Origin of the sequence: Pseudobacteroides cellulosolvens ATCC 35603 = DSM 2933 (genome assembly GCF_001262605.1) — a bacterium.
In the GTDB taxonomy this organism is placed as follows: Bacteria; Bacillota; Clostridia; order Acetivibrionales; family DSM-2933; genus Pseudobacteroides; species Pseudobacteroides cellulosolvens.
The window spans coordinates 519,043-749,728 of the sequence record NZ_LGTC01000001.1; the positions used below are offsets into that span (position 1 = coordinate 519,043).

Genomic DNA, 230,686 nt, shown 5'->3' on the forward strand with positions numbered 1-230,686 from the left:
GCTTAATTCCGGTGCCACATCTCCCAGCATATGGATGATGGTTTATATAGGTATTTATCTTGTAGGGTTGCTGGTTTGGGCTGTTGCAAAGTTTAACAAGAGGGACATAAGTTAAGGAGTGCCTTAGCCATTCCTAAAAAGGATTTATTAATGCTAAATGACAAAAAAGTACTAGGGGTGTCGCAAAACTAAACTGGTTTTGTAACGCCCCAATAAAATGTATGTAAAATTATGGATTAAATTCTAGCACTGTATTATTATCCTTTTCAGATGGATCGTTATACCCTGAATTCAATAGGAATCCCAAAGATTGGCTCATAGGGTCATCAGAAGCCATCATACCCTGAGAAATTGCTATTGCAAGTGGGTTCAATTCTTCGTCACCCTTATAGTGTGCTATCATTGCATCGCTTAATAAATCGTAAACAGTCATGGAAGTCACTGATGGTGCAGGCTGGGCATCAGCAGCTTGCTTACCTAGGAGATAAGCCTGCTCTTCAGGTATAGCCGGGTTCATCCTCATGATAAGTGTTTTAAACATTAATGGCAATACATCTTTTAAACCGGTTTTAAGATAATTGTATGCATAATCCTGAAATAGTGCACCTTTCGTATCATAGTCTATACTTGTTATATTTTTGGTTTCAACTGTCATTTTATCCTGTGTAATATCAACAATACGATAGGGGGATGGATAAGAAACGAGGGAACCAGTTTCAATATCGTATATTTTATTGCCTGTAGTAGTAGTCTTGCTTGATATATCCTGTGCATGATAATGCCCTGTAAACACCGCTTCCATTCCTAAATCTGCAAATTCTTCAGAAATCTTTTCCCAATTGTTTATTACAAATTCATCAAAGTATTGCTTCTGACCATTGAAGTGCTCAAGCAAGCCATGGTGCATAAGTCCTATAACAGTCTTACCCTTGGATTTTGCTTCTTTAATCTGCTTTTTTATCCAGTTGTATGTATCTTCACTAAACTCGCCACCTATGACAGGTGAAGTTTTTCTGGCATTATCATTGTATTTTGCCGAGTCCATTGCAATAATCCGTAAGCCAGGTACAGGCTCAACAACATAGGATAACGAGTGCCTATCTCTGGAAATAGCTTCGGAAAAACCGAAATGGTAGTATATTTTCTTGAATTGATCCGGGGTTACGTTTTCTACTGGTGTAGCAGTATCTCCTAAGTATGAATTGGATTCAGGGTTGTTTATATCATGATTTCCAGGAACTACATAAACTTTTTTGCCTGATTTTTCAAGATCCTTTAACAGCTTTGAAAACTGTAAATGTGATAGCTTTTCTCCATCTTTAGTCATATCTCCGCTTACAAGAACAATTTTAACATCGCTTTTCTTTAATTCATCAATAACAGCATTTGAAATAGCACTACTTTCAGCAATAAGCTTTCTGTCCTGTGCCAGATACGCTTCAAATGCTGAACCTGTAATACCAAGCTCAGGTGCAAAGTAATGGGCATCCGAAATTACTGCAATTTTGGCATTTTTCAGTTTAGGTGATTTTGTACATTTATGTACACTATGAGTCGTGGCATTGAGATTGCATTGGGCAGCTGCATTTACTCCTATAGGAATTAAACTTCCAATTATAGCTGATACAATAAATGTAGATACAATTCTTTTGGAAAAGCTGCTTTTCTTTCTACGAATGTTCATAAATTATGTCCTCCACAATGTAATTTTTGTATTATTTTATCACTTTAGGGCAAATGTAACAATTAAACTTATATTAAACTTTTGTAAAATTTCTATGAAGCCAACATTTTATCAATTATCAATTTATAATTTTCATATAGTCGCTGTATTGAATCATTTAATCTAAAATGGTAAAATTAACATAATTTCAACTGAGGAGATAATTATGATTAAAGTAGTTATAGCAGAGGATATGGACATGCTGAGGGAAAGCCTGAAGTATGTGATTGAAAGTGATGCGGACATGGAGGTTGTGGGTCTTGCTGCTAATGGTCGTATGGCTTACGAATTATGCAAAGCCCATAAGCCCGACATTGTATTGATGGATATTATAATGCCTGAATGTGATGGACTGGAAGGTACTAAGCTCATAAAATCAGCTTATCCTGATATAAAAGTCCTGATTCTGACAACATTTGAAGATGATAAAAGTATTATAGATGCTTTGGAGTGCGGCGTAGACGGTTATATAACAAAGGACATGATGCCCATGCAGCTTAAACAGTCTATCAAGAGTGTTATTGCAGGGCTTGGAATAATGAAAAAGAATATTATGTATTCCGTTGCTGACAGAAAGTATTTGGAGCCGGAAAAAAGTCCTTCAGCCCAAGTGCTTGATCTCACAAGCAAGGAAAAGAAGCTGATAAGCCTTATTGTTGAGGGAAAGAGCTATAAGGAAATGGGGCGGGAAGTAGGACTTTCGGAAGGTTATGTCCGAAATATGATTTCGGAGACGTTAATAAAACTAAATTTAAAGGATAGGGTCCAACTGGCTGTGTTTGCGGTGAAAAATAAAATTGTATGAAGTAACTATAACAGTGGGATACAGGCATTAATATTAAAACCATGCTCGCCATCTGAACCAAATGTGATTTTTCCACCCAATTCCAATATATGTTCTTCCATACTCTGAAGCCCTATATTCTTCTTTATTTCTTTACAACCTATTCCATCATCGAATATAAAAATTGAGATATTTACCTCTGTAAAGCGAAGTAGAATTTCAACCATGGATGCTTTTCCATGACGCAATGAATTGGTGAGGGCTTCGCGGCAAATTTTTCTTATTATCTTTTCATAAGCTGAGGCTTTGACGGTTTCTTCACCATCAATGGAAATACTTACTTTGACCCCTGTAATTTTAAAGTCATTGATTAATGATAGTATACTCTGCTTGATACTTAGACCGCCTTGATGGTTTGGCATAATTCCCTGAACCGAATTCTTAAGCTCTCGATGGCCATCTATAGCGACCTTCATCATTTCATCTAGTTTTAGGTTAACTGTTTCGTAATCCTTTTTTTTCGATGCTAATGAGCAAATGCCCAAAAGAGAAATGAGAATTGTCATTGTATGTCCTACAGAGTCATGTATTTCACCTGCAAGCCTGTTTCTTTCCTTAGTTACGGCTAATTCTTTAACTGCTGCTGCATATTCTTTGAGTTGGTTATTTGCTGCTTCAAGCTCTGAATTCTTGCAACTAACTTCTGAAAGAAGATTTCTATAATCTGTAACATCGTAAAAGGTAACTATTTTTCCTATTAAATCCTTTTTGTCATAGAGAGGTTGAATATTGACAGAAAAATGTTTTTTGGTAGAGTCAATGACAAGTTCACCCATTACCTCATCTTTGTGAATGCTTCCTAAAGCATTCATAATAGTGGTTTTGTCAGGACTAAAATGTGTCTCATTATTGAGGTGTTCTATAAAAGTGCTGGCTTTTTGATCCGGTTCAAGGCTATGGAAGTCTCTAAAGTTCTCCTTGAAAGCCCTGTTAAAATATGAAATCGTACCCTCAGAATCAATAAAAATAATGGATTCATTTACTTTATCCATCATTTTGGTAAATGGAATGGGGAACATGTTTAAAAATCGATATTTTATAAAAATTATATGCAGAAATATAGTAATTAGATCCACTGCAGCGGTCATATCGAAGTTATGTGTATATTGATATAAGTCTGATAAAAGATAAGCATAATTAATAATTCCAGGAACAAAGGATAATAAATTCAGTATAACAGCCTGTTTTCTATAATATCGGTATTTTATTGAAATATGCTTGACAACTATACATAAGCTGAGCAAATGGCACAAAAAGTCAAAAGTCAGTTTTATAATTAATGGTTTGCTGAAAAAAGTAAACCACACACCATCAATAGGACGGGTATAAAAAATTACTTCACTCCATGAGTTTGTAATTAGTCCGATATAAAAAGCAAATCCAATGGTGAAGAATATCCATAAATGCTTCATGATATATTTTTCAAAACTGTTTAATGTTGTACGTGCAAACTCAAGAACAAACATCAGCCATATGGGAGCAGTGAAGAATATGGCAATGAACTTATAGTATTGCACATAATTGAGCCAATGCATTTTATTATTATAATAAAGCCACGTCATATTAATTGTAAGTATGGATTCAATTACTTGTCCCGAGCTGTGAATAAAGAATATGGAGAGTGCTGCTATGTATTTATACGCAAGACGTACTTTTTTTCCATACAGGAAAACCAAGATTATCATGCAAGCTGAAAGTGCCGCACATAAGGTGGAAATAATCACCTGTATAATTGATGTCATACAAAGGGCTCCTAACGAAGTAAACTTTGTTAAAAATAATTGATAACACTTTAATATAAATATATGGTGATATTATATTATAATGTATGACTAAAGTAAACGAAATGGATTATTACCGCGAAATAAATTACAAACCGCACCTTCTCAATCTTACAATATGCATTAATTTATCTTACAATCTGCATCTATCCATATTATACAATGTTTTGTAAAATGTAAGCGAAATCTGTGATAGATTTGCTGTAAAAATAATTGGGGGGTAGGGTATATGAGAGAGGCAAAAAGTATAAGTGTATTGGAAAATAATAATTGGAAAGATGGGGAAAGGCGGCTGGACTTTTTAGATTCACTAAGGGCATTTATTGTCTTTCTTGTCATAATAATGCATACAGCAATGGCTTACATTATTCCCCCTTTTCCAGGCTGGGTTTATAATCCTAAGTCAAATAATAACATTTTCGGATCAATTGCATTGCTGCTGGAAGGCCCGTTTTTAATGTCGGTCATGTTCTTTATTGCTGGATATTTTACTATGCCATCGCTTGTTAAATATGGATCTACTGTAACAGACAACAATGGAGCAGAAGGAGCAGCTGCAGCCTGGATAACAGTTAATGACAGCAGGCCTGACCTTGTGGTATCGGAAATTAAATGGAATCCAACCGATCCTAAGGAAAACGATGTTGTAAACATTACAGCCACAATAGGCAACACAGGAAAAGGGCCAAGCACAGTAGGCTTCCTGGCAGGATTCTATATCGATAACCAGTATGTTGGGTACACAAGGGTAGACAAAAATATTGAAAAGGGTTCAAGTATTGATGTAACTTTCTCCTGGGTAGCAACACCTGGTATGCATATTGTTAAGGTAGTGGCTAATGATATTTTAGACAACCTTAAAGAAACATCAAAGGCTAACAATACTGCAACTTCTGTACTTACATCAAAACAGGTAAGCTTCCCAGATGTAAGAGTGGATAAAATAACATGGTCACCTGATAAGACAGATCTTACAAGTGAGAGTCCTTTTGTATACAGGACAACTATTTCCAATATAGGAAATGCCAATGCAGAGAAATTCTTTGTTTCACTTTATATTGACGGAAAGTGGATCGCAAAGCAGAATGTCAATCTTTTAGGCTCTGGGGCAAGCCAGGAGCTGGTATTTTCAGTTAAGCCTGTTTCCGGTAAGCACGAGGTCACAATAAAGGCAGATGATCCTTCACCTTTATTGGTCGAGCCCATAAGGGATAATAATATAAAAACTGTAACAACCTCAGAGTTTACAGTAACTTATCCTACCCTCTCGTTAAGCCCGATAACATGGCTACCAAAAGAGACTACACTTACAGACGGAACATCTCTGACATATGAAACAAAGCTTGTAAACACAAGCACCATAGATATTACCCATAAGTTTAAGGTAGATTTCAAGGTTGACGAACAGATTATAAAAAGTTTCAACATAGACAAACTAAATGCTGGTGAGGAGAAGGAACTTTGGACAAGGTGGTATGTACAGCCGGGACCTCATACTGTAAGCATAACAGCCGATCCTGACTCCACTGTTACAAACAGCGTTTATGGTGCACATGTTGAGGCTGCAGTTCCAAACCTTAATATAATATATCCTGATCTTAATATAACCGATGTCCAGTGGTCACCGCTCAATGTGAGGTATGGAGAACCTGTTTCATTTGTTGTTCGTGTCAGCAATCAAAGTGTAACATCAGTCTTTAACAAGTTTAATGTTGGGCTTTATGTTGATGGAAAAGCTGTGGCAGGAAGTGTCGTTGAAGGCTTAAGAGGACACAGCACGGCTATAGTGGGTATTAAATGGGAACCTAAGGACACGGGTATACACAATGTTAAAATAGTCGTAGACAACTTTAATGAGGTTAGGCAAGCACCTATTGGTGATGGAGTAAGACGAACATGGGAAAGAAGCTTTGATGTGGCGGACAGGCTTGTGATAGAGGCACATCCGAACGAGGAGGATATGAGCGAGGATCTTGGATACGTCTTATGCTCCCTGGTTGAAGATTATATGCCAATGACTGTATCCGCCAGAAAAGCAAGTGACAAAATGAAGCTTTTAGGCCCTGAGAGCGGTATATACGCAAGATATGAACTAAAACAGGACGAAAATGTTGTTTTATCAGACATAATAGGATTTGATCCTGTTACGAAAACTTATAAGGGCCAGCTGCCTCTTAAATCATTAAAGTCCGGAGTTTATAATCTTAGTATTGAAGCCGGGGATGCGGTTGAATCCTATACAACCACCTGCAACTTGGGAGTACTTTTACAAAAAGATCTGGACATAACAATAGAGACCGAAAAACAAAATTATAATGCCAACGATAAAGTGCATATATCAGGTTTCTTTAAATATAAAGATGGCAAGCCTCTTGCAAATTCCAAATTAGTATTGGATTTACAGCTTGAGCCTGAATCGGGTGATCCTAGAAAGCCTTGGAAAGCTGAACATATCTTGACTCTTGAAACAGATGAAAATGGGCACTTTAAACACGATTTCATACCTATTACAGCAGAAGCGGGGAAGTGGAACGCTTATATAATTGCCTTTGACAAGCTTTTGAGCGGGCAGGTTTTACCACCTTTACAGTATATGGTATGACTGCTTCACCTTCCAATCTTTCGGTTACTGCATCAAAGAACTCGCAGTTCTCAAGGGTTATAAGCATTAAGAATACTGCTGACTCAGGAGAGGCAAGCCTTACCGGCTTAAGTGCGGTTCTAAGAAATCTGACTCCCGATAGTAAGGTTAATGCCATAATAGATACATCAACACTTAAATCCACATTAAGTCCGGGAGAGTCCAGCAGTGTTGTTCTAAACGTCAACGCACCTCTTGATGTGGCTGATACAGCTGAGTATGAGATTATATTCAGCAGCTTGGAAGGTCCCAGCACCATATCAAGGATAAAGCTTAATTTAAGGCCGGCAGTGCCTATTCCTGTAACTGATCCAAAGGGAATTGATATAGGCGTTAACCCTGGTTCAAATATTATAAGGACTGTAAAGGTTATTAATAAAGGCCTTGGGACAATGAACAACATAAGGCTTGAGGCACCGACTTCAATACCGTGGATTAAACCATTTGATTTAGGAAAAACAAGCCTTGCCCCAGGTGAGGAAACCAGATTTAGTATTTCGATAAATCCGCCGCAGGGAACAGCACTTGGACAGTATCAGGATGTTATTACGGTGACAGATGGCAAATATAAGGCAGTTGTCACAGTGGCTGCAGAGGTTTCCACCATCAATACAGGCTCGGTATCGTTCCTTGTAACGGATGACTCAGGTGCACGTGTTGCAGGTGCAGAAATCAATCTTGTAGGCAAGGACCCATATATCCAGTCGAGAAACGGACAGGAAATAACGTATTATCAGCATTTCTACGGCAGAACAGATGCAAACGGACTTGTTACATTTGAAGACAAGCCCATAGGTGAGTATACATATTATGTGCAGGCACAGGGACGTATAAAGCTTTCAGGAACTGCACATATAATGCCTAAATCTGAGGCTTCTATGGTAGAAGTAAAGATGGAGGTTATGCCGGTTCAGATTGAATGGACAGTGGTTCCTACAACTATACAGGATAAATATGACATAAAGCTGGAAATGAACTTTACACCAGCAAATATTCCAACACCTAAGTTTGGACTTGTGCCGCCTTGGATTACCGTACCCAAACAGGTAACCGGTCCTGTATACCTGGAAGCTACAGTAATAAATACAGGTATGGTGCCTATAATAGATGCAGTAGCTACAGTAATCCGTGAAAGCTCCAAGGATACCGGTATAAGTATTGTTGGCGGTGGATATATTGGGGAAATTCCTGCACATGGAAGTGCAAAGATAAAGATTAAGGTTGATCCGGGATACTATAACCTTAAGTTTGGCATAAAGGATTTTGGACAGGAGGATAAGGCTCCTAACAGGATCCATATAATGGGTAACTATGTAAGCTTTGATAATGATACAGGGCTTCCAATGGATCCTCCGGGTAAGGTAGAGACAAACCTTGCACTCTGCAATCCTGGGGAACAGAAGGCCAAGGTGGAAATAACCATTCCAAGTCTCGGAGGTACTAAGGAAGAAGAAATTCAGATGCCTGAGGGCCAGATGGAGGAGCTTGACTATTTAAATTCAATGGATGGCTTTGGGGGTAGCGGAACTATTAATGGAATGATTGCTTTAAAGCTTGACCAGACTGCGACTTTGGAAAGGCAGGCATTTAACGCAACATTGAAGGTGACAAACGGTTACCCGGTTTATTCACTGCAGAATCTTAATGTCAGGGTACAGATAACCGACACTGAAGGAAATGATGTAACGAACAAGAACTTTATTATTCCAACAAGCCTGTCAGGAATATCAAGCTTAGATGGTGCTTCAAGCCTCGCTTCAGGCCAGGGAATGCTTTCCGCATGGCAGCTTATACCGGGTGAAGGCTTAGGGGGTACTGATCCTTCGGGTAAGGTGTATCTGGCAAAGGCTGTCATCTCATACTATCTCAATGGAAAGTATGTAGAAACTACTACAAAGGCAGAGGAGATAACAATATATCCGCAGCCTAAAATAAAGCTTCATTATTACATACCTCAGAAAATTACTGCAGGGGTTCCGTTTAGGCTGGGTATTGTCGCAGAGAATACAGGGGATGGAATTGCAAAAAACCTTACTGTTGAATCAGGCCAGATTGAAATAAGCTCAAACAGAATAGGCCTTGAGACAAACTTTAAAATAATAGGAACATCATTTGGCGTAAGCACCGATACAAGCTTTAAGATTAGTCTTGGCGACATCAAGCCACGAAGCAAGGTTAGCGGATACTGGATGGTCAGATGGGAAATGTATGATGAAGGGCCTGACGGAAAGCCATTAGAGGGAGAGTTTAAGAACTTCAGGGCAACCCTCCGTCACCAGGATTATAAAGGAGTGCAGTTGAACCCATTAATTACAGGGATCACAACTGAAATAATCGGTAAGGATAACGTATTGTCCGATCCCAATGATCATGATAACTCCCTTACACTTGTAAACGTTGGAGATACAGGCTTCCCAAGTTATCTGCTGAACCTAAAGACAGGAATGCAGATACCCATATACGTTCCGCAGAGCCTTAATACTTTAAGGCAGCCGGGAGAAGGTGAAAGCCTGCTTAAGTTTGAAGTTCCGGCTCTCATAGGAGATCCTGATGCACAGGGTGCTCCAAGGTACCAGGTGCTTATGCTGAAGGACCCGATGCCAAAAGCCAATGTGAGCAGTGTTACAAGAGAGGTATACGCAGAGAAAAATGAAATAGTTACTTTAAGTAAAGTCAATTGCTGGAAGGATAGTGGAAATATCTATATCGTAGATGAGATACCTGTATATAATGTTAAGCCGCAAGGCAACACAGAAAGCCAAGCAAGGTATTACCATAAACCTGTCTACACCGTAGACTTCAGATCCGGTGCCGTAATAAGTGCGGTAGAATACTCCCAGATCATTTATGACGTTGATCAGAAGGATTTGGATAAAATTAAGAAGAAGGTCTATTATGACGTGGGTCACTACCCTGATGAGGGTGATACCTTTACAATAAGGGCCAAGGTTGAGAACAAGGGCAATGATGTAGAAAGCGGTATTGTTGAGTTCTTTGCTGCAGGTGGTGACATTAAGGGTGAAATAAAAATAGGCCAGGCAAGTTTCAGCGATCTTCAGCCACTTTTCACAACATATGTGTATGTTGATTGGAACTACAATAAGGGCGGAAAATACAACGTAACTGCAAGAGTTTCGGGCAGTACTGCAAAAGAAGCTTCAAAAGATGCAGTAGTTTTAATAAACAGCAGGCCTTATGCTGATTCAGGTGTAGACTTTTCTGAGGATGTTTTGAAACCTGCTCACTTTGACGGGTCACGCTCATATGACAAGGATGGATATATACAAAGCTATATTTGGGAATTTGGCGATGGAGAAACGGCTTCAGGGTAACACCAAGCCATAAATACCTGCATTCAGGAACCTACAAGGTTAATCTGACCGTGATGGATAATAACGGTGCCGAAACTGTATCACAGATGCAGATTACCGTTAATGAAACAAGGGCTGACCTTAGAGTTACCGGAATTGCTCTTGACAGCGATTCACCCAAGGAAGATCAATTGCTGTCTGTTACAGGTTCGGTATATAATGCAGGATATATTGAAACCGATAAGCCGTTTTTGGTAGGATTTTATGTTGATGGTGTTTACAAAGACTATATAAAGATAACTGACAAGATAAAACCGGGAGAAACCAAGAAGGTTAGCTTTAGCTGGAAAAATACAGTAGGAAACCACATGCTAACAATTATAGCCAATGATATGGGTCACCCTGTGGATGAGGCAGACTTTGACAATAACCAGCTAAGTAGGCCCATAGATACCAAGACTGCTCTATTCCCTAATCTTAAGTTAGCAGAAGCTAAATGGTCTGGAAATGAGGAGGGTGTTCTTGACTGGAATGAGGAAGTAAATCTTACAGTTACTGTAGAAAACAACGGGTCTTCCAAGGCCGGCAAGTTCTCAGTTGCATTGTTTGAAGACGGTGAACTTATAAAAACCCAGACGGTTAACGGTTTGTCACAGTCTGAAGGAGCAAATAAAACAACTCTGACATTTAAATTTAATGTCGTTAAAGAAGGTGTCCATAAATACAAGGTTGTTGCAGACGGACCGATACCTCATATAGTTGAAGGTGATAGGACTGATAATATAAAAGAAATAACAACTCCTAAGATAAGATTCAGATACCCTGATCTAAAAGTGGAAAAACTGTCCTGCAATCCGGAAGACGGCAATTTACAGCCTGGACAGCCCATAGTAATAACCGCTTCCATACTAAATAGCGGCTATGCAGCAGTAAATAAAGGATTTAAGGTTAGCTTCTATGCCGATGATGCCTATATAGGCACAAAGGAATACACAGATCTTGCCTTGGGACAGAGTAGCTTCGTGTCCTTATCCTGGGACAGACCTGTTCCGGGAACTCAGTACATTGAAGCAGTAGTGGATGAGAGCAATGAAATAAATGAAGCAGATGAAGACAACAACAAAACAAGGTTTATATACTCCAAATTAAACGTACTTCTTCCGGATCTGGTCGTTGAAGGCATAGAAAACAGTCCTGAGAAAGGCTCAGTACGTTTTGGAGATACCGTTACAAGTACAATTAGACTTAAAAACAAGGGAAATGCTGCAATAAATAAGCCTTTTACTACTACTTTGTATATAAATGAAAAGCTTGTTGGTAGCTTTGTTTTATCAAAAGTGATGCAGCCTGGGGATACGGCATCTGGGGTAATAACCTGGAATGCTATATATACCCCCACTCTGGCGGCTTACAAAATGACAGCCTATGCAGACGCTTACAGCAGCATTTATCTTAAGGATAGAAACAACGCAAAATATACAACGGACTATAAGGTAAATGGAATTTTAAACCTTAAAGCAGATAAACTGAATGATGCTTATACTGTAGAGGAAAAACCTTCGATAAGTGTTGCTGTTACCTCTACCGACGAACCATGGAGGCCTCTTGGAAAAAAAGAAAGTGTTACAGCTTCGGTTTATATGTATGAGGTGACTGACGGAGAAGTAGGATTTAAACCGGAGGACCTTAAGTTTGTAAAGGTAATGAGTTATAACCTGACAGAAGGAAAATTCCAGTACAGGGTTAACTCCGAAGGCCCGGATAGCAAGCTTCCGTCAGGTATCTACAGTGCAGTTATATCTGTATCAAGTGATTCGGAGCAAAAGAGTGTCACAGTACCTTTAAGGTTTATTGAAGACTACAATGTAACAGTGAACGCATCCAAGAAGACTTTTGGCCCTGATGAGCCTATTTATATATCAGGCCGTGTAACCCATAAGGATGGAACTACACCAATTCAGGGTGCAGATGTGACTGTTACCATTGTGGGGGAAGAGGAATGGAAGGCTAATGTAAAAGCTGATGAAGGAGGAAAATTCAACTATCTCTTCCAGCTTGATGAAGGCTATGGCGGAAGCTATTCATTAAAGGCAGCAGCAAAGGTAAACGGTGCCGTAAAGGCAAGTGATCCTGAGGTATTCTATGTTGAAGGGCTTTTAGTAAAGGCAAGGAAAAAGACTGAGCTTACGGCAGGATATGATATTGAGATACCTGTTACAATAGGAAATGTAGGTACTCTTCCTCTAACAGGAGTAAAGATAAGTAAAAAGTGGCTTACTGACGGTGATGGAATGACAGCACAAATCATAGGAGATTTACCTGAGAAAATAGAAGCAGGTAATAGCTCTGATGTTATGCTTCATGTGGATTTCAACGAATCTGTTGCTCCTGGGGCTAAGTACCTGGAGTTTACAGTAAATAGTGACGAGGGCTACAGCAAGTCGGTAACCTTTGAAGTATACGCTGTTAAGGCAGTTGCAATTCAGAAGGTTGAAGTATTGGTGGGACAGGATGATAAAGACGGCGGCATAATCAAAAATGAAATAAATGCTTCGCTTAGGCCTGGAAATACTGTGACGCAGCTTATTCGAATCACAAACACAGGTACAGCATCAATTAAAAATATAGAGGTTATTGGACCTAAAAAACTGCCATGGGTATATATTACAACATCTGGGGCCGACTTGGTGCTTCCTTTGAATAAAGGTCTTTCACTAAGGGATAAAAACGGTCATGCAGTAGTTAACGTTAATATATCCCCTGATGAATATGTTCAAAACGGTGTATATAATGATGTAATTACCATTAAGTCCAATGGGGGAACTACCGAGATACCGATAAATGTTTATGTAGGAGCTTCAAGCATTGGAACGGTTGCAATACAGACACTTGATGAGGATTCATACCTTGTGGAGAATGCGAAGGTAGAGCTTGTAGGGCCTATGACAAATAAAGGGCTGCAAAAGGTAAAATCCGAGCTTTATTTGCCGGTACAGGGTAAGGACTCCACCTTCAAATTTGAGAACATTCCTGCAGGGGTTTATACACTAAAGGTTGAGGCTCCTTATTATAAAACCCTTGAGACCAGCTTTGAGGTACCTGCCGTAATAGACTTTGAGCCGCAGAAGGTAACGCTGGAAGCAATGCCGTTCTCCTTCCAGTGGAATGTAGAGACAATAAAAGAGGCTGAGAACACAAAGGGACAGCTTACAGAGCCTGTTATTGAAGCACTTTTAGGACCTGCACCGATAATACCGAAGCTTGTGAGCAATGTTCCCGGTTATGAGCTGTACACAAGTGAAGGATCGAGAAACATGTCCGCTTTTGTAGCTATAAAGAACCAATCTGTGTTTGAATCGGTCTATAATGTAGAGGCACAGCTTATATACAATGACGAAACACTGCCTGACGGCTATGTAGTGCTGGATAAGGGAGCGTTAAACAGCAAGACCCTTCAGCTTGGAGATTTTGAAGCAGGAGAAATAAAAGACTTCGAAATATACATAGATGATCCTAAGATATATAATATAGCGACTGTTGAAGCTACCGAAGAGGCTGGAATATACCTTGTCAAGGTGCCGGAAGGAGTTACTGAGAGACAATTTGATTACTGGATAAAAGGCCAAAACGATATTTCAGAAAGTCATATTTATAAGCTTTCATATGATGATATAAAACAGACATTTAAAATAAGATACAGTGACGGAGAGGACAATAAGTACCCGAGTACCAGCATATGGATTCCAAAGCTCTATGGCAAAAACTACAAGTTCAATCTTTCGTTGCTTCTTAAAGGAACAAGGACTAACGAATATGGATGTGAAGAATCTGTCACATTGAAAGTTCCTGTAAGGGTTTTCTTCAAGCCATACGACATGTGGTGCGAAGATTTCGATGATTATGATGAAGGTGGGGTACCGGTAAAAGCGGCATTTAACCCCGAAAGAATAAAGCATCGTGAGCCCCTTACTTATTACTTAAGCAAAAGCTTTATTGACTTTATAGGAATGAATACTCCGGATGAACCTGAAAAGATGGGTGAAGCCCTTGGAAGCTTTGAGTTCTCACAGGGTGCTGTTCAGTCTGATGAGGTTTTTGGAACCGATTTTGTACTCTTCAATCCATCTAAGTTGGATGAAATAAGGGATGCAAGCCTGGAGCTTATAATTACAGACAAGGAGCTCTCAAGTGACGGAAGACTGCCTGAGGGAGCAAAACTTCTCAATAAGTACTTTAATATTTACTGCAGCCAAAGCACGGAAGATGAAGAGGGAAATCCTGCCACGAGCACAAAGCAAACAGATGTGGTATCCATTGATTCATTAGATCCAAATTCGCGGGAAGAAGTAAGCTTCAAGTTCCAAAGGAAGACCGATGTAACTGACTATGACCAAGACCCGGGTAACGGTATGGGAAAGACGTACATATACGTAAGGTACAACTTTAAAAAGGGCAGTGATACTATAAGCGGAGTATCAAAGCCAAGAACTGTTGAAATTGAGCCGCCGTCAAAGATTTATCTGAGCTATGAGTTTGAAAAAGTTAAAGACACTACCTATGAGATAACTGCAAAGGCAACTAACACAGGCCTGGGTAAATCCCGGGGCTTAAAGCTGCTGCCTCCAAGAATAAGGAGCTCTGAAAATGTAAATATACTGGCAGGAAAGGTCGGAAACGAAGACTGGGATTATAGTGTAACATGCCTGCAGTTGGGAGATATATTGCCAGGTGAGACTGTTATTGCAAAATACAAGATTTCAACCACAGGTTCTATTGACCTTGCCCAAAGCACAAACTTTGAGGTCATAGAGCAAAAGTCATCAGGAAAAATTGTAATTACTCCTTTAAAGTTCGACAAAGTTACCGGTTCGGGTGAATTCATGGAGCTTGAAAGACAGCTGGAGCGGCTTAAGGGCAACATGGGCGTACTTATGGACAAAAATACAGATGACCTTGCAAGGGCTATGACTGAGACTATGGAGTATGTAAAAGACCTTGATGCCAACAGGAGATTCTCGGCAGTTCTAGATATTGTAAACACAGGAGTGAGTGCTATTTACAACACCGTTGATCTGTTCTTAAGCATCAATGATTTTGCCAAATCTACTTCAAAGATAAGTGATGCGGCTGACAGCGCCAGGGTTGCAAATAAACTTGGAGACAGCCTAATAAATGAAAATGTAAATAAGGCACTTAAGATAATCAACACTATTTCCGATGCTGCCAATAAAATCGGAACTGCAGCAAGTATTTACCAAAATATAAGGGGACTTCTGGATGAAGCGGAAAACGAATTATATAATGAGTATATCCAGGAGTCAATAACAAAGATATCGGATGTTACCAAGAACCTGTCAGATTTCGAAATAGTTTCGGAAAGTCAGACAGAAGACCTTTACAAGTATGTTATGGACAGGGTACAAGAGGATAGAACCATTGTACAACACTCTGGAGCAATATATGTACCGGAAAGGCTTGTGCAGAATTGGGAGAATGAAACCGGTAACACTCTAGGACATTCAGAAAGTGCTGCGCATTATGTTGTCATAGTGATCGATGATCTAAACGTTAGGAAGGCACTAGCAACAAGGACGAGATGTGGTGTGGCGAAAATTGGTTATACCGATTCGTATGACGGAAGTTCACAATTAGCCAGCTTAAGCGACAGTTTTAATGAGATAAGAAAAGGCATCAATAGCAGTGAGCCTGCCTTAAGTAGCATCAAAAAAAATGCAGGTGACTATACAGATGGAAACTTAGCTCTGAAATTGGATCTTGATGATGTCAGTCAGCCGGACTGGAAAAAACCTGAAATAACTGTTTCAAGCTATACGGGTGATGTTAAACAAATAAAGACCAGTATTAAACCCGAGCTAGATAAAGCAAAGTCAACTGTTATGGCCTTGGATGGAAGTGCTGAGACAAGGAAAAAAGTGTTTGAAGCCATTGATAGTTATATGGGACTCTTAGACAGCGCACTGTCGTTTTGCAACAGTCTTATTGATCTCAAAAAGGCCTTACAAAACATTGAAAACGTAAAGTACAACCTTGATGAGTTCATAGATGAAGCAGACAAGGCGTTGCAGCAAGCCATTGATTCGGCAACCGAAACTGAAGCTGAAACAGAAACCGAGCCTCAAGAGGGTGAAGAGGAAGAGGATAATTATGAAAAGGTATACTCCGTATTGTTTACAGGAGATGCACAGAGTGATGCTGAAGATGCATTAATAGAAAACCTTAAAGCAACCGGAAGCATTGATAAACTTGACAGCGATACCTTAAAGGTAGCACACCACGGAGGCAGGGATTCAACGCAAACGGAGTTTTTAGAAGAAGTAACTCCTGATGAATCTGTGATTTCTGTAGGGAAGGAAAATGACTATGATCATCCTCATAATGAAACACTTGATAGGCTTAAGAAGACAACCATTTATAGGACTGATAAGAACGGTAATGTTGAGACTTATATATACAATAATGCTACAAACCAATTGGCAGCCAAGGTTTCATTCCTTGATGTGGATCAGGGAGATTGTATACTGATAGAAGCCGGTGGAAACAGCATGCTTATAGATGCCGGTGCGGGGAAAGGGAAATATCCTTTGACAAAGGCTGACTTCAGCAGAATTGATGCTATAGACAACTTAAAATACCTTGTGGTTACACACCCGGATTCAGATCACTATAACTATTTAAACAAGAGGCTGTTCCTGCAGAATGTCAACCCTATAAATGTTACAGGTAATGTATTCATACCTATGGTTGATAATGCAATTACAACCGATACCTATAATCAGTTTGAAAGGAATATTAAAACCAGGTATGAAGACAAGTATGTAGTAGTTGGAAGTAATATGACAGGAAGAACATTTAGCCTTGACGACCAGGGAGAAATCAGCTTTGAGATACTTGGGCCTGTAAGAGACTTCTATGCTACACAATCAAATAAGGCAGAGAAGAGCAACAACTCATCCATTATTTTAAAAATGATTTATACTCCTAAAAGTCTAGGTACAGGAGATGATTCAAGCAACAAAATCAGGGTAGTTACCCACTATACTGTCATGGAAAACGGGAGAGCTGTCCAGAGAGAAAATATAAGGGATATTGTCAATACGGGAACAATCAGCAGTAAGGACATCAGCAATTCGGTAAGCAGGCAGCAGGAGAACAGCAGTATATTAATAAACAGAGATAATTTGCAAAGTATTATTGATAATGGATTAGGCAGTATGCAAAATTTGAATGTAAATAATAATGAAGCAGTAAGGCAGGTACTATCTAAAGCACTTGTAAGAATGGTTGAAAACAAAAGGAAAGTTTCATCAAGCGATGTATCGGATGGCACCTATGCAATGGAAGATTCAATTGATATACAGGGAAGATTGAACGAGATAATGAGTGGTATGCCGGAGAACACCTACCAGAGAACTAAATATTTAATAAAAGCCTTTTTGGAAATGGAGCTTTATAATGTTTTAACTACCAACAGTATGTATGAGGCATATGAGCAATATCTTAAAGGAGACCACAATTATGATGAGGCTTTTGAAGATATTAACGGCTATGATTTGAGTATAAGTCCTCATTTAAAGCTCAGAAAAGAATATATCAATAAGGATATAGGCAATTTAAAACAGCTTTCCGACGCTATGATCGAGCATTCAATTGATATCGTCAGAGGGTATGTTTCAGGAGGCGATACACCTTCGTACTATCCGACAGACGTGCTTGTAAAGTACTTTAAAGACCTTAACGATCAGATTGAGTCCATTGCAGGAACTGAAGATAATCCGTATACAGGCTTTGGAAGATACAAGAATGTAAATATAATAAACAGTAACGGAGATGAGGTGCACCCGGAGAATAAGGATTTGAGTGCTATGAACGAAAAATACCTGAAACTTTTAGAGGATACGGGAAAAGGATACGGGGTCATTTGTGAAAGGGCTAACTTAAATGTGTCAAAGTCTTATGTGTATACATTTAATGCATTAGTAATGCAGCCGTACAAACTTTTGATGGGCGCACATCCTGTCGGTGCACTTATATCAATGCTACCTTCTTATGGGTATGACAAATTAGTGGAAACAATGAACATCATTGAAAAGAGCATTTGCAACGAAGAGGTTACAGCTACTCAGAAGATTGCGGGAAGTCTTGCCAATATGGTGGTAGGAACCGGGATTTCCTATACAAGAAGTCTTGGAATTGCAGAGGCTGCAAACAATGTTATTACCAATGTAGATATCTGGAGAAAGATTGACCCGCCGTTGCCTGTTGATGTAGTGAGTATTTCAGTGCCTGATGTTACTGTTTCCGATAAGGAAAAGGAAGGAACAGGGGAAGCAGTTTTGGTACTTAAGAACTCTCATACAGGGGATGTGTCGGCACTTATAAATATGGATGTCTTTGGAGGGAAAATGCTTTATGGAAGCTTCGAATCAGAGACGGTATCCATTAAGCCCGGTGAGACATTTGAAATAAAAATACCGTTTACAGTACAGCGTTCAACACTTACGGATATTTCCGGTTATAGAAGCGTATTCTCAATAAAGCTGTCAGAGCCTGGGACCATGACTGTTGGAGATCCTAAAGGACCATACATAGCCCATTTCTTTGCAGGAAATGACAAGCAGGTGGCTTCGTTAAGAAAGAATATAAAGGTTGTACAACCAATGGGCAGAAGCATAAAAGCAGGGGAAGAGGATGTGAGAGAATATGTTCCCGGTGTAGGTGTCAAGGAGTTGAGGCTCTTGGTTGCAGCAAAGAATCCATCCAAGTTGGAGCTGCATGTGTATGATAAATTTGGAAAACATGTAGGAGTAAACGGAGAAAGCTATGAAAACAATATTTCCAACTGCGAAGTAAGTTCATTAAGAAATGATAATGACATGCTTGTTATAAGTAACCCGATTAACGGACCTTACAAGATTGTAGTAAGGCTTCCGGAGGGCCAATATGAGCAGGATTACTCCCTGGAGATTGTAGAACTTGGCAATATAGGCTCGGTGCCCGATGTGGATATTGCAAGGGTGATACTCAGTGATTCTAAAAAACCTCAATTTACTGTGAATGTATTTGAAAGCTCTTACCAGAACAGTATTGACAAGGTTCATTTTGAGGTTCTTGACTTTAAAGACGCTGAAGGTAAGGATATAGCGGTTGCAGCATCTTCCTTTAAAGGTCAGGACGGAACTGATGTTACAGGAGGAATAACAACAGGTATTCCAAAGGGTATGCAGGCTTTGGTAATGGCATCATTGGAATTTAAGGACAATATTCCTGATGGAATTTATGACGGTAAGGTCAGAGTGACTGTAAAGGGTAGGAACTTGAATCCTGATCTTGGAATGTTTATCGAAAACTTATCGGTTACCGACAGTGTATATGGGTGGAAGTATATCAATGGTGAAAACAATGAGCCTTATACATTGGGATATTCAGAATATTGTATTGATATTCCAGTATCCATAGTGATTGATACCAGAGCACCTGCTGATCCTAAAGTCAATAATGTCAGTAAGTTTATGGCAGATGATAAGTGCCAGGTACAAATTACAGGAACTGCAGATGCAGGTAACTTTGTTGAAGCTTATATAGACGGGAAGTTGGTTGCAAGTGTAGCTACAGATAAAGACGATAAATTTGATATTATATTTAGCCTTGAAGAAGGAAATCATAACCTGGAAATAATCAGCACCAATACATTCGGTGCAAGGAGTAATTCAAGTTATAAGTCTGTGATATCAGGCTCGGACATTGGAAACACAGATACAACACCGCCTGTATTAAAAGTACCTGCTGATATTACCGTTGAATCTCAAAATGCACTTACATCTGTAAATATAGGTAATGCTGAAGCTATTGATGCTTCAAAGGTGGTAATAACAAATGATGCACCTGCATTATTCCCTATAGGAACAACTGTAGTTACATGGACAGCTGTTGACGAGAGCGGTAATAAAACAACCGCTACACAAAAGGTAACTGTTAATCAAGTAATGAGAGAGTATACTATTACAGGATACATATCAACAGATATCAGGAACATAATGGAAAGCACAGGCATTAATGAGGGCTTCAAGGTAGAAATAGTTGGAACCGATGTTTATGCTACAACCCTAAAGGATGGATCCTTTACTCTTACTAATGTGGAGGAAAGCCTTTCAGGATATACCTTAAGGGTTAGCAAGCAGGGATATTTATCGAGGGATATTAAAATCACCAAGGTAACATCAAATGTAACCGTAAGTTCTAAGGAAAAGGCAATCACATTATGGGTAGGTGACATCAAGCCGGACAATATGATAAATATGGAGGATGTTGTTAAGATTGCGGTAGAATTCAATACAAATTTCAAGGAGGCAGGATTTAAATATGAGTACGATCTGAATAAGGATAATGTAATTAATATAATGGATTTTGCTGCTATCGCAAGAAACTTTAATACAAATTCCAGTGACTATCCGCAAATCAGTGTAAACTAGCATTAATTTAAGGCATGAACGAAAAAGAAAACAGGCACTTCATAACCGAAGTGCCTGTTTTTATTTATGGAAATTATTGTGTTGTATATACAATCGGGACTACCATTAGTGATTATCTATAGATTTTAAATAGGAACGAACTATTTCAGAAATATAGTCGTACTTATAATTATGAACAACATGACAAGATTTTATATGTTGGCTCAAAATGTATGCTCCAACAAATCTCAAAGGCATTTTTATATAATAAATATTTAAAATAGGTAAAAAATTGATTGTTATTTTAAGACTTAAAGACCATTATATAACTGTAGTTGTATAATGGAACAACTATATAAAATTATTAAGGATATATAAAAAACTGATGAACTTATAAATGAAATTGATGATTTATTACATCAATAAAAATTTTACAGATAATAATTCCAAAAATCATTTAAGGGGGCATAAAGTGTGAAAACAGTTTTTAGAAAATCAACTTCAATTCTATTAATTCTTGCTCTTGTACTAGGGCAAACAATAGTTTCCTGGTCCATTGACGATGCTGCCAATGTGCCGAAACAAATAACAATAAGTGCAACAACTATGCCTTCAAAAGTTTTAAATTTTACATGGACGGTAAAAGATACTAAACTTACAACAAAAAACGTTCTGCAGGTAATGGAAAAGTCACTATCTTCAGAATTTGATCCGATAAAAGCAGTAAAATTTCAGGCAACAGCAAGAAAAGGCTATAATATGCCTGGAAAACTGGTGATTAAAGCTACTGCAAAAAATCTTAAGCCTGATACCGAATATTTATACCGTGTTGGAAATGAAACAGCAAATGTTTGGAGTGAAGGCAGCTTTAAAACAATAGTTGATAGTTCAAAAGACAGTGAGATAAGTTTTGTATTTATTGCAGATCCCCAGATAGATGGAATTGACTCAAAGGCAGCATCAGTATCATTTGAAAAAGTATTTAACAAATATCCGGATTCAAGTTTTACATATGTAGCAGGAGATTTTACCGAGGAGGGGCCAAATGAAGTGCAGTGGGAAGGTTTATTCAATGGCGGAGGACTTTATCCAAACGCAGGACAAAAGCTTTTTGCAAATACAATAACAGTGGGAACCCAGGGTAACCATGATTGGGCAGGTCTTGACAATCACTTTTCATTTCCTGCTATAAACGGTCTTAGCAATGTATATTCATTTGATGCAGGTCCTGTACACTTTATTGTACTTAATACTAATTATTGTGATAATAATGTAAGTGCATTTCAAAAAGAGATGGAGTGGCTTGAACAGGATGTAAAAGGCACTCAAAAGCCGTGGAAAATTGTTTTGGCTCACAAACCGCCATATTCAGGTGGTTTAAACATCAACTATGAGCCTGATATGAAATTCTTAAGACAAAATTTGGTGCCTGTACTGACAAGATTAGGCATTGATGCTTTGCTTGGTGGGCATGATCATACATACTCCAGAGGATTTGTCGATTTGAAAGGATATAATGTAAAATCTTCAATGTTGGATAAGGAAACAGCTGTCCAACCCAAGACATTTGATAACAACGGCAAGGAGTATACGCCTGTTTTGTTTGTGGGGAATTGTACAAGCGGTGCTTCAAAATGGTATCCTGCAGGATATTATAATGCGGATCCTGATGATCCCATCGCAAAAAACTACGCTTTTCTTGAAAAAAGCTCAGCCGGATTTTCAAATAGATACCAGTACCAGGCATATACTAAAGTAAGTGTTTCAGACAATAAGTTGAGTTTTATTACAGAGATGTTCCATTATGATTTGAACACAGATAAAATAACAAAGGAACCTTTTGTATACGAAAAGTATTCAGTTGTAAAACGCAGTTCTTCTGCTTCACAAAATCCATCACCTATAATTACCTCTGCATCAACACCAACAAGGCCTCCTACCAAGACACCAACACCAACAAACACTCCTGCTATACCTACAGGTGATTTCAATAATGATGGCATTATCAATATGGCTGATGTAATCAATTTGGCACGTAGATTTAATAAAGTAAAAGGAGACCAGACATATAATCTGGCGTATGACTTGAAAAATGATGGTGTTATAAACATGGCAGATGTATTAATCATGGCTTCAAAATTTAATAAAACAATTTAATTTCAATCAGCCTAAAGGTATGCTGTACCCTACAAAAAACGCAAACCCCTAAATCATGTAAAAGTAGTGAGTTAGGGGTTTTTAATTTAAGATGTTTTTAACACATGCACTAAAGAATGTAATTCTTCATTGTTTTGAATTATAGTTTTTAATATCCGTACAATAACAAACATTTAAAGGGGCTGTATAATATTAACGTTTTATGTTACTTCACAATATTATGATATTAGTATGAAAGTAAGGGAGAATTCTCATAATGTGGTATACCGTACAGGAGGGAGACTCTTTATCCAAGATTGCAAGAAGATTTAATACAACAGTAGATGAAATAAAAAAGTTGAACAGTTTAACCAGCAATGATCTAAGTATCGGTCAAAAGCTTTTAATTAAGCCTGAGGCAGGAGACCAGCCATCAACTACAAGCCAAGGTCCTACTACATCACCAGGACCTTCACAGAGTACAATGCCACCAGCTCATGGAACAATAGAAAAAGCACAACATTTCGCCACTTTAACAGAAGAAAGAAAAGACTTGCCGGAAAAGGAATTAAAAATAATGATATATCATTTCCGGGCAGCTTATTTTTTTATGAGTAAAATGGCGTTAGATCTCCCAAGACAAGGAGAAAAAATGGCCTTATGTGCTTATGACCAGAATGGCAAGTGTATAAAACACGTACAAACGAGAGAAACACCATGCATAGTTATGCCACAGTATACAAACTGGGCTTTAATTGGGGACTATGCTATTGTTATTAATACTAATAACAATAAAATATCTTATGCAATAGTGGGAGATTGGGGACCTCAAAGAGTACCAGCGGATGAGACCATTTATATATCTCCATATAACTTAAGGGGAAGGCTTGGAGAAGGTTCATACGAATTAGGAAGGCGTCTTCAAATAAAAGATATAAATATTGGTGATGGAAGTAAGGCATTTCAACCTTCAGGTATCTTTTATGTGGTTATTCCTAACAGTGGAGAAGGGATGGGAACAATACCTTCCAATGAGGAAATTGATAAGAAGGGTGAGAAGCTGTTAAATAGGTTGGGCGGTATTAAGACAGTGAAGTATTTAATGAGCAAGTATTATAATATTAATATTCAAATATGAGAGGTGATAAAAATGTGGTATGTAGTACAGTGCTGTGATACTCTTTATTCTATAGCCTCAAGGTTTGGCATCGGCATAAGAGAATTGATGCAGGCCAATTGTATGAGAAACGGTAACATATTTATTGGAGATATTCTTTTTATCCCTCAAAATAGAGATGGGTTTGTTGCTTATACAGTAAGGCCGGGTGATAATTTAAGTTTGATTGCAGCTAGATTCAATACAGCATCTGAAAATATTATGTCGCTTAATAAACTGCAAGGAACGATGTTATTTGTGGGGCAAAAATTACTTTTAAAGCCGGATGAAAGCGATGTTCCGAATAGATATACATCAGCAGACATAAAGTATGCAGTAGAAAAACTTGATTTTGTATATGATGTAGGTCTTAGAAAAAACATAGATGTCTTGGATGTTCCAGGTAAAAGAAATGTTATTTTTTATATAAGCAAGATAAATGTTAGTGCAGATGGAGCTTTCAAGGCCTATCACGAAGATAATGAATTAGGCCTTAATTTTTTAGCAGTAGCAGGACACCCGGGCAATTGGTGGAGTCTTGTTACAGATCCAAATACGGGTGAACCGATTAAGCAGGGACCTGATGATCCTGCACCTGGATATTATATTTCACAAACTTACCTTTCCGATTGTAATCTAGATGAAACTGACCCATATAGGTATGTTAACTCCATAGAAATCCCGTATATCTTGATACCAAGGAAAAAGAGGCCTCAATGGGGGATTGAATTGGGGGATTTAGCGGCAGTATATAACATTAAAAATAGAAAACTAGCTTTTGCAGAAGTTGCTGATGAAGGACCGGACGATGAACTTGGAATGGGCTCTATCAAACTGGCCGAAGAATTAGGAATAGACTCTGATCCAAAAAGCGGCGGAGTACCTGAGGGGGTAATGTACATCGTGTTTAGAAAAACCGGAAAAGGCCCATGTCACCCATGGAACCTTAAGGAAATCAAAAACTTAGGCAAAATGTATTTTGAAGAATGGGGTGGACAGAGACAGATAGATGCAATAAAAACTGTATCTCCTGAGCTCTTTGAATTAAAATATTCTACATGGGATTAAGGTATAATTACCAAGTTTATGGAAACAGAGACTATTTAAGTCTATTAATATATAAATAAATGCCATAGTACAGTGTTAATCTGCATTATGGCATTTATGATTGTTTGTGTTTCCTAACCGATTACGTATCGATCCAGCGTTGCTGTACCATAGTATTGGGTTATCTGCAACAATTGCTCCACCTGGGTCTTTATAAGTCTCAATTATCCCTATTTTATTGCCGTTAAAAGGTTTCTTGTTTCCAACCAATTCTTTTATTAGAGTATATACCTGGTCTAAGTTGGATATCCAGTCAGCTTGTTTTACTTTTGAACTTTGAGGATTATAATCATCCTGTATATTATCAGTTAGGGAATATGTTTTAAGTGTTTAGGCTTGTTTTATAAAAATTTTGTTAGATTCTTCTCTGGTTTTGGTATAAAGCTTATCAAGTATGAAAGTATAAAAATACATGCTAAAAATGGATATTGAAGATGCAACAAAAAACCATCCCTCTTTGTATATTATTAAGTTGAATTTTGCTGCTATATAATGGCCTGCATAGAGCAAAAGTATTATTAAACCTTTCCAAAACCATTTGATTTTGGAAAAGTAGATTGTCATTATTGTGATGCCAACTATTAATAAATAAATTCCAGCAAGTACGGTAAAACTAACTTCCTTATCGGCCAGAAAATTTCCGCTGAGTTTGCGGATCCCGGTTAACCTTAGAACCCATATTATTGTATGCTGGTGTAAAGTTATGAGTCCTAAAAAAATGTATAGGTAGCGTAAAAAACGTCCGATATGATTTAAACTTCCGGCATATATTTTTTTTGCAACCCAAAACAACAAAAGAAGTCCCAAAAATGTCATCCATGTCTGGTACCAGTTATGTTCATATATACCTAATTTTATAAACAGCTCTTCAATTATACCGTAAACTGCTGCAAAGAAAAAATACCAGTAATATTTAAGGTTATAAACTGCAATTAATAAAGCAGTTGCAGATACAGAAAACTGTGAAAAAAGGTTTCCAGCTATGGAATCATCCGGCGGTGATTGGGGAATAAACAAGGGATGATATGCGTATGCCTTTAAAAGAGACAATACAACCATTTCAAAACAAAAGGTCAATGCACTTATTGTAAAATATAATCCAATTACAAGCTTTCGGGCTTTAGCTTTAAAAATGATAAATAATAATTCTATTATCGTCGAGATTCCAAGGAGTACGAACCAAATTGTATTACTCCAAAACTCAGGATTCATCAGCAGTTCCATCCTAATTTAAAAGTTCAATCAATTATTGTACAGATAATTAGTTTTAACAACAGAATAATTTATATACACTCCTTTTAAGGTCCTAGAACTTTATCAGTAAATTTATCAAGTAATTCTTTATCCAGGCCCGTATCATTTTCATTAATCACTTTCGACATCTCAACAATTTGTTTGAACCGGGAACTTAAAACCGGAAGATAGATGTCAATTTGCTTGAGCATATCCTTATAAGGGGCTAAGTATTGATATAACTTTTTAATAGATTGAATTTTATCAGGGTTATCCAAAAGTTCTTTGTATGCATGGTTTACTTGTTCCATAGCATCCTTATTAAAAGAGTCTTTGTCATGAAGGATTTGGTCAACATCATCCTTAAATTTCTGTTCATACTTATTTATTCGTTCTCCGTAGAGTTGATTGACAAAGTTATCAAATTCCTTACTATTTTCTATTTCATCAGCTGAGTCAAGTAGTTTAACTAGTTCATTCCAGGAGTTGATTTTTTCCAGACTGTCCAAGGGCTCATCCAGGAACTCTCCTATTTGTATATACATCAGCTTGCCAAAGGTTCCAGGAAAAATTCTCTCCAGTTCTCTTTGCATAAAACCTTTAAGTTCCATCTGATATGATGGTAGAGTTTCGTTGATAAATTTTAATTCCTCATAGATTGAATTTATAGTGCCGCTTTTTAACTTATCAACAAAGTTTACTAAAATTTCCCTGCTTTTTGTCATGGCATTGATTTTTGCTGACATAGCACTTATTTGGGATTTGAGGGCTGACTCAGCTTTTAGAGGATTATCCAGTATGTCACGGATGGCTTGAATTGAAATATCCAGCCTTCTAAGTGCACTTATTTGTACAAGTCTTTTAACATCATCATCTGAAAACTCTCTATAATTGTTATCAGGCATTTTTTCAGGCGTAATAAGGTTTTCAGCTTCATAATAATATATTGCCTTTTTAGTAAGGCCGGTTATTTTTACAACTTCATTTATTTTCACGTAGCATCTCCTCCTTAGCTTTACTATAAACTATCCTCCGGGGTAAGAGTCAATAGGGAATTGTTAATAAGTAAAATGGTTGGTATAATATGTAAAATGGTTTCTCAAAGGCTGGGCACCCAGTCACTATGAAACCAGGTACAGTGAAAAAGCTGCAAGAGAGTTTATTAACGGAGGTTTAATTATTCTATCGAAATTGATGGCAAAGAAGAAAAAAGCGAAAAACCCATACTAAATTAAGCTAAAAAAACAGTGACTGCCTTTTTATTGCAGTCACTGTAAAATTAATTTCTTAAACTTAAATATCTTATGGAGTAAACTCTTCAACTTTATTTAATACAGTAGTATTATTTATTCCACCTATAGCATAAATCTTCTGATTTACTGTTGATGTTGTAAGGCTTTCTCTAGCAGTGATCATGCTGGTCATTTCGGTCCATGCATTAGTTAACGGATTATATTCTTCAACTTTATTAATAGTACCCACACCAGGAGCAAATCCGCCAATTGCATATATTTTGCCATTTATTACTCCCGCAGAGAGTTCTCTTCTTACAGTTGGCATGGTTGCCTTTGCTGACCATGTGTTGGTTGCTGGGTTATACTCCTCTACAGTATTACAAGATATATTATTGCTTAATACTCCACCAATTACATATATTTTGCCATTTACAGTAACTGCTGCCATATCGCGTCTTGCAGTTGGCATACTTGCTTTTGTTGACCATGTGTTGGTAGTTGGGTTATATTCCTCAACAGTGCCAATAGTAGTGCCCCCAGAGTTTATTCCACCAATGGCATATAGCTTACCGTTAGCTTCAACTAATTCAAAACTGTGCCTTGCTGTAGGCATATTTGCTTTTGTTGTCCATGTATTGCTAGCAGGGTTGTACATTTCCATGCTGTTAAGGAAGCTGTTTCCAAAACCTCCTGCAACATATATATTACCCCACAATTCTGCTGCTCCCGCATCTTTCCTTGCAGTAATCAAATTAGCCTTAGTTGACCATATGTTTGTAGATGGATTATAAGTCTGTACAGTATTAGTCACTGCTAAAGTGCTGTCAATGCCTCCAATACTGTAAACAATGTTGTTTACTACTGCAGATGATTGGCTTGTCCTTGGTGACGGCATAGCGGTTTTAGATGTCCATGAACCCTGGAGTTTTACAGTGACAGAACCTTTATGTGGATTGAGGTCTTCCCCTGTAACAGTTACATACATGGTACCTGCTGTTGTAGGATTGATGCTGGCTGAAAATACCCCAGTGCTGTTGGTAAACCCTCTTGCATATACTTCATCACCTTTATAGAGACATACAAGTGCATTTGCTACACCAGTATTCACCTGGAATGTTTGCTGTCCAATATAAATAGAACTGGAATAAGTTGCGTTGATAGTAACAGGTGATTTTGTCCTCATCATCATCTCTGGATCACCGAAATAATGGTATGCATATATGTTGGACTGGGTATATACATCTCCACCAAAGTAAAGGTTCATATAGTATTTACCGAAATTCAATGCATTTGCAGGACGTTTGTTGTTTGAATAAGAACGATTGACATATGTCGAATCATAGGATGGCCAGAAACATGTGAAGATACCATTAGCCATTGAATCATTACGTGATGTATAGGTAGTTCTTGTAGCACCTATGCAACCAACACTTCCTCCGTTGCTTTTTTTCAAGAAAGCCTCGCAAAAGCTGTCGCCTCCAGTCCTTTGGAAGGATCCTGTTGAACAGTTAAGACTAAAGACTATGGGTTGTTTTGAACCATTTGTTAGAGCATTTATATTAGATACTGTATAATTGGGTATAGACCATGAGGTTTGACTACCATGATCTCTGTGTATTGCTATACTGACTCCACTATTGATTGCGGATGTGATGTTTGCAGTGGCGGTATCTTCAGTTGTAAATTTTTCTGTTATCCAAGAAGGTACAGGGTTGGTCACTGCAAAACGGTGTGGATATGTACTGCTGTTCCAGTTATAACTGGTGAAATTCCCTTCATTGCTCCAAGCATAATGTCCTGTTAATCCTACTGTATTGCTTAAGTAATTGGCAATATTGCTTGATGTTTCCAGATACCAATTGTCGGCAGTATTACTACTGGAATTTGTCTGAAAATAACTGGCTGTCAAAAAGTCGTCATACCAGGTGTCCGGTTGAGGAGACATATCGTATGAAAGGATTTTATCTACAACTGTGGTACACTCATCTTCAGTAGTAACCGGTAAACGTCCTATAGTCAAATCAGGGAAAAAGTCAGTTCCGTCTACACATGAATATCCGTGATCGGAATAACAGCTGTAATTGCTATAGTATTCAGCCGGAATATCCTGATGGTCGCCAACAAATAATACATATTCAGGCATAGGACTCCAAGTGTTAAAAGCGTTTTGGATATAGCTCTTAATGTCCGTTGTAGTGCTTCCAATTTCTGAAAGCTTTGTTACCTTGGTTTGAAAACCCTTGCGTTTTTTCCAGTCTGCCAGTGGCAGGGCTTCTTCATACAAGCTGTCCTTTACTATCATCAAGTATCTAGCACCGGTTACATTAGTTGCATCAAGATTTTGAGTTGTATCAACAGTTCCCACTTGTTGGTAATTGGAGATTATATTCTGTGATATACTGTCAAAATTGTTGCTGTAAGCCTTAGCTTTTTTTTCATTGTATTTTGATTTCTGCTCGTCTGTCAGTTTGGAAGATGTAATGCGGAATTTTATTGATGAAATGGCAGATACTTTCTTGTTGGATGGATTATAACTAAGTGGAAATACCTTTACTAATACAACCCTGGTTCCTCTAATGACACCTTCACTATCAATCAATACAGGATTTTGGGGGTATGATTTGGATTTTTTATAGCCATCTTGATTGATGTAAAATTCAGATTTTTCCGATTCTGTGGTAGTTTTTTGTTTGGGGTATATATTATATGATTTTCCCAGTACCTCTTCAGATTTATCAAGCACTTCCACAGATACAGGACCGGAACCTGGAACTTCCACGAAAAAGCCTTTAAAAGGAAGTTCGGGGTATCCATCTTTTTCTGCATATAAACCACAACCGGGGATAGTTAAGCTATCATACTGAACACCATTAACCTTGATTACTTGATGGTCCAAATCTGCAAAATCCAAAGTATATTCAATATTATTGTCTGATGATAAATCACTTAGTATGGGATTATTACTTACTATCGGTGCTCTTTGTCCTGATGAATTATCCCAAATATTAATCTTCTTCTCATTTGGATTTTTAGCAAATGCTGAAACTGATAGTCCACAAACCAGTACTGAAAAAGCTGTTACCATGGAAATACAACTTAATAATTTTTTCTTCATAGTAAATTCTCCTTTTTACTTGTTTTTCTTCTGCTGCAGTTTAACTTCTTATTAATTGCATAATTCACTTCTACTGCTTCAATACTGCCTAATAGTTTAAATGTTACTGCCTATATAAGTAATATCACCCCCCATCTCGGTTTGATTAATTAATAGTATACCATGGAAAATACAAAAAAAAATGCAAAATTATTGAAAAAATGATGAAAAAATGATGAAAATTGTTAAAAAAATAACGAATAAGGTTAAAAAACGAATTGAACTATATGTTTTTCAATAATCATTTTACATTTTTAATTATTGCAAAACATTTTTCTTGATTCATATGTTGGGAAAAATTCATTTTATAGCTGAAGTTATTCTTTGATCATGACTTAAAGTTAATAGGGAATTGTTAATTAGTAATATAGCTGATATAATTATCCATGGTTAACATCATATGAATTAAGGGAAAACATATAGAAATAGCAAATGGGAGACATTTTTATACTATGAATAAAAGTTTTGAGAAAGTCATTCTCAATAGAACCAAATCGAGAGAATTATATAAAATTGAAGAAATACAGGACCTTTGGGGAGGATATGGGAAAATACTGCGTTACGGACTTAATGGTTCAGATTTAAACAGAGTAGTGGTTAAAAACGTATGCCTGCCTAAAAATCCTAAGCAATCACGAGGCGGAAATATATCTTATGAGAGAAAACTGAAATCTTATAAAGTAGAAATGGCTTTTTATGAAAATTGGAGCGGAAAATGCGGAAATAATTGCAGAGTGCCAAAGTGGTATGCATTTGAATGGCAAAACGATGAGTTTATAATGGTACTTGAAGACCTTGACGAGGCTGGATTTAAAGGGAGAAGACGAAGTGTTGCATGGAACGATATTAAGGTATGCTTAAAATGGCTTGCTCATTTTCATGCAGCTTTTATGGGTGAAAAACCGGAAAATATATGGACTCAGGGAACTTACTGGCATTTGGATACCCGCCCTGATGAATTGAAAGCTTTAAATGATATATCTCTAAAGAATGCAGCTAAGGCAATAGACAGAAAGCTTAATAACTGCCGTTTTAAAACCTTTGTGCATGGTGATGCAAAGCTTCAAAACTTCTGTTTTTCCGAAGATGGAGAAAGTGTGGCAGCGGTGGACTTCCAATATGTCGGCGGCGGCTGTGGAATGAAGGATATTGCGTATTTTGTAGACAGCTGTCTTTATGAGGATGAGTGTGAAAGCTGGGAAAATGATATTTTAGAATTTTATTTTAAGGAATTGAAAGAAGCATTAGAATTGACACAAAATGATATTGATTTTGATGCTTTGGAAAAAGAATGGCGTGAATTATACCATGTAGCATGGACAGACTTTTATAGATTTCTTAAAGGCTGGGCTCCCGGACATTATGAAACCAGGTACAGTGAAAAAATTGCACGTAAAGTCATTAGCGGAGGTTTAATATGAAACGAATTTTAACCATTGAAATGGTTTTGTATTAAAACTGCATCTCCTGTTTATTGGAATTGTGATAAAAATAAAATTCAAGTTTCCATATCATTTCCTTATTTCGCTAATAATAATTCATATGATATTGATCAACCTATACATTTATCTTCGTAATGTATTTTTTAAGTGATCTTTTTTAAGTATAAGCATAAAGAATGCTGTAATATATGTTTTCCGTTACATCCAAATAGTTGTTGACAGGGCTTCCATAAATTATTATAATAATTTATCAACAATTTAGGTGGTTGTGAGATGGGCGAGGGAACAAATAAGATAAATAATCAAATAAAAAGGCAGCTTGATATACTTATAGCTACAGCTTTTACTACATACAAGGAATGGGCTGCTTACAGAAGCCATATGGCAGTATCAATTCTGGTGGGACCGGTTTTTTTTCTTGTACAGGTATTTATCTGGAATGCCATTTATTCAACGCAAAGCACAGTAACAGGACTCACTTTAAACCAAATGCTTGTGTACTTCGGTATTGTATCGGTTATAAATTACCTTACATATGATTCGAGCGATATGGATCTGCAAATGCTCATAAGGACAGGGAAGTTCATAACGTTTATGTTAAGGCCGGTTTCTTACTTTTACTATGCAATGTGCCAGAAAATTGGGCATAGGGTTTTGGCTTTATGGGTGGAGTTTATACCTGTTTATCTGCTGTTTTTGTTCGTATTTAAAATAAATTTGGTGCCTGCCAACCTGTTTTGGGCACTGATCTCAATAACGTTGAGCTTTATCCTTGTTTTCCTTACGAATTATTGTATCGGAATAACAGGATTTTGGCTTACCAAAACAGAAGGCTTAAGAAGAGCCTTTCAGGTTCTAAGGGATGTATGTGCGGGAACTTTGGTACCGCTGACACTTTTTCCGGATCTGATGCAAAAGATATTGTTCTTCATGCCTTTCCAGTTTATAACTTATGTTCCCATAAGAGTTTTTATCGGTTCATACGAGCTTGCGGGGATAAAGATGTCAATTCCTGAAATAGTAGGGCTGCAGGCTGTGTTTGTGGTTATAATGTTTTTTATCTATAGACTTTTATGGCATCTGGGTACTAAAAGATTCACGGGGGTGGGAGCATGATAAATGCAATGTATGTACACCTACAGGGTATTAAGACAGCTCTTGCAGTAAGAATGGCATACCGTGCCGATTTTTTTATCAGTATATTAATCATGCTTTTAGTTGAGGCATTAGTGCCTTTTGTAACTTATCTCATATATAAAAACGGTGCATCACTGCCTGGCTGGAGCATGTACGAGGTGCTGCTTATCCAGGGAATATTCCTTTTGTCGAGGGGAATTTCTTTTCCCTTTTTCTTCGGTATAGTGTGGAATACAATCCAAAGGGTGCAAGAAGGTACTTTTGACCTTCTTCTTATAAAACCAAGGTCTGTTCTTCATATGCTTATTGTGACAGGCTTTGACTCAGAGGACCTTGGCAAGCTATTGGGGGGAGTAATTCTTTTTACTGCTTCACTTTTTAATGTTCCTTTTCCAGGTTTAATTCTCTGGTTGAAGTTCCTGGTACTATTTATTATGTCTTTGGTTGTAATGTTCGGATTTGGACTTATATTATCGGGTTTGGGAATTGTATGGATAGGTAACTTCAGGGTTTACGAGATATTTTTCTCCATAGCCAATTTTGGAATGTATCCGGCCAATATTTTTTCCAAGTTTCTACAGACATTTATTACCTCAATAATACCTGTGGCAATGCTGGGGTTTATACCGGCCTCGGTACTGTTGGGCAAACCAGCTGAGGGAACATTATATGCTGTTATCGCAAGCTTCGTTTTTTTATTTGCCAGCCTTTTATTTTGGAAGGGAATGCTAAAAAGATATACTAGTGCAGGTGGTTGAATATGATAATTAATGTTGAAAATCTAACTAAGACATTTGAATCCTATGAACGGGGAAATTCTTTTAAAGAAGCTTTCAAGAGCCTCTTTGTGAGAAAAACAAAAGTAGTTGAAGCTTTAAAAGGAATATCCTTTAGTATTAAAAAGGGCGAACTGGTAGGATTCTTAGGCCCTAATGGTGCAGGGAAATCCACGACGCTGAAAGTTTTGACGGGAATTCTTTTTCCTACAGACGGGAAAGTTGATATTATGGGGTATACACCATGGAAGGACCGGAAAAAATATGTAGCCCATATCGGTGCGGTATTTGGACAGAAATCACAGCTTTTGTGGGATATACCTCCCCTTGATGCATTTAATCTTAACAAGGCTATATACTCCATTCCAGATAGTGAGTTTAATAAAAAACTCAACTATATGGTAGAAATGTTAAGTTTGCAGGATCTTGTTAAAAAGCCTACCAGGCTTTTGTCATTGGGGGAAAGAATGAAGTGTGAATTCATAATGGCAATGCTCCATAATCCTGAGATCGTATTCCTTGACGAACCCACAATAGGGCTTGATGTTATTGCAAAGGATAAAATACGGGAGTTCATTATTGAAATGAATAAACAGGGAGTAACCTTTATACTTACAACCCATGATCTTGAAGATGTAGAAAGGCTTGCCGAAAGGGTCATTGTGATAAATCACGGTGAAATGGTGTTTGACAATTCAATTGATGCCTTAAAAGGTCATCTCGGAACGAAAAAGATGGTATCGATAACAACCCATGGCCCGTTACCATTACTGGATATGCCTGGTGTGCTGGTTAAGAACAAACTATCGGAATATAATGTGGAGTTGGAGCTTGATGTTAGTGTAATGGATCTAAATAAGTTTATTGACTATATAAACAGGAACAGCACTCTAAGTGACATGTCTTTGCAGGAGCTTCCCATTGAAGAGGTTATAAAGGATCTTTATACTTAAGGTGTTTTAAAATGTGAAGTATAGCATTTCCCAGCATAGCTTTCACGTGGAGAAAGGTCGTGCAGTACCAATTATAGTAGCTCTGGCATCTGCATAACGGTCGAGTTTACAATTATGCTCAAAAGTTTAAACTCTTTGTTTAAACCCAAGGCAAAATATGATATAGTTTTTCTAGAGAGCTAATGGGATTGAGGTACGATAAAGGGGGTAAAGACCTTGTATATGAGAGTTAATTTTATTAGAAAAGCAATTTTATTTATTATTCTTTCAGTTTTTTTGTCGAGTTTTACAATAAGTTCTCTTGCTGAATCTATAACCGTAACAAACCCTATAGTAAAGCAGAGGGCAGACCCTTGGGTTTACAAGCATACCGACGGTTACTACCATATGACTGCATCAGTTCCGGAGTATGACAGAATCGAATTAAGAAGGGCAACAACAATCCAGGGCCTATCGACAGCTGCCCCTACAATAATATGGAAGAGACATTCCAGCGGAATTATGGGGGACATATCTGGGCACCTGAAATTCATTTTATAAATGGTAAATGGTATATTTATTTTTCAGCGGGAACATCCGAAAACAAATTTGCTATTCGTTTGTACATATTGGAATGCTCCGCAGAAAATCCCGTTTCAGGACAGTGGGTTGAGAAAGGGCAATTGAAGACTGGGTGGGAGTCCTTTACACTTGATGCTACTTCATTTGAACACAATGGTACAAGATATCTTGTTTGGGCTCAATCACAATCGGGCATAAACAGCAACAGTAATCTTTATATTGCAAAAATGAACGGGCCTCTTGCAATAACAGGCAATCCTGTTATGATTACAACACCTCAGTACTCATGGGAAAAGATAGGGTATTCGGTTAATGAGGGACCGGCAGTAATAAAGAAAAACGGAAAGATCTTTCTTACATATTCCGCTAGTGCCACTGATTTTAATTATTGCATTGGAATGTTGACTGCATCTGCATCAAGTGATTTGTTAAATCCGGCTTCCTGGAGCAAATCGCCCAACCCTGTATTTAAAACTAATGAAGCAAACAGCCAGTATGGTCCAGGGCATAATTGCTTTACAACATCTCAGGATGGAACTGTTGATATAATGATTTATCATTCACGAAATTATAAAAATATTACTGGTGATCCTTTATATGATCCAAACCGGCATATGCGTGCCCAGAGAGTTTTTTGGAATGCTGACGGAACACCTAATTTCGGAGTGCCTGCTCAAGATGGGGTAACCGTTATTTCCACTGCAGAGCCAACGATTACTCCAACAATTATCCCCACCAATACACCAACGCAAACTCCATCAATAACTAAATCTTTGAATGCGGAGGACATTAATGGAGATAAAGTGGTGAATATGGCTGATGTAATTATTATTGCCGGTTTCTTTAATCAACTTTCTTCACAAAGTAATATCAAGTGTGATTTAAATAGTGATGGTGTAATTAACATGAGCGATATTATAATTCTTGCTAAGAAATTCAATAAGATATTCTAAAATATGAATAAAATTTTAATGATAAAAGCAGTAAAATGCCGTAATACGAATATCCGTGTTACGGCATTTTACTGCATTTATATAAACTTTATACATAAACAAAATAAATCAAATTATTCAATTTATTTCACTCGAATTTTAGAGTACAATTATAGTAAGGCAAATTATGATTATAGATATTTAAATATATAAAATGCTTATTTTTAGGGGGTAAAAAAATGAAAAGGAAAATTGTACTTATCTTACTGGCTGTTTTTATGGTTGGAATAATTCCACAACCAGTTATGGCAGCAGAATCCGATTTTAACTATGTTGATGCGTTTGCAAAATCAATTCTTTTCTACGAGGCAAACTGGTGCGGGCCAGATGCCGGAAACAACAGGATAAAGTGGAGGGGACCTTGTCATTGCGATGACGGAAAAGATATAGGACTTGACTTGACAGGAGGATTCCATGACTGCGGGGACCATGTAAAATTCGGGCTTCCCCAGTGTGCATCTGCTTCCACACTTGCCTGGGCATATTATGAATTTGAAGATGTTTTCAAAGCCAAGGGACAGGATGGATATATGCTCAATATCTTAAAGCATTTTTGCGATTACTTCATTAAATGCTTTCCGGATAAAAAAACATTCTACTACCAGTGCGGAGACGGGGATGTAGATCATCAATACTGGGGACCTCCGGAACTACAGACATATGATAGGCCTACATATTATGCAGCAACGCCTGAAAATCCCGGTTCGGATGTTGCCGGTGATGCTGCAGCGGCATTGGCACTTATGTACATAAATTATAAAGACAGGGATTTGGAATACGCTGAAAAATGTTTGGCTTATGCAAAGGATCTTTATACCTTTGGTATGACATATAGGGGAAACAGTAAAGCACAAAGCTATTATCTTCCCAGAACATATCTTGATGAACTTATGTGGGGATCAATCTGGCTCTATGTTGCTACAAATGATAATACATATATGGAAAATGTTGACAAGCTTATGGTTGAAAAGGGAATTACCGGTGGAAACTCCTTTAATGACAATTGGACCCAATGCTGGGACTATGTTTTAACAGGAGTATTTACAAAGCTTGCTACACTTTCGACCAATCCTTTGTACAAAGAGATTGCCGAAGACCATTTGGATTACTGGCAGAATAGATTAAAATCTTCTCCCGGAGGAATAAAATTCTTAGATAGCTGGGGCGTTTGCAAGTATCCGGCGGCAGAGAGTATGGTTCAGCTTGTTTACTATAAATACACTGGTGACAAGAGTTGCCTGGACTTTGCAAAGAGCCAGATTGACTATATTCTTGGAGATAATCCAAATAATATGTCCTATGTTGTTGGTTTCGGGGACAATTACCCCAAAGAACCACACCACAGAGCTGCAAGTGGAGCACTCGAAGGCCCGCCTGCTGATGAAACGAAGAACTCGCCTTTCAGGCATATCCTCTATGGTGCTCTGGTTGGTGGAGCAGACATAAATGATGAATACCATGATGTAGTGGATGAATATGTATATAGCGAAACCGGGTTGGACTATAATGCAGGTTTTGTTGGTGCAATGGCAGGTATGTCCAAGTATTTTGGGCAGGATCAGGTACCTGGAGATACTCCGGGCATAGAAGGTGAACCGACTCAATATTATGCGGATGCTAAAATATACGAAGAAGACTCATGTGGTGTCACAGTTGATCTTAATATGTATAATATTATAACATCGCCTCCGCAATATGAACCAGGTTTATCCTGTAAGTATTTTGTTGATTTGTCGGAATATGCCGGTGTGGATATTGATATGAAAAAATTTGTTACAAAAGTGTACTATTCTCCTGCAGATGCCCAAATTTCTGAACTTAAACCATGGGACAAGGATAAGAACATCTATTATGTAGATATAACTTTCCCTAAACCGGTATATGCCAGAACTTATGTGCAGTTTGCCATTTACTATTATGAAAATAAACTGTGGGATTCTTCAAATGATTTTTCTCATGAAGGTATAGGAAGTGAATATAAAACATTGGAAAATATCCCGATTTACAAAGATGGTGTTCAGGTTTCAGGGAAGGATCCATCAGGAGGAAAACCTTCTGAAGAGCCATCACCAACACCGAAGCCATCATCTACTACAGGATATAAGGTTTCAGGCTATATTTTGCCGGATTTCTTAAAGAACACTGAAGCTGCATCTTCTGTAAAATCCGGGTTTAAGGTTGAAATCTCAGGAACATCCCTTTCGTCTTCTACAAATGATGATGGATATTTTGAGATAGCAAATGTTCCCCAAAATACAGCAGGTTATACCCTAAAGATAAGCAAACCGTCATACCTTTATCGCGAAATTAAGGGTATCACTGTTAAAGATAATGTTCAAGTGAGTACAGTGAATGCACCTTTAAATATGTGGGCCGGGGACATGGTGATAAAAGGTGTACAGGATAATGCAATTAACATGTCGGATGTAATCGAAGTTGCAAAGTGCTTTAGCAGCAAGTTGGGTGATGCCAAATATATAAAAACTGACGATTTAAATGAAGATGGTGCCATAAACATGAGCGACGTCATTATCATAGCAAGGCATTTTGGAAAAACAGCGGGAGAATATCAGGAATAATCATCCGCCTTTGAAGATATAAAACTCACATATTACATTATAGTTCGGTATCTTCAATTTGATTTGGGGAGGTTTAAAAATGAATAAACATAAAGAAAGTAAAAGATGCTTTTTCAAATATGGGAGAGGGCTCTCAACCTTTTTGCTTATTATATTTATAACATATAATATATTTGTTTCGTGTACAGCTGTTGAACAAACTACACCTGTACCATCCACTAAACCGGGCAATTTCACACCGGCTCCTGGGTGGGAGAATTATAACCACTTCAATTTTGCTGAAGCTCTTCAAAAGTCAATATATTTTTATGACGCTGAAAAGTGTGGTGCTGCAGCTGGAAACGGACCAATTGAGTGGAGAGGTGCTTGTCATGAAGGGGATGAGAAAATTCCTCTTTCCAACACATCACTGTCTAAAGCTTTTATAGAAAAATATAAAAGTATACTTGACCCTGATGGGGACGAAACGGTTGATGTTCACGGCGGCTTTCATGATGCCGGTGACCATGTAAGGTTCGGCCTTCCTCAAAGCTATGCGGCAGGGACTCTTGGATGGGGTTTTCTGGAATTCCGAGAAGAGTTCAAGAAATTAGACCAGGAAGAGCATATGCTAGAGATTTTAAAGTACTTTTCTGATACGTTTTTACGCTGCTCTTTCTTGGATAAAGATGGGAAACTCATTGCGTTTTGCTATATGGTAGGCGAGGGAGACTTGGATCATTCTTACTGGGGACCACCGGAACTATATCCTGCAAATATCCCAAGGCCTGCGGATTTTGCCACTGCCGAAACTCCTGGAAGTGATGTGTGTGCCAGTACTTCTGCGGCACTTTGTACAGCATACCTAATTTTTAAGGACTCCGACCCGGAATACGCTTCGAGGTGTCTTACTGTTGCTAAAGCTATGTATGATTTCGCAGTAAAATATAGAGGGAAACATAATGGTGACGGGTACTATACATCGGCTTATGATGAAGATGAACTTGCATGGGCGGCAGTATGGCTTTATGAATGCACAGGGGATATGAATTATGTAAGAGATATAGACTCAATTGACGATAAAGGCTACTATACCGGATATATAAAAAGGATAATTCCTGAGAATTTTAACACAAATACATGGTTTAATTCATGGACCCACTGCTGGGATGTAGTTTGGGCAGGAGTGTTTTTAAAGCTGAACGCTTTATTACCGGACGATGAGAGATGGGATTTCTTCGCTCGCTGGAATATAGAATATCATTCGGCAGGTCTTGCGAAACATGTTGACCCAAACGATCACAATTATGATACAACATCCCCTGCAGGATACATAATGATTAATGGCTGGGGCTCTGCCCGTTACAATACTGCAGCTCAATTATGCGCACTTGTTTATGAGAAATATCACCCGGAAAGGACGGATTTCGGGGATTGGGCCAAGGGCCAGATGGAATATATTATGGGAAGAAACCCTATGGGGTACTCGTATATTGTTGGCTACGGTTATGAGAAAGGTTTGCCTTTTGCAAGACATGTTCACCATAGAGCAGCTCACGGATCAAAAACATTAAGCATGCTCGATCCGCCGGAACACAAGCATATTTTATGGGGAGCTCTTGCCGGAGGGCCTGATAAACAGGATTACCATCAGGACGTAACAACTGATTTCGTATACAATGAAGTTGCCGTTGATTATAATGCCGCTTTTGTTGGAGCCTGTGCAGGACTTTATAAATATTACGGAGAAGGGCAGGAGCCAATACCCAATTTTCCTCCCAAGGAGCCAAAACAAGATGATTATTACTGCGAGTCACGTATAGAAAGAGAAAATACTGAAAGCACCCAGATTGTATTGAAATTGCACAATGAATCCAGCCAGCCTCCTCATTATGAAACAGGTATGATGGTAAGGTATTTCTTTAATATCAGTGAACTTTTAGAAAGCGGTCAAAGTATAGAGGACATAGTATTTGCTGTTGAATATGACGAACAGATTTCACTGCAGGATGACCCCATTGAATTTAGAGGGCCATTTAAATGGGATGATAGCGGAACATATTATTATGAATTTGACTGGAGCGGCAGAAAAATATACGGAGACAGGGAACTTCAAATTTCTATGAGGGCAAAACAGGATTCCAATTATACTACCCACTGGGATCCATCCAACGACTATAGCAGAAAAGATGTTACAAGCTCCTATGCTGTTAACAAAAATGTACCTGTGTATCTAAATGGCGTTAAGGTATATGGAGAAGAGCCTCCAAAGAATGCTTCCAAACCTACTCCAACAGTTGATCCAAGGGTGACACCGGACAATAACGCTTCCCTTAAAGTATTATACAAGGGAACAATAGATGGTTCTCTTAAAAATACAATAAGGGCCGCAATAAATATAAAGAATACAGGAACTGCCCCGGTAGATTTATCCGATGTGAAGGTTCGCTATTGGTTTACAAGTGATGGCGGGCAGAATTCATTTACCTGTGAATATGCACTAATAGGGACGGAAAAGGTGACGGGGAATTTCTTCACTATTGATAATGCAGTTCCCGACGCCGACACCTATTGTGAAATCGGATTTACAAAGGATGCCGGAAAAATTGCACCGGGTGGAAGCAGCGGGGATATACCTTTTAGAATAGAAAGTACGTCAAGTTATGACCAGACAAATGACTATTCTTTTGATTCGAATATTACAAAAGAATTTGGCGATAACAAAAAAATTACTGCTTATGTAAATAGTACACATAAATATGGTGTTGAACCTGTAACAACAATAAAGCCCACTCCTTCAGGATACAAGATATCGGGATATATTCAGCCCAACTTCACAATTTTGCCATCAAATGCTGAAAAGTTAAAGGAAGGCTTTAAGGTAGAACTGCTTGGTGACAGTAAATATGCAACTACCGATAAAAACGGCTATTTCGAGATAAACGGCGTTCCATCAGGTAAAAGCTATACTTTAAGAATCACTAAAGCTAGCTATTTGCAAAGGGAAATAAAGAATATTGTTGTAAATGATAATATTGTCATTGGAACTGCAAGTTCTCCAATAGCTATGTGGGCAGGCGATACGGCCAGGAAGGGAGTTCAGGATAATGCCATAAATATGGCGGACATAATAGAATTTGCAGCATGCTTTAATTTAACAAGAGATAATGCCAATTATAAGGCAGACATAGACATAAATAAAGATGGTGCAATAAACATGAGCGACATAATTATAGTTGCAAAGTGCTTTAATAAAGTATCAGCTGATTATCCAGCTGTTTAACAATTCAACTGTATTTGCTTATGTAAAATCTTTTTCGCAACATATCTCGCTTAATAGCTTATTAAATTTATTAATAATATTATTTTTTCTATGGAGGTTTAAAATGATTGCAATGAATGAAAGGAAAAGAAGCTTTTTTAAAAGTCGAGGCTGGATGTCAATCCTGTTGACGGTAGTATTTATTACAGGACAGATCTTTACATCCTCCACTGTATTTGCAGAGGCACCACCAGCTACTTTTACACCAGCTCCCGGTTGGGAGAATTATAATCACTTCAACTTTGCCGAAGCTCTGCAAAAGTCACTATATTTTTATGATGCAGAAAAGTGTGGTGTAGCTGCCGGCATTGACAAAGGCGGAAGGCTTGAGTGGAGAGGTTCCTGCCACGAGGTGGATGAAAAAATACCTCTTGAAAATACATCCCTTTCCGATGAATTTTTAGATAAGTACAAAAGCATTATTGATCCTGATGGAGACGGCACAGTTGATGTACATGGCGGTTTCCATGATGCAGGTGACCATGTAAGGTTTGGACTTCCCCAGAGTTATGCGGCAGGTACATTGGGATGGGGTTTTAATGAATTTAGGGAATCCTTTAAGGCAATTGGGGAAGAAGAGCATATGGTAGAGTTATTGAGGTATTTTACCGATACGTTTCTACGCTGTTCTTTTCTTGATAAGGATGGAAATCTTATTGCTTTTTGCTACATGGTAGGAGAAGGGGATGAGGACCATTGCTACTGGGGGCCACCGGAGCTATATCCTGAAAATTTTACCAAATCCAGGCCAGCGGATTTTGCAACTTATGATTCTCCCGGTAGCGATGTTTGTGCCAGCACTGCTGCGGCACTTTGTACCTCATATATGAACTTCAAGGATGAAGACCCGGCATATGCAAAAAAATGCCTTGATGTTGCCAAGGCAATGTATGATTTTGCAGTTAAATACAGGGGTAAACATAAAGGTGACGGATATTACACCTCTGATTATGATGAGGATGAACTGGCATGGGCTGCTGTATGGCTCTATGAGTGCACTGGAAATATGGATTATATTGATGATATAAACTCGGTAGACGAAACAGGAAACTATACCGGTTATATGAAAAGGATAATTCCCGATACCTTCAAACAGAATGTCTGGTACAATTCATGGGTACACTGTTGGGATGCAGTTTGGGGAGGAGCATTTTTGAAGCTCAACCAGCTGTTCCCTGAAAATCAATTGTATGACTTTATTGCAAGCTGGAACGTGGAACATTTGTCCGGCGGAGTAGCAAAACATAAAGACCCAAAGGACACCAATTATTACAAAACATCACCTGCCGGATATACAATGATTAACGGGTGGGGATCTGCACGGTACAATGCAGCTGCTCAGTTATCCGCACTTGTTTATATGAAGAACCATCCAGAAAGGACGGATTTCGGTCAGTGGGCAAAAGGTGCTATGGAATACATTATGGGAAGAAACCCAATGGGCTACTCCTATATAGTTGGTTATGGCTATGAGAAAGGGTTGCCTTTTGCAAAGCACCCTCACCATAGAGCAGCTCATGGATCAAAAACTAACAGTATGAATGACCCGGAAGAACACAGACACATCTTATGGGGTGCACTTGCGGGCGGACCTGATTTAAATGATTATCATATAGATTCAACCACAGAATATGCCTACAATGAAGTTGCTGTTGACTATAATGCTGCTTTTGTAGGTGCTTTGGCAGGATTGTATAAATTCTACGGTGAGGGGCATAAGCCTATTCCAGATTTCCCTCCTAAGGAACCAAGGACTGACGATTACTATTGTGAGGCAAAGGTGGCAAGGGAAACAGAAGACAGTACACAAGTTGTTTTAAAGATTCACAATGAATCCAGCCAGCCTCCCCATTATGAGACAGGAATGATGGCTAAATATTTCTTCAATATAAGCGAACTTATTGAAAACGGACAGTCAATAGATGATGTTATTTTTTCTGTAGAATATGACGAACAGATTTCCATGCAGCAGGACCCGATTGAATTAAGAGGACCTTTCAAATGGGATGATGCAGGAACGTACTATTATGAATTTGATTGGAGCGGAAATAAGATATATGGAGACAGGGAGCTCCAAATTTCCTTCAGAGTAAAACAGGACAAGAATTATATGACTCATTGGGATTCTTCAAATGACTATAGCAAAAAGAACCTTACAACTGAATATGTGATATACAAAAATGTGCCTGTATATTTAAATGGTGTAAAGGTATACGGAGAAGAACCGCCAAAGATGAATCCTACACCTACTCCTACAAATAATCCTAATGTGACTCCGGCAAATAATGCCTTAATCAAGGTATCTTACAAATGTGGAAAAGATGATTTGACCAAAAACACAATAAGGGCTACGATAAACATCAAAAATACCGGTACTGTCCCAGTGGATTTATCGGATGTGAAGGTTCGCTACTGGTTCACAAATGACACAAGCCAGGAAAATTCCTTTACATGTGAATATGCAGTTTGCGGAACAGATAAGGTTACAGGAAATATTATAAAAATAGATGATCCGGTTGCTGATGCGGATACATACTGCGAAATAGGATTCACCAAGGATGCAGGTAAACTTGCACCAAACGGAAGTACTGGAGATATTCCATTTAGAATTGAAAGTGCTACATCGGAATATGACCAGACAAATGACTATTCCATCAATTCAAATATGACAGTGTTTGGGGACAATAGTAAAATAACTGCTTATGTAAAGGATGTACTTAAATTCGGGATTGAACCTGTTATAGTTAAACCGACCACACCTGCAGGTTACAAGATTTCAGGATATGTTGCACCTAGCTTTTCGTTTACTCAGGCAAATAGCGGGAAGTTATTGGAAGGCTTTAAGGTAGAACTATCCGACGGTAAATTTACAACTACAGACAAAAACGGCTACTTTGAATTAAACGGTGGTTCTGCTGGTAAAAGCTATACTTTAAGAATTTCTAATGAAAGCTATTTATTAAGGGAAATAAAAAATATTAATGTAAACAATGATGTTGAAATTGGTTCGGCAAGTTCACCAGTAGCTATGTGGGCCGGTGATGTAGCAAGGAACGGCGTTCAGGATAATTCCATAAACATGGCGGATATAATTGAATTTGCAGCATATTTCAACACTACTGCCGGCAATGCTAAATATAAGGATAGTATAGACATAAATAAAGACGGTTCAATTAACATGAGTGACATTATTATAGTCGCAAAGAATTTTGGAAAAATATCATCAGACTATCAGGCTATTTATTAATGCTAAGCAAATAACTTCCCCATATTTAATTCTAAGCATGTGTTAATATTGTTCATCAACATATGCTTAGAAGGGGAGGTATTTTTTTAATGTTTAGAAATTATGGAAATGGGGGGAGTTATGAAAAAAACAAGTATATTCATGTTGATTGTTTGCATTATGATATGCAGTATTCCCAGGTTCGCGATATCAGCAGCAGAGGCAGATTCCGATACAAATTTCAATTATGTTGATGCATTTGCAAAATCCATTCTGTTTTACGAGGCAAGTTGGTGCGGACCGGATGCAGGAAACAACAGGATCAAGTGGCGCGGACCTTGTCATATTGAGGATGGTAAGGATGTGGGGCTTGACTTAACAGGGGGGTTCCATGACTGCGGTGACCATGTGAAATTCGGCTTGCCCCAATGTTATTCAGCTTCGGCTCTCGCATGGGATTATTATGAGTTTAAGGATGTTTTTGTTGATAAGGGACAGGACAAGTATATGTTAAATATACTAAAGCATTTCACTGATTATTTCCTTAGGTGTTTTCCAAACAAAACTACCTTCTATTACCAGATTGGTGAAGGGAATACAGACCATGCCTATTGGGGCCCTCCAGAGCTTCAGACATATGACAGGCCAACTTATTTTGTTGCTACGCCTGAGCATCCAGGGTCGGATGTAGCCGGTGATGCAGCGGCTGCTCTAGCTCTTATGTACTTAAATTACAAGGATATTGATCTAAAATATGCCGAGAAATGCCTCACGGCAGCAAAGGATTTATATGATTTCGGAATAACCTATAGGGGAAACAGTGAAGCACAAGGTTTTTATGTGCCTTCAGGGTATTACGATGAACTCATGTGGGGTGCCACATGGCTCTATATTATTACCAATGATAAGAAGTATATGGATGATATCTATAAGCTTATGGATGAAAAAGGCATGGGCGGAGATAATGAGTATCAGGACCACTGGACCAACTGCTGGGATTACGTATTTTCCAGTACATTCTTAAAGCTTTCTCAAATTTCAGACGATCCGAAATTTAAAAGAATAGCTCTAGAGCATATGGATTATTGGATGAACACAGTAAAGACTACTCCTGGTGGTCTTAAATGGCTAACCGGCTGGGGGGTATGTAAATATCCTGCAGCTGAAAGTATGATTATGCTTGTACATTATAAGAATACGGGGGAGAAAAAATACCTGGATTTTGCCAAGGAACAAATTGACTATATTCTGGGTGATAACCCAAATAAAATGTCATATATGGTAGGTTTTGGAGATAACTATCCTAAATTCCCTCATCACAGAGCGGCAAGCGGAATGCTTGAAGGATGGCCTGGGGATGAGACAAAGCAAGCACCTGAAAGGCATATTCTATATGGTGCTCTTGTAGGTGGTGCTGATGAAAACGACGAGTATATTGACAATGTGGAAAAGTATGTATATACCGAGACCGGGTTGGACTATAACGCAGGCCTTGTGGGGGCTCTTGCAGGATTAAGCAAATATTTCGGCCAAGGGCAGGTACCGGAAGAAACCCCAGGTCTTGAGGGTGAACCGCCTCAATATTATGCTGAAGCTAGAGTAACAAAGGAAGACAATCAGGTTTCTGAAGTTGAAATTTGGGTTCATAATATTATAACTGCACCTCCACAATATGAAACGGGTTTATCCGTCAGGTATTTTGTTGATTTGTCGGAGTTTGGTTCAGGAGATTTAAATCTATCCCAATTTATGTCAAATGCATATTGGTCTCCTAATGGGGCTAAAATGTCACCTCTTACACCATGGGACAAATCAAAAAACATTTATTATGTTGAAATAAGCTTCCCTGATCAGAGGCTATATGGAAAATCCTATTCTCAATTTTTCATAGCCAACTATAACGGTACATCATGGAATGGACTAAATGACTACTCAAGACAAGGATTGAATGAGAAAACATTTACTGTCACTGAAAATATACCCATATATAAAAATGGAGTGCAAGTATACGGAAAAGATCCTTCAGGTGGTACTCCTTCAATACCGCCTACTTCAACTGTTTCTCCCACAGAAGCAAAAGGGCATAAGATTTCCGGATATATCAGCCCTGATATGACTATAGGGGCAGATAATGCGGACAAATTGAGAAGCGGCTTTAAGATTGAGGTTACAGGTACGGGATTATCCGCTTTTACTGACAAGACAGGTTATTTTGAGATAGCTGATGTTCCTCAAAATGCAGAGAGCTATGCATTAAAGGTGAGTAAGGCAAATTATCTTTACAGGGATATTAACAATATTTCAGTAACTAAAGACATTGAGCTCAGCACCCAAACAGCACCTATTGTTATGTGGGCCGGAGACATAGTAATTAATGATAAACAGGATAATGCAATAAATATGTCGGATATAATTGAGCTGGCAAAGCATTTTAACAGTATTTCAGGGGATGGGAAATATAACCAAAATACTGACTTAAACCTTGACGGTACAATAAACATGAGCGATGTTATAATAATTGCAAGACATTTTAACAATGTACCCGGAGATTATAACAAGTAAAATGAGGTTTGCTTGAAATCTTACCTTCTGGGGTATAGCAGATGATAATACCTTAAGCCTAAGAAAGCATTCTATGCCGTTACTGATTTTAAAAGTAAAAAGGAATGTAAGTTCAAATGGAATTTTCATTTGTCTAAAGTAAAACAGATATATAAATAAGGAATCTGCCGGTAAAAGAATAATTAACTGGCAGGTTCCTTACTTATAAATCATGTATTTATATAAATAACAGTGTTAATTGTGTAGAGAAAAGCTTCCACAGGAATGTCACAACCGTTTCTAAACCACGTTTTTATTGATCCGACAATTCCAGATGTATAAAACTCAACCACATATTTGTTACTAAAATCCATATTCATTTCTGAATACTTTTTTAGCAAGCCTTTAAGACTATTCTGCAGTTTTTCCTCAAAACCCGTATCTCCATTTTCACCAAATAACTTTGAAAAAAATTCATGATATTCATTGCTCAATGATACCATATGCTCAGTGAAAGCATCAGTGCTTATACTTCCTGCATCACCGATGGATATTTGTATTTTTTGTTCAATCTCTGATAGTATTTTTATTTCAATGCAATGGAGTATATCATATATGTCTTCAAAATATTCATAAAATGTTATCCGACTGTATCCTGCCTTATCAGTTATTTTCTTTATGGTGATTTTATCTAAATCCTGGTATTTATACAATTGCCAAAATGCATCCATCAGTGCGTTTTTAGTAAATTCCCTTGTTATGGACATTTTCTTCATAGTGTACCTCGAAAAACATACATTTGCTAGTTTGTTGTAAGTTGAAAATTAATAGTTTTGTAGTTATTGTATTTATATAACATAATGTGAGGGATTTGTAAAATGAAAAATGAAAAAAAGAAGAATTATATTTTTATAATTATCGGTATGGCCCTTGTAATAGGGGCATTTTCCCTAATGTTTATAACAAGCAATTATAAAAGCAATAGATCAGGTGACGAGGCATCAAATAACTCAAACCACTTATCTGTTAACAGTATCAAATACCCCAAAACACTGTTTGATGATTCAAAAGTGCATACTATCGATATTAAGGTTGATAATAAGGAATGGGGAAATATGGTTAATAATGCTGAGAGAGAAGAATATATTGCCTGCTCACTGGTTATAGACGGGGTAAAGGTTGATAATGTAGGGATACGGCCTAAAGGTAACTCCTCTTTAAAGCAGATAAGTGTTATGAAATCAGAGAACTTTAGTTTTAAGGTGGAGTTTGACCACTACTTAAATCAGACATTTGACGGGTTGGACAAATTGATACTTAATAACTGTACCCAGGACACAACCTATATGAAGGATTATCTGGCACAGCATATGATGAATTATATGGGTGTTGCGGCTCCATTATCAAGCTTTGTTAATATTACATTAAACGGGAAGGCTTTTGGATTTTATCTGGCAGTTGAAGCAGTCGAGGAATCCTTCTGTTTAAGAAATTACGGAAATATTGATGGTAAGCTATATAAACCTGATTCACTTGCAATTTCCAATTTTGATTTTGCTGGGATTGGGAGTTATAAAATGAAAAATGGCAAACCTGCTATGGATTATTTTATGGATATTATGTCGGGAGAAGCGTATAAGGATGTTGACAAGAACACTAGGGTAGATGCACTTGGTGATCTTGTGAGTGTTCTTCTTGAAGCCAGCAAAATAAGTACTGATGTTTCAGGATTGGTTTACATTGATGATAATCCTGAAAGCTACAAGACAATATTTGATACAGAAGTATGTGATGCAAAAAAGGATGACAAAAAGAGGCTAATCAACTCAATTAAAAAACTAAATAACGGAGAAGATTTAGCCAATACTCTCGATATTGAATCGGTGATAAAATATTTTGTTGTACATAATTTTGTAGATAATTACGATGGCTATACAAGCATTTTCTCACACAATTATTATCTTTATGAACAAAACGGTAAATTATCAATGGTACCGTGGATTACAATCTGGCATTTGGCTGCTTTACAATGGATGCAGGCAGTTCGTCTTCTCAGAAATTCAGTGATTATTTAGTAACAAAAAAATCAGCTTATGGTATGAGTTATGAAAAAAGCATGGTAAATTATCCAATTGATACACCTGCATTTACAGTTGATATTAAGGAGAGGCCCATGATTCATCAAATATTGAGTAATGAAAAATATTGTGATTTATATCATAGGTATTTTGATGAATTTATATCAAGATACTTTGAGGGTGGGTATTTTGACACTTTTTACTCATCAACTGTTAAAATGATATCACCATATGTAATAAAAGATGCAAAAAGTTTTTATTCATTTAGGCAATTTGAGGAAGGTACAAGGGAACTTAATAAATTCTGCAGCCTAAGGGCTAAAAGTGTACGTGGACAGTTAAATAAGACCATTCCTTCTACGTTGGAGGGACAGAAGAAAAATCCTGAAACCCTTATAGATACAAAAGATTTAGATATAATGAAGACATTGGATTTTTCCACTATGATTTCAGTAATGGGTATTTCCGTTGAAGATATTAATGGTATTTTGAAAACAGCTGTAGAATATATTCCCAATAAATATTTGACAGATGGTAAAATAGATATTTCCAAATTTACAATAGATGAAATCAATGCATTGAAGAAAAATCTCGGCTTTATAATACCTGTTATGTTTCAGGTTATAAAGGATAACAGCGTGATAAGGAATAAGCTGATTAAAGCTTTCCTGCCCAAAATTTTATTGATATTGATGTTGCTGGCAGTAATAATATTTGCAATAAAGCAATTTAGAAGGTATTTACGTGCAAATGGTATGAAGAACAAAATCACGAAGTGATTTTGTAACTTTGATTGTTGGTGTGATAAATTTAAGAGGTACAGTATGATGCTGTACCCCTTTGAAAGTTAATAATATATATATCTGTTGTTTTTAATTTCATCATAGATTTTTCCAATAGCCGGATCTGTTGTTAATGGTGCAAGTACTTCCAAATAATCGGTATTGCATACTATTCCAGGAACGGGATCCCAGGTGCGATCCTGGGCAATTTGTTCATCTGTCAGATTGTAATAACCATAAAAATATGTATTACCATCACCATCATCCCAGGTACAGTCAAGGTGATACCATTTTCCATCTATTTTAACCAAATTCCATATATGGTCAATGGAGTTGATTAATCTGCATTCTATTCCGACTTTATTTAGCATTTTGTAGGTAAGCAAAGCGTAACCATGACATACAGCCTTACCTTCAAACATCGCAGTATATGCACTGTAACTGTTATTTTCCACAACACTCTCGTCATAATTTACTTTTAACATTATATAATCATGTATTGCTTTTTCTTTTTCATGAACAGTCATATAAGGATATATAATTTCTGAAAGTACCGATTCGATTTTTTTATCAAGCTGATCTTCTTGTTCTTTTGTTGTAAGATAGTTTATCTCGAAACTTATCCATGCAGTTGTAGCATTGTAAGATACTTTGTAATGGGATGAAACCATTGAATTTTTTAAGTACTCGTCGTTATCAAGGACTTTATTTAAACTATTTTCCACTTTGTCAAGAATATTTGTTGTGTCATTTTTATAAGTAATGGTAAAGGTATTAACCCTGTTGTTTAACTGCCACTTGACAGCAGTTTCCATTTCTTCAATTGTGGTTACTACATTACTTGGTGTAGAAGTTGGTGTAGGAGTATTGGTAGGAGTATTGGTAGGAGTATTAGTAGGAGTATTAGTAGATGTGTTTGTAGGAGTAGGAGAACTATCAATAACTACTTTAGGGTAGTTTGACGGAGTCTCATTAAAATGTTTTGCAATGATTATTACATCAGCTATGTTGATGGATGCATCCATGTTGATATCGGCATCCGTGATATAGGTCCCATCTCCTTTTACACTATTAAACAATTTTGCAAGCAAAATGAAATCTGAAAGGTTGATGACATCATCCTGAACTCCATTATTCATTAAATCTCCAGCCCACATTTTCACTGGTTGGCTTTTACTTCCAACTTCCAAATCTCTTGTTACCATAACATTTGTAATGAGTCTTTTTAAATAGTTTGCTTTACTTACTTTGATGGTGTAACCCGATGGGTTTGAAGGAATGCCGCTTATTTCAAAATACCCGTTATTATTCGATTCTGTAGTCGTTGAAAATCCACTCAACTCTACTGTGAAGCCAGACTTTAAGGCAGGATTTGCCGAGTCGAAATCCGGTGTAACATATCCGGAAATTTTGTACGTAACACCTGTGTCTGCATTTGCCTGGGCATAATTTGAGATAAATACGCCGCAAAGTGCTACAAGACATATCAGCAGTAGAAATATTTTCCTGCCTTTACAAGCTGAAAACATATAAAATCACCCTTTCCAATATTTGATATGAAAATTTTATCAAAGTATCCTTATTTAATCAATTGATTATGTAAGGATAATCTGAACTTATTTGGCCAAAATGCTTTGAGATAAGACATTATTATATACGTACGATATAATATCCTTATAAAGTATAATGGGAGCACGCTTTATGCATGCTCCCATTATACTGATCTTCCCAAGGGTATATAAAAGTGATTAATCTTTAAATGTATTAAACATTTAATTTAGACTTATAGTTTTGTTTTTTATTTAGTAAAAAGCGTAAGATCGATTATTTCTGCCATCTTTTTATATGCTTCTGCATTAGGATGCAATCCATCACCGCTGTTGTACATACCTAAAAGCTTCTTTTGATTGCTTGGATCTCTTAAAGCAGCATCAAAATCAATAACTGCATCAAATTCACCGCTGGTTCTGATCCAATTGTTAACTGTAGTTCTTGTTTGTTCATGAGCAGCACTGTAATATGAATTACCTTCAAACGGTAAAATTGTTGCACCGTAAATAAGGATATTTTTTGCACGTGCCTTAGTTATAAATTGCTTATAGGCATTTATGATATTTGTGGCATTGGCATTTCCACCAATATCATTAACACCTTCAAATACTATTGCATAACGAACTCCGCTTTGATTCAATATGTCTCGGTCAAATCTTATAAGTGCTGTAGGGCCTAATCCTCCACTTAAGATGGTGTTTCCGCCTATACCTTGATTAAGCACTGCAACCTTGGATGTAGCAGAATTTGCCAGTAAACGGGTAGCAAGATTATCGGTCCATCTATTCTGTTGGTTTGTTGTTGAACCTCTTCCATCAGTAATGGAATCACCTAAAATAGCCACTGCTTTGTAAGAATCTTCTGTAAGTACATCCATTCCTGTTATAACATACCAATGCTCAGTATTTACAGCTCCAGTCATGCTTGCACTGGCAGCTTTATTGCCGGTCAGTATGTAAGAGGTTGTCCTCGAGCCGGGATGGCCCGTAAGAGCAGATGGAACGCTGCCAAAATATATAGTAATGGCCATATTGGTAAGTTGGGTCAAATTATAATCAAGGGTATCGGAAATTACAGTTTTACCTTGTGCAATTGTTATCGATTCCTTGCCTCCAAATGTTACTACTTTATCAGTTTCAGATTTTATTGAATTTCCACCTGCCGATGCAGCCAGGTGAACTGAATTCATAACCATGGGAGAATTGCCGTATTCGTTGGAAAACTTCAATCTTATTTTATTTCCGCCGATTGATACACGGAAAATTTGACGCAATGTATTGTTGGAAAGGTTAGTTGGCGGCATGTTATTGCTTTCTACCAGTTGTGGTGCTGTTCCCCAGGTACCAACCCATTTATCCGCAACCAGAGGTGGTGTGGTCGGAGTGGGTGGTGCAGTTGTCACAGTAGGTGTAGCTGGAGGATTGGTTATTATGGTATTAAACTTGGATGCAATTACGATTACATCAGACATGTTGATTGCACCATCACTGTTTAGATCATATGATGCAACATATTTACCGTCTCCTATTACTGAATTGAATGTTTGTGCTAAACTAATTACATCCGACATGTTGATTACGCCGTCATTATTTAAATCTCCGGTGGATGCGGCATTAGCCGATAATGAACCGAAGGTAAATAAGGACGAAATAAGCAGCATTAAAACTAATGCACTTTTTGCAAATTTGCTCTTTGCAAGACTCTTCATGTACAACACTCCTAATCTAATTTTAGTTTTATGTCTAGAGAAATTATGTTGTATGCGGCACTATAATTTCTCACTATAACATCAAGGTTAAAAAAACACTTTATGATTTTTTAATGTCTAGGAAATATTAAACCCCTGATAGTTTCTATTTTAATACACATTTATCACTGTTAAAATATTTCGTTGGATAATAATTTTTATGTCGGAATTTGAATCTGAAAATATAAATTTTATTGGTACTGATATGGGAAGAAGACAAAAAAAAACACCGGATTTCTCCGGCATTTTTTAGGTCTAGGAAATTAAGGAGTAATTTCTTACAACATCAAGGTTTCAAAATTCCAAGGAACTTTGTTCTCTAGAGATTAATATTACTCAACAATTATGTAACTTAAATTGGTTTTAACTTTGTCCTTAAAAGTAAGAATCATTTCATCCTTTGTCTTAATCTTGCCTGCAAGATATGATCTCATACAATCCAAATAGCAATTTTCGATAGTATCATCATATTTAGTAAGTAGGTTACCATTTATATCTTTTATGAATGTCTCATAGAATTTGAATACGTTGGTACCCATGATTTTGCTGTCTTCTAATGAACCTTCAGATATAGCTTCAAGATTATTTGGGAAATCCTGATTATTATTTGCCCATTTCTTCATCGCATCTTTATTGGTAGTAAAGTACTTTAAGAATTTCCATGCTGTATCCTTGTTGTGTGATTTGCTGTAAATACCGAACCAAGTACCACCCCAGAAACTAGGGAAAGGTGGTCTAGCCAGCCCCCATCTTCCTCCTTCAGACGCTGATTTATCATTACTGCCCACAATCCATGGAATACCCCAGGTCGGGCATGCCCATACCAAAGCTTTTTCATCATCGGCTATTGCTGCGGACCAGCCTGGTGACCACTGATCCAAATAAGCTTCAAACTTGTTGTTTCTTAAGGTTTTTGCAAAATCAATAAAATCAAGCATTTTTTGGTCTAAGTTAAGCTTGTTGTCTGCAACCCATCCATAACTGCGGCCGCCAAGATAAAACTTCATAGGTTCTTCAAAGGTTGGAAATAAGGAAACCTTTCCGCCGCTTTTACCATATAAAGTTTTGGCAGTTTGAAGCATTTTCTCAGGAGTCGACATCATCTCTGCAATTTCTGATGGATCATCTGTGCCCAGGTATTTTTTAGAGACACCTTTCTTATATGCCAGTGCCATTGGAGTTGCTTGATGTGATAATGCTCTTAAAACTCCGTTTTTGTCTGTTCCTACATCTAGTGTATATGGGATCATATTTCCAACATAGTCTTTGCTAAGTTCAGTCAAGTCAGCAAAAGCATCAGGCATGTCAATAAATCTTTTTACAAAGGCAGATTCAACACCAAAAACATCAGGAACACCTGAACCTGCCCTTATGGCAGAGGTGAGTTTGTTCTGATATTGCTGATCCCTATCGGGAATAACCGAAAGATTGACTTTCACATTGGGATAGGCTTCATTAAATGCTTTTACTATGTTAGGAGCTTCATCTTTATTGAAATACCAGAATGAAAATTCACCTTTAATACCTTCATTATTTTGATTTGTAGGTTCTGTATCAATAATGGGTATATTATCTTTATAAGGTATACCTTCATTAGATGAAGAGATTTTTATAGACTGGCTTTCGCTGTCCCACTCAATACCTAGTCCGGCTAAATCGGCAACAGCCCTTACAGGCAAATATGTCCTTCCGTTTATTATGACAGGGGATATTTTTGAACCGTTTACCTCTTTTAAAACCTTTTCTTTGTTATCATAGTAAATCTTGATATTGTCATTGACTGTTGCTTCAATCTTCCTTATGGCATTATATCCACACACTGATGCTATGGAAATGGAACAGGTGAATACAGCAACAGGAATGACTACTTGTAGCTTGGAAACTTTTTTCATCTTTGCATCTCCTTTTATTTATATGATAGTATAATATATAAAAATCAGTATTAATTTTTATATATATCGTGGAAATTTACCACGATTTGATAATTTGTATTATAACATATATATACAATGGAAAAGTTAAGATTAGTTTAAAAAAAGTTACAAATTATTTAAAATATCATATTGATATTATTTATTGTGTGTGATTTTTAAAAATTCACCGATATACACCTGGGGGTATAAAACATATGGCTACATTTTTTCTAATAATTATCTATATGGCTTTCATCAGTTTAGGCTTGCCTGATTCTTTGCTTGGAACAGCATGGCCTCTTATGCAGCCGGAATATGGAGTTTCCTTTGATGCAGCAGGCATAGTTTCCATGTTTGTAGCGGGAGGGACAATTGTATCAAGCCTGGCAAGCGGATTTGTGATAAAACACCTGGGTACAGGAAAAGTAACATTTATAAGCTGCTTTATGACAGCTGTTTCATTACTGGGAGTTTCATTTTCTCACTCATTTATCTGGCTGCTATTTCTAGCCATACCTCTTGGTTTGGGGGCAGGTTCTGTTGATGCAGCACTGAATAATTATATTGCACTGCACTATAAGGCACATCATATGAGCTGGCTCCATTGCTTTTGGGGTGTTGGTGCTACATTAGGTCCTATTATTATGTCACAATTCATTGCAGGACAAAATTCATGGAGAAACGGATATCTTACAGTCTCCATGATACAGTTTTTATTGGTTATTATGCTTTTTTTCACACTACCGTTATGGAAGCGTATGGCAAAAGAATTTCATCATAGTCCGGAAAATATAAATAATTATGAAGATATAGATAATAAAGATAATTTAAATAAAATTGAAGAGAAATCCATAAATCCATTAAAAATAAGAGGTGTTAAATTCGCACTTGCTTCTTTTATGTTTTACTGTGGGGTGGAGTCTACTATGGGATTATGGGGAAGCAGCTTTCTTGTGGGTGTTAGAGGATTATCACCAGCTGCTGCAGCAAAAGCGGTATCACTTTTTTATGCAGGGATTACTGTTGGCAGGTTTATTACTGGATTTATTACCTTGAAGTTGAATAACATTACTTTGATTCGTACAGGTCAAACGACGGCACTGGTTGGCACTGTTCTCTTACTGTTGCCTTTGCCTACGATTGTTACAATTTCCAGTTTTGTTATTGTTGGTATAGGATGTGCACCGATTTTTCCATGCATGATTCATGAAACTCCGATAAGATTTGGGAAAGAGAACTCTCAGTCTATAATTGGCTATCAGATGGCATTAGCATATACAGGAGCCACATTCTTACCGCCAATTCTAGGGTTTATTGCAGCTCGGACAACAATAAGGCTTTACCCTTTTTTTATCCTGGCATACATTATTATTATGTTTTCCTGTTCAGAAAGGATAAACATTTTGGTAAAGGGGAAGAGGTAATTAAGGAATGACTAAAGTTATGATATGGCAAGCTCCTTGGTCAGGTGGTATTGATCCCTTGCATTTTCCAAAAGCATCTTGTTATTTTTTGCTTCCGGAGAGCTTATCAATTTACTGAACCAGGTGATGGCTTCATTATAGTTCCCAATCCTGCGGTTAAGCTCGGCAATCATGTACATGCATGTACATTCATCGAACTTTCCGATTGGGAATTTTTCTTTATCATATGATTCGGTGTAATTTTTCAATGCGGACTTTAAGAAATCCATTTCCTTATTATCCTGTTTTATTCTATAGAGCCATGCCAGCCTTATATTTAGCTTGGCAAAATCACTAGGTGGACCACCGATCTTTATAAGATTATAGAGTGCTAGCTTATATGCCTCAAGTGCAGCATCAACATTTCTTTCTCCTGTGAATTTTCTGCTTTTCCAAAAAGTAGTGATTGCTGTGCTAACTTTTTTTGCATCGTTTATGCCAAGTTTTTCAAATCGTTCACTTAGAGCAGCATAACCGCAGAATTCACATACCCATGCATCATAAAACATTGGATTAATACCTTTGTAAATAACAAAAAAATCTGTATCATGGGAAGAAACAATACAGGCTTTTGTTTTAACCTTCGTAACCTCAATTGTTTTTTTGCAGGCTGGACAGGTTAATGTTTTGTTATAAAGTGAATCATCCATAGCAATCCCTCTTTTTGATTAAGTATACTTGAAATGAACAAGACTTATAGCCATTGGAAATGAAGTGAAATTTATAAAGATACATTGGACTGTAATATAAAAATTATATATTACTCAATGTATCTTTGTCAAATCCAAGAGAGGAGCGTTTGTGACCGCATTTTAGCGATTTTGTTTGGGATACATTCCATTACTCGGTATCTTATACAATTGCGGAACTGAACATTGGAATGACTCAAGTAAAACATCTATTATAAATTTTAAATTTTATTTCCCGTATAATTTCGCTTTTGTGTTAACTTAACTCGTGAACACACGCTCAAAACGGGAAGTATTATTTCAATCATGCCTTAATTACTTGAGGTATGTCATTTTCAGCAGATCCTCAATTATTCTTATATTCCTTAAAGATTCATCCAACCCAACCAGAGGCTCTTTGTCTAATAATATGGAATCTGAAAAGTCTTCAACCTCCAAAAGGTATCTTTCACATGCATCAACTGTAATTTCCTCTGTGTATTCATTCTTACGCAATATTATTTTACCTTCATAATCAGAAAAGGTATCGGGTATGAGAATTGTTCCAAGGGTACCTGATATCTGAGTCAGCTGGTTGTAAAAACCATCAAAGCCGCAACTTATATCGGCTATAATATCGTTCTCATATTTTAATATGGCACTAAATCTTAAATCTATGCCATTTTTAAGAACATAGTCTGCTTTCATGGAAATTGGTGCAGATTTTAGTATCATGCCAATAAAATTCAGGGGATAGCAGCCAATATCAAATAAAGCACCTCCGCCTTGTGAAATGTCCCAGCGGTAATCATTATCCCTGCTTAATAAAAAACTAAATGTTGAGTAAATGTGTTTTATTTCTCCTATTACATTGCTTTTTATAAGCTCAATTACCTTTTTAGTCCTTGTAGTATACCTATACATGAAAGCTTCCATAAGCTTTACATTGCATTTTTTACATTCTTCAATCATTTCTATGCATTCTGATGAGCTTAATGAGATAGGTTTTTCGCAGAGGACATGTTTACCTTTTCGGGCAGCTTTTATGACCCATTCCTTATGAAGTCCATTGGGAAGAGGTATATAAACTGCCTGTACATTTGGATCGTTAAGGAGACTTTCATATTCATTATACGTTTTAACATCTTTGTAGCTTTTTTCACATTCCTCTAATTTTTCAGGATTACTGGATGCTATTGCATAGAGCATGGAATTGTTAGATTTTAATATTGCAGGTATAACATGGTTTTTTGCTATTCTTGCATAACCAAGAATTCCCCAATTTATTTTTCCATATGTCATAATGGTTCTCCTCCCAATATTTGATAAAATAACTTACATAAAATCCAATAGATTTATTATAATTCTCATTTTCTTAATTATCAATGATATTGAATAATACCATTAATGATCTCTGTTTATAATATATAATAACAAATGCTTTAGAAATGTAATATTATGTGGTAAGGTGTTCAGAGATTCCATTGCGTTACAGAAATGGTTCCACATTTCTTTACGTGCTTCTTCCAGCCCGAGAGCGGTTACAAATGTGGAATTTGAGTTCAAAATATCCTTGCCTGTAGGCTTGCCAAGCAAAGAAGCGTCACCTTCAGCATCTAGCAGATCATCCTTTATTTGAAAGGTTATTCCGGCAAAACGTGCAAACCTTTTTAATGCCTCGATTTCACAGTCCCTTGCTCCTGCTAAAATTGCAGGCATAACCAACGAGGCTTCAAATGCAATTCCAGTCTTATAAAAACAGATTGTATCCAGTTCCTCAAGGGTTAGATTTTTACCTTTAGACTGGAGGTCCATCAGTTGTCCTTTGCACATATCCTGGGTTACACAGCAGGAATAACGTACAATCCTTAAGATGGCTTCAGCACTAAAGTCATTGAGGTATGTCTGTTCCTCAATAGCCTTTTGAGTCAGATACAGACCTGTCAATTCAGCTGTTGCCAAATCATAGAGATTATGAAGGGTCTTACGGCCTCGTCTCGTATCTGCATTATCCTGGGATGGCAAATCATCATAGATCAGCGAAGCTGAGTGCATATATTCAATAGAGCGGAACAGGGGAAAGAGAGTTTTAGGCTCCAATCTGTAAATGTCTCTGGCTATGATCCATGCAATAAGCGGCCTTAGTCGTTTACCGGCTGCTTCAATGCTGTAGTTTGCTGCATCTACAACTGTTTGACTAAGGAGTGAATTGCTACCTGATTTTGCGATATTCAGGAAGCTATTTATTTCGTGACGTATATTTTCTATTGTATCCTTAAAGGTATTTCGCTGATTTCTTTCATTTTTAAAGCTTGTAAGCATATGGTCCCTAAGAAGTTTATCAAAGAAATCAACATCATCTGCTTTCATGACAAGTTCTTGTACAAGGTCATTAAATTCAGAAATATTGGAGGTCAGGAGGGACATAAGTTCATTGTATTTATATGCTCCCAAACGTTCCCTGCAACGCTTTAGCCCGTTAATGGCACGGTCTAGAATTACCTCGGAGGTTTTAGCATCATTATTGTAAACGTTGTGTATCAGATTTGAGATTACGGTCCAGTACAATTCAAAAGGGTTGATAAGATCTGGCCGCTCATCCCGATATTTCATCCAGTATGTATATGGAGTAACTGCACTTTCTTCCATGTCATCAAACATATCTGCAAAGTCGTCCGCCAATTGATTGTAAATGCCATAATAGAATGTTCTTTCATCAAATCCTCTGTCTTCATCTGCATCGGAAACAGAACGGGCAATAAGCCTTGAAGAGGATGATTTTAAAATTATGGGGATATAAAGATCCTCATTAGTATAGGTGCTGTTGGATAATTCCTTTATACGGTCTATTTCCTGGGAATTAAAAAATACATATGCTTGTTCAAAAAATGACTTCAAGTGCTCCTGACTTTGATGTGATTTAATGTAAAGGAAAGCTTCACGAAGCTCCGAATGCATATATGAAACCAGTTTTCTGTTCTTTTCAGGCCAAATACCCAATTCAGGCACTGAACCATTTAAAAGTGATGTGCGTATCAAGTTGGAATAACGGCTTTTTTCCTCCGGTGACAGAACATTTGCATCAAGAATGTCATCTATAAATGGATATGTAAGTCCATACGAATAGCCAAGGCGGATAGCCACATCAAGCTTTTGCATGCGTATTTTTGTGGGTGTGCTGTCGTTAATTCCCTCGAACTCATGCATGAGAACGCCTGCAATGATTTTAACCAGCTTTCGCTCAGCCTGTTCAGCATCCATTCCTTCAGGAAGATGAGCGGAAACCTCCTTGAGCTTATCCATTAACCATATCATGGTTGATTCTATGTGCTCTTCTTGTGCCTTCCTGTATAATGATGACAGATCTAATATTTGACTATTGCTTTTATGGTCAGAACCGGTGTAACGTATGAGATAATTCTTCAGCCTTTCCACAACACGCCTAATACGCTGATGAGTATCAGGTGAACTCAAGTCTTTGCCAAGATCACGCATAAAGATATATGAGATGCTGCGATCAAGATAATTTTCAAGCCTTCCTGAGTATTTTAACCATTGTATGTAACGATTATAGTCTTTAGGATCAGGCCTTATATGTTTACTTATATAGCCGGTTAGTGCAAAATGGCACATATGCCCTTTCTTCCAAGACTTGAATTCATTTACCAGAATGGGAATATATTCTTTGTAAGTAACCTGATGAAGGAGGGAATTAAAATAATCTCCAGCTCTTTTTACAGCAAACTCATAGCATTCATCAGCATTGATAAAGGGAGTATTGTCCTTATATGATGTTATATTTGAATGATTATATGACATTCAATTATCCTTTCATAGATTGTAAAAATTATGTACTTCTTAACACTTGATACACATTAGTAAGGTGATTGTAACAAAACTGATTAATATAATCAATTTATAATACTTAAATATTCATATGATTATTCATTAATTATATTAAAAGTGCTAATAATCTTACATTTGGCAGAGCAAATAACGAACGTTTTTAGCGGGATTTGAGATAGACAAATGTAAAAGATAATCACTTTTAATTAGTTGGAAAGATAGAAAACAATAAAAGCCAGATTGAAAATTTTATATTTTTCTTTTCCTGTGAAAAACTATAAGAAAAAATATAATAATATTTCAATAAGAAGGGTAGGACATTACATGGGTAAAAACAAGACAAAGGGTTTTAATTCAGATCCAATGAAGGAAAAAACACAGGAATTGGAAGAAACCAAAAGAATATCAAAGGCATTTGCGAAAAATACCCCAATAAGATCTAAATAATGGTATAAAAAGAGCCAGGTGACAAAAGACACACTGACTCTTTTTTTATAACAGTGCCAAATACTTATATAAGGTTAAACTATATTAGTTATAATGGAGAAACTAGTTAATTATTATTCTAAAGCAAGTTGGTATGGAATGTTATTGTCTTTTAACAAATAAAGAAAAGAAATAGCTTCATAAATGCTGCAAGTATCAAAGTATTTTGTATAATATGAAGTAAATGAATCAAAATCGCCATCAAAAGGCAAAGTGTTCATTGTTTGAAAAACTTCTGTTACACTTGATGTTACGAATGGATAGTTTTCCAAACGATTAAATTCAAATTTAGGAACAAGTAAGTTATTCAACTTAAGTGTTACTACATTTTCCTGATTTAATGAAGTAACAAGATTCTGGACTATTTTTAGTGATTTGATCATGAATTTTACACCACGGTCATCCTTGCTGTTTCCAGTGATATCTAAGTTTATCTTTGATTTTACTTTAAGTGATAAATCTGAAGGGATTACTACATCATTAATTCCTTCACTTATAATTTTTGTAAAACCAAGTTTAGCTTTCTGAGTAAAGAGAAGATACTTAACCAAAATACCCTTTACTTCGGCTTGGCCTTTTTTTGAATTCCATTTGCCTTTTAGAAGTTTTGAGATATTCTCAGTAGTAGCTGTAAGGTTTTTCTTAGTAACAGCAGCAATACTATTTGCAATTTCTTTATTATCCTTGCTAGCGATTGAGTCTAACAAAAAGGTCTGTATAGAGTCAACTTCCGCTTTAGCATTATAACTAATTTTTTCAGCGTTTTTAGGTGCTTTCAGATCGTTCTTATCTGCAAACACTATACCGGATGATGCCATAAATAATACAGTCGAACATATTGCAACAGATAACGCTTTTACTACATGATTACTTCTTTTGTTTCTCATTAATAAAACCTCCCTATAAACGTTTTTTTTAACATGGTTTCCCCCAAGTTTAAAATAATATAAGATATTTGGCACATGTTACAATTTAGATAATTTTATCACATAAATGATAAAAATGGAATTAAAATACCAAAAAAGTGATTAAATTATAGAAAAGTTATGATTTGATGAATAAATATGGCAATAAAAACAGGAAATAACCAAGAGACGTGAATAAAAAAATAAAATTAATTGCCCATTTAAAATAGTAAAATTTTTCAACATTATTGCACTAAAAAAATAAAAAATTTTGGTATAATTATAATAGCCATTGTTGTATGAAAATGTAATGAATAAATAATTAGAAATTTGTAACAAAAGTACATGGAGTACAGTTACAAAAATAAACAATTTGCGACTAAAGTTATTAAATTAATTTTTAATAATATATAGAAAAAATTTTAGGGAGGCTATGTATATGAAAAGAAAACGAAAGCTAGGCTCATTATTTATCAGCTTAATTTTAGTGGTTAATTTGCTTACGGTATGTTTTTATACTGAATTATCCACAGCTGCAGATATGAAGTCACCTGACTTGAATGGGGACAAGGTGGTAAACATGTCTGATGTTATTCTAATAGCAACTGTTTTTGGAGCTGTTTCTGGAGATGGAAAGTATAAATCATCATATGATATAAATGGTGATGGGGCAATAAACATGTCAGATGTAATAATAGTTGCAACCAGTTTTAATAAAACAGTAAATGACCCAACTCCGACAAATGGTCCTACACCAACACAAACCAAAAAGGATGAACCAAATTTAACTGGGGATATTATCTTCTCAGTACCTAGCAAAACTTTCCAGAATCAAATATCTGTAACATTAAGTACCAATATTGCCAATGCACAAATTCGTTATACTACCAATGGAAGTGTTCCAAATAACAGTTCAACATTATATAGTAGTGCATTGACATTTACAAAAACTACACAGCTTAGAGCCCAAGTTTTTGTAAATGGAGCAGCAAGCGGTAAGATGGGTACTGCACTCTATATTGCCAGTTCAATCAATACCAAACACGATGTTCCAGTAATAATTATAGATGATTACGGTGCAGGCAAGCCAGTCAAAGATACTTACAAAGACTGTGCTATTATGGTTATGGAACCAACAAATAATGAACTTTCATTATTACAAACTCCAACTATAGCTACTCGCGGAGGAATCCATCTACGTGGACAATCATCAGCAAATTTTGAGAAGGCACCATATAAAATTGAATTACGCGATAATGAGGACAATGATGCTAAGTATAAACTCCTTGGACTGGGTACTGATGGTGACTGGGCACTGCTTTCGCCTTACCCTGACAAAACCCTGATCCGTAACTCTCTTGCATATACTTTGGGAGAAGATATGGGCTTGCAGGCTCCAGGATGGAGACATTGTGAAGTCTACCTCAATACTGACAACCAACCATTGTCTGCTGATGATTATCAGGGTGTGTATCTTCTTGTAGAGACACCGGAAATACAAAAGAATCGTCTTGATATAGCAAAGCTTAAGCCGGAAGATATAACAGAGCCAAATATTACAGGGGGCTATCTCATGCAGTTTAATATGATGGCAGCTGAAGCACCGTTGATTAAGGGCAACGGTTGGAGTGATCTTGAGTTGACAGAACCTCAAGATGCTAATTCTCAACAGATTGCATGGATAACCAATTACATCCAAAAAACACATAATGCGATTCATAGTACAAATCCGTCCAACGCAACAACCGGTTATCCTGCATACATAGATGTTGATTCATTTGTTAATTTTATCATTACAAACGAGCTTGCTCGTGAAGCTGACTCATATATGCGCAGTACCCGTATATACAAAGACCGCGATAAAAAGCTCATGGCTGGTCCTTTGTGGGATTATGACCTTGGATATGACTGCTTTGTAATGGGCGGTTTTGGCGGTGGATTCGGCGGAGGAACAACGTCTACAATAGAAGGTTGGCAGTTCCAGCCAATGGCTATGTTCCCAGGAATGGGTGGTACTACATGTGACTGGTACTATACTTTGATGAAGGACACAAGTTTCCAAAGCAAAATCAGTGCACGCTGGCAGGAATTACGTCGTGGCCCATTATCTAACGCAAATTTATCTGCAAGGGTTAAACAGTTATCATCACCGTTAAACAATGCTGCAAAGCGTAACTTCCAGAAATGGAATATACTAAACACTTCACAAATAGGCGGCTTCGGAACTCAAACAACTCAGACATGGGAACAACAGTTAACAATTCTTGAAAACTTCCTGCTTAAGAGAGCTGCGTGGTTGGATACATCAGGATGGAAACCAACTACAACAACTAATCCCGGCGGCGGTTGGGGTGGCTTTTAAAAATTAGTTAAGACTAAATAGACAAAAAATCCTGTTCACATAAATTATGTTGAACAGGATTTTTAATAATATAATTTATAAATATTACAGTAAAATCAAAATTTAATTGCAATAGTGATTTGTATGTGATATTATATGTATATCTTTATATAATAAATGGAACAGACGAGAAGAGATTAGATAAGATTAGATGAGACGAGAATAGATAGGCATTTAACATATTATGATTATTCTGCCAGTCATTCTTGACTGGCTTTTTTGATACCATCATTTCTCTTGTCATTTTCCAGAACCGAAAGGGGGCAATTACATGTTCTATCCAGAACTATCTAAGGCTGTGAAATTATCCAAAGAATACAATATAATACCTGTAATTATGGAAGTCTATGCTGATATGGAAACACCAATCAGTTTGTTTAAGCGATTTGAGGACAGTCAATACTGTTTTTTACTTGAAAGTGTTGAGGGTGGAGAAAAATGGGCTAGATACTCTTTTATTGGAAGGAACCCATTTTTGATTGTAAAAAGTAGAAATGGAAGAAACTACATTGAAGACAGGAATGGAAATAAGACAATAGAAGATGGTAATCCTATAGAAGTAATTAAAGCCCTTATGGGAAAATACCGTGGTGCCGATATACCAAAGCTGCCTAGATTTAATGGTGGTGCAGTGGGTTTCTTTGGCTATGATCTTATTAGATATTACGAAAACCTTCCTAATATTCCTGAGGATGATCTTGACCTTCCGGAAAGTCATTTTATGTTTACCGATGAGGTTATAGTGTTTGATCATCTGAAGCAGAAGATTCATATCATTGTAAACATGCATGTTAACGGCAATATAGAAAGAGCTTACAATAGTACTACAGAAAGAATAAAAGCTATTTATAAAGAGATTTTATCTTCAAGGTGGAAGATAAATGAGAATATCAAGCCTGAACTAAGTACTTCAAATAAGGAATTCAATTTTACAAGTAATATAAGCAGGGAAAAATTCTGCGAGAATGTTGTTAGGGCAAAGCAGTATATTAAGGATGGAGACATATTTCAGGTAGTTCTTTCACAAAGACTGTGTGTTGAAACAGATCATGAACCGCTTGATATATACAGAGTTTTAAGAGTTCTAAATCCTTCACCGTACATGTATTACCTAAAGTTAGATGACTATAGGATTATAGGTTCATCACCTGAGATGCTTGTGAGGGTTGAAGACGGGGTTGCAGAAACGTGTCCAATAGCCGGTACGAGAAAGAGAGGGTCAACAAAAGAAGAAGATGAAGCTTTGGAAAAAGAGCTTTTAGCTGATAAAAAGGAATGTGCGGAGCATACCATGCTTGTTGATCTGGGAAGGAATGACATTGGCAAGGTTTCCAAGTATGGAACAGTAAAGGTTAATAACCTTATGCATATTGAAAGATACTCTCATGTTATGCATATAGTGACAAATGTTGTTGGTGAGCTTAATGAGGATAAAACTCCATTTGATGCACTTATGTCTGTTCTTCCGGCTGGTACCGTATCCGGTGCACCTAAGGTTAGAGCAATGGAAATAATAGATGAACTGGAAAATGTAAAAAGGGGACCCTATGCAGGTGCTATCGGATATCTGAGTTTTAACAGCAACCTTGACAGTTGTATTACCATAAGAACCATGGTAATAAAGGATAATAAGGCTTATATCCAGGCAGGTGCAGGAATTGTTGCAGATTCTGTCCCTGAAATGGAGTATGAGGAAACGCTCAATAAAGCTAAAGCACTTCTAAAAGCACTAGAGGAAGTAGGTGGTATAAGATGATAATAATAATTGATAACTATGACTCATTTACTTATAATCTTTATCAATTTATAGGAGAAATCAACCCTGATATTGAGGTATATAGGAACGATAAAATAACCATTGAAGATGTTATGGAAAAGAAGCCAAGCCACATAATAATATCGCCGGGGCCTGGATTTCCAAAGGATGCAGGTATTTGCACAGAGCTTATAAAAAGATTAGGTAAAAGTATACCGTTACTTGGTGTTTGCCTTGGGCATCAGTCTATAGGAGAGGCTTTTGGAGGAAGGGTAATTCATGCAAAGGAACTTATGCATGGAAAAGCATCTGAGATTGATGTAGATAGTGAAAGTCCGTTATTCAAAAATCTACCGGGTAAAATAATGGCAGGAAGATACCATTCTCTTATTGTTGAGAGATCATCACTTCCACAGGAACTTAAGATAACTGCAAATACGGAGGATGGAGAGATTATGGGTTTTATGCATAAGGAATATCCTATCTATGGTATTCAGTTTCACCCAGAGTCCATATTGACACCTGATGGAAAGGAAATCATCAGAAATTTTCTTTCTATATAATAGAAATAATTTATTAACATAGATAATTTATAGAGTGGAAAATTAATTAAGATTGGTAAAGAGGGGTGTGTCAGATGATACAAGAGGCTATTAAAAAATTAATTACTCCAATTAATTTGACAGAAGATGAAGTTGTCAAAACCATGAGTTCAATAATGGAAGGAAATGCTACTCCTGCACAGATTGGAAGCTTTATAACGGCTCTTCGTATAAAGGGGGAAACTGTTGAGGAAATAACTGGATGTGCCAGAGTGATGAGGGATAAAGCTGAAAGGTTTGTACCCGATCTTGATTTTTTCATAGACACTTGTGGTACGGGTGGGGATGGCTCAAATTCCTTCAATATATCTACAGCGGCAGCTATTGTCGCATCAGCAGGGGGAGTACCCGTTGCAAAGCATGGAAACAGGTCTGTTTCAAGTATGACAGGTTGTGCTGATGTGCTTGAAGCACTTGGCGTAAATATAAATATAACATCGGAGCAGGCAAAAAAGTGTATAGAGGATATAGGTATTTGTTTTATGTTTGCACCTATGTTTCATAAGTCTATGAAATACGCAGCAGGTCCCAGAAAAGAGCTTGGAATAAGGACAATATTCAATGTCTTAGGGCCGCTTACTAATCCGGCAGGTGCAAAAGGCCAGGTTATGGGAGTTTTTGACTGTAAATTGACTGAGACCCTGGCAAAAGTTCTATTAAAGCTTGGAACGGAAAGAGCTATGGTGGTTCATGGTATGGACGGTATGGATGAAATAACAACTACCACATCTACTCTTGTATCTGAGGTAATGGATGGCAAGGTCTTAAGTTATGAGATAAAGCCGGAAGACTTTGGAATCAAGGTTTGTTCAAAGAGCGAATTAACCGGAGGAGATGCTAAGGCTAACAGTCAGATAATAGTCTCAATATTTAATGGTGAAAAGGGACCAAAAAGAGATATTGTTCTGTTAAACTCTGCAGCAGCCCTTTATGTTGGTAAGAAAGTGCGTAGCTTGAAAGATGGTATAGAATTGGCTGGTGAATTGATTGATACAGGAAAAGCAAGTAACAAACTGGACCAACTGGTATCGTATACAACTAAATTATAATATATGATGAATAATGTTTAAGGTTAATTGTTATTCATAAAAACATCTTTTACTATTTGAAAGGAATTGTTTATATATGATTTTACAAAAAATCGTTGATGCAAAAAAGTTACAATTAAAAGAAGAGATGAGGCAGATAGGGATAGACGGCTGGAAACAGAGGCTTTCAAGGCCGGGGCTTCATAATACTATTGACTTCTATAAGGCTATTAAAAGAGAAGGCAAGGTCTCAATAATTTCAGAGGTTAAGAAGGCATCACCTTCAAAGGGAATTATAAAGGAGGACTTTGATCCTTTGGAAATTGCAAAGGAATACTATACATCGGAGGTTCAAGCATTATCCGTTCTGACCGAGAAAAATTTCTTTCATGGATCTGATGAATATCTTTGTAAGATAAGGCAATCAATACCTCTTCCAATTCTAAGGAAGGATTTTATAATTGACTTATGGCAGATTTATCAGGCCAGATTTTTAGGAGCAGATGCCATACTTCTTATCGTATCCATACTGTCGGATGATGAGCTTAAAAAATTTCAGGCTGTGGCAAGTATCTTAGGAATGCAATGCATAGTCGAGGTTCATGATAAGGAAGAGACATTAAGAGCAATTGATTCTGGAGCAAAGATAATAGGTATCAACAATAGAAATTTGAAGACTTTTGATGTGGATTTGAAAACCACCGAAATACTTATGAATTGTATACCTCATGATAAAGCAGTTGTAAGTGAAAGTGGTATAAAAAGCCGAGAAGATATGGTTTATCTTAAGGAAATTGGAGTTGATGCGGTGCTTATAGGCGAGACATTTATGAGGGCACCTTCCATTAAGGACAAAATCAATGAAATAAGGGTGTGATTTAATGTCTAAAATAAAGATTTGCGGAATAAGGCGAGAGGATGATATTATATATGTTAATAAATACCTCCCTGAGTTCATTGGATTTATATTTGCACCTAGCAAAAGAAGGATCAGTTTTGGTGAAGCGGCAGATTTGGCAAAAAATCTTGATCCTTCAATTAAAAAAGTAGGTGTATTTGTAAATGAGAGCTGTGAAAATATTGATGAGGCAATAAATAAATGTGACCTGGATGTTGTACAGATTCATGGAGATGAAGATCCTTGCTATTTTGAGAAGCTAAAGAATAAGACTTTGAGCTTATCTAAAGATAAGAGGGTAGAGGTATGGAAAGCCCTCAGGGTTAAGGACGAAATGTCATTATTAGAAATGGGAAATTATAAGGTTGACGGATTTGTTCTGGATACTTTTATTGAAGGCAGCTATGGTGGGGCTGGGAAGACATTTGACTGGACACTTGCCGTTAATGCAAAAAAGTATGGAAAAATAATCCTTGCAGGAGGATTAACATCTGAAAACCTTATTGATGCAATAAATATTGTAAATCCTATGGTGTTTGATGTCAGCAGTGGTGTTGAGACAGACGGATATAAGGATGAAAAGAAAATTTGTGATTTTATTAGAATAGCAAGGAGCTATTAGTAAGATTGGACTTTATATATAGATATAATAGATATAATATAAAATATCATCCACTAAACTCGACAAAAGGGAAATTTGTCTTTTTAATGGATTTTTTTGTGCTTTCATGATAAAATTAAATAGTATAGCTCTAATCATTTATAATTTTAGGTTTTATACATATCTTTAAAGTACTCTAATTTATCTGCTAAATATGTTTACTTTTCAATAATTCTAAATGGTGTTTATTAAAATTCCGATATAATAAGAAAGTGGAAGTGATTTTTCATTCACACATTAATAAATAGCAAGATAAAATATGGGAGGCAATATGGCAAACAATAAGTATGACATAGACTCCAAGGATAATATATTAAAGTCCGGCAAGAATAGACCAAGGATTTTTAAGAATAAAAACATCCGTGACTTAAGACACGCACCATTAAAAATATCTTTAATATATTTGATTTTGGGTTTTATGTGGATATTTTATTCTGATGACATCATAACCAAATATACGACCAGTGATATAGACGCATTAAGAAATCTGCAGACATTTAAAGGTTTGTTTTATGTGCTTATTACTGCTACTATCCTATATTTAATGTTTAATAATGTGATGAAAATTATTCGGATAAAAGAAGATTCCAGAGAAAAAAGTTATAGGAAGTTGGTTGAATCTAAAAGGAAGCTAAAGGCAAGTATGAATGAAATAAAAAAGTTTGAATACTATGATTTTTTAACATGTTTGCCCAATAGGGGATTTATGGCTGAAAAAATTGAAAACATGTTAAAGATAGCAGATGATAATACCAGGTTTTCATTGTTATTTCTGGATTTGGATAATTTTAAGATGGTCAATGATATTTTGGGGCATGATTACGGGGACCAACTTCTGAAAAACATTGCCTGGGATCTGAGAAAATGCATAGATGAAAGAGACATAGTTGCACGACTTGGAGGAGATGAGTTTATTATACTTCTTGCGGATGAAAGTGACAAAGAAAAAATTGAAAACAAAGCAAGAAGAATTTTAAATCTATTTTCCAGGCAGTGGAGTTTAAGCGGAAAGGAATTTTTCATAACTGCCAGTGCAGGCATAGTTATATATCCTTATGATGGAGCAGATTTACAAACATTATACAAAAATGCAGATACAGCAATGTACCAGGCAAAGGAAAGCGGGAAGAACTGCTTCTTATTCTTTAGACAGTATATGAACGAGAAGGTATCTGAAAAGCTGGAATTGGAAAATAAGTTAAGGAAAGCAATAAAGAATGAAGAATTTATAGTATACTATCAGCCTCAAATAGATATAGGAACAATGCAGGTGAAGGGAGTTGAGGCACTTGTAAGATGGAACCATCCTATAGAAGGGATTATTCAACCGGCTAAATTTATTCCAGTAGCTGAAGAGTCCGGCCTTATCGTTGAAATAGATGAGTTTGTGATGCGGACAGCATGCAAGCAATTAAAATCCTGGATTGATTCCGATATCGAGCCTGTTACCATTTCTGTCAATTTAACAAGTAAGGAATTTCAGCAAGCTAATTTCGTGGACTTATTGAAGGAAATTATTAATGATACAGGACTTAGGGCGGATTTCATAGAAATTGAAATAACCGAGAGTCTGGTTATGAAGGATATTGATGTTACTTTACCTGTATTGAAGGATTTAAAATCAATGGGGGTTAGGATATCTTTAGACGATTTTGGTACCGGGTACTCTTCGTTAAATTATTTAAAAAGGCTTCCTATAGATACTATTAAAATTGATAAGTCGTTTATAGATGAAATTACTGAAGATTCAAAGGAAGAAGCAATTGCTGAGTCAATAATAGCACTTGCTCACAAGATGAATCTATCTGTTGTCGCTGAGGGTATTGAAACCAAAAAACAATTGGAGTTTATAAAAGAGCAAAAATGTGATAAAGCACAAGGGTACTATTTCAGTAAGCCTTTGCCTGTCGATGAAATTGAAAGACTGCTGTCTGTCCCTTCAATTTATATAAATTGAATTGTGGAGAGTTTATTATTTATCGTTTTTGTATGAACAAAGAGGAATATATACTTAGAGAGCTCATTTCTGCGTATAAAAGAGTATAAAAAGTATATTTTACATTAATGGGCTTATACTAAATTTTAATGATATTGAGATATGTTTAATAAGGTGTTATATTATATAAGCTGTCACTGAGACACTGGTGAAAATATTGCAGAAAAAAGTAAAAACAAAAAAAAGTGTTGACAGTAAAAAAAGATTATGGTAGTATGTATAAGCTGCTTCGAACGCAGCAATGGACTTTGAAAAGTAAACAGTGTAAAAAGACGAAAGAAACTCGTTAATTTTAAGATGAAGCTTTTATAAGCTAAATCAGATTTGAGTAACTTGCGAACTTTATAAAAGTCAGTAAGTAGATTATTAAATGAGCTAATTAAATTTTCAAATATTAATTTGAGAGTTTGATCCTGGCTCAGGACGAACGCTGGCGGCGTGCCTAACACATGCAAGTCGAGCGGAGATATTTAGCAATAGATATCTTAGCGGCGGACGGGTGAGTAACGCGTGGGTAACCTGCCTTATACAGGGGGATAACACAGGGAAACTTGTGCTAATACCGCATAACACAATTTTGTGGCATCACAGAGTTGTCAAAGGAGCAATCCGGTATAAGATGGACCCGCGTCCAATTAGCTAGTTGGTGGTGTAACGGACCACCAAGGCGACGATTGGTAGCCGAACTGAGAGGTTGATCGGCCACATTGGGACTGAGACACGGCCCAGACTCCTACGGGAGGCAGCAGTGGGGAATATTGCACAATGGGGGAAACCCTGATGCAGCAACGCCGCGTGAAGGATGAAGGTTTTCGGATCGTAAACTTCTTTGATGAGGGACGAATAATGACGGTACCTCAAAAACAAGCCACGGCTAACTACGTGCCAGCAGCCGCGGTAATACGTAGGTGGCGAGCGTTGTCCGGATTTACTGGGTGTAAAGGGCGTGTAGGCGGGAATGTAAGTCAGATGTGAAACTCCGGGGCTCAACTTCGGAACTGCATCTGAAACTATGTTTCTTGAGTGCTGGAGAGGAAAGCGGAATTCCTAGTGTAGCGGTGAAATGCGTAGATATTAGGAGGAACACCAGTGGCGAAGGCGGCTTTCTGGACAGTAACTGACGCTGAGGCGCGAAAGCGTGGGGAGCAAACAGGATTAGATACCCTGGTAGTCCACGCTGTAAACGATGGATACTAGGTGTGGGAGGTATCGACCCCTTCCGTGCCGCAGTTAACACAATAAGTATCCCACCTGGGGAGTACGGCCGCAAGGTTGAAACTCAAAGGAATTGACGGGGGCCCGCACAAGCAGTGGAGTATGTGGTTTAATTCGAAGCAACGCGAAGAACCTTACCAGGGCTTGACATCCCTTGACGATGGTAGAGATATCATTTCCCTTCGGGGCAAGGAGACAGGTGGTGCATGGTTGTCGTCAGCTCGTGTCGTGAGATGTTGGGTTAAGTCCCGCAACGAGCGCAACCCCTGTTGTTAGTTGCCATCATTAAGTTGGGCACTCTAGCGAGACTGCCGGTGACAAATCGGAGGAAGGTGGGGACGACGTCAAATCATCATGCCCCTTATGTCCTGGGCTACACACGTACTACAATGGCTATTACAGAGGGAAGCTAAGCCGCAAGGTGGAGCAAATCCCCAAAAATAGTCCCAGTTCAGATTGTGGGCTGAAACTCGCCCACATGAAGTCGGAATTGCTAGTAATGGCAGGTCAGCATACTGCCGTGAATACGTTCCCGGGCCTTGTACACACCGCCCGTCACACCATGAGAGTCTGCAACACCCGAAGTCAGTAGTCTAACCGCAAGGAGGACGCTGCCGAAGGTGGGGCCGATGATTGGGGTGAAGTCGTAACAAGGTAGCCGTATCGGAAGGTGCGGCTGGATCACCTCCTTTCTAAGGAGAACTGAAGATTGAGATAAGTCTCAAACTTCTAAATTCCAGGTCGGTAACGAGTTCTTTCAATTACACTGTTTAGTTTCCAGAGCCCATTGGGTAATGGAAGTTTAATTTGGGGGTATAGCTCAGTTGGGAGAGCACCTGCCTTGCAAGCAGGGGGTCAAGAGTTCGACTCTCTTTATCTCCACCAGAACTGCAGAGACTAGAAATACACTTTAGGGTATATTACTGGGATCTAAGTTCAAATAGCTAAAATTAATATGTACCTTGAAAACTATATAATGAAGAAGTAAAGATGAGAAAAATAAGGGTAACAAGTATCAAGATAAAAAGTGTAAGTAATCTTACATTTGACGGAGCAAATACCGAATGCTTTAACGGGATTTGCGACAGACAAATGTATAGATTAGTCACTTTTAATCGAATTAAAGGTACAAGTGACTCTTAGGATGATCATAACGATGGTAAAAGACAATTACTTTATGAGAAACCATTATCGAGAGAAAATCGAGAATTATCTTTTTTGCAAACAGCAACTAGGTTTCGATAAAATCACCCAAAACGGTGATTTCATCTCAACAAGTTGCAGTATAATGCGAAAAAAGATAACATAGGTCAAGCTAATAAGAGCATAGGGTGAATGCCTAGGCACCAGAAGCCGATGAAGGACGCGATAAGCTGCGAAAAGCTACGGGCAGGAGCAAATATCCGTTTAATCCGTAGATGTCCGAATGGGGAAACCCACCTGAGATAAGCACTCAGGTACCTTAACATGAATTCATAGTGTTAAGGAGGGAGACGCGGGGAACTGAAACATCTAAGTACCCGCAGGAAAAGAAAACAAAAGTGATTCCGTAAGTAGTGGCGAGCGAACGCGGAGAAGCCCAAACCGGACTACAGCAATGTAGACCGGGGTTGTGGACTGGCATAATGATTCTTGAGACTTAGCAGAAGCAGTTTGGAAAACTGAACCAAAGAGGGTAAGAGTCCCGTACGCGAAAAGTTGAGAGACAGGCCAGTATCCAGAGTACCACGAGACACGTGAAACCTTGTGGGAAGCAGGGAGGACCACCTCCCAAGGCTAAATACTAACTGGTGACCGATAGTGAAGCAGTACCGTGAGGGAAAGGTGAAAAGAACCCCGGGAGGGGAGTGAAATAGAACCTGAAACCCTATGTTTACAAGCAGTTGTAGAGCATTAAGGCTCGACAGCGTACTTTTTGTAGAACGGTCCGGCGAGTTATTGTACGTAGCAAGGTTAAGTACTTAAGGTACGGAGCCGAAGGGAAACCGAGTCTTAATAGGGCGATAAGTTACGTGTAATAGACCCGAAACCGGGTGACCTATCCATGGACAGGTTGAAGCGGGAGTAAAATCTCGTGGAGGACCGAACCACATGACCGTTGAAAAGGTCTGGGATGAGCTGTGGATGGCGGAGAAATTCCAATCGAACTCGGAGATAGCTGGTTCTCCCCGAAATAGCTTTAGGGCTAGCCTCAAGGGAGTCTAACGGAGGTAAAGCACTGAATGGGCTAGGGGCCTTACCGGGTTACCGAACCCTATCAAACTCTGAATGCCGTATAGATGCTCCTTGGGAGTCAGACAGCGTGAGATAAGTTTCGTTGTCAAAAGGGAAACAGCCCAGACCATCAGCTAAGGTCCCAAAATCACAGTTAAGTGGAAAAGGATGTGGGTTTGCTAAGACAACTAGGATGTTGGCTTAGAAGCAGCCACTCATTCAAAGAGTGCGTAATAGCTCACTAGTCGAGTGAGCCTGCGCCGAAAATTACCGGGGCTAAAACTGTGTACCGAAGCTATGGCTTTGTGTGTGTTCAATGGTGTTACTTTAACAAGCAGTAAAGTGAAGGGAAGCTTCACGAAAAATATCCTTGTGAAACAAATAAGATATTTTTCGTTAAATTGTCCTCAAGCTAAAGCTGTGAATTAGGGAGCAGCATTGAGCACACACGAGGGGTAGGGGAGCTTACTGTTGTAGGCTGAAGCATGATCGTAAGGACATGTGGACGAAGCAGTAGTGAGAATGCCGGAATAAGTAGCGAGAGTAAAGTGAGAATCTTTACCGTCGAAAACCTAAGGTTTCCTGGGGAAGGTTCGTCCGCCCAGGGTAAGTCGGGACCTAAGCTGAGGCCGAGAGGCGTAGGCGATGGACAACAGGTTGAAATTCCTGTACTACCGTTAGCCGCTATTAGAGAAGTGGGGACGCAGGAGGATAAGTCAAGCGAGTGACTGGAAGAGCTCGTTCAAAGAAGGTAGACAGTTTGGTAGGCAAATCCGCCAGACGGTTCGAATATCTTATGAGGAGGGAAATTAGAGTACCGAAGTGACAGATTCCACGCTGACGAGAAAAGCCACTATCGAGGATGATGGTACCCGTACCGCAAACCGACACAGGTAGGTGAGGAGAGAATCCTAAGACGATCGGGAGAAGCGTTGTTAAGGAACTCGGCAAATTGACCCCGTAAGTTCGCAATAAGGGGTGCCTCAGCAATGAGGTCGCAGAGAATAGGCCCAAGCAACTGTTTATCAAAAACACAGGTCTCTGCTAAATCGAAAGATGAAGTATAGGGGCTGACGCCTGCCCGGTGCTGGAAGGTTACGGGAATCTGTAAGTCGCAAGGCGAAGCAGTGAACTTAAGCCCCAGTAAACGGCGGCCGTAACTATAACGGTCCTAAGGTAGCGAAATTCCTTGTCAGGTAAGTTCTGACCCGCACGAATGGCGTAATGACTTGGGCACTGTCTCAACAACGTACCCGGCGAAATTGTAGTACTTGTGAAGATGCAAGTTACCCGCGACTAGACGGAAAGACCCCATGGAGCTTTACTGTAGCCTGATACTGGGTTTCGGTATTCTTTGTACAGGATAGGTGGGAGGCTTGGAAGTAGTGGCGCTAGCCATTATGGAGCCAATGTTGGGATACCACTCTAAGAGTACTGGAACTCTAACCAGAGTCCGTAATCCGGACTTGGGACAATGTCAGGTGGGCAGTTTGACTGGGGCGGTCGCCTCCCAAAAGGTAACGGAGGCGTCCAAAGGTTACCTCAGCACGGTTGGAAATCGTGCATCGAGTGCAAAGGCATAAGGTAGCCTGACTGCGAGACAAACAAGTCGAGCAGGTACGAAAGTAGGGCTTAGTGATCCGGTGGTATGAAAGTGGAATTGCCATCGCTCAACGGATAAAAGCTACCCTGGGGATAACAGGCTTATCTCCCCCAAGAGTCCACATCGACGGGGAGGTTTGGCACCTCGATGTCGGCTCATCGCATCCTGGAGCTGTAGTAGGTTCCAAGGGTTTGGCTGTTCGCCAATTAAAGCGGTACGCGAGCTGGGTTCAGAACGTCGTGAGACAGTTCGGTCCCTATCTGTCGCGGGCGCAGGATATTTGAAGGGATCTGTCCTTAGTACGAGAGGACCGGGATGGACGAACCTCTAGTGCACCAGTTGTCACACCAGTGGCACAGCTGGGTAGCCAAGTTCGGCAGGGATAAACGCTGAAGGCATCTAAGCGTGAAACCCACCCTAAGATGAGATATCCCACCGTAAGGGTAAGACCCCATGTAGACTACATGGTTGATAGGTCAGGAGTGTAAGTGCAGTAATGCATTAAGCTGACTGATACTAATAGGTCGAGGGCTTGACCAATTAAAACAGGTATTTATAAAGAGAGTCTTTATCATAGTTAAATCATCAATTCTTGTCAATATTACTTCATTATATAGTTTTGAGGGTATATAAGAAATCATTTAGACATTACTTCCGATTCGAGCGGGTGTTGACGAAACTAAGTCGACACATGAGCGAGATTAGCGGAAGTTAGGATAAGGGATTTCAAGAAATCACTTAGACGCTACTTCCGGTTCGAGCGGGTGTTGACGGAATTAAGTCAACACATAAGCGAGATTAACGGAAGTTAGGATAAGAGATTTCAGAACCTGATAATTAAATAGTCAAAAGTTGATAGGCAAAAGCCTTATCAATTAAATTTTCTGGTGATGATTACGAGAAGGTCACACCCGTTCCCATCCCGAACACGGCAGTTAAGCTTCTTAGTGCCGACGATACTTAGACGGTTGCGTCTTGGTAAAATAGGTAGTCGCCAGATTTATATCAGAGCCTTATGCGAATAGCATAAGGCTCTGTTTGAGTTTAATTACATGTAAGTTTAACATACCCTGTAATGCAATTTATAGATCCCGTTTTTACCAATTAGGTTATTGACATTTACTATAATTCTGTGTATTATTAACTGTAAAACATGAGTTACAGTGCGGACGATTATTAAGGGAGGAATATTTATTTATGAAGAAAGTAATTTTTTTGATTTCAATTATTTCTTTACTTGCCTGTGTTTTCATCGGTGCATACGCAGAGACATCTGAAAATGCTTACAGGATTTCAGGGTATGTTAAACCGGATTTAATAGGCACCCAGGGTATTAGTAACGGTTTTATTGTTAAAGTATTAAGTAACAACAAGGAATTGCCTTATTCAGCTATTAGCTCCTCAGATGGGTACTTTGAAATTGAAAATATCCCTGAAAACCTTAGGGGTTATACACTTAAATTTTCCAGAGAAGGATATTTGGAAAGGGATCTTGTAATACATACTTTCAAGAGTGACATTGACCTTTCGTCCAAAAGTTTCTTTGTGGAAATGCTTGCTGGCGATATTTCCATAGATGGTGTTCAGGATGGTACAATAAATATTCTTGATGCTGTACAGATGGCTAAATGCTTTAATAGTACTTCAAGCGATACATCTTATAATATAAGTGTAGATTTTAATAAGGATAAAATCATCAATATGAGTGATTTAATGCCTATAGCATTGCACTTTAACTCAACAAAATCAAGTTATAATCCAAATAAAATTTTGGTTGGATCTATTAGAGATTTTTATATTCCTCAGGAGTATGAGCCTATACCGGAATTTAGATTTAAATTTGGTTCTGTTACAGAAATAACATCTAGCTCTGCAATACTCAATGCCTCAATATATGTACATGATTATACTTATACTGTGCACAGTGCATATTGGGAAAAAGATAATCCTTCACTAATTTTCCTTGGAGATTCAAGGAGCTTTTATGCCGGTGCATTTTTGTTGGGAACTAATAAGGACTTTTCAATAAAAATTAGTGGGCTTAAGAAAAACACTCAATATGGCTGCGCGTTGGTGCTTGATGGACCGGGTATAAGAGGTTCAGGGATATATACAAGTGAAATTACAACTTTGGACAAATAAATAATAAAGGAATATAAAATTATTGTCGAAATATATATTGGTGATTTTACGAACTGTTCTATAAATTAGGGCATTTCAAAATATTATTCAAGTATTTTTTATAATACAATTGTATATATTACGAAAAAATTTTACATTAGCAAATGCAGCTGAATCGTCTGTATTTGCATTATAAAAATGAACTTTTCGCAACATATGAATCAAGGAGAATGTTTTGCAATAATTAAAAGTGTAAAATGATTATTGCAAAACATATAGTTCAGCTTTTTGAAATGCTCTATTGGCGAGAGAATTATTTGCTAATACCTGAAACACATCAATTGAATCTTTAAATTTACATAATCCTTAAAGACCTTACGTACAAAAAAGGGAGGAAGAAGTTTATGGAAAATATGGAATACTTCAAACGTGGTACAGTTATTAGTATGAGCCACGCTTCTATGAGTGAACCGACCTTAACTGTAGTACAAAAAATTGAGGGGCATAATTTATACTTCAAATTACCAATGGAGTTTTTAAAAAGAAATGTTTTCAAGGGCGATAAGATAAATGCTCAGGTATTTGGAGATGAATATGAGTTGGTTATAAATGGAATAATAAGTGATATTGATTTCAAATATCCTAATTATGTTCAAGTATGTGTAGACAGGATTGATAAGTACAGAAATAAAAGAGAATTTAGAAGATATATGGTTAATATGATGGCAAATGTAACTCTGGCTAAAAGTGATTATAAAATTTATTCTGTTGTTAAAAACATTGGATTTAATGGTGCAGGAATAGTAATAAAAGATGAAATTCCAGAGAATGACAGTAAAAAATTAAAAATAATAACACAAGTTGGAGAAAAGGACTATCTTGAATTTACTGCAGATATAATAAGAGCTGAGTCAAGAGGATTATATAATGAATATGGTGTCAAGATCACATATATTGATGACATGAATAAAGATATTTTAGATAAGCTTATATATAAGATGGAAAAGGATGAAAGCCTTTATGTCAAGGAGTCATTGAAATAAAATTAGATATATTAAATAAGGTTAATGCAACGGACTGATCTAAAAGGTCCGTTTTTTATTCTAAAAATAATTATATAAAATTAACAATTTTGAGTTTTTAATAATTGGGTATTGTGGTATACTATATGCTGGTATAGAATGCTAAGGAGGTAATATATGGATACAAGGGAATTGTTTAATTTTTGGTTGACGGATGATTATTTTGATACAGATACAAAAAATGAACTGTCACAAATAAAGGATAATGAAAAAGAAATCGTTGAAAGGTTTTATAAAGAACTGGAATTTGGTACAGGTGGACTTAGAGGGATAATTGGTGCGGGAACTAATAGAATGAATATATATACAGTCAGGAAAGCAGCACAGGGAGTAGCCAACTATATCAAAAGTCTTGGTAAGGAAGCTATGGACAGGGGAGTTGTTATTTCCTTTGACTCAAGAAATAAATCACCTGAGTTTGCATTGGAATCTGCTAAAGTTTATACAGGAAATGGTATTAAGACGTATTTATTTAATGAATTAAGGCCTGTTCCTGTTTTATCATTTGCAGTAAGGTTCTTTAATACTGCTGTAGGTATAATGGTGACAGCCAGCCATAATCCAAAGGAATACAACGGGTATAAGGTTTATGGCGAAGATGGAGCACAGCTTTCATTAGAAGGCTCTAACATAGTGTTGGATGAGATAGGCAAAATTAAAGACATGTCCAGTATAGCATTAATGGACAAGGAAGAGGCCCTTAATAAAGGTTTGCTTAAAATTGTGGGCATTGAGATAGAAAATGCATTTATATCAGAAATCAAGAAGCAATGTATAAATCCTGATTTAGTCAAAGAAATAGGTAAGACTATGAAGATTGTATATACTCCTCTTCATGGTACCGGAAATAAACCGGTAAGAAGAGTGTTGAAGGAGAATGGCTTCGAGAATGTAATTGTGGTTAAGGAACAGGAAATAGCCGATCCAAATTTCTCCACTGTTAAGTCTCCAAATCCTGAGGACAAAGAAGCACTTACAATGGCCATAGAGCTTGCTGCAAAAGAGGACAGTGACCTTGTAATAGGTACTGATCCCGATTGTGACAGGGTTGGAATAGCTGTAAGAAATAAAAACGGTGAGTATGTTGTTTTTACAGGTAACCAGACTGGCTGCCTTCTAATGGAATACATGCTGTCACAGAAAAAAGCAAATGGAAACCTTCCTACAAACGGATTTGTAGCTAAGACTATTGTATCTTCAGAATTGTCAAGAAAGATTGCAAGTGCTTATGATATAGAAGTGATTGAGGTTTTAACAGGCTTTAAGTTCATAGGAGAAAAAATTAAAGAATTAGATGAATATGGAAATAAGAAATATATCTTCGGCTTTGAAGAAAGCTATGGCTACCTTGCTGGAACACATGCAAGGGATAAGGATGGAGTGGTAGCATCCATGTTAATTGCTGAGATGGCAGCCTACTTCAAGTCAAAGGGAATGACACTATATGATGCATTAGAAGAGCTTTTTAAGAAATATGGTTATACAATTGAGTCAATAACATCCTTTACACTTGCCGGCAAGGAAGGGCTTGAAAAATAAAGTTTACAATGGATGAATTAAGGAAGGCTAGACATTCAAGCTTTGGGACATCTGTCGTGTCTGCAATAAGGGATTACGCAAAAGGTGAGAGATATGATATAAAATCAGGCAGCGTAGAAAAGCTGACTCTTCCTGAATCAGATGTACTGTATTATGAAATGGAGGATGGTTCATGGTTTTGTGTAAGACCATCTGGAACAGAGCCCAAAATAAAGATATACTACGGAGTTACAGGAACAGGCCTTCATAATGCACAAGGTAAGCTTGATACACTAAGGGAAAATGTGCTTACAGTTGTAAAGAAGTTTTTATATGAGTAATAAACATCTATAATTCTTAATTTTTTAGACATTAAAGAATGATTGAGGGTCAGGTTAATTCCTGACTCTTTTTGTGTTTTGTGGTAATAATTATTATATATTAATGAAGTACTCCAATAACAAACTTGAAAAAGTGAAATCATTATATGCTATAATATTTAGGAATAACTAAAACATAACTTTCGCTATAAATTTCGCTTATGTGTTGAATTAACACGTTAGCAACTGTGTAGAAGCGGAAGTAATATTCCAATTATGCCTTAACTGAAAGAAGGGTTAATATGCCTGATTTTGTACATTTGCACGTCCATACCGAGTACAGTCTTTTGGATGGTGCCAACAGAATAAAGGATCTAATAAGACATACTGCAGAGCTTGGCATGAAGAGCATAGCAATAACCGATCATGGAGTTATGTATGGAGTGGTTGATTTTTACAAGGAAGCGGTAAAAAATGGTATTAAGCCTATTATTGGTTGTGAAATATATACTGCAAAAAGAACAAGGTTTGATAAAGAGGCTAACCTTGATTCGGAACAGGGGCATCTTGTGCTGTTAGCACGGGATATGACCGGTTATAAAAACCTTATGAAAATAGTATCAATAGGCTTTACTGAGGGCTTTTACTATAGGCCTAGGGTTGATATTGAAGTACTGGAAAAGTACAGTGAAGGTATAACAGCATTAAGTGCATGCCTTTCAGGAGATATTTCCAAGGCCATTATGCGTAATGATATTGACAAAGCAAAGAAAATAGCCTTAAAATACAATTCGATTTTTGGACAGGGGAACTTTTTTCTTGAATTACAAAGTAACGGAATTGAGGAGCAAAACCTTGTTAACCAACAGCTCATAAAAATGAGTAAAGAGCTGTCATTGCCCCTTATTGCAACCAATGATGCCCATTATTTAAGACGTGAGGACGCGAGGGCACAGGAAATTCTACTTTGCATACAAACAGGTAAGACTATGGATGACGAAGACAGGATGTCTTTTTCAGCCGATGAATTTTATATTAAATCAATTGACGAAATGTACAGGTTATTTAAAAATGTACCTGAAGCACTGGAAAACACTGTGAAGGTTGCGGAAAGCTGCAATGTGGAGTTGGAATTTGGAAAGCTCCATTTGCCCTCATATTCCGTTCCTGACACAACAAACCCATATGACTACCTTGAAAGTTTATGCTTTGAAGGGCTTGAACGTTTATATGGGGATGCAAGCGATCAGGAAAAGAGGTACAGGCTATCATATGAGCTTTCTGTCATAAAGCAAATGGGCTATGTGGATTATTTCCTTGTTGTTTGGGATTTTATTAAATATGCAAAGGATAACGGTATAATGGTAGGCCCTGGAAGGGGATCGGCTGCAGGAAGCCTTGTGGCCTATACTTTGGGAATTACCAATATTGATCCCATAAAGTACAATCTTCTTTTTGAAAGGTTCTTAAATCCCGAGAGGATAAGTATGCCAGATATAGATATTGATTTCTGCTTTGAAAGAAGGCAGGAGGTAATAGACTATGTTGTCAGAAAGTACGGAAAGGATAGGGTTGCACAGATAATAACCTTCGGAACAATGGCGGCTAGGGCTGCTATACGAGATGTTGGAAGGGCTCTGAACGTTCCATATGGTGATGTGGATATTGTTGCAAAGATGATTCCTTTTCAACCAGGAATGAATATAGAAAAGGCTTTAGAATTAAATCCTGAACTGAAAAAGCGGTATAATGAGGATGATCGGACAAGGGAATTAATCGAGATGGCAAGGCTTTTAGAAGGTATGCCAAGGCATGCTTCAACCCATGCAGCAGGGGTGGTTATTTCAAAGGACCCCATTGACGAATGTGTTCCCCTGCAAAGGAACGAGGATAGTATAACAACTCAGTTTACAATGGGAACGTTAGAAGAGCTGGGGCTTCTGAAAATGGATTTTCTGGGCCTTAGGACCCTTACCGTAATTAGGGATGCGGTTGAACTGGTATATAAAAATTACGGCAGAAAGATCAATATTGATAAGCTTGATATGGATGATAAAGCTGTTTTCAAGATGATAAGTGAAGGTAAAACATCTGGCGTATTCCAGCTTGAAAGCGGCGGAATGACTCAGTTTATGAAGGAACTTCAGCCATCAAGCCTTGAGGATATAATTGCAGGTATTTCGTTGTACCGTCCGGGGCCAATGGATCAGATACCCAGGTATTTAAAGAACAAAAACAATCCTGATGAAGTAAAATATGACCATCCAAAGCTTAAGCACATTATGGATGTTACTTACGGCTGTATGGTATACCAGGAGCAGGTTATGCAGATTGTAAGGGATTTGGCAGGCTACTCAATGGGTAGGTCCGACCTTGTAAGAAGGGCCATGTCCAAGAAGAAAATAAGCGTAATGGAGCAGGAAAGGCAGAATTTCATACATGGTATAGTAGATGCAAAAGGAGATATTGAAGTATCTGGTGCTGTGAGAAATGGTGTGGATGAGGCAACAGCAAATAAAATTTTCGATGAAATGATGGATTTTGCAAGTTATGCCTTCAATAAATCTCATGCTGCTGCTTACGCAGTGGTAGCATACCAGACTGCATGGCTTAAATACTACTATCCGGTAGAGTTTATGGCGGCGTCCCTAAACAGCTTTTTAGGGAGCAGTGAAAAGGTATCTCAGTATGTATCGGAATGCAAGGCGATGAATATTGAGGTGCTTCCGCCTGACATTAATGAGAGCAACGTAAAGTTTACAGTTGTTAACGGTAAGGTCAGGTTTGGTCTGGCTGCTGTTAAAAATGTAGGTGGGGGAGCAGTAGGAAGCATTATTATTGAACGGGAGAAGAGTGGAAGTTTTAAGGATTTCAGGGACTTTTGCGAAAGGATTGACGGTAAGGATATAAATAAAAGATGTATAGAAAGTCTTATAAAAAGCGGTGCATTTGATTCCTTTGGGGTATATCGCTCAAAGCTTCTGGCGGTTTTTGAAAAGCAGCTTGATACAATAGCCCAAACAAGAAAAAAGAATATGGAAGGGCAGCTGTCCATATTTGAATTTGGCTCAGTTAATAAAGAAAGAGTTAAAGCTTATATTGAGTATCCCGATATAAAGGAATATCCCCAGAAGATTCTTTTGGCAATGGAGAAGGAAATGCTAGGCCTTTATATTTCAGGACACCCGCTTTTAGAGTTTGAAAATGAGCTGAAGAGCCAGGTTACAATTTACAGCTCTGATCTTTACTCAATTCAATCTGAAAACGAAGCTGGAGAAATGCTGGAAATGCATAAAAACTTAACCGATGGAATGAATGTTACTGTTGGAGGAATTATAACAAGTAGAAAGAACAAATCTACAAAAAGCAATAACATGATGGCATTTTTAGGCCTGGAAGACTTCTTTGGAACTATGGAAGTTATAGTATTTCCAAAAATTCTCCAAAAATATGCATCTCAAATGGTAGAGGAAAATATTGTATTAATAAAGGGAAGAATAAGTTTGAAGGAAGAAGAGCAACCTAAGATAATATGTGAAGATATTAGTCCTATAAATAAGAAAAAGTTAAAAAAGGTATATATCCGAACAAATAAAAATATGGATAAGACAAATTACGAATCAATTTTATCCATGTTTAGATACTTTAATGGCATGACACCGGTATGTTTTTACGATGAGGATGACAAGTCTGTAAAGGTTCTCGGGAGGGAATACTGGGTAAGTCTCAACGACTGCCTCCTGGATGAGTTGAAAATTAGACTTGGAGAGGATAATGTCAGGATTGCAGGTGAATAAGGAACAACTGATTAGAAAAAAATATTGATTTTAAAATAAAATAATATATAGTTATGACGAGGTGATTTGTTTGGATTGGGAGCAGGATAAAATTCAGGACTATATTATAATAAAAGCTGAGGAAAGCGGAGTAAACATTATAGGCCTCACACGTGGAAGAGATACTAAATTTCATCACACTGAGAAGCTAGACAAGGGAGAAGTATTAATAGCCCAGTTTACTGAGAATACATCTGCCATTAAGGTTAGAGGAAAAGCAAAAATTCTTAGCCGTTATGGGGAAATTATTTCTGGTGAATAAAAGTCAAAAAGGGGCGTGTTTATATGTGGACTGTTGTGTATATGGCACAAAGCAAGGATATAGCAAACAAACTTCAGGAATTGCTCACTGTTGATGGTATACTTGTTAAGGTTAGACCGATTAGTAAAAACCATGAAAGCAACGACAATTATTTTGAAGTGCTTGTTCCCGAAGCTGAAGTTGAAGAAGCACACAGTGTAATTATTGAAAAGGGTTTTTAAGATTATTTACCACGAGTAATTTAATAGAACTAAAAATTTTCCCGTGTTAATTTTGATATATTTTCACGGGTTTAATATTTTATATGGAATAATACTAAATAGAGAGTTTATAATTGAAATAAGGCGGGTAATAAAATGATATCGGAGACACACTTAATTGTTAGATATGCGGAAACAGATAAAATGGGCATAGTCCATCATTCCAATTATGCTATTTGGTTTGAGGCAGGCAGGACGGATTTTATAAAAAAAGCAGGATTACCTTATTCACAGATAGAAGAGAAAGGCATAATGCTACCTCTTATTGAATTAAAGTGCAAATTTAAAATTGCCGCAAATTATGAGGATGAGATTATAATAAAAACAAGTATAGAGGAAATGACAAATACCAGGATTAGATTCCATTATGAAGTAGAAAGAATGGGTGATAAACCTGTAATACTATCAACAGGCGAAACTATGCATGTGTGGACTGATAAAAACTTGAAGCCGGTTAATCTTAAAAAATATTCACCTGAGCTATTTGAGTTATTTGGCAATATTTTAGGAGAATCTTAATATTATATAATTAAGGGCATTTTAAAAAATACATTATTCAAGTATTTTTTGTATAATATTATAGGTGCATTACAATCTGGTTTAGGCGGTGTATAGGTGAACGTTCCAAATATTTTGACTATAATAAGGTTTTTAGTAGTACCTGTTTTTTGCTATTTTATGATAATTGAAGATTACCATGTTTCGGTAGCTCTCTATGTATTTGCCGGAATAACAGATATTCTTGACGGTCAGATAGCAAGAAGATACAATTTGGTAACCTCATTTGGAAAACTTGCAGACCCGGTAGCTGATAAATCCATGCAGATTTCAGCACTTGTACTTTTGACTTTGAAAAATAAGATACCTCCAGTATTTTTAATAATAGTTATAGCTAAAGAGCTATTTATGATAGCTGGCAGTTTAATTCTTTATAAAAAGGCCAATTATGTTGTTTCAGCCAATTGGTATGGAAAAATGTCGACAGTTATATTTTTTATAGCAATAATATTGACACTTTTTGACATTCCCTATAATAACATATTTGTTCTTGTAGCTGTCTTAGCAAATTTATTTTCCTTTTTAATGTATACTATGGAATATAGGAAAATAAAACAACCAATTGAATAAAAATATAAAGGTTTTGTATGTCTAGGGAATTATGGTGCATTTAGCACCACAATTTCTTATGACAGATTTTTATCAAGGGGTATCGGATCACTGCCGATATACATGAAGAACGAAAACATAAATCCTAAATCAAAACCTGGTAGGAGGAAAAGATTAGCATGCTAAAGAAGAAAATAACAGGAATTTTTATATTAACTATAATAATTTTAATGGGGCAGGCAATTTTTGCTGAAGGTCAAATAAAGTGGAGGAAATCTCTTGAGACAGGTAAAATTAATTTAAAAGGAATAGCATATGATGGCGTAGGTTTATTTGCGGCTGTTGGTGAGGATGGAAGGATTAAAACATCTCAGGGAGGCATAAAATGGATTGGCAGGGAATCAGGAACAGTTGAGTCCCTAAACAGTATTACATATGGAAATGGAAAATTTATTGCAGTAGGTGAGGGTGTTATAGTTACTTCTTCCGACGGCATAGCCTGGACTACAAAATCATCACTAACTTTAAACAGTATTGTATGGCACATAGATAAATTTTATGCAGTTGGCAAATTTGGAACCGTTCTATCATCTGCTGATGGGGAAGCGTGGTCAAATGTTGAAATAGAAAGTGATGAATCTTTAAACGATATATATACATATGGAAATAAATTGACAGTTGTAGGTGATGACGGAGGATTTTACAGCACAGATGATGGTGTGAAATGGGCCAAAGTAAGAATAAGCAAGGATACTTCTATTAAGAACATCTGCTGGAATGGATCAAAATATGTAGCATCATCAGATGAAGGAAACATAGTTACTTCAATGGACGGAACAAACTGGGCATGGGTATCTCTTGAGGCTTCAATAGGAGGAAAACCAAGTGAGGTAAATGGCACATCAAAAGGCTTATTGCAACTCGGGAACGGAATAAAGGACATATGCTGGGATGGCAAATGTTTTATAGCAGTTGGGTTTAACGGTGCTATATATAGTTCCGATAGCGGTACCAAATGGGAAAAGATAAATTCATCTGCCAGCAGTAATTTGGAATCAGTTATATATACAGGAAAGGATTATTTTATTGTTGGAAATAACGGTACTTTATTAAAGTCAAAAGATTTGGAAAAATGGATATCAATTAACCTTAATGGAATTGAACAAAATTTAAATAGTGTTGTTTGGGGAAAAAATAAGTTTGTTACAGTGGGTGATGCTGGAATTATACTAACTTCCTATGATGGTGATTCATGGGTAAGACAGGATAATAATTTTGGCAAGGATTTGTTTAAAGTAATATATAACGGTAAAATGTTTGTGGCTGTTGGGGCTGAAGGGTACATAATTACTTCTGTAGATGGTATCAAGTGGATTAGGTCAAATACAGGAATTTTTAGTAAGTTAAATAGCATATCGTGGAACGGCAAAATGTTTGTGGCTGTTGGTGAATCGGGAGTGATACTGACATCTTCAAATTGCATAAAATGGAATATTACTAATTCAGGTTCTTATAGAAGTATATACTCCATAGTGTGGGACGGTGTAAACTTTATAGCTGATGAGGGTAAGGACGGTATGAGGTTATTATCCTCAGATGGAAAGGTATGGTCAAAGATCACACGATTAAAGGATGGAATTGTAAATAATAATATTGGGGATGCTCTTGTTTTTCCTGATTCAGATAATATTGGTAAAGATATACCTGATATTAAAGGTATAAAGCATATTATTTGGAATGGTACAGAATACATTGGAGTTGGAGATTTGACAGCTTCACATGTGGAAAACAAAAAAAATCAAGTTGATTCTCATGTTAGGGTTGGAAATTCTACTTTAACATCAAAAGATGGCATAAATTGGACAGATGAAACTCTTGGCAGTGTCAAGAATCTTAGAAGTGTGGCATGGAGTGGTGAATTTCTTGTTGCTTGTGGTGAGGAAGGTACCATTGTAAGTACAATCCCTTCATACATCAGTGTGGATATTGATGGTATGAGTTTGGAAGCTGATACACCGCCGCTTATTAGAAATGGTAAAACATTAGTTCCTTTAAGGGCAATTTGTGAGGCATTGGGTATGAATGTTGATTATAATGAGACTACAAAAACTATAACATGCACTCGCAACGAATCCACCATAATTTTAAAAGTCGGAGGGAAGGAAGCTGTGGTTGATGGAGTGATTGTTAAGCTCGATGAACCTGCAAATGTCATAAGAAATAGAACTATGGTGCCATTAAGGTTTTTGGCAGAGAATATCGGAGCAAAAGTAAGTTGGGACAAAGTAAAGAAAACTGTGTTCATAGTAAGTCAGAATTAATAATTTTTCTAAATTTCTCTTATTCTATTTATTTAACAATATAAATTCTTTTTTCAATCAAGTCATGAAAATACAGAAAAATTGAGGTGTTCTCATGAAGTTTAAAGTTACTTCTTCTCACCTGATTGCTATTATTGTGGTACAAGTTTTTGTAATAGGTATACTTTTCTTGATTTTAATTTCTAGTAAGCATAAAGCAAAAGCAGATAGTAAGAATTTTACATATGATATGGTAAAACCTAAATATGAAGTGTTAATGGATTACGATAATGCCGGGTTACCATATTCCGACATTGTTCCATTAACGGAATACCCTTTCTTTAAGTATCTTACCTCAAGCTATGGCAACGGGCAGGATATAAAGGAGTACAAGCTTCCTATAAAAGGAATGGCTCATGATGAGTTCATTGCTACAGCCTATGACTTATCCTTTGAGAGTTGCGGGAAATATCCGTCTCATCCAGAATACGGCATTACTTTCAGTGGCAAAAGGGCTGCTAGGGGAAGGACTGTAGCAGTTGATCCAAATGTGATTCCATTAGGAAGTAAAATACATATGACATTTCCAGGTGAATATAAGTATTTGAATGGTTGGTATGTGGCAGAGGACACAGGAAGATTGGTTAAGGGTAAGATTATAGATGTTTATCTCGGTGAATCTGCATTTTTTGAAATGGAGAGATTTGGAAGCATGAAAGTTAAGGTAAAAATAATTTATCCAGAGTATTATTAATGAAAAGGTTATTTACTTTAATTTGTGGATTAGGGAAATAAACAATTCTAACCATGGAAATAATTGTAATTATTGAACGTATATATTAAAATATAAAAAAGATTAACTATGTTACGAAAAAGATTTTACATTAGCAAATGCAGTTCAATCGTCTACATTTGCATTAGAGGAAATTATTTAAATTAAGAGAGTGAAGATAATGCCATATATTTTATCAATTTTCCTAATAGCTTTAGTTTCATGCTGTATTGTAAACCTTTTAAAACAACATTACATTATCCAACTGGCAGGTATTTCATTTCTTATCACCTATCTGGTACTAAGGCTTTATAGTCTTAGTAGGAGTGATGTAACCTTAAATGAGTTTTTAAACTGCTCCATACCTGCGATGACAGGTGTGGCAGCATGTTTGACCGGAATGGTATTAGGGTTCTGGGTTTTTCCTCCTATAAGGAGGAAAATCAATAGGGTATTAACAAAGAATTAACTGGTCGATGGGGCATTTCAAAAAGCTGCTGCCACAAATTACATACCTCATATCACTTGCCTATTCAACAAACATTATGTAAACTAAAATTATTAATCTTAATTTTACGCTATCGTCAATAGGAGGGGGATATGAAGAAGAGAGTATTTGCTTTAATAATTTCATTTATTATTTTAGTGGCAGCACTGCCGGCTTATTCATATAACATTAAAGATATTCAACTTGTAGTAAACGGTCAGAATATAAGTCTAAATGCACAACCCGTACTTATTAATGGAAGAATTCTCGTACCCGCAAGAATTGCCGTAGAAAGTATGGGAGGATACTTGGATTGGTATGCAAAAGAAGGAAGGATAGTAGCAAAAAGGGACAATTTGAAATTAACAATGTATTCCGGCGGTTATAAAGCTTATTGTGGAAATAGTACTATTAAAATGGATGTTCCTCCTGTTTTAAAAAATGGAACAGTTATGCTTCCCATTAGGTTTATAGCTGAGAATTTTGGATACCCTGTAAAATATGATGCAGTAAATGGTAGAGTCATAGTAGGCAATGGAGACAGTTCCTCTGGAAATTCAAGAGGAGACGATAGAGGTGGGAATATCAATTTTAGTAATTATAAGGTAGTTATTGATGCTGGACATGGGGGTTATGAAACAGGTGCCATAGTTTCAGGCGTATATGAAAAGGATCTTAACCTTGCAATTGCAAAGAAATTGAATACTTTACTAAAAAACAGCGGAGTAAAAACATATATGACCAGGACTACTGACAGGCGTGTGGGTTTATATGAGAGATCAGGACTCGCAAATTCCGTGAATGCAGATCTTTTTATAAGCATACACAACAATACCCAGTGGCAAAAGAGCATTAAAGGAAGCATGACGCTTTATTACCCTAATGGGGTTAGTAAAAATGGATTAAATGGTTATAAATTTGCCTCAATCGTGCAAAAAAACCTTAACTCAAAGCTTGGTACCGACAATAAAGGAGTTATACAGAGGCCAAATCTTGCTGTTTTAAGAACATCTAAAATGCCTGCAGTTTTGGTTGAAGTGGGATATATGACAAATAGAACCGAACTTGGCAAGCTTCTGACAGACAGTTACAAGGAAAAGGCTGCTGTGGTTTTAAAAGATTCAGTATTAGAGGCGTTGAAAAATATAAATAAGTAATTAAAATAAGTAATTAAAAAATAAGCTAATGGTATAAAAAATGATTTTACCGCTAAATGCAGTAAAGTCATTTTTTGTATTTAGTCATGGTCAAAAAATAACTTCTGCTATAAATTTAAGGTTTGCATTTAAATATGTCGATAAATATAAAAGAAAACTATATTCTAATGTTAACAAATGTTTGTGTCATTGTTTAGAGGCGGCTATAATGATGAAATACCATTATTACATATTAAAAACAAGGAGGCAACAAAATGATACTTGAATGGAAAGAAAATTTTAGTGTAAACAACAAGGATATAGATGAACAGCACAAAAAGCTATTTGAAATAGGACAGAGAATATACGATTCAATATCTACAATGAATAGCTATGACAGATATGATGAAATAATGGAAATATTTAGCGAATTGAATGAATATGTAAAGTTTCATTTTAAGTTTGAAGAAGAGTTGTTGGAAGAATGCGGCTATAGCAAACTGGAAACACATAAAATGGAACATCATTTTTTCATGAAGAAGTTGGAGAGAGAAGCGAATAGAGACATAGAGTCATCTCAGAAAGAAACTCTTGTACGGTTGATAAACTTCATTGCTGATTGGATTGTACAGCATATCCTAAAGGAAGATATGGCGTACAAGGAATCTTTAATGATGAAGAGGTAATGAATTGTGAAGTGGATAATGTAAAATCTTTTTCGTAAAATATATAATATGGTTGCGAGATGTTTTTTGTGTTATAATACATATTACAAATTACTATTATGCTTTTTTCAGGAGATGTATGTTTGAACTGGTATTTGACAATATGGTAAAGCCGATAAATATTGGCGTGGTAATTAGGCTTGCTTGCTCGGCAGGGGTTAGGGTATATTTTACAGGGAACAGTGTGGATTATAGAAACAGGAAAGCTCTTTTAGCTTCGGTTGGATATCATGAAATGGCAGATATATGCTATGAAAAGAACTTTGATGAGTTGATATTGAAACTTAAAAGTGAAGGGAAAACTATTATAGGTACATCCCCAAGAACGGAAACTGTTTATTCGGATATAAAGTATGAAATGCCAACGGTATTTGTATTTGGAAATGAGGTATATGGATTGTCAAAGAATCAGATATCACTAATGGATCGTATTGTGACAATACCTATGCCGGGACAAATAGAATCATTGAATGTTGTCAATTCTGCATCTATCATACTATATGAAGGGCTAAGGCAGAGAGGTTTCAAAAATTCGTAATAATTTCCTATACATAATCAATAAAAAACACCGTCATCGGTGTTTTTTATTGATTACCAGGAATATGAAATTCGTTATACATTGGGGTGGTGTATACGAATCGGGGATGCCTTTTAATGGATTTTACCATGAGTTTGTTTTTGGTATTTATATTATTTTTAGCGGATTGAGCTACCATATCCATGGGATTTTTTATTAAAATATCTTCATGCTTGTACGATGATTTTTCATTAAAAAGTAGCACAGTGTCACCCTCTTATAAGCAATGCCTAAAATATTGCTAAGCTAGTAAAACTAAATTGTAGTCTTATTAACAATATTATAATATAATTAAATATAATGGATGTAAATAGAATAATGAATGTCGATAAAATTCGACAAATTTAACCACTGATGTAAACGGATTGATATTAATCAAGATATAGTGTAAACAAACTGTTTTGTAATATATTAGTTATGTACGAGGTATTTAGTATGAACGAAAAAACATTAAGAGTATTGGAATTTGATAAGATCATAGATAAGCTTCTATCTAGAGCAGCAACATCTTTAGGTAAGGACATGGTAAGAGAGCTTAAGCCTGAAGCTGACAATATGAAAATAAGGGATATGCTTAAGGAAACTGATGATGGTGTTACCTATATATTAAGAAAAGGAAGTCCTCCATTAGGTGCCATACATGATATAAGAGCATCACTAAAGAGAGCTGAACTTGGGGCTACACTAGGACCCGGTGAACTCTTAAAAGTGGCTGATTTGCTAAGGGCGTGCAGAAACCTTAAGGGTTATGCAGGAGACAATATTGTTAAAGATGATGGCAATTGTGTTTCATCACTTATAAGTGCCCTTGAAGTCAATAAGAGAATAGAGGATAAAATAAGTATTGCCATTATTAGTGAAGAGGAGATTTCTGATGCAGCAAGTACTGCTCTTGCAACTATCAGAAGGCAGATAAGGGAAAAGCAAAACTCAATAAGAGATAAATTAAATGATATAGTTAAAAACTCCAGGTACCAGAAATTCATGCAGGAATCCATTGTAACCATGAGAGGAGACAGGTATGTTATACCTGTAAAACAGGAATACAGGAACGAGATTCAGGGATTGGTACATGATTCATCAGGAAGCGGTGCGACTATATTTATTGAACCTCTGTCAGTTGTTGAAGCAAATAACGGTATTAAGCAGCTCATGATAAAAGAGCAGGTTGAGATTGAGAGGATATTGCAGGAACTGACGGGAGAAGTGGCTGTTATAATTGAGCCTCTAAAGGCAAACATATCCATGCTTGCAACGCTGGATTTTATTTTTGCTAAAGCCAAGCTAAGTGCAGATTATAGGTGTGTAAGCCCAAAGATTAATTGCGAAGGTAATATTATTATAAAAAAGGGAAGGCATCCTCTTATAGACCAGAAGGCTGTTGTGCCAATTGATTTTTGGATTGGAAAGGAATTTAAGACATTGGTAGTGACTGGTCCAAATACGGGAGGAAAGACTGTTACGCTTAAAACTGTAGGCCTTTTTACTCTGATGGCTCAGGCTGGTTTGCATATTCCGGCAAATGAAGGCAGTGAAATAAGCGTATTTAAAAAGGTTTTTGCAGACATTGGTGATGAGCAGAGCATCGAACAAAGCTTAAGCACATTTTCGTCACATATGAAGAATATAGTAGGTATCCTTAAGGAAGCTGATGATAAATCTCTTGCACTTTTTGACGAGCTTGGTGCGGGAACAGATCCAACAGAGGGAGCAGCCCTTGCGATATCAATACTTGATCATTTGAGGAGTATTGGTACTGTGACGGTATCAACTACCCATTATAGCGAGCTTAAGGTCTACGCAATAACTACAGAAGATGTGGAAAACGCTTGCTGTGAGTTTAATGTTGAAACATTAAGGCCCACATACAATTTGCTCATTGGAGTCCCTGGAAAAAGTAATGCTTTTGCTATTTCCAAAAGGCTTGGACTTAGTGATGAAATTATTGATATGGCAAAAGAAAGGTTAACCACAGAGGAAGTCAAGTTCGAAGATATGCTCATAAGCATTGAGAAAAACAGAAGCCAGGCGGAGAAGGATAAAATGCAGACTGAAGCCTTAAAGCTTGAGATTGAAAAGCTCCGTAATGATCTGGCAAATCAGATAAAAAAGACAAATGACCAGAAGGAAAAGGTTATGAGAGAGGCCAGAGAAGAGGCCAGAAAAATATATCTGCAAGCAAAGAGAGATGCGGAGGATATATTGAGCGAAATGAGGAAGCTTGAAAGGGAAAGGGATACGGTGCAAAGGAATAAAGCCGTTGAAGAAATGAGGCTTAAGCTTAAGAAGAACGTTGATAATTTGGATGAAGCACTTACGGAATCCATTCTTCCAAAGCATGGATACGTTAAGCCTCCCCAGAATCTAAAACCTGGCGATAGTGTTGTTATTGTCAATTTAAATCAAAAGGGAACAATTATAACTCCGCCCGATAAAGACGGCCAGGCAGTGGTGCAGGCAGGTGTTATGAAAATAAACGTTCATGTAACCAATCTAAGGCTGGTTGATGAACAAAAGGCTGAAATAAAGAAAACCGGTTCAGGAAGGATCGGGGTGTCAAAGACAAAAACAATATCAACAGAGATTGATTTAAGGGGAATGAATCTGGAAGAAGCTTTGGAGGCTGTAGATAAATACTTGGATGATGCAAGTATAGCAGGTCTTAAAGAGGTCACGTTGATTCACGGTAAAGGAACAGGCGTTTTAAGAAGCGGAATTCAGCAGTATTTGAAGGTCAACTCACATGTCGCTTCATACAGGCTCGGCAAGTACGGCGAGGGTGAAGCGGGAGTTACTGTGGTTGAAGTAATATAGGATATCACTTGGAAATGCAATAATTTAAAACGATAATTGCAAAATGATAATAATTATAGTTGATATTCGAAAAAAATATTGCAAAAATGCAGGGAAGGTGCTATAATAATTTCATGAATTAAATATTTGAAAGGAAGGATTATTCCTAGGTAAGTTTTTTCTTTCAAATGGCCAGGATGCCAAAATCATAGCTGTGTTAGCTTATGGTTTTGGCTTTTTTAGTTTTAAGAAACTTGTAGAGGGGATGTTGTTATGAATAAGAGAATTATATCTTCAATTGTTTTGATTATTCTTATTATGATACCAATGACAGTATTTGGGGCGGATGAAGAAATAAACGGGGCAACAAAAATGGCTATAAATACTGTTTGGACGCTTATAGCCGCGTTTTTGGTGTTTTTTATGCAAGCAGGATTCGCGATGGTAGAAACCGGTTTGACAAGGTCAAAAAATGCAGGCAATATAATTATGAAAAACCTAATGGATTTTGCAATTGGGTCACTTGCATTTTTCACGGTAGGGTTCGGAATTATGTTTGGTGTTGATAAGATGGGGATTGTTGGTACGTCGGGATTTTTTGGAATGAGCTCTATGGAGCACCTTGGGCTTGGTATACCACTGGAGGCATTTATAATATTCCAGACTGTATTTGCAGCTACAGCAGCAACAATAGTGTCCGGGGCAATGGCTGAAAGAACAAAGTTTGTATCATATGTAATATATAGTGCTGTGATTACTCTTGTTATATATCCTGTAGTAGGTCATTGGATATGGGGAGGAGGATGGCTTTCACAAAAAGGATTTATAGACTTTGCCGGATCTACGGTTGTTCATTCGGTTGGTGGTTGGGCAGCATTGGTTGGAGCCTCAATAATTGGTCCTAGAATAGGTAAATACAATAAGGAAGGAAAACCGAATGCCATACCTGGACATAGTATAACATTAGCTGCTTTGGGAGTATTTATTCTATGGTTTGGATGGTTCGGATTTAATCCTGGCAGCACATTGGCAGGAACTGACATGAATATTGCAAAGATTGCGATGACAACAAATCTTTCTGCAGCTGCAGGGGCATGTGTCGTTATGATTATAACCTGGATCAGATATGGTAAACCCGATGTAAGTATGACATTAAATGGTGCTTTGGCAGGGCTTGTTGGTATAACTGCAGGTTGTGCTGCAGTAAGCATGGTAGGGTCCATATTTATTGGAATTATATCTGGGTTTGTAGTAGTATTTGGAATTGAGTTTGTGGAAAAAATATTGAAAGTAGATGATCCGGTAGGTGCAGTCGGTGTTCATGGGTTATGTGGCTCTGTTGGTACACTGTGCGTAGGTTTGTTTGCTACAGAAGGAGGACTTTTCTATGGAGGAGGATTTCATCAGCTTGGAGTTCAGGCTATTGGGGTAGGTTCTGTAGCTATATGGGTTATTGCGACAACGTTTATTCTCTTTAAAACTATCAAAGCAACAATTGGACTTAGGGTAGATAAGGAACATGAGGATACAGGCCTTGATATTAGTGAACACGGTTCTGAGGCTTATGGAGATTTTATGGTTAAATCAACAGACACACTGCTTACATGATAGAGTATTAACAAAAGGGTTAGGTCCTAAAGTATTAAGACTTAACCCTTTTGTTTATTCTTGAGTTGATCTTCACTTAATGAAATTTCTTCATCATCTAATGGATAATTTCGGACAATAAATATTTCCACTCTCCTGTTTTTTGATCTTCCTTCCACGGTGGAATTGTCAAACTTGGGCTTGTACTCTCCAAAGGCTTGAATGGAGAGTCTTTTAGAGCTCAATTTACCTTTGTCCATCATAAAATTCATTACGTTAATTGCACGGTAAGCACTTAAATCCCAATTCGAACGAAATTTGGAAGTACTTATAGGAACATTGTCAGTATGACCTACAATTCTAATGTTATTATCTAGACTCTTAATTATGTTTGAGATTTGCAGAAGCATGGGATAGATTTCATTTTTGATTTCTGCATCTCCTGAGTTGAACAAAACAACATCCTGTATTGACACTTCCAAGCCTTCATTATCAAGCACAAGTTTTACCTTGTCGGAATATCCTTTTTTTTCAATTTCTTTTTCAATGCTTTGTTTTATTTCATTCATCTGGTCATCTTCTATGGAAGCTTTGGATTTTTTGGGGTCTGTAGGTATGGATGTAGTGGTTGGTTTAGGGTTGTTGGAAACACCTTTTTTATCCATAGGAATAAATGAGTTGCCGTCTTTTTCCATAAACCCGCTGCCGCCGGTGAATATTACACTAAACTCTTCTGCCATTTTTTCCAGTTTTTCTTGATCCACCTTACTCATTGCAAACATAACAATAAAAAGTGCAAGTAATAGTGTAAGCATATCAGCATATGGAATTAGCCATGTTTCATCAGGATGTTCTTCATGATGTTGCTTCTTCTTATGCATAACTATTCTCCTTTACCTGATTTTTCACCGCTTGCTTGTGTAATTTTCAACCTTTCTTTAGGATCTAACATTCCAACAAGTTTTATTTCAATACTTTTAGGATTTTCACCGGCCTGGATAGATAATACGCCTTCTAATATAATTCTCATTACACTTATTTCTTCATGGGATTTTCTCTTTAATCTGGAGGCAAAAGGATGGCTTATAACATAGCCAAGGAATATTCCATAAAGTGTTGCAACAAAGGCAGCAGCTATCATATGACCAAGTTTTTCTGTATCTTCCAGGTTTCCAAGTGCTCCGATAAGTCCGATAACCGCACCTAAAACTCCCAGTGTGGGAGCTGCACCACCAGCTGCTGTAAAGATAGAAGCTCCTAAACGGTGTCTTTCTTCCATAGTTTCGATTTCAATATTAAGAACTTCTCTTATATAGTCTTGTTCAATACCATCAACAACCATGTTTAAACTTCTTTTCATAAAATCGTTATCTATTTTTTCTATCACCTGTTCAAGTGATAACAATCCTTCCTTACGGGCCGTTTGAGCCAAATCTTGTATTTGCTTAATGACTTCACAGGGATCCAAGCCTTTCTTTTCCCGGAAAAGAACACCAAATACCTTTGGGATTTTTAAGAATTCCTTTTTAGGGAAGGAGTTCATAACAGCAGCTATGGTACCGATGATAATTATAATTGCAGCTGCTGGATTTAAAAGAACACTTACATTTGCACCCTTAACGTACATACCTACAACAACAGCCAAAGCACCAGTTATAACGCCGATTATCAGAAATATATCCATGTTATCCTCCTAGAGTTATAGACACCGAACTATATAACTTTACAGTTCGATATCTATTGTATCGTTTTCTGATGTACTATATAAAATAAAATGTGCATTTACATGTTATTACTTATTACTATATCGGCATTTTAAGAAAATTTATGAAATATAATTTATTTAGAATTGTTTTACAGACAAAACAAAAACACTTTAGTATTTCATTTGTCCTAAAGTGTTTTATATCCTTTATAGGTGAAGATAATTTATAAGTGAATGTACTTTAATCAATGTTTACAAGTTCATAATTCTGAGTTCCCATTCCCAGTTCTTCTCCATGTTTAAGGCAGGATTCCCACTTAACACCCGGATAAATCTTTTCAAACTTGTTAAAAGGTTCATGGTTGTGGCAATCTCCCTTGTCATCCAATACGCTGCCTTTCATAACAGGTGCGGCATTAACCATGTCTATGCATGCCCTGTCCAAGGCTACCGCATCAAATGATGCAGCAATCCCCAAGTTTGGAACAACCGGAACGTCATTATTGCTCCAACAGTCACAGTTTGGCGATATGTCCATCAAGAAATTGATGTGGAAACAAGGTTTGTCTTTTACTGCTGCCCACGCATATTCTGCGATTTTTTCACTTGCTGTTTCAAAGGCTTCATTCCATTCCAGGTTGGCAGCACCATACATGCACATGGCTATACACTGGCCGCATCCGGTACACTTTGCATGATCAATTTGTGCTTTTTTATTAATATTAAATGAAATTGCATCTTGGGAGCAATTCTTTTTGCATATGCCGCAGCTAATACATGCAGCTTCAGATATTTCAGGCTTTGAGGCTGAATGCATTTCAAGTTTGCCGCCTCTTGACCCACATCCCATTGCTAGGTTTTTAAGTGCACCTCCGAAGCCTGCCAGTTCATGACCTTTAAAGTGGTTTATGGATATCAAAATATCTGCATCGGCTATAACAGTACCGATTTTTGCTGACTTCACGTGCTTTGCGTTTATGGGTATCTCTGTATAATCACTTCCTTTAAGACCATCTGCAATTATTACATTAACACCAGTTGTAATCTGATTAAAGCCATTTTCTGCAGCTGCTTCCAAATGACTAACAGCGTTAGCACGCCTTCCTACATATAACGTATTGGTATCGGTCAGGAAAGGCAACCCTCCCTGCTTCTTAACCAAATCTGCAATTCGTTTAACATAATTAGGTCGTATATACGCCATATTGCCGGGTTCACCGAAATGAATTTTTAATGCTGTAAACTTGTTTTTAAAATCAATGTTTTCTATGCCTGCCTTTTTAATGAGTTTTTCCAGCTTATCTAGTATATTCATGTCAGTTCTTGTTCTGAAGTTTATAAAATACACTTTTGACTTATTCATATTAGTACCTCCCCAAAATAGATCTTTTATTATAATACCATATAAAAAAGTAACTTTACAATTATATATTTAAATGAATTTGTAACGTTACAAAAATATATATAATGACCAAAATATTGCTTTCCCTTTGCCATTGATAAAATCTGTTGGCGATAATTTTATAAATATGATAAAATATGGATTATTGCAAATGAGGAGGTTTAGTTATGAATGAAGTTTTAAAAGCCATAAAAGAAAGAAGAAGTATAAGAGCATATGAACCAACACAAATATCCAAGGAAGAACTGGATATGATAATTGAAGCAGGAATATATGCACCAACAGGCCATAATAGTCAGCCATGGCATTTTACAGTTATACAAAACCGTGAAGTGATTGAGGAAATAAACAAAGCAGCAAAACAGGTTATGGCTACTTTTGAAGTTGACTTCATAAGAGAATTAGGCTTAAATCCTGAGTTTGATATTTCATACAAGGCACCTACAATAATAATAGTATCAGGGCGAAAAGATGCAGTATCTTCAAAATCAGATTGTGATGCTGCAACTCAAAACATGCTTCTTGCAGCTCAAAGCTTAAATATAGGTTCAGTATGGGTAGGATTCGCTGCTTTTGCATTTATGATTGAAGGTATGGCTCAAAAGCTAGGAATTCCTGAAGGCTATGAACCATATCATGGAATTATTTTTGGATACAAAAAGTCGGATTTGGAAGTAGCTATACCTAAAAGAAACTATAATGTGGTGAATTATATAAGATAACTTTATGGTTCATGGGTGATATGGGTAGTAAAAAAAGTTGAATATATTACCAAAAAAGCCATTGACAATATATCGGTCATCTATATATAATTATGAATGTGATTATATAGATGATCGATATATTATTATATGGGATGTGAGAAAATGAAAATTGACAAAAGCCTCATGACTGGCAGTACTACAATGCTGATTCTTAAGCTTCTGGAAAACTGTGATATGTATGGATACCAGATGATTGAAGAGCTTGAGAAACGATCTCAAAACATTTTTACGCTTAAGGCAGGGACACTCTATCCCATACTTCATTCATTAGAGCAGCAGGGAATGATAAATTCCTATGAAAAAGAGGAGGACAGCACTAGACCAAGAAAGTATTACAGCCTTAATAAAGGCGGGAGGAAACTTCTTGATGAAAAGAGAGTTGAATGGGAGGTCTATTCGTCTACAGTAAATAATATTTTGGGAGGGCTTAAAGGTGTCTGAGTACAATGGTCATGTCGGGGAATTTTTAGAGAAGGTAATGAGTCATATAAAGTACCGGAGTATTCATAAAACTATAGAAGATGAGCTTTTGGTACATATTGAAGAACAGAAGGCTGAATATATTAAAAGGGGAATAGATGAAAAAAACGCTGCAGTAAAGGCTATAGAGCAAATGGGTGATCCCGATGTGGTAGGTAAGCAGCTCAATAAGGCACATAGCCCTAGGACAGAATGGTCTATTCTAATAATTACATTTGTTATTGTTATATTGGGTGGTGCAGTGCAGTTTTTTCTTTCGGGAGAAGGCATCAGGAATGAGAACCTGTTTTTTAAGTATTTATTTTATGCTCCAATTGGGATATTGGTTTTTTCATGTGTATACTTCTTTGATTATACCTTATTGGGCAGGCATCCTAAATTAGTTGTCTGTATTTTACTCGGAGCAGCATTAGTTGGGTTTAATGTTCTAGAAAGAATTAATGGTACATTTTATCATGTGTATTATATATCCCTATTGGCTATTCCTGTATTTGGGATTGTAGTTTATAGCTTGAGGGGTAAAGGATATTTAGGTATTGTTGCATCAGGTGCTTTTTATGCTGCTATAGCTTTTTTATGTATAATAGGGCCAAGGATTTATGCATTAGGACTATTTTCTTTAGCTTGTATTGTAATAATTACTGTTGCTATATTGAAAGGATATTTTAACTGCAACAAACGGGTTGGAATTGCAATTGTATATATACCTACGATACTATTTGTCAGTTTATTAACGTATTATCTGATAATGTCATCCCCCAGGAGATTAATAAGAATATTAACAATATTTGTGCCGGAAATTGATCCAAATGGAGGAGGATGGCAGCACATGATGGTAAGAAGCCTCATTAAAGGCTCAAAGTCTATAGGAGAAGCTGTGCTTTACGGAAACTTATCAAATACTCAAATAAATCAGGTCCTACCAAGTTGGGATAGCAATTTTGCTCTTACGTATATAATAGCACGTTTGGGTTATATAGCCGGGTTGGTTATAATTTCAGTATTATCAATCCTAATAATACGAATGTTTATAACAATACTAAAACAAAAAAATGCATTGGGATTTTTGCTTTCTTTTAGTGCATTTATAGCTATATCAGGACAGTTTATGTTATATATTTTATCTAATTTTGGGGTGGTTATGACTTCGGTAACACTGCCATTTATCTCATATGGCGGATCGACATTTGTATTAAATATGATGCTTTTAGGCTTGGTCATGTCGGTATATAGAAGGTCGCATATTGTAGATGATAAGCTTCAAAAGGGCAGTGTGAATAACTATAAGCTGGTAACTATTGAAGATGGCAGGATTATAATTGATTTTGGGATAAGAAAATTAAAGAGAACTCACAAGTAGTTTAATTTAGATAGGGAATTTTTATGAAAGTGTTCAAAAAGCTTTTGGCAGTAATAGCATGTACATTGATGACAGCGAGCTTATTTACAGCATGTGATGGATCTAAAAAAGAAATAAATTCTCCAACCACACAAACTACTGTTACACCCAAAATTGAGGTTAAAGCTACACCTACACAGAATAGAGCAGATATAAAAGGTGAATTTTGATTCATTTTCTGATTTGACTGAAAGAGCAAAAGACTACATAGAAAATATGGTTCCTTACACTGTTGATATAGCAACTGATAAAAACGGTAAAGTTAGAGCTTTAGCTCATCAGGCTACTGTAGGGGCATTGGCTTACAAAAAGCTGGTAGCACAAAAATATCTTAGTACAGATGACTCGGAAAAGATAGCAGAAATGCGGCAAGGTTGCTTTATTTCCTACTTTTGAAGAACCAATGAAACTGTATCTTGGAGGACGCAGCGAAGGATGGGTCGTGGGTAACAAATTTAAAATAGATCAAAAAGTGTTAGACTTTATTGATTTTGCAAAGACTTTAAGAAATAACAAATATGAGGCTTCTCTCGATCAATGGTCACCTGGATGGTCCGATGCAATTGCTGAAGATGAAAAAGCTTTTATCTGGCTATGTCCCACTTGGGGGATTCCTTGGATAATAGGCTCTTATGATAAGAGAGCAGTAGATGGCGGAGAATGGGGATTGGCCAAACCTCCATTTCCATTCTTTTGGGGTGGCAGTTGGCTTAGTATTTATAGCAAGTCAAAGAATCAAGATTTAGCCTGGGAATTTATTAAGTTCATTACTACCGATAAGGATGTTATGAGGAAATGGGCTTCTCAAAACCGTGACTTACCCAACAACTTGCAGTTATTATCAGAAGGAACACAACAGAATAATAAGATTATTGGAACAGATATATTTAAGTTTTATGAACCCTTTGTAAAGGATATAAACGGCAAGTTAAGAACCAGTAAAGACTACACAATAGAATTGTATTATAATAGGTGTTTGAGATCGTATCTTGATGGTGAGATAAAAACCGAAGAAGAAATGCTTAGGAAATTTAAAGATGAAGTTAAGAATAGTGTGAAAGATATTTCTGTTGATTAAATATTAGTAAAGGCCTTTGTATATGCCGTATTTGGCTTGCTACAAAGGCCTTATTTATTAATTTAGAGATATATTAATAATTTGAATTCTACCATGGATCAAGGTTTTGCTCAAATGCGTCAGATTTTCAAGGTGTAACTCTTCCATAATCTTATTAAAACCAACTTTGTGAAAATAATTATAAATAGTTTAAAGATTTAATTCTTCGGATAATCGCTACTAGTCTGATTAAAGTGCTTTGCCATAATTACCACATCCATGATATTTATAACAGAATCTCCGTTTAAATCGGCACTTTCGTAGTAGACACCATCCCCTTTTACAGAATTGAATACTTTTGAAAGCGATATAACATCAGACATATTAATTTTATCATCATTAGGACTACTAATGTCTCCTGACCACATCAAAATAGGGGATTTGATTTGGGATATTGCAATATCTTTATCAACAATAACCCCTTTAATATCTCTTTTAAGATACCCTGCTTTGGATATAGACATTTCACATTCACTAGTTGAATTCATAGGTACATCTTTAATATCAAAATATCCATTTTCATCAGTAACAGCAGATAGGGAGGTACCGGTTAAAGATACGGTAAACCCGGCCCTGGATGGGCTCTCAGGGCTGGTAATATACTCAGGACTTATGTAGCCGCTGACTTTGCAGGTTGCATTTATCAAGTTTTCCAGCTTATCACTAACGCTAATTGTATAATCACCTGTAAGTGCACTATCATAACTTGAAACATCGATAGTAAAAAAGCTTTCATTAAGATTAACACTATAGACATTATCCTTTATATATGTATATTCCAGCAAGCTATTATTGTTATATATTTGAAAATAAAAGTAAGTAGGAGCATCAAACTTTATATAAATAGTATCTGTGGCTTTAGAAAAGAATTTGAACCTGTCGATATCTCCAGGAAAGTTTAAAGAACTGTTTAACGGAGTATTTACTTTAAGGGGTGGAGTACCTAAAGTTGTATTCGCATAGTCTTCAGGAAGAGGACCATCAATTTTGATATTATAAGTACCCAAAGAAGTATATGAATTACTTGTACAGATATAATATGTTTCATAAGACTTTAGATAATAACAGTTTTCAAAATTGCTGATAAAATCCGGATGTTCATTAATCTTTTTATTGGTACTGTCGAAAACACTTATTACCACATTTTCAGATTTTGATACATGGTACAAACCGTTACAACTAACTGCAAAACTGAAATAATCCGTATCTCTTATATAATCGAATTTACCTGAAATGTTATTTTTGGAACCCATAGAGCCTGAGTAGCTTGGAGTATTACCAAAGTCATCTGCAATAGGTCCTTTTAAAATAAAGGAGTAGCTGGCAAGATCTGATGAAGAGCCGCTTGATAAATAAATATAATAAGTATTGTCTTTTGAAAGTGTAAAACTTACTTTTGATCCATTTGAGTATTCTACTTGAGGATATATACTATTTCCAATTGAATCAGTAATACCAAGATTGCTAGCTGTATAGAGCTTATCTATTGGCAGATAATCCAAATAATAGGTTCCTGATATTGAAGGTGTGAACTTAAAATAATCCAGGTCAGTAGGATAATTGATTTCAGCTGATACTTTATTATTTAGTAGCATTTCACTTGATAATTCCTTGGTGTTTCCATGGTCATCATAAATAGGTCCAGTGATAACAAATGAATAGTCAAATGCATAAAAATTGGTGGTATTATTATTTGATATAGATAAATAATAAGCTTTATCTTTGTCCAATTGGAAGAATGCACTTGACTCTAAAAAGCTAACAGCTACTTTATTTCCTAAAGCATCAAAAATGCCGAAAACTAAAGGTAACCTGATACTTTGGTTAAAAATACCTGATGTTTTAAAATCCAATTTATACATTCCTGTATTTGGGCATATAAATGAGAAGAAGTCAATATCATCTCTAGAGTTTGAGAGTTCTTCAACATCAGCGGATAATTGTACTTGTTGTGCGGATTCCTTCGTGTTCCCACAATTGTCATTTACCGGACATGATATAATTAATGAATATTTATCAAAGTAATTATTGCCTAAAATTCTTATAAAGTATGTACTTTCCTTTAAGGTTATATACAATTTGGAATCCAGACGGGATGGGTAGATTTCAATACCATTGGAATCATATAAAGATAATAAGTTACATAAATTATTTGCATTTTTGTCGGAAGATATAGATATTTGGTATAAACCGTCTTCTGAAGCAGTAAAACTTATGTAGTCATTATCACCAAGATAGTTAGGAACAATTGTGATAGGTGTATTTAATTGACATTCCTTACTGGATTCTATTGAATCACCGAAATCATCTTCAAAAGGTCCTTCTATAAAGAATGAGTAATTTAAAGAAGAGTCATATATGTCTTTAATGATTTCTATATAGTATAATTCGCCTTTTTTAAGAGAAAAGCTATTTGGATAAAAGGTATTTGAAGATATTATGTTGCCATTACTGTTAGAGATAGACCAAATATTTGTAAAGCCATTCAAAAGATTCGGTTTAAAATTATAAACTCCATCTTTATCCGGTGTAAAGGAAAAATAATCGCTGTCATGGTAATAGTTAGCTTTTCCTTCAATCTCTTTTCCTACTTGAATTTGTGCTGAAGTATCTATTGTGTTTCCATAATCGTCTGCTACAGGGCCTTTAACTATAAGGGAGTAATCATAATTAGAGCATCCAGTACCGCCGGAAACAGAAATAAAATTTGCTGTTCCTTTTTTAAAATATATATAAGCCTTTGAATTGTCATTGTCACAGATATAATAACCGTTATCATGAATGTCAATTATATCGCTTATTTTGGGCTTGTTGTACATATTGCTATCAAAGGTCGGGGCTATTTCAACACAGTATATGCCATCTGAAACAGGTGTGAACTTAAAATAATCAACATCAAAGCGATTGCCTATTTTTCCTGTATTTAAAGTGTTTAATTGAATTTCTTTTGAATACTCAGAAGAATTACCAATATCATCAACAACAGGAGATTTTATTGTGAATGAATATTTATATATCAAATCCGTGCTTGTGACAGTTGAAAGAACTATGAAGTATGTCTTACCTTTTTCAAGGTTTAGGCAGGCTTCCCTTGCATATTTAAAAGTAAATTCAATTGGATTCTTGTTGGAATCATAAACCTTTATACATTTTTCAAGATTATAATCAAAGAATGGTGAAGGATTATAGCTGGTGGTATAATTATATATTTGATATATGCCGCTTAAAGGAGCAGTAAAACTGAAATAATCGTAATCGGTACTATGATCAATGCTGCCATTTACAGCAGTGTCAAGATCAATACGTTTTGCAGTTTCTGATGAATCACCAAAATCATCCTTTATAGGTACTGATACTTCAAAATTATAGAAGAAAGATGCTTTATTATCTACATGTTTTTGTACTGCTATGTAGCAAGGCTTGCCGCTCTTAAGGGATACATAGTTATTTGTATGGTATTGATAATTTAAATTTTCATCAACAACATTAATCGCACATTTATATTGTGGATAATCAATTTTATATATACCATCCACTTTTGGAGTAAACTTAAAAACATCAATATCATTATCATCAATAAAGTTTCCATTGATTTTTTGGCCGCAAGTTATGACAGAGGGAGAATCGTAAGTATCGGCGTAATCATCAATTAGTTGAGCGTATTTAATGGTATAAGATGCTGCATTGTTAAGGTAGTAGTTTAATTTGATAAAATACTTCATATTCTTTGAAGTGTAGAACTTTAGATATATTTTAAATTCATTAGAAGCAAAAGAGTCTTTAGTTTCCTCAAAAGAGATTGGTTTACCCCTGTAATCCAAAACTGATGGAGCCATTTCATAAGTATCGGTACTTATTTCAACAACTGTATATGTTTCAACTGCTGGTATGAAAGAAAATATATCAATATCGTTATAATGATCCAGATTGCCTGAAATAGATGATTTTTCAAATATTGGACATGCATCAAGTACGTTATTTCCAAAGTCATCCTTTGTTGGGACTTCACCTTTTGGCCATTCAGCAGGAGATGTAACAATTACAGGCGATCCTGAATAAACTGCTGAAGTTACAGAAGTTAGGAGACTTTCAAGATTTTCACTGGCAGTTATGGTATAATTACCCTTTAACAATACATCATAGCTTTCGACCTTTATATTTATATTGTTTAAATCTTTAAGATCCACTCTATAAGTATTATTGCCGATAGTTTCGTATTCCATAGTACGATCGCTGTAATCCAATATTTTCATAGCAAGATTTGAAGGTGCATCAAATTTAAGGTATATATTTCCTGTAAATTGTGGAATCACCTGAAGCATGTCAATATCTCCGGGATAATTGATTTTTCCTTTAGTTGGGGTATTGGTTTTTATAACGGTACCTTCACTTGAAGTATTATCATAATCATCATATACTGGTTCTTTCACAATTAATGTATAATCAGTAAACCAATTAGTATCGGATCCAACATAAAAGTAGAAGGTCTCATTTGCAGGCAGGTAATAATAATGATCATTGCTGTCAAGATTTATCGGACATGGTCTTATAAATTCATTATTACTATTACTAATATTAAAGTTGACATAATTGGATATTGATATGCAATATAAACCTTTTGTTGGAGTTGTAAATGTAAAAAAGTCTATGTCGGAGTTAAATTCAATTTTTCCTTCAACCTTTTCGCCTGGTACAATAGTTTTTGAATAGCTTATAGTATTACCAAAATCATCGGGTGTAGGACCTTTTAACTTGAAGGAATAGTCTAATAAGCACCCGGGTCCTTTTAAATAAATATAATATGTATTCCCCTTATATAGATAAAACCATATTTCAGATTCAATGGGGTTTTTCGCTTCAACCAAATGACTTTCTGTTCCTGTAATACCTACCAGTGAGTCAAATGCAGGATAATATGATCCGTCATCAGTATAGGTTGCCCTTATATCAGACAACCGATAAGCACCTGAAACTGATGGGGTGAATTTAAAATAATCACAATCAAAATAGTGATCCAGTTTACCCTTTATATCCAAATCCAATTTGATATCAGAAGCGGATTGAGAAAGGTTGCCGTAATCATCTGTACATAGATTTATAGTAAAAGAATATTTAAATAAGTAAGGATTGTTGTAAAAATTGGTGACTAAATAGTAAGTAGTATCCTTTTTTAAATCTATATAAGCTGATTTATTATTGTAAGATGCCTGTATTGACTTGCCGTTTGTGCTAATTGTAGTAAATAAGTTTGAATATTGCAGGTCTGACGAGTATTCACTGAGGAAAGTGTAATCAATCCTGTAAACTCCATCTTTTGTAGGACTGAAGCTGAAATAATCCTTATCATCTTGGGAATCAGAGAAGCCTTCAACTATTTTATTTAATTGGACAGAATAGGAAGAATCTTTGGAATTACCGAAATCATCGGGTAAAGGACCTCTATACACGAATGATAAGCTGTCAGGATAAGATTTTGCATATATACTGCCATCAATGCAAATATAGTATTTATTATTTTTACTTAAGCTGAAATACATTTTTGAGTCAATAAATGAGGGGTTGATAAGGTTGTTATTGGAATCAGCTATATAGATATAATTCTTGTAATCTTCAATGTTCTTTGAAGAGGTCATATCTAAATAATACAAACCGTCTTCAAGAGGGCTTAAGGATAGATAGTCTTTATCTCCATAATAATTTGAAACAACGGTAACAGAATCGTTAATATGCAATTCTTTAGCATAATTAATAGTATTTCCAATATCATCCTCCACAGGTCCTTTTAGTGTGAAAGAATATTCAGGTGTGGAATTATATGAATTTCTGTTTAAGGAGATGTAATATATATTATCTTTTGTAATGCTAAATGTTAATATACCGTTGTTTAACAAAGTGCTAACAGGATTGCCGTAAGCATCATAGAGCTGCCATGTATTATTCTGTCGATTGTTTTCATCAATTTGGGAGTAATCTTCTAAACAGTATGTACCGGTTATTGTAGGTTTGAAATAGAAGTAATCTACATCGTTGTAATAATCGCACTTACCGTTAACATTATTTCCTGCTTGTATTTCAGAGGAGGATTCTTTTGTGTTTCCAAAGTCATCGGTAATAGAACCTTCTATATTAAGTGAGTAATTGAAAATAGGATAGTAACGAATATTTGAAATAGAAATATAATAATTTTTATCCTTTTCAAAATAAAAATATGCCTTCCATTCATCATAATAGTTGCCATTTCCTAAAACCCCGCCATTTTCATCATAAACCCTCACTGCGTCTATAAAACGTGGATTTGGAAAACCATTTATTTCACTTTCAAGATCATATTTGCTATTAAAGCTAATTGAGTAGGTACCATCTTTCGTAACTCTAAAAATATAATAGTCAATATCGGAAGATGGATTTATCACACCATTAATTGGCTTATTTAAAAATATACCATTTGCTGTATTTATTGTATTATCATTATCATCCGGTAATTTATGCATTATTTTAAATGAATATTTGTATATGTTTCTGGACTCATCAGTAGAAAATAAAATATAGTACTTCACACCTTTATTTAATGTGTAAGCTAAACATTGGTTATAATAGGTAGTTTCAATCTTATTGCCGTCTGTATCAAAGATTTTTATGCCGTAATGATCAAATCTATCTATGATATCGTTGATATAGGAATTTTTAATAACTCCGTTAACAAAATATAGTCCATTTTCGGAGGGAGTAAAGCTGAAATAATCATTGTCAGTGCCGTAATCAATACTACCACTTATTGTGTTTTCCAATGTTATTTCTGCAGCATTGTCCATTGTATTTGAATAATCATCAGATATAGTGCCTGATATTTTGAAATTATAGTAATAACAATTTTGATAAATACTGCTTTTTCCTACTTTTATATAATAAACCTGGTTATTTTTTAATTGTACGCAGTCATTGCTGATATTTTGAATGTTATTGTTTTCATCAAAAATGCTTAAAGAGCACTCGGTTTTTGTATAGTTAAGGCTGTAAACACCGTCATTTGCTGCTTTAAACCTAAAAGTGTCCACATCATCGTCATTTATAATATTTCCGGTTATTGTTTCTCCTAAAGAAATGGCGTTGGCATCAGCAAAAGCATCGCTGTAATCGTCAATCAAATATTCATAATTAAAGGAATAGTTCTTAACATCATCAGAACAATTGGTAAGCTTCAAATAATACTTCATATCCTTTAGAGTATGAAACTTAATAAAGGTTTTGATACCGTCACCTTCATAAGTATTAAAGGTAGATTGGGGTTCTATTATATATCCCCTATAGTCCATTATGGCTTTACTTATGTTTTCTGTGTTGCTCAAGCTGATGACTATATCACAGTCTAATTTTGATGATATCGAAAACACATCAACATCGTAAGATGTTTCCATTACTCCTTCGATATTAGTTTTTTCTGCTGCAGGGTGCACACTTAGCATGTTGTTGCCATAATCGTCATTGGTTGATGATGGTGCCTGAGTTGGAGATGGCGTTGATGTTATAATTTTAGTCAAAGTTGTAGTTGGAGTCGAGGTTGGAGCATTAGTTGAAGTTGGAGTAATAGTTGATGTTGTAGAATTAGTTGATTTTAAAGAATTAGGTAAAGTTGAAGTACTAGTTGAGGTATTAGCTGAAGTAATATTAAATGCAGTTGGTGTATGGGTTGGTAAATAAGTGACAGTAGATGGTGGTGTTAAAAAATAAGTAGAAGAAGTAACATTTTGATTAGTGTGAGTGGCATAAGTTAATGCTGTTACTGATGAATTGCTTCCAAACAGGCTAATATCAGGTTGTTCAAACCTGTGGGAATCTTCTGTAGATCCTCCGTACCCAAAGCTAAAGTTCATAAGAACGACACAAAATAATAAGATATACGCTATTCTTTTTTTTATTCCCCGGTTATCATATCTCTCTCCTTTTAATATAGTTAGTCAAACTTGATTTACTTTATGTAAAGAATGTTTATGTTAGAATTCTATCATTTATATACGATTAATTCAATTGTTTGTTAGTTTTAGTAAGAGGATAAAATTGTTCTTATTACGGCTTCATTAAAGAATATGGAAAAAGAAGACAGCTTTAATATGTTTGACAAAATATTTAAAAGGTTGCATCATAATCTTTATTGTTTTATTTTAGTTAAATTGTGGTAAAATTGTAGTTGTAAGTTATCTTTGGGACGATGTAATTAATGAATATACAAATGGTGATTTTATACTTATATATTCTTATCCAAATTCGCAATATCCAGATGGTACACTAGGAGACGTGTTATTCTTTGAGAATAGGTAAGATGATGAGTGTATTATGCTCTAATAGATTATGAAGATTATTTATGGTTTGAACGGGGGAATGATTAATGTCAACATATGAGAAAAGCCTTGAAATTTTATCTGAACTGTTTAGCAAAGACTATCAATTTGCGTTAGCAACTTCAAATGAAAATGTACCGTCCGTCAGATTTATTGATACATATTATGAAGATTGTGCATTTTACATAGTCACTTATGAAAAGTCGCAAAAGGTTATTGAAATGCATGGTAATAAAAAAGTGGCATTGTGCAATAAATTATACCGATTTAGTGGAACAGCATATATTTTGGGACATCCTTTGAAAGATGAAAATAAAAATATAAGGAGTAAATTGATAGAGGTATTTTCATCTTGGTATTTTAAGCACAATAATGAGAATGATGAAAATATGTGCTATATAAAAATCCAACTTGATTCCGGATTTTTTTATAAAGATGGAATAGGGTATAAGGTGGATTTTCATGCAAAAACTGCGGAAGAATTTCCGTTTGAGTTTGACGTTTTTACTATTGATTGAAAAGTAAAGTTCACACTAAATATTAAACTTTTGAATTGTATTGCTCAGTTCATTAATCTTAAACTTAATTGTGTTTATAAAACCAAGATTCGGAAATATAGACTGTTTAGACCTGCATTTTGATATATGGTTACACAAATATATGATTTAAACAGTGATGGTGATATAAATATGAGTGATATAATTTTTATAGCTCTAAAGTTCTGTAAATTGGTAATGTAGAAAATATGACCTCCAGATTCATTTCTCATATATATGATATTAGTTCCTTAAAATCTATTATAAAAATATAATTTATATAAATATAATAGCATGGTAAAATTTAGATATATATATTATTGTGTGTTTATTAATGTCAGGTTTAATATATGGAGGAAAATATAATGAAACTGTCTAAAAAGCTTATAGCATTAGCAGCATGTATTTGATGATGCCCACCTTATTTACAGCATGTAACAGCACTAAAAAAAGAATAAATTCTCCAGTTGTACAAAACACTGCTACACCCAGTGCGAAGGTACCAGCTACCCATACACTGAAAAGAGAAGATATAAAAAGTGAAATTACGTTATGGCATTATGATGAAGAGGAAGGCATAAAAATAATTAAGGCATTCAATGCAGTTTATCCAAATGCAAAAGTTAAATTATTCCATCCGCGTGTTAAAGATCCCAATAACCGTAACCAACTTACATCATTAATTAGATCAGGCATTGATGTTCCAGATGTATTCTATTGTGAATTTGATTTTGTTAAGAGACTTGTAGAAACGCCGAATGTATGTGCTGATCTAACTGAAAGAGCAAGAGATTATGTTGGAAACATGGTTCCATATACCATTGATGTTGGAACCGATGAAAGTGGTGTACTTAGAGCTTTAGCTCACCAGGCTTGTGCAGGTGCTTTGACTTATAAAAAGCCGATTGCTCGAAAATATTTAGGCACTGATGATCCGGATAAAATATCGGAAATGATGTCAACACCGGAAAAGATGCTGGAAACTGCTAGAATTATAAAGAAAAAGAGTGGTGGGAAAGTTGCTTTGTTTCCGACTTATGAAGAGCCGCAGATTTTATACCTTGGTGGACGAAGTGCAGGATGGATTGTTGATAACAAACTTAATATAGACAAGAAGATGATAGACTTCATAGATTTTGCTAAAACTTTAAGAGATAACAAGTACGAAGCACGTCTCAACCAGTGGTCACCAGGTTGGTCTGCTGCTTTGGCTGATGATGAAAAAGCTCTTGTTTGGGCTTGCCCAATATGGGGAATTCCATGGATAGTGTGTTCAAACGATAAGAAGGCAGCTAATGGCGGCAGATGGGGTTTGGCTAAACCACCATACCCTTTCTTCTGGTGGGGAAACTGGTTTGGTATTTATGCAAAGTCAGAAAATCAAGATTTAGCCTGGGAATTCATTAAGTACTTTACAACTGATAAGAATGCTATGAAAGAATGGTCAGATTATAGTGAAGGTTTACCCAACAATTTAGAGGTAATATCCCAAGGTTCGGTTGAAGACAGTAAGATCATGGGTACAAATATATTTAAATTTTATGAGCCATTAATAAAGGATATCAATGGTAAGTTAATTACCCAGTATGACGATACAATCAATAATGCATATCAAGATTGTATGAGGTCATACCTTGCAGGTAAGACAAAATCAAAGGATGAAATGCTCAAGTCATTCAAGGATAAGGTTAAGACTTTGTTAAAAGATGTTACAGTTGAATAAGTAATCAATATAAAGGCCTTTGTATATGCTAAATTTAGCTTAATACAAAGGCCTTTAAAATGTGAATTATAAATCGGCACTTCCATAATAGTCTTCGTATATTATGAATATTAAAAAATCTTACAATATAATTACTAAAAATGATATAATGTGGTTAAATTTGATATATGTATATTTTTACCATGCTTTATTTTAGGCATGATAAAGAAATAACTTGCCCTTATTTACAACAAGTATAAGTTAATCATCTTTCTAAAAGATTCATGTATGAGAAACTATTGCTTTGAGCATAGTTTTGTTGTCTTTAAGTTTTTACTAAAAAGCTTTAATTCCAGGTTTTATCTGCATAAGTTAATACAACACATTAAGATTTATAATACTATAATAATGGTTTTATTAATAGTGACATATGATAAAAATTAACATTGTAATTGTATGCAGTAAACGACAAAAAATAACAAAAAATATATTAATAGTAAAAGTTGACAGTTGGTTGTATTTGTACTCACTTTATTATGAAAAGGAGGTGAGTGTAAATGCAGCTAAAAACGATTATTTTTTATGCTCAAAAAAGAAAAGGCAACTATTTGGAAGAAGTAATATCAAAATTTAGGTTTTTAGTAAAAAAATATGCAAGATTACTGAATTATGAAGATGCTGAATCTGACCTAATTCTTCATTTGATTGAATTAATCGACAAGATGCCTGCCTTAAGGCAAGATAACGCCTATGTCTCCTATATCCATAAGTCAATCGTTAACAAATATCTTTATCTTAAGAAGAGAATTTATAAAAATAAGTTATATGAAATTCCTTTAGAGGATATTGATTACTTATTAAACGAAGAAAAGAGCATGATGGATTTATTCATATGCACTGACTACGTAAATAAATTACCTCAAAAGCAGAAGAATATAATCTATAAACTATTTTTTCAACAGTACTCAGAAATAGAAATAGCCAAACAACTCCAAATTTCAAAGCAAGCAGTAAATAAGACAAAGAAAAAAGCACTATGTAATTTAAAAGAAGTTTTAGGTGCTTAAAGAAAATGGGTTGACTTAATCTTTTATAATTACTCTTTATTTTACAAGATGACTAAAACTTAAGCATGTCTTAACTAATTGTTATTAATCTTTAAAACTGTTTCAAATTGTAGTTCCTTATGTTTTATAATATATGCTTTTTTAAATCAGCAAACTCGGAGGTTAGATATGAGCTCATACCAAGTAATAGCTGAAACCGGGAAAACTATTATAAAGCTTTTAAGAGAAAATCTAGCACCAGAGCCTATACCAAAGCCTGAAATGATTGAATTATGTGCGCCATATGAAGAAAATGATTTCAGATTGACGGTGTATCTATACTCAATCCAGAGTAATGGTCTGTTTCCTGATAGTACAAGACAATCTCTGGATTTATACTATCTTTTTACAGCCTTTTCAAAAGCAGAATTAAAAACAAAAGCATATGACGAAAGCTATATTATGGGAAAGACGATGCAAATAATGAATCAGAATGCCATTTTAAGAGGCTCTTTATTGGAAGGTTCGCTTGCAGAGAATAATGAGGAGCTAAAAATTATATTACATAATCTATCCACCGATGATATATCTAAAATATGGAACTTTTCAAATATACAATATAAGTTATCGGTAGCATATATGGTAAGCCCGGTGTATATTGATTCGACCATCGCTGCCAATTCAAAGCGTGTTATGAAGTAAGGGCATTTATAATATTAATTTTCCATAGTCTGCTAAGCGGAGAGTGAATGAAAATGGATTATTCAAAAAAGCTTAGTTTAGGGTCTCCTGTGTCTTTTGTACTATATCCGATAGATGAATACACTGGAGAAACAGTGACAGAAGGTTCGGTAATGCTTTACTTTCCTTATTTTTGTGAATCACCAATTTATAAGCCCGATGGTTCAATTGTTTTTTGCAATTTTGATGATGGAGAATATAAGATTAATATACTTTCAGAAAAGTACTTTACTGAAGAACTATCGGTTCAGCTCCCAATTTCCAAGTATATGAATTTAATAATACGTAAGTCGTTAAAACCTTCACCTGCTTATCCTTTTCAAGCAGGAGCAACTTTGGTCAGGCTGTCAGTAATCGATAGAAATGGTTATCCCATTATCGGGATACCTATCAGATGTGAAATATCAAACTGCGATTTTTCAAGGGCTAAAACAGCAAGATCAGCCATTAAAAAGGGTGATAAAGATTTTTATGTGTCATCGATAACAGGAAAAATATCTGTTGGAGATTGCTACTTATTAAAGATGGGTGATGAAATAGCTGAAGAATGTGATATAGCAGAACAAACCGGAGACAATAGATATTTTTTAGTAAGTGAACCCTTTCAAAATGAGCACAGTCGAGGAAGTTCGCTAATTCCTGTAATTAAAACGCGAACAGACCAGAGGGGGATGCTGTGATTTATTTTCGTTCTCCTCCTGCAAAGAAATTTGATGTGTTAATTAATATTGGAAGTACCGAAATTGGATGCATCAAGGAAATAACTGTAGAAGAAGGAAAGACAAGTTATGTTGGATCTATAACAATCTAAAAATCTTCAGTGTAGTGTGTTTATATACTCAAGCTAGAGCAATGGTACAATGATTTTTTAACTTTGGTGTTGTCGAGAGAAATTATGTGCAATAGTTTATACCATAATTTCCTAAACATATAAAAAACGAGAGGAGGGAAACGGTCTAAAAAACAAGTGCTTCAGTTTTGAGGACCGGAAAGACTATGCCGGAATATTTATCACCAGGTGTATATGTAGAAGAGTTTGAAAGCGGCCCACGCCCTATGGAAGGGGTAAGTACCAGTACAGCAGGTTTTATAGGACTTGCAGAAAAGGGAGAAGTAGAAGGATTACCGTTACTTGTGACAAATGTAGCTGATTTTCAGAGAAAATTCGGAGGATACCTCTCACAGAATGAATTTGGAGATTATCGATATTTGGCTTATGCAGTTGAGCATTTCTTTATAAATGGAGGAGGACGCTGCTATGTAATGCGTGTTGCACCAAATGATGCAAAAGCTGCAGTATATGAGACACAGGATAAGATTCTTGTATTATCAGCGAAGAACCCAGGAATATGGGGAGACAAGCTCCGTGTCAAAATATATCCTTCGAGTAAGGCTAAAACACAGATATATCAAGTAACAAACGATCCTGTAACATCAGAAATTAAGTATAAGGTTAAAAATAGTGCAGGGTTTAATGGTGGAGATGTGGTTATGTATTCAGACGGAGAAAAATCTGAATATGTTGTAGTTAAAAGCTCTCAGGACAATATTTTGACATTTAAAACACCTTTAGCAGCAGGCGAAGGAGCAGTAGATGATGCTTTACTGCCAAAGAGGATATTAACCACCTGTGAATTTTCCATTCAAGTTGTATATAAGGATATTGTAGAGCTATTTGAGAATGTATCTTTGAATGTTTCCGAAGCTAATTATATTGAAAAGGCCGTTTCACGCTCCAACCTGATAAGAGTCACAGCTAATCCAACAGAACCAGCCCCTATACCTCCTTTTAAAGTCATAACAGGTAAGGAAGAGTTTGTAAAAGCAGAAGGCTCTGAAAAAATTGATCTGGTTTCAGAAATTTTTGCATTATCAGGAGGCAGCAATGGCTCAATAAAGAGTATAACTGCGGCAGACTTTATGGGGGTTGATAATGGACCTGGAAAACGTTCAGGTATAAAAGCCTTCATTGATAACGATGAAGTAAGTCTTATGTCAATTCCTGGTGTTACCGACCCGGATGTACAGCTCTCTTTGGTAGCTCATTGTGAATCTTTAGGAAGCCGTTTTGCAGTGCTGGATATTCCGAGAGAAAAGAAAACAGTGGCAGATGTTGAGACCCACAGAAATATATTCGACTCAAACTATTCTGCTATGTACAGCCCATGGCTTCAAGTCTTTGATCCACTGGAAAAACGTAATATATTTATCCCTCCTTCAGGATCAGTTTTAGGTGTTTATGCAAGGGTTGATACTCAACGAGGTGTACATAAGGCACCTGCCAATGAGGTAATAAGGGCATGCTCAGGCCTTGATTGTCAGTACAACAAGGGTGAGCAGGACATTCTAAATCCAAAGGGAGTAAACCTCATAAGGTATTTTACAGGTGAAGGAATCAGAGTGTGGGGTGCAAGAACAGCTTCTTCCAATTCGTTGTGGAAATATATAAATGTAAGGAGGCTATTTATATTCCTTGAGGAGTCAATCAAGAAAAATACCAACTGGGTCGTTTTTGAACCAAATGACGAAGCATTGTGGAGCAGGGTTCAGAGGACAATAGAAAATTTTCTTACATCTGTATGGAGAAGCGGGGCATTGATGGGCAGCAGTACTGCAGAAGCATTCTTTGTAAAAGTGGATAGAACAACCATGTCCCAGGATGATATTGATAATGGACGTTTAATTTGCGTTATTGGCGTGGCACCAGTAAAACCCGCTGAATTTGTGATATTCAGAATTACCCAGAAGACTGGCGATCAACAATAACTGATGAAGATTGGAGGATTTTAAAATGGCTAGAGAACCTCAAGATCCATATAGAAATTATAGGTTTGTCGTGCAATGTGATGGTTTAACCATTGGAGCCTTTGCTGAGGTTTCAGGTTTTGATATCCAGGTAAACTCAACTGACTATAGGGAAGGTGATGAAAAACTTCTCACAACAAGAAAGCTGCCTGGGTTGGCCAAATACGGAAATATTACGTTGAAAAAGGGCGTAATTACTGAAAAGAAAATGTATGACTGGGCAATTAAGATGGCTAAGGATGGGAAGATTGAGAGATATAATTTGACTATAAATCTAAATGATGAAGCAGGGACTGCAGCTGCATCATGGCAAGTAATAAATGCTTGGCCGGTAAAGTACACTGTTTCAGAGTTTAAAGCTCAAGGTAATGATGTTTTAATGGAAACCCTTGAATTAACTCATGAAGGAATGGAAAGAACGAAGTAAACTAAATAATCCAATCCGTTCTTTGGTCGTTACAAAATAAGTCTAAGGAACGGGTTGGGGTTATCTATAAAATAATTATTTTTCAGGAGGAAAATATGATGCCATTTACTACTGAATTTGAATTTACATTACCAAAAGGTTATGTCGATAAGGATGGAATTACCCATAAAAAGGGGATAATGAGGCTTTCAAGAGCTGAAGATGAAATACTTCCAATGAGAGATCCAAGGGTACAAAGCAATCCAGGCTACCTTACAGTAATTTTATTAGCAAGGGTCATAACAAAATTGGGTGATTTAAAAATGGTTGATACCCATACGGTGGAGAACCTTTTTACAACGGATTTTACTTATCTTCAAAGTTTTTACAAGGAGATAAACGAGATTGGAAAACCGGTTGTTACAGCGATATGCCCTGAATGCCATAAGAATATAGAGGTTGAAGCAAGTCTGGTGGGGGAGCTGGATCTGGGATAAAGTGTTTACCTATAGAGATTATTATGGAGGAGGCAGCATTTATTGCCTACTATTTTCACTGGTCCCATGATGAAATAATGTCAATGGAGCATAAGGATAGGAGAAAGTGGTGCAAGGAGATTTCGCGGATTAATAAGGAACTTAGTGATGAACCTGATAATGCTTTTGAAGTTTAGGAGAGTGATGCTGAATGCCGGGGCGGGAAGTACATGGAGATCCTATTGGAGTATATCGGTTTACTGTTGAGAAATCAGGATTACAAGTTGGAGGATTTTCTGAAGTGTCAGGATTGGAATCAGAGCTTGAAACAGAGCAGATTTATGAAGGTGGACTAAATAATGCTGTACATCATTTAATAAAAAAAGTGAAATATGGAAGGCTAGTTCTGAAGAAAGGAATTTGCTTAAGTGGAACTATGGAAAAGTGGTTTGAAGACTGCAAAGATGGAAACATTGAAAGGACAGATATAACAATTAATTTAAATGATTCATCCGAAATGCCTGTACTTGTTTGGAACTTTAAAAAAGCATATCCGGTAAAGTATTCAGGCCCTCGTCTAACAGCACAAAGTTCAACAGAAGTAGCTATAGAAACACTTGAATTGGTTTATGAAGAACTTTCATGTATTAAAGGGAAAAGATCCTGACTGATTTATAAGTCTTTTTGGAGGGTAAAATGTTCATTGCATCTAGGAATAATAATTTCATTAATTCAATAATACCTAAATATTTATACAATGAAGAAAATTATCTTGGGTATGTTTTATTATTCTTTAGACACAATCAAGTGAAGTTTAAAAAAGACATCAGTACTCCAATAAAGTTTGTAAAAAATAGCCAGGTGTTTATTACACGGCCAAATAATATAAATAAACTTTTTCATAACTATTTTACAAATAGAAGCATGATATTTAATAGCAAATATAAAAGTTGCTCCCTTCCCTTGAAATCTTCGGAGGGAAGGGAAAAAGGATATAAGTCTGAGCTTTTTAATGATATGGCATTAAATATATACAGGTATCTTAAGATTCTGCATACAAACAAAGAATATTTACAAAAAGTAAAGCAAAGAGTTGATAATACCAGTTTTACTTTGGAAGAAGAGCAACGGGTATATAAGCAAAAGTGGCTTGAAAAGTTGGAAGAAATACATAAAGCTCAGTTGACTTACCAAAGTTCAGAAGAATTAGGAAGTAAGTTTTATAAGAATAACAGATTAAAAGAACATAGATGGGAGAGTACTGAGAGCAATATATTATTTAACAGGAACATAGAGAAGTACGAGGTTCAAATACTAGAGAAAAATAGCATTGAAAAGATGATCTGCCAAAGAATATTGAATAGTACGGTAAGGTCTTTGGAAATTACCAGTAGTCTGATTGGAAGTGAATATAACAAAGAACTTAAGGAAATAAAAGAGCAGAAGTGGGAGCAAATTAAGATAAGGCTTAATAAGTTGTTTATTAGAAATTTAATACAAACTGAGGCACTAAGAATAGTCAGTAGCGGCATTGAAAAGAAAATTTACGAAATCCCATTATACAGTCTTATGAGGAGTTTGGATACTACGTGGAGCATAAAAATAGATGAACATAGTAGAGCACAAATGAAGATGACACTCGACATATACAAGCACCTTAAGGTTTTTTGTAGCAGTAAAGAATTAACACAAGAAATAAATAAAAAAGATAATATATTAAGTTTAGTGACTGAAGAAAAGCAACTTGGATGGAAGCAGAAATGGCTTGGAAAGCTGGAAGAAATACATATAGCCAATTTGACTTACCAAAGTTCAGAAGTATTAGGAAGTAAGTTCTATACGCTTAACAGACTAAAAGAACATAGATGGGAGAGTATTGAGAGCAATATATTATTTAACAGAAACGTAGAGAAGTACGAGGTTCAAAGGCTAGGGAAAAATAGCCTTGAAAAGATAATCTACAAAAGTATATTACTTAGTGAAGTAAGGACTTTGAAATTTACGAGTAGTTTGATAAGAAATCAATATATCAAAGAACAGTTGAAAACAGCACTTATAATATATAGGCATGTCAAGGCTGTAGATAACAATAAACAATTTATGCAAGAAGAAACTGCATTGGAGATCACAGAGCAAAGATATAAGGTGTTAAAAAATTTATTTTATAAGTATCATCATGAAAAAGGGCATAAGTGGGACCAAATTGAAACAAGGCTGAATAAGCTGTTTAATAAGAATTTATTAAAAATTGAATCACAAACATTAACCAATACCAATATAGAAAAGAGAAATTATGAAAGCCTGTTAAATAGTCTTGCAAGGAATCTTGAAACTATATGCAGCATAAAAGCAAATGAATATATCAATTTGACTTGTAAAAGTTTAGAAGTATTAGGATATAAGTTTTATAAGATTAACAGACTAAAAGAGCATAGATGGGAGGATATTGAGCACAGTCTAAATATATTATTAAGTAGAAACATAGAACGAGATGAAGTTCAGAGACTGGAGAAAGATAATATTGAAAATAGAATTTATAAAAACTTATTATATTGTGCAGTAAGAACTTTGGAAATTACCAGTAGTTTGATAAGAAGTCAATATAGCAAAGAACAGTTGAAAACAGCGTTTATAATATATAGGCATCTCAAGGCTTTAAATAACAATAAAAAATTAATACAAGAAGTAAAGAAAAAAGATAATAAATTAAGTTTAGCTATAGATGTAGAGCAAAGAGAATGGAATCAGAAATGGCTTGGAAAACTGGAAGAAAAGTATTTATATGATTTAACTTATCAAAGATCAGAAGTATTGGAAAAAAAGTTGTATAAATTAAAGCATCTACAGGAGAAAAAGTGGGAGCAAATTGAGGTAAGGCTTAATAAGCTGCTTAATAGGAATTTAATAAAAACTGAATCACAAAGATTAATCAGTAGAAATAATGAAAAGAGAATTTACGAAAGCGTTTTAGTGAGGCTTGCAAGGAATCTTGAAACTATATGCAGCATAAAAACAAATGAATATAGTAAAGCACAGCAGAAGAGGGTCCTCAACATATACAAGCATCTCAAAGCTTCTTATATTAATGAAAAATTAACACAAGAAATAAATAAAATAGATAATAAATTAAGTTTAGTACTTGAAGAGAAGAAACTGGAGCGAAAGCAAAAATGGATTGGAAAGCTGGAAGAAATACATAATATCAATTTGACTTATAAAAGTTTAGAAGTATTAGGATGTAAGTTTTATAAGATTAACAGACTAAAAGAGCATAGATGGGAGGATATTGAGCACAGTCTAAATGTGTTATTCAGTAGAAACATAGAACGAGATGAAGTTCAGAGACTGGAGAAAGATAATATTGAAAATAGAATTTATAAAAACTTATTATATTGTGCAGTAAGGACTTTGGAAATTACCAGGAGTTTGATAAGAAATCAATATAGCAAAGAACAGTTTAGAACAGCATTTGTAATATATAGGCATCTCAAGGCTTTAAACAACAATAAAGAATTAATACAAGAAGTAAAGAAAAAAAATAATAAATTAAGTTTAGCTATAGATGAAGAACAAAGAGAATGGAATCAATATGAACAGAATCAATGGAAATTGGATGGAAAAGAGCATAATTGGGACCAAATTGAAACCAATCTTAATAAGCTGTTTAATAAGAATTTATTAAAAACTGAATCACAAACATTAACCAATAGCAATATTAAAACAAGAATTTATGAAAGCATGTTAAATTGTCTTGTAAGGAATCTGGAAACTATATGCAGCATAAAAGCAAATGGATATAGTAAAGCAGCACAGCTGAAGAGGGTACTCAACATATACAAGCATCTCAAGGCTTTTTATAGTAGTGAAGAATTAAATAAAATAAATAATAAATTACGTTTAGTGCTAGAAGAAGAGAAATGGGAATGTAAGCAGAAATGGCTTGGAAAGCTGGAAGAAATACACGAAGTCGATTTGACCTGCCAAAGGTCAGAAGTACTGGAAAATAAACTTTATAAGGTTAAGAATCTAAAAGAGAAAAAGTCGGAGAAATTTGACACTAGGCTCAATAAGCTATTTATTAGCAGTTTAATACATACTGTAGCACAAAGAATAGTAGGAAGTTACATTGAAAAAAGTATCGCTAAAACCCCATTAATAAGTGAAGTAAAGAATCTAAAAATTATCGACAGTACTAGAAGACATGAATATAGCACTATACAGCTAATGGAACAACCTAAAAAATATATACAACAAGCCGCTTTGTATAAAAGCAAAGGATTCCTAAATTCAGTAATTAGGAAATGGTATGAAGAACGCCATCTAGTCAGTCGGATATATAAGAAACAGGAGCAAGAACCAGCTTTAATTACATATAAAAATAGCATTAAGATTCATGGTATAAACAGAAATATCGTTGAAACAAATGGAATAAGCACAACGGAAATTATTCATAAAGCTGTTATGGAATATAAAAAACAGATTAGCAGTAATGTGAATGTTGAAAAAAATATAGAAAAGAAAGTTGAACATATTAAAGAAAATAATAATGATATGGAAATAAGAAAGTTAACGAAGCAGCAAGTGGATAGTATTGCTGATGAATTGATAAGAAAAATAGAAAGAAAGTTAAAATTCGATCGCCAGAGAATGGGATATACATAGAAAGTTATGAGAATGGAGGTCAAAATTATGGGGCTTGAAAAAGCTAGAATAATAGTCATGAAATCAGATGGAGGAATTGAAGAGATACCTGTACAGTTTAATCCTGATAAATATTCTATAACAACAGATGCAACAATGTCGGATAAAAAAGGTGTATCAGGTGGTGTTATGAACCGTCCTCTGGCTAATTGCAGTGAGACTCTTAAAGTCAGCCTGATATTTGATACATTTGAAGAAAAGGTGTCTGTCAGAAAATATACCAACAAATTAGCAAAATTAGTTAATTCATACAGAAAGCCAAATGAAAGTGAAAGTACACCAAACTGTAAGTTTGTATGGGGAAGATTCATATTTAAAGGTTATGTAAATAATATTACACAGAATTTTACAATGTTTTTAACTGACGGAAAGCCAGTAAGGGCAAATGTTGATATTACAATAAAATCTGATGTTGCCATAGAACCTGAAAAAGAGGACTAAGCTATGAAGAAATAAAAAGAACAAGAAAATGAAAAGAAAATGAAAAGAAAGTGGGAGGACAAAATGGCCGTCAAAATCGATCCTAAGGACTACAAATTAGAGGATATCGAAAGCAAATATGCAAGTTTCTATGAGCCTAATTATGACATTCTCATAGAAGGAACCAGCATTAAAACCGTAGATGCCATGGTAGAACATCTGAATGTAGATACAAGCACTGCAAAAGCCGACTCTTTCACATTTCAGGTATTCAATGCATATGATTATGAAAAAAGTAAATTCAACTGGGTGGACAAGTTCTTCAGCCCAGGGAAATCAATTGAGATAAAAATGGGCTACGGGGAAACTTTAGAAACAGTATTTGAGGGAAATATAACCTCGGTTTCATTTCAATTCTCTGAGTCAGACTGTCCGATTATTGTTGTATCGGGAATGGATATTTCTTTTAAAATGATGAAGGGAACCAAGTCTTTTTCCTGGGACAAAAAGAAATACTCGGATGTGGTTAGAGAAATTGCTGCCAACTATACATCTCAAACAGTCATAGATAACACTGAAATAACCTATGAAGCAGTAGAACAAAGCAGAACTTCCGATTATCAATTCATTGCCTGGATGGCTGAAAGAAGCAATTTTGAATTCTTTGTTACAGGAAAGAACCTATTTTTCAGAAAACCACACAAAAACAAAAAGCCTGAAGTTGAACTTGAAATAGGAAAAAATATGATAGGCCTTGAAATCAATCAGGATATTGGGGAGCAGATCGGATCTGTAACTGTAAGGGGGTGGAACAGTAAGAAAAAGGAGGAGTTTCAGCAAAAGGTACAGGATGTGGACAAGCTTGGCTCCGGTAAGGACGGGGCTGCAATAATAAGAGAGTTGGTGGGAGCAGGTACTACAGAATATTATTACTCAAATGAAGAATCAGGGGACGATGCTCAAAAAATGGCAGGATTTATTTTAAATAAAGCAGGTATGAAATTGGTTGGCGGTAGAGGTGAATGGCTTGGTATACCTGAAATTATGGCAGGCAAGTACTTAAAATTAAGTGGTGCCGGGACAAATCTTGATAAGCTTTACTACATAACGTCAGCTACTCATATCTTGGATGAAGATGGCTACAGGACAAGTTTTGAGCTTGGAGGAAATGAAATATGAGTTTGATAAATTGTTTTGATAAAGAAACCAACTCAAATCATGTTAATTCCCGAATACTTGGAGTCAGTATTGGAGTAGTAACAAATAATAAAGATCCGGAGAAGTTGGGTAGAGTGAAGTTAAAGCTTCCTCTCAGGGAGTGCCAGAACGAGACAAACTGGGCAAGGGTAGCAACACTTATGGCAGGCAAAGAGATGGGATGCTTTTTCTTACCGGAGGTAGGCGATGAGGTGCTTGTTGCTTTTAACGAGGGAGATGTGAGCCAGCCATTTGTTATTGGCGGATTGTGGAATTCCAAGGAAATTCCTCCTCTCACCAATGATGATGGAAAAAACAATATCAGAAAAATAAAATCCAGGAACGGAAATGAGTTGATTTTAAATGATGATGAAGGTAAAGAAAGCATCCAGATTAAGACAAAAGCCGGCCAGGATATTACCATGGAGGATGCAGCCAATGGTAAAATTACCGTTAAAGATAAGAGCGGAAACAACCTTGTTGAGATAGATGGAGGCAATAATAAAATCACAGTAAAAGCAAATATGAAATTAGATCTTTTGACTGGCGGCTGTAAAATCAATATGGATGGAACTCAAAACAGTATCAATATTGAAAGCTCTATGAAGCTAAAAATTAAATCCCAGATGATTGACTTGGAAGCGGGTGTAATGAATATTAAGTCTGATGGTCCTCTTACATTAAAAGGTGCCATAGCAAAAATCAACTGACGGGAGGAATATTAAATGAGTGGAAGAATGCGGGGACAAGGATGGAAATTCCCTGTAAAGGTGGATAAGGCTACTGGAAAGTTCATGATGTCTGAGGGTGAGGAAGATATCCACGAAGCTATTATTCTAATACTCAAGACAGCAAAGAAGGAACGAATAATGAGGCCTGGATTTGGCAGCAACATACATCATTACGTTTTAGAGCAAAGTGACAGCAGCACCCTGGCTCTTCTTGAAGAAGAGGTAAAAACGGCAATAGAAAACTGGGAACCAAGGGTAACAGATGTTACGGTAGATGCATATAACGACGGAACGTACAACGAGAATGTAATAGTGGATGTAAGTTATAGAGTTATATCATTAGACAGGGCGTTTAAAAAATCCATTCTTTTAGAGTCCTAAAATATTAGAGATAAATTTCTTGCATTTAATAAAGAAATTATTAATACATTTCTTAATTTTCAGATACCAAGCTGTAAATTTATACAGTTTGATGTCTATACAGGAAAGGGGCATTATAATGATACCGCTTCTTGATAGTAGAGATTCTGAGACAATTCTTGATAAAATTAAAAAAATGGCACCTTCATATGTACCGGAATGGACATTTGATAGAGAAAACATGGATGCAGGAACTGCTTTATCGATAATTTTTGCTGAAATGTTGGAAGGAACTATCAAAAGATACAATCAGGTGCTTCATAGAAACAGAATGGCATTTTTGAATATGCTAAATGCCGGAATATTACCGGCTAACTCATCAGAAGCATATGTGACATTCTTTTTGAGTACAGGTGTAAAGGAAAGTACTTTGATTCAAAAGGGAACCAAGGTCACTGCAGAATCAAAGGATCAAAATGGGCAAGTAGTCTTTGAAACGGCACAAGATATGTTGGCTACTCCTTCTGTACCTGTTTGCGGGTATTGTATCGGTTATAATGCTAATGTTATAAATGAAATTGACCAAAGATTATTCTCTGTTAATGAGGTGGAGAAAAAGGGTTTCATTATATATGACAGAAAAGACCTTGAGGAAGACAATTTTAAAGATAATTTAACTGTTAATTTGCAGGAACACTGCATCTATTTCTCCCATTCCACCATATTTAACATAAAAGCTCCTGCAGAGATAACTCTAGAATTTCGCCATTCACAGAAAAAATATAGACAAAAAGAGATTTACAGCATCCTTTCAGATACAAAAAAATGCCTATGGGAGTTTTATAACAGCACTTTGCCGGATAATCCATGGATGCCTTTTAAGGAGCATTGCATCAGGGGTGATGAAGACAGATTGGTGCTTTTAAAGAAGGACAGCTTGGAAATTTCAAAGGCTCAAATACAAGGAATCGATGGCAATTACATTAGGTGTAAGCTCATCGAAAATGTGGATAATGATGTTTACGATCTGGAATTTGATGAAGTCTACGCCTCCAGTAAATCTGTGAATGATGATAAGACTTGCGGTATTGTACCCGATAAGCTTTTTATAAATGATATAGAGCTTAAAAAAAATGATTTTTATCCTTTTGGAGTGCATTTCTCTAATTATGATTGCTTTTATATTTGCTGCAATGAAGTGCTATCAAAGAAAAATTCCATTATATCATTACACTTAGTTGAAGACTATCAAATAAGTGTTACAGGCGATCCTGAGAGGAAGAAGATAAAATGGAAAAACATTATGAAGAAAACGGATATTGAAGAATCTGAAGATTCAACTGCAGAAGCACCAGAAACATATATTGAAGCTGTGATTTGGGAATATTGGAACGGAAATAGATGGGCACGGATTTCCATGGATGAACAATACGAAAAAATATTTAATGTAATGCAAGATAAGAAATATAAAAATGGAAAAGGGCTATATGAAAAAAATATGGTTTTCACGTGTCCTATAGACATTGAGCCGGCTCCTGTAAACGGGCAATTTGATTATTATATTCGGGGAAGAATCGAGAAGATATGGAATGCCTTTAGACCAAATGCTGTTTATCTCTCACCAAAAATCAAGAAAATATCTCTTCAGTATGAATATAAGGATAAAGTGCCTTTAAAAAATATAATAGCGAAAAACAATATGGATTGGAAAACATATTCAGGTTATGGAGTAAGTTGTGAAGGAAACGGAAGTAAAAAATTTATTAAGCCCTTTGAATCAATTGGTAACTCGTATCCCGCTCTTTATCTGGGTTTTGATATAGCACCATTGTATGGCCCCATACATCTCTATTTTTCAATGAAAAAGCTTTGTGAAGACAATGTTTGTTTCCAGCCTGTATGGGAATATTTCGGAAGCAATGGCTGGACACCCCTTAGAATAATAGATAATACCTCAAGTTTCAGTACAAGTGGAAGTGTGATATTTGCTGGACCTTCGGACTTTGTATGTTATGAGCTGTTTGAAAAAAGCAAGTACTGGATTAGGGTTTATGATAAAAGAACAGATTTAAAACCTTCAAACATAGAAATAGACGGTATTATTATTAATACAGTAAGAGTTGTGCAACAGGAGAGTATCAGAGATGAAATTCCCGAAGTAATTGCAGACGGTTTAAAGGTGGAATGCAGGTTATCCCGCAGCCCTATTGTATCGGAAGAGGTTTTTATAAATGAAGCCTTGACTCTATCTGATAATGAGCAAAAGGAAATTCAAAAGGAATATGAAGTGATTTCTTCAAAGGATGAATACGGTAATATCAAAGAGTTTTGGGTGAAATGGAAGCGGGTTGATGACTTTTTGCTTTCAGGTGTAAATGACAGGCATTATATATCTGACCCCTCTTCTGGAAGGTTTGTGCTAAAAGGTGCCAGGTATGGAAATGAATTTTTTAAAACCAGGGACAAGATAAGGGTAAATTACAAAGTCGGTGGAGGTGATAAAGGCAATGTGTCTCAATATTCAATCAGCGGGCTTAAAAACTCAATAGCATTTGTGGAAAAGGTAGTAAACTACAGATCCTCTTTTGGCGGATGTGAGATGGAGTTGCTTAGTGAAGCAATTGACAGGGAGACAAAGAGGTTAAAGCATAGGGATAGAGCAGTTACAGCAGAAGATTTTGAGGCTTTGGCATTGACTTCGTCAAGAAAAGTGGTAAAAGTAAGATGCATTTCAAATATGGATGCAAATCTACAGTATAAGCCAGGATACATTACACTGGTTATACTGCCCAAGGGAGACAGTCAAGGGGATAACTTTTTTGGAGCACTAAAGGATAAAGTGAAAAGGCATGTTCTGGACAAAACCTCATGTATAATGGCTTTTCACGACAAAATATCAGTTGTAGAGCCTGTTTTTGTTGAATATTCCATAAATGTAAGTGTTGCGATAGAAGATATGGACAGCATAGTAGAAGTTGAAAAAGAAATTAAGTCAGCACTTAATGATTATTTGGATTGCATGTCTGGAAATTTTGATAAAAAGGGATGGCAAATTGGTGATTATCCAAAAACATCAAGCTTTTTTACCTTATTAAAATCCGTTCCAAAAGTAAAATATATAGAAAACCTGATTGTAAATGTCTATGAATTAAGATATGGCAAAAGGATGCTTATTGGGCTGGAAAAATGCGAGAGTATGCCGTATATGATGGTTAAGAGCGGATTACATCAGGTCAATGTCAAAGTGATATAGGAGAAACAGGGATGCTAACATTAAAGGAATTAAATGACCGTACATACCAGGAAATCCTGAATCAATCAAAAGAATTGATCCCGCGTGTATTTCCTCAATGGACAGATTTACGGGCACACGATCCCGGCATCACTTTAGTAGAGCTTTTTGCATGGCTTACTGAGAGACTGGAGGATAATCTTAATAAGGTTACTTATAAGAACTATCTTAAGTTTTTAAAGATGCTTAATATAAGACCCAGGGAGCCTGAACGTGCGAGTACTACAGTGACCTTTGAAGGTGTTTGGGATAATGTTGTTATTCCAAGAGGGACAAGGATTTGTGGTGAAGGAGTTGTTTTTGAAACTGATGAAGCCGTTTGTTTTAAAAATATTGAGGATATTCAAGATGTTAAAGGTAATAAAGATATTAGAGAAAATGAAGATATTGAAGGTGCTCAAGCTGATAAAGCCACTCAAACCGTTAAAGTGACTCATGGCAAGACTTTAAGCTGTGTTTACTATTTTTCTTGCACTGGAGAAGACGATTGTGTTGAATTGGACGGATACTTGCCTTTTTACGGGGTTTGTGAGGTAAAGGTTAGGTGTGGTGACTATTGGAATTTGTGGAAGGAAAGGTTATGTAATGACTTCGATGACGGACTTGAGTTTTATCAAATAGAGAGAAATGATCTTAATAAGAAAACTATTATTAAATTTGGTAAGGACTTAAGGGAATGTGTTGATCAAAGTTCACCAAATATTATGGTTATAGCTTATGAAAAAGATTTTGAAGAAAATAGATATGTAGAGCTAAAAAGAGCTCTTCCAAACCAGGTCTTAAGACTTGACTGGGCAATGGATGAGGAGATTATCCATCCAGGCAGTTTCAAAATACAAGTAGGTGAGTGGTTATACGAAGAAAATGACTACAGATGGAAGGATTACGAAAGAGTTGACGACTTCTTAAATTCAAGGGGCAATGATCCCCACTATTTATTGGATTACCAAAACAGGGAATTACATTTTGGAAACAATGAAAACGGAACAACTCCAAAAGGTCATTTGGGCAATAGGCTAAAGATCATATCCTGTACATTAGGCTGTGGAGCTAAAGGAAACATTAGGGAAAACATACTTAATGAAGTAATAGAGGATCTTGGGGACAAGGTGAAAATAATAAAGCAAAGCACAGCTTCAAGTGGTTTTGACGGAGAAAGCTTAAATGAAACGGTTAAAAATTTGTTGTTGGATATGAAAAAACAGTACAGAGCCGTTACAGCAAAGGATTATGAAGATGCGGTGTTATCAACACCAGGAATAAAGGTAGCAAGGGCAAAAGCTTTACCGGAATTTGCAAAAGGGCAGAAAAACTATCCATATTCCAGAACTCCAGGTCAATTAACCATAGTGGCAGCACCTTACAGCACAGAAAAAACTCCAATGCCAGATGATGCTTTTCTGGATAGAATCAGGCAGCATATAGATTCTATGAGACTGGTTACTACTGAGGTACACGTAATGCATCCGGCTTATATTGGTGTTAAGGTAAGGTGTTCTGTGGTTGTCATGCCTCATATAAGGTTTGATGAAAGGGCTGTATTGGAGATGCTTGAGGAATACATCAGCCCTATGGGTGGAAAGAATTTTCCCGGGTGGGCATTTGGAGAAACGGTAAGAAAGGGAGACGTTATAAGTAAGATAAGTACTATTGATGGCGTTGAGTATATTAAGGATATTCAGATATATGCGGATGGAAATGATGTAAAGTTTGATAAAAGCGGCGATCTTTTGATACCGCCTTACGCACTGGTTTACTCACAAAAGCATGAGGTTGTTTTATTAAGAGATGAATGATGATATAGGAGAGATAGCCCATGTACAGTAAATGTATGTTCTTTTCAATAAACAATGAAGGCGGTTTCAATGAAGGCTTATTAAATAATACTTATATAAAGGATGAAGGACTATTCATTGATGCTTCAAAACGCGGAAGCTACTATTCATTTTCCTTTGACAGCCAGGAGAACGGGACAGTATGGCATATGATAAATATATGGTCAAATAAAATGGATTTTGAGGTGTACTATTATGCATCAGACAACAAGCAATGTATTAAGAAAAATGCGGATAAGAAAATTGATATCGACAAATTTATGCTGGATTCATCTTATGAACAGGATGAAAAGGAAAAATGTCTTGAAGAATTCTGGGAAAAGAAAAAGGATGTTAGGAAAATGAGTTTTACTATGTCTGATGATGGCTATTCCGGCAACATGAGCAGTCTTTTCGTGGATACGGCAGGCAGGTATCTATGGATAAGAATAAAAGTGCCGGAAGTAATGGGAGATGACATAAAAGATCTTATTATAAAGAAAATCAGACTGTATTATCCTAGAACGTCCTTTTTGAGCTATCTTCCGAGGGTATACCAGAACGATGCTGAAAGCAGAGACTTCCTTGATAGGTATCTATCAATATTCGGTACTATTTATGATGAATTTGAAGAGGAGATAGATAATATATCAAAATATTTTGATCCCGATGCCGTAGAAGATGAGTATTTGAAATGGCTTTCATCCTGGCTTGCGATTACATCGGATGATATATGGGATAAAAAACGAAGGGAGCTATTGAAAAAGGCACCGGAGATCTACAAGATAAGGGGCACAAAAAGGGCTATAGAGCAGATGATTGAGCTGTATACCGGTGAAAGGCCTAAAATTGTCGAGTACTTTGAGTACAAGGAGTTTTTAAAGGACCCGGATCAGAAGGACAGGCTTATAAATTTGTTTGGAAATGATCCGTATACCTTTTCAGTCTTGATAAGCTCTGAATGTGTTAAGGAAAATCACCAGAAAATAGCAGTGAGGAAGATTCTGATGGAGGAAAAGCCGGGATATACAGAAACAAGATTAATTTTACTTAAAAACAGCATTGAACTTGATGGACATACATATCTGGGAATTAATTCGATATTTATGGAAAATTCAAAACTGCTTTTGGATCCGGAGCAGTCGGTGCTTTACAATAACGAATTAAGGGATGAATGATGAATCGGGAGGCATACATATGGAAGATACAATGAGTTTTGTATTTGAAAGGAATAACTACTATACTGGAAAAATTCTATCGGCAAAAGATTTCAGCATGGAGCAGGAATATTTTAATCGTAAAAGGTGGCTCTTAAACCAATACAACTTAGGCAGCGGGATATTGTACGGACTGGATGTCATAAAATCGGGGGAAATGCGGCAGGAGGAATGTGTGACAGTAAAGCCGGGCATTGCTATAGATTCCTCCGGTAGGGAAATAGTTATAAGGGAACCGATAAATCAAGTACTCAGTGAGCTAGACAGCTTTTCAAAGTCTAAAACTGCCGGAGCCGTCTATCTTTGTCTTGAGCATGTACAGGAAGAAAGAGATGCGGCAATGTCGGTAGGTGATAAAAACAGCCCAAATTTTAACAAAGTCAAAGAGGGATACAGATTTGTTCTGGAAAGTGAGCCTCCGCCACTTTTAAACGAGGCAACAAAGTTTTTATACAATGTAAGCCAGGTTTATAAGGATGAGAATGTTATCATCTGGCATAAGTCTCCCAAGTTTGTGTGCGGTGAGAGGACCTTCGAGTGTTCTTTCATTGTGAGCAAGAGGGCCAGGAATGTGAGGGTAAAGCTGGAGTATGAGGTGGAGGTACAGAAGCTTAATAAGGTTACATCCAGTGTATGCTCTGATTGTTGTGACAGGAGCGGTAGGACTGAGTTTGAGGAGAAGTATAAGCTGCAAGCATACGGGGCTGATGGGGTAATAAGCTTTAAGAATTTGAAGGTTTGTGTAGAGGATGAGGTTTTTAGTCCTGAGTTTGAGGATGTTATCGTGAGGAATGAAAGTGTGGACTTTGCACAGAAACTTTTTATGGATTATTACCATGAGGAGATCAGCGATAGGATGGAGAGGGTAGGAAAGAATAAGATCTGCCTCGCGAAGATTTTGATGACAACTGTAGAGTGTGGATTGGGGACCAAGTATCATATTGATGCGGTGGAGGATACTATTTTTACAAATTATATATATCCACAGTTCTTGCAGAGGGTTATAGGTGAAGGAGGTGGTGATGTAGAGGTGCGTCAGTATGCTCCTGTTGAGGTGAAGGAAGAGATTAAAGGGAGTTATGTGAAAACGGGTGTTGTGGACATTTCTGTAAGCGATGCATATAAGAAGGCTTATTACACGGATGAGATTGAGCATGGATTAGGGCCTGGAAATGTTTTGATCACAACTATGCTGGAAGAGCAGGGGAAGGCATATACAGGGAATGTAGAGGTTTTTGATAAGAGTGAATATGAGCCTTTTTGCAGTAAGGTGGCAATAGGGGGAATTTTGAATCCCCAAAAAGGGACTCTTAGGATTGGGGTCAAGGTTCATGGAGGGTATAAGGCGAAGGAGAAGATTTTTGTGAGATGGTGGGTGAGAAAAGGATGATTTTGGGGGTATTATGAGCTGCAATGTTGGCATATACCATACTATGACAATTATAAGGAATATCTAGCTAAGAAATTTGGACAGAAAATTGAGATCCAGTTTGTTGAAAATGGTAGTTTAATAAAAAATCAAGCTTGTGTATCAATTAAATCACGTGTACCTCAGAGGTTTATTGAACAGCTTACAATTAAAAGATACAGTGAAAACACAAAAAATACTTATATATCCGTGTTTTCGAAATTTCTTGAATTTTATCCCGATATTGAGCCGGAAAATATCACAGATGAGCAGATCCGAAGATATCTTTTACACATCATTGAGAAACTGAAGGCTTCGACTTCACTTCAAAAGCAGGTTATAAATAGCATTAAATTTTATTATGAAACTGTATTAGGTCGTGAATTACATAAGGCATCGGTACAGCGACCTAGAAAAACAAAGGAATTACCTGTTGTTTTAAGCAGGGAAGAAGTAGCTGAGATATTAAAGAATGTAAAGAATTTGAAGCATAAAGCAATTTTACAAACAATATATTCGGCTGGACTTAGGAGATCAGAATTGATAAACCTTAAAGTAAATGATATTGAGATACCGAACTGTAAAGTTTTATATAAGTTCGCTTTGAATAGCCCAATTTCAGCTATTCAGCTCACTTTATAAAACTAGTTTTACAGTTCGATATCTCTGGATTCAAAACGGAATTGTATTGTAATAAGAGGTGCAAAAGGAAGCAAGGACAGAATGACACTGCTTTCACCGAGACTTTTGGAACTGCTTAGAGAATATTTTATACAGTACAAACCAAAGGTTTATCTTTTTGAAGGAGCAAACGGAGAGCAATATAGTATAACAAGCTTGAGGAATATTCTAAAGCGAGCAGTCGGAGCTGCAGGAATTACTAAGGATGTTCATTTACATACATTGCGGCATAGTTTTGCAACACATCTTCTGGAAGATGGAGTAGATATTCGATATATTCAAGCTTTGCTAGGTCATAGCAGCACAAAAACTACAGAAATTTATACACACCTTACTACACGAGGGTTTAGCAAAATTAGGTCACCTTTGGAAGATATGGAAATATGAATAAAGAGCAATTGCACATTATCTCCCTATATGGTGGTTATTGTGCAATACAAAGATAATGATGCAGTCAAAATAAAATTAATGGAGCTTTTGTGGTTGTTATAGGAATTGAGAAGAGATCTATAACGGACAATAGATACAATTAAGGTGGGTTGAGATATGTATGCACAAGTAGAGAAACAAAAAACATTAAAAAAAACCATCACCAATTCACAGCAAAAGAAAAGTAGTGGTTTGATTGAATCCAAATTATCAAAAACTTTTTTAAAGCCACTTGTACAATACAAATTTGATATAAGTAAAAACAATCAAATAGTTCAGAGAACAGAGACTGAAGATAGTGCAGCTCAAGAAATCAATGATGTTAACTGGAACGGTATTATTAAGTTTGTCAAAATATTAACTTCGAAATATGCTAAAGGAACCACATTGTATGTAGGTATTGGAAGTAGTCCAGAAATTGTAATTAATTTTTTAAAAGAACTTGGTGAGAAGGCTGTTATTATTAGAGTTGGTGGATTGAGTGTAGTAGACAGAGGTATGGCCGCTAAAGTTAGTAGTGAAGAGTCGTTGTTCTTAAAACACTGGTCTGCAGTTGAGATAGGAGAAGAAAACATGAAAGATGCTTCTATTAAAAAAATAATAATATTAGATGCTGTTTCTTCAGGAGATACTCTAGTTGCTATGAAGAAAGTAATTTCAGATGCTTTTCGCAGCTATGGCACTAATAAGAGTGTAGAAGTTGAACCAATAACCTTAAATAATAAAGGAGATATGCTCGTAGAACTTGGTATTACGAATGTTATGAAAGGAACTAGAGATAAAGATTTAATATCATTTTCTAATGCCATCAGCAACTCAGAACTAAAAGAATCTACTAGAACAACACCTCGTGACGCCACAAAGATTGATTTGTTAATGGAAAAAGTTAAAGAAACTGAAAAATGGATAGAGAAAGAATATCCATCATGGAAATATGATCAAAAAAGAAGATTTGCTTTAAGGCATATGCAAGGATTACTTAGTGATGAGAAATACCTATCTCTATTTGACGGAGAAAATGAAGAAAAGTATAAAGCAAGAAGAAAGTATTTGCCTGTAAAAATAAGAAAAATAGTTTTACATGAGCGTATTAGAGGCAAAATCAGGGAATTGCAAGACATGCGAAGAAAAAAATGGTAGTTGAATTTCTAGAAAGTCAAAAATATATTTTAATGGATTACGATTAATGATTTGAATTAAAAGCTGAATAGTAAAATTCATTTGATCCATAAACCTCATTTTAAATTGTATACAAACTCTAAAAAACGAGAGTTCGATGATGTGAAAGATAAATGTAATAAGAATGAAACAGAAAAATAAAATGAAGCCCTCATCCCAGGTTGTATAATTATGTGACCAAACAAATTAAACAGTAAAGGGTGAGAGCTTCATGGAAGATTTACTTATTAAAATTTTTTGCGATACAGGTGATTTTTGCATTAGGCTCGACAAACATTTAAAAAGCCATATACTGAAAGAATCACAAAAACATCAAAAAAAGCTTTGTAGTTCTAAAATGATGGAATTAAGCGAAGTTATGACAATAATTATATTTTTTCACCTTTCCAGTTATAGAACTTTCAAGCATTATTATAAAGAATATGTACTTAAAAGCTAACGAATTTTTTCCCAAGTCTTGTTAGTTATTCAAGGTTTGTAGAGTTAATGCCAGAAGCTCTGATCCCATTAATACTCTTTGCGAAAAAATACAGAGTTGGCAAACCTACAGGGATTTCATTCATTGATTCAACTACATTAGATGTATGTGATAACAGGAGAATTCATTCTTATAAAGTATTTAAAGATATAGCACATAGAGGTAAATCTTCTACAGGATGGTTCTATGGGTTCAAACTTCATCTTGTTATTAATGACATGGGAGAAATTCTATCATTCTTTTTAACAACTGGTGAAGTAGATGATAGAGAGGCAGAAGTAATAGATATCCTTACAAAAGACTTATTTGGTAAATTATTTGGAGATAAGGGATATATATCACAGCCTCTTTTTAAAAGGCTCTATGAAAAAGGCATAAAACTGATAACAAGGCTTAAGAAAAATATGAAAAACAAGCTCATGCTTATTGAAGAAAAGCTATTACTTAGGAAGCGGGCTCTTGTTGAAACGGTTAATGATTTTTTGAAAAACATTTGCTAAATAGAGCATACTCGACACAGAAGCTTTAATAACTTCTTAACAAATGTTGTAGCGGGTATTGTAGCATATAGTTTTCTACCTAAGAAACCAAGTTTAAATCTTAGAACAAGAGGCTTAATAGCTACACTATAAACTTATTTGTAGCTCAAGTAAAGCTTTAGGCAATTTTTACCTAAAACTTATGGTTAAGTGTGCATTATATATTTGGATAATTATGGATGCCAAGTCATCGAATTCACGTTATAAAGGTTTATATAAAACGGGAATGATATCTATAACGGAAAATTGAACAATTGAGGTGGAACAAGATATGTATGAACAAGTTAAGAAAATGAAAGAGAATAAAAGTAAAGTTGTTACTAATTCAGTTGCTCTAAAGAAACATAAAGAACCAGATGCTTTTGGTTTTTTTGATAATCGAAATGATAAAATTGTACAAAGAAAAGTGATTATAGAAGATAAGCCTGTAGCATTTATAGATGATAATAAAGCATTTGTTGAAGGAGCAGGAGAAATAAGTACTAATGGTAAAGCTGATTGGATCACTGATGATTATGTAAGATTTTATGAAAATAAGCAGGAGTTTGAAAACCATGCTGGAGAAAAACCAGTGGAATGTGGTTTAGCTCGAAAATATGGAAAGTGGTACAGATTAAAAAAGTTTTCTGAAAAAGAATTCTTTGTATTAGGTGAAAATCATGGAGTATTTGGCTACAGAGAACTTATTACCGAAAGCAATCAAACTGGTAAAGTATTAGGAGAAAGTGGGGCTAATTCATTGATGACATCTACACCAACCAGTAAACTGGAAGCTAATAATGCACACGAAGCACTTAAATTCCCTTCAGGCATATCAAGAGAATATACAATGGAAAACCTTGCCTCTAAAGCTTTATATAGTTTAGAAGCGTTCTACTTGTCGAATAAAAACAATACTGAAATACCAACTCATCCTCCAGCAAAAATTTTAGAAGATGAAAGCACTTGGTTATCTAATTATCAAAAGCCTTTAGTAGATAGAAAGGTAGATAATTATGGAGTGCCTTATTACATAAATTCCGCTGGAGAAGCTGTTTACGCAACATATGGAACAGCTGCAGAAAACTATAATCCAGGAAGCTCTGGGGCTAGCGTACTTCAAAAGCTATGGATGGAATTGGACAAAAAGACTGTCAGAACTAATGCTGAACCAGAAGCATGGACTTGCTTAAAGCATTTGATGACAAAATACAAATATAAAAAAGGTGCAAAATGGAGTGAAAATGAACAAAAACATTATACTAAGCTAAAGAGTATACTTATAGATTGGTCTACACAAGAAGCCACTAATATGGCTGGCGGTATTGATCCAACTCAACAATTTGAAGATGAATTGATAAAGAAAGACAAGCCAGGTAAAACTGCAAATGCGATAGATAAGGGATTTGCTCAAAGAGATTTTGCCATGTACAAGTCTGTACTTAAGGCAAAAGAAGCAGGAGATTTTATTATGGCTGGAATGGGAGATCGACATGCCGAACATCTTAAGAAATTTTTAGAAGGACAGGTCCCAGTAATTACTTTAACAGAATTTCTATCCTCAAGTTATTCGAAAGATGCAATAACGCTATTAACAGAACAAAATTCTCAATTCTCCAAAGATCTAGCCAAAACTGAAGTTAAGAGGGATGAATATCTTAAGGCTGCACTTCAATTGGCTGCTCAAGCATCTGTGCAACCAGTTCGATATGTGAATATCAGCCAGTCAAATCAAGCTGAAGTACAAGCTAAGCAGGGGCAAGTAATTATTAATGAAAAAATTAAAAACTATTTGAAGCTTCTAGGAGTATTTGTACCAATAGGAGTTAGTGTTGCAGTAGTTTTATTAATAAAAACCGGATATTTTGATAACATTAAATCATAGAACAATGAACAATTTTTAAATAAGCTCTTGCATACCATCAATCATAAAATCAGGAAGTAATTATTTGTAGTTTACTGTCACAAGTAATTAATAATTAATTTAAAAGAAATAAATATGAAAAGAATAAAATTAGGAAAACTGGGACTATTCTTTAATTTCATAATTTGAGTGAATAAAAAGTTGGAATAGCAATATATACCGAAATACTAAATATGAAAGCCTATAACAAAACCTAAAAGCAACTGAAGCAGCTTTTAGCCCTTTCGTTATAGGCAATTGGTGAAGGATGCCTATAACGGGCAAATAATCCAATAGGGGTGAGTTGAGGTATGTATACACAAGTAGAGAAACCGAAGGAAAACAAAGGCAGGGTGGTTGCAAACTCTGTTACTCAGAAGAAAAGCGTTGGAAAGCAAGGTTTTGGGTTTGTGGATAATCGATCTGAAACTGTTTCCCAAGGAAAACTGAAAAGGATGGCTAGAAATAGTTTACAAGATAAACAAATAACACAACTACAAGCAATACGTGTTTTACAAATGGCAGGCAGAAATGTCTTGTACAGAGGTCCGGAAATAATGGTAAAAATGTATAGGGGTTCCGATTACCCATGGGAGTTAAGAGCAATGCAAACAGGAAGAATTATGAGTAAAGGTTTAAGAGAATTCAAACTTAAAGCTCCTCTGGAAATGGCTAAACACACAATGGATGCTAACTCAGGCGAATTTGCTCCTCTTCCACCACGTGAAATTAGAAATAGACATGCAATTTCAAGCTCCCATGGTACGGGTGGAGAGACGCACACTCCAGCAAGTAATTACGCATCTCTGGTTAATGATCCTGCTAGGGCAATAGAATGGGGAACACGAATATTTCGTTTTGATGTCTGGCGTTCTGATTTATGGCAAGGTGGTGTAGATTATGATAGAGGTGGTCCAGAAGGTGAGTGGCTTATTGAGGGAGACACTAAAATATATAATGTTGAAACATCTACAGATAAAGGAACTACTTGGGTGCCAGTCAATCAGGTATTAGATCATGAGACCTCTACTTTATACGAAAGATTACAACATGTTAGATAAATACAAAGCACGTTAATACAATAATATGCAAATACTGAATACACAAAATTTGGAGTGCATGAATATAGCCAATAACAAAACCTAAAAGCCATTAAAAACGTCTTTTAGCCTTATCGTCAATGGTCAAATTTAATTACTTAAAAGTATTAATTAAAAATACTGAGAATAAGTACTTGTGTATACTTTTTGGAAAAGATTAACAAGGGGGTATTACAAATGACACCATTCCAAATATGGTTGAGAGATTTTACAGGATATTTTAATCGAGCAGCAGATGATGAATTACTGTTACATGGTAGAATAATTGAAGCGAACATTGTACAAGCTGCAAATGTCTTTGTAGCAAGGAATGGATTTGATCCGTTTTCAGCAAGAGGAAATTTTGGACAATATTGGAGCTTGGTACGATTTGGACTTATTAACTCAGGTATGCCCAAAAAAGACTATAAACAGCTAGAAGGATTAGTTGAATCGTTCAATTCGGGTACAAACTGGGAGTGAACTGACGTTTTGATGAAGACATGATGATTTTTACTTATTCGGTTAGCGAAAAACGCCTATAACAAAAGCTAAAAGCAACTGACCAAGCTTTTAGCCTTTTCAATAGAAGCATTGCACAATAGCCACCAAATTGGCAGTTATTGTGCAATTGCCTTTTGTCTTTCAATTTCCATCTCATAAAGTTCTCGTCTTTCGATAAAAATAAAACTAAGGAGTGATTGAAAATGGTAGTTGTGATTTGTACAGAAAAATGAAATAATAATAATGTACAGGAGGTGGTGATATGCCACAAATAAGACCAATAACTGACTTGCGAAATATAAATGAGATTTCAGATATTTGCAATGCCAAAATGGAACCGGTTTTTATAACTAAAAATGGGTATGGCGAATTAGTTGTGATGAGTATTGCGACGTATGAACAAATGCTTGAAGTCAATGAAATTGATACTAGTATTACAAAAGCAGAGAATGAAAATGCAAATTTAATAGATGCAAAAGAAGCCCTTTTGTCCTTAAGGAGGAAACACTTTGGATAAGTACGAAGTAAAATTGCTCCCAAAGGAATATAGATATATTGATCAAATTTATGAAAATATCTCGGCTGAACTTCAGTCGCCTGAAGTAGCTTTAAATTGGTAGTATCTTTTGAAGACGCAGTTTTATCATTAGAAAAGTTATCTCGCCGAGGGTCTGAACGAAAAATTGGTGTTTATGCAAATAGAGGATACCGTCAATTATTTATTAAGAATTTTACTATTGTCTATAGAATCAATGAAAAAATGAAAAATGTAATTATTGTTACAGTTAAATATTCACCAAGTAGTTTTTGAAATAGATTAACACTAAATGCCCATACAATGGCTAAAAGCATTGCTTTGAATGTATTTAAAAAGCTTGTATAAACCTGGAATGAATATAAAAAGTCATTGTCCTCTTGTTACTTCAATCTCAATTAACAAATTGAGATTGAAGTAACAAGAGGATTTTTATTGCTTTTTTAGAGTTGACCAATTGACATCAATATAATCATTTTAATATAGATACAACAATTCCCAAATCTACAATATATAATTTCGCATCAAGGACAAAAGCGAAAGGTGTGAACTGGATGCTTGATAGCATTTATTTAAAAAGTGAATTTATAAACCAGGAAATTGACGGGTATATCCTTGATTTACTTGTAATTTTGGATATTAAAATACTCAGGCTTCTCATAAAAATTCAAAATGCTTGTGTTGAATCTTCAAACCAAGGTTTTTCAATGAACTTTGTTGAAATTTTTAAGCTTTTTACAAATGAAGGTGAGATCCATAATACTGAAGAATTGCAGCAATTAAAGGGTGCATATATTTCAAGGGAGATGTCTATAGAGCATAAACGTCAAAAAAATAACCTGGATCTGTTGTGTGAGAAATTCTCACTATCATGGTTTGAAAGGCAGGTTATGATTATGAGCCTTGCAGCTGAACTGCACCCAAAATATGAAAAAGCATATGGTCTTATAGCTGATGACATTTCTGTAAAATACCCTACTATGGAAATTGTTTTAAAAATATTATTCGATGACCAGCTGGATTTTATCAAGCATAAACGGCAGTGGATAAATGGCGGTTCTTTGCAAAAATTCCTATTATCTGATTCCCCGTGGAACCAATATGGTCAAAATAGGGAAATGCGGCTGGATTCTAAAATTGTGTACTTTATATTAGGAATGGATAAACTACCCTATGAGCTTGAAAATCATATTGAAATTTTTCATCCCGATGAGATTCTTCCACCAATCCTTACAAAAATGGATCTTCAGGAAAGTCTGCGAAGCTATTATAACGCTGCTTTGCAGGACAATGAAACCATCCTGATAAATCTGGAAGGGGCATATGGAACAGGAAAAACCTTTCAGTTAAAGCATTTATGCTATGGTATTGGTAGAAAGCTGCTGCTCGTAGATATGAAATTGTTTCTATCCGATGCAAGCCCTGAAAAGATCATAAAATCCATACTATGTGAAAAGATTCTTCAAGATGCTGTCCTTGCGATAAAAATGCCTGAAACCATTGAAGATAAATTAATATCCATATTGCATCAGCTAAAAACTGAGTTTATTAAAGAATATCCGTTTGGTGAGGCATTATATATTATTTCAACAGATTCCTTAAAAAAATATCATACAGGGCAAAAGGATAAGATCCTTCATTATAAATTGGACTTGCCCTGTGAACAGGAGAGAAAGATAATCTGGCAAACCATTGGAAAGCAATATAAATTCAGCACCCAGATTAACTGGGGGGAATTTGCATCTAAGTTTCGGTTTACACCTGGACAAATAAAAGATACCTTCGAACTAGCTAATATGAACTCTGCTGGAAAAAGGAGTAAACCAGAAGGTATTGATCAAAGCAGCCTGATTTCAGCTTGTTATCAAAATGGTAAAAGCCACCTTATTACCAAAGCAAGAAAAATTGAAACAAAATTTCAATGGGAAGATATTATTCTTCCGGATGATGCAAAGAGTTTGTTAAAAGATGCCTGTAATCAGATGAAATTCAGGCAAACGGTATTTGGAGACTGGGGGTTTGAGAAAAAACTATCATACGGTAAAGGGCTAAGTATTCTTTTTTCCGGACCGCCAGGTACAGGAAAGACAATGTCGGCACAGGTTGTGGCAAATGAACTCCAATTGGAACTGTACAAGGTAGATATAGCAAATTTGGTAAGCAAATACATCGGTGAAACTGAAAAAAACCTGGAAGGGATATTTGATGAAGCACAACTTAGTAATGCAATACTCTTTTTTGATGAAGCCGATGCTATTTTCGGCAAACGCACCGAAGTTAAGGACTCCCATGATAGACATGCCAATGTTGAAACGTCTTATTTGCTTCAAAGAATAGAAGAGTATGAAGGAGTCACTATTCTGGCTACTAATTATGTAAAAAATATTGATGAGGCATTTCTGCGACGTATTAATTTTGTAATTGAATTTCCATTTCCTGATGCTGCTTATAGAGAAAAGATTTGGCGATCCATATTCCCTAAAGAAACCCCTTTACAGGAAGGTATTGAGTTTTCGTTGATTTCAAAAAAATTCGAAGTAAGCGGTGGAAACATTAAAAATATTGCAATTTCAGCTGCTTTTATTGCAGCAGAAAAAAATGAACCTGTGGGTACTTGTCACATTATTAAAGCAGCACGAAACGAATTAAACAAAATCGGAAAGATGATTAATTTGGATGACTTGGAAGAGTATTTATAGTGAATGGAACAAAATGTGGAAGGATGGTGGAAAAAATGTTTGAGAATAAGAGTTTAAAGAGAAATGAAGGAGATAAGCAGGTTAGTGCAAGTAATAAAAATATCCAACGAAAGTCTAATTCAACTAAGCTAATTCAAAGGGCTGTCTTATCTCAAAATAACTTGGTAACCGGTGATACCGCACAGTTTAAGAAATTGGTGGGAAACCATGGGTTGAACAATTTATTTAGCACTAAACCTTTGCAACGGGAAGTTAGTCCTGATGAAGAGGAAGAATCACTTCAGATGAAAAAGGATAGCAATGCAGGATATCAGACGTTTGTAAATTTAGAAAACACAAGACCCTTGCAAAGGGTAGCTGATCCAGAAGAAGAGGAAGAGCCCCTTCAGATGAAAAAAGAAAACAATACAGGTATGCCTGATCAGCTCAAGTCAGGGGTTGAAAGCATTTCTGGCATAGATATGAGTGATGTCAGGGTTCACTACAATTCTGACAAACCTGCCCAGGTTGGTGCATTGGCGTATACCCAGGGAACAGATATCCATGTTGCATCAGGTCAGGAGAAGCATCTGGCTCATGAAGCATGGCATGTGGTGCAGCAAGCCCAGGGTCGGGTTCAACCAACAATGCAGCTAAGGGATGTGGCAGTTAACGATGATCCTGGGTTGGAGCATGAAGCAGATGTAATGGGAAGCAGGGCTTTAAGTATATAGTCAAACGAGGAATAAAACTAGAAGATATGGAGGAAATATGGATAATTTATACTATGATTTTAATTTGCTAGGTGATTATATCGATGCACTAATGCCAAAACTTCGAATTGCTGTTATTTATGGAGGAGATAGTAAAGAGGCGGGCTCCGTACTCTACAGTACTTATAACACAAGATCGTGGAAAAGCTATAAAACTGTAGCATCTGAAATAAAAACTTCATTAGAACAAATTGGGTTTAAAAATGTATTCTTATTTCCTGATAATATGGAACTTACAAAGAATCTCAAAGATAACAGAATTCATATGGTATGGCTTAATACAGGAGGTGTTCAGGGGGACAACCCTATGTGCCATACGGCAGCTTTGCTTGAAATGCTCGGAATCCCTTATGTGGGCCATAGCCCTATGAATTATACAATTCTTGATAACAAGCATGTTTTTAAGTATTTTTCAAAAGGAATTGGAATAAATACTGCACCATTTGTTACATGGGATATGTCAAAAGGCTTGTTCATACCCGAAAGAAACAATCTTTTTAAGTCAGTATTCAAAGACTATGATGGACCTTTTATAGCAAAACCGATTTCAGGACGTGCTTCAAATCATGTTTTATTTGTTAAATCTGGTTTTGAGCTACAGGAAGCTATATCAGAAATTTTTGCTGCAACTCAAAATATTGTTTTAATAGAGAAGTACCTTCCGGGAAGGGAGTACTGTGTTGCTGTAAGCGGAAACGTTAAATATAGGGCAGGCTCTTTTGTAAAGATGTCTAAGCCATTTGTGTTTTCAGAAATCGAGAGGGTGTTGGATGAAGATGAATTGATATTTACATCAATGGATAAACGCAATATTACAGATAATAGAGCTATTCTTCTATCTGATGAAATCCAGAGTAAAGTAAAGTATAAGCTAGGTGAAATCGGAAGGTGGGTTCATGAGGCATATAGTTTGAATACTCTGGTTCGGATAGACATTAGGGAGGATAAAGATGGTTCGCTGAACGTTCTGGAGGTCAACCCAAAACCTGACTTGAAAAAGCCCCAGGATGGAGTTATCAGCCTGGTATGTAAAGGCTTGGAGGAACACAATATGTCTTATAACGATTTGATTTTAAGTATTTTTGCTAATCAAATGGACTATCTTTTAGTAAACCGTAAATCTTCAATGCAGCACATATACAACCTTTTACAGAAGGAAATTTGTTGATGGATATGAAGCGTAGGATTATGAAAAAGCTAATTAGAAGTATACCCATATTGAGCATATTAGCAATTGTACTGCTTATTCAGGTTTTAGTAGGCATGGGAGAGGCAGTCAGAACTTATTCGGAGTATTACTTTGATAGGATATATGCTGATGGAGAATCTTTAAAAAATTCTATTGAAAGCATATTGAATGCAGGCACACCTTTAAAATATGCAGATGTTGACACACTAGCAAACCTGTTGGATAAGGAACCCGCTGGTATAACCAAAATCGAGATATGGGATGGAAATGATATTGTTTACCCAAAATCCGAGGAAGAAACATATAAGAAAGTTATATATGAAAAATTCTTAGAAGTTACTGAAATAGGTGGTTTGAAACGGGATAAGAATAAAACTGATTCAAAACCATTGGAAATACTTTACAGAGTCCAAAAGAGCCTTCTTAATTATAAAGTAGATATTCCTTTAAAAAATAAAATTGATCAGGAGCAGTCGGGAACTATATCTATTATAATATCCAAAAAAGTAATATCACAAAAAATAGCTTATTACTTCAGAATTGTTTACACTTTTTTTATTGTTGCTATCATGATGTATGTCATTTTCCTTCTTAAAACCGAACATAAATGGAAGCACAGATGGAAGATGTGGGTTACATCTTCTTTCTGTATAGCTTTTATGATGATGATGGGATTGATCATTTTTACACTTATCAATATTTATCTTGATGGAATTACAGGAAAGACATATGGGGTTACCAATTCGCTTACCCATAGACTTAAATCAGCGTGTGAGCTCGGGTTGGATCTTGAAAAGTTTACAAATGATATAGATAACATGTTTAGTAAGTGCATATCTTCTAATAGTGAAATAAGACGTATTTTGTTAGAGAAAAATGGGAAAATAGTATCAAGTATTGATAAGGAAACAAAAGGAAGTACCTTGGATAGTCAAACACAACTACTAAAGACTGATTATATCAATACTTATGGAGATATCATTTGTAGTGAACATTCAAGCTATAAGATAAATATTTATGTTTATAAAAATGCTATATACAAAAAGCTTATAAGAAATATAAAAAACTTTTTGGTTCTTTTAATTGCTCTTTTCTTTGTGGCTGCACTTTTTATTAATTTAATAATTTCTTTAAGACAAAAGGTTGAAGAGGAAGATAATAATTTAATTGAAAATATAAGTGATTATAGTGATTATAAAATAAACCTAATAAAGCCCATTTATTTTATTGCTGCTTTTGGGGAAGGCTGTATAACTTCGTTTTTCCCTAACTATGTTAATGAAAGAGCAGCGGGTATAAATGGTGCAGCATCACTAATTATCACATTGTATTCAATCATATTTACTCTTTCTTTGTACCCTGCAGCTAAAGTTGTTTCAAGGAAAGGAGAAAAGTCAATACTTTGCCTGGGAATTGCAATTTACTCATTTTCCATGCTGATTTTAGTAATTGATATTCATTGGCAGCTGATTTTTGTTTCAAGATTACTGGCAGCCATAGGACAGGCTGTGATATTTGCAGGTGTGCAGTCCTATATTTTGAGAAATACAGGAGAGGGACAAAAGACCAAGAGTTCAGCAATAATTGTCTTTGGATTTAACGGAGGCATGATTGCAGGTACGTCTCTAGGTGCACTTGGTTTAAACTATTTAGGTAAGTCAGGTGTTTTTTTGGGGATAGTAGTGGTGTCTTTACCTTTAATCATTTATTCTATTTTACTATTGCCTAAAAAAGAGAATGACACAAACAATTTAAAGAAAGAAAAGTCAATGCAAAAAAGACATTGGATTGAAACATTAAAAATAGTGATCCTTGATATAGGGTTTTTAAAGAGTGTTTTCTTAGTGGGTATTTCAACAAAAATGATTCTTTCAGGTTTTGTCACTTTTGCACTTCCTTTAGCAATACTATCAGGCTATAAAAAAGATGATATTGGTCAGATAATAATGATTTACTATGCAGGTGTACTGCTTTCCAGTATTTATTCATCAAAGCTTTCAGATAAGCTGGGTAAAACCCGTAATATATTATTTTTCGGTATGTTGGGAAGTGGAGCAGGACTTGCATTGATAGGTGCAAATAGCAATTTATCACAAATAGAATTTCCATATTTCCTTATTGCCGGAGTAGCATTACTGGGAGTAGCTCATGGATTTATCAATGCTCCTATAAATACACACATAATAAACACGAACGCTGCTTTAAAAATTGGGCAAATGTCTATTGCATCCATATATAAGATGCTGGAACGGATTGGTCATATGGCAGGTCCTATTGTTTTCAGCCAGATTATTTATTTGAATAAGAAAACCCCACTTGCTTTTGTATATGTTGGTGTTGTGGTGATAGTTTTCGGATTGTTATTTAAAATAGGGTTAAAGAGTGAGGAAGTATACAAGTGATAATAATAATGGAAATTATGTTTTAATTGGGGGTAAGGACGATGAATTGCATAAACTCTAAAAGGGCATTTTTGCTATTTATTGCTGTTGTGTCTTTAATAGTTATATACCTTATATCAGGAAAATTTCAATCAACAGACAAAACACATACTTTGACGGATTGTTCTAATTCCACGGACAATATAAAAAAGGATGGCGTTGCCAATAAAAAAGGTGGCAATAGTTATGAATCTAGGGAGATTGACTGGTATAAATTTAAACCTGTTTCAAAGAGCTATTGGAATATTAGCTTCATTGATAATAACAAATGTGAAATAAAATCAAATAGATATAGACAAAGTGAAAAGAGAATTCTTGTTGTGTTGCAGGAAAAAATAGTTGATTCAACGGTAGGCTCCATTGATGGTATAAATCCTTTTGAAATCACATTAAATAAAATATTGGATGTTTTTGCAAAAGATAAAATAGGTTGTACATTAACGGTTTTTTGCCTGGATAATAAGAATATCCATAGGAAGATGGCATTATTAAACGAATTGAATGAGACAAATAAAAACAGTAATATATTTGATTTGATCATTTCAATAGGATCTGAATCGACAGATTTCTTATATAAACAATATAAAGGGAATATACCTGTTGTGACTGCATGTTCCAAAGATCCAGGTTTAATGGGGTATTTAGGAAACAATCAAACCCGAAAAAGTAACTTTGCATTTACTTCTCTCAATGTACCTGTTGATATACAAATAAATCAGTTAAAAATTATCTATTCGCCGGAAAATGGAAGGGAGGAATTGAAAAATATAGCGATAATTTATGATGTAGACAATGATAGTGCTATAAAAACCCAGGTAAAGCCTTTGGAGCAACAAGCCAAATGTAATAAAATAAAAACATTTAAAGTTGGGATTAAAGAAGAACAAGACTTAGAGACAAATATGAAAAAAGTATTGGGTGGCATGAAGGCAACAGATAAGTACTTGGAAAAAAGTTTATTCTGGATTACAGGCTGCACGAAATTATTTGACAAAATAAATTTGATTAACAAATATTCTGAGAAAGTACCTGTTTTAAGTGCTGTCCCTGATGTGGTAAGGGCGGGTGATGAGAGTGCAATTTTATCTATCGGAATCAGTTTTGAGAACAATGCATGTTTAGCTGCACAATACGCTGTGGATGTATTAAGAGGGTCTGATCCTGGGAGAATGGAAGTAGGTGTTATTTACCCGCCTGATATGGTTATTAATTTAAAAAAGGCCGAGGAAGCTAATTTTAAAATACCATTAGGTTTTATCGAAAGGGCAAATTTAATATTTGATTATACTGGTAAAAAGGTAAGGGAATTTGGAAAAAATATAAAAACAATAAAAGTGGAAGTTCATTAAATAGCAAAGATAGGAGGATCATCAGCAATGAATATCTCCAGTAAACCAATCTCAAAATACATTCTTAAAGATCCTAAAATTATTATTAAATCGGTGTTGCTTATATTGGTACTGGCTTTATCAGTTATTTTCATCTATCAAATAGATCAATATTTATCCAAAATTAAAGAAATTGAAGATAATGCTAAAGAAAAAATAGTTAAAGCCAAAACGCTGGATGCTATTTCCCAGCTTGATAACGAGTTTTCCCAATTAAAGGATATCGCTGAAGATCTAGCAAAAAAATTATCTGACAAACTGAATGATTCAAGTATAACAAATCAAAATGAAATTGATTATTTATTGAAGGAAAGCATTAAGGAGAAATTGGGTTCAAAGAGTAAATTCGCAAATGCCGTTGGTATAGCATATAAAGAGGGTTATGGCAATTTGTTTTCCCGAATATTGCGTAGAAGAAAAGGTGACATTATAACCATGAGGAAAGGCTATGAAGAAAGGCCGTTTTTTTTTGAACCTATAAAGGAAAGAAAGGGTGTATGGATTGAGCCGCATGTTGGTGTTGAGAGTGAGGATTTGATAATAGCCTACAGTACGCCATTTTATAAGAAGACAAGTAAGGGATTACAGGCAGAACCCATAGGCGTGGTTTTCGTCAATTATTCATGGAATGATATAAAGGAAATAATGCAAGAGATATCTCTTGGCAATACAGGTTATGGTTTTATTTTATCTCAAAAAGAAAAAGCATTTATTGCACATCCTCTTGATGAATATATAAGAAATCATATTAAAGTAGACAATATGAAGAATGATGGCAGTTTGAAGAAGGCTATAAAGAAATCTCTAAATAATAATGAAAAGGACAAAACAGAAATTATAGATTTTGATAATAATGGTAATGAAGCATGGCTGTTATGTGATAAAATTCCTTCTACCCAGTGGACTTTTGGTGCTGTTTTCATAAAGAATGAAATCATTGATGTTAAAATTGTCAGGCGATTACTTATAAATATAATTATATGTCTAATTATCTTTCTTACCATTTTGAACTTTTTAATATTTAAAATCTATATTTTTAATATTAAATATATATGGAGAATAGCTATTATAACAGGCGTTATTCTAGCTGCTGGAATTGGTGCCATATGGTTTTTGTCCTATACCAAACAGGATAACGAGATTTCTGTTGCCCCAATGAATAACGAAAAATTAGGAGAAATTCTGAATGATAATAAGGTTACTAAAATACCTGTTGGGTTGGATATTCAGTCAATTGAGTTTTCCAATGCAAATAATGTTGAAATTAAAGGGCTCATTTGGGAAAAAATTAATGATGAGAGTCAAACTGTAAAGTTTATTACAAATGATGATAAGAAAATTGAAGAGTGCAAAATTGAATTTTTGGATGCTGTTTCCGAGCCATTCGAATTTATCTTAAGAAAAAATAAATACATTTATTGGTCATTCAAGTGTAAATTAAGTCAGAATTATAATTATAAAAAGTATCCTCTGGACTCAAAGATGATAAGGCTTAGAATGATTTTTAAACAAAACATTGAGCAAAATAAAGTTATGCTTACTCCGGATATGAGTTCATATATGTATACAAACTCTTTATCTCTTCCCGGAATAAATCCCCATATAGTGCTTGCAGGAATGACTCCAACAAGGAGCTATTTTGAATACAATTTTGATTCATCTTATTTTAAGACTAATGATCAGATTCATGACCAGACTGATGATTTCCCAGAACTTGATTTTACCTTTTTTGTGCAGAGGAGTTTTTTAAACCCATTTATATCAAATTTATTACCTTTATTGATTATTGCTGGTATTATATTTACAACTCTTCTGATGCTCACAAGGAAAAGAGTCTCTAGAGATCTTCATGGTCAATTATCTACACAACTTATGGCATCTTGCGGTACGATGGCGTTCTCAGTCATTATGGCACATAGTCAATTGAGAGGCAGTCTAATTATAAAGGATATCATGTACCTTGATTGGTTTTATTTTGTAATATACATAATAATATTGTTTACTGTGATTGATGCATATTTGTTTTGGACAAGGCCTGAATCTTCATGGATAGTATATGAGAATAATATTGTTGCAAAGCTGATTTTCTGGCCGTTCTTATTAGCTTCATTCTTCATAGTTACTTTGTGTGTCTTGTATTGATGATACTAGTTAATATGAAAAGATATGAGAAAATTATACTAAAGTGGAGGCGTATTAAAGTGTAAGGAATAGAAAACAAATAATGTATAAGTTTGGGTCTTAATCCTCGTGTTTCTTCGATTTAACTATTAGATTAGATTGAAGGGGCATGAGGATTTTTGTTCTTTAAGGTTGACAAAGTATTATCGACTTAATCATTTTTTATTGTCTAAGAGATTATGGTTTATTATACCACTAAAATTTCTCATGACAACAATTAATATTGCAAAATTGCGAGCGATTATGTTCTTGAAAGTTCTAAAGCGTAGATTTATGAAAGGAATCCATTAACTATAACTTAGTAAAATAATGATGGTGAGGTAATTAATTATTAAAACATATACTTTTTTAATTCCATTTTAATTATTGTACCCTAATACCTCTCTTTCAGCATATATTAAGGCATGATTGAAAAATTACTTCTCGTTTTGAACGTGTGTTCACGAGTTAAGTGAACACGAAAGCGAAATTATACGGGAAGTTATATTTTCAACATGACTAAGTATCTGAATTTAGCATTATTTACTAATACTATAATAATCAAGGAGCTGAATTGGCAATGTGTGGAAGAAAGGTAGTATCAATAATTATATGCATTCTTTTTTTAATTTCCACGGTTACACTGAATATTGTACCAGTATCTGCAAATGATAATGTTCACGAAATAATCATCGATTCAGGAGATATTTTTAATAATTCAGAATGGAAAGGGAGTTATTCTCTGCCTGTAGGTGAAAAGGACATTTTTAGTGTTAAGTGTGAAATGGCAGAAGGAAGCATTGATGATGGTCAGTATAAAGAAGTATTGAAAGAATGGGATCTTAAAGGAAATACTGTTTCTTTTTCGGTGTATGGAGGTACCCCGGAAGAAGTTAAATTAAGTCATGTTGTAAAGAAAAATTTAATTGATGTATGGGTATTTCCTGAAACAATTATAGTGATGATTAACGGTAAAGAAACAGTATGCTATAAATACGGAGAACCTAAAGATGGAAAACAGCAATATAAAAGTGTTAATCAGGTAAATAAAGAGACAATAGTAGAAAGAACTATTGGAGAGGTGGGTGTTTTTCCTGAAGAGATAGCACAGCTTTATGAGGGAAAACTTGTAACTTATAAAATATCAGGAGAACGTGACGGAGCTTGGCAGGATTATGAATATATAATAGAAACCAAGTACAAGTATAATCATAAGATAAAAATTACTTATACAGACAATTTTGCACCTGAACTGGTTGAGATATCTACTCCCTCCTAAAAAGAATAATCCAAGTGAGCCTTTAAGGTTTAAGGGCATAGTTCCATTTAAAGGTCTTATAAACGATAAGAATATTGGAGATACAATAAAAATCAAGTATTCTATTAATGTTTTTAATGACAATATAGTCGGAAATTCTATTAATGGAACAATAACCTCTGACGGAATGAATAAGGAGTTTTCGGGAGAGATTGATTTCAGCAAGCTGGCATTGACTGAAGGACCATTGTATAACATATATATTTGGGCAGAAGATTCCAAATCTAAAAGGTCAGGTATTGATAATCTTAAAAATGTATTCACTTTTGTAATTGATAATACAAATCCTAATGCACCAATAATTATACAGAATCCACCAAACAATATACCAACCAATAAATCTGTATCTGTTACAATGGAAATATACGGGGAAGACGGCGACATTCAGTACAGGCTAGATTCTTTTGAGGATTGGAAACCTTATTCACCATTTAGTGTGGATAAAAATCAGTCTATACTAGGAAGAGTTATTGACAAAGCTGGTAATATTGGTCTTGAAGCAAAAATAATGGTTTCCAATATTGATACCCAAAAACCTTCCATAATAATTGAAACATATAAAGTTGACATTGGAGTTGTGGAGGCAGAAATTCTAACAAATGATAACTATGGATCAGGAATTGATACGGTTTTATATGCATTGTCAGATTCAATAAATTATATCCCTGAGGAAAAGAATTTTATTCCATATAACTTTAAATTTACGGTTAAGAAACAAGGTGTAACTGTTATTTGGGCAAAAGCTTTTGATAAAGCAGGAAATATTGCTGAGGCTAAAGAAATTTTAATGATTGAAACACCTACGCCTACTTCAACACCTACAAGCTCATATACACCAACCCCAACAGGATCTATGACGCCGACAGGATCTGTGACACCTACAAGCTCATATACACCAACCCCGACAGGATCTGTGACACCGACAGGATCTATAACACCGACAGGATCGGTAACGCCAACAGGGTCGGTAACGCCGACAGGATCTATAACACCGACAGGATCTGTAACACCAACAGGTTCTCCAGCAACACCAACCACTACAGCGACTTCAAGATCTGTGCCGCCATCACCAAATACACCAAATCCACCTATTTTTACATCTACCAGCACCCCTACCAATACCCCTACCAGTACAGTAACTGCTACACCAACGCCGACACAAAGTCATGTTATTTATGATTTAGCTGTGTATCTGACAGCCGATAAAAGAGTTTACAGCGAAGGTGAAGTAATTTCATTTACGATATATTATAAAAATAGAAGTGAAAAAGATGAAGTCAGTGATGTTTCATTAAAAGCTTTAATACCAAAATATACTACAGCTGAAAGCACTGATGGCGGTAAAGTAAATGGAACAACGATAGAATGGAATCTGGAAAAGCTAGGCAAAAATGCAACAGGTAAAAAAGAATACAAAGTTAAGGTAGGTACACTTGATGTCAAAGAGGTAAAACTTGAAAACATTGCATCAATTTCTGGATTTAATACTCCAATTAATAACTATGATGACCAATCGGTGTATAGTTTCATGTTATGTTCAGCCAAGCCACCACAACCTCCTACAGATAGTGAAAATTACCACCAGCACTATATTATAGGATATGAGGATAATACCTTCAGGCCTGAAAGAACATTGACAAGAGCTGAGTTTGCTACAATTCTTGTTAGAATTTTCGGCTTTAGAGAAGAGCTGCCGGGAGAATTTATATATAAAGATGTTTCTAAAACCCATTGGGCATACAGTATAATTTATTCTGCTACAAGGAATAATCTGTTCGAAGGTTATCCCGACGGAACCTTTAAACCTGAATCTCCAATATCACGAGCTGAGCTTAGTACAGTAATTGCAAGATATTTAAAGGTAAATGAAAAAGTTGAGCCATTTGAACTTCACTTTAATGATATATCAAAACATTGGGCAAAGAACTATATTGAAGAAGTATACAGACTTAAATTGATAGAAGGTTATGAAGACAGTACCTTTAGGCCGGATTTGAAAATAAACCGTGCTGAGACTGTTACCATAATAGACAGATTGTTGTTCCGCGGACCACTAAACGGTGCAACTGTACCATTTAAAGATGTTTTGATAAAGCATTGGGCATATGGATATATAGCTGAAGCAAGCCTTGATCACTATTATGTCAGAAATAAAGATGCCCTAGGCAGTGAACGTATCGTAGATAAGAAATAAATTTATGAAACTGTGAGAAGTTAGTGTAAAAACAGACCTTCTCACAGTTTTTTTATTTTTCGCGAAAACGATGAAGGTTGACAATTTAATGTTAGTACACTCATTTTGATATGACAGAATTATTTGATAATACCTAATACAAAATGATTGTGAGGTGATAGAGTGGGATTTAGTGTATGTGGAGGAGCAACTCTTCAATGCAGCTTTGGTTTGGCTCCTGGAACTTTGATAATAACACCGCAAAACAAAGTCCTTACAAGTATGCCCATTGCTAATATAATGGACAATAAACCGCTATTAAATATCATGCCATTCGGTATGTGCCAGTCCATAGCAAACCCTGTAGTAGCTTCCGCAACAGCAGCAAAGCTGGGTGTTTTGACACCAATGCCCTGTGTACCATGTACTGTTGCACCATGGACACCAGGTTCGCCCACAGTTATGGTAGGTAATATGCCTGCACTAAATAATTCTTCAAAGCTTATGTGCAACTGGGGTGGAGTCATTCAGATAATCAATCCGGGCCAATCAACAATTATGATACCGTAGTACTAAATAATCATATATACAATTCATGCAGTTGAGTTTAAGAATTGAAATGTGAGGATTGTAACTGGAAGTTCCTGCATAGAATCCTTGCGAATCAATTAGACAAGGAGAATTTTTATGAAACTGAATTCAAATCAAACATTAAAAGTTTTTCTTAGTATTGTACTTGTTAGTATATTGTGTTGCTGTATTATGTTGTGTATTTATACAGAAGTTCCTTTTAATGATAGAGGATGTATTGTTTTGGGTGGTATAGTATTGCCTTTTTTAATGTTAATGGGATTGGTTTTGGATTCATCCAATAGTATGTATAAAAAGTTAAAGAACCATATTACGAATTTGGAAAAGGTACAAAAGGCATATGAACGTTTTTTCCCAAAGCAATTCATGTACTATATGGATAAAAACGATATTACCGACCTTAAACGTAAGGATTATAAATCTAATGCAATGGGTGTTATGGTAACAAGCATATGCTCCTATTATACCTTTTCGAGAGATATGACAGATGAAGAGCGATTTGAATTTATTGATGAATATATTAATAATATTGGACCTGTCATTTATAAAAAAGGCGGTTTTATAAGCAAGTTTACAGGTTGTGGTGCAATGGTGCTGTTTCCTCAAAAGGATAAAACTGATAATATTCTGGATACTGCCCTATCTATACAAAAAAATATAAGAGCAGAAAATGATGATCGTATTAAATTAGGTGAAAAACCCTATCAAATTGGAGTAGGAATACATGTAAGTGATAGTGTGCTCCTTGGGATTGTGGGTTTTAAGAGCAAGGCTGCCAATGTAGACCGGCTGGAATTAGCAATTTTGGATGAACAGGTAGTGTTAACCGAATCTATTCAGAATGCTTCACAATTGCTTGGAGCATCAGTACTGGCTACAGAAAGTATTATAAAGAATCTGGAACATCCTGAAAACTATAAGTACCGTTATTTAGGACTGGCACTATTTGAAAGTATTCAACAAAAAATAGAAATCTATGACGTTTACCAGGAAGACGATGAAGAATTAAGAAAAGCAAAGGAAAGTACAAAGAAGCAATTTGAAGAGGCCGTATTATTATATCAGAAACAGGAGTTTAAGAAAGCAAAAAATATTTTTATTGAAATTGTCAGCAATAATGATAGGGATCTAGCTGCAAAAATGTATTATTTCCTTTGTGATGAGTACTCTTACATGGATAAATTGCCGCAAAATTGGGATAAGCAAATAAACTTATGATAACTATTCAAATTTTTAATTAAGGGGTGAGAACGTGACAGAAGTTAAAAAAGATATTAATAAAAGTCCTGAAGAAGAAAATAGCAATAATCAAAAAGGAAAAACTAAAGGGCCAAGTATCATAGATTACTACCAGTTTGGGAAATTTCTCATATCAAAAAAATTAGCAATCATTATTCTGATTATTTCTATTATTTTGCTCATTTTATGCTCCTTTCTAGTTTTTATATTTATTAAAGCAAAAAAAGATAACTCTCATAATAATATAAGTGATTACATTTCCATGTATGGTATGACTTATGGTGAAATAAAAAAGAATCTTAAAAGCAATTACAAAACCGATTTTACAACAGGTATAGAAGGTGATTGTTTATACTTAACATGTAAAGATAAAGGATTAACCTTTGTTTTCGATTGTGAACCATATTACAAGATTCTTAAGGATATAGAAAAAGTTAAGGCATCTAAAATTATATTGTGGAACTATGAAGAATTTGCTGGTGTACCTTATGGTAGTAAAAAGGAAATTTTTGAGGAAAAGATAGAAAAAACAAAAATTTCAGGTTTAACTCGTATTATGGATGAAGATCGAATAGCAATTTCCATGATTGAAAGCTTCACAAAAGAAAAGTTGTTGGATAACTTGAAAAATCATAGTTTATACATTATGCGTTTTAATTATTATGAATACTGTTTGGAAGCGGTATTTCAAGATAGAAATGGAAAAAGTTCATATCTTATCATATCAAAATAACATCATTTAGAAGCGAGGTATACTTAAAATGAAAAGAACAAAAAAAGTATTGATTTCCAATAGTAAGTTAATAGTCTTGCTTTGTACTGTTATAATTATATTTCAATTTACTTTGATTAGCCCGGGTAAGGTTTTTTCACTATTACCTGATGCAGAACAGAATGAGTCAACACCAAGACTAAATCAGCTGGGTACTCCTGCACCAAGTGGAAAGAATGAAAGTACCACTATACCAACTAATTCCATTGAGCCAACCGTTGATAAAACAGAATTAATAAACTATTTAATAAAACCATTTAGGTATATGGGTTGTGATGGTGAAGTGATAATAGTTTTGCTCAATAATAGGTTAGAGGATATTGAAAAACAGAAAGATACAGAAACAAACATTGATAATACTAAAAAGCTTGATAATGCCAAATATGAATTTACAATAATTAAAGAAAAAATAGTAGGGCTGGAGAAATGCAAAAAATCGGCACAGGATTTTATAACAAAAGCTAAAAAGGCGCAAGATGATTCATCACAGTTGCAATGCTTGTATCAAGGATTAAATATACTAAGTAAAATAGTGGATTTTGACAAGGAAGATAGAGTAATTAAAAAGGAGTGTTTGAATGAAGCTATAAAAGGTAACTATAGTTGTTATTTAGATAGTATAAACAATTTGGTAAATCAATATATTGATATGCTTGAAGAATGTAGAGGATATTATAAAGAGAAAATAATCGGAAGGCTAGTGGAAAACGGTAAGCATGAGTGTTTCCCAACGGAAGTCTTAATAACAGATAAAATAAGCCATAAATTCGAATATGATATAGTAGCCAGGAATAAAGAAAACTTTCTTATAGCATTACATACTGTTGCAGATATTATTAATGGGAGGGCGATATGGGAGGATAATAATAATCAATATAGTATTGTTAAAGGGTTGAGATCATTGACATTTACAAGAGTGACTGTATATAAAGAAAATAAAAAAGAGGAAGAAATCAAACACTCTGCTGTAATCATTGATGGTTATACATATGTTCCGATAGAGCATATAGCAAAAGAATTTAATTTATCTTATCTATGGATAGAAAAGGAGAAAATTTTGATTATATTTTAACATGCCTAAGTATACCGGCCCAAATATATGGTCGGTATATTTTTTTTGTCTTTATAGTAATAATTTGTAATTATTCTAAATATATCATATAATAAGCGTAGATGGTAATAGGAATCATTTGCAAAAACACAGATTATGAGGGAGAAATAATTATATGATAAAAATTGATGTGATTTCAGGCTTTTTAGGTGCTGGAAAAACAACACTGATTAAAAAAATGCTTCAGGAAAAGCTGCATAATGAAAAAATAGTTATTATTGAGAATGAGTTTGGGGAAATTGGAATTGACGGTTCTATTCTAAAAATCTCCGGGTTGGAAATAAAGGAAATAAATTCGGGTTGTATATGCTGCTCACTTGTAGGCGATTTTGGGAATGCAATTGAGGAGGTTGTTACAAGGTTGAAACCTGATCGGATCATTATTGAGCCTTCGGGTGTAGGAAAATTATCTGATGTAATTAAAGCATGCAGAACCCATAAACTTAAGTACCTATTTGAAATAAACATATTGGCAGCAGTTGTTGATGTACTTAAATTTCAGATCTATATTAATAATTTCGGAGAGTTCTTTGAAAACCAGATTAAACATGCCAGAACAATATTTTTAAGCAGGACTCAGAATATAGATGAAAAAAAGGTGGAATCAATAGCTGCCTCAATTCGTAAAATTAATAGCAGTTCCAATATTGTCACAACACCATGGGATAAGCTGACGGCTGAACAAATTGTAGCTGTATCGGAGCAGGATGCAAGAATTGCACTTGAAAATCAAATGCCCATTAGAAATGCAGTAGTATTAAAAAGACACAAAGACGGCTGTAATTGCGGATGTCACTGCAAAGAAAAGCATGAGCACAAGGCTGATGAGGTTTTTGATGTATGGGGAGTGGAAACACCAAAGGTGTTTGATGAAGGAAAGCTGAAGAAGCTTATATTAAGGCTGGAAAGCAAAAAAGACTTTGGAATGGTCTTAAGGGGTAAAGGTATTTTACAGGTTGGCTGTGATAAATGGATTCAGTTTGATTATGTTCATGGAGAGACGCAGATAAATGCTTCGAGTGCCGATTACACGGGACGGATTTGTATTATTGGAAGCGGCTTGAAAAAGGATGCTTTACATAAATTGTTTGAACTTTAGAAAATTATATTAAGGGGTTGTCAAAGTGAAGACTCAAATTGATATATATACAGGATTTCTCAGCTCTGGGAAAACATCTTTGATAAAGCAGGTTGTAGCTGGAAAACTCAAATCAAAGGAAAGGATATTGCTTATACTTAGTGAGGCAGGGGAGGAAGAGATTTGTGAAGACAGCTATCCCTATGGTAATGTCTACATAAAAAGAATTCTAAGGGATGAAGTGTTAGAAGCTGCTGTGGTAAGTGAAGTGTATAAGAAGTATTTACCAAATAGAATAATAATTGAGCAAAATGGAATGTCAAGCCTTAATGAGCTTCTTGATGAGTTGGAAAAAAAGGAGGTTCGCAGGCTCTGTGAGATTGGAAATATAATCAATGTGGTTGACTGCCGAATGTTTGACATGCTTATGAGCATTACTGGTGCAACGCTAATTGAGCAGGTAACAAACAGTGATATTGTTGTTCTAAACTATGTATCAAAGGTTTATGAAGATAGGGTCAATAATCTTCTTAGGACAATCAAGACCCTAAACAAATCAGCGGAAATATTGAAAATAGATTTACCGGATGACTATGGAAAATACTTGGAAGACACGGGTATTAAGAATAGCGAAGAAAGCTTCATGAAGAAAGCTTACAATATGGTTTTACCAATACTGTTTATAATAATTGCAGCATACTTTCTGAAAACTGTCTTAATTGTCAGTGAAATTGATATTATAAGTATGGATATGTCATGGCTTCAGGGGTTTAATACAATATTTATTAGCATACTGATGCAGGCTTTCCCATTCCTTTTAATTGGGGTATTGGTATCATCCGTTATTCAAGTTTTTGTATCAAGGGATATGATAGTTAAGTATTTTCCAAAAAGTAAAGCGTCATCTTTTATAGCTGCTATTATTGGAGGACTGTTTTTTCCTGTATGTGACTGTGCAATAGTACCTGTTGCTTCACGCCTGGTGAAAAAAGGTGTGCCTATCTATACGGCTGTGACTTTCATGCTTGCGGCTCCTATTGTGAACCCAATAGTAATTGCATCAACACTGTATGCTTTTCCGGGTCAGCCTATGTTAGTTGTATATAGACTGTTTCTTGGAATTACAATTGCAGTAGCATCAGGGTTTATGTTCTTGTTTTTTCCAGATGATGAGAAAAAGCTGATGACCGGCTATGAAAGTCTAATGTGCAACTGTATCTACTGTAACACTGCTGCTTCAACGGATGGGATAGTGAATAAAATTTCATCAGTATTCAAGCATGCAGGGGAAGAGTTTTTTGATGTGGGCAGATTTCTTATAACAGGTGCTTTGCTGACAACTATTTTTCAAACTGCAATTCCTAAAGACCTGCTGCTAGAGGTTTCAAATTCAGGCATTGTTTCCCTTGTACTGATGATGGCTGCTGCTGTTATACTTTCGGTATGTTCGTCATCTGATGCTTTTATTGCAAGAAGCTTTGCAAACCACTTTTCAATGGGATCAATTATGGGATTTTTGGTTTTGGGCCCTATGGTTGATATTAAAAATATACTGATAATGCTTGGAAGTTTTAACAGAAGGTTTGTAATGAAATTTATACTAATTGTTTGCACATTGGCATTTGCAATTCTTATGCTGTTTGCATCATTTTATGTCTAGGAAACTATCTTTGTGATTTATTTGAGGTATAAAGGTATGAAAAATATTAAGAATTTTAGCATAAACATAGAAGCAGTAATAAAAATAGCTACGTTATTAGGATATGCTTTACTGTTTTACATGGTAATCATATCAGGGAATGCCAAATATTATGTCCATCCTAGAATTGTACCATATATGGTATTTGGAATTTTAGTGTTTATTTTGATTTCATACTTCATCTCGGATGAGCTATTGCGGCCAAAGAGGCAAAGAAACGCCATATGGAGATATGTATTTTTTATTATTCCATTAATACTTGCTTTTTCCATACCTCCCAAAAACCTCGAGGTCGATTCCATCTCCCTAAGCGGAAATTATATACGGGACAACTCCCATAAGGAAGCAGAGCACTATAGCAGCCAAGGATCAAATGGCACTAATGAATCAGAAAATTATAATGATTATGATGATAAGAATGATGATAATGTACCCAGTGAAACGCCTTCTCCCAATGGATTGGTTATGAATAATAACACAGTTATTATGAAGAGTGAAAACTTTATTCCATGGATAGAGGAATTATATAATAACCTGGTTAGGTACGAAGGAAAAAATATTGAGGTAGTAGGATTTGTCTTTAGGGATAAGGAATTTAACCCAAGTGAGTTTGTGCCAGCAAGATTCACTATGAGCTGCTGTGCAGCAGATATGCAGCCTGTGGGTATTTTATGCAATTATGAAGGAACGGTAAACCTTAAAAAGGATTCATGGGTCAAAGTAACAGGGAAGATACTAAGGGGTGAATACAAAGGTCAAATAATGCCATACATAGATGCAGAAACTGTTGAACCTGCACAAAAGCCTGAAAATGAAATAGTTTATTGAGGATTTATCCCCTTATTTAATCCCCAATACAGCCTTAAGATCCTTTATCCTGAGCCTGCTTACAGGAATATCAAAGGTTACATCCTCAAGATTCAAAATGAAATTGTTATTAAACATTGGAGAGATCTTAGTTACATAACGCAAATTAACAAGATAACTTCTGTGACACCTGAAAAAGCCCATGGTTCCAAGCTTTGCTTCCAAATTATCCATCATTTCCTTTGTCTTAAATTTGCCGCTGGTTGATACAATGATGGTTTTGCCTAGTTGGGCTTCGAAGTAATATATATCTGATATTTTAATGAGGTTTATATCCTCGTCATCATATGCAGGAAACCTTTCTGAGTCTTGCTTTAAATTCTGGTCTATCCGATTAAGTTTGTCGATAATTGAACTATTCTTGCTGGTATTCTTAATATTAAAGCTCAAAAGTCGTTCTACAGCACGGTCAAGCCTGTCTCTATCAACAGGTTTTAAAATGTAGTCTATTGCATTTAAGTCAAATGCTTTTACAGCATAATCATCATAGGCTGTGACAAATATTATTTTTATATTGGAATGTAGTTCTATAAGTTCTCTTGCAACATTTAGTCCATTAATTACTGGCATATCTATGTCTAAAAATGCTGCATCGAATTTGATATTTTTAGCTTCCTCCAGTGCGGTAACAGGGTCATCGAAGGTTGCAGCGATTTCAATACCCTGATGTTTTTTTAGAAGGAACTCCAATTCATCTAATGCAAATCTTTCATCATCAACTAATATAACTTTAACCATATATTTTTCTCCCCTTATAGAAACTAACTTGTCAAAACAAATTTAAATCTTTATTCCCTTTGGAATTTTAAAGTAAATCTTTGTTCCCTTACCCATCTCGCTTTCTATATTAAGTCCGCTGCCAAAACATGTTATGAGCCTTTTATTAACGTTTACAAGACCAATACCTGTTGTCTTTGTATTTTCATTAAGCAGCACCGGTATTAGCTCATTTGGAATACCGTTTCCATCATCTTCTACAGATACAAATATATGATCCTCCATATCCTTTACCCTCATGAAGATAGTACCGCCTTCCCTTTTTGGGAGAATACCATGCTTGATTGAATTTTCAACAATAGGTTGTATGATAAGATGAGGTACATTTTGGTCTACATCGTCAATATCATATTCCGTAAGTATTTTAGTCGGATAACGTGCAGTCATTATGTATATGTATGATTTTACCATATTTATTTCCTTTTTTAAAGAGATTGATTTTTCTATGCCTTTAAATTTAAAGGTTTCACGAAGGAAGCTGCTGAGTTCAAATAAAAGCTCTCTTGACTTTTCTGGGTCTGTCCTTATAAGGGACATGATCACATTTAATGTGTTGTATAAAAAGTGAGGTTTTATCTGGGCTTGAAGGAAGTTCATTTCTGCTGCTACGGCTAAGTCAATTGATTTCTTGACCTCCAAAAGGTTCTGGATTCTGGCTTTAAGCTCCTTGTCGTTGAAGGGCTTTGTAAGGTAATCGTTTGCACCTGCCTCAAATCCGGCTAAAATGTCGGCAGGTTGGTTTTTAACAGTTACAAGGAGAATGGGAAGGTCATACATTTCATATTTTTCGCGAAGTTTTCTGCATACATCATAACCGGACATCCTAGGCATCATAACATCAAGAATAGCAATATCAGGTTTTGTGCTGCCGTCAATGGCTTCCAGTGCATTTTGACCGTTGGTAGCAGTGATGATATTATATTCCTCCTTGCGGAACATGTTTTGAAGTATTCGAAGATTTACCGGTTCATCATCGGCAACTAATATGTTAATTTCCTTTTCTTTACTATTCTTATTATTTACAACACTTGCTGCGGCAGTTTCCATAACAGTTTCAATATTGGCTGATGATTTTATAAATTTATTGTTTTCTGATTTTTCCAAGCTAAGCTGCAGCGTAAAGATAAATTTTGAACCGCTATTTGACTCTGTCTGGCAAGACTCTGCCCAAATGGTGCCGCCATGCAATTCAACAAGCTTTTTAGTTATACTAAGTCCCAGGCCGGTTCCAGTGTTAGTAATTGATTCAACGTCTTGGACCTGCTCAAAAGGAACAAAAATTTTTTCAAGCATATTATGAGGGATTCCGATACCGGTATCTGAAACGCTTATTTCCACAAAGCCGTCTTTTACTGAAGCTTCTGCTGTTATACTGCCCCTTTCGGTAAACTTAAGTGCATTACCTACAAGATTGTACATAATCTGAAAAAGTCGGTTTTCATCTGCATAAACATTTATTGATTCATCATTAACAGCATTTTTTAGAATAAGATCCTTCTCTCTGGAAACAGGCCTTAATACAGCAAAGACAAGGTCTACAATCTGCCAAAGATTGATGGTTTTAAGGTTTAATACAATATCGCTGTTTTTCATTTTTGCAAAGTCCATGATATTGTTAACAAGCTCGGTAAGTCTTCGTGCACATGAAACAATTAAAGACAGGTTTTCCGAGTCTTTAGAAGACTTTTGAATTGACTCATCAAGCATGGACTCCGCAATACCGATAATACCATGCATGGGCGTTTTTAATTCATGAGCGGTATTTACAAGAAAATCATCCTTCAGCTTGTCCAAAATGAGAAGCTTTTCAGACAAATGCTCAACCTTTGTAAAGGTTTTTGTAAAGTTAATTGCCAACCGCACAGATAAAATAGTTATGAAAATGAACCAGCCGAACTTGTTTAAGTTTGTATAAACCTTGTCAGCTTTGTATATAATATCCATTATATCTGTTATAAAAAGGATTGCAAGGCCAAAAAGTATCAAAAGTGCGTCTTTATTCTTTCTCTGTATTTTTAGGAGAAAGTAGACGACATACAGGGAAGAGATTACAAATATGATATTGTATGTTTTTATAAGTATACCTGCATAGCTCCATTTATTCAAAATATAAATTATGAATACTGAAGATATGAAAACCATAGATATAATCTTTGCTGACAAAACTATTTTTCTATGCATTATATTTGGATATAGAGCATCAAGATAAGTTATTATAAACAATAAAACCATGAAAGTATTGATTTCAAAAATCAAGTTATATACATTTTTATTTAGATTGGGGAACAAAAAAAATAAAGGAGGATCCTTTGGCAGGCAAGATGTATATACGGCTGCAGCAAAACTGTAAAGTGCTGTATATAGATAAGGCTTTTCCTTTCTTCTAAATAAAAATATCATTAAATGATAAAAGCCATAAAAAGTATTATGAATATTATTGGGAGGCTTAAAGTGAAATTCTTGTATTTAAAATTAAGTATTTGTTCTTTTGTTCCTAATAATATATCTTTAGGATTAAAATCATAAGCATGGACCACTATATCCACAGTACCACTTTTTATATCAATGAAGTCTGCAATATTAATGCTGTTAACGGTAAGTGTATCTTTAACCCAGTCTGTATCGGGCATTTTGTTAACACCGTTAATCCAAATGTTGTAATCCTGGAAGTTGGATACAAAAATTCCTAGGACTTTTTCACTATTATTGAGAAGGATTTTAAGCCTATAGGTTGATGGCGAATTAACGCCTCTTACACTAGGAACTTTGGCATATGTATGTAAAACACTTGAAGTTTCCAGTTCAGATGGTGACAAAATAACTGAATCAAAGAACTGCCAATTCCCATCAAGGCTGACATAGCCATCGTTTTGAAAATTCCAGCTCCTTAAATCATAAATCCCGCCCTTAATATCAGGTGAAGGCTTGATTTTTGTGCTGCAACCGCCTAAAAATAAACTTATTAATATTATTATAAAAAGTATATATGATTTTTAGTTTTCATAATTGTTATCATCTTTTAATTTATTTATGGGATTTTGAGCTTGCCAATATTCTATAATAATTTACCATGAATGTCTACGAATTTATATAACCAAGAGGTTATGTCAAAAAAAGCATAATCTTATATAATTTTATATAAATTATAAAGCCTTCTTCTATTTAATGTATTATTATTATATAATAAACAAAATCGCTTGCGATTTTGCAACCTTGATTATTGTCGTAAGAAATTGTGGTATAGAATACACTATAATTTCCTAGACATATTAAAAATTCTTGAGTTTAAAGAGGGGGATAACATGAGCACAGAAGCGGTAAACATTAATGTAGTTAAAGAAAAATCAGCTTCAAATTATGGTTTAATTACTTCTATAAAGTCATGCCAAGAGCCCGGTTCATCTGATGTGTTTATTGTATCGTTAGCTGTGAACGGAAAAGAAATGAGCATTCTTGAAGGCGTTAACCCAAAGGAACTTAAAGCTGCTGCAACAATACAAAGAACCATAGAAAATCCCGGCGGTATATGCAAGTACAATAAGGATTATTTTATTATTGACAGCAAAAAGAAGCTTTTATACAGGATGATTGAAGGCGGCAAAAAAATGGCATGTGAATTGTCACTTGTTACAAAAGGCAGTGATATGGCTCTTTCTCTGCTAAACACACCTGGAAGCACCATTAGTGATCTGGATATAAAAGGTGACAAAGTTTGGTTTATATGTAATGCGGGATATTCCAGTACTGTTTGCTCTTTGGACTTGAAAAACGAAAAGGAAGAAGTATATTTTAACTTTGACAATATTTTTCTTACAAGGGGGTCAAGGCCAAGCGGTATTTTGTTTTTTGAGGATAGGAAAAGGATTATGGTTATGGATTCATTTAAGTGTATTCTTACCACCTATGAAATTGATGGTAAAAGCCTTTATAATTATAAGGGACAGTTTAACAAGGATTCAAGTATAAAACTGGGTGTCAATACCGACTATGTTGCCAAAGGACTGGCAATAGATAAAAGTACCAATATATGGGTATTGGAAAGCAGGGTGGAAAACAAAAGGGTTGTTTATAGATAAAGAAAGGGGAGCACTATAATGAATATATATTCTCTATTAATATGCGGCGGTATTGCAGATGTGAACCATTATGATGAATTTTGGAATGATACAGCCTGTATGTGGGAGCTTCTTCAAAGGAAAGTTGAAAAAAACGGCCTTGGAGTAAAAGATGAAAACATAATTGTTTTTTATGGTAACGGAGTTGATTTTAGTGATTCCGAGGGTAATATGACAAAATATTGTTATAAAAGACCTTTAAATAGGAATATTGTAAAAGGCAGTCTCAGAGAACCGGTATCTGGAAAACTCACGGAAAAGCTGTCTGGAAAATTGGCAGGAAGATTGTCACAAAGATTGCCTGAAAGGCTGCCACTATTAAGAAGACCTCTGACTGATTATGCTGCAACCTCTGATAATATAGAAAGAGTGTTAAATTCATTAAGTTCAACCAATGATATTGATTTGCTCTTTATATGGACTTTCGGTCATGGCTTCAGGGATGAAAATAACTCATACCTTTTACTGGCGGATGGCAGCAAGTTATATGATTATAGATTGGCCGAGCTTTTAGAAAATATAAACTGTACAACCAGAATAATTTGCATGCAGCAGTGCTTTAGCGGAGGCTTTATTGATAATCTTAAGAAAGACGGCAATAGAAACACTAAGAATAGGAATATAATTTTGACTTCATGCTCCGATTTTGCTTCTGCTTATCCGACAAATGACAACGTTGAAGAAGATAGAGAAAACGGTGTATTATACAGCCATGGAGAGTTTAACTATCATTTATACAATGCGTTAAGCAGTAAAAAGTTCAATACCGAGGCTTTAATACCCGGCGATCACAGAAAAGCCTGCGAAATGATGTTTGAAGTTTATAAATATATAAGTGATAATGATAATATAGATGAGGAATCAACTCAATATTATGACTCGGAAAATGGATATTGGAATGAAGGTCCGGAATTGATAGATTATTTAAGGTCCCGCTGGACATTTAGCTGGAACGGGGGAAATAATGAAGAATGCGGACCAATAATTGAGTTTTCTTATCCATTGACAGAGATGTACAGAGCTGCTAAAAACAAACAAGTTTATCTGTCAATAGAAGGTAAAATGGTTCATAATTTTAATTTGAATAATTCAGAATACAGGGTAATTATAAAAAATCCCGATAAATTTAGCTTGGATGGTTACTTTACGGCGGATTTTGATAATAAAAAAATTACATACACAGGCAAAGTTTACTCAAGGTCATCTAGACCATATTGTATTGGGTATGAACCTGAGCCTACAGACAAAAGCTATTGTGAGAGTGATAAAGAATCTCATGAATGGAAGATTGTGGTATTTAATTGGTTTTAAGGAAGAATAATATATATCTAGGAGGATAAGAATGGGATTAAAGGATGGAAACTCAACCTTGCCTGTGAAGTTTATGGCGAGTTGTGAAGAGTATAATGATGCAGAAATAGTGTTAGTTGGGGTGCCTATGGATTTTACCTGCAGCTTCAGGCCAGGAACAAGGTTTGGGCCTCAGAAAATAAGAGAGGTATCCATTGGGATAGAAGAATATAGTGTATATATGGATAAAGACTTGACAGACAGCTCGTTTTTCGACTGCGGAGACCTTGATATGCCCTTTGGGAATGTGGAAGGAAGTCTTAAACTTATTGGGGATTCAGCACAAGAGATTTTGGATGACGGTAAATTTCCTATATTCATAGGTGGTGAGCATTTAATAAGCGTACCTGTTATCAAAGAGGTCCATAAAAAGTATGGAGATGAACTTATAGTTCTTCATTTTGATGCTCATGCCGATCTTAGGGAGGTTATCTGGGATGTCCTAACTCCCATGCATCTGCTATCAGAAGGCTCGTCGACTTTATGCCCGGAAAAAACATTTATCAGTTCGGCATTAGATCAGGAACAAAGGAAGAGTTCCAATTTGCAAAGGATAACACCCATATGTACAAGTTTGATGTTATTGAGCCATTGGAGGAAGTAATCAAAACATTAGGTAACAAACCGGTTTATATTACACTTGATATCGATGTGGTTGATCCTGCCTTTGCAAACGGTACTGGAACTCCCGAACCTGGAGGCATCACCTCAAGGGAAATGCTTAAAGCAGTTGGGATACTAAAAGGCCTTAATATTGTAGGATTTGATTTGGTTGAGGTTTCACCAATATTTGATCAATCGGATAGGACTGCACTTTTAGCGGCAAAAATAATAAGGGATATAATTTTAATGGTGAAGTAAGGAATGAGGGGAAATGCAATTAATTAAAAATTGTCTGGGTCAGTCCCATGAAATAGTTGATATGGTAGTCAAAGAAGGGGATACGGTGGTTGACGCAACTGCCGGAAACGGAAATGATACAGTTTTTTTAGCAAAGCTGGTAGGTGAGAAGGGTAAGGTTTACGCCTTTGATATTCAGGAAATGGCATTGCAGAAAACAAGAGAAAAGCTGGTTAGTCAAGGCTTAACTCAGCGTGTTGAGTTGATAAGAGACGGTCATGAAAACATGAGTAAATATATTAGTGAACCAGTCTCTGTTGTTATGTTTAATTTAGGGTACCTTCCGGGGGAAATCATAATATTTGTACCAGGTTTCAGACTACTAGTTGTGCCATTGAAGCTGCAATGAGGCTTTTAAAGAAAAACGGTCTTATAGTCATGGTAGTTTATTACGGTGGGGACAGCGGTTTTGAGGAAAAGGACACACTTATGGAGTATATCACAACAATTGACTGCAAAAAGTACTCGGTATTAAGGGCTGAATTTGTTAATCAGCCTAATTGTCCTCCGCTGCTTGTATTGATAGAAAAATTGTAAAAAATTTTAAAAAATTGCGACTCAATCTTTACCAATGTGTCGAATTATAGAACAGGGATAAACATTATGAAATTTTATAATGGGTATTTCTGAATTTTGCAAATGGTAATTGCAATACTTATACCTACCTAATTTTATATTATAAAGCTGCACTGATAGGGATCAATGCAGCTTTTTTTCTTGGTTTATCAATCCTTATATATCTATATAGACTGAAGCGGGAACTTCAGGGTGATTATACCTTTCTTTACCTTTAGTTGAATTTTTATACTCAATTGACCTTTTTGGGCAGTAATTTATACATGCAAGACAAGCTTGGCAATTGTTTTGCCATGCAGGCTTTCCGTTGGTTAATCTTATATTGTGGAATTTGCATACTTTTTCGCACAAGCCGCAGGAGTTGCAGTTATCATTCACATTAAATCCTTCATTATATTTATCCAATCCTCCAATAAACTTGTTGTGCATTATTGGCCTTAAGAAGGTAAGAAACTCACGGTCAAGTTTATTAACATTTGAATTAATGTAATCCGAAATTATTTTTAATTTTTGTTGTGCCTCATTAAAGATTTTTTCCTGTTCTTTTTTGGAATTAACCTTTAGCATGGGAATATAATTTTCAGGCATTCTCACATAAAAGCCGGCAGAGAGTTTTACACCTAAACTTTTGAGAGTCTTTTGAAGGTGGCCTAAGGCCCCGCCCTGATAAGCCTTTCCGCCCCTTGTTATGACAGCAAATATGTATTTGGGACTCTTTACATCCAATCTTTCAATAAAGTCCATAACAACTTTAGGCATGCTCTGAAAATATAGAGGAAAAACAATTCCAACCTTTTCTGAGCCTGAAGAAATCTTCGTTTCCTTATAAACCTCTGTTATGGCTTTTAGTTCGCAATCTTTTATTGTTTTTTGAAGTTCCTTTGCAATATGGTATGAGTTGCCTGTTCCTGAAAAATAGTAAAGCGTTGTATTCATATAAGAATTCCCCTTTCGATTTTATGTTTTCACAACTGTCGAAATGTTGTATATTATGTCACATTTACGCTGTTTGATGAAGTTAAGTATCTTTTTAAGATACCGAAATGCAAAGTTATATATCAGTTCGCCTGGAATAGCCCTTTTTCAGCGATTCCGCTCACTGTATATAACTAGTTTTACAGTTCGGTATCTTTGAACAAACTGCCAAGTTCATCTAATATTTCTTTATTAACTCTAGCAACTAAAAACTTTCCCTTTTTTTCGGTTATAATAAGTCCTACATTGGACAACTCCTTTAAATGGTGTGAAATGGTTGGAGCACCAATCTTAAAGCATTTTGTTATTTCCGAAATCAAACACTCACTATTCTCGAAGTCTTTTTCCTGACATTTTGCAATCTCAAGGAATAGCTCCAAACGATGAGGGTGGGAAAGGGCCTTCATTATATTTGAGTATCTTTTTGTATCCAAATCATGCACAACCTTTTTACATTTTTATAACTATCGAACTATTGCTTCTATAATATCATATATGGTGGGAATGTCAATAATTAGTTTTAGGCTAATGCTAATGATAATAATCCCGAAGTTTATTTGGGCCAGCCATTATATCCCTGTCAACAAACAGGGTGCCATCATTTCTAGTCTTTACATGCCATTTGACAAGTGCAATATTCCTACCAGTAATTTCTATTACAGTTATACCATGGGGGTGAACACAGCTTCCAGTGTTAAAATATGGGGGTTCGCCAACATCAGGAAATGTTGGCCTGTGTGTGTGTCCTGTTACAATTATTTTTTTATTTCTAATTGCCCATTCAATAAGCTTTTTGCCTACGGTCTTTTGTTTTCTGTAGTTTTTTGCTGTGCTTGTAGGATCTTTAAAACCTAAAAGTTCTAAATGTTTCCAAACATGCTCCACTAAAAAGCTGCTGAGCTTCCACAATGTATCATTTAAAAAATCGGCTTGATGGCCATGGGTTAAAAAAATTTCATCACTTGTAACTTTGTGTTTTAATATTATACCTTCATGTATCTTTATATTTTTAAATAAGGATATAAACCTTCCGTCAAGCTCATTGATATAGTAATATAAATATTTTTTAACAAAGCTGTCATTTTTCTTGGCCATATCATGATTACCATATATAAAATGAAGCCTGCCTTTTTTATAGAAAAGAGACAGCTTGTTGAAAACATCGCTGTGAATATGGATTATATCCTGCAGCTTGTTGTTCTCCCAGAGCTCATCACCGTCACCAAGCTCTATATAGGTATAATTGTTTTGGTAATAGAAGTTTAAGGCAGCAGAATAAATATTCTTATTGTTTAAAAAATTATCACCCCAGCTGCCGTCACCTCTATGACAATCACTCATAATGGCAATCTTTGAAGAATCATCAAAAGGAATCTCCTGTGCCGATGTATATACTTTAGATAATCTATAGAATTCGTACATAATAAAACCTCTGTAAAGTTAAATATAAAGTGTTATAACTTTTCACCAGTAATGCCTTAGAAATAACTTTGCATTCTCAAGGACAAAATCACGACGATTTAACGGGGTTTTGGACGATGAGAAGCGGATGTTATTTCTTAGCCATTACTAAGATATTTTTTAATTTTTTTATAGACATCAAATATAGCTGTTGATTTTCCAGGGTTTAGAACTTTTTTGTAGAGATCAGGTGATTGCTCCTTTAATACTTTCAACTTTTCAGACATACTCATACACCCCGCTGTCAACTCAATATACTTTTCACATAAAGCTTCATTTTTCCTTTGAATAATCCATTCCGCTTGTTTGATTCTTGATAATGGCTGTGATGTATGAGCAAATTCAAATTTGATATAAATGCTATTACCTTTTACAACGAATTCTTCATCAGAATAATTGGCATTTTTTAGGCCTTTGATAAATTCGTAGAGCATTTCCTCTTTATTAAATGTAATTGCTATATCCATGGATAATTCATATGTCTCTGAAAATTCACCCAGTTTAAAACCTGTCAGCCACCAGTGTTTTTCCCCTCGTTTAAACAGCACCTCGTCAAATTTTTTTAAGGTGAATTCCATATATAACTGATCATCATCATCAACACATTTGTAAAAAGCACCGTTGAAAACATTAGGAATAACAAAATCAGACTTATCGGTATAATAAATACCAATTTCGCATCCGGTACACATATCATACTGACCTTTCCAGAACTCAATAAGCCACTTTTTACCATCGTAATCAAAGTAAACAGGTTCGCAGTCTACAATCATACCAAACGGTACTGTTGCTTCATCATATAGTCGGCAATACCCGAACTTCCGCTGCCAGGAGTCTATATTTGAGTAAAACATATCCTGCTCAGGGTCATATGAAAAGCCGGCAACTTCAATGGTTTTGTCAATTTCGGGGGTAGTTTGCAGCTCGCCCTCGCCCAAACTTGAGAAAACCCCTTTAAAAAGCAACCTTAAAAAATTAAAGGGCCGGAGTATGTATGGATACATTTTGGATATTAAAATGTAAAGTAATAAAATACCCAGCACAATTGACAAAATTATTATCAGGTTTGATATAAAGGCAGTGTTGACATATAGCCATAAATACATATTGACAGTACTAATACTATCCGATAGATAATTTAACATAAGAGTTTCTCCCAATAATATGATTATATTACATAATATTATTGTGGTAACCTTATGTGTGACAAAAATCAAGTTAAATGTAAGATTATTAACACTTTATATAATTGATTTCATCAAAAAAGGACACCAAGCAGTAAATTGCAACTTTGTGTCCTTTTTATATGTTATATAAAATTACCCTAAGGGCATGTGAGATACAGTGTGTTGGAACTGATCTTTTTATCATTGTACACATAAGTTATACTGAAGTAATACTTTTGACCCGATTCCAGCTTACCGCCAAAATCCCCTCCGTTATATCCGGTTGAGCTGTATACAGAGTATGATGTTTCCTCATTTGAAAACCACATATAGCCATCCTCAGGATATATCGGATGAGGGTTTGATTTGGATATAACAACCTTGTAATATACAAAACCTTCTCGTTTATTAGGTGTCCAGGACAGTTTGATTGCATTATTTCCTATCGAAGCAGTAAGCTTTGGAGCCGTACTTTGAGCTGCACTTGGTTTTGGTGTAGGTGCCAAGGTACCGGGATATTTCATTGAAATTACGTTACTGTATATCTTTTTATTGTTGAAAACAGCTGTTATTCCAAAGTAATACTTTTCACCGGGAACAAGTTTACCTCCAAAGTCGCCGCCGTTATAGGAAGAGTCCTTGCTTAATGTAACACTTGATGTGTTTATATCCGGTAATGCATACATATAGCCTTCATCAGGGTATTTGGGTTTTGAATTTTTCTTTGAAATAACAATCTTATAGTATAAAAATTCTTTGCCTTCAAGTGGTGTCCATTTCAATACCACATTACCATTCTTGGTTGATGCTGTAACATGCAATGTGTTATTGCCATAAACAACCTTTTCAATGGTGGGTGTAGGCTTTGACTTGGTTGCTGTATTTTTGGGTGTGGGCTTTGGTGTAACCAAAGCTGATGATTTTGTTGACAATGAAGGCTCAGTATTAGCTTTATTTGTCGGCGTTATTCTTGCAGGAGAACTTGTATTGTCATTTTCTTCAGGTGTATATTTATATTCACTCAAATTCTCTATGATGGTAGAAATCTCTTCTTTTCTTGCATTATCAAGGGTTATTTCTTCACCGTTTTTTCTCATGTTGTCGTAATAAATCTGGCGTCCCATTGAAAGATTATTTTTTGATGCCTTTCTTTTAATTATGGGGGAAGTCTTTGTAACAAGATATTTATCTGCCTTGTCTTCTAAGGAAATATTAAGTTCCTTGACAAGGTTATCAATATATTCCTTCTGCTCCTGTGTATTTTTACCATAATATTTGTATGCATCATTTAAAGAAACAGATGCCAGTATATTGCTTTCTTCCACGTTAATATAACCTAGATCTTCCGATTTAGCGATTATATCGGTTATGGCTTTTTCAAGGTACATGTTTTTATAATCAATATCTTTTAAAAGCTTTTGTCCATCATTATTAAGAGGCACTGCTTTTTTAATTTTATTATCCTTATCAAGCATAAACTCAATACCTGGATTAATATCAATATCTACAAATGAATAGATCCCACTTAGATCATTGACGGAGGTTTTCTGGAAGAATATAAAATACAGGGATGCTATAAGTAATATGGCAGCAGCACTTACAGCTAACGGCAGGATATTAAAAGGCTTTTTTTCCTTCTTTATATCATCAGATGTAAACTGTATTTGCTGTCCGACAAACATGCCTGATTTTCTTTTCAAATGAATGAAATCACAGTCTCCTGTCATAACAAGAACAATGTCGTTTTCTATTTCAAGTATAGTTCCTTTATTCATATCTTCCACCTCCTTCTACATCACGTATGTAACCTTGAAGAATATTAAGGTTACTCTTAAGTATAAGTATCATTGCTATTATAAATTTTCTGTTGCGTTCAACAGTTCCATGGTAAACATTTGTAATTTTTGTCAACTCGGTTATTGGTATATTACCTGTTCGCATGAACCTGTCATACAACGCCTGATTGTCCGCAACTATTCTTGCAAGCTTTATACAGAGCTGCTTTGAATCCTTATGTTTTGGAGCACAAGATGCGAGGGATGACAAAGTTATATTAAATCTCATCAAATCTCTTTTGAATGAGATAATTTCCTCTTCCATCTCTACATTATCTGTGGACGTGCCATATTCAACCTTAAGGTATTTTTCCTCAAAGTTATTATTTTCCTCATTCTCAAAGTAAGTAAAGGGATACTCTACCTGTGATTTACTGCTCTTTCTTAAAAAATCGATCACTCTGCGTCTAATTACCTGGTCTGAAAAGTTGAGAAAATTTCTGTTCTGACTTTCATCATAACAGTTTATTGCCTCATCGAAGGCCATTAAGCCTATACTAAACTCTTCACTGTTAACAGGATCAATGTATTTGCCTGTAACCTTTGATATGGATTGAAGTATAAATGGACGGTAATCACTTATTAATTTATCTTTTAGTGTTTGGTCCCCATTGCGGATTTTTACTATTATATCTCTTAAAGGGTCGTTTTCCTGCCTTTGTTTTTTGAAGAACTTCAGGTTAAGCAATAATATCCTCCTCCCACAATATTGTTCGATAAGAAGTATGATTTTTAAGAGCAGCATATATATCATTTTTAAAAATATTTATGAAAAATAATAGTACCAGAACTGAGTGTAACAGATATAAGTTTTTTTTACAATAAATTTATATTACTGTATGGATAGCAGCTCAATTAAATGTTATTATATAAAATGAAGAATTTTAACTATATGAAAAGATTAATTGATTTGTGATATACAAATATATAAAATTAATTGCTTTTTATATAAGGATAACAAAAAATGAGGGAGAATATGAATAATGTTAATAAAAAAGCCGATCTTTCAGTTACAGTCGGCGGTCTTAAACTAAATAACCCAGTAATAGCTGCATCGGGAACATTCGGATTTGGCAGGGAATACTCCGATTATATGGACTTAAATGGCCTTGGGGGAGTATCTGTTAAAGGTCTTACCCTTAGGCCGAGACACGGCAACAAGCCTCCGAGGATTGCAGAGACGCCTGCCGGTATATTAAATAGTGTAGGACTTCAGAATCCTGGGGTTGAGCATTTTATTAAAGAGGAAATACCGTTTTTAAGAAAATTTAACACTGCAATAATAGCAAATATTGCAGGGAATACCATCGAAGATTATTGTAAAATGGCAGAAACTTTGCAGGATGCGGATATTGATGCCATTGAACTGAACGTTTCATGCCCTAATGTTAAGCAAGGCGGAGTTGCATTCGGAAACACATGTGCAGGAATTTCAGAGGTGACAAAAAGAGTCAGGGCATATTGTAAAAAGCCTCTTATAGTTAAGCTTACACCTAATGTTACAAATATAAAGGAAATTGCTAAAGCTGCCGAAGATGCAGGTGCCGATTCATTGTCGCTTATAAATACAATACTTGGAATGGCCATCGATATTCATAAGAGAAGGCCTATACTGGCTCAGAATTTCGGTGGACTTTCAGGACCGGCTGTTAAGCCTGTTGCGCTTCGCATGGTTTATGAGGTTGCCCATACAGTAAAGGTTCCGGTTATAGGGATGGGAGGCATATCCACAGGTGAGGATGCGGTGGAGTTCCTGTTGGCTGGAGCAAGTGCGGTTATGGTTGGAACCATGAACTTTGTAAATCCTGCTGCATGCATTGATGTTGTAAAGGGAATTGAGAAATATCTTGAACTGTATAATATTAGTAGTGTTATGGATATAATAGGAACACTGGAATTAAATGATACATCAACAGGATGTGGATGTAAGTAAGTAATGACTAAAATATTACTTACCATTTTGAGCGAGTGTTGACGAGTTAAGTCAACACATGAGCGAAATTTATAGGGGAAGTTATATGTTAGTCATTACTAATGAAGTAGGAGGAATCAATGAGGACAAGGCTTATTTTTGTAAGGCATGCAGAAGCTGAGGGAATTTGTACAGGGAGTTTCATGGATGGACAGACTCTCCCATTACTGAAAAGGGTCATAAGCAGGCAGAGTTGGCAGCAAAAAGGCTCAAGGATGTGAAAATTGATGTTATATATTCAAGCAGCCTGAAAAGAACTCTTCAAACAGCACAATATATAGCAAATATCAAGAACCTTCCCATTATAAGGACTGACAGGCTGAAGGAAATTAACGGAGGCGATTGGGAAGGGAAGAAATGGGATGAACTTGCAGATTTGTGGCCATTAGAGAATGAAACGTGGGAAAAAAGGCCCCATGTTCACAAAATGCCTAACGGTGAATCAATGGAAGAGTTTCAAGAGAGGCTTTTAAAGGAAGTTCAATATATTGCTGACAACAATAAAGGTAAGGATATATGTATTGTTACACACGGAACAGCTATTAAAGCTATGATGTGCAGATTCAAGGGTTGTGATTTGGAAGAAATGGTTAATATAAAGTGGTATGACAACACATCAGTTACTATTATTGATTACGAGAATGGTGAATATAATGTTGTACTAGAAGGTGATGCTTCACATTTAGGTCGGGAAATGAGCACCATTTATAATCAGGAATGGTGGAGCCAATACGAAAAGGAATTTGAAGAAAGACAAAGGTAGAATATCAGTTTTGGGAAACTTTTGAGATGCAAATAACGTCTAAATTAAAAGTGTTAATAATCTTACATTTGGCGGAGCAAATAACGAACGGTTCAACGGGATTTGCGAAAGACAAATGTAATAGATTAATCACTTTTAATCTAAATTAAAAGTGTTAATATGGAGGAGTAAATATGAATAATTTTAGAGACAAGCTGGTTTCATGGCTGTTTGAAACTGAAGCACTTAGAGTATGCCCCCAGGATAAGCCATTTTGGTATACATCGGGAGCAATAGGACCCTATTACATAAATACTCATTTTCTCTATGGAAGTGAGGAAAAGGCTAATAATTTGCTTAAAATAATTGATGAAGTAAAAAAAGATGTTATCGGATGTCCTGGGAAGGTACTGGAAAAAGTTCTGGAAAACTATAAAAGTGATAAAATTTTCAAAGAACTTATAGACGAAATGGTGGTATTTATAAAGGATAATCCAAAGCTTAAATCCTACGAGTACATATCAGGCGGTGAAAGAAGAGATTGGTTCTTTTCGATAATAATAGCTCATATATTGAATAAACCACATATAACAATATACAAGGATTTAAAAGCGGTTTTAACAGATGGGGGGGAAGTTATTACCGATTTCCTGCTAAATGGAAAAAAAGTTCTTCATATTGTTGATCTTATCAACGAGGCTTCAAGTTATGAGAGGGCTTGGATTCCTGCGATAAAGAACCTTGGCGGCGAAATATTGTGGAGTGTGGCAGTTGTAGACAGGATGCAGGGCGGCTCTGAGTTTCTTGAGAGCAACAGTATAGCACCCTTTTCAATGATCAATATTGATAAGGAATTGTTTAAAATGGCATTGGACTCCAACTATATAAATCAAAGCCAGTTTGATATGATTGCAGCTTATCTTGATAATCCTAAGGCCGCAATGACTAAATTTCTAAAGGAAAATCCACAGTTCATGAAAGAAGCACTCGAAGGTGATGAAAAAACAAGGGAAAGAGCAAAATTATGTCTCGATAAAGGGATATATGACTTAAATTCATAATAAATATTTTATTATATATTAGAGTGATTTTTCAAACTTGGTTGATGTCATGAGAAGTTTTGGTATATAATACATGATTTCCTAGACATAAAAAAGAAAATCATAATAAATTTTATTTTGTAAATTGATTTACAGGAGGATTGATTAAATGAGAAGAAGGGTTTTTTCAGTATTGCTATCTATGGTGATAGTGCTGGTATCAATTAATTTAACCGGTGCTGCACCAGTTCAGAACACTGATCTGGCAAACAAATTAAAAAGCCTAAACCTGTTTTTAGGTACAGATAAGGGTTTTGAACTTGATAAGGAATTGACAAGAGAACAGTCAATCGTTATGGTCTTAAGACTTTTAGGTCTTGAGCAAACAGCTAAAAATCAGAAGAACAAGTCAACATTTACAGATATTCCTTCTGGTCACTACGCTGAGTATTATGTTTCATATGCGTATTCAATAAAGCTGACTTCAGGTATTAGCAACAACAGGTTTGGTGCAGGTATGAATGTAACTGCAAACCAATATATTACATATCTATTAAGGTCATTGGGATACGATGACTCAAAGGGAGACTTTGTTTGGAGTGAATCAATCGACAAAGCATTAAGCATAGGTCTTATTTCCCCTGTTGAGTATAAATACTACAAATCAAGCCAGTCCATAATAAGGGACGATGTTGTAGCGGCCTCTTACAGTGCGTTAAAAACTAAGATGAAGGGATCGGAAAAAACGCTTATTAGAAAACTTGTAGATACAGGTGTTATCAAAATGGAGCAGGTAAATGCCCTTAATGATAAAGATCTGCTGCAGGCTGTTAACTCATACCATACTCCAACACCTACAGTAACACCAAAGCCTACAAGTACACCGACACCTACAGCAACGCCTACAATAGCAGCAAGAAGTGCTTTTACACAAATTGAAGCGGAAAGCTTTACCAGCAATAAAGGTGTTGAAATTGCAAGCTGTACTGAAGGCGGTAAGGATATTGAGTGGATAGAAAATGGCGATTACACATTTTATGACAATATTGACTTTTCGAATGGTGCCAGCAGCTTCGAAGTGAGATATGCCAATGGAACATCAAGCAGCGGTTATATTGAAATAAGACTGGACAGTATTAACGGCAAGCTTGTTGGAACATGTTCCATACCTTCTACAGGAGGTTGGCAAACATGGGCTTCAAAGAAAATCGATATCCAAAAAACAACAGATGTTCATAAACTTTATTTGAAATTTACTGGTGGAAATGGATATCTGTTCTCTGTAAACTGGTTCAGATTCTATCAAACAACTGTTGTACCTTCAGGCGTGGCTTTTTCAGATAACTTCAATGATGGAAACGCAACAGGATGGACCGCATATAATGGTACATGGAAAGTTGAAAGCAACAAATATAGCGTAAGTCCTAACGGTGAGGCAAAATCAATAGTTGTAGGAACCAACTATACCGATTTCACCTACACAGCAAGTTTGGCAATAGGAACATATGGAAATGCAGGAGTTATATTTAATGTAAGCAATCCCACTAATTCTGCTTACGGCTTCAGAGGTTATTATGTGGGAATAGATGCAAACAGCGACAAGCTTGAGTTGTTAAGGATAACAGACAATTCAGCAGTAACAATTGGTATTATGAGTGTTACAATTAATCCATACACAACATACAATCTTAAGGTTGTAAGACTTGGAAGTTCAATCAGGGTTTACCTTGATGATATCTCTTCGTCAATAATAGATGTTACTGACAGCATTTACACAGGTGGTTCAATAGGTGTAAGGGCAGTTGACACATATACAGAGTTTGACAACATATCTGTAAACTACAGTACTGCTACACCTACTCCTGCTTATACACCTACTCCAACATCCATATACAGGACACCTGATAACCCGGGATATACTGTTAACGGACTTGATTTTAAGTACTATGAAGGATATTGGAATGACCTGACTAATTTCTCTAATTTGTCTCCAGTAAGTCAGGGTGTTATTGATAATTTTAAAATATCATCCAATAGAGCAAACTATGGCTACACATTTACCGGATATGTAAATATAGCAACGAGTGGATATTATACATTCTATACAAAATCAGACGACGGAAGCAGGCTTTATATCGGAAGCAGATTGGTAGTTGATAATGACGGAAAACATTCAGCACAAGAAAAAAGCGGTTCTATTTACCTTGCTGCCGGAAAACATGAAATCAAAGTCAACTATTTTAACAGGGATGGAGAGGATGTCTTAGAAGTAAGGTATTCGGGTCAGGGCATAACAAAGCAACTAATACCTGACTCAGCACTTTTTAGAGCAACAGCATCACCTACACCAACAGCAACACCAAAGCCAACTCCAACAGCTACACCAACAGCGACAGCAACACCAACACATACACCAACAGCGACAGCAACAAATACACCAATAAATACACCAACACCGACACACTCTAATACGCCTACTCCAGTATATAGATAACGGTGAAGGAATGAAAGGGGCTGTTGCAATTACGATTTATAATCGTAGTACAACGCCCCATTTCTATAATGATAGTGAAATATTTTAACCAAAATATTATATTCTTTTTCTTTCTTTTGAAAAAAGAGTATAGCAAATAAAGCTTACTGATTTATGCTCTTTATTATAAACATTTTTATCTAAGCTGTTTTTAATGGATGTAAATAAGTAGAACATCGTTCTGACTGAATTTTGTTGTGCAGTTTGTTTACATTATGAGCTAAGCCAAGAAGAATACATTCTGCCAAGATATTCTTTTTCCCTTTACACAAAAAACGTCTGAATCCCATATCTTGTTTTATTTCTCCAAAAGCACCTTCAGACTGAATACTTCGGTTCATTCTGAGCTCTTTTCCCTCATCACTAAGGATTCTGGTTATCGCTGCCTCACGTTTTTGCTGAAATAGTTTTGAAACTTCAAGATGCTTGGTTCGTTCTTCCAATGGCTTTTTGCTGTTTCCCTTAATGCATTTTGATTTAATAGGGCATTGAGTGCAATCTTCACATGTATAACAGGTTTTCTCACTTCTATAGCCAGTCTTGCTTTTGCTGAATTTAATCCCTGTGGCTACAAGCTTTTTACCGCTGCTACATATATAAAAGTCGTTTTCTTTGTCATAGCTCATATTTTCCTTCCTACTGATATCAGTTTTATATTTCCGTGTCTTACTAATTTCATAATTGGAAGGTTTGATAAAAGCAAGCTGACCGTTCTCATCGAGATAGACGTAGTTTTCCTCACTTTCATAGCCTGAGTCTGCAACTATATTTCTGTAAGTATACTTCAAACGACTCTTTATGCTGTCTAAAAATGGTATTAGCGTGGTTGTATCTGTAGGCTGTGGTCCAGCACTAATCCATACTATATATTCAGCATCTACCCCAAACTGAATGTTGTAGCCGGGTTTTAGTTGCCCATTCTTCATAGCATCTTCTTTCATCCTCATGAAGGTTGCATCAGGGTCTGTCTTTGAATAGCTATTTCTATCCCCCATAAGATGCAGATGCTTATTATATTTCTTGAGCCTTGATATGTATTCATCCAGCTGTTCAAATATTTTTTGGAGAGGAGATTTTCTTTTTCCTATACCAGAGACAAATTGAATATCTTCATCGTTTTTTATTTTGCAAAGTTTACGTCTGAGCTTTTTCAAATGGTGCATCTTGATTTCTTCACCATATAAAATCTTAAATCCAAAATTCTCTTCTGTTTGTTTTAAAAAAGTTGGGAGCTTATCCATCAGTTTTTTCTGATTCTTAGTGACAGAACCTTTCCAGACAAAAGTATATTTATTTGATGCAGCTTCAAGCTTTGTCCCATCAATAAATAGATTTTTCATTGAAATTTCTTTGTTTTCAGCAAGCATCTGCGTAAACTGTGCCAAAAGATTTTCTGAAACAGGTGCAAAATGAATACTTCTGAATCTTGCAATTGTTGTATAATCCGGAGCAGGCGAGCCTTCAAGAAGGTACATATAATTAATGTCCCGCTTGCAGGCTCTTTCGATTTTCCTTGTAGAATAATTACTATTCATATAAGCATATAGCATGATCTTCAGCATCTGTGTTGGGGTTGCTTGTTTTTTCCTTAAACGGGAATAAGTCTTATATAATTCTGATAAATTCATCTCCTCTACAATTTGACCCAGCAACCTTACAGAATCATCATTCGGAATCATACATTCAACATTTAACGGCAATTTTAATTGATAGAAACCACCGTGCGTAGTATAATCTTTATGTGTTAAATTTTTTACTAGCATAAAAATATTTTACACCTTTTGCCGGACTTTGAATAGTCTGGCAATTGTTTTTTGCAAGTAAAAAGGGCTCCTACACTAATTTCTTAGTGCAACAGCCCCTTTTAATTGTGATAAAATATGTCTATTCAAGAAGTGGGCAAAACCCCAAACACAAAATCCACAGAATAAAAAAAGGTACTATTATAACCCAACTAGAAAAAATAGTACTTCAAAATTATTTTCAAGAAATATAAAATAAAAATATAAACTCCCGCTTGTCAAGAAGAATTATAATGTAGGCCTACATTTACAAATTTCAACACAATGGTGAGCGGATATGAATATTTTATTTTTAAATTATATACATTATATGCAATTTAAGCATTGCTAGGTAATCCAAGCAAATAAAGGCGTATATTGTATATGCTAAACAGTATTTTATGAAATGGAGGAAAAGTTATGAATAAATTAAACGTTAAAAAAAGGTTGACTATATTTGTGTTGGTTGCTGCAATAATAACTTGCTTAATACCTAATTTTTCATTTGCATATGTTGAAGATGCTACATGGGGTATAAGCACACCTTTCCCTTCAAACAGGACATTTTATAATGAAAACGGATCTGTAAAAACATTGTATACTTATAGTAATGAGTTTAATTTTTCAATAAAAGATAATCCGTCAAACAAAGTTTATTCGAATCTTACCCAAGTTTATTTAAGTAAAGAAACAAAAATTCGTTCTGGTGAATTTGGTCCTTGGCAAAATGCCAATGTTATTTGCTGGGGTACAGTAAGTGCCAGTAGTGTTGGAGGGATTTTTTTCAGCAGTCCATATTACAAAGTAAAACTTCCAGAAGAAGGCCGTTACAAAGTACTTGTATTCACATATGATCAAAACGGATCATACTTGTACTCTCAACAGTTTACTGTTCTATATTCAAGATCCATGGTAGCGGATTATCCAAGAAAGATTGTAAATGACGCATATGTAGATACCACCGCATTTACCAATACTCAAGGTAATTGGTCAAGATTAAGCTTCACTGTTCATGATTTGACAGGTAAAGGGCTGACTTTAAATCAAATCTATTTGAGATTATGCAACCTTCATTGGATGTCATCATCTTTCGGACATGCAGCATGTTACAAACCTACTGATGTTACAATAACAAAATCTACTATTAATCAGGATGAATATTTTGTTAGTGCAACTATTAGTGCCAGCATGTTTAACAACGAAAAAGGTGAATATTACATTGAATGTTCATTGGACGCTTCCTGGAGTGGTATGTTCCCGGCACTATTCATTAAATAAGAAATATATCGAGATTTTAAAGACTTAATATTAGATATCGAACAATAAAGTTTATATAAGTTTGATGAGGCTGTTGCACTAAGAAGTGTAGCGGCCTTTTTTACCAGGAAAAAGCAATTGATAGACTATGGAAAGTGCGGCAAAAGGTGTGAAATATTTCTATGTGGCTAAAAATTTAACTCCTAATGATTTATACCACTCACAGCCCCTTCTAATTTATAAAAAGGTCTAACTTTTCTAGTCATTTAAAGTAAATTATGATATACTTATAAAAAATAATAATAAATGTTAATAAAAGTAAATGTTGTTTTTGAATAAAGAATAATTAAGATTAAGATATAATCAGAACCCATGTATTGGTTAAATGAGGTACAGGAATGGGAATGCTTGTTGCATCTGTATTATTACTGGTAGAGGCAGTTTTGGTTTTTATTTCAACTACCAAAAAAATTATTAATCTAATAATGGCATTAGCAGTTTTTATAGCATCAGCAGGTTGTTTTGCGTCTTATTTGGAATTTGGTGTTTTACCGTCTCTTAGAGTTCAAAGCTATGTTGACAGTCTTTTTATATTGTCAATGGAGTGTTTTATAAGCTTCCTTTTATCTTTGAGCCACTATGTACCCTACTCAATTTTATTGATGTTCTCTATTTATTTTTCCGGATATATGGAAAATAAAAAGAGATGGCAACATGCTTTATATATTTTCCTGATTTCAATTCCAACATTAGTGTGTTTTATTATCTTTCCGGTAGGAAGACGTTTTAACCCCGATTTTAGGTTTCTTTCCATATGGTCAGGAATTTACATTATCATTTCATTGTTTATATTGTTATCTACATATAAAAGGGCACTGACCGGAACTGAAAAAAACAATAGGTTTTTCGTTATCATGGTTATTTTACCTACTGAAATTGCACATTATTTAATAGTAATTGTGACTCAGGCCTTTGGAAATAATATCATTTGGAAGTATTCATATATAATAGTTGCAGTTTTTTTTGTACTATATATGATTTTTATAATAAGATATGGGATTTTTGGGTTGAAAATAAAATTTGAAAAAGTTAGATTTGACGCAACGATCAAGACAATTAATTCAAGCACGGTTATTTTTAATCATGCTGTTAAAAACGAAGTATCCAAGATATCATTGTGTAATAACACCATAAAGGAGCTGCAGAAAAGTATTGAGTCTAAAGATATAAAAGATAAAATAGTTCTAAGCACCGAAATAATAGAAGACTCTTTAAATCATATGCTAAACCTTGTTGAAAGAATTAAAGACAATTCGAAACCAATAGTGCTGGATGAAAGTGAATTTAGTTTAAAAGAGTTAATAGAAAACACAGTTAAAAACCATAAAAAATTAATGTCTGGGAGTAATATCATAATACGAAATGACATTGAACGGGATTATCTTATCAAAGCTGACTATACACATCTAAGAGAGTGTCTAGGCAATATAATAAATAATTCTATTGAGGCTTTAGAAAGCAGTGGAGAAATATGTATATATTTAGTTAAACATAGGAACTTATTAGAACTTATGGTGCAAGATAACGGACCAGGTATTTTGGCTGAGAACCTGCCAAATCTGTATGATCCTTTCTATACAACAAGGAAAAATAATGCGAACTTTGGTTTGGGTTTGTTCTACTGCTATAATGTTATGAGAAAGCATGAAGGAAATATCGAAGTATCAAGCATAAAAGGTACTGGTACGATGGTAAGTCTTATATTCCCTGAAAAAAGGATTGTAAGTAAAATACGTACAGACTCAGGAATGAAAGTTAGTTTCAATAATAGTTTAAATTAATGGGTGATTGAAATAATCCTAGCGAAATATACAACGGCTGTTATATCTTGAATCATTGTTAATTTATGTATAGTTTGAGTATAGGAGATAATATGAACAAAATCAAAATGATTATTGTAGAAGATGATGAAAAGTGGGTCATGGCATTGAATCTGTTTCTGGAACTGGAACCGGACTTTGAGGTCACAGCAGTTGCCGGAGATTATGATAAAGCTATTGAAATATGTACATCTACAGATGCAGATATAATACTGATGGATATCAACCTTTCAGGCAACGAACTTGATGGAATATATGCCACAGCTGAAATACTATGTCATAAGGATGTTAAAGTCATTATGTTAACTGCTATGTCGGATCGGGAAATAATTCAGAATGCTTACATAGCAGGTGCCGTAAACTATATTTTAAAAAATAACTATAAGGATATACCCTCTATTATAAGAAGCACATTAAAAAGTTCCACTCCAAACGAGGTTTTGGCAAAGGATTATCAGAGGTTAAGGATTAATGAACTGCTTTATCCTTTAACCACTCAGGAAAAAGAAATATTCAAAATGTTCACTGAAGGTAAAAGCAAAAAAGATGTACTGGAATGTTTATACATTTCAGATAATACTCTGAAAAATCATATCCATAGCATAATTAGGAAGCTTGAAAGCAAAACAATTCATGATGCAGTTGAAAAAATAAAGAGGAAAGGTTTTTTAAAAAAGAGTACTTGTGTAAATCAAACTCACAAAAATAAAATTAGTGTACTAGCAAGGACTCTTATTTTCTTTCGGCCTTTTAATGAGTGAAATTATAAGCATCAACATTGGTAGAATGACTTGGAACGGAATTGTTAAAAGAATAATACCTAAACTTCCATTCCATCTTTTAAGTTCAAGTGCATTAGGAACAATCCAAAAAGAACATGCAATAATAAACACTGCGATTGGGCATGTTAAAAGTTTATTATCTTTTATTCCAAATAACTCAGCTGTTCCTTTCACTGCTGCATATAAAAATAGAGCAACCTTAAGTCCTCCGCCAAGAAGCAAATTTATATCAATAAGTGGGTCAATACTCACTCCTGGTATTAATTGAGCAGCAATGTGTGAAGCATACGATACGTTTTCAATTAGGACAGGTCCGATTACTTTTAGGTTTCTGACCACTATTATCATCGACAAAACACCAACGCCAGTATATGCTATCATCGACGCTTTAAATCTGCCCTTCTCATTATTTGTATGTAAGCGTCAAATACAAGCAGACATATAGGCATCTCAATTAAATAATATCAATATCTTTTCCTACCAAGCCATTCATCCAGAGCCTTAGATATTTCAACCCTAAACTCTTCATCTGGTAGACCAAGATCAGTTCCACGCTCATATGTCTGATCTATTGTATGGGCAAACCAGTCTGCAAATCTGGCGTCCTCAAGCTCCATATGAGGAAAATGCTCTATCACATAAGCAGAATAATCCAAATCAAAAAAATAACGGTCTATTTCACCATTTACAAAATCAGAGATGAAATCAATCATAAATGATGTGTGCTTTTTGTAGTTCATTTGTCTTCCTCCCAGGCATATTTTTCAGGTGCTGTTCCTTTTGGCTTTGGTACAAACACATTGGATGGTATTTTATCGCTGTCAGGCAATAAATCTTCAATTTTTGTTACATATCCCGATTTTCCAAGGTTAGGGGCGTTTGTAAGAATCCACGATAAATATTCAAATGGATTTAAGCCGTTTTCGATTGCTGTCACGATCAGGCTATAATAAATTGCACTTGCCTTCGCACCGTTAGGTGTATTGGAAAAAAGCCAATTTTTTCGCCCGATAACAAAAGGTTTTATACTACGTTCTGCACGGTTGTTTGAAATTTCCAACCTGCCATCAAGCAGATACCTTTCAAGATACTTTCGTTGGCTCTTTGCATAATATGCCGCTTTTCCAAGTAGTGTATTTGGTAATGCATTCAATTGTTCCATCCAGTTAAAAAATTCGTTTATCAGAGGTTTAGACTGCCTTTCACGCTCTTTATGCCTGTTTTCTGGGGACAACGAAGCAAATTGCTTCTCGAGATGAAACAGCTTGTCACAATATTCTACTCCTTTGGCTGCATTTGAACCAGGCTGTTTGTCCTTTGGCAAGATTTTCAACGCATCAAAAAGCTTCCTCCGCAGATGAGCCAGGCAGCCAACTACCATAATGTTTCCCGGTAATTTATGATACCCTTCGTATCCATCTGCGTGGATATAGCCAGAAAAATCTTTTAAAAATTTTTCTGGATGTATATGCTTCCTGTCTGGTTGGTATTCATAAAGCACAATCTGGTGCTTTGCCTCTCCACTGGTTCGGAACAGCCACATGTAACTCTTTGAGTGTGGCGTTTTCCCCGGTTCTTTTAGCACCTGTAGAGCACTCTCATCTGCATGAAGCACATCATGTTTGCACAATCTATGTTTCATTGCCAGATATATCGGCTCCAACCAGTCCTCAGAAGCCTTGATGAGCCAATTAGACATAGTTTGGCGTGAGAGCATGATTCCATTTTGCTTCCACTCCTGCTCTTGTCGGTATAATGGTGATGCCATCATGAATTTCTGTGATGCAATATGGGCAATTGTATCTGGCGAAGCAAATCCGCCTTTTATGACAGGCTCAGGCATATCCGCCTTAACAATCGGTACATGATCAGAGGTACTTTCACACTTCCGACATGAATAAACGTATCGTACATGGCGTATAATTACTGCTTTGGCAGGAATAATCTTTATTTCTTCACGTGTTTCTTTTCCCATTTCATGCAATTCACTGCTGCATTCCGGACAGAAACGCTCTGTTTTCGGCAATTCGTGTTCAATTATCTCTATAGGTAAATCATCAGGAAGTTTATCAGTTATTAAGCGGCTTTTTTTGCGGTGATAAGCCTTCACCTCAGTAAAACCAGGTTGTGGTATAGTCAAAACCCCAGTCGTTTCCGCTTCGTTGAAAAGACAAATCTGGTCTACAGAGTTATGTTCGCTGGATGCACAATATTTCTTATGCTTTGAAAGACGAAACTGCTCCATCAGCCACTGGTTTTGCTGCTTTAGTTGCTCGTTCTCTTTCTTTAATTCTTTTATTATTTTGATGAAATTTTCTGCTGGATTTTCTTTTGTTTTCATAAGATAATTATACCATAAACCCCCCATAATTCCAAGATCTTAGGCATATTTCAATAGAATATTTTTAAGTTATTTGTCTTTCAAAAACTTCGTTTCTCTTAAGCTTTTTTTCTAATCTGGCACCATCAATTAGGCAGGTCAATTCGTTAGCATTAAGAATCATGGTTTTGTCATTTCCTTCAGCAGGCCAGCGAAAACGCCCTCGTTCCAGACGCTTAAAGTACAACCAAAATCCATCGCCGTCCCATTCCAAGATCTTCAGTCTGTCTCTGCTTTTGTTACAAAAAACAAATAGTGCATCATCAAAAGGATCCAAGGAAAAACTCTCCTTTACCAGCATCGTCATACCGTTAATGGATTTTCTCATATCGGTATAACCACAACATAGATATACAGATTTATCACTCCATCTTATCATAGCGACCTCAGTGTACAACAAGCTTTTTTTAGAAGTTCAGTATTGGTCTCGGACGTAAAAGTTATATGAAAGCCATTAATTTCAATGTCCAAAGATTCTTTTATGTCTTGCATTTGTTTAGATTCCAGCTGCATCCATCCGCTTGGCACAATATTTCTTGACTCTTCAGCCTTAGCAAGCTCAGTGCAAGCCTCACTTCGTAACTTCTTTTGCCAGTAAAAGTATTTGTTTTTGCGTATGCCTGTAGACTCACAGAAATCCTTGATACTTTGCCCACTTTCCTGTTGTGCCTGAATTACTTGTGCCCATTGTGATAATCGATATTCTTCTGCAACTTTTTGTGTATTCATACAATCACTCCATTTCTGGTTGAAAAAGTTTCATTACTTTTTAGACTTTTTCAACCTAATCATTCGTGATTATATCAGCTTTGTACTTGTTATACTATGTGATGATGTAATTTACGCTTACATTTGTATATGGAAGTAGCATAAGAAAAACAATAAAATCGCCAGAAATTGTAGCAATGTAACTTGCAGCACTTTTTATTATTGGCATAACCTCCATCAGCATAGGCTGGAATCCGGAATAATTCTTCATTGTTATCATTGAACTAGCTACAACAAATATGGGAAAAGGTATTAGGGGAACTAATATTTCTGAAACCCTTCCCAAGCAAGCAAGTCCACTTCGGGCTACATATATAGCCCCTAAAATAAATACTCCCATTAATACTATCAATGGCGTTTCAGGATAACTTACCGTTGCCATAAACTCACCAAATGCTCTTGTATTTATAGTTGCTTTATATAAAAAGAAAATGATAAAAAAACCCATGAATATCTTTCCAAATACCTTGCCAAAGCAGCTTAACAGAATTTCAGACAAAGTTTTTCCCTTGTTAATTTTTGATATATATAGAACCATGAGTATGAGTATTGCTCCAATTGCCCACCCAAGAAGCACGGATATCCATGCGTCTCTTTTAGCTGCACTAGCAGGATTCACAATTGCTGTACTACCATATAAAAAGCCAAGTGCAAGCATACCCAATTGAATATTTGATAACTTAACTTCTTTCATTTCATCCTTCACCCCATCCAAAAGCTTTCACAAAATCCATAATCATGATAGTAAGGCTGGTTGGCTGTTTATCTATACTGATTAAGATCCCTAAAGCCAAACTAGCTCCCATAAAGGAAAAATATATTGCCATAATTTTTCCTTTTTCTTTTGATTGCAATAGCTCTCTTAAATTGAAAAGTACAATGATACATATTGCAGTAATAACTTTCACCAAATCAATCACCTCTTTACTTTACTTCTATGGATTTACCTATCAGTCCGGAACGTAGTATTTTTGTCTTAACTTCTATGTTTACCTTAAGTTCTGGAAAAATTTCAGGGTTCCATTTTTCTCGAACACTTTTCCAATAATCAGGTGCTACATCAAAAACTTTTGCACCGAAACCAAATATATCGCTCTTATATTCCTTTTGACATTTTGTAATGGTTTGTAAAATCTCATTTTTCACTTTTTTATTGCAACTTACAGCAATAAGCCTGGCAATCTCATCTTCTTTCATGCTTCCACCAGCATATTGCTCTCCAATATTTGCTTGTATTCCAATCTCTATATTAACTTCAGGTTTACCATGGGAATTAAATTCAATGCTCTGTTTTTTATTAGTTTTCTGAACTTCAATAGCAAGCTGCTTTTTTGATCCTTGTGGGTCTGCCACTTCTATGATAGTTCCTTCTAAACGCCCTGTTGCAAGCATATATCCTCGAGTCTCAAAGCTATCTAACCAGCCGGCCATTTTCCCTTTTAAGAAAACAGCCATGCCCTCAGCACTAGGAGTATTACCATCAATTTTTATTGCTCCAATAGAAAGCTCTTTGCCCTCAGTAGCCAATTCTCTTGCTACTTCGAGTAAAATCATATTCTTGTTAAAAGCCCGTGAATCAGCATTGTTTAATATATCTCTAATGTAGGCTCCAGGAACATTGGATAAATCAAATTCCTTTTCTAGTATTTCCTTTGCTGTTGTGCCTTTTGATACTGCCACTAATGTTTTAAACTGTGTCTCATGGTCTCTTAATGTAAAATCTATGTAATCTTCAATACCAGCTCTTGCAGCATCCTCTCCAATGATAATGACTTGAGCAGAGCTATAAAATATTCTCAAGCTTACTCTAGATAGCATCTCTCTCAAAGCACCAAAAATTGTATCTGCTGTATTGCTTACTACAACATAGCCCTTTTTATCTCCACCGCCACCATCTTTACCTCCAGCTTTTGCTGCAGAAGGTTGAAGAATTTGAACCGAAACCATTACTTTTCCATCTTCAGTTCTGTCAATTCCAAAAGCACTTGCAATAGCAAGCTCACTTAAATCGCGATTATTCCAGCATCCGGTAATAGTCAATAACATGTAAAAAGATAATATTAAGCATAAAAACCTTCTATTCATCAGTTTTCCCCTCCTTTGAAGAAAAGGATTTACCTGTTGTTCTTGTTGTGTCTTGTCCTTCAGTCAATGCACGGGGTCTGGAAAACATTGCCCAAATAGGCACAACAATGAGAGAGTCCTTAAGGTCAGCGGTATGTAGAGGCGAAAACGGAGTAAGGTACGGAATGCCAAATGACCTTTTATTACATAGGTAAGTAATTAAGACTATTGTTACAACACCTATACCCATTAATCCTAGTATTTCTGCTGCAACAAGTAACCCTATTCTTAAAATTGCTCCTGTTTTCATTAATGGAGGAACAATAAAACTACATATTCCAGCAAGAGCTGATACTATTACAAGGGGAGCAGATGCAATACCAGCATTTACTGCTGATTCTCCTATTACAATAGCTCCTACAATGCTAACCGCCTGACCAATCGCCCTTGGCATTCTGATTCCTGCTTCTCGAAGAACCTCAAATGTAAGAACCATCAAAAGGGCTTCTGTAAACGCAGAAAATGGTAACCCTTCTCTTGAAGCTGCCATTGTTAGCATTAGTTTAAAAGGTATAACCGTTTGATGGAATGTAGTCAGTGCTACGTATAAAGCTGGCAAATATAATGATATCAATAACGAAATGTACCTCAAAACCCTCACAAATGAAGCAAAATAGAACTCTCCGAAATAATCTTCCTGGGCTTGCAGAGTTTCAATAAATAAAAACGGCACTGTGAGTACTGTGGGCGTTCCATCTGCTATAATTGCTACTCTGCCCTCAAGAAGCTTTGCGGCAACCTTATCTGGCTTTTCACTATTTCCAACCATAGGGAAGAGAGGATACTTACCATCTTGAATAAACTGCTCTAAATATCCTGTAGCCAGAACTGCATCAATTTTAATTCGTTGGAGCCTTCTTCGTACTTCATCAATTATTTCCTTCTTTACTATTCCATCAATATAACAGATAGCAATATCCGTCTTGGTTTCTTCACCAAGCTTAATGCTTTCTATCTTGAATTGAGGGTTTTTAATTCTTCGCCGAAGTAAAATGGTATTGCTTCTTAAATTTTCGGTAAAACCCTCCCTTGAACCTTTAATAGAAACTTCTGTGTCTGGCTGTTCAACAGCTCTCTTTTCTGGTGATTTTACACCCACCTTAAATGCCTTGCTTTCACCCTCAATAAAAATAACAGCTTCACCGGACGATATTCCATCTATTGTATCTTCGTAGTTATTCAATTCTGATATTGTACAGCTACTAATGATATTTGTCTTAAGCAATTCGTGAATCTTATTCTTTTCATCATTACCTGAGTAATTAATAATTGGCTCAATAACATTTTGTGACAGAATTTGTCTATCTACAAACCCTTCAAAGAAAGCAACAATTATCTTTGTTTTGAGCTTTCCTATCTCTACTTCCCGAATGACAAAATCGCTACAATTGGTAAAATCCTTATTAAGTTTTTCTTTTATTTCAGCAATAGATTTTGGAATATTTTCATTTTTATACCTATTACTCTTACCTAAATGCTCTTTTTTAGTTTCTCTTTTTGTTTTTTTCATCATAAAAAAGTTTGATAGTCTTTTGAACATATAATCACCCACATAGAGTATTGACATAGAAGCTTATTCTAAACCATAAATTATTTTAGTTTTTATTTGATTTTAGGTTTATCAATTTATATATGTTACAAAAAAGATTTTACATTAGCAAATGCAGTCGAATTTTCTGCCTTTGCATTATAAAAATTAAGTATTTGACCATGTTGATGAAATAAGAAAGATTAACTTGATGTTCCAGATATGTCTAGGTTTCCTTAAAAAACCTTTGCCTATTACAGGCTGATTGTTGGTATTATAATGCTTTTGATATTAGGATATAGATCTAATTCCACCAATCCCAGCAGCCTAACTGTATTTGCTACGATAAAACAAATTATAATTCCTGTTACAGTTGGCACAAGAAATGCAGCCAGAGTCCATTTTAAACTTTGTGATTCCTTTTTTATTGTCCAGCATGTTGTTCCGCATGGCCAATGCATCCGAACCCCATGCACATGGTTAGTGTCTGTTTACCGTGAGCACGAGCTTTTTTGAAAAAGTTATCAAGATTGAATGCCACTCTAGGCAAATAGCCAATGTATTCCAGCAATGTAAACAACTGAAAGAATATAGCCGTTGGAGGCAACATAACTGAAACAACCCATGCTAAGGTTCTATATATTCCCATGACTAATAAACCATGTACCCATTGAGGTGTGCCTGCCCATATAAAAAAGCCGGTTAAATGGTCTTCAACCCAAAAAAGGAAAGATTTTAGAGGATATAATTTCATTGTTTGTATTTACATTAAGTGCAACAAAAATCTCATCATTTACGTTAAACCTAAAATTATAAGCTTGAGAGAATGTTACTGTATTGTTTAACTGAATTTCCTTCCCTTCATTAATACCATTCATTATAATAGCTTTTAGCTGCTGCTCGTATCTTTTTGTAGTATCGTTTTGCGTGTTGTTTAATTTTTTTCAGTTATAGATGTAATTTTTGCAATAGTATTTTTATAATGCTTTTCATTTGTTGAGACCAAATAAAAAGCAAAGATAGAAATACCTATGGAAAGGATTGCGATAATAAAAACATTTATGTTCTTTTTATTATTAAAAGTATTTTTAAGAAATGTTAACAAACTGAATATTTTTGTAATTCTATACATGTATTTCAAAGTCTCCTTTTTATAATCAATGTAATGTTATCACTTTGACGATACAAGTTGCAAAAATAACAAACCAAGGAAAGTTCTAAAAAATTAAGAGATTTACTCAGCAGGTCCAAAACATAAATAGTTTCTATAATTTACAAATTGAAAATGTATACACTTAAATATATAATTTTTCATGTAGGTATATAACGGTGAAAGGGTGATGGTAGTTTAAGTATGAAAAAGAAAATTTTTATCAGTATTCTTGGATTATTGTTATTACTAGGCAGTGCACAGGTTTATGCAGTAACCCTTCTTGATTCAAATATTATTAATCTGATCAACAACGGTATCAATTCAATTAAAGGTTATTACACCAATTCAACTAGTATAGAAACTGAAAATCTTAGCAAGCAATATAAGGAAAAGATAGGGCAATATGTTAATGATAAGACCGACAAAATCATAAATGAATTTGAAACACATAAGAGCAACGAGATAAACAGAGCAAATCAAGAATTAAACAACTATTTTGACGCAATGAAAAAAGAAACAGATGCTGTTGCAGATAATCAAGTTAAACAAGCTAAAGATTCGATAACAACTTCTGTAAATAATAATATTCAAGATGTTAAAATGCAAATGAATAAAGAACTTGAAAATCAAATAAAAGAAAAATTAAAAAAGAATTAAGGATTTATTATACTGTTGAATAAAGTTATAATGTAAATTGGTGTTGTAAACTACAAAATAGTTTTATGACACTACTTTTATATTATACCCATAGAACAGATTAACCATTCAATTTCACAGGTAGCACAGGTTGTTTAGACCAACTATGCAACAGCAGAAAAAATGCATCTGCAAGTGAAGAGTGCAGTCAGCAGACTTTGTCTTAGTAATGGGTAGTGGGAGCATCTTGAAAGCTACCCTTTTACCAGCCCCTATAGCAAAAGTATATAGGATTATAAAGGAGGTATTACAAAACTACTTTTAAGTAGTGAGTAATGCCCTTTTTTTGGTAATAAGTTTGAAGCGATATTTAATAAGAGTTTATAATCAACAATACGGAAATTTTAGTTAAGTGTAAGATTATATGTAGAATAGTTGCTAAGTTGTTTACCATCTCAGTTAAAAATCATTGTACCGTTTACCGGCTTTGTCAATAAGGCACAGTTTTCAAACTTAACGCTTGTTGGACTGTTTGACAGCACTTTAAAACAGATAACTCCAACAGTTCCTGTTGTTTCAGCAGCATTGCTGCTCTTGTATGGTTCCAGTCTCATATAATTATTCCCAAATTCAAGCATACCTTTGCTTGGAGTACAATATTCTATTTCTGCAGGATCATATGTTAAGTGAACTTGGCAACCTGCAAAACCAGCAAAATTTTTATATTCATATCGACTTTCAGAATTTCACTTACCCCAGGCCTTGGATTAGCGTTATCAAGTGAGATGTAGCTTGGCTGTGATTTTTAGCATATTTAAGTTGTGCTCAAAAAATAATTGTATATTTTAATAAAAAGTGATAATATTTAGGTGAAAAATTAAGTTTAAGGATAATCTTGAAATTATTCAAAGTCAGAATTATATAATGGCATTAAGATATAAAAATCTGGCTAGCTAAAGAAGAGCTAGCTTTATTTTGTAAGAAGTCCTCATACATGTCTAGGATTGTGCCGAAAATTTAGAATTTCTAAGCTCGAAACAGTTATTATACAAAAAGTAAATGCTGAAAATTAAATTTTCAAATATTTCATTTATTACTTTAAACAAATTTAATGGAAATGATATTTGATAAATTTTTATTATAATAAATTAAATTTATATAATTTATGTTGCATTATATTCATAAATAATTTGGGGGGAGAAAAGAATATGAAAAGGCCTAACAAAGCCATAGCTATGATTTTGGTTATGGTTATTGTACTATCGAGTATCTTTGTTTCAGGAGTTTCGGTATTTGCATACGAAAGAATTGATCAAAGTCAGGCATATGATATTGAAGACTTTTTATCATTTGATGATTACGGAATAAAAGCAAATGTTTTCTCCAGTAATCAGGGTACTGGGGTGAGTATTCAGCAATATGGTTTGTCTAGTGAACCAAGTACTGCACCAATGTCAGGGGTACAACCGGATTTACAATCAGCTTTGGCACCAGTTACACCAACAATTGAGCCAACAACAACTTCTACACCAACTTTCATAATAGCTAACGATGGATTATCAGCAGCACTGCCATCAGAATCTAAAACATCAAATGGAGCTTCATCTACAGAAAAAGAAACTACAACACCAAAAGAAAATACAACACCAAAAGAAACTACAACACCAAAAGAAACTACAACACCCACTAAAGAGGTAACTACAACGCCAATAGAAACGCCAACACCCACAAAAGTGATAACCGTAACACCAATAGAAACACCAACATCTACAACGGAGGCAACTGGGACCCCAACGGAATTACCTACACCTACATCAACTCAAGCACCAACAATGACACCAACTCCGGCCATTTCACCTACAGCAACACCGACGATTTTTATTGAACAGGTTGTAATAAGTCATCCGCCCTTGGAAGTTGTACTTAAATCTGAAACAACTGTAGTATATAAGGGTGAAACCGCCAATTACAGTGTAGAGATATCTAATAACACCCAATCGGCATTAAAAAATATTATTATTATTGTAAATAAAGACGGTAATTCTATGGGGCAGCTTGGCACAATAGATTATCTTGCTCCAAATGAAAAGAAGGTCTTCACATTCTCATATTCGGTTACAAATGAAGAGGTTCAATCAGGAAAACCAATTCTTTTTACATGTGTTGCAGCAGATGAGGGAGGAATTACAGGAGATGGTGAAATACCTCTTTTCCCAGCTTTAAATGCTGAATTAAAAATCACTAAAACTGCTGATAAGAATAAAGCAGTTGTAGGGGAGGATATCAATTATATTGTAAAGGTTACCAATACTGGGGATGTGGATGTAACAGGCATAAACTATGAAGACAATATAGGAGGCTCTGTTTTAAAACCTTATCCTGTGATTGATAAATTAAGCCCCGGACAGTCCGAAATATTTACATATTCATACAAGGTGACTTTGAAGGATTTAAGGACAATAAATAAGCTTACTGCCATTTCAAAAGCATCCGGAAGTGCTTCATTATATGCTCTTGATGATGGAACAATGGAGAGTACAGATGTAAATTGTGATACAAAATGCGAAACAGGCATATATTCATCCGCAAAACTTGAATACTGCGAAAACATTTCAGGAATATCACAAGGAAACTGGATTCCGGTTGAGAATATAACTGAAAAGTATTATATAAAGAATAACGGAAAAGACATTGAGGTTAGTGCAGTATATGAAGGGGATGCATTGAAAAGCTGGAAAGATGATAAAGGAAAAATATACAGCGAAAGTGAACTTGTAAAAACAGAGTATAATTTTATTCTTCCAAATGGAAAAGTATACGATGTAAGACTATATTCCAATGACAAGGTTTATTCATTTAATGTAGATACATCCGATGATTCGGAAGTTTTGGCGTCAGCGGCATTAGTAGATAAGAAAAGCAGTGTCAGTGCAGTTGTCTACAAAAATATAGATGCACCTATGGTGGAAAAGAGAGGGCAAGTCTATGATTTTGGTATAAATGATGTTGTTATAGGTTCAATAAAAACAGAAGACAAACATGTTGAAATATCAGCAAAAAATATTTCATTCTCTCAAGGAATAACTTTGGACACTATTTTAGATTCCCAAATTAGCCTTACAGCTATTGGTGACATCGATCTTTTTAACCTCAAGAAAATAAATTCAAATGACATTTTTGTTATTGGTACAAATGTACGCCTTTCAAGTATGGAAACAGATGGCGGCAACATGCGGGTTCTTGCTACAAATAAGATTAATATTGAAAAAGGTGCTGTAATAAATACCAAGAATAGAGATGATAATGGTGCAATAATTGGAAACTCAGGAGATGTTTCAATGATTGCAGGTGAAGAGATATTTGCACAGGATGTTAAAATACTTGCAGATACCGATTCTAAAGGCAAGTACAGTGATGGTGATGTTGAGCTTAAAGTAACAAATACTCCTGACAGTATGGATATTTTAAGCTATACCAAAACAGAGGGCATATCCAAAATTGATTTGTCAGGTGAAATAAAAGGCGGAGATGTCACAGTTTCAGGTGAGACAGAAATTCCTGTACTGTTTTTACCCTGGCTAAACTTTGATTCCGATATTATCGGTTCAGATCTAAAGGAAACAATAAAAGATGCCTTGCTTAGTAAGTTCATGTCAACTTTTGGTACGAGTGTTCCTTTTGCCTTTAAGTTTAACGACACCGAGACTACTGTAAATATGAATGCAAACATTTTTGCATCAGGTTATGTTAAGGTCTATGCCGAGTCGGATAACGGCGTGAGTGCCAGCAGCTCTTTTTATGGAGCGGCTATTGCAGTTGGGCATTCAAAGTCTTTTGCAAGTATCAATATAGGCGGCAGCATAAGTGCAAAGGACAAGGTTGAGGTTATAAGTGAATCACAGTCTGTTGCTGATGTTAATGCGGCTGCAAAAAATACCTTTAACAAATGGGCAACAGTAAATATAGTAGAATCTGATACCAATCTTGTTTCAAAAATTGATATAAGTTCAAATTCAGTGATTGAAGGAAGCGGCGTAGAGATTAATGCCAATGGTTTCTATAAAAATTCTGTTGCTGCAACAGGATCTGCGGCAGATGGCAAAGCTGCACCGACCATTACTGTTGAGAATGCCAAGAGTGATGTAGGGACGATAGTAAGCGGTACAATTAAGAGTAGCGGGAAGAACAATGTCTCAATAAATTCTGATCTTCAAAGTATAGATTATGTAACAGCAGGATCAGGTATCGGTCTTTCGTGGCTTAAGAGAAAAATGCAGGGGATATATAAGAATACAGCTTTATATAAAGCTGGCATGGAACAAGTAAGCGGTATTACTTCGGCCATTAAAAAAGGTATAACGGGAAAGGAATCTTCTAACGAACCAGCTACATCAAAGCTTAAGATTTCTGCTTCTGTAGCATATCAAAAGGTTGAAAACCAGATTAATACAGTGATAAATCCCACAGCGAAGATATATTCCGAGGGAGAAGTAATAATAGATTCAAATACAAGGCAGAAGATTGCAAACTCATCAAATGCAGCCATAAAGGAAAACTTTTATGAGGAATCAACTGATGTTGCTGTGGGTGGTGCGGGTGCAATTTCGTTTGTTAAAAATCACAGTAAATCGGATATATACGGCGAAATTAATTCAAAGGGTAAGCTAACAATAGATTCAAAAATTAGGTATCCATTGCTCTTTGAAAAAGTATTAAAGCTTGATGAGGAAATAAGTGGCATAAGTGATAAAGCAAAGGCAGCTAAAGATTTCCTAAATGATAAGCTTTCCAACTTAAATGAAAACACATTGTTGGAAGAACTGGGAAAAGCAGAAGATTATTCGGATGCTATTTATGATTTTACAAATGAGTATACGACCATTGGTCTTTTTAATTCGGATGTGGGTTCTAAAACAACATCTGTAAAAGCAGGTATTGCAGGTGCCATAAGATATGTTAAGTTTGACAATGAAGCTACATCCATAATTAAGGACGGAGCCAAGATAAATCAGGATGTAGCATACAAAACTGCCAATCAGGATGTGGAAATAAAATCCGATGTGGACACATCAAACCTACATAATGTTGGAATGTACAAACTTACAAGCATATTTGGAAGTAAATCAGGGGGTATACAGATAGGTGCTGTTCTTCTTCTGAAGTTTATGGAAAATAAGGCTAACTCCCTTATTGAAAAAGGAGCTTTTGTAAGCGGTAATAATATAAACCTATCTTCATTTAATAAAAGGCTTGATGTAGGCTTTGTTATGAGCGGAGCACAGGCAAAGGACTTTGGATTTACAGGCTCATCAGTATACAACAAAGTTGACAATGATACCAAGAGCCTTATTTCAGAAGGTGCTATGATAAATTCCAACAATTTGGGAATTAAAGCAGACGACAACCTTTTAGAGATTGACTTTGTCGGCGGCGTTATGAAGGCATCAAGTGCAGTTGGTGGTGCTGCTGGGTTAAATGAGATAACAAGGGATGTTGAAGCTGGAATTAAAAAAGAGGATGGAACAGTAACAAAATATGATGTAAATGTAAGGGGTAAAATTAAAATTGATTCCAATGCTAAAGGTAATATTTATCTTGCTGATGTTGCGGCAGCGGTAAGAACTAATAGTTCACCGGAAGTTACACCAATCGGTACCCATGAAAAGGCAATGATAGCTCCAAAGGATAATGAAAATAAGCTTACAAACATAACAAATCAGAATGGTGCAGGTGAAAAAGCCGGTAAGTTCGGCTTTGGAATTTCAGGCAGTGTTTCTTTCAATAATGTTAATGATAATGTCAAATCTTTCATTGATACATCCAAAAAGCTTTGGACTTCCGATATAGATATTGATTCAGGGAATAAAACAGGAGTTTATTCATTGTCCGGAGGACTTGCAATGTCAACAGCATCAGGTTCATCTTATGCAGGACTTGCAGGAGCAGTGAGCTATAACAAGCTTACAGGAACTACTGAAAGCTATATAGCAAATACTGATGTACAAGCGAATACTGTAAGTATAAACTCAGTAAGAGAAGGGCGGGTCTACACAGCAGCGGCAGGAGGATCCGGTTCAAGCATGGGTTCATCCAAGACAGGGGTTGCAATTGCAGGATCGGTTACCATAAATGATGTATCAAACAGTACCAAGGCATATATGTCAAATATCAAAGGAAAGATAGCAGGAAGTACTGATATCCTGGCAAAAAACATGTCTCAAGTAGCTTCTTTGGCTGGAGGCGTTGGAGTATCAAGCACTGTTGGTATTGGGGCTGCAGTAGCTTATAACAATATAGAGAATAATGTATATGCAAATGTTTTGAATTCAGATTATGAACAATGGGGGCAATTAAAAATAAATTCAGTAAATGGTCAGCATGATGATGATCTTGATACTGAAGAAGAGTTAAGAGAAGACATATCAAAGGAAAATTCAAAAGCTAAGGATAAAATGGATATCATAACTCTTGGTATTTCAGCAGGAGTATCGAAGACAGTATCTTTAGCAGGAACAGTATCTTACAACATAATTGACAACAATATTAATGCAACAGTAGAAAATACTCATTTTGTTGATAGTTATGGTAATGTTATTAAATCAAACGGACCTATAGAAGTAAAATCCTTAAATGAAGCGGATATAATATCATTATCAGGAGCTGTTGGGGTCTCCGGTACAGGAGGATTTGCCGCAGCAGTAGGCATTAATAAAATAACCGGAGGAACAAGGGCTAAAATAATAGACAGCAAAATTCCAAGTTACGGAAAGCTCAACAACCAGGCAAACACAAACTCATTTATAGTGGGTATTGGTGTCGGCGTTGCAGTTGTATCGGACAGTATCAAAAATATGAAGGATTCAACAAAAGATGTCAAGGTTGATGGACTTGGAAAAGGCATGGAAAATGGCAATGGAAACACAAATAGTTTAAATTCCAATGAAATGCCAAAGACTGGAGCATCACCGGGGCAAGGAACAGGCGGTAGTAGTGGTTCATCAGGAGGCTCATTCGGTATAGGTATCTCGGGAAGTGTATCCATAAACATCATTGAAACTGATGTCATTTCAAGTATAGAAAACACTTCTTCCAATGAATTGTCAATGGATGTGGGTTCCTTGGCAAACACTGCGCAAAGCAAGTCAGACATATATACATTGTCGGGTGCTGTTTCAGCCAATCTAAGTGCAAATGGCAATGGAGCAGTTTTGGCGGGAGCAGTAAGCTACAATAAGATAAAAGGAAACAATACTAGCTTTATTAAAAATATTAAAATAATTGATGTGGGAAATCTATACATTGATAACAAACGCAGCGGTAAAATCTATTCCCTGGCTATAGGGGGAGCAGGAGCGTCATTCCAGTCAAAGGGAGCGGTTATTGCAGGTTCGGTAACTATTAATGATATTGAAGGAGATACTTTAGCTTCAATAGATAAATCGTCAGGTACAATAACCGGAGACACTACAATAAAGGCAAATGATAGTTCTGTAATAAAAACTCTTTCAGGTGGATTAGCTGTTGGTTCATCGGTGGGAATCGGGCTTGCTACAAGTGTAAGTTTCCTTGATTGCGATACATCATCCCTTATAACGGATTCAAATCTGCAGCAATCAGGTTCAATAGGTATAGGTGCCTCAAATGGTTTAACTGGAAGCGGTAAGGATAACTATGATATACTTTCTCTTGCTCTAAGTGCTGGAGTAAGTGAATATGCAGGTATAGGTACCTGTGCTACGGTTAATATAATTGATAATGAAACTCAAGCAAAGATAGTGAGGTCAATAATAAAAGGATCCGATGATAAGCAAAAAACTGATATAACAGCCAATGACTATTCTGACATAGGCAGCCTTGCAGGTGGAGTAGCAGGGGCAACCGGCGGGGGAGCATTGGGAGCTGCAGTAGCATATAACGAGATTGACGGAAGTATTGAGGCTCTAGTTGAAGACTCGACATTGACATCGGATGGAGATCTAAACCTTATGTCAAATGCTGAGGGTGAGATCAAGTCTTTAGCAGCAGGTCTTGCGATGTCAAGATATGCATCGTTAGCAGGTTCAGCAACATTAAACCTGATAAATCGTGATGTGGTTTCAAGAATAACAGGCTCAGATATTAAAGGAACGAAAAATTATATAAAATCTGTTTCTTCCAAGGCAAATGAAAAATCCAATGTCTTATCCATCGCAGGATCCGCAGGTATATTGGGAGATGTGGCAGTTGGGGCTTCAACTGCATACAACGAACTTAAAAACAATGTAAAAGCGTATGTTGAAAAGTCAAAAGTATTGTCACAAGAAAAGATGGATATAAATGCTTCAACTTCGGGGGATATCAAATCATGTTCTGCAGGAGCTTCAGTTGCAGCAGCAATGGAAGGTGAAATTCCGGTAGGCCTTAGTATAGCTGCATCAGTATCACTTACTACAAACAAAAAGGTTGTTGAGGCATATATAAAAGATTGCCTTGACTTGGAAGCTCACAAAATAATGAGTTATGGTGATATAAATGTTAATGCATTACAAAACTCCAGCTTTATCGTAGTAGGAGGTATGCTGGATATTGGATTAACTGCAGGCTTTGGAGGCTCTGTTGAAATTACCGATATGAATAATGTTGTAAGAGCATACATAGATAATTCGGATGTTACAGCATTATCCAACCTTTCGGTTAACTCAACATCAAATGACAAGTTAAATCTTACAACAGGATCTGCAGGTTTTGGTTTATTTGCAGATTTAAAAGGCCAGGTTGGTGTTCATACTCTTAAAGAAACTACCGATGCCTATATAACGGATTCAGTTATAAATTCAGACAATGAAAATGGTAATGTAGCTGTAATAGGTAAACATACATCTGACATAACCTTTATAAGCGGCAGCTTAAGTACAAGTGCAGGAGCTGCAGCGGGTGCCACTGTTGATACGTCGGTTATTAACAATACTTCAAACGCATATATTTCAGATAATACTACTGTATATGCCAAGGACCTTAAGATAAACTCAGATGTAAATGATGAAATAAAGAAAACCTTAGCCGGTGCGGCAATAAGCTCCTTGTCTGTATCGGGTGTTGTAGCCGTAAATGATATATCAAAAGGATCAATGGCTTATATAGACAATTGCGGAGTATATGCAACAGGAGATGTAGAGGTCAAGGCATATAACAGAACCCATTCTGATACTGATGCAGGTAACGGAACATATGCAGGCATGGCAGCTTCCGGAACAACTACTGTAAATAATATTAGTAACAAGACAATAGCTAAAATAACCGGTTCAAGGGTAAACTCATTAAAAGAAATACGAGTTATTGGAGAAGGCGATGACAGGGCTGATAACCTTGGGGTTGGAGTTACTGTGGGTACTGCATCTGTATCAGGTGTTGTTATGGTCAATGTTGTAAAAAGCACTGTTGATGCATTTATAGGAGCAAATGATGCTTTGCTGACATTAATCAACCAGGAAGCCGGATATCAGGGCAGCCAGGATAAACAAAAACTTACTGTTAAGTCATTTAATCATGCCAAGGTGCAGGATGATTTGGGTAAAGGAGCTTTGAATTATGCCAATGCAGGTGCAGCAATAGATATATCAAAGCTTATAAATAGGTCTGTTGCCAAGATAGGAAAGACAACAACAGTTTATGCTGCAGGTGATATTGCAATAGAATCTGATTCAACAAAGAAACTTGGCTCAAATGTTATATCAGCCGCAGGCGGTGTCTTAAATATAAACGGATCAATATCGCTTTTGACAGTTGGTGAAAGTGATAATGAAAATGCAAGAAAAGAGATTAGCCAGGACTTGCTGACATCTTTGCAAGACGATACAGATAAGAAGGAATTGATTCCGTATAATGAGGACAGTCAGGTTGAGGATGCAAGAAGCAGCTATGATCAGTATGAGGCTCCTGATGTAGAAAATCTATTGGGCTTCTCAAATAATAAAGAGGCTGTTACAGGTGCTTTCATTGAGGATGGTACAAATTATGGTGATGCTCCATCAGTTACATGTGGAGGCACATTATCAATCAAGGTTAATGGCAGTATAGATGCAAAATCAAAATCCGGTGAAGCATCGGGTGTATTGGTACCTATAGGAGCATCTGTTTCGCTTATGGATGTAAAAGAAAATAGCGAAGCATATATTGGACAATATTCAAAAGTTACTGCACAGAACCTTGACATACAGAATGTATTAAAAGAAAATGCAGATGTTAAGGCATATGATGCAAAGCTTTATGGATTGGAAGCAAAATACAATCTGGCAAAGCTTGAAGTATTGCCTGCAATAAGAGCATATATTTCAGACAATGCAATTGTAAATGTAGATAAAAATATAAATATTAAAACACAGTTTAATCCTGAAAATATATCTGAAATAAAAGGTCTTGGAGTTGGAGTTGCTTCAGTAAATGTATCCAATGCTTTTTCAGATGTTAAGCCTTTGGAAGAATCATTTATAGGCAAAAATGCCAAAGTGTCAGCAGGAGCTAAGAAGCTCATTGGCGATCCCGAGATAATATTTAATGGCCAGGCCGAAGTAAAAGGAAATCCAGAGCTCAAATTTGAAAAAATGGAAGTTGCTGGAGAGCAGCTGGAATTTAAGAAAATTGATAATGAGGATAAAGTGGATGGAAGTATTACCCGTTCAACCGGTGACTTTGTGCAGGATGGATTCTATGCCGGGCAAATTATCACTGTAAGAAATAATCCTAATAATACAAACGGTAATACTACAGGCACAGATTTATCCGGGACAAATACAAATAGCAACTTAATAAGCATAACTGAAAATGTATACGGCACAAGCTATAAAATCGTTGAAGTTGATTCAAAAACCATAAAGGTTGCCTTAAACATCGGCGGTAATTTTGTTGATGAAATATCAGACAGCTATATAATTACAGGTGACAACAAAATCACAAGGTCCGAAGGAAGCTTCATAGATGATGGTTTTGGGGTAAATGGAATATCTATGGAAGAAGGCCAGGATATCAGTTACTATATGGTAAACAATATTTCAGGAGATGGTAAAATACTCTATGTCGATAAAGACTTCAAGATGACAAAAGACGGGAATAATGTTCCATACAGTTTCAATGGAGAAATAAGGGATAATGTAATATTAAAGAGTGCTGTAAAAGACAGCATAGTAAAAACATCAGGAACTTGGGAAGAAGAAGGAATAAAAATCGGTGATAAAATTGTTATCATGGGAACCAAGCTAAATGATGGCGAATATGTTGTGGCGGATATTGAAGATGGCAATAAAATAGTTTTAGATTCCATTGGAAGGGTTAAGGATGAGACGGTAAGGGATATTCGTATTGATAAACTTTCCGATGAAATAAGTACTGAAAATAGTATCCAAATATCCAGTAGATCAGATGTAGGTAATAATCCTTCAAATAAAGTATCAAAGATTGGAATAGCAGTAAATGGTGTATCAGCAAATGTTAGTGTTACTAAAGCTGTGTATGATGAAAAAATGAATTCATTTATTTCGTCGGATGCACTGGTATTTACAAAGGGCAGAATCGGTATAGGTTCATCATCCAATACAAATCAAAATGCAGGTGTAGAAGGATATGGTGCCAATGCAGTAGATATTACAAATCTATTTGCTGATTCACAGCTTACTTCAAAGGCCAAGTCATCAATAGGACAAAACGCAGAGGTATTTGCAGGAGCACTGGAGTTTATAAGCGAAGGCAGCGAAACAAGTAAGGTAAAAGCAGCTTCGGGAAGCGGAAGTGCAGCAGGTTCTGTGTATATGAAAGGCGGAAGTATTACTGATTCCCAGGCACAAGTGGAAATAATGGAAAATGCCAGAATAAAGGCTAAGAGGGTCATAATAAATACAACAGGCAAAAATGGCATAGATAACTTTGCAGATGCAATTACAGTTTCCGGTGTGGGTCTTGGAAATTCTGCATCCGATACAAATTCAAAAGTTAAGTCCAATATAAAAATTGATAATGGTGTCGTGATTGATGCAGATACTTATGAAATTGTTGCAAGGACAAATACTGATAAATCAGAGGTGAATTCAAGTAAATCAATTGATTCTGTTTTAGCAGGATTGATAATTGAAACAACAGCTTATACGGATCTTAATGTTGTGGCGGATGCAACAATAGATGTGGGGGATAATGTTACACTAAACGCCAATAAAAACACAAAGAACTGTGCTGTTTTGTATACTGAAAACAATGTAAATGCAAATGACAAGATAGGGTTAAAGATTGCAGCAGCAGTTACCATTCCTGTAATAGCGCAAACAAACTTTGATGTAAAGACCAACTCAAAGATCAATATTGGAGAAAATTCAAATATCCTCTCTTCAGGCGATGTTAGCATGGAATCGGTATCCAATGTAAATGCAAAGTCAAAGGTTGATGTCACTGTGATAGGTGCACTATCTGCATCCACAATGGGAGAAAGTAATGTGAAGACCTATGCTGATAATAACATAAACCTAAGCAAGAGCTCAAAAATAAAAGCAAATGGTTTTGTGAATATGTATACAGGTCTTAGTGGTTATAATGTTCCAACAGTGACAGGAATAGAAACAACAGGAAACGATTTTAATTACAAAAAAGGAAGGTTTGACATATCGGCAGATGCAATTATAAACAACTGGAATGCAGTACCTATACATACGGCAGGAAAAGGTTATGCAATGCTTGATGAGAAAAATACCATCACTGTGGATGGAGATATATTTGCATCCAGGGATGTCAAGATGTTTGCAAATCATGGAGTGACTCTTGTAAGAGGTATGGGTGAAGCCAATAATCCATATACCAAAGCTATTGGAGCAGACATAAGAAACAGTAATGGAGAGGCTTTTATAAACCAGAATAATGTATATGTTAACGGAATTATTGACGCCAGTATAAATGAAAAGGTTTTCTTTAATATAAAAGAAGATGGGACGTTATCTTCCGACTCAAGCAAAAAGGTAGATTATAAAATAACAGAAGAAAATATTCTTACCAATCTTCTTAATGAATACCAAAGGCTTGAAAAACTGGTGGCCGAGTATGGAAAAACTCAAGCAGAGCCCGGTATCAAACTGCAGTTGGAGCTTGTAAAAAATGAACTTAAGGAAATGGGTTATTGGGATAAGTCAACTGACATGATAAAAATTTCCCGTTTGTCAAAGTTTATAAACCTTTCTCCAATTACATCTGCACTTACAAGTGTATTTATTGAAGGTAATAAAGTATCTTATGATATAAATAAAATCAGAGTTTCAAAGGAAGCAAGCATAGACATAGAAAACGAAAGTCCATATAATCTAAGGCTAAGTGATGTCATTATACCGAACAATAATGGCGGTTATGTATATGTGAACGGCTTCCAGAAGAAAAAGAGTAATATAAAGCCTATTGCAGACATCATTATTCATAATAAATATACCAATGCCGGAAAGAATGATATTAAGGTTCTTGGTGACATAGAAATTAAGGGAAATATTGAAAACAAGGGCGGAAATGTTGATATCACCAGTACGGGAGGCATTATTGTAAGCGGAGAAATCTCAGCAGGGGAAAAACCAACATTAATGCGGGCGGCAAGTTTGTACAAAAATATGTTGATGCATTGATCCACTTAGGTGGGGAACCTATAGCAATATTTAACGCTAAAGAGAATATAAAAAATACTATTAAAGGCTCGTCGGTGTATATCGCAGCAAGAGAGCTTAATGTTAATGGTAATATTCGAGCTGGTGCAGATGCTCAACAGCTTATCGTAGATGATGAGATAAAGGCACAGATTAAGAGATATGAGGACAGCAATATAGTGACTACAAGTTATGAGGATTGTCCGCTCTATAATAGTGCGAGCAATATTAAAGCTTTCTGGGATCCTGTTTCTAAAAAGATAGTAGTAGATGATATAAATGCATCAGGCGGTAATGTGTTTTTATCAGGTCAGATCATGAGCACCATAAAGAATACAAATGGTGATTCTTCTGGTGCCATTGAAGCATTGGACGGGTTTTCAAATATAAATATAGTTAATAATTCCAACTATGCCATTGAATTTAATGATATTAAGGTAGGACAGGATTTTGAAGGTAAAATAAGAGTTACAGATACTGCACCTATGGTATATAATTCTAAAAATATTAGTGAGCCTGTTACGAAAGAATATACAAGAGTAAATGGCAAAGTATTTGAAAGGGTTGTTAATGATGGCAATGGAAACCAATTGTCTGAGAAAGAGGTTACAAATGCAAACTTCACTCCGTTAAGCGGATTGAGGTATACATGGGTAACGGGGGAAAGATCAGTTATTAAAGAAGATATAACATACTGTTCATCATCTTTCTGGGGTATAGATTGGTTGTCAAAGGACCCTGATGATATCATCAGTTATGAAAAAATCAAGCTTGATAAGGTACCTCTTTTAGAGGGTGAGTATGTGGAGTACCGTCCAGCGGTAACTGAACATTACAAATCAGAAGAGTCACCTAAGGATTTTCCGACGACAACATTAAAAGAAAGGGAGATCACCCACACATGTAACTGGTCGGAAGAATATCCATGGTACAAATTTAAATCCAACAAATATTATGCCCATGAAATTTACGAGACAGGTATTAAAGATATCAAGAGAAACAGTATTGAAGCGGATGCACCTATAAAAATAGGCTTTATTGGTTTTGAGGATCATGGAACCTTCAGCATTGATTCAAAGGCAGGAGAAATAAGCTTTAATAAAGGCTTTGGAAATGATTCTACAGATATTAAAATTGATGCAGCCAAAATTAGTTCGGCACCGGCAGTTGTCCTGTGGGCAAAAGGAGTTACACTAAGCTCAAAATCAGGTATTGGGGATGCGGCAAATCCTCTTTGTATTGAGACTAAGAACGGTGAAGCTATAAATATCAGTTCATCAAAAGGAAATGTTTATTTATTAAAGGATAACGGAAATCTAATACTTGATTCTGTAAAAGTTCCTGACGGAGATTTGGTGATAGTTGCTGATGGAGATATAGCATCAAAGGACATAGAAAGTATCATTGAGACCAAAGGAATAGATTTTACTTCAAGAAATGGAAAAATAACAGGTATCAATTTGTCCTCATCAACAAATCCTATTATGGCAAATGCATTGGAGGATATTGATATAAATGTATTAAAGGGTAATGCAATAATTGGAAATATTGATTCATTAAAAGGTGCTGTAAAAATTATAGTTACAAAGGGTTCGCTAATTTCCAAGGAAAGTACTTCTCCAGCACTTGCATTACTTGACTACAAAAAGGATAAACTGATTTTAGATACTGGTTATAATTCTTCATGGATAAAAGCCGGGGAAATTACGATCGAAGCTCAAAATGTAGGAAACACACCTACAATAACAGTAAACAAGAACTCATTAAGCGGACAGATTTTGAATGCATTAGAAGATAATCCTGATGTAAAGTATTTGGTACAAAAGACTTTGGTTCAGAATTATCCTCTTTCAGAAAAAGATATTAAGAAAGAATTTATAAAGCTATTTGATGAAGAAGATAAGACAGATATGACAAAATATTTAATAGACAAAATTAATGAAATTCCAAACAAGGTTAATATATCTAAAGATGAGCAGTTTGCACAAATACTAAACTCCATAGTATTCTTTGACTGCAATAAATTCTATGAAGATGTAAAAGGCTTCCTTGATGAGAAATCATTAACTGATGAAATTAAAGGTCTTATCAATAATTCTGCAAGGACAGAGATTGAGTCGCAAAAGCTTAACAGGTTGATCCTTGAAATTAGCTATCCAAAAGAAATTGTAAAGAGTGTACCTGTTGAAATTGAGGAAACATATGTTGAACTTCCATATATTAACGACATAAATATTGAAGCAGGAAAATTAAACATAAAATCAGGTCATGATGAATTTAGTGTTGATCAGGATGGAAATACTAATTCGAAATATGTACCTGGGAATATATATGTTGAGGGTAAGGAAGAGATATCCTTAGGTACTATAACAGGGGATAACGTTGTTATTACTTTCGATAAGGGTATTAAAGCAGCTGAAAGTGGCACTGCCGGAATAACTGCAAAAAATGTTTTCCTTACAGTTAACGGTAATGGTAGTATCGGAAATACAAAAGAGCCTCTGGAAATTTATGCAGATAAGATCAGTGGCAAAACTCAAGGAGTCATAGCTATAACTACCAAGGATATTGATGATGATGTTACAACTAAAGAAAATATTAATGTTGGTTATATTTATGGACTGGATACAGTATCATTAATTAGCAGTGGTTCTATCACAGCAGCATATACAGATATGGGATACAACATTGAATCAAGAAATCCGAATCTCAAATGGGCAGTTGATCTTGATAAGGATGAAAATTCTGTAAAAGTATATAAGATACCATTGCCAGTAACCAACATAGAATCTTTTTATGTAAAGGGTACGGATAACGGTTTAAAAAGTCTGGAGATATTTGGTGAAGATAATACTGTTATTCCTCTAAGCCCTCAATTTTCACCAAGTAATCTTGAATATACTGCAAAAGTTTCAAGTAAAACTGAAAACATAACAGTTAAGATTGAGAAGGATGAACATGCAGTAGCAGAGATATCAGGCAACAGAGGCCTAAAAGTAGGCAGGAACATTGTCACAGTTGTCATAACAGCAGAAAACGGATATAAGAGGACATATACAATCGAAGTCACACGTGACAAAGCTACAGAGCCAATAAAGGAAGAGGATAAAAAAGATATTCCAAGTGTTAAATTGACAGATATATCAAAGCATTGGGCCAATGAAGCAATCTTAAATCTTCTTGAGAAAGGAATTGTGTCAGGATATACTGATAATACATTTAAGCCAGATAACAAAATAACAAGGGCAGAGGTCGCAGTACTGTTGATAAAAGTAAAGGGAATTGTGCCTGGAACTTCCAAAGGATTGGATTTCAAAGATTGGAACAAAGTACCTTCCTGGGCTGCCGGATATCTTATGGAAGCAGTAAATAAAAAGATAATGGGCGGATATCCTGATAAAACTATAGGTGCAGAAAGAGAAATTACCCGTGCAGAAGCAATTGTAATGATATTGAAAGCCTTTGAAAAAGAACCTTCAGATTATAAGCTTGCTGGTTTTAAAGATTCTGCAAAACTTCCAAAATGGGCAAGTGGATATATATCAACTGCTTTTGGTCTTGGATTTATTAAGGGATATGCTGATGGGACAATCAAACCCAATAATAGAATTACAAGAGCTGAGGTGGCGTGGATAATATTTAAAGCTATGGAAAGTGCTAAAGCACCAAAATAGCGGCAAATGAATGTACAAATATTAAATATTTATCAAAACAATAATTAATAATCTAAACGCAAAAAGTACAGATTGAAGTTTCTCAATCTGTACTTTTTGTATGAATAATTATGACATAAAATTTATTCTATCAACAAGTAGTCAAGGTTTACTGAACCGCCATCCTCAATGTCTCTTTGAAGAGAAATGGTATTTGCACCGCTGTTTAAGTGTACCGAAGCCTGTACTTCTGACCAATTGCTCCAGCTAGTAAATCTGCTGAACTTAATTTGGCTGGTCTTTACAGCGTTAACGTAAAGGCTAAGGGATTTCTCAGCTTCGCTGGCGTTTGCGTATCTAACCTTGATGATATAATCTCCTTCTTTTGGAACATTTACAGTAAAAAGTGCTTTTGCACCAATATTACCATACCCGCATACAAATCCTGTTCCTGAATATCCGCTGTGATCGTTTGCCACAACTGCATTACCTGATAAACCAGCATTTTCCGCTTCATACTTAAATTTTGATGTTTCATCATCAGGAATGGTAACATCAGGTATTGTTCCAGGTTCTATCAACAAGTAGTCAAGATTAACTGAGCCACCATCCTCAATGTCTCTTTGAAGAGAAATTGTGTTCTCTCCGTTGTTTAAAGGAACAATTGCCTGTGCTTCCGACCAAGTGCTCCAACTGGAAAGTCTGGCAAATTTAATTTGACCAGTCTTTTTCCCATTAACATAAATACTAAGTGATTTCTCAGCTTCGCTGGCATTTGAATATCCAACCTTTATACTATAATTACCGCTTTCTGGAACATTTACAGTAAAGAGTGTTTTTGCACCATCATTACCATATCCGCATACAAATCCTGTTCCTGAATATCCGCTGTGATCATTTGCCACAAAAGCCTTGCCAGATAAATTAGCATTTTCAGCTTCATATTTCAATTGTGATGCATCATATGGAACATTCCCAGCAATTAGTTTTCCTGATTCAAACACTGCGATATATGGATTTTCAATATATTCTCTTGTAGCTATGGTGTATGAATGGTCATTGGATTGATCAAAATTTGACCAGTCCTTCCTTGCTACTCTGCCCTGAAAAATTACTTCAGATTGTTTAGGCCATATGGCACCGGAAGTTGAAATGGTTCCTGAAGACGGCTTGATCTCAAAATACGTGTCTGCTTTAGCTGACGCAGGTGAATGAGCATTAAATTTGGTACTCATTGAGCCCATGCTAACGTAATCAGTGTAATATACAAGTGGTTTGTCACTATCCTTTGTGAAGTAATATCTGATAGTTATTTTTGACAGATCTATATTACTTGTACCTAAATTCACAAGCTTAATGTTTGCATAGATCTGATTTGAATTGGCCGCTGTACCATTGTTGTTGTATAATACTTTCAACTTGCTAGGAGCTGCAGCGAATGATACATTTACAAAAATATTACTCATAAGCAAAAAGGCAGTTACTAAAACTGCAGAAAGTTTTTTGAGTTTCATTATTAAATTACCCCCTATAATTATCAAATATTATTTATCTATCTCTCTATATATACTAAGAACAATAAACCTCCTCACTTAACAAATTTGTGCATCAATAAGCACATAAAATAATATGAACTTATATAAAAATCAAGATTTTAACGACATATAAAAAATAGATTATTTTATAATTGATATTGTAAATAGGAATGAAAATTTGCAAACCAATACCAATTAATATAAACCAATATTTTAAGTATAAATATCTTATAAACCTTTGTCAATAGATTCCATTGCGTACATTTCTATTTGTCTTGAAAGATATAAACACTCAATAATGCTTTGGTAATTCAGTTGAGGACTTGAAGCTGAAATAATCATTATCGAAAGTGTAACAATGCAGATTGTTTCCATAATTAAATAAATTTGTATTTTTTAATATTTAATGATAATATTTAGACTAGAATTCAAAAAAATTTTTAATATATATTAAAAGTGATTAATCTTTTTCATTTGTCTATCGCAAATCTCGCTAAAACCGTTCGTTATTTGCTTTGCCAAATGCAAGATCATTAAGCTTTTAATATAGTAGGGGACTTATGAGTATTGGATATATAGTTCATCAGTTACTTCAGTACATTATACCGGCTACAATTGTAGTGTGTGTTTTATTTGCTTTTGCAGGTGCATGTTACTTCTTTGTCTATAAAAAATTACTTAAAGGCACTAAGGCGATTAACAAAACTAAGGTGATTTTTAGTATATTACTCATTGTCTACTTGTTAGTTGTATTCGGTTTAACCTGTAACAGAGGGGCAGGAATAGAGAGCACTGTTAATTTGGAATTATTCCGCAGCTACAAGGATGCTTGGTATACCTTTACAGTAAGAGCATGGCAGTTTATCATATTTAATATTGTGTTGCTTATACCTTTGGGGGTTATATTGCCTTTGATTAACTGTGCATTTACAAAAATCAGATGGGCTTTGGCGGCTGCTTTTTTATCGAGCCTTTTTATTGAAGTGATTCAATTTATGGCAAAATTAGGTATATTTGAGCTGGATGATTTGTTTCATAACACATTAGGTGGTATGATTGGATATTGCATATTTATGTTTGGTTACAGGATTATTAAAGGAACTGATAAAAGCGGTGAAAATGCTAATGATCATGTACGTGGAGCCTCTGCAGCTAAATTTCTTGTTTTACCGTTAATTGTAATAGGGGCCTTTTTAGGCATATTTATAAAATACAACTTACAGGAGTTCGGAAACATGCCTATAATGAAGGATACAGGTGCGGACATGTCCAAATATACAATAGAATTATTGGCTGACATTAGCAATGAAGAATCATTTGCTCCTATATATAAGTATGATCATAGCTGGGACGAGGAGTTTGCCATATCACAAGCACAAAAAGTAATGAAGGACTTGAATTTGCCTCCTTTTAAAAGTTATTTAATTCAAGGAGAAGATATATTTTTTGATTTTGATAATAGTTCGCATTGCAGTATTTGGTGGGATAGATCAAATGGAACATGGAATTATTCCAACCATGCGACCGAACCAGATAGTAGGAATGTCATTAAAAGTGAATATGAAAAGTATAAAATTGCACTTGATTTTGCAAAAAGTCATAATATTTCATTGACCAATGCTATATTGGATTCCATTAATAAATATAATATTACTTTTAATATAAATACAGATGAAAATAATAAAATAAAAAATGTGTCAGGAAGGATTGTATTTGATATCTCCGATGCTGGATTTGTAAGGAGCATCAGACATGGTGTATATGAAAACAGCTTTGTAAGAAATGTTGATATTATTAGCCCTCAAAGTGCCTATGAGAAAATTCTGAAAGGTAATTTTTATGATTGGGAAGATGTACCAGGTGGTAAAATTGAAATAAATGATATAAAAATATCTTATCTTTATGATACAAAAGGTTTTTATCAACCGGTTTATGAATTTAAAGGAATTCTTAATGGCAGAGAATGGAATACTTGTATTGCTGCCATGAAATAATTTATGGATTTTGTTGGGTTTTGCAAAAGAATGGAGGACAATGGAAAGGGTACTACAAAGGAGAATACAAAATTTTATAACTTGGAAGCTGTAATTACAGTAGGCTTCAGGAGCAAGGAAGAGTAAGGGAAAGCAGAGCTTGATTTTGTTGGAAATATGATGTACAATCAATGTGAAACATATGTTCTTGGAATCGGAGGGATATTCTTGAAAATTTTCAGTACAATAATTATAATTACAGTTGTTTTTGCTTTGATGAAGTATTTAGGGGAAAGCACTAAAAAACATGCTGCTGTTGTTAGTGAAGGTACTATTATTCTTAAAATGAATCAGGCTTATGGAGTAATAGGATATATTGGTATAGTTTGCTCTGCAGTAATTGGTGTAATTGCGAGCCTTGGAACTGTTAAGTCAGTTCAGGATTTAATTATAGTTATTGGACTTGTTTTATCTTTTCTAGCCCTAAGTATGCCTCTTGTACTAATTTCAAAGAAAATGAAAATAGAGGTTGATGAAGAAAAAATAAAGCACTTTGGGATAACAGGCAAAATTAAAACAATTTATTGGAATGAAATAAAAACAGTAAAATTTAGTAAGACTGCACTGGAATTATCTTTAATTACAGATAAAATAAAAGTTAAATTACATATGCATCTTATCGGTTTTAACGATATGGTCAACATAATGAAGGCAAAGATTGACTATTCTTTATACAGAGATGCTTTAATTGAAATCGAAAGTGTAAATAACAGAATTAATAAGGGATTTTGAGAAATTTTAAGTAAGTTAATACTAGAACTTTAATGAACACGTACAGAATATGTTAATGATCATGTTAATGATGTCCATAATGAGAGCTCCTATTCTCATTATGGCTTTAGTAATTCTCTATATCTCACATATCCTTTTTAAATCCTATTTGTCACTTTTAGACAAGCCGGAATACTTTTCTATCATATTATCATCCATGCCGTCCTGCAGCATCTTTTTTGCTACTTCAATACTATTCTTCTTTTTCCCTTGTTGCAAACCTTGCTGTAAGCCCTGCTGTAAACCTTCTTCTCTTGCACCTGTAATTCTGGTCACTTCATCGTGAATAGCCTTTTCTCTTAATTTATAATACCTTCTTTTTTCATCATTTGTACCAAGGTATTCCAATACCTTTTGTGACTTTTCTATAGCTGGCTCAGCCTTTATAGCCATATCCAACACCTCCTTGGGCCAATCATCCAAAAATAAAAGTCACCTGTCCAAAGGTTTACTCATACTCGCTGGTCTTAGTAACGCAAAATTATAACTCTTTTCAGCTTATAAAAAAATTGTTTACATGAAATAGAAAAGTGGTATAATTAAACATAGTTAAAAAAATAACGAAGGTGAATTATGTCAAACCAAAATAGAATTGCAGTAATAGGTATAGTAGTCAATAACCGAGAAGAAACCGCAAAGAGAGTTAATGACATTCTAAGCGATTATGGTAATATAATTGTAGGCAGGATGGGGCTTCCATATAAGGAAAGGGAGATATCTGTAATATCAATTATTGTAGACGGCACTAATGATGAAATAGGTGCTTTGACAGGCAAGCTTGGAAACATTCCTGGTATTAAGGTTAAAGTGGCATTGACCTACTGATTTAAGTGCTACTTATATATGATGGTAATATGGTTAATGCAGCAAGCATATATATTGCTATTGCTGATAAATAAAAATAACAATTGAATTCTTAAAATGGGTAATACCTGACGAGAAGGAGATATCTTATCGAAGGGGGATTAATTATGCTATTGTTTTATGCTGATTCTTCCTGACGTTTGGGAGGAATTTTTTAATGTGTGGGATATTATGGTGTGTTCTACACAACAATTTCTCACGACAACAATCAATGTTGCAAAATTGCAAGCGATTTTATTATGTCTAGAAAATTTTGAATAAATAGGGAGCTGATTGTATGGTTGATTATATAAATGAAGAGCTTATATTTTCTCTTCTTGAAAAATCCAAGAAAGTTGATGAATCGGAAATTAAGGAAATTATAAATAAAGCAAAAAATTGCAAGGGTCTTAGCCTTGAAGAGGTGGCAAAGCTTCTTTATGTTGAAGGCGGTGAGCTTCTAGACGAGATATTTGATGCAGCGAGATATGTTAAAAACAAGGTATATGGTAAAAGGGTTGTGCTGTTTGCTCCGCTCTATACCAGCAATGAGTGCACAAACAACTGCCTTTATTGCGGCTTCAGAAGGGATAATAAAGAGCTTCATAGAAAAACCCTTTCTCTCGATGAAATAGTTACTGAAGCGAAAGCCATAGAGGCACAGGGTCATAAAAGAATTTTGCTCATATGCGGGGAGTACCCTGGAAAAACAGGTGTGAAGCATTTGACAGATGCTATGGATGCAGTTTACAAATGTGGAGATATAAGAAGAATCAATGTTGAGGCAGCTCCCATGAAGATTGAGGAATACAGGCAGCTTAAGGAGCATGGGATAGGTACATATGTAATTTTCCAGGAAACATACAACAGAGATGTTTACAAAAAGATGCATCCAGTAGGGCTCAAAGCAGATTTTGATTGGCGTATAACAGCCATTGACCGTGCATTTGAAGCAGGCATTGACGATGTTGGGGTAGGTGCACTTTTAGGATTGTACGATTACAGGTTTGAGGTGCTGGGGCTTTTAATGCATATAGACGCATTTGAAAAGAAATATGGTGTTGGACCTCATACAATATCAGTTCCAAGACTTAGGCCGGCTTTGGGATGGGGGCTCGATGAAATTCCTTACCTTGTAAACGATGATGATTTCAGGAAAATTGTTGCTGTATACAGACTTGCAGTTCCTTATACGGGAATTATTTTGTCAACAAGAGAAAGTCCTAAGCTTAGAGATGAACTATTGTCACTTGGAGTTTCGCAAATTAGTGCAGGGTCTAAGACGAGCCCAGGCGGATATGCAGAGGAAGAGGAAAAAGCCGACCAGTTTGAGGTGAATGATCATAGGACACTTAACCAAATGCTTGAGACCATATGTGATAACGGATATATTCCAAGCTTTTGTACCGCATGCTATAGAAGGTGCCGTACAGGAGAAGCCTTTATGGAATATGCCAAAGAGGGAGAAATTCATGAGTTTTGCCAGCCCAATGCCATATTGACTTTCAAGGAAAACCTTATGGACTATGGAACTGATGGCCTTCGTACAAAAGGTCAGGAAATAATCAATAAGGCACTTGATGAAATTGAAGATGTAAATATTAGAAAGTCAACAGTGGAAAAGCTTAAGGAAATTGAAGGTGGCAAGAGGGACATTTACTTTTAGAATGGATGTGTTTAAATGGAGAATAAGGATTTTTTGATTGTTGCACATAATACAGCTGGTATGCTTTTAATCAATAAAACCCTGCAAAATGAAAATATAAATACCGATCTGGTTCCTGCACCACCGCAGACGGGCACTATTTGTGCCATAGTAGTTAAGATAAAAGGAAATGATCTGGAAGCGTCTAAAGGCATATTGGAAAAAGAAAATGTCCCTTATAGGGATATTATAGAGGATAGGAAATTAAAGCTTCAGGGATTGATTGATGAAAAGCTTGGTATTGCAGTATCAAATGAATTTTTAAGCGTTTTAAAAAAGATAGAAAACGGTGATGAACTGGAAAGGAACGATATAGTTTATCTCTTGAAGACTGATAAACCCAAAGAGGTAGATGTAATATTCTCTACAGCAGACAGGATAAGAAAAGAGATGGTTGGAGATGTGGTTGAAATTAGAGGTGCCATTGAATTTTCCAACTACTGCTGTAAAAGCTGCAGCTACTGTGGTATAAACGCAGGTAATAGGTCTGTTGCAAGATACAGAATGTCGGAAGAGGAGATATTGAAGGTTGTTGACAGCCTTCATGAGGCAGGCATAAAGACAGTTATTCTTCAATCGGGAGAGGACCCGCTATGGTCCACTGAAAGAATAATTAAACTTATCAGGGCTATAAAAGAAAGAACCGGAATGAGAATCACTTTAAGCGTTGGTGAAAGGACTAAAGCCGAATATGAAGAGCTAAAAGCAAATGGTGCCGACAACTTCCTTTTAAAAATAGAAACGACAAACAGGAAAATATTTAAGGAAGTCCATCCTGACGATGATTATGACAGGAGAATCCAATGCTCTAAATGGCTTAAAGAGCTTGGGTATATTAATGGTTCAGGTAATATTATAGGCCTGCCTGGGCAAGAGATTGAAGATATTGCAGGAGACATAATGTACTTTAAGGAAATGGGAATAAACATGATCGGTATAGGTCCTTTTATTCCTGCAAAGGGAACTCCTTTGGAACATTTGCCACATGGAGATATTAAGCTAACGGTAAGAACCGTTGCAGTTACCAGAATTGTTTGCAAAAAGGTTTATATCCCTTCAACCACTGCATTAGCTTCATTGGATAAAGATGCACAGGTTTGGGCTTTAAATGCAGGGGCAAACACCATTATGCTGATTAATACCCCTGAAATATACAGGGGCAGTTACAGAATATATGACAACAAAAATATGGTAGATATGGAATCTGCCATTTATGCAGTGAGAAAGACAGGGAGAAAGCTTCCCGCTTATTTACGGTATAGTTGAAGAATTACTTATCCTATGAGCGTGTGTTAACGAGTTAAGTTAACACGAAAGCGAAGAAGGGTAAGTTATTTCTTAAGTATACCAAAGACATAATTGAAGCGATAATTACTTGAAAATATAGAGGTTGATGATCGATGAGAAAAGAAAAGGATATGTTAGGCGAGATGTTGATACCGGATGAAGCCTACTATGGAATTCACACGGCCAGAGCTTTGGAAAACTTCCATATAACAGGAAGGCATATTCACCCTGAACTTATTAAGGCACTGGTTATGGTAAAAAAAGCAGCCGCCATCACAAATGCCGAAGTTGGACTTTTGGATAAGAATATGTCAAATGCCATATGTGGAGCTTGCGATGAAATAATATCAGGTAGTTTTATGGAGCAATTTGTAGTAGATCCGCTACAGGGCGGTGCTGGGACATCTGCCAATATGAATGTGAATGAGGTTATAGCAAACAGGGCAATAGAGCTTTTAGGCGGAAACAAAGGCGATTATTCCATTGTTGATCCCTTAGACCATGTTAACATGTCCCAATCTACAAATGATGTGTTCCCAACTGCTGTTCGAATAGCTTCAATTAAAATGTTAAAGCCTGTAAGCGAGCTTTTTTCACAGTTGCAAACGGCTTTGCAGGAAAAGGAAGAGGAATTTTCAACGGTTATTAAAGTTGGAAGGACCCAGCTTCAAGATGCGGTGCCTGTACTGTTAGGCCAGGAATTCGGTGCATGGGCACAGGCAATATCCAGGGACAGGTGGAGAATATACAAGGTTGAAGAAAGACTGAGGCAAGTGAACATAGGGGGTACAGCTGTCGGAACAGGTATGAATGCAGACAGGAAATACATATTCCTTATGGTTGAAAAGCTCAGGGCATTGACTGGAATAGGTCTTGCAAGAGCTGAGTACATGATGGATCCAACCCAAAACAATGATGTATTTGTTGAGGTGTCGGGACTTTTAAAGACCTCTTGCGTCAATCTTTCAAAGATTGCCAATGACCTGCGGCTAATGGCATCAGGGCCTAGGGCGGGCTTAGGTGAAATAGCACTTCCTCCTGTTCAGGCAGGATCATCAATAATGCCAGGAAAGGTTAATCCTGTAATTCCTGAGGCTATAAACCAAATTGCTTTTCAAGTAATGGGAAATGATTTGACAATTACTATGGCAGCCCAGTCGGGACAGCTTGAGCTAAACGCATTTTTGCCGGTAATTGCACACAATCTCCTTGAAATGTTGGATATATTGAGAAATGGTATTGAAATATTTATAAATAAATGCATAAAAGGAATAGCAGCTAATAGGAAAAGGTGCAGAGAGATGATGGAAGAGAGCTATGTACAGGTACCTGCCCTTATAAGGCATATAGGATATGGTGAAGCATCAAACCTTGCAAAGGAATGCGTGGCGGAAAACAAAAAATTAAGGGATATACTTATCGAAAAGGCAGTTTTAGATAGTGAAACAATTGACAAAATATTAAATCCGTTAGAACTTACAAAACCTGGTATACCAGGGATGGGAAAGAGGTAGGTGGTTTTTGTGAATAATACACCGGTTTCAGAGAGAATGCACATTGCAATATTCGGAAGGAGAAATGCAGGAAAATCGAGCCTAATTAATGCACTTACAGGTCAGGAGATTGCAGTTGTTTCAGATGTCCCGGGAACAACTACGGACCCTGTTTATAAAACAATGGAGCTTTTGCCCATAGGCCCGGTAGTCATAATTGATACGGCAGGAATGGATGATGAGGGTGATTTAGGAAACTTAAGGGTTGAAAAAACATATGATGTATTAAGAAAAACCAATTTTGCCATAGTTGTAGTAAACGCACAGGAAGGCATTACAGATTTTGAACTGGATTTTATAAAAAAGGTAAAAAGCAGGGATATTCCGGTTGTATGTGCAATGAATAAGGTAGATTTAAGACCTTTGTCAGGTGATGATATAATTGAAATAAGAAATAAGGTCGGGATACCTGTAATAGGTATTAGTTCCCTATTGAAAACAGGAATTGAAGAACTTAAAAAAAATATTTCGGAAAATGCAGTATATGATGATAAGGACTTAAGTATATGCGGGGATCTTATAAAGCCGGGAGATTTTGTAGTTCTTGTTACGCCAATAGATAAGGCGGCACCTAAGGGAAGATTGATCTTACCGCAGCAGCAGACAATAAGGGATATTATTGAAAACGATGCAATGGCCGTTGTTACTAAGGAATATGAGCTTAAGGAAACAATTGAGAACCTTAATAAAAGACCGTCTTTGGTAATAACAGACTCACAGGCTTTTTTGAAGGTTTCGGCAGATGTTCCTGAGGATATTCCTCTAACATCATTTTCCATACTGTTTGCAAGATATAAGGGTGAACTTATGGAAATGGTAAGAGGCCTCAAGAAGATAGAAAACCTTAAAAGCGGCAGCAAGGTCCTTGTTGTGGAGGGCTGTACTCACCACAGACAAGCGGATGATATCGGAAAAGTTAAAATTCCAAGGTGGGTTAGGCAGTTAAGCGGTGGAGAAGTTGAGTTTGAGTGGGCTTCAGGTAATTTTTTCCCAAAGGATATAGATAAATATGACTTGATTATTCATTGTGGAGGTTGTATGCTGAATAAGCAGGAAATGCAATACAGGATAAACTTCTCAAAAGCAAACAATGTAGCAATTACCAATTACGGCATGTTAATAGCATATGTCCAGGGCATACTGGAAAGGGCATTAGCTCCGTTTCCGCTGGCCTTGATGATATTGGAGGAATAGGTGAGTGTATGATTTATCTTGATAATGCAGCAACATCCTTTGTAAAGCCTGATGCTGTATATGAAGAAATGATGAAATGCATGAAGGAATATGGTGCGAACCCCGGAAGGGGAGGGCACTCTTTGTCTATAAAGGCTTCTATGGAGGTAATGCGAGTAAGGGAAATAATAGGTATGTTATTTAATATAAAAGATCCAATGAGAATTTGTTTTACCAAAAATGCAACAGAAGCTTTAAATGTAGGAATATCAGGGTATCTTAAGGAAGGGGATCATGTAATAACCACATCCATGGAGCATAATTCCGTTATAAGACCCTTAAATACATTAAAAAGAGATAGAAAAATAGAACTTACAGTAGTTCAGTGCAATGAATACGGAGAAATAGATGTTGAAGATATCAAAAGGGCAATTAAGCTAAATACCAAACTTTTGGTAAGTACCTTGTCGTCAAATGTAAACGGTATAATAATGCCCGTAAAAGAAATGGGGAAAATTGCTAAAGAAAAAGGAATATGCTTTTTGTTGGATGCTTCACAGGGAGCTGGCTCCATAAAAATAGATGTTGAAGAGATGTGCATTGACATAATGGCATTTCCTGGTCATAAAGGCCTCTTAGGTCCGCAGGGAACAGGTGCAATATACATAAGAGACGGGCTGAAGCTGTCGCCAATTATATATGGTGGTACAGGAAGTTATTCTGAAATTATATACCAGCCGGAAATGCTGCCGGACAATATGGAAAGCGGAACACTAAACACTGCTGGTATTATTGGATTAGGAGCTGGTATTGAATATATCGAAAAAGTTGGAATTGAAAAAATTAAAAAAATTAAATATAATTTGGTTAAAACCTTGCATGAAGGTATAGAGGAAATTAGCAAGATAAAAATTTACAGTAAAAACGATATAGATTCTAATTCAGGTATTGTAGCCATAAACTTTATTGATATTGATTCCACTGAAGTAAGCTACGTACTTGACAGGGTTTATAAAATTGCAACCCGTGCAGGACTGCATTGCTCATTATTTGCACATCAGACGTTAGGTACTGTTAAAACCGGTATTGTAAGATTCAGTCCCGGTCCGTTCAATACTATAGATGAAATTGATATAACTCTGAATGCTTTGAGAGAAATTTCGTGTAATATATGAAAAATTAATTAGTGTTTTGAAATTAATTAATAATTTTATGAAAAATATTAATTATATCTAGAAAAATGTTAAAATATTGTGTATAATGAATTAAAATAATGAATTTTAAAAGACAAAAAACCAAAGCAGGAGGAAGAGTATATGGATAATAGAACAAAAGGCATTATAGGAATTATATTGGCTGTTGTAGTAGTTATAATTGTATTGAGGGTTCTGGGCTTTCTTGTAAAACTTTTAATGCCCCTTATAATTCTTGCAGCAATAGGATTCGGAATATATTATTTCATTAGTAAAAGAAGATAAGGTATTATCAAATAATTAACTGGTCAATGGGGCATTTCAAAAAGCTGAATTAATGATATTATACAAAAAACATTTTTTGAAATGCCCTAATAAGTTCATAGAAGTTGCTGTTAAGCCAGCATTTAGCTGATCATAAAATGAACGATAAAGCAAATTATAGACCTTAATAAGCAATTCATTAAAATGTAAGTTTGTTAAATGGATTGTTTTATTAAGGTTATAGTTTTTTAACCTGATTTATAATGAATGCTTTTTTCTTAAAACATATGTCAAAAATAGTTTTATAAATGTCGAAAGTATGATAAAATTTATTTTATCTTGATATATTTTTTTGTATATTTATAAAAGGGGTTAAAAATGACTAAAATTCTGTTGATTTCATTTGATGATACTGCAGGTTATTACAGTGAAAGATGGTTTAAAAAAATTTCTTGTGAAATTTTAGAAGCAAAAAACAAAAGTGAAGTAATTAAGCTGATGAATCAAAATATTGATATCAAGCTTATAATGCTTAGCATGGATATGGATTCAAAAAAAGCATTAAGTATTATTTCCTATCTAAAAAGTATTGATATTAGAGTATTTATGATTGCTGTGTCTCAAAGTTCCGATTTTAACTTGGCCAGGGAAGCATTCAGGCATGGTGTTTCAGATTACATGCTCTATTCGGAATTAAATAGCGGATATTTTAAGAAGCTGCAAGCACGATTTAGTGATATTGAAAATAAAAAGTCACAGGAGGCAACAACCTCAAGTACGGATTTAAGCACTTCCAAAGATAGATTACTTAAGCACATGCTTGAAGTAGAAAAAAATTATGATATGGAAGACGCAATGAATAAATTTGGCATCAAATTAAAGTTGAATAATTTGATTTTGTGCTATTTATGGGTTGACGACTTTCAGTCTATAAGTGAAAAATACGATGGCAATACAATAGGAGATTTTTCTGATAATGTAAAAAGGCATATTGATACGACAATACGGGATATATGCTGTGGAGAAAGTGTTGTCCTGTCACCCCAGGAATATCTTCTATTTATGTCTTTAGAGTACAATAATATGGAAGATCTGATGGACAGAGTATATGATATTATAACTGTTATAAATACCAATCTTCATGATTCCATGGAAATCAGTGTATCGACAGGTATCAGCTCCCTTGGTACAGGAGATAAAAATATCAGAGAGCTTTATGAGGAAGCAAGATATAATGTTAAGCTCAGGTTTGTGTTTGGTAAAGGTACAATTATTACTCCCGAGATATCAAAGAAGATTACACCGAAAAAGATTGACAGCATATTTGGTAAAGAAGAAAAGTTTATACGAACATTGATAGAAGCGGATAAAGAGAAGGCACAATATGAGCTTGAAGTACTCCTTAAGCTTATCAGGAATTCAGATCCTGGAAGACTTGATAAAATCTATGCAAGCTATATGGAGATAATCTATATT

Annotated in this window: 155 protein-coding genes, 1 tRNA gene, 3 rRNA genes and 7 pseudogenes (2 of these 166 running past the window's edge); 125 read left to right on the forward strand and 41 right to left on the reverse strand. The window is 35.7% G+C overall.

Translation table 11 applies throughout. The features are described 5' to 3' along the window. On the forward strand, nt 1-38 hold the 3' portion of the coding sequence (locus tag Bccel_RS02350) for an ABC transporter permease (RefSeq protein ID WP_050753010.1). Its footprint begins 739 nt before the window's first position; 38 of the gene's 777 nt are visible here — the last part of the coding sequence; its start codon lies off the left edge, out of view; its stop codon occupies nt 36-38. A 191-nt stretch (nt 39-229) separates the two neighbouring features. Here the strand turns inward: Bccel_RS02350 and Bccel_RS02355 are convergent, their stop codons facing one another. Next, nucleotides 230-1,684 carry a metallophosphoesterase family protein gene (locus tag Bccel_RS02355; RefSeq protein ID WP_050753011.1) on the reverse strand — a complete coding sequence of 485 codons (1,455 nt, stop codon included), beginning with the start codon at nt 1,682-1,684 and terminating at the stop codon, nt 230-232. Nucleotides 1,685-1,889: 205 nt separating this feature from the next. On the opposite strand from Bccel_RS02355, the gene Bccel_RS02360 reads away from it, so the two are divergent. Further along, a complete protein-coding gene (locus Bccel_RS02360) occupies nt 1,890-2,528 on the forward strand; it encodes a response regulator transcription factor (RefSeq protein WP_036946541.1) in 639 nt (212 codons plus the stop codon). Nucleotides 2,529-2,533: 5 nt separating this feature from the next. Here the strand turns inward: Bccel_RS02360 and Bccel_RS02365 are convergent, their stop codons facing one another. After that, nucleotides 2,534-4,309 carry a histidine kinase N-terminal 7TM domain-containing protein gene (locus tag Bccel_RS02365; RefSeq protein WP_036946544.1) on the reverse strand — a complete coding sequence of 592 codons (1,776 nt, stop codon included), beginning with the start codon at nt 4,307-4,309 and terminating at the stop codon, nt 2,534-2,536. A 268-nt stretch (nt 4,310-4,577) separates the two neighbouring features. Here Bccel_RS02365 and Bccel_RS02370 point away from each other — a divergent pair, with 268 nt between their 5' ends. From Bccel_RS02370 to Bccel_RS02395, 6 genes are all read left to right on the forward strand, one after another. Beyond that, on the forward strand, nt 4,578-6,950 hold the full coding sequence (locus Bccel_RS02370; protein ID WP_050753012.1) for a CARDB domain-containing protein: 2,373 nt from the start codon (nt 4,578-4,580) through the stop codon (nt 6,948-6,950). Next, the gene (locus Bccel_RS02375; RefSeq protein ID WP_050753013.1) at nt 6,947-10,321 is read left to right on the forward strand and encodes a PKD domain-containing protein; all 3,375 of its coding nucleotides are present in this window, start codon (nt 6,947-6,949) and stop codon (nt 10,319-10,321) included. Before Bccel_RS02370 ends, Bccel_RS02375 begins: the two co-directional genes overlap by 4 nt. Further along, entirely contained in the window at nt 10,285-20,790 is a 10,506-nt protein-coding gene (locus Bccel_RS02380; protein WP_152965898.1) for a CARDB domain-containing protein, read from the forward strand. Before Bccel_RS02375 ends, Bccel_RS02380 begins: the two co-directional genes overlap by 37 nt. Nucleotides 20,791-21,243: 453 nt before the next feature. Beyond that, complete coding sequence (locus Bccel_RS02385) at nt 21,244-22,926, forward strand: metallophosphoesterase (protein ID WP_036946550.1); 1,683 nt, start codon at nt 21,244-21,246, stop codon at nt 22,924-22,926. A gap of 256 nt (nt 22,927-23,182) precedes the next feature. Further along, the gene (locus tag Bccel_RS02390) at nt 23,183-24,043 is read left to right on the forward strand and encodes a LysM peptidoglycan-binding domain-containing protein (protein ID WP_036946553.1); all 861 of its coding nucleotides are present in this window, start codon (nt 23,183-23,185) and stop codon (nt 24,041-24,043) included. 12 nt (nt 24,044-24,055) lie between these two features. After that, nucleotides 24,056-25,129: a LysM peptidoglycan-binding domain-containing protein gene (locus Bccel_RS02395; protein WP_050753015.1), complete on the forward strand. Its 1,074-nt coding sequence runs from the start codon at nt 24,056-24,058 to the stop codon at nt 25,127-25,129. A 369-nt stretch (nt 25,130-25,498) separates the two neighbouring features. Here Bccel_RS02395 and Bccel_RS02400 read toward each other — a convergent pair whose 3' ends face one another. From Bccel_RS02400 to Bccel_RS02410, 3 genes are all read right to left on the reverse strand, one after another. Continuing rightward, complete coding sequence (locus tag Bccel_RS02400; RefSeq protein WP_201781940.1) at nt 25,499-26,380, reverse strand: hypothetical protein; 882 nt, start codon at nt 26,378-26,380, stop codon at nt 25,499-25,501. A gap of 86 nt (nt 26,381-26,466) precedes the next feature. Then, nucleotides 26,467-27,396, reverse strand: coding sequence for a MerR family transcriptional regulator (locus Bccel_RS02405; protein WP_036946556.1), 930 nt, complete (start codon nt 27,394-27,396; stop codon nt 26,467-26,469). Nucleotides 27,397-27,703: 307 nt separating this feature from the next. Further along, on the reverse strand, nt 27,704-30,751 hold the full coding sequence (locus Bccel_RS02410; RefSeq protein WP_050753016.1) for a C25 family cysteine peptidase: 3,048 nt from the start codon (nt 30,749-30,751) through the stop codon (nt 27,704-27,706). A gap of 491 nt (nt 30,752-31,242) precedes the next feature. Here Bccel_RS02410 and Bccel_RS02415 point away from each other — a divergent pair, with 491 nt between their 5' ends. The 10 genes and pseudogenes from Bccel_RS02415 to Bccel_RS02455 all read left to right on the forward strand — a co-directional run bounded on the left by Bccel_RS02415 (nt 31,243) and on the right by Bccel_RS02455 (nt 48,319). Continuing rightward, nucleotides 31,243-32,211, forward strand: a complete 969-nt coding sequence (locus Bccel_RS02415) for a phosphotransferase (RefSeq protein WP_036946559.1) — start codon at nt 31,243-31,245, stop codon at nt 32,209-32,211. A gap of 294 nt (nt 32,212-32,505) precedes the next feature. After that, nucleotides 32,506-33,348, forward strand: coding sequence for an ABC transporter permease (locus Bccel_RS02420; protein WP_036946562.1), 843 nt, complete (start codon nt 32,506-32,508; stop codon nt 33,346-33,348). Then, a complete protein-coding gene (locus Bccel_RS02425) occupies nt 33,345-34,127 on the forward strand; it encodes an ABC transporter permease (RefSeq protein ID WP_036946566.1) in 783 nt (260 codons plus the stop codon). The genes Bccel_RS02420 and Bccel_RS02425 overlap by 4 nt, the downstream gene beginning before the upstream one ends. Before the next feature lie 2 nt (nt 34,128-34,129). After that, on the forward strand, nt 34,130-35,098 hold the full coding sequence (locus tag Bccel_RS02430; RefSeq protein ID WP_036946569.1) for an ABC transporter ATP-binding protein: 969 nt from the start codon (nt 34,130-34,132) through the stop codon (nt 35,096-35,098). 222 nt (nt 35,099-35,320) lie between these two features. Continuing rightward, nucleotides 35,321-36,255, forward strand: a pseudogene (locus Bccel_RS32435) (glycoside hydrolase family 43 protein); the annotation flags it as partial. An 18-nt stretch (nt 36,256-36,273) separates the two neighbouring features. Beyond that, a complete protein-coding gene (locus tag Bccel_RS32785; RefSeq protein ID WP_476748367.1) occupies nt 36,274-36,612 on the forward strand; it encodes a dockerin type I domain-containing protein in 339 nt (112 codons plus the stop codon). 218 nt (nt 36,613-36,830) lie between these two features. Continuing rightward, nucleotides 36,831-39,230: a glycoside hydrolase family 9 protein gene (locus tag Bccel_RS02440; protein ID WP_242853234.1), complete on the forward strand. Its 2,400-nt coding sequence runs from the start codon at nt 36,831-36,833 to the stop codon at nt 39,228-39,230. Between the two features lie 79 nt (nt 39,231-39,309). Continuing rightward, nucleotides 39,310-42,492, forward strand: coding sequence for a glycoside hydrolase family 9 protein (locus tag Bccel_RS02445; RefSeq protein ID WP_081927360.1), 3,183 nt, complete (start codon nt 39,310-39,312; stop codon nt 42,490-42,492). 154 nt (nt 42,493-42,646) lie between these two features. After that, the gene (locus Bccel_RS02450; RefSeq protein WP_409372144.1) at nt 42,647-45,778 is read left to right on the forward strand and encodes a glycoside hydrolase family 9 protein; all 3,132 of its coding nucleotides are present in this window, start codon (nt 42,647-42,649) and stop codon (nt 45,776-45,778) included. 120 nt (nt 45,779-45,898) lie between these two features. Beyond that, nucleotides 45,899-48,319, forward strand: coding sequence for a glycoside hydrolase family 9 protein (locus Bccel_RS02455; protein ID WP_081927368.1), 2,421 nt, complete (start codon nt 45,899-45,901; stop codon nt 48,317-48,319). Between the two features lie 209 nt (nt 48,320-48,528). Here Bccel_RS02455 and Bccel_RS02460 read toward each other — a convergent pair whose 3' ends face one another. After that, entirely contained in the window at nt 48,529-49,074 is a 546-nt protein-coding gene (locus tag Bccel_RS02460) for a TetR/AcrR family transcriptional regulator (RefSeq protein WP_036946571.1), read from the reverse strand. Between the two features lie 459 nt (nt 49,075-49,533). Between Bccel_RS02460 and Bccel_RS32445 the strand changes: the two are divergent. Continuing rightward, nucleotides 49,534-51,155, forward strand: a pseudogene (locus tag Bccel_RS32445) (CotH kinase family protein). A 68-nt stretch (nt 51,156-51,223) separates the two neighbouring features. On the opposite strand, the gene Bccel_RS02470 reads toward Bccel_RS32445, so the two are convergent. The 3 genes from Bccel_RS02470 to Bccel_RS02480 all read right to left on the reverse strand — a co-directional run bounded on the left by Bccel_RS02470 (nt 51,224) and on the right by Bccel_RS02480 (nt 56,348). Beyond that, nucleotides 51,224-52,687: a transglutaminase domain-containing protein gene (locus Bccel_RS02470; RefSeq protein WP_050753018.1), complete on the reverse strand. Its 1,464-nt coding sequence runs from the start codon at nt 52,685-52,687 to the stop codon at nt 51,224-51,226. A gap of 269 nt (nt 52,688-52,956) precedes the next feature. Further along, a complete protein-coding gene (locus Bccel_RS02475) occupies nt 52,957-54,417 on the reverse strand; it encodes a GDSL-type esterase/lipase family protein (protein ID WP_036946577.1) in 1,461 nt (486 codons plus the stop codon). Between the two features lie 371 nt (nt 54,418-54,788). Further along, on the reverse strand, nt 54,789-56,348 hold the full coding sequence (locus Bccel_RS02480; protein ID WP_036946580.1) for an extracellular solute-binding protein: 1,560 nt from the start codon (nt 56,346-56,348) through the stop codon (nt 54,789-54,791). A 236-nt stretch (nt 56,349-56,584) separates the two neighbouring features. On the opposite strand from Bccel_RS02480, the gene Bccel_RS02485 reads away from it, so the two are divergent. Then, on the forward strand, nt 56,585-57,793 hold the full coding sequence (locus Bccel_RS02485; RefSeq protein WP_036946583.1) for an MFS transporter: 1,209 nt from the start codon (nt 56,585-56,587) through the stop codon (nt 57,791-57,793). A gap of 17 nt (nt 57,794-57,810) precedes the next feature. Here Bccel_RS02485 and Bccel_RS02490 read toward each other — a convergent pair whose 3' ends face one another. The 3 genes from Bccel_RS02490 to Bccel_RS02500 form a co-directional block, all read right to left on the reverse strand. Further along, nucleotides 57,811-58,482, reverse strand: coding sequence for a DUF2225 domain-containing protein (locus tag Bccel_RS02490; protein ID WP_036946588.1), 672 nt, complete (start codon nt 58,480-58,482; stop codon nt 57,811-57,813). Between the two features lie 354 nt (nt 58,483-58,836). Beyond that, nucleotides 58,837-59,802 (reverse strand): Gfo/Idh/MocA family protein, encoded by a 966-nt coding sequence (locus tag Bccel_RS02495; protein WP_036946591.1) that lies wholly within the window; start codon nt 59,800-59,802, stop codon nt 58,837-58,839. 102 nt (nt 59,803-59,904) lie between these two features. Further along, on the reverse strand, nt 59,905-62,319 hold the full coding sequence (locus Bccel_RS02500; RefSeq protein WP_050753019.1) for a polyprenyl synthetase family protein: 2,415 nt from the start codon (nt 62,317-62,319) through the stop codon (nt 59,905-59,907). Between the two features lie 351 nt (nt 62,320-62,670). Between Bccel_RS02500 and Bccel_RS31970 the strand changes: the two genes are divergently transcribed. After that, nucleotides 62,671-62,793, forward strand: coding sequence for a hypothetical protein (locus tag Bccel_RS31970; protein WP_276326214.1), 123 nt, complete (start codon nt 62,671-62,673; stop codon nt 62,791-62,793). A gap of 113 nt (nt 62,794-62,906) precedes the next feature. On the opposite strand, the gene Bccel_RS02505 is transcribed toward Bccel_RS31970, so the two are convergent. Next, complete coding sequence (locus Bccel_RS02505) at nt 62,907-63,719, reverse strand: hypothetical protein (RefSeq protein ID WP_036946594.1); 813 nt, start codon at nt 63,717-63,719, stop codon at nt 62,907-62,909. A gap of 457 nt (nt 63,720-64,176) precedes the next feature. Between Bccel_RS02505 and Bccel_RS02510 the strand changes: the two genes are divergently transcribed. The 28 genes and pseudogenes from Bccel_RS02510 (at nt 64,177) to Bccel_RS02645 (ending at nt 99,015) form a co-directional block, all read left to right on the forward strand. After that, nucleotides 64,177-66,099: a CotH kinase family protein gene (locus Bccel_RS02510; RefSeq protein WP_036946597.1), complete on the forward strand. Its 1,923-nt coding sequence runs from the start codon at nt 64,177-64,179 to the stop codon at nt 66,097-66,099. A gap of 310 nt (nt 66,100-66,409) precedes the next feature. Next, entirely contained in the window at nt 66,410-67,894 is a 1,485-nt protein-coding gene (gene trpE / locus Bccel_RS02515) for an anthranilate synthase component I (RefSeq protein ID WP_036946601.1), read from the forward strand. Further along, entirely contained in the window at nt 67,891-68,457 is a 567-nt protein-coding gene (locus Bccel_RS02520; RefSeq protein ID WP_036946603.1) for an anthranilate synthase component II, read from the forward strand. The genes trpE and Bccel_RS02520 overlap by 4 nt, the downstream gene beginning before the upstream one ends. A 74-nt stretch (nt 68,458-68,531) precedes the next feature. Beyond that, the gene (trpD, locus tag Bccel_RS02525) at nt 68,532-69,545 is read left to right on the forward strand and encodes an anthranilate phosphoribosyltransferase (protein ID WP_036946606.1); all 1,014 of its coding nucleotides are present in this window, start codon (nt 68,532-68,534) and stop codon (nt 69,543-69,545) included. Between the two features lie 76 nt (nt 69,546-69,621). Continuing rightward, nucleotides 69,622-70,401, forward strand: coding sequence for an indole-3-glycerol phosphate synthase TrpC (gene trpC / locus Bccel_RS02530; protein ID WP_036946609.1), 780 nt, complete (start codon nt 69,622-69,624; stop codon nt 70,399-70,401). A gap of 4 nt (nt 70,402-70,405) precedes the next feature. Further along, nucleotides 70,406-71,044: a phosphoribosylanthranilate isomerase gene (locus Bccel_RS02535; protein WP_036946612.1), complete on the forward strand. Its 639-nt coding sequence runs from the start codon at nt 70,406-70,408 to the stop codon at nt 71,042-71,044. Nucleotides 71,045-71,354: 310 nt separating this feature from the next. Next, on the forward strand, nt 71,355-73,040 hold the full coding sequence (locus tag Bccel_RS02540) for a putative bifunctional diguanylate cyclase/phosphodiesterase (RefSeq protein ID WP_036946615.1): 1,686 nt from the start codon (nt 71,355-71,357) through the stop codon (nt 73,038-73,040). A gap of 434 nt (nt 73,041-73,474) precedes the next feature. Then, nucleotides 73,475-74,986 (forward strand): 16S ribosomal RNA (locus tag Bccel_RS02545). Nucleotides 74,987-75,103: 117 nt separating this feature from the next. Next, a tRNA-Ala gene (locus tag Bccel_RS02550) sits at nt 75,104-75,179 on the forward strand. A 105-nt stretch (nt 75,180-75,284) separates the two neighbouring features. Next, entirely contained in the window at nt 75,285-75,437 is a 153-nt protein-coding gene (locus Bccel_RS30040) for a hypothetical protein (RefSeq protein ID WP_160317680.1), read from the forward strand. A 165-nt stretch (nt 75,438-75,602) separates the two neighbouring features. Then, nucleotides 75,603-78,651 (forward strand): 23S ribosomal RNA (locus Bccel_RS02555). Nucleotides 78,652-78,994: 343 nt separating this feature from the next. After that, nucleotides 78,995-79,111, forward strand: a 5S ribosomal RNA gene (gene rrf, locus Bccel_RS02560). Together the 16S, 23S and 5S rRNA genes with 1 tRNA gene alongside form the textbook arrangement of a ribosomal RNA operon. A gap of 197 nt (nt 79,112-79,308) precedes the next feature. Continuing rightward, the gene (locus tag Bccel_RS02565) at nt 79,309-80,253 is read left to right on the forward strand and encodes a dockerin type I domain-containing protein (protein ID WP_036943995.1); all 945 of its coding nucleotides are present in this window, start codon (nt 79,309-79,311) and stop codon (nt 80,251-80,253) included. Nucleotides 80,254-80,636: 383 nt separating this feature from the next. Beyond that, nucleotides 80,637-81,275 carry a PilZ domain-containing protein gene (locus tag Bccel_RS02570; protein WP_050753020.1) on the forward strand — a complete coding sequence of 213 codons (639 nt, stop codon included), beginning with the start codon at nt 80,637-80,639 and terminating at the stop codon, nt 81,273-81,275. Nucleotides 81,276-81,431: 156 nt separating this feature from the next. Further along, nucleotides 81,432-83,173 (forward strand): annotated as a pseudogene (locus Bccel_RS02575) (phospho-sugar mutase). 281 nt (nt 83,174-83,454) lie between these two features. Continuing rightward, nucleotides 83,455-86,949: a DNA polymerase III subunit alpha gene (locus tag Bccel_RS02580; RefSeq protein WP_036943992.1), complete on the forward strand. Its 3,495-nt coding sequence runs from the start codon at nt 83,455-83,457 to the stop codon at nt 86,947-86,949. Nucleotides 86,950-87,019: 70 nt separating this feature from the next. Then, the gene (gene mtrB, locus Bccel_RS02585) at nt 87,020-87,250 is read left to right on the forward strand and encodes a trp RNA-binding attenuation protein MtrB (protein ID WP_036943990.1); all 231 of its coding nucleotides are present in this window, start codon (nt 87,020-87,022) and stop codon (nt 87,248-87,250) included. 23 nt (nt 87,251-87,273) lie between these two features. Beyond that, nucleotides 87,274-87,471, forward strand: a complete 198-nt coding sequence (locus tag Bccel_RS02590; RefSeq protein WP_036943988.1) for a hypothetical protein — start codon at nt 87,274-87,276, stop codon at nt 87,469-87,471. 135 nt (nt 87,472-87,606) lie between these two features. After that, nucleotides 87,607-88,029 carry an acyl-CoA thioesterase gene (locus Bccel_RS02595; protein ID WP_036943987.1) on the forward strand — a complete coding sequence of 141 codons (423 nt, stop codon included), beginning with the start codon at nt 87,607-87,609 and terminating at the stop codon, nt 88,027-88,029. A 96-nt stretch (nt 88,030-88,125) separates the two neighbouring features. Next, nucleotides 88,126-88,638, forward strand: a complete 513-nt coding sequence (pgsA, locus tag Bccel_RS02600; RefSeq protein ID WP_036943985.1) for a CDP-diacylglycerol--glycerol-3-phosphate 3-phosphatidyltransferase — start codon at nt 88,126-88,128, stop codon at nt 88,636-88,638. A 158-nt stretch (nt 88,639-88,796) separates the two neighbouring features. Then, nucleotides 88,797-90,938 carry a stalk domain-containing protein gene (locus tag Bccel_RS02605; protein ID WP_036943983.1) on the forward strand — a complete coding sequence of 714 codons (2,142 nt, stop codon included), beginning with the start codon at nt 88,797-88,799 and terminating at the stop codon, nt 90,936-90,938. A gap of 94 nt (nt 90,939-91,032) precedes the next feature. Then, complete coding sequence (locus Bccel_RS02610) at nt 91,033-91,671, forward strand: 3D domain-containing protein (RefSeq protein ID WP_050753021.1); 639 nt, start codon at nt 91,033-91,035, stop codon at nt 91,669-91,671. A 199-nt stretch (nt 91,672-91,870) separates the two neighbouring features. Then, nucleotides 91,871-92,158, forward strand: coding sequence for a hypothetical protein (locus tag Bccel_RS02615; protein ID WP_036943981.1), 288 nt, complete (start codon nt 91,871-91,873; stop codon nt 92,156-92,158). Nucleotides 92,159-92,289: 131 nt separating this feature from the next. After that, nucleotides 92,290-93,333: an N-acetylmuramoyl-L-alanine amidase gene (locus Bccel_RS02620; RefSeq protein WP_036943979.1), complete on the forward strand. Its 1,044-nt coding sequence runs from the start codon at nt 92,290-92,292 to the stop codon at nt 93,331-93,333. A 254-nt stretch (nt 93,334-93,587) separates the two neighbouring features. Continuing rightward, nucleotides 93,588-93,998, forward strand: coding sequence for a bacteriohemerythrin (locus tag Bccel_RS02625; protein ID WP_050753022.1), 411 nt, complete (start codon nt 93,588-93,590; stop codon nt 93,996-93,998). Between the two features lie 118 nt (nt 93,999-94,116). Continuing rightward, nucleotides 94,117-94,575 carry a TrmH family RNA methyltransferase gene (locus tag Bccel_RS02630; RefSeq protein WP_050753023.1) on the forward strand — a complete coding sequence of 153 codons (459 nt, stop codon included), beginning with the start codon at nt 94,117-94,119 and terminating at the stop codon, nt 94,573-94,575. A 474-nt stretch (nt 94,576-95,049) separates the two neighbouring features. Next, complete coding sequence (locus Bccel_RS02640; RefSeq protein ID WP_036943975.1) at nt 95,050-97,428, forward strand: endonuclease MutS2; 2,379 nt, start codon at nt 95,050-95,052, stop codon at nt 97,426-97,428. A 306-nt stretch (nt 97,429-97,734) separates the two neighbouring features. Beyond that, on the forward strand, nt 97,735-99,015 hold the full coding sequence (locus Bccel_RS02645) for an ammonium transporter (protein ID WP_201781993.1): 1,281 nt from the start codon (nt 97,735-97,737) through the stop codon (nt 99,013-99,015). Between the two features lie 41 nt (nt 99,016-99,056). Here the strand turns inward: Bccel_RS02645 and Bccel_RS02650 are convergent, their stop codons facing one another. The 3 genes from Bccel_RS02650 to Bccel_RS02660 form a co-directional block, all read right to left on the reverse strand. Continuing rightward, the gene (locus Bccel_RS02650; RefSeq protein WP_036943971.1) at nt 99,057-99,875 is read right to left on the reverse strand and encodes a flagellar motor protein MotB; all 819 of its coding nucleotides are present in this window, start codon (nt 99,873-99,875) and stop codon (nt 99,057-99,059) included. Nucleotides 99,876-99,877: 2 nt separating this feature from the next. Continuing rightward, on the reverse strand, nt 99,878-100,678 hold the full coding sequence (gene motA / locus Bccel_RS02655; RefSeq protein WP_036943969.1) for a flagellar motor stator protein MotA: 801 nt from the start codon (nt 100,676-100,678) through the stop codon (nt 99,878-99,880). 262 nt (nt 100,679-100,940) lie between these two features. Then, nucleotides 100,941-102,062 (reverse strand): DUF362 domain-containing protein, encoded by a 1,122-nt coding sequence (locus tag Bccel_RS02660; RefSeq protein ID WP_036943966.1) that lies wholly within the window; start codon nt 102,060-102,062, stop codon nt 100,941-100,943. 206 nt (nt 102,063-102,268) lie between these two features. Between Bccel_RS02660 and Bccel_RS02665 the strand changes: the two genes are divergently transcribed. The 6 genes from Bccel_RS02665 (at nt 102,269) to Bccel_RS02690 (ending at nt 105,822) form a co-directional block, all read left to right on the forward strand. Then, nucleotides 102,269-102,823 carry a nitroreductase family protein gene (locus tag Bccel_RS02665; RefSeq protein WP_036943964.1) on the forward strand — a complete coding sequence of 185 codons (555 nt, stop codon included), beginning with the start codon at nt 102,269-102,271 and terminating at the stop codon, nt 102,821-102,823. A gap of 144 nt (nt 102,824-102,967) precedes the next feature. Next, nucleotides 102,968-103,306, forward strand: coding sequence for a PadR family transcriptional regulator (locus Bccel_RS02670; protein ID WP_036943963.1), 339 nt, complete (start codon nt 102,968-102,970; stop codon nt 103,304-103,306). Continuing rightward, entirely contained in the window at nt 103,299-104,705 is a 1,407-nt protein-coding gene (locus Bccel_RS02675) for an FtsW/RodA/SpoVE family cell cycle protein (RefSeq protein ID WP_036943961.1), read from the forward strand. The genes Bccel_RS02670 and Bccel_RS02675 overlap by 8 nt, the downstream gene beginning before the upstream one ends. A gap of 23 nt (nt 104,706-104,728) precedes the next feature. Further along, complete coding sequence (locus Bccel_RS02680) at nt 104,729-104,914, forward strand: hypothetical protein (RefSeq protein WP_036943959.1); 186 nt, start codon at nt 104,729-104,731, stop codon at nt 104,912-104,914. After that, entirely contained in the window at nt 104,904-105,140 is a 237-nt protein-coding gene (locus Bccel_RS02685) for a hypothetical protein (protein ID WP_036943956.1), read from the forward strand. Before Bccel_RS02680 ends, Bccel_RS02685 begins: the two co-directional genes overlap by 11 nt. Before the next feature lie 7 nt (nt 105,141-105,147). After that, nucleotides 105,148-105,822, forward strand: a complete 675-nt coding sequence (locus tag Bccel_RS02690) for an extracellular solute-binding protein (protein WP_036943955.1) — start codon at nt 105,148-105,150, stop codon at nt 105,820-105,822. Nucleotides 105,823-106,019: 197 nt separating this feature from the next. On the opposite strand, the gene Bccel_RS02695 is transcribed toward Bccel_RS02690, so the two are convergent. Next, nucleotides 106,020-113,732: a hypothetical protein gene (locus tag Bccel_RS02695; protein WP_050753025.1), complete on the reverse strand. Its 7,713-nt coding sequence runs from the start codon at nt 113,730-113,732 to the stop codon at nt 106,020-106,022. 512 nt (nt 113,733-114,244) lie between these two features. On the opposite strand from Bccel_RS02695, the gene Bccel_RS02700 reads away from it, so the two are divergent. From Bccel_RS02700 to Bccel_RS02900, 44 genes and pseudogenes are all read left to right on the forward strand, one after another. Next, nucleotides 114,245-114,715, forward strand: a complete 471-nt coding sequence (locus Bccel_RS02700; protein ID WP_036943951.1) for a pyridoxamine 5'-phosphate oxidase family protein — start codon at nt 114,245-114,247, stop codon at nt 114,713-114,715. Between the two features lie 427 nt (nt 114,716-115,142). Further along, nucleotides 115,143-116,456: an ABC transporter substrate-binding protein gene (locus tag Bccel_RS02705; RefSeq protein ID WP_036943949.1), complete on the forward strand. Its 1,314-nt coding sequence runs from the start codon at nt 115,143-115,145 to the stop codon at nt 116,454-116,456. Nucleotides 116,457-116,992: 536 nt separating this feature from the next. Next, on the forward strand, nt 116,993-117,502 hold the full coding sequence (locus Bccel_RS02710; protein ID WP_036943947.1) for a sigma-70 family RNA polymerase sigma factor: 510 nt from the start codon (nt 116,993-116,995) through the stop codon (nt 117,500-117,502). Between the two features lie 168 nt (nt 117,503-117,670). Then, complete coding sequence (locus Bccel_RS02715; protein ID WP_036943945.1) at nt 117,671-118,183, forward strand: Pvc16 family protein; 513 nt, start codon at nt 117,671-117,673, stop codon at nt 118,181-118,183. Nucleotides 118,184-118,236: 53 nt separating this feature from the next. Then, complete coding sequence (locus Bccel_RS02720) at nt 118,237-118,902, forward strand: hypothetical protein (RefSeq protein ID WP_152965900.1); 666 nt, start codon at nt 118,237-118,239, stop codon at nt 118,900-118,902. Beyond that, complete coding sequence (locus Bccel_RS31975) at nt 118,899-119,033, forward strand: hypothetical protein (protein ID WP_276326215.1); 135 nt, start codon at nt 118,899-118,901, stop codon at nt 119,031-119,033. Before Bccel_RS02720 ends, Bccel_RS31975 begins: the two co-directional genes overlap by 4 nt. A 185-nt stretch (nt 119,034-119,218) precedes the next feature. Beyond that, nucleotides 119,219-120,988 (forward strand): phage tail sheath family protein, encoded by a 1,770-nt coding sequence (locus Bccel_RS02725; RefSeq protein WP_036944008.1) that lies wholly within the window; start codon nt 119,219-119,221, stop codon nt 120,986-120,988. Between the two features lie 25 nt (nt 120,989-121,013). Then, nucleotides 121,014-121,454: a phage tail protein gene (locus Bccel_RS02730; protein ID WP_036943941.1), complete on the forward strand. Its 441-nt coding sequence runs from the start codon at nt 121,014-121,016 to the stop codon at nt 121,452-121,454. A 95-nt stretch (nt 121,455-121,549) separates the two neighbouring features. Further along, nucleotides 121,550-121,930 carry a phage tail assembly protein gene (locus Bccel_RS02735; RefSeq protein ID WP_338053596.1) on the forward strand — a complete coding sequence of 127 codons (381 nt, stop codon included), beginning with the start codon at nt 121,550-121,552 and terminating at the stop codon, nt 121,928-121,930. A gap of 23 nt (nt 121,931-121,953) precedes the next feature. Continuing rightward, on the forward strand, nt 121,954-122,106 hold the full coding sequence (locus Bccel_RS29490) for a DUF6760 family protein (RefSeq protein ID WP_201781941.1): 153 nt from the start codon (nt 121,954-121,956) through the stop codon (nt 122,104-122,106). A gap of 14 nt (nt 122,107-122,120) precedes the next feature. Next, the gene (locus tag Bccel_RS02740; protein ID WP_050753027.1) at nt 122,121-122,576 is read left to right on the forward strand and encodes a phage tail protein; all 456 of its coding nucleotides are present in this window, start codon (nt 122,121-122,123) and stop codon (nt 122,574-122,576) included. A 29-nt stretch (nt 122,577-122,605) separates the two neighbouring features. Next, nucleotides 122,606-126,571, forward strand: coding sequence for a hypothetical protein (locus tag Bccel_RS02745; protein ID WP_036943937.1), 3,966 nt, complete (start codon nt 122,606-122,608; stop codon nt 126,569-126,571). Between the two features lie 27 nt (nt 126,572-126,598). Then, nucleotides 126,599-127,051 (forward strand): CIS tube protein, encoded by a 453-nt coding sequence (locus Bccel_RS02750; protein WP_036943935.1) that lies wholly within the window; start codon nt 126,599-126,601, stop codon nt 127,049-127,051. Between the two features lie 63 nt (nt 127,052-127,114). Then, nucleotides 127,115-128,209 carry a phage late control D family protein gene (locus Bccel_RS02755; protein WP_036943933.1) on the forward strand — a complete coding sequence of 365 codons (1,095 nt, stop codon included), beginning with the start codon at nt 127,115-127,117 and terminating at the stop codon, nt 128,207-128,209. Next, the gene (locus Bccel_RS02760; RefSeq protein WP_036943931.1) at nt 128,206-128,937 is read left to right on the forward strand and encodes a phage baseplate assembly protein V; all 732 of its coding nucleotides are present in this window, start codon (nt 128,206-128,208) and stop codon (nt 128,935-128,937) included. Before Bccel_RS02755 ends, Bccel_RS02760 begins: the two co-directional genes overlap by 4 nt. Nucleotides 128,938-128,952: 15 nt before the next feature. Then, entirely contained in the window at nt 128,953-129,339 is a 387-nt protein-coding gene (locus Bccel_RS02765; protein ID WP_036943929.1) for a GPW/gp25 family protein, read from the forward strand. Between the two features lie 118 nt (nt 129,340-129,457). Continuing rightward, nucleotides 129,458-132,571: a baseplate J/gp47 family protein gene (locus Bccel_RS02770; protein WP_036943927.1), complete on the forward strand. Its 3,114-nt coding sequence runs from the start codon at nt 129,458-129,460 to the stop codon at nt 132,569-132,571. Nucleotides 132,572-132,582: 11 nt separating this feature from the next. Then, entirely contained in the window at nt 132,583-134,406 is a 1,824-nt protein-coding gene (locus Bccel_RS02775) for a baseplate J/gp47 family protein (protein WP_036943925.1), read from the forward strand. A 20-nt stretch (nt 134,407-134,426) separates the two neighbouring features. Beyond that, nucleotides 134,427-135,602, forward strand: a complete 1,176-nt coding sequence (locus Bccel_RS02780) for a phage tail protein (RefSeq protein ID WP_050753028.1) — start codon at nt 134,427-134,429, stop codon at nt 135,600-135,602. Nucleotides 135,603-135,621: 19 nt separating this feature from the next. Next, on the forward strand, nt 135,622-137,031 hold the full coding sequence (locus tag Bccel_RS02785) for a hypothetical protein (protein ID WP_036943923.1): 1,410 nt from the start codon (nt 135,622-135,624) through the stop codon (nt 137,029-137,031). Nucleotides 137,032-137,202: 171 nt separating this feature from the next. Further along, the gene (locus Bccel_RS32450; protein WP_276326159.1) at nt 137,203-137,691 is read left to right on the forward strand and encodes a tyrosine-type recombinase/integrase; all 489 of its coding nucleotides are present in this window, start codon (nt 137,203-137,205) and stop codon (nt 137,689-137,691) included. 24 nt (nt 137,692-137,715) lie between these two features. After that, nucleotides 137,716-138,117, forward strand: coding sequence for a tyrosine-type recombinase/integrase (locus Bccel_RS32455; protein WP_276326158.1), 402 nt, complete (start codon nt 137,716-137,718; stop codon nt 138,115-138,117). A 159-nt stretch (nt 138,118-138,276) separates the two neighbouring features. Then, complete coding sequence (locus Bccel_RS02800) at nt 138,277-139,299, forward strand: hypothetical protein (RefSeq protein WP_036943921.1); 1,023 nt, start codon at nt 138,277-138,279, stop codon at nt 139,297-139,299. A gap of 250 nt (nt 139,300-139,549) precedes the next feature. Further along, a pseudogene (locus tag Bccel_RS02805) lies at nt 139,550-140,448 on the forward strand (IS982 family transposase). A gap of 178 nt (nt 140,449-140,626) precedes the next feature. Continuing rightward, nucleotides 140,627-142,219: a hypothetical protein gene (locus Bccel_RS02810; protein ID WP_036943919.1), complete on the forward strand. Its 1,593-nt coding sequence runs from the start codon at nt 140,627-140,629 to the stop codon at nt 142,217-142,219. 329 nt (nt 142,220-142,548) lie between these two features. Further along, nucleotides 142,549-143,298 carry a hypothetical protein gene (locus Bccel_RS02815; protein WP_036943917.1) on the forward strand — a complete coding sequence of 250 codons (750 nt, stop codon included), beginning with the start codon at nt 142,549-142,551 and terminating at the stop codon, nt 143,296-143,298. A gap of 216 nt (nt 143,299-143,514) precedes the next feature. Beyond that, nucleotides 143,515-143,799 (forward strand): hypothetical protein, encoded by a 285-nt coding sequence (locus tag Bccel_RS02820; protein ID WP_036943914.1) that lies wholly within the window; start codon nt 143,515-143,517, stop codon nt 143,797-143,799. Between the two features lie 283 nt (nt 143,800-144,082). Continuing rightward, entirely contained in the window at nt 144,083-144,337 is a 255-nt protein-coding gene (locus tag Bccel_RS02825; RefSeq protein ID WP_036943912.1) for a type II toxin-antitoxin system Phd/YefM family antitoxin, read from the forward strand. A gap of 96 nt (nt 144,338-144,433) precedes the next feature. Beyond that, entirely contained in the window at nt 144,434-144,631 is a 198-nt protein-coding gene (locus tag Bccel_RS28595; protein WP_242853153.1) for a type II toxin-antitoxin system RelE/ParE family toxin, read from the forward strand. 278 nt (nt 144,632-144,909) lie between these two features. Continuing rightward, nucleotides 144,910-147,054: an ATP-binding protein gene (locus Bccel_RS31190; RefSeq protein WP_050753031.1), complete on the forward strand. Its 2,145-nt coding sequence runs from the start codon at nt 144,910-144,912 to the stop codon at nt 147,052-147,054. Between the two features lie 35 nt (nt 147,055-147,089). Next, entirely contained in the window at nt 147,090-147,767 is a 678-nt protein-coding gene (locus Bccel_RS31195) for an eCIS core domain-containing protein (RefSeq protein ID WP_242853152.1), read from the forward strand. A gap of 37 nt (nt 147,768-147,804) precedes the next feature. Further along, the gene (locus Bccel_RS02840) at nt 147,805-148,974 is read left to right on the forward strand and encodes a D-alanine--D-alanine ligase family protein (RefSeq protein ID WP_036943910.1); all 1,170 of its coding nucleotides are present in this window, start codon (nt 147,805-147,807) and stop codon (nt 148,972-148,974) included. Beyond that, nucleotides 148,974-151,397, forward strand: a complete 2,424-nt coding sequence (locus Bccel_RS02845) for an MFS transporter (RefSeq protein WP_036943908.1) — start codon at nt 148,974-148,976, stop codon at nt 151,395-151,397. The genes Bccel_RS02840 and Bccel_RS02845 overlap by 1 nt, the downstream gene beginning before the upstream one ends. A 41-nt stretch (nt 151,398-151,438) precedes the next feature. Beyond that, nucleotides 151,439-152,785, forward strand: a complete 1,347-nt coding sequence (locus Bccel_RS02850) for an ABC transporter substrate-binding protein (protein WP_036943906.1) — start codon at nt 151,439-151,441, stop codon at nt 152,783-152,785. A 27-nt stretch (nt 152,786-152,812) separates the two neighbouring features. Then, nucleotides 152,813-154,966 (forward strand): PDC sensor domain-containing protein, encoded by a 2,154-nt coding sequence (locus tag Bccel_RS02855; RefSeq protein WP_036943904.1) that lies wholly within the window; start codon nt 152,813-152,815, stop codon nt 154,964-154,966. A 598-nt stretch (nt 154,967-155,564) separates the two neighbouring features. Then, nucleotides 155,565-156,263 (forward strand): hypothetical protein, encoded by a 699-nt coding sequence (locus Bccel_RS02860; RefSeq protein WP_036943902.1) that lies wholly within the window; start codon nt 155,565-155,567, stop codon nt 156,261-156,263. Beyond that, complete coding sequence (locus Bccel_RS29495; RefSeq protein WP_036943901.1) at nt 156,241-158,496, forward strand: S-layer homology domain-containing protein; 2,256 nt, start codon at nt 156,241-156,243, stop codon at nt 158,494-158,496. The genes Bccel_RS02860 and Bccel_RS29495 overlap by 23 nt, the downstream gene beginning before the upstream one ends. 162 nt (nt 158,497-158,658) lie before the next feature. After that, nucleotides 158,659-159,045, forward strand: a complete 387-nt coding sequence (locus Bccel_RS02870) for a DUF4280 domain-containing protein (RefSeq protein ID WP_036943899.1) — start codon at nt 158,659-158,661, stop codon at nt 159,043-159,045. A gap of 117 nt (nt 159,046-159,162) precedes the next feature. Continuing rightward, nucleotides 159,163-160,284, forward strand: a complete 1,122-nt coding sequence (locus Bccel_RS02875) for an adenylate/guanylate cyclase domain-containing protein (RefSeq protein ID WP_036943897.1) — start codon at nt 159,163-159,165, stop codon at nt 160,282-160,284. A 34-nt stretch (nt 160,285-160,318) separates the two neighbouring features. Further along, entirely contained in the window at nt 160,319-161,038 is a 720-nt protein-coding gene (locus Bccel_RS02880; RefSeq protein ID WP_036943895.1) for a hypothetical protein, read from the forward strand. Nucleotides 161,039-161,066: 28 nt separating this feature from the next. After that, nucleotides 161,067-162,149, forward strand: a complete 1,083-nt coding sequence (locus tag Bccel_RS02885) for a stalk domain-containing protein (protein ID WP_036943893.1) — start codon at nt 161,067-161,069, stop codon at nt 162,147-162,149. Nucleotides 162,150-162,303: 154 nt separating this feature from the next. Then, entirely contained in the window at nt 162,304-163,287 is a 984-nt protein-coding gene (locus tag Bccel_RS02890) for a CobW family GTP-binding protein (RefSeq protein WP_036943892.1), read from the forward strand. Nucleotides 163,288-163,312: 25 nt separating this feature from the next. Beyond that, entirely contained in the window at nt 163,313-164,926 is a 1,614-nt protein-coding gene (locus Bccel_RS02895; protein WP_036943890.1) for a permease, read from the forward strand. 36 nt (nt 164,927-164,962) lie between these two features. Next, nucleotides 164,963-165,793 (forward strand): TIGR03943 family putative permease subunit, encoded by an 831-nt coding sequence (locus Bccel_RS02900; RefSeq protein WP_036943888.1) that lies wholly within the window; start codon nt 164,963-164,965, stop codon nt 165,791-165,793. A gap of 12 nt (nt 165,794-165,805) precedes the next feature. Here the strand turns inward: Bccel_RS02900 and Bccel_RS02905 are convergent, their stop codons facing one another. Genes Bccel_RS02905 through Bccel_RS02915 form a run of 3 tightly spaced genes read right to left on the reverse strand, consistent with a single transcriptional unit; the run spans nt 165,806 to nt 169,425 of the window. Beyond that, nucleotides 165,806-166,570 carry a LytR/AlgR family response regulator transcription factor gene (locus Bccel_RS02905; protein WP_036943886.1) on the reverse strand — a complete coding sequence of 255 codons (765 nt, stop codon included), beginning with the start codon at nt 166,568-166,570 and terminating at the stop codon, nt 165,806-165,808. 42 nt (nt 166,571-166,612) lie between these two features. Further along, nucleotides 166,613-169,009 carry a hybrid sensor histidine kinase/response regulator gene (locus Bccel_RS02910; RefSeq protein WP_050753032.1) on the reverse strand — a complete coding sequence of 799 codons (2,397 nt, stop codon included), beginning with the start codon at nt 169,007-169,009 and terminating at the stop codon, nt 166,613-166,615. Then, nucleotides 169,009-169,425 carry a hypothetical protein gene (locus Bccel_RS02915; RefSeq protein ID WP_050753033.1) on the reverse strand — a complete coding sequence of 139 codons (417 nt, stop codon included), beginning with the start codon at nt 169,423-169,425 and terminating at the stop codon, nt 169,009-169,011. Before Bccel_RS02915 ends, Bccel_RS02910 begins: the two co-directional genes overlap by 1 nt. Nucleotides 169,426-169,911: 486 nt before the next feature. Here Bccel_RS02915 and Bccel_RS02920 point away from each other — a divergent pair, with 486 nt between their 5' ends. The 4 genes and pseudogenes from Bccel_RS02920 to mnmM all read left to right on the forward strand — a co-directional run bounded on the left by Bccel_RS02920 (nt 169,912) and on the right by mnmM (nt 173,511). Then, nucleotides 169,912-170,685, forward strand: coding sequence for a hypothetical protein (locus tag Bccel_RS02920; protein ID WP_036943882.1), 774 nt, complete (start codon nt 169,912-169,914; stop codon nt 170,683-170,685). Between the two features lie 18 nt (nt 170,686-170,703). Beyond that, on the forward strand, nt 170,704-172,035 hold the full coding sequence (locus Bccel_RS02925) for a C13 family peptidase (protein WP_036943880.1): 1,332 nt from the start codon (nt 170,704-170,706) through the stop codon (nt 172,033-172,035). A 31-nt stretch (nt 172,036-172,066) separates the two neighbouring features. Further along, a pseudogene (speB, locus tag Bccel_RS02930) lies at nt 172,067-172,935 on the forward strand (agmatinase). Nucleotides 172,936-172,996: 61 nt separating this feature from the next. Next, a pseudogene (gene mnmM, locus Bccel_RS02935) lies at nt 172,997-173,511 on the forward strand (tRNA 5-(aminomethyl)-2-thiouridylate-methyltransferase MnmM). 195 nt (nt 173,512-173,706) lie between these two features. Here the strand turns inward: mnmM and Bccel_RS02940 are convergent. The 6 genes from Bccel_RS02940 to sigI all read right to left on the reverse strand — a co-directional run bounded on the left by Bccel_RS02940 (nt 173,707) and on the right by sigI (nt 179,675). Further along, nucleotides 173,707-174,486, reverse strand: coding sequence for an EFR1 family ferrodoxin (locus Bccel_RS02940; RefSeq protein ID WP_036943874.1), 780 nt, complete (start codon nt 174,484-174,486; stop codon nt 173,707-173,709). Between the two features lie 179 nt (nt 174,487-174,665). Continuing rightward, nucleotides 174,666-174,959 (reverse strand): ArsR/SmtB family transcription factor, encoded by a 294-nt coding sequence (locus Bccel_RS02945; RefSeq protein WP_036943872.1) that lies wholly within the window; start codon nt 174,957-174,959, stop codon nt 174,666-174,668. Nucleotides 174,960-175,056: 97 nt separating this feature from the next. Next, complete coding sequence (locus tag Bccel_RS02950) at nt 175,057-175,947, reverse strand: metallophosphoesterase (protein ID WP_036943870.1); 891 nt, start codon at nt 175,945-175,947, stop codon at nt 175,057-175,059. A 137-nt stretch (nt 175,948-176,084) separates the two neighbouring features. Further along, the gene (locus Bccel_RS02955; protein WP_160317681.1) at nt 176,085-176,924 is read right to left on the reverse strand and encodes a DUF4474 domain-containing protein; all 840 of its coding nucleotides are present in this window, start codon (nt 176,922-176,924) and stop codon (nt 176,085-176,087) included. A 386-nt stretch (nt 176,925-177,310) separates the two neighbouring features. Further along, nucleotides 177,311-178,927: an anti-sigma factor domain-containing protein gene (locus Bccel_RS02960; protein ID WP_036943869.1), complete on the reverse strand. Its 1,617-nt coding sequence runs from the start codon at nt 178,925-178,927 to the stop codon at nt 177,311-177,313. Further along, complete coding sequence (gene sigI / locus Bccel_RS02965) at nt 178,920-179,675, reverse strand: RNA polymerase sigma-I factor (protein ID WP_242853150.1); 756 nt, start codon at nt 179,673-179,675, stop codon at nt 178,920-178,922. The genes Bccel_RS02960 and sigI overlap by 8 nt, the downstream gene beginning before the upstream one ends. Nucleotides 179,676-179,963: 288 nt before the next feature. On the opposite strand from sigI, the gene Bccel_RS02970 reads away from it, so the two are divergent. From Bccel_RS02970 to Bccel_RS02985, 5 genes are all read left to right on the forward strand, one after another. After that, nucleotides 179,964-180,920 carry a dihydroorotate dehydrogenase gene (locus Bccel_RS02970; RefSeq protein WP_036943867.1) on the forward strand — a complete coding sequence of 319 codons (957 nt, stop codon included), beginning with the start codon at nt 179,964-179,966 and terminating at the stop codon, nt 180,918-180,920. A 119-nt stretch (nt 180,921-181,039) separates the two neighbouring features. Beyond that, nucleotides 181,040-181,180, forward strand: coding sequence for a hypothetical protein (locus Bccel_RS32790; RefSeq protein ID WP_476748379.1), 141 nt, complete (start codon nt 181,040-181,042; stop codon nt 181,178-181,180). Next, entirely contained in the window at nt 181,123-181,722 is a 600-nt protein-coding gene (locus Bccel_RS02975) for a histidine phosphatase family protein (protein WP_476748368.1), read from the forward strand. The genes Bccel_RS32790 and Bccel_RS02975 overlap by 58 nt, the downstream gene beginning before the upstream one ends. A gap of 173 nt (nt 181,723-181,895) precedes the next feature. Beyond that, nucleotides 181,896-182,762, forward strand: coding sequence for an orotate phosphoribosyltransferase (locus Bccel_RS02980; protein ID WP_036943863.1), 867 nt, complete (start codon nt 181,896-181,898; stop codon nt 182,760-182,762). 148 nt (nt 182,763-182,910) lie between these two features. Then, nucleotides 182,911-185,235, forward strand: a complete 2,325-nt coding sequence (locus Bccel_RS02985) for a carbohydrate-binding protein (protein ID WP_036943862.1) — start codon at nt 182,911-182,913, stop codon at nt 185,233-185,235. Between the two features lie 179 nt (nt 185,236-185,414). Here the strand turns inward: Bccel_RS02985 and Bccel_RS02990 are convergent, their stop codons facing one another. After that, complete coding sequence (locus Bccel_RS02990) at nt 185,415-187,037, reverse strand: IS1182 family transposase (protein ID WP_050753035.1); 1,623 nt, start codon at nt 187,035-187,037, stop codon at nt 185,415-185,417. A gap of 438 nt (nt 187,038-187,475) precedes the next feature. On the opposite strand from Bccel_RS02990, the gene Bccel_RS02995 reads away from it, so the two are divergent. The 3 genes from Bccel_RS02995 to Bccel_RS03005 all read left to right on the forward strand — a co-directional run bounded on the left by Bccel_RS02995 (nt 187,476) and on the right by Bccel_RS03005 (nt 190,953). Continuing rightward, nucleotides 187,476-188,333, forward strand: coding sequence for a hypothetical protein (locus Bccel_RS02995; protein ID WP_036945854.1), 858 nt, complete (start codon nt 187,476-187,478; stop codon nt 188,331-188,333). 377 nt (nt 188,334-188,710) lie between these two features. Continuing rightward, on the forward strand, nt 188,711-190,153 hold the full coding sequence (locus Bccel_RS03000; RefSeq protein ID WP_036945856.1) for a sensor histidine kinase: 1,443 nt from the start codon (nt 188,711-188,713) through the stop codon (nt 190,151-190,153). Nucleotides 190,154-190,245: 92 nt separating this feature from the next. Continuing rightward, nucleotides 190,246-190,953, forward strand: coding sequence for a response regulator transcription factor (locus Bccel_RS03005; RefSeq protein WP_050753036.1), 708 nt, complete (start codon nt 190,246-190,248; stop codon nt 190,951-190,953). Here the strand turns inward: Bccel_RS03005 and Bccel_RS03010 are convergent. The 11 genes and pseudogenes from Bccel_RS03010 to Bccel_RS31200 form a co-directional block, all read right to left on the reverse strand. Then, the gene (locus Bccel_RS03010; protein WP_050753037.1) at nt 190,912-191,355 is read right to left on the reverse strand and encodes a GerAB/ArcD/ProY family transporter; all 444 of its coding nucleotides are present in this window, start codon (nt 191,353-191,355) and stop codon (nt 190,912-190,914) included. The genes Bccel_RS03005 and Bccel_RS03010 overlap by 42 nt on opposite strands. 83 nt (nt 191,356-191,438) lie before the next feature. Beyond that, on the reverse strand, nt 191,439-191,714 hold the full coding sequence (locus Bccel_RS03015; protein WP_036944604.1) for a hypothetical protein: 276 nt from the start codon (nt 191,712-191,714) through the stop codon (nt 191,439-191,441). Continuing rightward, nucleotides 191,711-193,315: an IS66 family transposase gene (gene tnpC / locus Bccel_RS03020; protein WP_050753038.1), complete on the reverse strand. Its 1,605-nt coding sequence runs from the start codon at nt 193,313-193,315 to the stop codon at nt 191,711-191,713. Before tnpC ends, Bccel_RS03015 begins: the two co-directional genes overlap by 4 nt. A gap of 64 nt (nt 193,316-193,379) precedes the next feature. Further along, entirely contained in the window at nt 193,380-193,733 is a 354-nt protein-coding gene (gene tnpB / locus Bccel_RS03025) for an IS66 family insertion sequence element accessory protein TnpB (protein ID WP_050753039.1), read from the reverse strand. After that, entirely contained in the window at nt 193,730-194,083 is a 354-nt protein-coding gene (tnpA, locus tag Bccel_RS03030; protein ID WP_050753040.1) for an IS66 family insertion sequence element accessory protein TnpA, read from the reverse strand. Before tnpA ends, tnpB begins: the two co-directional genes overlap by 4 nt. Nucleotides 194,084-194,177: 94 nt before the next feature. Next, entirely contained in the window at nt 194,178-194,816 is a 639-nt protein-coding gene (locus tag Bccel_RS03035) for a GerAB/ArcD/ProY family transporter (protein ID WP_050753041.1), read from the reverse strand. A gap of 1 nt (nt 194,817) precedes the next feature. Further along, nucleotides 194,818-195,033 carry a hypothetical protein gene (locus tag Bccel_RS03040; RefSeq protein ID WP_036942921.1) on the reverse strand — a complete coding sequence of 72 codons (216 nt, stop codon included), beginning with the start codon at nt 195,031-195,033 and terminating at the stop codon, nt 194,818-194,820. Nucleotides 195,034-195,046: 13 nt separating this feature from the next. Next, entirely contained in the window at nt 195,047-196,207 is a 1,161-nt protein-coding gene (locus Bccel_RS03045; RefSeq protein ID WP_036942922.1) for a Ger(x)C family spore germination protein, read from the reverse strand. Continuing rightward, nucleotides 196,200-197,786, reverse strand: coding sequence for a spore germination protein (locus Bccel_RS03050; RefSeq protein WP_242856989.1), 1,587 nt, complete (start codon nt 197,784-197,786; stop codon nt 196,200-196,202). Before Bccel_RS03050 ends, Bccel_RS03045 begins: the two co-directional genes overlap by 8 nt. A gap of 242 nt (nt 197,787-198,028) precedes the next feature. Continuing rightward, nucleotides 198,029-198,235, reverse strand: coding sequence for a hypothetical protein (locus tag Bccel_RS03055; protein ID WP_036942925.1), 207 nt, complete (start codon nt 198,233-198,235; stop codon nt 198,029-198,031). After that, nucleotides 198,232-198,513 (reverse strand): annotated as a pseudogene (locus tag Bccel_RS31200) (nucleoside recognition domain-containing protein); the annotation flags it as partial. The pseudogene Bccel_RS31200 and the gene Bccel_RS03055, both read right to left, overlap by 4 nt. A 615-nt stretch (nt 198,514-199,128) precedes the next feature. Between Bccel_RS31200 and Bccel_RS03065 the strand changes: the two are divergent. Then, the gene (locus Bccel_RS03065) at nt 199,129-199,584 is read left to right on the forward strand and encodes a hypothetical protein (protein ID WP_036942931.1); all 456 of its coding nucleotides are present in this window, start codon (nt 199,129-199,131) and stop codon (nt 199,582-199,584) included. Nucleotides 199,585-200,018: 434 nt separating this feature from the next. On the opposite strand, the gene Bccel_RS32285 is transcribed toward Bccel_RS03065, so the two are convergent. Beyond that, a complete protein-coding gene (locus Bccel_RS32285) occupies nt 200,019-200,177 on the reverse strand; it encodes a hypothetical protein (protein ID WP_338053597.1) in 159 nt (52 codons plus the stop codon). Nucleotides 200,178-200,771: 594 nt separating this feature from the next. Here Bccel_RS32285 and Bccel_RS03070 point away from each other — a divergent pair. Both Bccel_RS03070 and Bccel_RS03075 read left to right on the forward strand, forming a co-directional pair. Further along, entirely contained in the window at nt 200,772-213,182 is a 12,411-nt protein-coding gene (locus Bccel_RS03070; RefSeq protein WP_050753042.1) for a DUF7507 domain-containing protein, read from the forward strand. Then, nucleotides 213,179-216,874: an S-layer homology domain-containing protein gene (locus tag Bccel_RS03075; RefSeq protein ID WP_050753043.1), complete on the forward strand. Its 3,696-nt coding sequence runs from the start codon at nt 213,179-213,181 to the stop codon at nt 216,872-216,874. Before Bccel_RS03070 ends, Bccel_RS03075 begins: the two co-directional genes overlap by 4 nt. Before the next feature lie 122 nt (nt 216,875-216,996). Here Bccel_RS03075 and Bccel_RS03080 read toward each other — a convergent pair whose 3' ends face one another. Next, a complete protein-coding gene (locus Bccel_RS03080) occupies nt 216,997-218,367 on the reverse strand; it encodes a CBM35 domain-containing protein (protein ID WP_036942937.1) in 1,371 nt (456 codons plus the stop codon). Nucleotides 218,368-218,948: 581 nt separating this feature from the next. Here Bccel_RS03080 and Bccel_RS03085 point away from each other — a divergent pair. From Bccel_RS03085 to Bccel_RS03090, 3 genes are all read left to right on the forward strand, one after another. Then, nucleotides 218,949-220,382, forward strand: coding sequence for a VanZ family protein (locus tag Bccel_RS03085; protein WP_036942939.1), 1,434 nt, complete (start codon nt 218,949-218,951; stop codon nt 220,380-220,382). Nucleotides 220,383-220,385: 3 nt separating this feature from the next. After that, nucleotides 220,386-220,508, forward strand: a complete 123-nt coding sequence (locus Bccel_RS31205) for a virulence RhuM family protein (RefSeq protein WP_162181904.1) — start codon at nt 220,386-220,388, stop codon at nt 220,506-220,508. A gap of 81 nt (nt 220,509-220,589) precedes the next feature. Further along, entirely contained in the window at nt 220,590-221,153 is a 564-nt protein-coding gene (locus Bccel_RS03090; protein ID WP_036942941.1) for a hypothetical protein, read from the forward strand. 144 nt (nt 221,154-221,297) lie between these two features. On the opposite strand, the gene Bccel_RS03095 is transcribed toward Bccel_RS03090, so the two are convergent. After that, nucleotides 221,298-221,585, reverse strand: a complete 288-nt coding sequence (locus Bccel_RS03095) for a hypothetical protein (protein ID WP_036942944.1) — start codon at nt 221,583-221,585, stop codon at nt 221,298-221,300. Nucleotides 221,586-221,765: 180 nt separating this feature from the next. On the opposite strand from Bccel_RS03095, the gene Bccel_RS03100 reads away from it, so the two are divergent. The 8 genes from Bccel_RS03100 to Bccel_RS03130 form a co-directional block, all read left to right on the forward strand. Then, nucleotides 221,766-222,017, forward strand: coding sequence for a TM1266 family iron-only hydrogenase system putative regulator (locus Bccel_RS03100; protein WP_036942946.1), 252 nt, complete (start codon nt 221,766-221,768; stop codon nt 222,015-222,017). A gap of 316 nt (nt 222,018-222,333) precedes the next feature. Next, nucleotides 222,334-223,701, forward strand: a complete 1,368-nt coding sequence (gene hydG, locus Bccel_RS03105) for a [FeFe] hydrogenase H-cluster radical SAM maturase HydG (RefSeq protein WP_036942949.1) — start codon at nt 222,334-222,336, stop codon at nt 223,699-223,701. Nucleotides 223,702-223,716: 15 nt separating this feature from the next. Beyond that, nucleotides 223,717-225,006: a [FeFe] hydrogenase H-cluster radical SAM maturase HydE gene (hydE, locus tag Bccel_RS03110; protein ID WP_036942951.1), complete on the forward strand. Its 1,290-nt coding sequence runs from the start codon at nt 223,717-223,719 to the stop codon at nt 225,004-225,006. Between the two features lie 134 nt (nt 225,007-225,140). Further along, entirely contained in the window at nt 225,141-226,541 is a 1,401-nt protein-coding gene (locus Bccel_RS03115; RefSeq protein WP_036942953.1) for an aspartate ammonia-lyase, read from the forward strand. A gap of 9 nt (nt 226,542-226,550) precedes the next feature. After that, nucleotides 226,551-227,774 (forward strand): [FeFe] hydrogenase H-cluster maturation GTPase HydF, encoded by a 1,224-nt coding sequence (gene hydF / locus Bccel_RS03120; protein WP_036942955.1) that lies wholly within the window; start codon nt 226,551-226,553, stop codon nt 227,772-227,774. Nucleotides 227,775-227,782: 8 nt separating this feature from the next. Next, on the forward strand, nt 227,783-228,928 hold the full coding sequence (locus tag Bccel_RS03125; protein WP_036942957.1) for an aminotransferase class V-fold PLP-dependent enzyme: 1,146 nt from the start codon (nt 227,783-227,785) through the stop codon (nt 228,926-228,928). A 141-nt stretch (nt 228,929-229,069) separates the two neighbouring features. After that, entirely contained in the window at nt 229,070-229,231 is a 162-nt protein-coding gene (locus Bccel_RS30045) for a hypothetical protein (RefSeq protein ID WP_154673475.1), read from the forward strand. Nucleotides 229,232-229,588: 357 nt separating this feature from the next. Further along, a protein-coding gene (locus Bccel_RS03130; RefSeq protein ID WP_036942959.1) for a helix-turn-helix domain-containing protein crosses the window boundary here: on the forward strand, nt 229,589-230,686 show its 5' portion. It continues 486 nt past the right edge of the window; the window shows 1,098 of its 1,584 coding nt (coding positions 1-1,098); it begins with the start codon at nt 229,589-229,591; its stop codon lies beyond the right edge, outside the window.

Bases quoted from the DNA above. Each gene is read 5' to 3' on its own strand.
- Bccel_RS02355 (WP_050753011.1), bottom strand. From the start codon at position 1,684: ATGAACATTCGTAGAAAGAAAAGCAGCTTTTCCAAAAGAATTGTATCT.
- Bccel_RS02360 (WP_036946541.1), top strand. From the start codon at position 1,890: ATGATTAAAGTAGTTATAGCAGAGGATATGGACATGCTGAGGGAAAGC.
- Bccel_RS02365 (WP_036946544.1), bottom strand. From the start codon at position 4,309: ATGACATCAATTATACAGGTGATTATTTCCACCTTATGTGCGGCACTT.
- Bccel_RS02370 (WP_050753012.1), top strand. From the start codon at position 4,578: ATGAGAGAGGCAAAAAGTATAAGTGTATTGGAAAATAATAATTGGAAA.
- Bccel_RS02375 (WP_050753013.1), top strand. From the start codon at position 6,947: ATGACTGCTTCACCTTCCAATCTTTCGGTTACTGCATCAAAGAACTCG.
- Bccel_RS02390 (WP_036946553.1), top strand. From the start codon at position 23,183: ATGTGGTATACCGTACAGGAGGGAGACTCTTTATCCAAGATTGCAAGA.
- Bccel_RS02395 (WP_050753015.1), top strand. From the start codon at position 24,056: ATGTGGTATGTAGTACAGTGCTGTGATACTCTTTATTCTATAGCCTCA.
- Bccel_RS02400 (WP_201781940.1), bottom strand. From the start codon at position 26,380: ATGAATCCTGAGTTTTGGAGTAATACAATTTGGTTCGTACTCCTTGGA.
- Bccel_RS02410 (WP_050753016.1), bottom strand. From the start codon at position 30,751: ATGAAGAAAAAATTATTAAGTTGTATTTCCATGGTAACAGCTTTTTCA.
- Bccel_RS02415 (WP_036946559.1), top strand. From the start codon at position 31,243: ATGAATAAAAGTTTTGAGAAAGTCATTCTCAATAGAACCAAATCGAGA.
- Bccel_RS02420 (WP_036946562.1), top strand. From the start codon at position 32,506: ATGGGCGAGGGAACAAATAAGATAAATAATCAAATAAAAAGGCAGCTT.
- Bccel_RS02425 (WP_036946566.1), top strand. From the start codon at position 33,345: ATGATAAATGCAATGTATGTACACCTACAGGGTATTAAGACAGCTCTT.
- Bccel_RS02430 (WP_036946569.1), top strand. From the start codon at position 34,130: ATGATAATTAATGTTGAAAATCTAACTAAGACATTTGAATCCTATGAA.
- Bccel_RS32785 (WP_476748367.1), top strand. From the start codon at position 36,274: ATGCGTGCCCAGAGAGTTTTTTGGAATGCTGACGGAACACCTAATTTC.
- Bccel_RS02440 (WP_242853234.1), top strand. From the start codon at position 36,831: ATGAAAAGGAAAATTGTACTTATCTTACTGGCTGTTTTTATGGTTGGA.
- Bccel_RS02445 (WP_081927360.1), top strand. From the start codon at position 39,310: ATGAATAAACATAAAGAAAGTAAAAGATGCTTTTTCAAATATGGGAGA.
- Bccel_RS02450 (WP_409372144.1), top strand. From the start codon at position 42,647: ATGTCAATCCTGTTGACGGTAGTATTTATTACAGGACAGATCTTTACA.
- Bccel_RS02455 (WP_081927368.1), top strand. From the start codon at position 45,899: ATGAAAAAAACAAGTATATTCATGTTGATTGTTTGCATTATGATATGC.
- Bccel_RS02460 (WP_036946571.1), bottom strand. From the start codon at position 49,074: ATGAAGAAAATGTCCATAACAAGGGAATTTACTAAAAACGCACTGATG.
- Bccel_RS02470 (WP_050753018.1), bottom strand. From the start codon at position 52,687: ATGTTTTCAGCTTGTAAAGGCAGGAAAATATTTCTACTGCTGATATGT.
- Bccel_RS02475 (WP_036946577.1), bottom strand. From the start codon at position 54,417: ATGAAGAGTCTTGCAAAGAGCAAATTTGCAAAAAGTGCATTAGTTTTA.
- Bccel_RS02480 (WP_036946580.1), bottom strand. From the start codon at position 56,348: ATGAAAAAAGTTTCCAAGCTACAAGTAGTCATTCCTGTTGCTGTATTC.
- Bccel_RS02485 (WP_036946583.1), top strand. From the start codon at position 56,585: ATGGCTACATTTTTTCTAATAATTATCTATATGGCTTTCATCAGTTTA.
- Bccel_RS02490 (WP_036946588.1), bottom strand. From the start codon at position 58,482: ATGGATGATTCACTTTATAACAAAACATTAACCTGTCCAGCCTGCAAA.
- Bccel_RS02495 (WP_036946591.1), bottom strand. From the start codon at position 59,802: ATGACATATGGAAAAATAAATTGGGGAATTCTTGGTTATGCAAGAATA.
- Bccel_RS02500 (WP_050753019.1), bottom strand. From the start codon at position 62,319: ATGTCATATAATCATTCAAATATAACATCATATAAGGACAATACTCCC.
- Bccel_RS31970 (WP_276326214.1), top strand. From the start codon at position 62,671: ATGGGTAAAAACAAGACAAAGGGTTTTAATTCAGATCCAATGAAGGAA.
- Bccel_RS02505 (WP_036946594.1), bottom strand. From the start codon at position 63,719: ATGAGAAACAAAAGAAGTAATCATGTAGTAAAAGCGTTATCTGTTGCA.
- Bccel_RS02510 (WP_036946597.1), top strand. From the start codon at position 64,177: ATGAAAAGAAAACGAAAGCTAGGCTCATTATTTATCAGCTTAATTTTA.
- trpE (WP_036946601.1), top strand. From the start codon at position 66,410: ATGTTCTATCCAGAACTATCTAAGGCTGTGAAATTATCCAAAGAATAC.
- Bccel_RS02520 (WP_036946603.1), top strand. From the start codon at position 67,891: ATGATAATAATAATTGATAACTATGACTCATTTACTTATAATCTTTAT.
- trpD (WP_036946606.1), top strand. From the start codon at position 68,532: ATGATACAAGAGGCTATTAAAAAATTAATTACTCCAATTAATTTGACA.
- trpC (WP_036946609.1), top strand. From the start codon at position 69,622: ATGATTTTACAAAAAATCGTTGATGCAAAAAAGTTACAATTAAAAGAA.
- Bccel_RS02535 (WP_036946612.1), top strand. From the start codon at position 70,406: ATGTCTAAAATAAAGATTTGCGGAATAAGGCGAGAGGATGATATTATA.
- Bccel_RS02540 (WP_036946615.1), top strand. From the start codon at position 71,355: ATGGCAAACAATAAGTATGACATAGACTCCAAGGATAATATATTAAAG.
- Bccel_RS30040 (WP_160317680.1), top strand. From the start codon at position 75,285: ATGAGAAAAATAAGGGTAACAAGTATCAAGATAAAAAGTGTAAGTAAT.
- Bccel_RS02565 (WP_036943995.1), top strand. From the start codon at position 79,309: ATGAAGAAAGTAATTTTTTTGATTTCAATTATTTCTTTACTTGCCTGT.
- Bccel_RS02570 (WP_050753020.1), top strand. From the start codon at position 80,637: ATGGAAAATATGGAATACTTCAAACGTGGTACAGTTATTAGTATGAGC.
- Bccel_RS02580 (WP_036943992.1), top strand. From the start codon at position 83,455: ATGCCTGATTTTGTACATTTGCACGTCCATACCGAGTACAGTCTTTTG.
- Bccel_RS02590 (WP_036943988.1), top strand. From the start codon at position 87,274: ATGTGGACTGTTGTGTATATGGCACAAAGCAAGGATATAGCAAACAAA.
- Bccel_RS02595 (WP_036943987.1), top strand. From the start codon at position 87,607: ATGATATCGGAGACACACTTAATTGTTAGATATGCGGAAACAGATAAA.
- Bccel_RS02605 (WP_036943983.1), top strand. From the start codon at position 88,797: ATGCTAAAGAAGAAAATAACAGGAATTTTTATATTAACTATAATAATT.
- Bccel_RS02610 (WP_050753021.1), top strand. From the start codon at position 91,033: ATGAAGTTTAAAGTTACTTCTTCTCACCTGATTGCTATTATTGTGGTA.
- Bccel_RS02615 (WP_036943981.1), top strand. From the start codon at position 91,871: ATGCCATATATTTTATCAATTTTCCTAATAGCTTTAGTTTCATGCTGT.
- Bccel_RS02620 (WP_036943979.1), top strand. From the start codon at position 92,290: ATGAAGAAGAGAGTATTTGCTTTAATAATTTCATTTATTATTTTAGTG.
- Bccel_RS02625 (WP_050753022.1), top strand. From the start codon at position 93,588: ATGATACTTGAATGGAAAGAAAATTTTAGTGTAAACAACAAGGATATA.
- Bccel_RS02630 (WP_050753023.1), top strand. From the start codon at position 94,117: ATGTTTGAACTGGTATTTGACAATATGGTAAAGCCGATAAATATTGGC.
- Bccel_RS02640 (WP_036943975.1), top strand. From the start codon at position 95,050: ATGAACGAAAAAACATTAAGAGTATTGGAATTTGATAAGATCATAGAT.
- Bccel_RS02645 (WP_201781993.1), top strand. From the start codon at position 97,735: ATGACAGTATTTGGGGCGGATGAAGAAATAAACGGGGCAACAAAAATG.
- Bccel_RS02650 (WP_036943971.1), bottom strand. From the start codon at position 99,875: ATGCATAAGAAGAAGCAACATCATGAAGAACATCCTGATGAAACATGG.
- motA (WP_036943969.1), bottom strand. From the start codon at position 100,678: ATGGATATATTTCTGATAATCGGCGTTATAACTGGTGCTTTGGCTGTT.
- Bccel_RS02660 (WP_036943966.1), bottom strand. From the start codon at position 102,062: ATGAATAAGTCAAAAGTGTATTTTATAAACTTCAGAACAAGAACTGAC.
- Bccel_RS02665 (WP_036943964.1), top strand. From the start codon at position 102,269: ATGAATGAAGTTTTAAAAGCCATAAAAGAAAGAAGAAGTATAAGAGCA.
- Bccel_RS02670 (WP_036943963.1), top strand. From the start codon at position 102,968: ATGAAAATTGACAAAAGCCTCATGACTGGCAGTACTACAATGCTGATT.
- Bccel_RS02680 (WP_036943959.1), top strand. From the start codon at position 104,729: ATGAAAGTGTTCAAAAAGCTTTTGGCAGTAATAGCATGTACATTGATG.
- Bccel_RS02690 (WP_036943955.1), top strand. From the start codon at position 105,148: ATGAAACTGTATCTTGGAGGACGCAGCGAAGGATGGGTCGTGGGTAAC.
- Bccel_RS02695 (WP_050753025.1), bottom strand. From the start codon at position 113,732: ATGAACTTTAGCTTTGGGTACGGAGGATCTACAGAAGATTCCCACAGG.
- Bccel_RS02700 (WP_036943951.1), top strand. From the start codon at position 114,245: ATGTCAACATATGAGAAAAGCCTTGAAATTTTATCTGAACTGTTTAGC.
- Bccel_RS02705 (WP_036943949.1), top strand. From the start codon at position 115,143: ATGATGCCCACCTTATTTACAGCATGTAACAGCACTAAAAAAAGAATA.
- Bccel_RS02710 (WP_036943947.1), top strand. From the start codon at position 116,993: ATGCAGCTAAAAACGATTATTTTTTATGCTCAAAAAAGAAAAGGCAAC.
- Bccel_RS02715 (WP_036943945.1), top strand. From the start codon at position 117,671: ATGAGCTCATACCAAGTAATAGCTGAAACCGGGAAAACTATTATAAAG.
- Bccel_RS02720 (WP_152965900.1), top strand. From the start codon at position 118,237: ATGGATTATTCAAAAAAGCTTAGTTTAGGGTCTCCTGTGTCTTTTGTA.
- Bccel_RS02725 (WP_036944008.1), top strand. From the start codon at position 119,219: ATGCCGGAATATTTATCACCAGGTGTATATGTAGAAGAGTTTGAAAGC.
- Bccel_RS02730 (WP_036943941.1), top strand. From the start codon at position 121,014: ATGGCTAGAGAACCTCAAGATCCATATAGAAATTATAGGTTTGTCGTG.
- Bccel_RS02735 (WP_338053596.1), top strand. From the start codon at position 121,550: ATGATGCCATTTACTACTGAATTTGAATTTACATTACCAAAAGGTTAT.
- Bccel_RS29490 (WP_201781941.1), top strand. From the start codon at position 121,954: ATGGAGGAGGCAGCATTTATTGCCTACTATTTTCACTGGTCCCATGAT.
- Bccel_RS02740 (WP_050753027.1), top strand. From the start codon at position 122,121: ATGCCGGGGCGGGAAGTACATGGAGATCCTATTGGAGTATATCGGTTT.
- Bccel_RS02745 (WP_036943937.1), top strand. From the start codon at position 122,606: ATGTTCATTGCATCTAGGAATAATAATTTCATTAATTCAATAATACCT.
- Bccel_RS02750 (WP_036943935.1), top strand. From the start codon at position 126,599: ATGGGGCTTGAAAAAGCTAGAATAATAGTCATGAAATCAGATGGAGGA.
- Bccel_RS02755 (WP_036943933.1), top strand. From the start codon at position 127,115: ATGGCCGTCAAAATCGATCCTAAGGACTACAAATTAGAGGATATCGAA.
- Bccel_RS02760 (WP_036943931.1), top strand. From the start codon at position 128,206: ATGAGTTTGATAAATTGTTTTGATAAAGAAACCAACTCAAATCATGTT.
- Bccel_RS02765 (WP_036943929.1), top strand. From the start codon at position 128,953: ATGAGTGGAAGAATGCGGGGACAAGGATGGAAATTCCCTGTAAAGGTG.
- Bccel_RS02770 (WP_036943927.1), top strand. From the start codon at position 129,458: ATGATACCGCTTCTTGATAGTAGAGATTCTGAGACAATTCTTGATAAA.
- Bccel_RS02775 (WP_036943925.1), top strand. From the start codon at position 132,583: ATGCTAACATTAAAGGAATTAAATGACCGTACATACCAGGAAATCCTG.
- Bccel_RS02780 (WP_050753028.1), top strand. From the start codon at position 134,427: ATGTACAGTAAATGTATGTTCTTTTCAATAAACAATGAAGGCGGTTTC.
- Bccel_RS02785 (WP_036943923.1), top strand. From the start codon at position 135,622: ATGGAAGATACAATGAGTTTTGTATTTGAAAGGAATAACTACTATACT.
- Bccel_RS02800 (WP_036943921.1), top strand. From the start codon at position 138,277: ATGTATGCACAAGTAGAGAAACAAAAAACATTAAAAAAAACCATCACC.
- Bccel_RS02810 (WP_036943919.1), top strand. From the start codon at position 140,627: ATGTATGAACAAGTTAAGAAAATGAAAGAGAATAAAAGTAAAGTTGTT.
- Bccel_RS02815 (WP_036943917.1), top strand. From the start codon at position 142,549: ATGTATACACAAGTAGAGAAACCGAAGGAAAACAAAGGCAGGGTGGTT.
- Bccel_RS02820 (WP_036943914.1), top strand. From the start codon at position 143,515: ATGACACCATTCCAAATATGGTTGAGAGATTTTACAGGATATTTTAAT.
- Bccel_RS02825 (WP_036943912.1), top strand. From the start codon at position 144,083: ATGCCACAAATAAGACCAATAACTGACTTGCGAAATATAAATGAGATT.
- Bccel_RS31190 (WP_050753031.1), top strand. From the start codon at position 144,910: ATGCTTGATAGCATTTATTTAAAAAGTGAATTTATAAACCAGGAAATT.
- Bccel_RS31195 (WP_242853152.1), top strand. From the start codon at position 147,090: ATGTTTGAGAATAAGAGTTTAAAGAGAAATGAAGGAGATAAGCAGGTT.
- Bccel_RS02840 (WP_036943910.1), top strand. From the start codon at position 147,805: ATGGATAATTTATACTATGATTTTAATTTGCTAGGTGATTATATCGAT.
- Bccel_RS02845 (WP_036943908.1), top strand. From the start codon at position 148,974: ATGGATATGAAGCGTAGGATTATGAAAAAGCTAATTAGAAGTATACCC.
- Bccel_RS02850 (WP_036943906.1), top strand. From the start codon at position 151,439: ATGAATTGCATAAACTCTAAAAGGGCATTTTTGCTATTTATTGCTGTT.
- Bccel_RS02855 (WP_036943904.1), top strand. From the start codon at position 152,813: ATGAATATCTCCAGTAAACCAATCTCAAAATACATTCTTAAAGATCCT.
- Bccel_RS02860 (WP_036943902.1), top strand. From the start codon at position 155,565: ATGTGTGGAAGAAAGGTAGTATCAATAATTATATGCATTCTTTTTTTA.
- Bccel_RS02875 (WP_036943897.1), top strand. From the start codon at position 159,163: ATGAAACTGAATTCAAATCAAACATTAAAAGTTTTTCTTAGTATTGTA.
- Bccel_RS02885 (WP_036943893.1), top strand. From the start codon at position 161,067: ATGAAAAGAACAAAAAAAGTATTGATTTCCAATAGTAAGTTAATAGTC.
- Bccel_RS02890 (WP_036943892.1), top strand. From the start codon at position 162,304: ATGATAAAAATTGATGTGATTTCAGGCTTTTTAGGTGCTGGAAAAACA.
- Bccel_RS02900 (WP_036943888.1), top strand. From the start codon at position 164,963: ATGAAAAATATTAAGAATTTTAGCATAAACATAGAAGCAGTAATAAAA.
- Bccel_RS02905 (WP_036943886.1), bottom strand. From the start codon at position 166,570: ATGGTTAAAGTTATATTAGTTGATGATGAAAGATTTGCATTAGATGAA.
- Bccel_RS02910 (WP_050753032.1), bottom strand. From the start codon at position 169,009: ATGATATTTTTATTTAGAAGAAAGGAAAAGCCTTATCTATATACAGCA.
- Bccel_RS02920 (WP_036943882.1), top strand. From the start codon at position 169,912: ATGAGCACAGAAGCGGTAAACATTAATGTAGTTAAAGAAAAATCAGCT.
- Bccel_RS02925 (WP_036943880.1), top strand. From the start codon at position 170,704: ATGAATATATATTCTCTATTAATATGCGGCGGTATTGCAGATGTGAAC.
- Bccel_RS02940 (WP_036943874.1), bottom strand. From the start codon at position 174,486: ATGAATACAACGCTTTACTATTTTTCAGGAACAGGCAACTCATACCAT.
- Bccel_RS02950 (WP_036943870.1), bottom strand. From the start codon at position 175,947: ATGTACGAATTCTATAGATTATCTAAAGTATATACATCGGCACAGGAG.
- Bccel_RS02960 (WP_036943869.1), bottom strand. From the start codon at position 178,927: ATGAATAAAGGAACTATACTTGAAATAGAAAACGACATTGTTCTTGTT.
- Bccel_RS02970 (WP_036943867.1), top strand. From the start codon at position 179,964: ATGAATAATGTTAATAAAAAAGCCGATCTTTCAGTTACAGTCGGCGGT.
- Bccel_RS32790 (WP_476748379.1), top strand. From the start codon at position 181,040: ATGAGGACAAGGCTTATTTTTGTAAGGCATGCAGAAGCTGAGGGAATT.
- Bccel_RS02980 (WP_036943863.1), top strand. From the start codon at position 181,896: ATGAATAATTTTAGAGACAAGCTGGTTTCATGGCTGTTTGAAACTGAA.
- Bccel_RS02985 (WP_036943862.1), top strand. From the start codon at position 182,911: ATGAGAAGAAGGGTTTTTTCAGTATTGCTATCTATGGTGATAGTGCTG.
- Bccel_RS02990 (WP_050753035.1), bottom strand. From the start codon at position 187,037: ATGCTAGTAAAAAATTTAACACATAAAGATTATACTACGCACGGTGGT.
- Bccel_RS02995 (WP_036945854.1), top strand. From the start codon at position 187,476: ATGAATAAATTAAACGTTAAAAAAAGGTTGACTATATTTGTGTTGGTT.
- Bccel_RS03000 (WP_036945856.1), top strand. From the start codon at position 188,711: ATGGGAATGCTTGTTGCATCTGTATTATTACTGGTAGAGGCAGTTTTG.
- Bccel_RS03005 (WP_050753036.1), top strand. From the start codon at position 190,246: ATGAACAAAATCAAAATGATTATTGTAGAAGATGATGAAAAGTGGGTC.
- Bccel_RS03010 (WP_050753037.1), bottom strand. From the start codon at position 191,355: ATGATAGCATATACTGGCGTTGGTGTTTTGTCGATGATAATAGTGGTC.
- Bccel_RS03015 (WP_036944604.1), bottom strand. From the start codon at position 191,714: ATGAACTACAAAAAGCACACATCATTTATGATTGATTTCATCTCTGAT.
- tnpC (WP_050753038.1), bottom strand. From the start codon at position 193,315: ATGAAAACAAAAGAAAATCCAGCAGAAAATTTCATCAAAATAATAAAA.
- tnpB (WP_050753039.1), bottom strand. From the start codon at position 193,733: ATGATAAGATGGAGTGATAAATCTGTATATCTATGTTGTGGTTATACC.
- tnpA (WP_050753040.1), bottom strand. From the start codon at position 194,083: ATGAATACACAAAAAGTTGCAGAAGAATATCGATTATCACAATGGGCA.
- Bccel_RS03035 (WP_050753041.1), bottom strand. From the start codon at position 194,816: ATGAAAGAAGTTAAGTTATCAAATATTCAATTGGGTATGCTTGCACTT.
- Bccel_RS03045 (WP_036942922.1), bottom strand. From the start codon at position 196,207: ATGAATAGAAGGTTTTTATGCTTAATATTATCTTTTTACATGTTATTG.
- Bccel_RS03050 (WP_242856989.1), bottom strand. From the start codon at position 197,786: ATGTTCAAAAGACTATCAAACTTTTTTATGATGAAAAAAACAAAAAGA.
- Bccel_RS03055 (WP_036942925.1), bottom strand. From the start codon at position 198,235: ATGCATTGGCCATGCGGAACAACATGCTGGACAATAAAAAAGGAATCA.
- Bccel_RS03065 (WP_036942931.1), top strand. From the start codon at position 199,129: ATGAAAAAGAAAATTTTTATCAGTATTCTTGGATTATTGTTATTACTA.
- Bccel_RS32285 (WP_338053597.1), bottom strand. From the start codon at position 200,177: ATGAGACTGGAACCATACAAGAGCAGCAATGCTGCTGAAACAACAGGA.
- Bccel_RS03070 (WP_050753042.1), top strand. From the start codon at position 200,772: ATGAAAAGGCCTAACAAAGCCATAGCTATGATTTTGGTTATGGTTATT.
- Bccel_RS03080 (WP_036942937.1), bottom strand. From the start codon at position 218,367: ATGAAACTCAAAAAACTTTCTGCAGTTTTAGTAACTGCCTTTTTGCTT.
- Bccel_RS03085 (WP_036942939.1), top strand. From the start codon at position 218,949: ATGAGTATTGGATATATAGTTCATCAGTTACTTCAGTACATTATACCG.
- Bccel_RS31205 (WP_162181904.1), top strand. From the start codon at position 220,386: ATGGATTTTGTTGGGTTTTGCAAAAGAATGGAGGACAATGGAAAGGGT.
- Bccel_RS03095 (WP_036942944.1), bottom strand. From the start codon at position 221,585: ATGGCTATAAAGGCTGAGCCAGCTATAGAAAAGTCACAAAAGGTATTG.
- Bccel_RS03100 (WP_036942946.1), top strand. From the start codon at position 221,766: ATGTCAAACCAAAATAGAATTGCAGTAATAGGTATAGTAGTCAATAAC.
- hydG (WP_036942949.1), top strand. From the start codon at position 222,334: ATGGTTGATTATATAAATGAAGAGCTTATATTTTCTCTTCTTGAAAAA.
- hydE (WP_036942951.1), top strand. From the start codon at position 223,717: ATGGAGAATAAGGATTTTTTGATTGTTGCACATAATACAGCTGGTATG.
- Bccel_RS03115 (WP_036942953.1), top strand. From the start codon at position 225,141: ATGAGAAAAGAAAAGGATATGTTAGGCGAGATGTTGATACCGGATGAA.
- Bccel_RS03125 (WP_036942957.1), top strand. From the start codon at position 227,783: ATGATTTATCTTGATAATGCAGCAACATCCTTTGTAAAGCCTGATGCT.
- Bccel_RS30045 (WP_154673475.1), top strand. From the start codon at position 229,070: ATGGATAATAGAACAAAAGGCATTATAGGAATTATATTGGCTGTTGTA.